The organism is Microcoleus sp. N9_A2 (assembly GCF_036701775.1).
GTDB lineage: Bacteria > Cyanobacteriota > Cyanobacteriia > Cyanobacteriales > Microcoleaceae > Microcoleus.
In genome coordinates this window covers 1-173088 of record NZ_JAUBRH010000011.1, presented here as the reverse complement: position 1 = coordinate 173088, position 173088 = coordinate 1, and the positions used below count along the sequence as shown (strand labels likewise).

General features: G+C 45.1%; 124 protein-coding genes, 3 pseudogenes and 1 CRISPR repeat array. Of the genes and pseudogenes, 49 read left to right on the top strand and 78 right to left on the bottom strand.

Annotated features, from left to right (window positions below; genetic code table 11):
- Positions 1-1146: pseudogene (locus QUA44_RS09775) on the top strand (calcium-binding protein); the annotation flags it as partial.
- An 89-nt stretch (positions 1147-1235) separates the two neighbouring features.
- Here QUA44_RS09775 and cruG read toward each other — a convergent pair.
- From cruG to QUA44_RS09740, 7 genes are all read right to left on the bottom strand, one after another.
- Complete coding sequence (gene cruG, locus QUA44_RS09770) at positions 1236-2447, bottom strand: 2'-O-glycosyltransferase CruG (RefSeq protein ID WP_333249874.1); 1212 nt, start codon at positions 2445-2447, stop codon at positions 1236-1238.
- Positions 2448-2870: 423 nt separating this feature from the next.
- Positions 2871-3812: a gamma-carotene 1'-hydroxylase CruF gene (gene cruF / locus QUA44_RS09765; RefSeq protein ID WP_333249876.1), complete on the bottom strand. Its 942-nt coding sequence runs from the start codon at positions 3810-3812 to the stop codon at positions 2871-2873.
- Positions 3813-3947: 135 nt separating this feature from the next.
- Entirely contained in the window at positions 3948-6563 is a 2616-nt protein-coding gene (locus tag QUA44_RS09760; RefSeq protein WP_333249878.1) for a CHAT domain-containing protein, read from the bottom strand.
- Positions 6564-6802: 239 nt separating this feature from the next.
- On the bottom strand, positions 6803-9712 hold the full coding sequence (locus QUA44_RS09755; protein ID WP_333249879.1) for an S-layer family protein: 2910 nt from the start codon (positions 9710-9712) through the stop codon (positions 6803-6805).
- A 72-nt stretch (positions 9713-9784) separates the two neighbouring features.
- Positions 9785-12676 (bottom strand): two-partner secretion domain-containing protein, encoded by a 2892-nt coding sequence (locus QUA44_RS09750; RefSeq protein WP_333249882.1) that lies wholly within the window; start codon positions 12674-12676, stop codon positions 9785-9787.
- A 65-nt stretch (positions 12677-12741) separates the two neighbouring features.
- Entirely contained in the window at positions 12742-15696 is a 2955-nt protein-coding gene (locus tag QUA44_RS09745; protein ID WP_333249883.1) for an S-layer family protein, read from the bottom strand.
- Positions 15697-15802: 106 nt separating this feature from the next.
- Positions 15803-16420: a Uma2 family endonuclease gene (locus QUA44_RS09740; RefSeq protein ID WP_333249885.1), complete on the bottom strand. Its 618-nt coding sequence runs from the start codon at positions 16418-16420 to the stop codon at positions 15803-15805.
- A 238-nt stretch (positions 16421-16658) separates the two neighbouring features.
- Between QUA44_RS09740 and QUA44_RS09735 the strand changes: the two genes are divergently transcribed.
- Genes QUA44_RS09735 through QUA44_RS09715 form a run of 5 tightly spaced genes read left to right on the top strand, consistent with a single transcriptional unit; the run spans position 16659 to position 17983 of the window.
- Positions 16659-16889, top strand: a complete 231-nt coding sequence (locus tag QUA44_RS09735) for a DUF433 domain-containing protein (protein ID WP_333249887.1) — start codon at positions 16659-16661, stop codon at positions 16887-16889.
- Positions 16890-16928: 39 nt separating this feature from the next.
- The gene (locus QUA44_RS09730) at positions 16929-17144 is read left to right on the top strand and encodes a hypothetical protein (RefSeq protein ID WP_333249888.1); all 216 of its coding nucleotides are present in this window, start codon (positions 16929-16931) and stop codon (positions 17142-17144) included.
- Positions 17141-17323 carry a hypothetical protein gene (locus QUA44_RS09725; RefSeq protein WP_333249890.1) on the top strand — a complete coding sequence of 61 codons (183 nt, stop codon included), beginning with the start codon at positions 17141-17143 and terminating at the stop codon, positions 17321-17323. Before QUA44_RS09730 ends, QUA44_RS09725 begins: the two co-directional genes overlap by 4 nt.
- Positions 17301-17639, top strand: coding sequence for a DUF433 domain-containing protein (locus tag QUA44_RS09720; RefSeq protein WP_333249891.1), 339 nt, complete (start codon positions 17301-17303; stop codon positions 17637-17639). The genes QUA44_RS09725 and QUA44_RS09720 overlap by 23 nt, the downstream gene beginning before the upstream one ends.
- Complete coding sequence (locus QUA44_RS09715; protein ID WP_190657187.1) at positions 17633-17983, top strand: DUF5615 family PIN-like protein; 351 nt, start codon at positions 17633-17635, stop codon at positions 17981-17983. The genes QUA44_RS09720 and QUA44_RS09715 overlap by 7 nt, the downstream gene beginning before the upstream one ends.
- A 6-nt stretch (positions 17984-17989) precedes the next feature.
- Here the strand turns inward: QUA44_RS09715 and QUA44_RS09710 are convergent, their stop codons facing one another.
- Both QUA44_RS09710 and QUA44_RS09705 read right to left on the bottom strand, forming a co-directional pair.
- Positions 17990-18118 (bottom strand): hypothetical protein, encoded by a 129-nt coding sequence (locus tag QUA44_RS09710; protein WP_333249894.1) that lies wholly within the window; start codon positions 18116-18118, stop codon positions 17990-17992.
- Between the two features lie 52 nt (positions 18119-18170).
- Complete coding sequence (locus QUA44_RS09705; RefSeq protein WP_333249895.1) at positions 18171-18368, bottom strand: hypothetical protein; 198 nt, start codon at positions 18366-18368, stop codon at positions 18171-18173.
- A gap of 136 nt (positions 18369-18504) precedes the next feature.
- On the opposite strand from QUA44_RS09705, the gene QUA44_RS09700 reads away from it, so the two are divergent.
- Positions 18505-18894 carry a hypothetical protein gene (locus tag QUA44_RS09700; RefSeq protein WP_333249897.1) on the top strand — a complete coding sequence of 130 codons (390 nt, stop codon included), beginning with the start codon at positions 18505-18507 and terminating at the stop codon, positions 18892-18894.
- On the top strand, positions 18887-20251 hold the full coding sequence (locus tag QUA44_RS09695) for a caspase, EACC1-associated type (protein ID WP_333249898.1): 1365 nt from the start codon (positions 18887-18889) through the stop codon (positions 20249-20251). The genes QUA44_RS09700 and QUA44_RS09695 overlap by 8 nt, the downstream gene beginning before the upstream one ends.
- A gap of 298 nt (positions 20252-20549) precedes the next feature.
- Here QUA44_RS09695 and QUA44_RS09690 read toward each other — a convergent pair whose 3' ends face one another.
- The 13 genes from QUA44_RS09690 to cas3 all read right to left on the bottom strand — a co-directional run bounded on the left by QUA44_RS09690 (position 20550) and on the right by cas3 (position 46146).
- On the bottom strand, positions 20550-22634 hold the full coding sequence (locus QUA44_RS09690) for a ShlB/FhaC/HecB family hemolysin secretion/activation protein (RefSeq protein ID WP_333249900.1): 2085 nt from the start codon (positions 22632-22634) through the stop codon (positions 20550-20552).
- Positions 22635-23223: 589 nt separating this feature from the next.
- A complete protein-coding gene (locus QUA44_RS09685; protein WP_333249902.1) occupies positions 23224-24231 on the bottom strand; it encodes a protochlorophyllide reductase in 1008 nt (335 codons plus the stop codon).
- 521 nt (positions 24232-24752) lie between these two features.
- Positions 24753-25871, bottom strand: coding sequence for an alkene reductase (locus QUA44_RS09680; protein ID WP_333249904.1), 1119 nt, complete (start codon positions 25869-25871; stop codon positions 24753-24755).
- Between the two features lie 124 nt (positions 25872-25995).
- Positions 25996-26145 carry a transposase gene (locus QUA44_RS09675; protein WP_445243644.1) on the bottom strand — a complete coding sequence of 50 codons (150 nt, stop codon included), beginning with the start codon at positions 26143-26145 and terminating at the stop codon, positions 25996-25998.
- A 127-nt stretch (positions 26146-26272) separates the two neighbouring features.
- Positions 26273-34837: direct repeats of the CRISPR family, unit length 37 nt; unit sequence GTTTCAATCCCTAATAGGGTTTTAGTTTGATTGCGGC.
- Positions 34838-35091: 254 nt separating this feature from the next.
- Positions 35092-35364 carry a CRISPR-associated endonuclease Cas2 gene (gene cas2 / locus QUA44_RS09670; protein ID WP_265239885.1) on the bottom strand — a complete coding sequence of 91 codons (273 nt, stop codon included), beginning with the start codon at positions 35362-35364 and terminating at the stop codon, positions 35092-35094.
- 15 nt (positions 35365-35379) lie between these two features.
- Entirely contained in the window at positions 35380-36384 is a 1005-nt protein-coding gene (gene cas1d, locus QUA44_RS09665) for a type I-D CRISPR-associated endonuclease Cas1d (protein WP_333249908.1), read from the bottom strand.
- Positions 36385-36406: 22 nt separating this feature from the next.
- Entirely contained in the window at positions 36407-37000 is a 594-nt protein-coding gene (gene cas4 / locus QUA44_RS09660; RefSeq protein WP_333249910.1) for a CRISPR-associated protein Cas4, read from the bottom strand.
- A 165-nt stretch (positions 37001-37165) separates the two neighbouring features.
- Positions 37166-37999, bottom strand: a complete 834-nt coding sequence (cas6, locus tag QUA44_RS09655; RefSeq protein WP_333249912.1) for a CRISPR-associated endoribonuclease Cas6 — start codon at positions 37997-37999, stop codon at positions 37166-37168.
- A gap of 204 nt (positions 38000-38203) precedes the next feature.
- Positions 38204-38908 carry a type I-D CRISPR-associated protein Cas5/Csc1 gene (gene cas5d, locus QUA44_RS09650; protein WP_333249914.1) on the bottom strand — a complete coding sequence of 235 codons (705 nt, stop codon included), beginning with the start codon at positions 38906-38908 and terminating at the stop codon, positions 38204-38206.
- Between the two features lie 5 nt (positions 38909-38913).
- Complete coding sequence (cas7d, locus tag QUA44_RS09645; RefSeq protein WP_333249915.1) at positions 38914-39927, bottom strand: type I-D CRISPR-associated protein Cas7/Csc2; 1014 nt, start codon at positions 39925-39927, stop codon at positions 38914-38916.
- A gap of 69 nt (positions 39928-39996) precedes the next feature.
- A complete protein-coding gene (gene cas10d / locus QUA44_RS09640; protein ID WP_333249917.1) occupies positions 39997-43392 on the bottom strand; it encodes a type I-D CRISPR-associated protein Cas10d/Csc3 in 3396 nt (1131 codons plus the stop codon).
- A 40-nt stretch (positions 43393-43432) separates the two neighbouring features.
- A complete protein-coding gene (locus QUA44_RS09635) occupies positions 43433-43705 on the bottom strand; it encodes a hypothetical protein (RefSeq protein WP_332969108.1) in 273 nt (90 codons plus the stop codon).
- A gap of 260 nt (positions 43706-43965) precedes the next feature.
- Complete coding sequence (cas3, locus tag QUA44_RS09630; RefSeq protein WP_333249919.1) at positions 43966-46146, bottom strand: type I-D CRISPR-associated helicase Cas3'; 2181 nt, start codon at positions 46144-46146, stop codon at positions 43966-43968.
- 97 nt (positions 46147-46243) lie between these two features.
- Here cas3 and QUA44_RS09625 point away from each other — a divergent pair, with 97 nt between their 5' ends.
- Positions 46244-47110, top strand: a complete 867-nt coding sequence (locus QUA44_RS09625; RefSeq protein ID WP_333249921.1) for a WYL domain-containing protein — start codon at positions 46244-46246, stop codon at positions 47108-47110.
- Positions 47111-47365: 255 nt separating this feature from the next.
- On the opposite strand, the gene QUA44_RS09620 is transcribed toward QUA44_RS09625, so the two are convergent.
- On the bottom strand, positions 47366-47581 hold the full coding sequence (locus tag QUA44_RS09620; RefSeq protein ID WP_194012571.1) for a hypothetical protein: 216 nt from the start codon (positions 47579-47581) through the stop codon (positions 47366-47368).
- A 260-nt stretch (positions 47582-47841) separates the two neighbouring features.
- On the opposite strand from QUA44_RS09620, the gene grxC reads away from it, so the two are divergent.
- Positions 47842-48156, top strand: a complete 315-nt coding sequence (gene grxC / locus QUA44_RS09615; protein ID WP_333249923.1) for a glutaredoxin 3 — start codon at positions 47842-47844, stop codon at positions 48154-48156.
- 71 nt (positions 48157-48227) lie between these two features.
- Here grxC and menD read toward each other — a convergent pair whose 3' ends face one another.
- Positions 48228-50042, bottom strand: a complete 1815-nt coding sequence (gene menD, locus QUA44_RS09610; protein ID WP_333249924.1) for a 2-succinyl-5-enolpyruvyl-6-hydroxy-3-cyclohexene-1-carboxylic-acid synthase — start codon at positions 50040-50042, stop codon at positions 48228-48230.
- A 73-nt stretch (positions 50043-50115) separates the two neighbouring features.
- Between menD and QUA44_RS09605 the strand changes: the two genes are divergently transcribed.
- Positions 50116-50415, top strand: coding sequence for an antibiotic biosynthesis monooxygenase (locus tag QUA44_RS09605; protein ID WP_333249926.1), 300 nt, complete (start codon positions 50116-50118; stop codon positions 50413-50415).
- Positions 50416-50467: 52 nt separating this feature from the next.
- Here QUA44_RS09605 and QUA44_RS09600 read toward each other — a convergent pair whose 3' ends face one another.
- Positions 50468-51901, bottom strand: a complete 1434-nt coding sequence (locus QUA44_RS09600) for an isochorismate synthase (RefSeq protein WP_333249928.1) — start codon at positions 51899-51901, stop codon at positions 50468-50470.
- A gap of 405 nt (positions 51902-52306) precedes the next feature.
- Here QUA44_RS09600 and menA point away from each other — a divergent pair, with 405 nt between their 5' ends.
- From menA to QUA44_RS09570, 6 genes are all read left to right on the top strand, one after another.
- Positions 52307-53203 (top strand): 2-carboxy-1,4-naphthoquinone phytyltransferase, encoded by an 897-nt coding sequence (gene menA / locus QUA44_RS09595; protein WP_333249930.1) that lies wholly within the window; start codon positions 52307-52309, stop codon positions 53201-53203.
- A gap of 217 nt (positions 53204-53420) precedes the next feature.
- Entirely contained in the window at positions 53421-53666 is a 246-nt protein-coding gene (locus tag QUA44_RS09590) for a hypothetical protein (RefSeq protein WP_333249931.1), read from the top strand.
- Positions 53663-54079, top strand: a complete 417-nt coding sequence (locus tag QUA44_RS09585) for a retropepsin-like aspartic protease (RefSeq protein WP_333249933.1) — start codon at positions 53663-53665, stop codon at positions 54077-54079. Before QUA44_RS09590 ends, QUA44_RS09585 begins: the two co-directional genes overlap by 4 nt.
- Before the next feature lie 2 nt (positions 54080-54081).
- A complete protein-coding gene (menH, locus tag QUA44_RS09580) occupies positions 54082-54882 on the top strand; it encodes a 2-succinyl-6-hydroxy-2,4-cyclohexadiene-1-carboxylate synthase (protein WP_333249935.1) in 801 nt (266 codons plus the stop codon).
- Between the two features lie 102 nt (positions 54883-54984).
- Positions 54985-56100, top strand: coding sequence for an o-succinylbenzoate synthase (locus QUA44_RS09575; protein WP_333249937.1), 1116 nt, complete (start codon positions 54985-54987; stop codon positions 56098-56100).
- Between the two features lie 141 nt (positions 56101-56241).
- Entirely contained in the window at positions 56242-57660 is a 1419-nt protein-coding gene (locus QUA44_RS09570) for a 2-succinylbenzoate--CoA ligase (protein ID WP_333249939.1), read from the top strand.
- Between the two features lie 115 nt (positions 57661-57775).
- On the opposite strand, the gene QUA44_RS09565 is transcribed toward QUA44_RS09570, so the two are convergent.
- The 4 genes from QUA44_RS09565 to QUA44_RS09550 all read right to left on the bottom strand — a co-directional run bounded on the left by QUA44_RS09565 (position 57776) and on the right by QUA44_RS09550 (position 61533).
- Positions 57776-58747 (bottom strand): putative 2-dehydropantoate 2-reductase, encoded by a 972-nt coding sequence (locus tag QUA44_RS09565; RefSeq protein WP_333249941.1) that lies wholly within the window; start codon positions 58745-58747, stop codon positions 57776-57778.
- A 77-nt stretch (positions 58748-58824) separates the two neighbouring features.
- Positions 58825-59250 (bottom strand): thioesterase family protein, encoded by a 426-nt coding sequence (locus tag QUA44_RS09560; protein WP_333249943.1) that lies wholly within the window; start codon positions 59248-59250, stop codon positions 58825-58827.
- A gap of 293 nt (positions 59251-59543) precedes the next feature.
- Positions 59544-59990, bottom strand: a complete 447-nt coding sequence (locus QUA44_RS09555; RefSeq protein ID WP_333249944.1) for a tellurite resistance TerB family protein — start codon at positions 59988-59990, stop codon at positions 59544-59546.
- 238 nt (positions 59991-60228) lie between these two features.
- Positions 60229-61533 (bottom strand): ATP-binding protein, encoded by a 1305-nt coding sequence (locus QUA44_RS09550; RefSeq protein ID WP_333249946.1) that lies wholly within the window; start codon positions 61531-61533, stop codon positions 60229-60231.
- Between the two features lie 126 nt (positions 61534-61659).
- Here QUA44_RS09550 and QUA44_RS09545 point away from each other — a divergent pair, with 126 nt between their 5' ends.
- The gene (locus tag QUA44_RS09545) at positions 61660-61983 is read left to right on the top strand and encodes a TMEM14 family protein (RefSeq protein ID WP_190735279.1); all 324 of its coding nucleotides are present in this window, start codon (positions 61660-61662) and stop codon (positions 61981-61983) included.
- A gap of 195 nt (positions 61984-62178) precedes the next feature.
- On the opposite strand, the gene QUA44_RS09540 is transcribed toward QUA44_RS09545, so the two are convergent.
- Positions 62179-63204: a hypothetical protein gene (locus QUA44_RS09540; protein ID WP_333249948.1), complete on the bottom strand. Its 1026-nt coding sequence runs from the start codon at positions 63202-63204 to the stop codon at positions 62179-62181.
- 77 nt (positions 63205-63281) lie between these two features.
- Here QUA44_RS09540 and QUA44_RS09535 point away from each other — a divergent pair, with 77 nt between their 5' ends.
- A complete protein-coding gene (locus QUA44_RS09535) occupies positions 63282-64694 on the top strand; it encodes a hypothetical protein (RefSeq protein WP_333249950.1) in 1413 nt (470 codons plus the stop codon).
- Positions 64695-65096: 402 nt separating this feature from the next.
- On the opposite strand, the gene QUA44_RS09530 is transcribed toward QUA44_RS09535, so the two are convergent.
- Both QUA44_RS09530 and QUA44_RS09525 read right to left on the bottom strand, forming a co-directional pair.
- Positions 65097-67640: a protein kinase domain-containing protein gene (locus tag QUA44_RS09530; protein ID WP_333249952.1), complete on the bottom strand. Its 2544-nt coding sequence runs from the start codon at positions 67638-67640 to the stop codon at positions 65097-65099.
- Positions 67634-68056 (bottom strand): hypothetical protein, encoded by a 423-nt coding sequence (locus tag QUA44_RS09525; RefSeq protein WP_333249953.1) that lies wholly within the window; start codon positions 68054-68056, stop codon positions 67634-67636. Before QUA44_RS09525 ends, QUA44_RS09530 begins: the two co-directional genes overlap by 7 nt.
- A gap of 331 nt (positions 68057-68387) precedes the next feature.
- Here QUA44_RS09525 and QUA44_RS09520 point away from each other — a divergent pair, with 331 nt between their 5' ends.
- Positions 68388-69608, top strand: coding sequence for a glycosyltransferase family 2 protein (locus QUA44_RS09520; RefSeq protein ID WP_333249955.1), 1221 nt, complete (start codon positions 68388-68390; stop codon positions 69606-69608).
- 91 nt (positions 69609-69699) lie between these two features.
- Here the strand turns inward: QUA44_RS09520 and QUA44_RS09515 are convergent.
- The 12 genes and pseudogenes from QUA44_RS09515 to QUA44_RS09460 all read right to left on the bottom strand — a co-directional run bounded on the left by QUA44_RS09515 (position 69700) and on the right by QUA44_RS09460 (position 97126).
- A pseudogene (locus tag QUA44_RS09515) lies at positions 69700-70358 on the bottom strand (Uma2 family endonuclease).
- Positions 70359-70592: 234 nt separating this feature from the next.
- On the bottom strand, positions 70593-72866 hold the full coding sequence (locus tag QUA44_RS09510; protein WP_333249957.1) for an FdhF/YdeP family oxidoreductase: 2274 nt from the start codon (positions 72864-72866) through the stop codon (positions 70593-70595).
- Positions 72867-73226: 360 nt separating this feature from the next.
- Positions 73227-78434 (bottom strand): nSTAND1 domain-containing NTPase, encoded by a 5208-nt coding sequence (locus tag QUA44_RS09505; RefSeq protein ID WP_333249959.1) that lies wholly within the window; start codon positions 78432-78434, stop codon positions 73227-73229.
- 566 nt (positions 78435-79000) lie between these two features.
- Entirely contained in the window at positions 79001-79360 is a 360-nt protein-coding gene (locus QUA44_RS09500; protein WP_333249961.1) for a hypothetical protein, read from the bottom strand.
- A gap of 754 nt (positions 79361-80114) precedes the next feature.
- Positions 80115-80807 carry a response regulator transcription factor gene (locus QUA44_RS09495; RefSeq protein WP_333249963.1) on the bottom strand — a complete coding sequence of 231 codons (693 nt, stop codon included), beginning with the start codon at positions 80805-80807 and terminating at the stop codon, positions 80115-80117.
- Positions 80808-81153: 346 nt separating this feature from the next.
- Positions 81154-81981: a type I methionyl aminopeptidase gene (gene map, locus QUA44_RS09490; protein WP_333250077.1), complete on the bottom strand. Its 828-nt coding sequence runs from the start codon at positions 81979-81981 to the stop codon at positions 81154-81156.
- Positions 81982-82120: 139 nt separating this feature from the next.
- Positions 82121-84190 carry a response regulator gene (locus QUA44_RS09485; protein ID WP_333249965.1) on the bottom strand — a complete coding sequence of 690 codons (2070 nt, stop codon included), beginning with the start codon at positions 84188-84190 and terminating at the stop codon, positions 82121-82123.
- A 7-nt stretch (positions 84191-84197) separates the two neighbouring features.
- On the bottom strand, positions 84198-84923 hold the full coding sequence (locus tag QUA44_RS09480; RefSeq protein WP_333249967.1) for a chemotaxis protein CheB: 726 nt from the start codon (positions 84921-84923) through the stop codon (positions 84198-84200).
- Entirely contained in the window at positions 84877-85704 is an 828-nt protein-coding gene (locus tag QUA44_RS09475; protein WP_333249969.1) for a protein-glutamate O-methyltransferase CheR, read from the bottom strand. The genes QUA44_RS09480 and QUA44_RS09475 overlap by 47 nt, the downstream gene beginning before the upstream one ends.
- A gap of 138 nt (positions 85705-85842) precedes the next feature.
- Positions 85843-91659 (bottom strand): HAMP domain-containing protein, encoded by a 5817-nt coding sequence (locus QUA44_RS09470; RefSeq protein ID WP_333249971.1) that lies wholly within the window; start codon positions 91657-91659, stop codon positions 85843-85845.
- Positions 91660-92054: 395 nt separating this feature from the next.
- A complete protein-coding gene (gene ppsA, locus QUA44_RS09465; RefSeq protein ID WP_333249972.1) occupies positions 92055-94664 on the bottom strand; it encodes a phosphoenolpyruvate synthase in 2610 nt (869 codons plus the stop codon).
- A gap of 362 nt (positions 94665-95026) precedes the next feature.
- A complete protein-coding gene (locus QUA44_RS09460) occupies positions 95027-97126 on the bottom strand; it encodes an FAD-dependent oxidoreductase (protein ID WP_445243643.1) in 2100 nt (699 codons plus the stop codon).
- 134 nt (positions 97127-97260) lie between these two features.
- Between QUA44_RS09460 and QUA44_RS09455 the strand changes: the two genes are divergently transcribed.
- Positions 97261-97773 carry a hypothetical protein gene (locus QUA44_RS09455; protein ID WP_333249974.1) on the top strand — a complete coding sequence of 171 codons (513 nt, stop codon included), beginning with the start codon at positions 97261-97263 and terminating at the stop codon, positions 97771-97773.
- A gap of 69 nt (positions 97774-97842) precedes the next feature.
- Here the strand turns inward: QUA44_RS09455 and QUA44_RS09450 are convergent, their stop codons facing one another.
- Complete coding sequence (locus tag QUA44_RS09450) at positions 97843-97968, bottom strand: hypothetical protein (RefSeq protein WP_333249975.1); 126 nt, start codon at positions 97966-97968, stop codon at positions 97843-97845.
- Between the two features lie 79 nt (positions 97969-98047).
- On the opposite strand from QUA44_RS09450, the gene QUA44_RS09445 reads away from it, so the two are divergent.
- Together QUA44_RS09445 and QUA44_RS09440 are read left to right on the top strand one after the other, a co-directional pair.
- Positions 98048-98809 carry an aldolase/citrate lyase family protein gene (locus QUA44_RS09445; protein ID WP_333249977.1) on the top strand — a complete coding sequence of 254 codons (762 nt, stop codon included), beginning with the start codon at positions 98048-98050 and terminating at the stop codon, positions 98807-98809.
- A 253-nt stretch (positions 98810-99062) separates the two neighbouring features.
- Positions 99063-99731 (top strand): 2OG-Fe dioxygenase family protein, encoded by a 669-nt coding sequence (locus tag QUA44_RS09440; RefSeq protein WP_333249979.1) that lies wholly within the window; start codon positions 99063-99065, stop codon positions 99729-99731.
- A gap of 153 nt (positions 99732-99884) precedes the next feature.
- Here QUA44_RS09440 and QUA44_RS09435 read toward each other — a convergent pair whose 3' ends face one another.
- The 12 genes and pseudogenes from QUA44_RS09435 to patD form a co-directional block, all read right to left on the bottom strand.
- Entirely contained in the window at positions 99885-100298 is a 414-nt protein-coding gene (locus tag QUA44_RS09435; RefSeq protein WP_332978470.1) for a nuclear transport factor 2 family protein, read from the bottom strand.
- 75 nt (positions 100299-100373) lie between these two features.
- Positions 100374-100793 (bottom strand): annotated as a pseudogene (locus QUA44_RS09430) (Uma2 family endonuclease); the annotation flags it as partial.
- 2 nt (positions 100794-100795) lie between these two features.
- Positions 100796-101992 carry a pentapeptide repeat-containing protein gene (locus QUA44_RS09425; protein ID WP_333249981.1) on the bottom strand — a complete coding sequence of 399 codons (1197 nt, stop codon included), beginning with the start codon at positions 101990-101992 and terminating at the stop codon, positions 100796-100798.
- A gap of 71 nt (positions 101993-102063) precedes the next feature.
- Positions 102064-103014: a hypothetical protein gene (locus tag QUA44_RS09420; RefSeq protein ID WP_333309653.1), complete on the bottom strand. Its 951-nt coding sequence runs from the start codon at positions 103012-103014 to the stop codon at positions 102064-102066.
- 123 nt (positions 103015-103137) lie between these two features.
- The gene (locus tag QUA44_RS09415) at positions 103138-103422 is read right to left on the bottom strand and encodes a DUF433 domain-containing protein (RefSeq protein ID WP_333249985.1); all 285 of its coding nucleotides are present in this window, start codon (positions 103420-103422) and stop codon (positions 103138-103140) included.
- A 199-nt stretch (positions 103423-103621) separates the two neighbouring features.
- The gene (locus tag QUA44_RS09410; protein ID WP_333249987.1) at positions 103622-104617 is read right to left on the bottom strand and encodes an AEC family transporter; all 996 of its coding nucleotides are present in this window, start codon (positions 104615-104617) and stop codon (positions 103622-103624) included.
- A 242-nt stretch (positions 104618-104859) separates the two neighbouring features.
- Positions 104860-105066, bottom strand: coding sequence for a glycogen debranching protein (locus QUA44_RS09405; protein ID WP_333249988.1), 207 nt, complete (start codon positions 105064-105066; stop codon positions 104860-104862).
- A gap of 200 nt (positions 105067-105266) precedes the next feature.
- On the bottom strand, positions 105267-105752 hold the full coding sequence (locus tag QUA44_RS09400; protein WP_333249990.1) for a GNAT family N-acetyltransferase: 486 nt from the start codon (positions 105750-105752) through the stop codon (positions 105267-105269).
- Between the two features lie 275 nt (positions 105753-106027).
- Positions 106028-107101, bottom strand: a complete 1074-nt coding sequence (locus QUA44_RS09395) for an RNA polymerase sigma factor, RpoD/SigA family (protein ID WP_333249992.1) — start codon at positions 107099-107101, stop codon at positions 106028-106030.
- Positions 107102-107227: 126 nt separating this feature from the next.
- Positions 107228-108901, bottom strand: a complete 1674-nt coding sequence (locus tag QUA44_RS09390; protein WP_333249994.1) for an ABC transporter ATP-binding protein — start codon at positions 108899-108901, stop codon at positions 107228-107230.
- Between the two features lie 613 nt (positions 108902-109514).
- The gene (locus tag QUA44_RS09385; RefSeq protein WP_333097139.1) at positions 109515-110099 is read right to left on the bottom strand and encodes a zf-TFIIB domain-containing protein; all 585 of its coding nucleotides are present in this window, start codon (positions 110097-110099) and stop codon (positions 109515-109517) included.
- 45 nt (positions 110100-110144) lie between these two features.
- Positions 110145-110543, bottom strand: a complete 399-nt coding sequence (patD, locus tag QUA44_RS09380) for a heterocyst frequency control protein PatD (RefSeq protein WP_333249996.1) — start codon at positions 110541-110543, stop codon at positions 110145-110147.
- A gap of 462 nt (positions 110544-111005) precedes the next feature.
- On the opposite strand from patD, the gene QUA44_RS09375 reads away from it, so the two are divergent.
- Positions 111006-113279: a bifunctional (p)ppGpp synthetase/guanosine-3',5'-bis(diphosphate) 3'-pyrophosphohydrolase gene (locus QUA44_RS09375; RefSeq protein ID WP_333249997.1), complete on the top strand. Its 2274-nt coding sequence runs from the start codon at positions 111006-111008 to the stop codon at positions 113277-113279.
- A 69-nt stretch (positions 113280-113348) separates the two neighbouring features.
- Positions 113349-113576: a DUF4926 domain-containing protein gene (locus QUA44_RS09370; protein WP_333249998.1), complete on the top strand. Its 228-nt coding sequence runs from the start codon at positions 113349-113351 to the stop codon at positions 113574-113576.
- A 28-nt stretch (positions 113577-113604) separates the two neighbouring features.
- On the opposite strand, the gene QUA44_RS09365 is transcribed toward QUA44_RS09370, so the two are convergent.
- Positions 113605-114525 (bottom strand): glycine betaine ABC transporter substrate-binding protein, encoded by a 921-nt coding sequence (locus QUA44_RS09365; protein ID WP_333250000.1) that lies wholly within the window; start codon positions 114523-114525, stop codon positions 113605-113607.
- 304 nt (positions 114526-114829) lie between these two features.
- Between QUA44_RS09365 and QUA44_RS09360 the strand changes: the two genes are divergently transcribed.
- Positions 114830-116197: an aldehyde dehydrogenase gene (locus QUA44_RS09360; protein WP_333250002.1), complete on the top strand. Its 1368-nt coding sequence runs from the start codon at positions 114830-114832 to the stop codon at positions 116195-116197.
- A gap of 267 nt (positions 116198-116464) precedes the next feature.
- Entirely contained in the window at positions 116465-116815 is a 351-nt protein-coding gene (locus QUA44_RS09355; RefSeq protein WP_333250004.1) for a 4a-hydroxytetrahydrobiopterin dehydratase, read from the top strand.
- Between the two features lie 26 nt (positions 116816-116841).
- Here QUA44_RS09355 and QUA44_RS09350 read toward each other — a convergent pair whose 3' ends face one another.
- The gene (locus QUA44_RS09350; protein ID WP_333179760.1) at positions 116842-117576 is read right to left on the bottom strand and encodes a response regulator transcription factor; all 735 of its coding nucleotides are present in this window, start codon (positions 117574-117576) and stop codon (positions 116842-116844) included.
- 595 nt (positions 117577-118171) lie between these two features.
- Here QUA44_RS09350 and QUA44_RS09345 point away from each other — a divergent pair.
- The gene (locus QUA44_RS09345) at positions 118172-118426 is read left to right on the top strand and encodes a DUF6761 family protein (protein WP_333101986.1); all 255 of its coding nucleotides are present in this window, start codon (positions 118172-118174) and stop codon (positions 118424-118426) included.
- 293 nt (positions 118427-118719) lie between these two features.
- Here the strand turns inward: QUA44_RS09345 and grxD are convergent, their stop codons facing one another.
- The 3 genes from grxD to QUA44_RS09330 all read right to left on the bottom strand — a co-directional run bounded on the left by grxD (position 118720) and on the right by QUA44_RS09330 (position 120171).
- The gene (gene grxD, locus QUA44_RS09340) at positions 118720-119043 is read right to left on the bottom strand and encodes a Grx4 family monothiol glutaredoxin (RefSeq protein WP_172192602.1); all 324 of its coding nucleotides are present in this window, start codon (positions 119041-119043) and stop codon (positions 118720-118722) included.
- A gap of 201 nt (positions 119044-119244) precedes the next feature.
- Positions 119245-119505, bottom strand: a complete 261-nt coding sequence (locus QUA44_RS09335; protein WP_006634035.1) for a BolA family protein — start codon at positions 119503-119505, stop codon at positions 119245-119247.
- 42 nt (positions 119506-119547) lie between these two features.
- Positions 119548-120171, bottom strand: coding sequence for a hypothetical protein (locus QUA44_RS09330; RefSeq protein ID WP_333250006.1), 624 nt, complete (start codon positions 120169-120171; stop codon positions 119548-119550).
- Between the two features lie 328 nt (positions 120172-120499).
- On the opposite strand from QUA44_RS09330, the gene QUA44_RS09325 reads away from it, so the two are divergent.
- The 4 genes from QUA44_RS09325 to QUA44_RS09310 all read left to right on the top strand — a co-directional run bounded on the left by QUA44_RS09325 (position 120500) and on the right by QUA44_RS09310 (position 126416).
- The gene (locus QUA44_RS09325) at positions 120500-120898 is read left to right on the top strand and encodes a transcriptional regulator (RefSeq protein WP_333250008.1); all 399 of its coding nucleotides are present in this window, start codon (positions 120500-120502) and stop codon (positions 120896-120898) included.
- Positions 120899-121701: 803 nt separating this feature from the next.
- Positions 121702-124029, top strand: a complete 2328-nt coding sequence (locus tag QUA44_RS09320; protein ID WP_333250010.1) for a S8 family serine peptidase — start codon at positions 121702-121704, stop codon at positions 124027-124029.
- A gap of 499 nt (positions 124030-124528) precedes the next feature.
- Positions 124529-125374, top strand: a complete 846-nt coding sequence (locus QUA44_RS09315) for a glycoside hydrolase family protein (RefSeq protein ID WP_333250012.1) — start codon at positions 124529-124531, stop codon at positions 125372-125374.
- Between the two features lie 139 nt (positions 125375-125513).
- Positions 125514-126416, top strand: a complete 903-nt coding sequence (locus QUA44_RS09310; protein WP_333250014.1) for a peptidoglycan-binding protein — start codon at positions 125514-125516, stop codon at positions 126414-126416.
- Positions 126417-126492: 76 nt separating this feature from the next.
- On the opposite strand, the gene QUA44_RS09305 is transcribed toward QUA44_RS09310, so the two are convergent.
- The gene (locus tag QUA44_RS09305) at positions 126493-126972 is read right to left on the bottom strand and encodes a hypothetical protein (protein WP_333250016.1); all 480 of its coding nucleotides are present in this window, start codon (positions 126970-126972) and stop codon (positions 126493-126495) included.
- A 458-nt stretch (positions 126973-127430) separates the two neighbouring features.
- Between QUA44_RS09305 and QUA44_RS09300 the strand changes: the two genes are divergently transcribed.
- Together QUA44_RS09300 and QUA44_RS09295 are read left to right on the top strand one after the other, a co-directional pair.
- Complete coding sequence (locus tag QUA44_RS09300) at positions 127431-131567, top strand: nSTAND1 domain-containing NTPase (RefSeq protein WP_333250018.1); 4137 nt, start codon at positions 127431-127433, stop codon at positions 131565-131567.
- Positions 131515-133740 carry a caspase family protein gene (locus QUA44_RS09295; RefSeq protein ID WP_333250020.1) on the top strand — a complete coding sequence of 742 codons (2226 nt, stop codon included), beginning with the start codon at positions 131515-131517 and terminating at the stop codon, positions 133738-133740. Before QUA44_RS09300 ends, QUA44_RS09295 begins: the two co-directional genes overlap by 53 nt.
- A 134-nt stretch (positions 133741-133874) precedes the next feature.
- Here QUA44_RS09295 and QUA44_RS09290 read toward each other — a convergent pair whose 3' ends face one another.
- The 4 genes from QUA44_RS09290 to QUA44_RS09275 all read right to left on the bottom strand — a co-directional run bounded on the left by QUA44_RS09290 (position 133875) and on the right by QUA44_RS09275 (position 140504).
- On the bottom strand, positions 133875-137384 hold the full coding sequence (locus QUA44_RS09290) for a WD40 domain-containing protein (RefSeq protein WP_333250022.1): 3510 nt from the start codon (positions 137382-137384) through the stop codon (positions 133875-133877).
- Positions 137384-139108, bottom strand: a complete 1725-nt coding sequence (locus tag QUA44_RS09285; RefSeq protein WP_333250024.1) for an AAA-like domain-containing protein — start codon at positions 139106-139108, stop codon at positions 137384-137386. Before QUA44_RS09285 ends, QUA44_RS09290 begins: the two co-directional genes overlap by 1 nt.
- Before the next feature lie 295 nt (positions 139109-139403).
- Complete coding sequence (locus QUA44_RS09280) at positions 139404-140135, bottom strand: WecB/TagA/CpsF family glycosyltransferase (protein WP_333250026.1); 732 nt, start codon at positions 140133-140135, stop codon at positions 139404-139406.
- Between the two features lie 231 nt (positions 140136-140366).
- Positions 140367-140504 (bottom strand): hypothetical protein, encoded by a 138-nt coding sequence (locus tag QUA44_RS09275; RefSeq protein WP_265233086.1) that lies wholly within the window; start codon positions 140502-140504, stop codon positions 140367-140369.
- Between the two features lie 110 nt (positions 140505-140614).
- Here QUA44_RS09275 and QUA44_RS09270 point away from each other — a divergent pair, with 110 nt between their 5' ends.
- From QUA44_RS09270 to QUA44_RS09250, 5 genes are all read left to right on the top strand, one after another.
- Positions 140615-143824, top strand: a complete 3210-nt coding sequence (locus QUA44_RS09270) for a glycoside hydrolase family 15 protein (RefSeq protein WP_333250028.1) — start codon at positions 140615-140617, stop codon at positions 143822-143824.
- A gap of 190 nt (positions 143825-144014) precedes the next feature.
- Positions 144015-144359 carry a hypothetical protein gene (locus tag QUA44_RS09265; protein WP_333250030.1) on the top strand — a complete coding sequence of 115 codons (345 nt, stop codon included), beginning with the start codon at positions 144015-144017 and terminating at the stop codon, positions 144357-144359.
- Between the two features lie 84 nt (positions 144360-144443).
- Positions 144444-144590, top strand: coding sequence for a hypothetical protein (locus QUA44_RS09260; protein WP_333309651.1), 147 nt, complete (start codon positions 144444-144446; stop codon positions 144588-144590).
- Between the two features lie 81 nt (positions 144591-144671).
- Positions 144672-145847 (top strand): DNA cytosine methyltransferase, encoded by a 1176-nt coding sequence (locus tag QUA44_RS09255; protein WP_333250034.1) that lies wholly within the window; start codon positions 144672-144674, stop codon positions 145845-145847.
- A 34-nt stretch (positions 145848-145881) separates the two neighbouring features.
- Positions 145882-146832, top strand: a complete 951-nt coding sequence (locus tag QUA44_RS09250; RefSeq protein WP_333250036.1) for a PmeII family type II restriction endonuclease — start codon at positions 145882-145884, stop codon at positions 146830-146832.
- Between the two features lie 69 nt (positions 146833-146901).
- On the opposite strand, the gene hisB is transcribed toward QUA44_RS09250, so the two are convergent.
- Positions 146902-147540, bottom strand: coding sequence for an imidazoleglycerol-phosphate dehydratase HisB (gene hisB, locus QUA44_RS09245; protein ID WP_333250081.1), 639 nt, complete (start codon positions 147538-147540; stop codon positions 146902-146904).
- 206 nt (positions 147541-147746) lie between these two features.
- The gene (fabI, locus tag QUA44_RS09240) at positions 147747-148523 is read right to left on the bottom strand and encodes an enoyl-ACP reductase FabI (protein WP_333250037.1); all 777 of its coding nucleotides are present in this window, start codon (positions 148521-148523) and stop codon (positions 147747-147749) included.
- A 318-nt stretch (positions 148524-148841) separates the two neighbouring features.
- On the opposite strand from fabI, the gene ntcA reads away from it, so the two are divergent.
- The 5 genes from ntcA (at position 148842) to QUA44_RS09215 (ending at position 153729) form a co-directional block, all read left to right on the top strand.
- Positions 148842-149507, top strand: a complete 666-nt coding sequence (gene ntcA, locus QUA44_RS09235) for a global nitrogen regulator NtcA (RefSeq protein ID WP_445243642.1) — start codon at positions 148842-148844, stop codon at positions 149505-149507.
- 77 nt (positions 149508-149584) lie between these two features.
- Entirely contained in the window at positions 149585-151273 is a 1689-nt protein-coding gene (locus tag QUA44_RS09230) for a DUF3084 domain-containing protein (RefSeq protein ID WP_333250040.1), read from the top strand.
- A gap of 296 nt (positions 151274-151569) precedes the next feature.
- Positions 151570-152670 carry a formylglycine-generating enzyme family protein gene (locus QUA44_RS09225; RefSeq protein WP_333250042.1) on the top strand — a complete coding sequence of 367 codons (1101 nt, stop codon included), beginning with the start codon at positions 151570-151572 and terminating at the stop codon, positions 152668-152670.
- A gap of 92 nt (positions 152671-152762) precedes the next feature.
- Positions 152763-152915: a hypothetical protein gene (locus QUA44_RS09220; RefSeq protein ID WP_333250044.1), complete on the top strand. Its 153-nt coding sequence runs from the start codon at positions 152763-152765 to the stop codon at positions 152913-152915.
- A gap of 418 nt (positions 152916-153333) precedes the next feature.
- Positions 153334-153729, top strand: coding sequence for a pre-16S rRNA-processing nuclease YqgF (locus QUA44_RS09215; protein ID WP_333250048.1), 396 nt, complete (start codon positions 153334-153336; stop codon positions 153727-153729).
- Between the two features lie 133 nt (positions 153730-153862).
- Here QUA44_RS09215 and QUA44_RS09210 read toward each other — a convergent pair whose 3' ends face one another.
- A complete protein-coding gene (locus QUA44_RS09210; protein WP_333250050.1) occupies positions 153863-154357 on the bottom strand; it encodes a hypothetical protein in 495 nt (164 codons plus the stop codon).
- 460 nt (positions 154358-154817) lie between these two features.
- The gene (locus QUA44_RS09205; protein ID WP_333250052.1) at positions 154818-156398 is read right to left on the bottom strand and encodes a photosystem II high light acclimation radical SAM protein; all 1581 of its coding nucleotides are present in this window, start codon (positions 156396-156398) and stop codon (positions 154818-154820) included.
- A 375-nt stretch (positions 156399-156773) separates the two neighbouring features.
- Between QUA44_RS09205 and QUA44_RS09200 the strand changes: the two genes are divergently transcribed.
- A complete protein-coding gene (locus QUA44_RS09200; protein ID WP_333250054.1) occupies positions 156774-157163 on the top strand; it encodes a DUF1830 domain-containing protein in 390 nt (129 codons plus the stop codon).
- Positions 157164-157525: 362 nt separating this feature from the next.
- Here QUA44_RS09200 and QUA44_RS09195 read toward each other — a convergent pair whose 3' ends face one another.
- Positions 157526-158743 carry a leucine-rich repeat domain-containing protein gene (locus QUA44_RS09195; protein WP_333250056.1) on the bottom strand — a complete coding sequence of 406 codons (1218 nt, stop codon included), beginning with the start codon at positions 158741-158743 and terminating at the stop codon, positions 157526-157528.
- A 257-nt stretch (positions 158744-159000) separates the two neighbouring features.
- Here QUA44_RS09195 and QUA44_RS09190 point away from each other — a divergent pair, with 257 nt between their 5' ends.
- Positions 159001-159591, top strand: coding sequence for a hypothetical protein (locus QUA44_RS09190; protein WP_333250058.1), 591 nt, complete (start codon positions 159001-159003; stop codon positions 159589-159591).
- A 441-nt stretch (positions 159592-160032) separates the two neighbouring features.
- On the opposite strand, the gene QUA44_RS09185 is transcribed toward QUA44_RS09190, so the two are convergent.
- From QUA44_RS09185 to QUA44_RS09175, 3 genes are all read right to left on the bottom strand, one after another.
- The gene (locus tag QUA44_RS09185) at positions 160033-161118 is read right to left on the bottom strand and encodes a fatty acid desaturase (protein WP_333250060.1); all 1086 of its coding nucleotides are present in this window, start codon (positions 161116-161118) and stop codon (positions 160033-160035) included.
- Between the two features lie 601 nt (positions 161119-161719).
- Positions 161720-163186 (bottom strand): amidophosphoribosyltransferase, encoded by a 1467-nt coding sequence (gene purF / locus QUA44_RS09180; RefSeq protein ID WP_333250062.1) that lies wholly within the window; start codon positions 163184-163186, stop codon positions 161720-161722.
- 812 nt (positions 163187-163998) lie between these two features.
- The gene (locus QUA44_RS09175) at positions 163999-165618 is read right to left on the bottom strand and encodes a bifunctional serine/threonine-protein kinase/formylglycine-generating enzyme family protein (RefSeq protein WP_333250064.1); all 1620 of its coding nucleotides are present in this window, start codon (positions 165616-165618) and stop codon (positions 163999-164001) included.
- A 178-nt stretch (positions 165619-165796) separates the two neighbouring features.
- Here QUA44_RS09175 and QUA44_RS09170 point away from each other — a divergent pair, with 178 nt between their 5' ends.
- Positions 165797-165967 carry a hypothetical protein gene (locus QUA44_RS09170; RefSeq protein WP_333250066.1) on the top strand — a complete coding sequence of 57 codons (171 nt, stop codon included), beginning with the start codon at positions 165797-165799 and terminating at the stop codon, positions 165965-165967.
- Positions 165968-166054: 87 nt separating this feature from the next.
- Here QUA44_RS09170 and QUA44_RS09165 read toward each other — a convergent pair whose 3' ends face one another.
- Positions 166055-166948 (bottom strand): Rpn family recombination-promoting nuclease/putative transposase, encoded by an 894-nt coding sequence (locus tag QUA44_RS09165; protein WP_333250068.1) that lies wholly within the window; start codon positions 166946-166948, stop codon positions 166055-166057.
- A 99-nt stretch (positions 166949-167047) separates the two neighbouring features.
- A complete protein-coding gene (purL, locus tag QUA44_RS09160; RefSeq protein WP_333250070.1) occupies positions 167048-169609 on the bottom strand; it encodes a phosphoribosylformylglycinamidine synthase subunit PurL in 2562 nt (853 codons plus the stop codon).
- A gap of 135 nt (positions 169610-169744) precedes the next feature.
- Here purL and QUA44_RS09155 point away from each other — a divergent pair, with 135 nt between their 5' ends.
- Positions 169745-170350: a pentapeptide repeat-containing protein gene (locus tag QUA44_RS09155; protein WP_333250072.1), complete on the top strand. Its 606-nt coding sequence runs from the start codon at positions 169745-169747 to the stop codon at positions 170348-170350.
- Between the two features lie 20 nt (positions 170351-170370).
- On the opposite strand, the gene QUA44_RS09150 is transcribed toward QUA44_RS09155, so the two are convergent.
- Positions 170371-170982: a Uma2 family endonuclease gene (locus QUA44_RS09150; protein ID WP_333250074.1), complete on the bottom strand. Its 612-nt coding sequence runs from the start codon at positions 170980-170982 to the stop codon at positions 170371-170373.
- A 136-nt stretch (positions 170983-171118) separates the two neighbouring features.
- Here QUA44_RS09150 and QUA44_RS09145 point away from each other — a divergent pair, with 136 nt between their 5' ends.
- Positions 171119-172852, top strand: coding sequence for a DUF3352 domain-containing protein (locus QUA44_RS09145; RefSeq protein ID WP_333309649.1), 1734 nt, complete (start codon positions 171119-171121; stop codon positions 172850-172852).
- Positions 172853-173088: the final 236 nt, after the last annotated feature.

The following is a 173088-nucleotide window of genomic DNA, read 5'->3' as shown; positions in this document are numbered from 1 at the left end:
CCAACAGAAACGCCTGCACCAGTACCAACAGAAACGCCTGCACCAGTACCAACAGAAACGCCTGCACCAGTACCAACAGAAACGCCTGCACCAGTACCAACTCCTGCGCTAACACCAACTCCTGCACCATTGGTAACGCCAACACCTGCACCTGCACCTGCGGAAACACCGACACCGACACCGACACCAACACCGACGCCAACACCATCGGTAACGCCAACACCAATAACTAATAACATCCCCAACGATGACTGCATCTGCGATGACATTGACTATCCCAATTTAAACCAACCGAATTCAGTTGAAAACACGATACTCGGTGTACCGGGCATTCAAATAGGCACTGCCAAAAACGATGAATTACTGGGTAGCAACACGGGCAATATATTCGATGCCAAATCCGGGGATGACAACTTATATGGTGGTGACAGCAGCGACATCCTCAACGGCAACAAAGGCAATGATTTTATCAGCGGTGGCACAGGTGACGACATCTTATTTGGAGATGAAAATAATGACATTATTCTCGGCGACTTGGGGAATGATTTAATCTTTGGAGGTAAAGGCAATGACTCCCTAAATAGCCGCGAAGGTGACGACATCGTTTATGGGAACAGAAATGATGACTTCATCGACGGCGGTAAGGGTAATGACAGCTTATTTGGAGGCAAAGGTGATGACATAATCCTTGGCAGTGAGGGAGATGATTACTTGTTGGGAAATCAGGGCTCGGATACCATCTGCGGCGGCGAAGGTAATGATTTTATCAGCGGTGACGAAGGCGCAGATATGCTGGGAGGCTGTGAAGGAAATGATACTCTTTACGGCGGGGAAGATAATGATACTCTCCTGGGCGGAAAAGGTAATGATGTCCTTTACGGAGAATTGGGGAATGATAGTTTGATTGGCGGTAGCGGCAATGATATCTTTGTACTAAAATCTGGTCAAGGATTTGATATTATTGCTGATTTTACAAGCGGTCAAGATTCGATCGCACTAACCGGAGGTTTGAGTTTTAGCCAGTTAGCAATCACTCAAAATACTCAGGGAACTCTCATCAAAAATCTCTTGACAGGAGAGGAGTTAGGTGTTATTGCTGGGGTGAGTGCTTCTTTGATAACATCCGCTAATTTCCTGCTGATTTAGGGAAGCAAAGAAAAGTGCGATCGCCCATTCGATACAAAAGGGCGATCGCACTTCTACCAATTTTAAAAGCTGTAGCAAAAATTTAACGATTATTCATACTTTCTGCCGCGCCACTGAGTAGGCTGATTTAAAGCAGAAATTAGAATTCGCAAAAACGCCAGCGGATCGGCTAAAGGTGACAGCCAAAACAGCCATTTACCCGATGCCCCAGTTGTATCGTAGGAAGGTGCGATCGCCAAACACAAAGCCGATCGCACCGCCACCAAAAATACATTCAATCCCCACAGCCAAAAGTGCGGAAATACACCAATCGGCGGCAGCGAACCAAACAGCAAATAGCACAACACAATCGGCACCGGCAAACCTTGAACCGCCAACAACAGCCACAAATCGCCCCAAATTTGACCGCCAGAAGCAGCATCTTTCAAATCGAGCGATCGACCCCATTCATTCCAAGTCTCGATCGCCCCCTCATACATCCGCACCTGCAACACCTTAGCCCCATCCAAAAAGCCCACCTTAAAGCCCTTAGCAGCCGCATAGCGAGCCAAAGTCACATCATCGCAAAAAGAACCTTTTGCCACCTCATAGCCCCCCAATGCCACCAAAACCTCGCGCTTACAGAGAAAACACTGACCGTTCGCCATCACCCGTTCCGGCACATCCCCGCCAGTCCCCGTCGGCCCGAACCGATAAACCAAAGTCATTAACAAAGCAGGTTGCAGCCACAACTCCCCCGGATACTTGAGGATAAACTGCGGCGACAGCGAAATCAAATCGTAATTTCCAGCTTTCGCCGTTTTGAGTAAACTCGCAATCAAACCCGGATGCGGCACAGTATCCGCATCTATCCCCAAAATCCACTCGCACTTCTCGGAACTTGCCAAAAAACCTGCATTCAGCGCCCAGGGACGCCCTACCCAGCCCGCCGGCAGCGGATCGTCGTTAATCAAGCGAAACCGGGGGTCTTTTTGTGCGGCTGCCTTGACTAAATCTCCGGTTCCGTCTACCGAATAGCTGTCAACGACAATCACTTCTCGGAGTTCGTAACTTTGACTGGTTAATCCTTCCAAACAAGGCGAAATGCGATCGGCTTCGTTCAAAGTCGGTACTACCGCAGTACAAGCACCCAACAAATCCAGCGTCGGCGAATCGGGTTCCAGGGGCGGGATGCGCGATGGGCCTTTAATCAGACGCGACATCAGAAGGGCTGCGGCGGGCAATTGCAGCAGCAGGAGTGCGACAGGGATGATACTTGTCAGCAATTGCGAGAACAGGTGAGGGGCGATCGGCAAAACCATACTATTGAATAATTGGGAATGACTGACTGGATATGGGTCAATACGGTTCAGTTAACACTGTTAATTCCCCGGAGATCCCCCTAAATCCCCCTTAAGAAGGGGAGTAGGGGTTGACTTTGAGTAACTTCTTGTCCCCCCCCTTTGTAGGGGCGGTGCCCCCGTGCCCGCCCTTGGTTAGGGGGGATCGAGCTTAACCCAACCGTATTGGGATATGGGTTGGGAGCTTATTGACAGTTCATTTTTTTGGTAACTGATATCAATTTAAAAAATTCAATAAAATTTTGACCTCAAACATATTACAGGAATTGGGCCTGAAAAAATCGCCACTGAAAAACCCGGTTTCTTGTAGAAACCGGGTTTTTAAACTAGCTCAAAATTTAGTGTAAATTTTTGCTAAATCAGCCGGGGTTGCTCACTAGCAACTCACTTACGCAAAACGCCCACGGGCTGAGGTGGAATTTCAGCCGTGATCACAGATGTATCCAAAGACGGCATTGTTTCGGTTACGTCACCTGTTGCGGGTTTAGCGATCCAGCTTAACGCGATCGCCGGAACTACACCCAGAAGCACCGCTAGCGATGTCGGGAACCAGAACCGAGAATCCAACGAAGTTACAGTGATAATTGCTCCGAAAGCAAAGTTTACCAAATAAACAATTAAGGGCAAACCCAATTCCGATCGCTCTAATTTAATCGGTGTTTTTCTCCACAAGAAAGCTGCTACAGACATAAATAGCGCCCCCGTACCCATCCATCCAGCCAAATTGCGGTAAGGCATCCCAAAGAAAGCGCCAAGTTCCTCAAACTCCCAAAAAGGCACAGAAGTTTGACTCATCGCCGGATCTAGTACAAAATCCCAAGCTGTTAGCAGCAAAGCACCAAGGGCGATCGCCCCTATTTGGCGCACCCAGTTGAGTTCACCTTTACCAACCGCTACTCCAGCGCGAGCAATTACATAGGAAACCAGTCCCAGATAAAACCACGACAGAGGAATTGTAAACGGAACCAGCCCTGCAATTTTGTAGCCCAAACCGCTCAAATAATGGTAGTTGCCGAAAGGAAAACCCGTACTCGTTCCCAACAACTCGCTACTCAAGGACAAAAACACAGAAGGCACTAAAAAACCCAGAGTTGCACCCCAACCCAACGTCCGCAAGGCATAGAGAGCAACCGCTGCAGCACCAAAGATGATATAAACTACTCCACCCCCAGCCATCCCCCACTGGAATAGCGTTTGCCCTGCTGGTGGCAAACTCATCACCAATTCGGGACGGGGTAAAATCAGCAGCAACCCTGCCAATCCAAAAGCCATTGACAAGACGTGGGCAATTAGGCAAAAGCGCTCAGCAATCAAAAGTTGCTTCATGGGACTCCTCGAAAAAATATTAGATGCAGAAAGCACTCGTTAACAGTTTACAATCTTTAACAAAAAACCAACACGAATAGAGCATCAGTCTTTCCCAATCTAAAATCCACAATCTCAAATCCCAAATCGCCTGCCTTATTGCCAATTCCCCACTAGCACGAAAGGTGCCCAGAAATACGGATTCTGATACTCTGGGTTTTGCAACAGAGTTAATTGAGCGTTGCGGAGGGCTTCAGCTTTGCTGGTTTTAGAAGAAGCCAGTTGCTTGTAAAACTCAGTCATAAAGATAGCTGTAGATTCGTCGTTGACTTGCCAAAGGGTGGCGGCGGTGCTGCGGGCACCCGATCGAATTGCGGCCCCGGCCAAACCCAAAGCGGCGCGGTTATCGCCCGAAGCAGTTTCGCAAGCACTCAAAACCAAAAGTTCGATCGGCTGTTGTTTCTCCCCAGTGCGGGCTCGCAGCAGTCGATCGAACTCCTTAACATTCACCCGCTCGTCCCAAGTCACAATAAAAGTATCCGCCGCATTCGAGCTAAACTGACCGTGAGTTGCCAAATGGACGATCGGGTAAGACAAAGCTTTAATTTGATCGTGCAACCGCCCGCTGACAAAATCTTCATTCAGCAGCGAACTCGCCGGCATCTCGGCTGCAATTTGTTGAACTTCCTGCCTCACCCCCGGCAAAGCCGAGAAGCCTTGACGCGCTTCCGAGAGGGCAGCGGTGAGCACTCTTAACTTGACTTGGCTCAGCGGTTTCGGTGCCAGCAGTTGCAGTCCCGGCGCTAAAGCAATACTGTATTTTTCTACCAAAAACTTTTCACCGTCGTGCAGCACAGCCATCGGCAGATTTCGCAAATAACCGTCGAGCACAAATACCAGAGTTTTAATCCCGCTAGCCGTCAAATCCGCTTCCGCAGGGCGGATTAACCAGTCGTAAACCTGTTGAACCGGGGGCAACCTGTCGCGGGGAAAAGCAGAAGGCCTGATGACATTTTTGGCTTGTCTGAAGGCAGTTTCCAACTCGGCTTGAGACTTCTTAGTAGTGTAGCGGCGCAGAGGTTTGCCGGGAATTGACAAAATTACCTCCAAACGATCGCTCAAAATAATCGGATAAATCACCGCCGCTGTCGGATCGATTTCCTCGATCGACTTTGGTTTAGCATCAGCGCAAGCATCCCGAAAAAAGTTGTCCAATTCCGCCAACTGCAAAGATTCCACCGTTTGGCGCGCCAGTTTCAATTTAGCTTGACTGGGAGATTCGTCTTGCAAAAGCAGCCCGACTAATTCCCGATAAACCGGTTCGGCACTTTCCCGAAACGAAAATTGCACTTCGGGATTGACTGTCACCAAATCGCCCCGCAGAGAAGACAGTACATTTACAGCTTGAGTATATTGAGCGATCGCCCCTTCTGTATTCCCCTGAGCTTTCCGAATCCGTCCCAGTTGCCAAAACAATTGGTAAGCAATATCGGGAGATTGAAACGCCGATGCTAAACTCAAAGCCTCAGTTGTGAGATTTTCCGCTTTCTGATACTGCTGTTGGATTTCCGATAGTTTGCCTTTCGCTGCCAGAATATAAGCTTGTATTCGTTTGTCGCCCAAACTGTTTGCTGGTTCGACAGAGCGATCGAGCATTGTGTCAATCTCGCTTAAACTCAAAGTTTTCGCAGGCGACTGAGCTAATTTCATCAAGCTTTGAGCTAGATTAATTTGAGCGTAAAGTCCAGCGCGGTTCGACCCAAATTGAGCGGTTTGAGGCTCGATAGAACGCCACAAAGCCTCTGCTTCAGACCAATCTTGGCGATCGACCAACAAACTCAATTGGTTTAACTTTGCTTGAATTTGTAGGAGCGATCGATCCGGGGTCGCCTGGATCGATCGACCATAATACTCTAGGGCAAAGCGTTCCCAATCAGCCCGCTGTTCTGGTGTCAAACCCGGTTTATTGCTTTTAGCCCGTACCGTATTGCCCAGATTGAGATAAATTGCAGCCTCCTCTGGCCGGGAACCTAATTTTTGGGCTGCTTCAAGTCCAGCCGAAAGCACATCCTGCGATCGTTCCAGTTGTCCCAAAACCCGCAATACCCGCCCTAAAGCATGAATTGCCCGGACTTGTTCGAGAGAAACAGGCTGATTTTTCAAAGTTTCCAAACCCGCTGCCGAAACTTCGCAAGTTGGGTTTTCCAACTTGAAAGAAGCTAAAAGAATTTTGCAAGCTCTGGGGTAAAGTCCGAGAATTTCCCAAGCCCGACTTTGATTAATTTGAACTTGAAAAAGTTGGTTTTTTCTATCAATTTGCTCGAATATTTTAGCAGCTTGCGTCCAAACCTCGATCGCATCTTGAGTCTGCCCCCGTTCGAGTTGCAACTGTCCTTGAATGTTGAGAGTTTCAGCCAAAATCCGCTGCTGTTCGGGAGTTTTTGCCTGTGTTCGCACAGCCGACAAACTTGAATTTACAGCTTTTTCTGCTTGTTCCCAAAGCCCCAACTGCCCATAGGTTGCAGCTAAATTGCTCAAAGCTGTGGCGCGATCGAGATTTTCGCCTTTTGCCTCAAACTGGGTCGCCGCTTGCTGCAACAAGGGTACGGCTTCCGAAAAACGTTCCTCTCGGTACAGAGTTCGAGCTTGTCGGACAAGCTGCACCGCTTGTGGTGGATTAATCTGAGCAACTCCCGGAGGAATCGCAACGGATAGCAGACAGGAAATCACAAATAACAGAATTACTTGCCGGAGCGATCGGGTAAACTTCATATTTAGAAAATAAAATTACAACCGCAGACACAGATACCAATTAACCCAAATACATCTTATTCTTTATCTGCGTTAATCCGCCTAAATCTGCGGTTAAACTGAGATGTTGCACCCTTCTCAATTACTTGCTTAGGAACAGGCAATATGCCTGTTCCACAAGAAAATTCATCTCTTGTGGAATGGGCATCTTGCCCGTTCTTGAGAATGGTGCAAGATGTGAGGTCAAAAAAAACCTAATTTCAACGCGGCACACAAACAGAACTCGGTCGAGGATTGCGAGAGTCAGCAGCATTACCCGGATTATATCCAACAAGCATAACTTCTCCTTTCGCATTCACCACCCAACCTTGCGCCGGAACAACTTCCCGATCGAGGATTGCCCCTTCTTCCTTCTTCCCTCGATCGGTTAAATCCTCTACATTGCTAGTTGCCGAACTTCCTGCCTCTTCCACCCACGGCAACGGCGATAGAGGGCTGCTGAGGGCATCATTAGGACTTGGAGGCACTCCTCCTTTCCCAGTAGCTGTAAACTCGCTCTCGGCCTCTTGCGTGCAGGGATTTGCCGCAATTAAAGCAGCCGAATCGACCACATTTTGTGGCAGTTCCACTAAACCTTGAGCCGGATTCACTCCAGAAGAGCTAAATGTTACAGTACCTTGCAACGCCGGGCCGCTACTTTGGGAAATCGCCGCAATATCGCTGGTAGGAATTAGAGAAGTAGGACTTACTTGCAACGCTGCAAATTGAGCATCAGTAAGTCCTAAACTACTTCTAGCTTGGTCGCGGTTAAGGCTTGTAAAGCCAAAGATATTTGGTACATTGACCGTAACTTGTCCGCCCCTAGCTGTGCGAGCATTAGCTGTAATATCACTATTCTCTCGGGGTAAAGCTACCAAAATATCGCTATTAATTCTGATATTACCGCCCTCAGAAATACCTGCATCCGTGGTGATTCTACTGCCGCGCCGTAACTGAATATCTTGCGCTTGCAGGTTAATATTTGCCCCTGTTCCCGAGACAGTCGTGCCATCAATTATGCTTTTATTATCCAGGGAAATTGAGTTAGCTACAACGTTAATATTGCCAGCCCTACCTGTTCCTGAAGATTGAACATTAACAACTGCACTATCCCGAAGAATCAATTGATTAGCATTCAAATTCAACGAGCCTGCATTTCCGCTAGCAGTGGGATTTACAGCATTAAACGCCCTACCAACCGAGGCCTCAATTCCACTCCTCAACCCACTGTTACTCCCAATACCTTGCACTTGTAAGCGATCGGCATTAATTGTAATATCTCCTGCATCTGCTATACCCAAAGAAGCCGCAGAAATAACCCCGCCATTCTGCACAGTTAGTTTAGGTGTTGAGAGGCGGATATCTCCACCCCTACCAGAACTTGCAGTTTGAGTAACAAAAGAACTTGCTACATAGCCCGCATTCCCCAAAAATCTTGACTCGCCGCTCACTTCTATAGACTCGGAGGCTCTCACACTTAAATTTCCTCCCGTCCCCCCACTTGTAGAAAACACGACTTCGCCAAAAATCGCACCAGTCGTTAAACTAATTGTGGCTCCATTAGAAACACTCAACCGCTTAGTGTCGATCGTAATATCCCCACCTTTTCCATTCCCATCAAAAGTATTCGTGCCGAGCCGAGTTTGCCCTAGACCTCCAGGAAGACTACCCGATAATTCCACCGATTCACTCGCTTTAATCGCGATATTCCCCGATGCTCCATCACTAAGGCTGAAGCTCGCAAACGCACCGCCATCGCGCAGCATTAACCGTTGCGCTTCAACAGAGATGTTTCCGCCTTGACCAGTGCTTTCGTTCGTTGTTCCGTTATAGAGCGTTGAACTCACGAGTTCGACGGTGTTGGCGCGGATAGTCAGATTTCCGCCATTCCCAGCACCAAAGGTGGGGGCACCGCCCACTACCCCATTGCTCATCAACAGCCGTCCGGCTTCAATGTTAATATCTCCGGCTGCTCCACTGCCAATAGCGCTAGTAAACAGAACAATTTGCGAAATAAAGGGGTTGCCTGTTCCAGATGTCTGAAAATTTTCTGTAAGCTGCTGATAGCCCTCAATTCCCAACCCGATCATTTCTACTGAGTCAGTGGCGCGGATGTTGATATCGCTTCCTCTCCCCTCTCCCAGTGTGGAGGCGAAAATTTGCGACCCCCCCTCTACTCGCAAGTTTTGGGAATTGATATTAATGCCTCTACCATCAATATTTCCGAGTGTCAGTCCATAAATTCCTGAACCGTTAAGATTAATATTTCCACCTCTAATATCGACTTTTCCACCTCCTAATCCGCTGGTATTTATAAATGCACCTTTCATTTCAATATTTCCAAAGTTCTGAATATTGTCATAGTTTAAATTCAGACCTAAAGCTGTTGGTTCAAATTGCACTAAACCTGGACTGTTGACACTACCGAGAAGAATTTGTCCGGTATAAGCAGTTAGATTTCCTCCTTGCAGTTGAATGTCACCGCCAATTAATGCTAAAGTTTGACCTGGGTCTACTGCTAAACCGAGTTTTTCAAAAGCAGGAATTTCTATGGGCAGTGGCGGTAAGACTGATGTAGGAGCCAGTGTTTGGGAAGAATTGACAATTGTACCGGGATTGTCTCTAAATCTTAAACCCACAGGAATATTGATCGCTAACAATGGCACTGAATTAGAATTAGCTGCACTAAATTCAAAGCCATTATCAAAGAGAATTCCGCTACCAGTTGAACCGATAAATGAGCCCCGCAAATCTAACCGAGCATTGGGACCAAAGACAATCCCTTTTGGGTTAATTAAAAACAAGTTACTGTTTCCCAAAACTCCCAGAGTTCCTAAAATATTAGAAGGGTTGCCACCAGTAACGCGGGTGAAGATGTTAGCAATTCCGTTAGGATTGGCAAAATATGCGCCTCGTCCTTCACCCACGTTAAATTGTTGGAAACTATGAAATAAATTGGCTCCGCGAGTTGCACCGCCAGTGATTCTATCTGAGGGTAAGTTGTTGATAGTATCGGGAACAGTCCGTGAACTTTCTGCGCCCAGGGAATTATCGGGGATGATTTGGGCGATCGCACGGACAGGAAACAGCAGTAAAAATGCAAAAAATAGGGCGGAAGAGTGGCAGCGCATCTTTGAAGTCTGGTTAATTTGGTATTTAGTATGAGGAAAATAGCGAGGGGTTAGCTAAAACCTGAAGAGTACCTATTGAGGTACGCAAACACCCGTCGATTTCGGACTGCGAAGAGATGCACCACCACCAGCATTATAGGCTACCAGCGTTACTTGTCCTCGATCGTCCATTACCCAACCTTGAGCAGGAATAATTTGTGTTGGTATAATTTCTATGGATGGTATGAGGCCTTCTATTTGCTGACTTCCACCTACGGCTGGTTCCACCCACGGCAACGGCGATAGAGGGCTGCTGAGGACATCATTAGGACTTGGAGGCACTCCTCCTTTCCCAGTCGCTGTAAACTCGCTCTCGGCTCCTTGGATGCAGGGATTTGCAGCAATTAACGCAGCCGGATTCACCACATTTTGTGGCAGTTCCACTAAACCTTGAGCGGGATTTACCCCAGAAGAACTAAATGTAACAGTACCTTGCAAAGCCGGGCCGCTACTTTGAGAAATCGCCGCAATATCGCTGGTAGGAATTAAAGATGTAGGACTTACTTGCAACGCACCAAATTGATCATCTGTTAATCCCAAACTCGCTCGAACCTGTTCGCGAGTGACTGAGGTAAACCCAAAAACATTGGGGACATTAATATTAACGCGACCACCTTGAGCCGATCGCGCATTAGCAGTAATATCGCTATTTTCTTGCGGCAGGGCGACCAGAATATCGCTTTTAATGTTGATATTGCCACCATCAGAAATACTTGCATCAGTTGTAATTCTGCTCCCTCGGCGCAACTGGACATCTCGTGCTTCGAGGTTAATATTTGCTCCGGGACCGGATGCCGTTCTACCGTCAATGCTGCTTTGGTTGTCAAGGGAAATTGAATCTGCTTTGACGTTAATGTTACCAGCCCGTCCCGATCCCAATGCTTGCAGATTGAGTGTTCCCCCATTGCGAAGAATCAATTGCCCGACATTCAGATTCAACGAACCTCCGTTAGCCGTAGCATTGGGATCTATAAGGTCAGATGCAATCCCAACGGAAGTCTGAATTTGACTGTTAAATTCACCTTGACCCCCATTCCCAATAACTTCTACACGACCCGCATCAATTGTGATGCTTCCGGCATCTCCTTGGCCTAAAGATGCAGTGCTAATAACTCCTCCATCCCGGAGAGTCAGTACAGGTGTAGAAATGTTGATACTCCCTCCCCGATTAGCAGTATTGGCATCAGCGCAGATGAAACTGGGATTCCGACTGCCGTTCGCCAAAACTCCAGAAAAACCCTCGACTGTTACTGACTCAGTGGCCCTAACTGTCAAATTACCTCCAGGCCCCCCAGTTGTATTCAACGGTTGGTTGCCCACAACTGCTCCGCTAGATAAACTAATTCCGCCTCCTTGGGAGATCCTCAACCGCTTCGTGTCGATATTAATGTCCCCGGCTTGCCCATTCACACCGCTCGCAGTTGACCCAATTAAACTTGCTACGGGACTTCCAGTGGGAGTCCGCAGCACTTCTACTGATTCATTCGCTTTAATGTTGATATTCCCCGCTCCTCCTTCACCGCGGGTGAGGCTGATCACAGCAGCACCATCGCTTACGGTTAAACGTTCTCCCTCAAAGGTGATATTTCCTCCCGTACCCGTACTCCCCAAAAGTGGGCCACTGTGGATTGCAGAAGCGACCATATCTAAAACCCCGGTACGGATGGTAATATTTCCGGCGTTGCCACCACCTAACGTGGTGGTAGTCAATGCGCTTCCATTGTTTATCAACAGTTTTCCCGTATCGATCGTGATGTTTCCGGCGGCTCCCATGCTATTAGTGCCAGTTATCAGCACAAGTTGTGGGTCAAAAGGGTCGAAAGAGCCCGATACCGTATACTGACCACCAAACACTCTATAGTTATCTAATCCAATTCCGAGCGTTTCTACTGAGTCGGTAGCGCGGATGTCGATCGCGCCTCCGGCACCACTTCCTACTGTCATTGTGGAGATTTGCGTTCCACCTTGGGCTAGAAAATTTTGAGCGTTAATGCCGATCGCCCTGCCATCAATATTTCCCAAAGTCAGGGCATAAATTCGCCCATTATTGAGGTTGACATTTCCACCTCGAATCTCGACTTTGCCACCACCAAGTCCACTGGTATTGATCAGTGAGCCGTTGGTCATTTCAATATTACCAAAGTTGGCAATTTTGTCATAGTTTAAACTTAATCCAAATGGCGTTACCCCCAATCCAACCATCCCCGGACTAGCGACGCTACCCAGCAAAATTTGTCCGGTTGATGCAGTGAGTGTTCCCTGATTTAATTCAATATCTCCGCCCACTATGGCAAGAGTTTGTCCGGGAGCAACTGCTAAGCCCATGTTATTGAAAATCGGCGGGATTCCCGGAGGTAATTGTGGTAAATTCAAGGCTGGTGCTGCTGAATTGTTAATGATTTTACCAGAATTTTCTCGAAAATTTAAACCGATAGGTATATTGACATTTAACAGCGGTACTGATTGCGAATTGCTACTGCTAAATTGATAGCCATTATTGAAAAATACGCTATCAGCAGAACTTGCTAAAAAGGAACCACGCAAATCTAACCTCGCATTAGAACCAAAGACAATTCCTTTGGGATTAAGTAAAAATAAGTTGGCATTTCCTTGGACTCCTAACACACCTAAAATATTAGAAGGATTGCCCCCAGTAACGCGGGTAAAAATATTGGCAATCCCGTTAGGATTGGCAAAATATGCTCCTCTGCCTTCACCCACGTTAAATTCTCGTAAGCTGTGAAATAAATTTACTCCGCGAGTTGCACCGCCTTCTATTCTGTCCGATGGTAAGTTATTAATCGTATCGGGAACTGTGCGCGAACTTTCTGCACCCAAGCTATTATCGGGGATGATTTGGGCGATCGCACGGACAGGAAACAGCAGTAAGAATGCAAAAAAAAGGGCGGAAGATTGGCAGCGCATCTTTGAAGTTTTGTTAATTTAATATGAGAAAAATAGCGAGGGATTAGCTAAAACCTGAAGAGTACCTATTGAGGTACGCAAACACCGGTCGATTTCGGACTGCGAATAGATGCACCACCACCAGAATTATAGGCTAACAGCGTTACTTGTCCTCGATCGTCCATTACCCAACCTTGAGCGGGAATAATTTCTGTTGGCCGAAGTTCTATGGATGCTATGAGGCCTTCTACTTGCTGACTTGCACCTACCGCTGGTTCCACCCAATTAAACTGGCTAGAATTACTGGTGAGGGCATCGTGAGGACTCGGTGGCAATCCCCCCCGTCCAGTCACAGTAAACTCATTCTCAGCCCCTCGGATGCAGGGATTTGCAGCAATTAACGCAGCCGGATTGACCACATTTTGCGGCAGTTCCACTAAACCTTGAGCCGGATTCACTCCAAAAGAACTAAATGTTACCGCCCCTTGCAAAGCCGGGCCGACACTTTGGGAAATCGCGGCGATGTCGCTGCTTGGAAGCAGAGAAGTAGGACTTACTTGCAACGCTGCAAATTGGGCGTCACTGAGCCCCAACCTGTTTCTAACTTGTTCGCGACTCGCTGCTGTAAACCCAAAAACATTGGGGACATTGATATTCACGCGGCCGCCGCCTGCTGTGCGGGCGTTGGCTGTAATGTCGCTGTTTTCTTGCGGGAGGGCGACAAGAATGTCGCTGTTGATGTTGATATTGCCGCCGTCAGAATTGCCCGCATCCGTGGTAATTCGGCTGTTGCGGCGCAATTGGATGTCTTGTGATTGCAGGTTAATATTTGCTCCTGTACCGGATACAGTCGTGCCGTCAATTCTTGCTTGGTTGTCAAGGGCGATCGAATTTGCGACAATATTGATATTACCAGCCCGTCCGGTTCCCGTAGCCTGCACTGTCACTGTAGCTCCATCTTTGACGATTAGTCGATCGCGCGCCGTCAGATTCAACGAACCGGCATTTGCTGTAGCATTGGGATTAGTACCAAATATCTTGCCCACCGAAGCATCAATTGTACTGACAAACAAACCGTTATTACCGCTGCCGCTGACTTGAATGCGATCGGCATTAACAGTAATATTCCCCACATCTCCCACCCCCAAAGAACTCGTAGAAATTACCCCCCCATCCCGCACGGTTAGGCTTGGCGTATCAATGCGAATATCCCCGCCCGGACTAGAGCTCAAAGTTCCAGAACTCAGCGCACTAGCACTCTGAATTCCGCTGGTCAGAAGTTGAGAAATACCTGAAATTTCTACTGATTCAGTAGCCGTAACTGTTAAATTTCCAGCAGGCCCCCCATCCCTAGAAAACAAAAACCTGCCAATTAACACACCCGATCCTACTGTAAACGCAGAACCCCCAGAGAGAGTCAACCGCTTGGTATCGACGTTAATATTCCCCGCCCTTCCGTTTGAGCCGATACTCAGCGTGCTAATTCCGGTTGACACAACTGTTGTCGGGCCGCTGTTAGACAATTCTACTGATTCAGCAGCTTTAATGTTGATATTCCCTGACGGGCCGCTGCTGTAGCTCGTCGTACCGAGAATAGAACCATCGCGCATAATTAATCTCGCGACATCAACACTAATGCTTCCTCCCGCACCGGTACTTTCTTTAGCTGTCCCGTTGTTAATTCCAGAACCCACCATCTCAAAAGTATTGGCGCGAATGATTAAATTTCCGCCATTTCCACCGCCAAAAGCGATGCCGCTACCTACTACCCCATTGTTGAAGAGCAGGCGGCCGGTGTCGATCGTAATATCCCCCCCCGAACCAGCGCCTGCACTAGCATTAAACAGCACAAATAGTGGGTCAAACGGGTCTGTAGTTCCCGATACCAAATATTTAATTGAAAGCTGTTGATAGCCCTCAACTCCCAGCCCGATCATTTCTACTGAATCAGCAGCGCGGATGTTGATATTGCCTCCTGCACCATCTCCTAGAGTCAGGGTAGAAAATTGCGTTCCGTTTTCCACTCGCAACTTTTGGGCGCTGATCTCGATACCTCTACCATCAATATTTCCCAGTGTCAGCGCATAAATTCGCGCACCGCTGAGGGCGACATTTCCACCTTTTAACTCTACTCGGCCGCCACCAATTCCGCTGGTGTTGATGAGTGTGCCATCGGCTATTTGAATATTGCCGAAGTTCTGAATCTTGTCATAATTAACAGTTAAATTACCCTGCAAAGTAACAGGAGGATTCAGTGCGAAATTAACTAAACCGGGACTGGCTGCGCTACCGAGTAAAATTTGTCCGCTGCTGGCGGTTAAATTGCCGCCTGGGAGTTGGATATCGCCGCCAATTAAGGCTAAAGTTTGACCTGGATCTACGGCTAAACCAACTCGATCGCTAATCGGGATTGCCACAGCAGAGGCTGGCAGGTTTACCTTTCCTATAGCCGTCGATTGATTGACAATTGCACCAGGATTGTCTCTAAATCTTAAACCAACGGGAATATTAACTGTTAACAGCGGGGATGTTTGCGGGTTTGTGCTGCTAAATTCAACGCCGTTATTAAACACAATACTGTCAGCGGTTGAACCGATAAAGGAACCGCGCAAATCTAACCGCGCATTCGGCCCGAATATAATTCCTTTCGGATTAATTAAAAATAAGTTGCCGTTGCCTAAAACTCCCAGAGTTCCTAAAATATTTGAGGAGTTTGGGCCCGTAACGCGGGTGAAGATGTTCGTAATTCCGCTGGGATTTTCAAAATAAGCTCCCCGCCCGCCTTGAATGTTGAATTCGCGCAAGCTGTGAAATAGGTTAACGCCGCGAGTTGCGCCGCCAGTGATTCTATCGGAGGGTAAATTGTTGATAGTATCGGGAACTGTGCGCGAACTTTCCGCCCCCAGGGTATTATCGGGGATGATTTGGGCGAAGGTTTTCGAGGGAAATAGCAACAGGAAAGCAAACAGTAGCGAGTAACTTACGGGCGGCCAAAATGCCCACACCATAGTAGTAAAATCTAGTATTTGTGGAACAGGCATCTTGCCTGTTTTTGAGAAGGGTGAAAATAGTAAAGAGTAATGGACGGGAGGCATAAAAACACTCTTTCCAGGATAAAAATTCTCGGTGTAATCTCATCTCGTTTCTCTAAATGTTTTGAATTTGGCTGCTGAGTACAAGTTGCTCGACTGTGATTTCTAGTTCTGGAAAAGTTTTAGATATAATGCGCTCATTACCTGTAAAACTTTGAACTAAATAACTGCCATTTTCCAAATAATAAACGAAAACAGTGGGAATTTTGGGATTTCCTAGATAAGCCCTAGAAGCGATCGCTAAATAGTCCACAATCCAATACTCACAAATGCCGAGCCTTTGATACTCATCTAGCTTATCCACATAGTCGTCTTCCCAGTTAGTTGAGGTAACTTCTACTGCTAATTGGATAGGTTCGGTAAGGGATCCGTAGCCGCGTACATTGCTGTTCCATACTGATGCCTTAACCACGCCTACATCAGGATTTCTGCCTTGTTCTTGTCCTGAAGCTGTTACAGTTCTGAAAACTATATCTTTGTCAACGATATAGTCAAGTCCCAAGCGCCTGATTTCATCGTTAAAGCCAAATACTAGAAATCGTCCCACATTTTTATGAGCTCTGGTTGCTTCCACTTTGACAATCTCTCCCTTTACAAGTTCGTAGATGCCCGATCCGTCTGGGTACTTTTCGAGAAACTCTGCAAATGTTAGTTTAGTTTTTGTCTGAACCATAAGACAAGCCCTCTTGTGTTAACTAGGTTAGGATTTATATCGTTTCCGGTTCCATCATAATTATATATTTGGATCGTATCAGTGCGATCGTCCCCGATCGCGACCCAAGTAGCGATCGAGACCGCCACTTAATAAAATTTGACCGTCAGCGCTAAAAATAACTGACAACGTTGCCAGATCCACAGCCATAAGCTAAGATTTTGCAAAGGTCGAAAACACAATCTTACCAAGCTTTTTTATGAACTACCGAAACCACATCACGATCGAAGCAAATAAACGCGGTGGTAAGCCTTGTGTACGCGGCTTGCGAATTACGGTTTATGAAGTGCTTGAGTACCTGGCTTCCGAGATGACAGAAGCAGAAATTCTGGACGATTTCCCCGATCTGACGCGACAAGATTTAAAAGCCTGCATTGCTTATGCTGCTGACCGCGAGCGTCGGTTTATGACCGCTCCTTTATCCGCATGAAATACTTTAGGATAGGAAGGATTAATTAGGGAAACTCAAATGGCAATTAACACTTCTTTAGAGGAACGGCTTGCAGCAGTGGAAGCAGCGATCGCCCAGTTGCAGAAGCAAATGGTGGCTTCTCAACCGACGAATTGGTTGCAACAAATTATAGGGTCTTTCAAAGATGAACCTGCCTTTGAAGAGCTACTTGCATTAGGACGAGCGATTCGCCAAGGGGATGAGTCTTTCCTCGAAGCTGAAGATGAGCTATGAAATATTTACTGGATACAGATCATCTGAGTATTCTTCAACGTCAAGCAGGGAGAGATTTTAGCAACCTTTCGAGGCGCATGGCTCATTACCCGCTATCAGAATTCCAAACGGCTAGGAAGATTTGCTACTATTGGGATATTGAATTTGAAGATGCTTATGACACTGACAATCGTGGCTGAACCTGCTCCTTTAAATGCAAATGAAGATGGTGTGATTCTCGTCGGAAAAACTCGCGTTACATTAGATACTGTAATCGCTGTCTTTCAGGAGGGCGCGACCGCAGAGGAAATTGTTTATCGCTATCCGTCTCTGAATCTAGCTGACGTTTATGCCACGATCGCCTTCTATCTCAAGCACGAATCGGAAGTAGAAGCTTACTTGCAACAGCGACGGCAGCAATCTCTTGAGATTCGCGCTATGAATCAAGCAAAATTCGACCCACAAGGCTTGCGCGATCGCCTGCTTGCCCGCAGAACAGTGCAAGAACCATGTTAAAACTTCTTGCTGATGAAAACTTCGATAATACGATCGTTCGAGGGTTATTTCGCCGTAACCTAAAGCTCGACATCGTTCGTGTACAAGATGTTGGGCTGTCAGGGAAAGATGATCCAACCGTTTTAGAGTGGGCAGCGCAGGAAGGGCGTATTCTGCTGACTCACGATGTCGCTACGATTACTCGCTATGCCTACGATCGAGTGAGGCAAAGTCAGCCGATGCCAGGGGTGATCGAAATTAGCACGGATGCTCCGATCGGACGAGTGATTGAGGATATTCTTGTCCTTGTAGAGTGCAGTCAGGAGGGAGAGTTGGAAGGTCAAATTCAGTACCTCCCGTGGTGAAGCGGTCTAATACTGAAATTGATACAAATGAATATGGGGCGATCGATTGATGTCTTCCTCTAAGCTCGGTTTCAGGATGTAGAGAACGAGTTGGCGACGGGAATACATACTGCCATTCCCAACTTCTGGCAGCATGGGGATATTTCCGAGCTAAGGCATAGGGTAATTCTACCGGGCTCTCCTGGGTTTATGGTGTATACAATATCAAGCACAACTGTTCGCGATTCTGTAATGCCCTCGGAGTAAGGATATGTGGTTTGGTTATCACCTCAAAATCAGGAGAGCCTTCTACCGCACCTAATCCTTCTGCTAAATCCAAAGCATGAAGCGATTTGGCATAATTTAATTGCTGCTTCAAGGGTTCAATTAATTGTTCGGGTAGCATTGTAATAAAGAGATTCTGATGGGGAGTAAGAAGGGGTTGACATACATTATCGATCTGCGGTATTATTGGGCTATATTCAGTATTGTACCGCAACTGCGATACAATTAATTGTTGCAACTATCTAAAGGCAAGCAAAATGAGTGATACAGTCAAATTCATATTTGGGTTATTAGATTCCAACTTGGAAGACGAAGAAAGGCGGAAATTTGCTAGCAAACTTCTACCAGAAGTACGTGATTTAGATGCAGTAGTGAGAGCCGATCGCGCAGAAGATTTATACCCAGAAGTGACCAGTAAAGGGTTGGCCACGTTGGTAGGTATGTTGACAGCAGAAGTAAGTGTTAAAAATATTACGGCGTTCTTTAGTTTCCTTAATGATCGGTTGGTAGACAAAACCATTAAACTCAAAGTTAAATTAGGTGAGAAGGAAGTTGAGATTGAAGCTAAGAGTCGCCAGGAGCTAGCAGAAGCTGAAAGAACAATATTGAATTTAATTGCAGCAATGGGTGGGACAAGCAATGGCTGAAAGAAAGATTGCTCTTCTTGTGGGCGTCAGTGAGTATGGCGAAGGTATACCTTCATTATCAGCCCCACCCAATGATGTAACAGCCTTACAAAGGGTATTACAAAATTTAAAATTAGGAGCATTTGATGAAATAATTCCTTTAATCAACCCTGATCTTGTTTTAATGAAACAATCAATTCAAAGATTGTTTAAGAATGCAAGAAAAGAAGATTTAATTCTACTATTCTTCTCTGGTCATGGAATCACTGATGATGATAATCATTTATATTTAGCTACTTGCCTGACAGCTAGGGATGATTTTGAAGCTACCTCAGTTGAAGCAAACTTTATACAAAAGCTCTCCAAAAATTGCTACGCCAAGCGGCAGGTAATTGTCTTAGATTGCTGCTACAGTGGTGCTTTTGCAAATGGTTGGCAATCAAAAAGTGTGGGGCTGGACATCAAAAGGGAACTTGGTGCAGAAGGTAGAGTAGTTCTAACTTCCTCAACAGCAACTCAGGTATCTCATCAACATGAGGATGCCTCTCTTTCCCTATACACCCAATATCTAGTAGAAGGAATCGAGACTGGTGCAGCAGATGAAAATGGAGATGGCAAGATTTATGTTCACGAGTTACACAAATATGCAAAATCAAAGGTTCAGGCAATTAAGCCCAATATGAAACCAGATATCATCTTGGATGATGAGGGATATGATATTTTGCTGTTCTACGTTCCACGAGAACCAGAGATGGAATATCGTCAATTGGTTGAGAAATATGTTGACTATAAACAAGTAAAAATTATTGATAGAGAAGCTGAAGAAATATTAGAAGCGAAAAGACAGAGACTTGGTATATCTCGTGAAAAAGCAAAGGGAATCATTGAGAGTGTATTAGAGCCTGCACATATACGTTTAGAGAATCTAAAACGATATGAAGAAAAATATATCGAAAAATGTAACTCTAATTTCCCTATTGATGAACAGACCTTAGAGCGCTTAAAGGAATGGCGATATGAGGTGCTGGGTTTAGAAGATCAGGATGTGCATGAGATTGAGGAAGAGATTTACCAATTATTTCTCCAACAACAACCTGATGCTACAAGCTCTGATCCGCAAGATGAAATCCCATCTTTTGCAGTGGTACTTGAACATGATGAGCTTACCCCTCTGCTCCTTAAATTCTTAGAACACTACTCTACCTGGTTTTTCAATGCTTCACGTATTCGGGGATGGGGAGCAAAGCAACCCGGTTACGGATTATTTGGTAACTATTCGACGAAAGAGATTGATCAATGTTTCCAACAGCTCTTTGACTCAAATAAATTGCGTATCAAGAAAAGTAAAAGGGGAACAACACTATATGCTTTTAAATGAGCTAGTCTAACAAGCTCAGTGCAGCGGACTGGCTGGCATCTTAATGCAGAATTGGAGATACTGGCAGCCACTGACTGGGGTCGTTATCTCGTAAATGTTGTCGGACCTTGGAGATGATTCGGACTCTCGATCGAGAGTGTCAAATCAAAGCCCCTAACGCTTTCAGTGTCGCTTTTTGAGCAGATGAAAAGAAATCTCCACAAAAGTCAGTATTGAACAGGCAAGATGCCTGTTCCACAATAATTGTTGAAGAGGTCTAAAGTGTTGGGGTTCGATCGCACTCAACCCAACCTACAATTTAGAAAGCAAAGTAATTAATCCGAAAGTAGAAACCTTTTTCCTGCAAAGTTCGATCGCCCGATCGAGCATTTATCAAAGGAATACCATAGTCTAAGCGTACATTCAACCGATCGCCCATCTGCCAAACTAGGCCCAAACCCGCACCCAGCAGTTTATCCGACTCAGGATTCGCCTTTTCCTCCGAATGGTTCCACCCTACCCCAAAATCGATAAACGGAGCGACTTGCAACAACCCTTGGACTTCTGGGACACGCCAAACCGGGATTCGCACTTCAGCAGAGGCGATCGCACCGCTATCAGTTAACAGCAAATCTTGGCGGTATCCGCGCACGCTTTGAACGCCACCGATCCCAATTTGTTCGAGGGAAAGCAGGGGGCGATCGGCTAATTGAATGTCAGAACGCACAATCAGCAAGGTTTCGGGCGCTAACAGCCGCACGTACTGCGCTTGTCCGCGCCACGCCAGAAAGTGGCTGTCAGGGCCGCTATCGTTCGCAGTCGCGCCGAACAGATTAGTACCGACGGAGAATTGCGATCGCGCCGCAAATACTTGGCTGGAACTCCGCTGCACGTATTCTTGAAAAAACCGCACAGCCGAAACCCGCGTTTCGCCGCGATCGTTTGCTCCCGCCGAAAGCGCAAATCGTTCGCCTGACAGGAATGTATCGCTTTCTTGCCGCGAAAAACTCAGTCCCAAAGCCAAAGTGCGATCGGGCTTTTCGACAATCGGCTGGCGGTAAGTTAATTCGTAAGTCCGCGATTTCCCCTCAATTTCAGCAGCATCAAACGGTTCCTCAATGATATTGGTGCTAGCAGCACTCGCAGCGAACCCAATCGTGCCGTTGCGCGCGTTGACGGGGACTGTGTAGCTGCCGTTGAATTCGTTGCTGCCGTCGGTGTTAGCATAAGATACCTCTAATCCGTCGCCCAAACCGAGCAAATTTGCTTGATTTATGCGAACACCGCGCCGAAAACTGCCGACGCTGGGCGATCGATTGTTGTCTGCAAACACTTCAGCGCTAAAGTTGTCTGCTTCTTTGACGCGCACTTCTAAGCGGCTGTTTTCCGGGCGGCTTCCGGCTTGCAATTCGGCGGAAATATTAGCAATTAAGGGGTCTAGTTGCAGCAGTTGCAAGGCTTCCAGCAACCGATCTCGGTTGAGGGGGCGTCTGGTAGCGCGTTCTAGGCGCGATCGCACGTAATTTGAATTTAAGCGCCTGTTTCCAGTAATCACAATTTCATCTAATCCGCCTTCTACAATCCGAATTTTCACCACACCTCCTTCTCTCGGAAAGGTTTGGTTAGCGGGAATTACAGCCCCGGAATTGATGTATCCTGCTGCTACATATTTTTGAGTGACGGCTGCTTCGGCTGCGATCAGTTCGGCAAAGGTGATTTCGCGGCCGGCAAACTGTTGCGTAACTTCTGCGAGTTCGCGATCGCTAAAAGCCGTGTTGCCCTCAAATTCAAAGCCAGCGACCTTAATTGTACCCAGAATGCCTGGTCTAATTTCGCTTTCAACGGGTGTTGGTTGGGTGGGTTGGAGGGGAGACGGCGCAGGGGGTTCTGGTGGCTCAGAAGCTGGTAATTCGGGTTTTCGCGGCTGAATTGGGTTGGGCAGTTGGCTTAGTTGTAAAGGTCGATCGATACCCAAATCGGTTTTTTTTGGGTCAATTTTTTCTTCTAGTTTTTGATCTGAGTTAAAAATCTCGGTTTCTTGAGTTTTTGTGCTGAATGTGCGATCCTCTCCGAGGGCTTCGCTAACGGCTGAATTTGCCGCTTCCGACTCTAAGTCGGCAGTTTCTGCAGGTGCGGATAAGGGTAGAGTTGTCGCCAAAGCCGATCGTTCTGATTCAGCGGGTAACTGCGTTTCCTCGTCTTTTACAGGCAAGTCTTCGCGTTTGTCAAAAGTGGTATCGTTGGGGGCTAAAGCTCGATCGGCTCCGCTGCTGACTGCTGCCAAATCCTCAACATTTGAGGTCAAAATTTCAACGTTGCTCGCGGATGTTTTCGCTGGTTTTCCCAGCCAAACTAACCCAAAAATTCCTGCGAGTAAAAATAGTTTTTGCGATCGACAAGCCATAGGATATAATTATTATTTCGCTTATGTGGGGGAAAATATTTTCAGGAAGTGAGCACCCTCAAGTAAAAATCAATCTTAACAGCACAAAAGGGAACAGCCGTCGCAGCCCACTGTTTCGGCGACGCTACAAACCAAAAGGTCGATCGACGGCTGTTCATTTCCCAAGACTTACGCACCAACCGGGTTCTTATCCGAAAAAATATCGTGTAAGTCGATCGTAAACCGTAAAAAAAACCCGGTATTTTGGGTTGCAAAACCTACGCTTTCATGCTAGTGCCGCGACCAGAATAGCCCTGCACGCCAGGGTAAACCAGAAACCGGGTTGTGTCCGAAAAGACTCGCTACAACTGAGCTCTGGCACCATTCTCAATAATCTTTTTATGAACAGGCATCTTGCCTGTTCTTAATAGTGCAAGATGTGAGTTACAACCTGCAGAGCCACTCAAAAACCCGGTTTCTTTTATTTTGGTGCATCATACCAAATCCGACTTTAATACCCCCTTGATTATTGAGTCCGCGTCTACCCACATCCTGTGCGTAGACGCCGTTTCAACCGCCAAGCCTGATCAAGGGGATTTGTAACTTTGAATTATGCAGACCGGCCCGCACCAGCCGCAGCACCCATTTGAGCCCCGTCAGTCAATCCCACCAACTTAGCACTCAACTCCCACATTCGCTCGCCTTTTTCATCATCGCGGGCCTGGGGAGAAACCTTCTGTACAAAAGACTTGCCATCTTTTTTCTGGCGATTTCCCCAACTCCAATAAGCCCCAGATTGCTTGTATTCTGAATCAGCAACCACCATCGCCAGCCTTTCCCCCGCCAACTCCTGCGACACGTAACCGCCGGTGATATTCTTCTGAAACAGCGGGAACAGCTTCTGAAACAAAGGATAGTGGTTGCGGAAAAGCGGCGTATCCGCAACGCATCCCGGATACAGCGAAGTGAAAGTAATCCCCGTGGATTCGTGAAAGCGGCGGTGCAATTCCCCCATCGTCAGCACATTGCAAACTTTGCTATCTTTGTAAGCCTTGACCGGTTCAAACTTCTTGCCATCAACCATCGAAATCGGGTCTTTGAAACCCGCTTCAAAACCCTCAAACTTGCCCAAATCCGGGCGCGGCGGAATCTTCCCACCCAACTCGTCTGGATTGTGAGTCACAGTTCCCAAAATCACGATTCTCGCATCGGAATAATAGGAAGGCTTCATATTTTCCATCATCAGGTTGCACAGCAGGAAATGACCCAGGTGATTGGTAGTCATCGTCAACTCGTAACCCTCCGGGCTTCGCAGCGGTTCCTTAATCAAAGGCATATAAATGGCCGCGTTGCACACCAAAGCGTCCAGAGGCCTGCCACTTGCCTTAAATGCCCGAGCAAACCGACGCACGCTCTCCAAATCGCCCAAGTCAATCTCCATGATGGAGAAACTGCCTTCAGGTATACCCAACTCTCGGGCGGCGTCTCCGGCTTTCCGCACGTCCCGACAGGCCATGACTACGTGCCATCCTTTGTCTGCGAGAGCTTTCGCGCCGTACAAACCGACGCCGGAGGAAGCGCCGGTAATGATAACCGTTGATTTGTGATTTTGTGCCATCTTGTTAAAAGCGCTTCCGCTATTGATTTTTTTCAGGCACTCAAACGCTGAGCTAGCAGCTTGGATGTTTTGAAGTACCCTATGATTATTAGGATATGGGGAAACGTTCTCGATCTCAACCGGGATGCTCTCACTTTTGCGGCCAAGCTAGAAATTGGAGGCAGGAGACGGGAGGCAGGGGGCAGGAGGCAGGAGACGGGAGGCAGGAGCCAGAAGAAGTGTTTTTACAAATAATAAATACTCGTTTTCAACGGGCGATGAAAATTAAATATGAGTCCAACTTCGATTCTTATGTGGAGAAATTAACCATACATCTTTTAGGGGGCGGGTTGACAATTATCTATGATGCACATACTCGGTATTTATATCAAATCCGTTAGCATCGGAATAGTAAATTCGAGTTGACTGTTGACGGTTGACTGTTCACGGCGTCAACCGTCAACAGTCAACAGTCAACAGTCAACATCATTCCGGTGTTACCGGAAATGATATTATTGATCAACCCGCCCCAACCAACTCAACTAAGAAATAGCTGCCGGTTCCTGATAGGTAGGGAAATCGATATAACCTTCAGGGCCAAAAGAATACCAGACGCCCATTTCAGCAGGCGGATTGAGCGGCCAACCATTAGTAAAACGCTCTACCAAGTCAGGATTGCTGATAAAATTCCGACCAAAAGCAATTAAATCCGCAACTTTGCTGCTCAGGGCAGTTTCAGCCTGCTCTTGAGTATATCCGCAGTTGCCAACGAGCGGCCCTGTAAACACATCGCGAAACTCACCTATCATCATCGGCGTTCCCAATTCATGAAAGCCAAATGCTAGACCGTCCACCAAGTGAAGGTAAGCTAAATTATAGGCATTTAACTGCCGCGCGAAATACAGAAAATCTTCTCGATAACTAGGAGAACCCATATCATTGTAAACACCATTGGGAGAAAGTCTAACTCCCACTCTGTTTGCCGGAAATACTGTGATAATCGCCTCGACAATTTCCTTAAGAAAACGGTAACGGTTTTCAACTGTGCCGCCATAGAAATCATTGCGGTGATTGGTTTTGGTTTGCAGGAATGTGTCAATGAGATAGCCGTTTGCCGCGTGAATTTCTACACCATCAAAACCTGCCATTTTTGCCCGTTGGGCCGCCTTGCGATAATCTTCTACAACCAGGGAGATTTCATCGGTTTCTAGAGCGCGGGGGGTTTCGTAGGGTTGTTTGCCTAGAGGGGTATGAATGCCTTCTCCGTTTATTTTGATAGCAGATGCTGCAACTGGCAATTGATTGTTTTGATGAAAACTGCTGTGGGAAGCTCGTCCGCAGTGCCAAAGCTGCATGAAAATCGGTGTTTCGTGGGCATGAACCGCAGTCACAATTTGTTTCCAAGCTTCGCCTTGTTCGTCTGAATAAATACCGGGGGTATTGAGCCAACCATTAGCTTGAGTAGAAACCACTGTGGCTTCTGTAATGATTAAACCAGCGGAGGCTCGCTGAGTGTAATACTCTGCCATCAAGGCGTTGGGCATCCGCGCTTCACCGGCTCTGGCTCTCGTCAGGGGTGCCATGACTACTCGGTTTTTTAAGGATAAATCTCCGATTTTGAAGGTGCCCAGTAGGAGTGGAGAAGTTGTTTGAGTGGTCATAATTTGGGTATTTTTTCAACTGAATAATCTGGGAAATCACATATAGCAACGGCCCGTGTTAGGATGCAAGGCGCAAGACATCCAAGGGTCGCCAAAATGTAAGCAATCAAACTCATCAAGCTGTTTACGAATTTGACTTTTTAGCCAAGACTCTTCTTTGTTCAATTTTGTTAAACTCTGGAGAGTATGGGGGTAAATATAATAGTCTACACCATGTTGTTTGAATCAATTCCTGAATCCGACCACTTTTATCAAATGTGAGATTATCCATCACCACTACCTGTGCTGTGACAAGTGTTGGAAGTAAACTTGTTTCCGGCGAAGAAGGAGTCAGGAGTCAGGAGTCAGGAGAAGAATACGCTCTTTCCTCCTGTCTCCTCCTCTGGTGAATACTTCCGAAAGTTTCAATCCCTGATAGGGTTTTAGGTTGATTGCAATCGGGAAGATGATCGTCTTCTGACGTATAAACATCAGTTTCAATCCCTGATAGGGGTTTAGCTTTATTGCGGCTTGATACTGCTACGCCGATCGCACCCGCTCAGCCTGAGTTTCAATCCCTAATAGGGTTTTAGTTTGATTGCGGCTTGACGCCCTGGGCGATCGCTACTCCAAGCAGTTGTGCGTTTCAATCCCTAATAGGGTTTTAGTTTGATTGCGGCTCTAGAAAAGGAGTGCAAGCGCGTTATCTGCCAGAGTTTCAATCCCTAATAGGGTTTTAGTTTGATTGCGGCTTTCAGATCGGGCATGAAGAACCCATGAGAGCACAAGTTTCAATCCCTAATAGGGTTTTAGTTTGATTGCGGCGGGAATCTGCTGTGGGCAAAACAACAGGGCGAATTGTTTCAATCCCTAATAGGGTTTTAGTTTGATTGCGGCTTGTTCCTCCTGAAGTCCAAGCAGTCGTCACCAACACGTTTCAATCCCTAATAGGGTTTTAGTTTGATTGCGGCTTGGTTTTGTGCCAATGTCGCTTATCGGTAGCCAATTTGTTTCAATCCCTAATAGGGTTTTAGTTTGATTGCGGCACAAAAAGATTGCGGAGAATGCCAGCTACTTAAGTTTCAATCCCTAATAGGGTTTTAGTTTGATTGCGGCACAAGCAATCTGAAATCAATCGGCTCCGGTGTCGCTTGTTTCAATCCCTAATAGGGTTTTAGTTTGATTGCGGCAACCTTATAGAGTATGAGGTTGTGAAGAATTCTGGTTTCAATCCCTAATAGGGTTTTAGTTTGATTGCGGCGGAGTGCGTGTAATTTCTTAGCTAAGCCAGCATTTGTTTCAATCCCTAATAGGGTTTTAGTTTGATTGCGGCGATGCTGTGGAACAACAAAACCCGATTTTTTAAAGTTTCAATCCCTAATAGGGTTTTAGTTTGATTGCGGCCTTTTAAGCATTCTGCTGCTGCTGTAGCTACGTCGTAGTTGTTTCAATCCCTAATAGGGTTTTAGTTTGATTGCGGCGCGGATTTCAATTTTGTCGAAGCTCAGGACTTTGTTTCAATCCCTAATAGGGTTTTAGTTTGATTGCGGCTTTATTGCCTCTAGGTATTATCCTTAAGCATTTGTGTTTCAATCCCTAATAGGGTTTTAGTTTGATTGCGGCCGGGGTAATTACACCAGCCCCGGTCTGTGCCAAGTTTCAATCCCTAATAGGGTTTTAGTTTGATTGCGGCTCGCTTTTATCTCAGCTTGATGCTGATTGGACTTATGTTTCAATCCCTAATAGGGTTTTAGTTTGATTGCGGCTTGGCGGCATGAATCGCGATCGGGCCCCGGTAATTGGTAGTTTCAATCCCTAATAGGGTTTTAGTTTGATTGCGGCCCTTGCAGACCGAAAGGCCTTTTATGGTGGATGAGCTGCAGTTTCAATCCCTAATAGGGTTTTAGTTTGATTGCGGCAAAACAGCTAGCTAAAAACGAGGTGGAACCGGAACCGGGTTTCAATCCCTAATAGGGTTTTAGTTTGATTGCGGCTCTAGAGCCGACTCTGACTGTTCCAGCACTTCACACGGGTTTCAATCCCTAATAGGGTTTTAGTTTGATTGCGGCATTAGCAATTTGATTTAAGATTGATTCACTTGGGTTTCAATCCCTAATAGGGTTTTAGTTTGATTGCGGCTCTTGGGTTTTCAGGAAAACTAGCTTTTTCAACTATATTGTTTCAATCCCTAATAGGGTTTTAGTTTGATTGCGGCCTCATCCTGAATGGTTCCCTTCAGTACCAATCTTCCGTTTCAATCCCTAATAGGGTTTTAGTTTGATTGCGGCTATCTAAATCTTATATATCAGCTAATTTATCGGCTAGTTTCAATCCCTAATAGGGTTTTAGTTTGATTGCGGCTCAGCCTTGAAATACTGACAGCAACTCAGACACTGGTTTCAATCCCTAATAGGGTTTTAGTTTGATTGCGGCATTACTAATCTCGCAACCTGACGGCCCGTGCTTTCAGTTTCAATCCCTAATAGGGTTTTAGTTTGATTGCGGCTCACGGTCGGGTCGTCAAGGCTTTCGGATCTGATGTTTCAATCCCTAATAGGGTTTTAGTTTGATTGCGGCGATCGGTGAATTGTCAGAACTACCACTCTATATTGACGTTTCAATCCCTAATAGGGTTTTAGTTTGATTGCGGCGCGGATTGTTAGAGCTGCCGCCTCCTAATTGTGGAGGATGTTTCAATCCCTAATAGGGTTTTAGTTTGATTGCGGCTGCGTCCACAAATTACGTGGAGGTATTGCCAAGGTTTCAATCCCTAATAGGGTTTTAGTTTGATTGCGGCGTTAGAGCGGTTTTCGATAAGACTAAGTGCCTCGTTTCAATCCCTAATAGGGTTTTAGTTTAATTGCGGCACTGCCCGGGGTGATGGTTGTCGAGTTCACAGTTTCAATCCCTAATAGGGTTTTAGTTTGATTGCGGCGCGACCCGTCAAAGTCGATCGCCATAATGCCACCAGTTTCAATCCCTAATAGGGTTTTAGTTTGATTGCGGCGATCGCGGGTTATGCCGGTAGCAAGTCTGAGATCTCGTTTCAATCCCTAATAGGGTTTTAGTTTGATTGCGGCGTGAGAAAGCTTGGCGCAACGATGCTAGTAAAAGTTTCAATCCCTAATAGGGTTTTAGTTTGATTGCGGCACTCGGCCGCCACGCTAATTTGTGGCGGTAAGCTTCGGCGATCGACTTGGCGTTTCAATCCCTAATAGGGTTTTAGTTTGATTGCGGCTTTTAGAAGAGTTGCGGAAAGGTGAAGTATTAAGCAAAGTTTCAATCCCTAATAGGGTTTTAGTTTGATTGCGGCTTTGTTGTCGTTCGTATCTACAGGTATTGAATCTCTGTTTCAATCCCTAATAGGGTTTTAGTTTGATTGCGGCATTGCAATGTGCTTATTAAATTTGGGAATTAAAGGCGTTTCAATCCCTAATAGGGTTTTAGTTTGATTGCGGCATTACCTACATCCGCTAATTAAATTTTTCTTCTTGTTTCAATCCCTAATAGGGTTTTAGTTTGATTGCGGCGCGGCTTTACTGGTGGCGGTGAAGTCAAGCGAAAAGGCAGTTTCAATCCCTAATAGGGTTTTAGTTTGATTGCGGCCTAGGCGAATCGGCGGCTATGTTCCCCGCCCTAAGTTTCAATCCCTAATAGGGTTTTAGTTTGATTGCGGCATGGGATTTGCACCCGAGATGAATGGGGCAAACCTTGTTTCAATCCCTAATAGGGTTTTAGTTTGATTGCGGCAAGAATGCTATCAACTGTGTCGCAAACTTTATCCGTTTCAATCCCTAATAGGGTTTTAGTTTGATTGCGGCTTGCGATCGCCTATCTCTGCCGCCAACAAAGATGTAGAAAAGTTTCAATCCCTAATAGGGTTTTAGTTTGATTGCGGCACATCCAACAGCCTTTGTATTGTCCCCAGTCTTCAGTTTCAATCCCTAATAGGGTTTTAGTTTGATTGCGGCGAGGTAGAATCGGGTAGCTAAAGTTTACGGCTTTCCAGTTTCAATCCCTAATAGGGTTTTAGTTTGATTGCGGCGCAACTTGAAGATTACTTGACGCGCTTCTGCTTAGTTTCAATCCCTAATAGGGTTTTAGTTTGATTGCGGCTTAACTTCTATGAGAGTGGTTCAAATTATGTCAAGTTTCAATCCCTAATAGGGTTTTAGTTTGATTGCGGCGTCATTGACCAGTGTCAGCGCCAACAATATAGTATGTTTCAATCCCTAATAGGGTTTTAGTTTGATTGCGGCGGAATTGTGCGTCAGCTTGCGGCTGATGGGGCGATCGTTTCAATCCCTAATAGGGTTTTAGTTTGATTGCGGCATTGCTATGAAAAATGTAAAAAAATCTCATATTGAGCTTGTTTCAATCCCTAATAGGGTTTTAGTTTGATTGCGGCTGTGTTGCACCCTCGCTGCACTTTCACTTTAAAGTTTCAATCCCTAATAGGGTTTTAGTTTGATTGCGGCATGAACGTGGAATCTGGCTTGAGCCATTTATTTGCCAGTTTCAATCCCTAATAGGGTTTTAGTTTGATTGCGGCAAAAGTCTTTCAAGCCCTTGTAACTTCCGTATTTTGTTTCAATCCCTAATAGGGTTTTAGTTTGATTGCGGCTGTCACGTAGGTTTTTTATATTTATAATATTCCTACGTGTTTCAATCCCTAATAGGGTTTTAGTTTGATTGCGGCAAAACAATACTACGTCGCGGATGGCACTAGGAAAGTTTCAATCCCTAATAGGGTTTTAGTTTGATTGCGGCCTTAGCTAAGAATGCAATTTGTTCATCGCTAAAATTAGTTTCAATCCCTAATAGGGTTTTAGTTTGATTGCGGCGGCAGCAGCATCAACGCCGGCCGCACAACCGACAAAGTTTCAATCCCTAATAGGGTTTTAGTTTGATTGCGGCGAAGAGGCTGTGGCTGAACTGGTAGATTTGGCGATCGAGTTTCAATCCCTAATAGGGTTTTAGTTTGATTGCGGCTGATACCTTTCCACAAGAAGCCAGCGATTACAGTAGTTTCAATCCCTAATAGGGTTTTAGTTTGATTGCGGCAAATTTCTTCCGAAGTTCCGTCCAAGTAACCTGTTTCAATCCCTAATAGGGTTTTAGTTTGATTGCGGCTTTACTACCGTCTCCGATAGAGGCACTGTTTCCACCACTCGGTTTCAATCCCTAATAGGGTTTTAGTTTGATTGCGGCAGCGATTGGACCCGCTAGCCAAGTCACGACTTCCCCAGTTTCAATCCCTAATAGGGTTTTAGTTTGATTGCGGCGGTCGAGTCCCCTCTCTTTTGTGGGAGGGGGGATTCGTTTCAATCCCTAATAGGGTTTTAGTTTGATTGCGGCGCTTTCGATTCGTCTTTAGTTAAGTATAAGCCTGCCAAGTTTCAATCCCTAATAGGGTTTTAGTTTGATTGCGGCGCTCATAATATGCAAGCTCTTGAGGCAAGTCCAAGAGCGTGTTTCAATCCCTAATAGGGTTTTAGTTTGATTGCGGCGCGGTTGGTGCGGGATTACCATTAAATGAGGCTTTAGTTTCAATCCCTAATAGGGTTTTAGTTTGATTGCGGCAAGGGCGCGCTGCCAGTATCGGCATATTTTGGATCGTTTCAATCCCTAATAGGGTTTTAGTTTGATTGCGGCTCGGCAAACACAAAGACAAATATTTTGGAAAAGACGTTTCAATCCCTAATAGGGTTTTAGTTTGATTGCGGCTAGTGAAAAAAAATCATGACAATAACCATCGGCAGTTTCAATCCCTAATAGGGTTTTAGTTTGATTGCGGCTCCAAAAGCCGAAGGATGCGATATTTTTTCTGCCCTCGGTTTCAATCCCTAATAGGGTTTTAGTTTGATTGCGGCGGTGGAGTCGGGGTTGTAGTAATCGTCCCGGTAAAGTTTCAATCCCTAATAGGGTTTTAGTTTGATTGCGGCTTAGGTGATGGTAACGTAGGAATCAAAATAAAGAGTTTCAATCCCTAATAGGGTTTTAGTTTGATTGCGGCTGTAACCTCTCCGTGTTTCATTGATTCCAATTTGGCGGTTTCAATCCCTAATAGGGTTTTAGTTTGATTGCGGCATTCACGCCTCCCGGTAGTTATAAAGGTTCCCTGTTTCAATCCCTAATAGGGTTTTAGTTTGATTGCGGCATAGTTTGCATTTTTCTTTTCAGCTAACTTGTTGTTTCAATCCCTAATAGGGTTTTAGTTTGATTGCGGCTTTATCCAAGGCTTCAGAAAACTTCATAAATTGTGTTTCAATCCCTAATAGGGTTTTAGTTTGATTGCGGCCGTCAGCGGTTGAGGATGCGTTTGCAGGATTCTTTGTTTCAATCCCTAATAGGGTTTTAGTTTGATTGCGGCGTGCGGGCTTGCCCGAAGGCAGTTGCGAATTAGTTGTTTCAATCCCTAATAGGGTTTTAGTTTGATTGCGGCTCGTTTGTATCATAACTTGATACAAAAATATTTGGTGTTTCAATCCCTAATAGGGTTTTAGTTTGATTGCGGCGCGAGTTTCTTCTGAAATTACATTGGAGGGTATGTTTCAATCCCTAATAGGGTTTTAGTTTGATTGCGGCAAAGCCAGAGAGCGCGTAACAGGATGGACTCGAAAAGGTTTCAATCCCTAATAGGGTTTTAGTTTGATTGCGGCAAAAGATGACGGGTCAAGACCCTATCAGGTACGGTTTCAATCCCTAATAGGGTTTTAGTTTGATTGCGGCCTTCTATAAGGTAGCGGGTTCATCCACCAATCAGGAGGTTTCAATCCCTAATAGGGTTTTAGTTTGATTGCGGCTCTGAAATCACTTTTTTTCAAGAAATCAACAATTTGTTTCAATCCCTAATAGGGTTTTAGTTTGATTGCGGCTTAAAATTATTGTACAGAAGTCTTAATTATGGGTATGTTTCAATCCCTAATAGGGTTTTAGTTTGATTGCGGCTCGGCACCCAGCGCGTACCGTTCTCGCACCAGCTCTTGTTTCAATCCCTAATAGGGTTTTAGTTTGATTGCGGCCTTGGTTCATTAATAAGTCGGAATGTTTATTACACTGTTTCAATCCCTAATAGGGTTTTAGTTTGATTGCGGCTTTTAATAATAATCCTGTTGAGGCTCCTTGTCCCTCTTTGTTTCAATCCCTAATAGGGTTTTAGTTTGATTGCGGCCTGAGTTGCAAAAAGGATGCGAAGCTGTTAGAATTGTTTCAATCCCTAATAGGGTTTTAGTTTGATTGCGGCCCGCGCGCGCATTCCTTGTTTTAATTATATAGAGTTTCAATCCCTAATAGGGTTTTAGTTTGATTGCGGCTGTAGAAGCTAAAACCATGCTCGATCGCCTAATCGGTTTCAATCCCTAATAGGGTTTTAGTTTGATTGCGGCGCGATCGGCAACGAAGAAAAAAGCAGGAGGAAATGTTTCAATCCCTAATAGGGTTTTAGTTTGATTGCGGCGCGGCTGATTTTAGAGGTGGGACAGATTCATATCTCGTTTCAATCCCTAATAGGGTTTTAGTTTGATTGCGGCCTAACCAAGTTGAGCCTATGGGAGAATCGAGCTCGGTTTCAATCCCTAATAGGGTTTTAGTTTGATTGCGGCTCAAGACTGTGTAATAAAATCTGGCATCCTGCCGGGTTTCAATCCCTAATAGGGTTTTAGTTTGATTGCGGCATAAATTAGGATTAACGCCTTCTGTTAACATTAAATGTTTCAATCCCTAATAGGGTTTTAGTTTGATTGCGGCGCACCGCGCCCACACCCGCCCTGATTAATCCACCCGTTTCAATCCCTAATAGGGTTTTAGTTTGATTGCGGCTGCCCACCAACAGCATCAAACCCTAACGGAAAAGTTAGGTTTCAATCCCTAATAGGGTTTTAGTTTGATTGCGGCCCGGCGTTACTCATCTGGGTTAGAGCCGTCCTCCTAAGTTTCAATCCCTAATAGGGTTTTAGTTTGATTGCGGCTTAAAGCCTCTGCAATCTCCTCAAGCTTTGCCGTGCTTGTTTCAATCCCTAATAGGGTTTTAGTTTGATTGCGGCGCGCAAGTAAACACTATCAAGTCAAGTCAGTGAGTTTCAATCCCTAATAGGGTTTTAGTTTGATTGCGGCTGTGTTTTGTTGGTTTGTTGGAGTAGTTGGAATTGTTTCAATCCCTAATAGGGTTTTAGTTTGATTGCGGCTCGGGCGATCGACATCGCCATCCGGGACGCTAAGTTTCAATCCCTAATAGGGTTTTAGTTTGATTGCGGCATTTTTTTCTGATTTGGTTTGCTGCGTCTCTGACTTGTTTCAATCCCTAATAGGGTTTTAGTTTGATTGCGGCTCCAAGAAATTACCGGAGTCGTTGCGTATATGAAGGATCGTTTCAATCCCTAATAGGGTTTTAGTTTGATTGCGGCCCACGAATACAAGCCGTATCGCTATCGCTTTGTCTAGTTTCAATCCCTAATAGGGTTTTAGTTTGATTGCGGCTTGGTCGTACCTGCAATTTCCAGAAGTTCCAATTAAGTTTCAATCCCTAATAGGGTTTTAGTTTGATTGCGGCGTGCGATCGCCAAAATTGCAATTTTACCGGGCCCTGTTTCAATCCCTAATAGGGTTTTAGTTTGATTGCGGCTCGCGGTAGTGACTTCTACACTGGATAAGTTGGTGTTTCAATCCCTAATAGGGTTTTAGTTTGATTGCGGCTCTATCGCGCACGGTATTGATATTCCCAAGTTTGGGTTTCAATCCCTAATAGGGTTTTAGTTTGATTGCGGCAGTTAACAGCGCGGTGGGTTGACCCAAAAATTGAACCGTTTCAATCCCTAATAGGGTTTTAGTTTGATTGCGGCAGAGCTTGGGCGCAAGTATGCGATCGCGTGCATGTTTCAATCCCTAATAGGGTTTTAGTTTGATTGCGGCCGGGCAGCGTCCAACTACTCGTTTTCGGTGGGGTCGTCAGGTTTCAATCCCTAATAGGGTTTTAGTTTGATTGCGGCCGCCGCTGTCTGGGAGGCTTGAAATATAAGGTTTTCAAGGTTCAGTTGCGTCTGAATGAAATCAATATACCATTTCACCGATCGCCCTGTCAAGGGGGCAAAATTCAAATAGACCTCAAACTCTCTCCCAGTAAAGTTTTCAGCATTTGCGTCTGACCCGCATGAGGTACAAACCACCGCAAACCCAGTCCTAGTAAAGCTCTCAGCCATTAAAATTCACCCCCTCCGTTCAACACCTATAGCCAGACGCAAAATCACACCATAAAGATCGTAGTATCCAGCGGTGCCCGGCCGCCAATCCGCTCAATCTTGCCCTGACAGCAAGCGCACAAAAAATGAAACAGAATACTATCCTCATCAGACTTAATCACCCGGCCCAGACGTTGGCGCATCCGGGCATACTGAGTATCCGTCACATCGCAATGAAACACCGAATACTGCTTCCATTCCCCATAAGACTTGAGAATCTTGTGAATCTTAGTGCGACGGTTGTCCTCAGATATATCGTAGCAAACCAGAACAAACATAACTTCATTGTCTCCCTATTTCAAAAACAAAGGTGGATATTTGTCAATTTCACCCATCAAATACTTAGCCATCAGCCGCCCTTGAATTTCAAAAGCTTCTTGATAGGTGCACAGCTTTCCCATAACTGGATGCTTGAACTTTGACTGTTTCTTTTGCTCGTAAAGCCGCAAAAAATTGTGCAACCCTTCTTTTGTCAAAGAAACCGCGCCACTCAAAGGTTCAGCCGTAAAATCACTAGGAGAAATTTTCTGCAAATTGATCGCTGCTAACACCACAGCATCAACTACCAAAGGTCTAAATTCTTCCATCAAGTCCAGCGCTAAAGAAGGACGCCCGTAGCGCTCAAAATGCAAATATCCCAAATACGGATCGAACCCGATAATATTCACCGCACTTTGAACATCGTGTCGCAACAGAGAATATCCCAAACTCAACAGAGAATTTACCGGATCGGTAGGGGGACGGCGGCGGCGAACTTCAAAGCTAAATTCCGGCACCCGAATCAGCCGATTAAAACAGCCAAAATAAGTCGCACTACCCGCCCCCTCTAATCCTCGCAGCGAATTAATATTTGAAGTTTTATCAACGGATGCAATTACTTCTTTCAATTGTGCGATCGGTTTTTCAAAATCTGGTTGAGAATATTTGCGTTGGCACTCTAACAACGTAGTCCGGTAATTCTTGAGCTTTCCCCGTACAAACCCCCTGACCAAATGCACCGCTTGTTCCGATTCACCGGCAGCTTTCCACTGAGCTTTTCGCACAAAAATATTTTTAGTCATTTCCGGTTCCAGCCTCCCTAAATAGCGTCCGTTTGCCGTCAGAAAGCTTAAAGGAATGTGACGTTCCAACAATTCCATAACAACAGCCGGAGAAACCGTAGCGCGTCCCAATACAACAACACCGTCAATTCTAATTAATGGCACGTCAATGAGAGTTTTTTTGTCAGCTTTAACGGTAAGGCGTTCGTCTAATTTGCCGATAAAAGCATCTTCTGGCGTGATGTAAACAGTTCCCATTGTGAATTCTCCTATTTGCAGGTTAACTTGCTTCTTGATAGCGGTTGACTTTGCTAGCAGCTTGGGGCAGGCATTGGGAAGAAAGACTACATCCCGAACACCGAGCGGTGTAAACTGGTAACGGGATATTTCCCGATCGCCAAAGAGCACCGACTTTTTCAATAGTTGCGATCGCCTCTTGTCTCAAACCCTCAGAAATCTCCACCTTTTGCCGCTGATGCGACTGCGCGTAATACACATATCCAGTCGCAATACTTTTCCCCGTCATCTCCTCCAAACAAAGCGCTTGAGCGCAAACCTGCAACTCATCATTATCCCATTCCCCCTTGCGTCCCCGCTTGTACTCAACCGGATACAACTCACCATTCTCCGACTCAATCAAATCCGACTTACCAATCAGCCTGTAGCGTTCCGACTTCAGCCAAATCGCCCGCACCTGCCAAGTCTCATCGCGGTTGATCTCGCCCATAGTGTGAACGCGATCGTGCAAACTCGTCCCTTCTATGGTATACTGGTTATCCGCAAACTCCCCCGCACAGAACATCCGCCAGCAGCGGTGAGGACAGTAAGAGTATTGGTTCAAGGATGCGATCGAAATGTAATCAAAATCGTTCATAATTTTGATGGTTTGTAGGAGATTAATAATTGGAATTAGCAACAGGCAAGATGCCTGTTCCACAAGAGTTTATTGTTATTGTGGGGTGGGCATCTGGCCCGCCCAGGAATTCCGGCATCTGGCCCGCCCAGGAATTCCGGCATCTGGCCCGCCCTCAAAATCCGTTTAACTCTTATTAACAACAATTCGTCGAGTCATTCCCATTCCCATCGGAGTTTTCCTCCCCACCCCGCAGTAAACAGCAAAATCAGCCAAAGCGTTAATTTGCTTAATCACTAAAGGCTCCACATCTCCCAAAATCCGATAACTAACCTCCCCAACCATGCCGACAAAATCGCTTTGATAGTTAGTCAATTTTTCACTTCGGATATTGACAAATGTCGAATAAAGTGCATCGAATGACAGGTCGGGAATTGCGATCGGGCTGTACTTGTTCCACCGACTGAGGAGACTGTTAAAAACGCAGTCTCTAGTAGGAATCACTGAATCAAATTTTCCCTGTCGAAAGGTAGTAGGAGTCGCAAAACTGAAGGCAATTAAGCGATTAGTGTCAGAAGCTCGATCGTACAATTGAGAGTAATCGCAAGCATTAGCCCAAGGCTGATCTACTTGGGGCGTTCCCAAAATCTTAGTAATCATCAAATCCGCCGGGCCCAAATGCCACGGCTTCGAGGGATTGAGATTCAGCCAAAGATTAGTTAATTTGCCGAATAGAGTGTCATCCAGCATACTAATTCGCCACCAACACAGCGTGTGTTCTGGAATCGGTTCTGTGTGTTCCCATTGCAGGAAATGGTGTTTTTTGAAAGGGCATTTTTTAGTTTGCAAAGGGCTGAGGGTGAAGGATTTTTGGGCGGTGGCATCGTGGAGGCGATCGCCGAGTTCTTTGTCAACGGAGCTCACGAGGGTGAGAAAGAGGGCGTGCAGGTGTCTTCCCGTTAGGTATCCGGGGGGAATCGGGGAGAGGGGGAGGAGGTTGAGGATGAGGCTGTGCGGCATAGTTTGCTAGCTCGTTTGTTGCTGTGGAAAGAATAAAATTCACAGGATTTATGCGCCAAGACCAAAGAAACCGGGTTTTTTACCTAATCTGCGGGTAACAACGAAGGATTTTCGTAAAAACCCGGTTTCTTCCCCCCTGCGTAAGTCCTAATTCAGTAAGTTTGTAGTGAAGGCTTCAGTCCTCACTGCGAACCTTTTTGAAATTTAACTAGCCCGAAAGCGATATTCCATACAAGCTGGAATTCTGAGGTTTTCAAACTGGTAATGTTGACCGCGAATTTTGATATTTTGAATCAAACTTACTGGCGGCATATTCACCACGTCGTAGCTGAGGACTTGATGGGAAAACATCACATCTAAGGGATTGAGCAAATAAGGGAAAATAAAGTCGCCATTTTTGCGATTATCGCCATTGCCCATTTCTTCAGTCGTTAACTCAGCTTTGCTCATCCACTTTCCCAGACGAATCCATTTCGCCAGTTTCAGAGACTTTTCTGAGACTATGAAAAACTCAAATTTGCTTTCCGGTGCAATTTCTTTAGTTCTGCCAAAACTGGGGATATTTTTCTGGGTTTTCTCCATCTCAACGTGATAGTTGTTGTTGGCGTATTTCCATGTATTGAGAGTGGATGCGTGAGAGATCGATCGCGCCGGAGTTACATAAATCCCCTGTTGGTTGAGCGCCGTTAAATGCAGCTCGTATTTAGGAATTTGTTCGGGACAAAAATAGCGATAGGAATCTTCTTCAGCCACGGTGGTAGAATAGATGGCGCTATCCACCAAACCGAGGGCGTAACAAAGCGCGTAATTGTGAATTACTGGCTCTGTTTCGTAAAGTCTCCCTATCTCGCGAGTTGCAAAATACAAACTATCGTGCAACTCGATTTGACAGCGGTAAATCCAAGTCATTGTTTTTACTCCGTTGCTGCTGTAGATCCTGCCTTACTTTTAATATGCTTCTTCGCGTAAGCTTTAGCTTCATCATCAGCTTTTTTCAACATCTTTTTGAGTTCATCTTCATTGCCAATAATAGCTTTAACTTCTGTAATTAATGGCGTAAACTTATCCCCAATAAAGTCTTGATGCACGATGAATTCCTCAGACATTAATGTTTCGATAGCAGCGCTAGCAGCGGCAATTACATCATCTTCATTGAGAGGGTTGTTGGAATTAAGTTTATCTTCAACCTGCAATTTGTCGTAAATTGCTTGCGTCCAGCGGAGGTTACTGGTAATTTCGCCGTCGGCAAATACGACACCAATTAACTCATTTCTGACTCTACCTGTGCGGGTGGTTTGAGCGCCATAGTGCCGCGTTCTGAGGATGTTGTTGAAAACATACAAAAAACTAGCTTCCGTAGGGTCTTTTAGGGTGACAATGCTCGGAAAGAAAATCTGGGGTTTGATGTGGTCTTGCTGATTGATGCGACTGGTAACTTCCCCCGGCTTGGTACCTGCTTCGCCCTTAGATGCCATTGTGCCATTCTCAAAGGGAGCGTTGAGGGTAAAAGTCTCGTGAGATTCGTCAAAAGCTGTAATTGAAAATGCTGTGTCAACTACGACTTTTGATTTCTCTGAACCAGAGTCACCGATCGCAAATCCGTAGATAATGCAATCAGGGTTATTCATGGCAAACTTGACATTGTATTCGCAATCTTCAGCGGTCATAAAACCGTAGTTACGCAGCAACTCGCGACCGACTAAACGTTCTGGTGTAGATTGCTTGCGCTTAAACATGGTCAGGCGGCTGATTGGTTTTTGGTCTTGAATTCCTGACCTCACCCGCGCTTTATTCAGTTCTCCATCGGTCTGAAATAGGGGATAAGATTCTGTGACTCGCACAGTCAGAAAATGTACATATTTTCCCATTGGTTTGTAAGGGATGTTAGTGTGGAAAAATTTAGAGTCAACTGTTTTCAAGAAAGGCATGATTTGTGTCCTATGTAAAAATGTTAGTTTTGTTGTTTGCGTGTAGCCGATAGAACAATAACTTCAGCTTTAATCCTCACCTTCTTCCTGAGATACGTCAGGAGATTTGTCATCTCGCGCGCGATTTTCCTTGTCATTCTCTAAACGGTAAAGAAATTCGCAGGTATCTCGGATTAGGTTGATTTGGCGACCAGCTAAACGGGCCCGATCGCCTGCAAACGATTTCTCAAATACCTCCTCAACAAAATAGCGAGCAAACTCTAAAATTGCCTCTCGTTCTTCCTCCCGCTTGCTGAAAATCCAGCGTCCTTCAGCAGTAGAAGAGTGAACGCGATCCATGAGTTTTGAAACTTCAGCAGCAACAGCCAACACTAAAGATTCATTTTGAAAACAGCGATCGGCTTCCAGGATAGTTTTAGAGGTAATATCAATCGGTTTCAGTACAGCATTTGCCTTGGGATTGTATCGCTTATTTGCACGGTAGAATCTGCGATACAAATCCGTGAGTTTTTGGGGGTGGTTTAAGCTTGATGCGGTTGTCACAGTCAATCTATCCTCTTCATGATTATAGTTGGCATAGGAGTCAAAACAAGGGTAAAAATGATAAGCATAAAGCTTAATCTTTTGAATTGATGCCGTTTCATTTTTCTGTTTCCGAACCCACTTATTTAGGTAGCTAAACACATAAAGCGGGCTGGTTTCAAAATCAGTGGCAAGTTCAGTTAATTTTCCCCAGTTGGAGTCATAACCGGACTTCCCTTGTTTTGCATTAACATCAAGATGAATGGCATAAGCAGCAGTTAAAACATTCAAAGGTGCAGGATAAGATTTGCCGTTTTCTTCCCAACCTTCTAGGATATAGTCGAGGCGAAAGCGATCTCGCTTCGTCAAAACCCGAAAAGCTTGGGGTACACTGTCAAGAAATACGCTTTCTTCAAATTCCGCACCGTCGTTAAAAGGCGGAATAGGCGACTCCGAAACCACAGTTTTGACATCCAGAATCATCGGGAAGGCAAAAGCTAACCAAGTTGGCATTACCCATGATTCGGTATCAGTTGCATCTCTACCGGGGGGAAGCGCCATGAAGTAAAATGTTAGGGGTTGGTCTTCGGGATAGGAAAGTTTGAAGGTGCGGTCTTTTCCTGGTTCGATGTTTTCATCTATGAGGAAACTATCGATGCTTTGATAGCGTTCGCGTCCAAAATCGGCTTGCAAATCCTTGCTGATAAAATGATTGCGAATGCTGGTATCAAAGCGGGTTTGAAAAATGCTAGTGTAGGCTTTTTGCAGAAATTTATTTGTCTCTGGGGTGAAGTAATATGTGGGATAAAAATAGAGATAGCGATATTTGCCATCTTCAAATTTTTTGCCCACAGCTTGAGTTTGATTCATTAAAATTTGTCTCAGCATCATTTCTAAACCTGCAATACTAGAAATATTACGTTTGGCGTTAGAACCTCCCAACATTTGTTTGTTAGTGTAAACTTGAGGGGTGAACAAAACGGCTGATTCCATTTGTTCTGTCACCGTGTAAGCTGAATGGGAAATCGAACAGATTAACTGTCTTCCTCTACCCTGTTTTTTAGCGAGTTGGTAGCGTTCCAATTCATCTAAAAATACGTTACTGGATGCTGTGTCCAATGGTGTATTTCCGGGTAACATGACAACCCGCGTTACCCACAGTCGCAAATCGTCCCAACCGTCGGGCAATTTGTACTGTGAAAGAATGGGTTTAATCATTTGGGAAATGTGGGCGATCGCCTGTTCGCAAAGTTGCCGCACATCCTCAATTCCTGGGTGATGTTCTAGGTACTTTGCTGCTAAATAGTACCATTCGTAAGGAACGCCGCCTGTATTACCTTTTAGTTTAAGTTCTTTCAGGCGTTCATTAATTCGTTGAATTTCTCTCAGGGCTGGCAGATAGTCGGACAGGTTCCAAAACTTAGCAATTTCATCGATAATATCTAGATGAGGTAATGCGGGTAGTTTTTTGTCTTTCTTGCGTGCAGCTTCGATGGTATTAACCTGTTCTCCCCAAATCTTACGGCTCACTAAGTCGCCAAGTTCAGCAATTTGGTCAATCCTCAGATCGTCGTCAAAATTGAAGTTGTAATCGACCGACAAAACATCCTGCTTTTGAAATTTTATCAGATTATCGCTGCGACTTTTGGCAACAGAGTTTTTCCCGATTTTAAGAATGCGTAAAGTAGCCTTAATTGCAACTAACATCAACTCGAATGTATCAAAAAATAGGTTATAATACTCCGCATATTTCATGCCTTTACCATCTCTGCCAAAACCAGTTTGTCGCCGTTGCAATTGTCCGGCGCAGAGTTGTTTAATCTTGCTAACTACTCGTTCTGGTAAGTCTGCAATTGAAATAGCAGGAGCATCCGAGCGTGCTAGGTAAATTACACCTGTTGGTAGGTAAAGTAATGGTTCGTAGTAGGTGCGATCGTCGGTGTTCAGCGCCGTATGCACTTCCATTAAAGCGTTATTGACGACGTTGGTAAGTACGCCTCTGTTTTCAGCGATGCTGTGATAAGTGAATTTTAATTGCCCGCCGCTGAGGCTGTGGATTAACTCGTTTAGTCTGGTATTTTCGGCATCTTGGGGATGTTTGATAATAGATGCTAGGGAATCTGCTAAACAGGTTAAGTCTGAGAGACTGCGGAGTGTGCGATCGCGCAACACTGGATTTAACCCAAATTCGGAAAAATTCCAGTTAGTATCCCAACGTCGCTGAGCGTTGTAAGCAAGGCAGAGCAAATCGTCAATGTATTCTCGATAAGCATCTGGATCGTCGGGATTGATGAAACTATCTATTCCTAACTGTCGCACTTTTTCATCAATAATTTGACGGTGCTGTTCTAGCGGTAACTTGCGACAATCGTTGGGGACATCGGGAAATTTTTCAAAGTCGTGGAGAATAAATCCAGCAATTACTAATCGCCTTTCTTTTTCTCCCACCGATCGCCGCACGGTGGTGTCGAGTTTTTCTAACCGCTGTTCAATTAAATTAGCAGGAAATAATCCATTTAGCAGGTGAGTATTTAGGGACTGATCGCCTGCATTGTCTCGTCTAACGTTCTCTTTGCCTTTTTGCCGATCGAGTTCGTCGAAAAATTTGCCACCTTTGGCTGTCACACCAATGGCCACTCGCAGCAGATTTGGCAGTACGTACTCGGCCAAATCTGCCATGACGCGATCGCCTGGATTTTGACTCTGAATAGCTTCTCGCAAGAGTTTGAGGGTTAGTAAGTCGCGAGTTTGAGGTTCGATCGTGCGATCGGACGTTTCAAAGTTTGAACCTAATTCCTCATCTTGCAGCCAGTCATCATCTGCATCATCTGCATTATCTGCATCATCTGCATTATGCGATCGCTCTGAGTTCAAATTCACTTGGATATCGAATAATGAGAGTTGTATGTGCTCTTCGTCTGGTTTTTGACGTTTTTTAGCCATTTTGCGCCTTTAGGGAGTCTATGTTGGTACCGAAAACACATTATTCATTGCAAATAGCATTTCCATCTTGAGAAAAAGGATTTACTAGACACTCCAATTCAGAAATTTTGTCTGCTCGATCGCGGTTAATACTTGTGAGATAAACATTTTCAGCCTCAAGAGACTGAATCTTAGCCTGTTGATTGTAGATAATTATTAAGAATTGTTGACATTTTCCTAAGATTGAGGTATACAGCCGGAATTGTTTCAGGTCTTCTGTTAGACCACAAATCAAATGGTGTAGTTGGTCAGCGTCAAGATTCTGCTGGGACATGGGCAGTTCTCCTCGTGGATTACAACACCTCTCATTATACATTCGCTAATTGAGTATGCCATAACAACAAAAGCTTTTTTTATGACGTACTCGCTCTCTTCTGCTAAACTCACAGTAGGAAAGCAAAGCTTCTTGGCACTGCTCAAGTAAGTATAAATACCTATCAGGGATTGAAACATGGCCTACTCTATTGAGGTTGTTGGATGCTTTCCCAGCATTGACTTCTGTACAATGCAAAACCCCTATTAGGGCTTGACCTTCTACGCAATCCATATTTCATCCCCCTTGCTCTTGAGCCAGTGGGCCAGCGTGTCCACCAACAGCGCCGACTGTCCAAACGCTATAGAGTAAGGTGCAGTCGTATCGTGGAAACTGTACCGATCGCAAATCGGATAAATCTGAAAGTGTACCGGCAATTGCAGGCGCGATCGCACTTCAGCCACCGGATAGCGCAGCACATAACAAACCAATGCTTGCTTCTTCAAACGCTTATTGATTTCCCCGATCCAATAATTCTCAGGTTGCAAAACCTCAATACCCGTTAAAACCTGAACCTTCCAAGCAGCAGCATTTTCCTCTAAATTTCCCGAATAAGTAAATTTCCAATTCAGTCTTTCCTCCCGATAACTATGCAACTTCAAAAAAGCAAGACAATGTTTAAATCGACCTTTGGCAATTGGTTGCCCAAGACGTTCCGATGTCTCGTTCAACATTCGCATAAATGCAGATTCCGTCATCGGTTCGATTTCCAAGTTGCTCAAAATTCCTGGTAAATCGTAAGTTTTAAATTTGTCTGCCTCATGGGAATCGGTTAAATCGCAAATGCCGCATTGCAGGGGACTAGAACCTCGAAAACTGCTAGCATCTTCAACTATTGGATTTCCTGTCTTATTACCCGATCGCTCTTGCCACTCTTTGCCCCACAGTTTAATATTACCGGCCACTTTCCCCAAGCTAGTTTTAAATACTTTTTGAGCAGCTTCCTGAAAAGCCTTCTGACTTGCTGCGTACTGCTGTTTAATTGTCCTGTGCCCTAATTCCCAACAAATTTGAACTGACTGCACCGCACCCCACCGCGAATAATATCCCTCAAAATTGTTGATTTGGCGGTAGTTTTCGCGAATTTGTTGATAGAAAAAAGGACGGTCATAAATCCCGTTCACTTCTAAAAGGGGCTCGTCACCCGCAAACAAGCGTTCTACTAAGAAATTAGGGATGAGTGCTATGGCTGTAAAATTTTTAAACTGAATAAACTCTCCATTGCGATCGCAGCCATCGTGTCGCCCCAACCTTCCCAATCTTTGGATGAAGTTGCCGGCATCGGCGGATTCAAAAATTAGCAAATTGATTTTGAAGTCTACCCCGACATCAATTGTGCTAGTACCGAGAACTAAGTCTGACGAGAGCGATCGCTCTTTTTCCATCTTTCCCGACAACCCAGTATTTTCGCCCACAACTAAACCGTGAGGCTCGAACAATTCCCGGAAAAATGGTGTCAGCCGCTTGACGGCAGCAATGGAATTCAGGATAATAGCTCCTTTACTCCCCGGATAGTTTTTAAAGTGAGCCAGGATGAGATGTGCGCTGTCTTTCAGCCAATTTTCACAAGCTTTTGAAGTGGGTTCTAGGGAAATAAAAGTCAGCGTACTTTCCCTCAATATCTGCCGCCAGGAGTCTGCTTTCAACTGTTCGATTTCAGCATGGCGATCGGGAAACCGATATTTGCCTGCTTTTAAAGGGTCGATAGTTTGACAGCGAAAACCTGCTGTTTCTAGTCTCTTAATTAATTGCTCGTCAGGAGTTGCTGACAGAAATACAAACTTTTTCCGGCGGTTTGTATTGCGAATTAATAACATGGTATTGAAGACGCTGGAAATCTGGGGAGCCGCAAAAACATGAAATTCATCAAAAATGGATAGGTCAAAATCTTTGTCGATGCGACCCCACAGTTTATCGGGGCTATCTTCAGAGCTTAAATACGCTCCTCGGTGCAGATGGTGCAAGATATCAGGGTTCGTTAATAAAATCTCTGATTGACCTGTCCGGGATGCGATCGCGGCTGCTTTTCTCAATCCTTCATTTTCTGCATAGATTTCTAATTCCGAGCCACTGAGTCGCACCACGCGAGGTTGATGTTTGGGCTGGAATTGTTCGATATAGTGCTTAAATTGAGTCTCCTGATCTCGCGCCAGTTCATTTGTAGGATACAGCCAGATTGCACAACAAAATATCTGCAATGTTTCTAAAGCAGCGGCTAAACTTTTACCGTCGCCAGTCATCGCGGTATTAATAATGACATCAATATTTGGATCGCGAATTGCCTTTAAAGTTTCGAGTTGATGCCAAGAAAGTGTCCAACCTTCCGGTAATTTGACTCCCTGGGGAATCTCCGCAGCGGGACAGGAATAAACGGATTTGAGGGTAATTTGGTAGTCGGACATATGCTGAAACTGTGTCCGTAGAAAGTGGATATTCCCCATATTGACACCGACAATAGAGATAATCAACCCTGTACCAAGATAAAGTGTCCGTACATTTATGAGTCGCAAAGGTCAATCGATCACCCTATCGGTTTCTGAACGAGATAAAACTGAGTTGGAAGCCTTGGCCCAAGAATTCGGGAAGACGTGGGGCGATCGCCCGAACATTTCCAAACTGATAGAAGCGATCGCCCGCCGCCAACTGACGATCGCCCCCAACCATGACTGGTCGCAAACCCGCATCCAAGCCCTAGACATCGCCCGACAGCAATTGCTTGACTTGGGCCAAATTGATGAAGCGCTGGCAATTGCCGAATTGTTGAGCGATCGCAGCGAACTCACTCTCCCTTTCCGGGCTGAAATCGATCAATTTTTGAGCAACCCCTTACCTGTTTGGCGGCAAAAAATCGACCATTTTATTCACAGACAGCAACCTTTTCGCCTGTCTTACCGGGATGCAAGCGATCGCCTTTGGCATTACACGATCTTGCACGCTCGGATTGTCCCCATTGAAAAGCGACAATATTTAATGTGTCGCTGCGAAGAATCTGAGGGAAATCAAGACGTACCCGGACTCGAACACAACTGGACGCTACTCCTGCATCGCATTGAAGATGCTGCGGTGATTTCGGTCGATCGACCTTGGCTGCCAGATTTAGCCAGGATTCCCGTAGAATTTCATCTATCCGGCAGACTTGCCTTTAATTACAGACGCAAGCAGGAAGATGAGGAAGTCGGCGAAGCAGAAGGCGATCCGCCTATCAGGCGAGTGATTCGGAATATCTCAAATACTTTCTGGTTTTTTCGCGAAATCTCTCCTTATTGGGAAGATTGCGCGATCGTCTCTCCAGACAGTGTGCGCGATCGCTTTCAACAAAAACTGGTCGCCCTCTGCCGCCAGTACGACATCAAAATCGGCGATTAGAGGACTAGGAAGTACCGAAAAACACACAGGGACTTAAGAAACCGGGTTTTTTCCCAAAAACCCGGTTTCTGATAACCCGCCCACCAATCCAAAAAAAAGCAGCCCGTTACAGGCTGCACATCGAAAAAACCGTTGTTTTGTTAGAGGAGAAAACTTTAAATCGAATTCAAGTCGCCGTTATATCAAGTCTCAGGGACTCCGGCGGGCGATCGGCTGCCAACCAATTTCGCCATCTTTATCTACTGCTGACTCACCTTACATTGCTGCTGAAAGTTCATTCACCATTCTTACCCTGCCTCTGAGCACTGCCCGCAGCAGGCGGTTGACACAGCCTCTATCTTCGTCATTGAGGGACTCGTCCAAAGTAGCGGCCATCAAACCGTAGCGATCGGCTAAAGTTAAAACGCCCGTGTCGCTGACAGAAGCGATGATTTCAGAGATAGCGCCGGGGAGGAGTTGTAAGCAGTTCATGGCAGTGCGGTTGAATTCGATATATTAATCATGCTCTGGTTTCCTCAAAAGATCAGTGATATTAATGAGGTTCCGAAGGTGATTATTTGGGGTGTACGTAAGTGATCCGAGTTTAGTCAATGTGTGACGCAAATCACAGCGCCAAAGGTGGCAGGGGCAATTCCATAGCAGGCTAACCTTTGGTAGGACGCGGGATCGATGGCGTTTCGCTAAAATGATTTAATCTGTCAATCAGTTTAATTTTTACCCCAGTACCGAAAATGCTTGATTTTCTCAATCCCATTTTGGGCCGATCGCCCGATCGCATCAAAGCCAATGTAGAAATTTACACTTGGCAAACCTGTCCCTACTGCATCCGGGCAAAAACTTTGCTGTGGTGGAAAGGCGTAAATTACACCGAATACAAAATAGACGGCGACGAAGCAGCCAGAAATGCAATGGCCCAACGCGCTAACGGAAAGCGCAGCGTGCCCCAAATCTTTATTAACAACCAACACGTCGGCGGCTGCGATGACATTCACAAACTTGATAGAGATGGAGAATTAGATCCGCTGCTAGCTCAACCAGCAGTTTAAATAGTGTTCATAATAGGTTCGTAGTGAGAACTTTAGTCCTTAAATGCTTAAATAAAGGACTAAAGTCCTCACTACGAACCTTTGGCAAATTGACCGAGATTGTCTTGTCGCCATTTAGCATCTTTACGCCTGTTTGTGAGCAATTCTAAGACCCGAATCCCGTTATTTGGCAGCGCCAACAATTTTTGTTTTAACAGCTCCCAGTCGTCGATTATCTCGTGTTCCACGCCGTAAGTTGCACACAAACGAGCAAAGTTGATATCCTGCGGCGTGGCAAAAAACTCTTCAAAGGGCGGGTCAAATTTGGCAACTGGCAACATTTCAAAAATTCCGCCACCGTTGTTATTAATTAAAACAATTGTCAGATGACCGACAAATTTATTTTGAATTAAAAAACCGTTTGTATCGTGCAAAAAAGCTAAATCGCCTGTTAGCAATATACTGCTTTGATTGCGGTGGGCTACTCCTAAAGCTGTTGACAGTGTGCCGTCGATGCCGTTAGCACCGCGATTGACAAAAGGTTTTATTTCTAAGTTGTTCGGCTTCCAGAAAAATTCGACATCTCGCACCGGCATACTGTTAGCAATAAATATCGGTGTTGCTGGAGGCAAAATTTGGGAAAGCAGCCAGGAAACTTTGGGTTCGATTATGTTGTTAATTTCTGATATTTTTTGGTCTATTGTTTGTCTGACTTGGATTTCGGCGTTGCGCCAAAGTTGGAGGTATTCGTTTGATGGCGAGGTTTGAACCCCCCCTAACCCCCCCTTGGTAAGGGGGGGGACTGGAGTTAATTTAGTTGCGAGATTAGTTGCTAGGTTTTCTACGGAGGTTCGCAGGTGAATTGTTTGGCCGTGTAGGGGATCGAAGTTGTGGTGGGCTGGGTCGATTATGTAGCGTTTGGGTTGGGTTTTGTCTAGCCAGTTTCGCAGTTCTTTACTTGTGGGTAAGTCTCCGATTTGAAGGGCGATTTCTGGTCTTAATTTTTCTGCTAGTTCGCGGTTTCGTAGGATTATATCGTAGGTGGAAATTAGATGGGGGTTGAGTTGGGCGCGGTTTCTTAAGGGCGATAATCCTTCTGCTAAAACTGGCCAGTTTAATAGTTGGGAAATTCGGGCGATCGCACTACAATACTTTTCTGCATCTTGAGGCTGGGCTACCCCTGCAATAATTATCCCTTTCTCAGATTCCTGCCATTGTCTGAATGCACTTCTTTCTCCCCCCCTTAGCAAGGGGGGGCTGGGGGGGGTAGAAGTTTCTGCTACAACAATCGGTTCTAATCCTGCAAAGAAATCTTCTGAATTAAATTCGGTTTCTAAAGCTTCTACCGCCGGATCTGGAACGGGTACCAGCGGATCGCGCAGGGGGATGTTGAGGTGGACGGGGCCGGGAGTTGGAAATTGCGATCGCTCCCAAGCATACATTACCGTCTGGCGCAGATAGTCTAGCATTCCTCTGGACGCAGAAGGTATTGCTAATTCGGCTTGCCAGTTGGGATAATTGCCGTATATTTTTACTTGGTCGATCGCTTGTCCGGCGTGACAGTCCCGCAATTCTGGAGGTCGATCGGCGGTGAATATTAACAGCGGAATGCGACTTTCTCTGGCTTCTATTATCGCAGGATAAAAGTTTGCAGCGGCGGTTCCTGATGTGCAAATTAGTGCGGTTGGAAAATATGATTTTTTGGCAATTCCTAATGCAAAAAAACTGGCTGAACGTTCGTCAAGTATGGGAATAGTTTCTATTTTTTTGTTTTGAGCAAAGGCTATTGTTAGCGGTGCCGATCGCGAACCGGGACAAATCACGGCTGTAGTTAAGCCCAGTCGCTGCAATGTTTCTGCTAATACGGAAGCCCAGACGGTATTTGTGTTGCGAAAATCTATTGGCATTGCTAAATCTGAGTAGCTCAACTCTGTATTGTGCTACGATATTATACCCAAATAATTGTCAGGATACATTTTTATGATTCTTGAGGCAGTTGTGCTTAATGTCAAATCTGGCTGTGAGGGGGATTTTGAGATAGCTTTTAGAGAAGCCTCCAGTCTGATATCGTCTATAGATGGATATTTATCTCACGAACTTCATCGCTGCACAGAAGTTCAAGGAAAATATCTATTATTGGTGAGATGGGAAAATTTAGAATCTCATACAATTAGATTTAGGAATTCCGCTGAATATCAAGAGTGGAAAAGAATGCTTCACCATTTTTACGATCCTTTTCCCATAGTAGAACATTTTGAGGAGGTAAAAATTAAACATTAACACAGACTCAATCAATTAGCGAGACAACTCTACATTCTGCAAATTAGTTGAATTAAACTAAAGCATTTAAAAGTGCCTGCAATTTGAGCTGAATTTCTGCTAGTTCTTTTTCGGGTTCGGAACCCGCCACAATACCAGCACCAGCATAAAGTATAGCCCGATCGCCATCGATTAATGCCGATCTAATTCCCACGGCAAATTCGCCGTTGCCGGTGCGATCTATCCAGCCGAGGGGTGCTGCATACAGAGAGCGATCGCAGCTTTCGCAGCCGCGAATTTGCTGTAGGGCAATATCTCTCGGTACGCCCGCCACCGCTGGCGTTGGATGCAGTTGAGATAAAATATTTAATAAATGAATATCACGGGGAATTCTAGCCCTTATGGGTGTCCACAAATGCTGAATGTTTGACAGTTGCAGCAGCCTGGGAACCGGGGAAAAGTCGGGATTGATACCGAGACTCGACAGGCGATCGACAATAAAATCAATCACAACTTGATGTTCTCGAAGATCCTTTTCGCTGTTGAGCAAACCTTTGCCTAAATTCGCATCTTCTACTTCAGTTTTCCCCCTCGGTGCGGAACCTGCTAAAGCATCTGTTACTAACTGATTGTTGTGAATGCAGATTAAGCGTTCTGGACTGGCTCCGATAAAATTTTGACCTTTGCCGTTACTGGTCGAAAAGACGTAGCAGCCTGGATAAGTGAGGCGCAAGTTATTTAAGGAATCTATTAAACTAAAAGGGGTTTGGGAAATGACATTTATTGCTTGAGACAAAACAATTTTACTGAAATATTGAGACTCAATCAATTTTAAAGCAGACTTGACTGATGTTTTAAATTGAGCGGAATCATTCACCGGTATTTGTTTTAAAGATATCGAACTGTTGCTATTTGTCGTAATTTTTGGGTATTTTTGAGACTCAAATTTATCAAAGCTTTGCCAAATATTTTCGGTAAGAATTTTAACATTTATATCTTTGTTTATGATGGCATTAGCGACAATCGTACAGCTATCTTTCAGGCGAGTAATCTGCCATTTTGGTAAAAATACGGTGCCAGGGGGAAAGTAAGAATTGGTGGCGACATTCTCATCGAAAAAAGCAAAGCTACAAAAAAAGTGCGGCCCGCTGAAGGGCAAGCGTTCTGTACCGATGGTAATTGTTCGGGCCAGACAAGATTGAATAAAATTTTGAGCGAGGGTAAATCGATCGCTTCCGGCTACTGTTAGATGGATAGTCGAATCTAGGGCGGCGATGGCAAAACTATTGCCTGAAATCGGGTCTCTTTTTTCAAAGTAAAAGTGCCGCTGGCAAGGTTCGGAAATCTCTTGAAGTACAACTAGCGGATCGACTGGGGCAATCTCCTGAGAAATACTAACTATCTTTGTTTGATCTTTTTCGGTTAAAGACTGCTGGCAATCTAACAGAAACTGATGCAGTTGATTGCGGTCTTGTAAAAGATTAGCGCGGTGCGGTATTACTGTCATGAAAGCGAGAATAGCAGATTTGTCAGAAAGAGTGCGGTTTTGTCCCGCTAGAACCCCTATTTCGATCTAAGCACGGGAGGGCGATCGCAAAACATGACCTTTCGAGTTTCCCGGAAAGTTTGGGCTCGCTTGGGGCAAAAAACAGACGATCCTCTTGGCGGGCTTCGCCAACGCGCGATCAATCGAAACATTTAGACATAAAACTTTAAGATTGAGCGACTCAATCTCGACTCTCATGCTCACGACCCCGCAGAGGTTTGCAGATGGGCTACTTCAAGCCTTTGAGCACCTTCACAGCCTCTCAACGGATGCCCCGCACGCACTCAACCTTATACAGAGTAAACATTATTCACCAATAACATTGTAAAATCACTAAGCTGCTATCAATTGCATCAAGTTTGTGTAATGACAACAAAGTTAATTGAACGTCCAAATAGTAAATTGTGGCTGGCGGCAATCAAGCCGCCCATGTACAGCGTTGCGGTGATTCCTATTTCAGTAGGAACTGCCGTTGCTTTTGCCGAAACTCAAACGATTAATTCGTCAATTTTTTCGACATTTTTAATGTCAGCCATTCTGATTATAGCATGGCTGAATCTCAGCAATGATGTATTTGACTCTGAAACAGGCATCGATAAAAACAAAGCGCATTCTCTAGTTAACTTAACCGGAAATAAAACTTTGATTTTCGGGCTAGCCAATCTGTTTTTAGCAGTTGGAGTGTCGGGAATTTGCGCCATAAGCTGGTGGCAAAAAGACCCAACAGTAATTTTGCTAGTAGTTTTATGCTGTGCTCTCGGCTACACTTATCAAGGGCCTCCGTTTCGTCTTGGCTATCAGGGTTTGGGAGAAATTATTTGCTTTTTCACCTTCGGGCCGCTAGCCTTTGCCGCTGCTTATTACAGTCAGACTCAAACTTGGTCGGCAACTAATTTTGCGGCTTCGACACTCGTGGGAATTACTACGAGTATCATCTTATTTTGTTCTCACTTTCACCAAGTTGAGGACGATGTGGCGGCCTGCAAAAAATCGCCTATTGTTCGACTCGGTACGAAAAAAGGTGCTCAGTTATTGCAGTGGTTGTGCGGCAGCGTTTATGCTTTGACTGTGCTATTTGTGGCTTTGGGAATGTTCCCAATTTGGACGCTGTTGATTTTTGGGAGTTTGCCATTTGCGATCGACCTTTGCCGCCATGTCACAGACTATCACGACCAACCGGGAAAGGTTAGCAACTCTAAGTTTATCGCAGTTACGCTGCATTTTTCGAGCGGATTGCTGCTGGCGTTGGGCTTTGCTTTGTAGATCGGGCGATCGAGAATAATAGATATCTCCAATAATTAATGTGGAACAGGCCGGAGAGCCTGTTTAAGAATAGCTTGTTTGGAGATGTATAATGGTAAAATAAAGGTACGGTTCGTAGTGAGGACTTTAGTCCTGTTTCTAATATTTTAGTCAATCAGGACTAAAGTCCTTACTACAAAAAGTTTGATCTTGAATCACCAACATGGAGAAGCAAATCATGAGCACGCCAGTAGAAATTAGCCCAACCCTGACTCTAGAAGAAATTTTTAGTCTGTATCCTGATGAGTGGGTACTCATCGTCAATCCTGAATTAGATGAAGAATTAAGTGTGATTCGAGGTGAAGTTTTAGCCCATGCAACAGAACGCGATGAAATTTATAGTAAGCTTTCATTAAGGAATGGAAAATCTGTAGCCATAGAATATACTGGACTGATACCAGACAACCTAGCAGTGATGTTATGACGAAAATGCCAAATTATCAGAAAGCCTACCGTTTGTTGCGTTATGGGCAAAATTTGCTTGCCGTGCAAGCAACGATTGGCAGTATAGAAGGGGGCAATTTTCTGCGGGTGCGTTTATTGGTAGATACGGGATCTAGCTTCACAATATTGCCAGTTCAAGTGTTACAAAATTTGGGTTACGATACTGGCAATCCTTTACGCAGACAAGAATTAGTTACAGGTCAAGGAATAATTTATGCTCCTGTGATTAATGTATCTTGGTTTAATTGTGTGGGTCAACTAATAGAAGATTTTGAGATAGTTGCCCATAATCTACCACCAAATATTCGTATAAATGGTCTTATTGGTATGGATTTTCTCACTCGTTTTCAAGCAGTCATATCTGTTGGCGATGCGGAAATTAAATTTCAGTAAATATGGAAAAATCTAAAAATTATCAATTTCACTATACTTTAACTGACAACAAAAATCAGCCACTAATTTTATTACTCCACGGATTTACGGGCAACAATCAAGATTTTAGCAGCGTCATTTCCTTACTATCTAAAAGTTATTGCTGTCTAGCAGTTGACCTTCCCGGTCATGGAGAAACCAGAGTAATCGGCGACGAAAGTTGCTACAATATGCCAAATACAGCCCAAGCATTGATCCAGTTATTAAATGATTTACAAATAGACAAATGTTTGTTGTTGGGCTATTCAATGGGCGGGCGATTGGCACTTTACATGACATTACATTTTCCAGAAAGATTCGAGAAAGTAGTGTTAGAGTCAGCTTCGCCAGGATTGAAGACAGAAAAAGAGCGATCGCACAGACTGCAATCCGATTTACAACTAGCACAAAAGCTGGAAAATAGCAACATTAAAGATTTTATATTAAACTGGTACGAGCGCCCTTTATTCAAATCTTTAAAAAACTCTCCCAACTTCGACAAGCTTATAGAATCCCGCTTAACAAACAATCCCTTAGAATTAGCCAAATCACTCCGCAACATGGGAACAGGCAACCAGCCCTCTCTCTGGGAAAAACTCGCACAAAATCAAATTCCCATCCTCTTGCTAGCGGGAGAATATGATGATAAATTTACAACTATAAATACCGAAATTGCCAGCTTGTGTCCAGCCGCCCGTCTGGAAATTGTACCAAAAGCTGGCCACAATATCCATTTTGAAAATTTTGATAAGTTTGGATCAGTTGTGAGACAATTTTATGATTAACGGGTAGCAAGAAACCGGGTTTTTTACGATTATCCTTCGTCATAACCGACAAATTAAGTAAAAACCCGGTTTCTTAGGTTTGAGTGATTAACTAAAAAACAAATGCTGTATCAATTCGAGTTTCGCACTTATCAGCGAAAATTTAAGCTTCCACTGCAAACAAGTCACGGCATTTGGGATATTCGCGAAGGAATTATCCTGCGACTTATTGGCGCAAATAATCAAATTGGCTGGGGAGAAATTGCCCCTTTGAGTTGGTTTGCTTCGGAAAGTTTTGAGCAAGCTTTAGATTTTTGTCACCAGTTGCCAGGTAATATTTCATCGGAGACGATTTACTCTATTTCCGCTGAATTGCCTGCTTGTCAATTTGGCTTTGAGTCAGCGCTATCAAACTCTAGATCCCCCCTAACCCCCCTTAATAAGGGGGGGACAAGAAATATTCTCAAAGGCCCCCTTATTAAGGGGGATTTAGGGGGATCTAGACTTCGCCTAAAATCGACATTGATTGCGGGTTCAGTCTTAAGCAGTCACCAATGGAGAGAGGTTGGGAATGAGGAAGAAAAAAATCGGTTCAGCGGTTTATTGCCAGCAGGTGAAACAGCTTTGCAGGCTTTGCAAGTGCTTTGGTTAGAGGGATATCGCACGTTTAAATGGAAAATTGGTGTTGCTGCAATTGAGGAAGAATTAAAGATTTTTCAGCAGCTAATTAAGGCAATGCACAATTTGTGCGATCGCGAAAAAGCATTTTTGCGCTTAGATGCCAACGGGGGACTCAGTTACTCGCAGGCTAAAACATGGCTGGAAGCTTGCGACGAGGTAAAAGCAACGCCCGATTTTTCCGCAGACATTGAATTTTTGGAACAGCCGCTGCCCGTAACACAGTTTCAGGAAATGGTAGAATTGAATGCTATTTATGCAACTCCGATCGCCCTTGATGAATCTGCCGCCAACCTCGATCGCATCCAAGAGTGCTACAGCCAAGGCTGGCGGGGCATTTTCGTCATTAAACCTGCGATATGCGGTTCTCCATCCCAACTGCGAAAATTTTGTCAAACTCACAATATAGATGCTGTTTTCTCATCAGTATTTGAAACCCAAATCGGCAGACAAGCAGCCTTAAATTTAGCAACACAATTGTCTTTAAATAAGAGAGCACTCGGCTTTGGCACCGATTGCTGGTTCGATGACAATCATTCGATTTTAGATTTTAGATTTTAGATTACTCCTGGGGGCTCAGAAACCGGGTTTTTTACGAAAAGACGCGTTGCAGCCGACAAATTCGGTAAAAAACCCGGTTTCTTTGTCGGAGTGCGTAACTCCTGTAATTGTTTTGAATAGAGAAACTTGGTGAAAGCATCTATGGCAACAAATCTCACAGTAAATATCCTGGATATCGCCTCTGGCTTGCCCGATAATTGGCTTATCGGTTGTGACAGTCGCGAATTTGCCCGAATTGTCGATCGGCTATTTCAAGAAATCACCCAAAATCCCGCACAAAAAACACCCCAAAAAATTTGCCTCGCAGAACCAGAACCCGTGCAATTTCTGGCCAGTTTCATCGCCGCCCGCGCCGCCAAATGCCCGATTTTTCTCTGCAATCCCAACTGGGTAAAACAAGAATGGCAGCAAGTCTTTGATTTAATCGAACCAGACATATTTTTAGGACAATACCCGCTTCCCAAAAATCCCCATATCCCAGTCCGCGAAGGCGGACTTTATTTGTCTAGCCGCGAATTGCATTCGCCGACTAAAAGCGGTTTTGATACGATTATGATTCCCACCGGCGGTTCTTCAGGAAAAATCCGTTTTGCCATCCACACTTGGGAAACACTAACTGCATCAGTACAAGGTTTTCAACAATATTTTCAAGTTGACAAAATCAACTCGTTATGCGTTTTGCCATTATACCACGTCAGCGGTTTAATGCAATTCATGCGTTCCTTTACTACCGGAGGAAAACTGGCTATTCAGCAATTTAAAGAATTAGAAAATGGTAAAAAATGCGACATCGAACCCGAAGAATTTTTCATTTCTTTAGTTCCAACTCAACTGCAACGGCTGCTGCAAAACCAAGATACAGCTAATTGGCTGGGACGGTTTCGTGCTGTACTTTTGGGCGGTGCTCCCGCTTGGTCGGAACTTTTAGAAACAGCTAGAAACTATCAAATCAAATTAGCACCCAGTTACGGCATGACAGAAACCGCCTCGCAAATTGCTACACTAAAACCCCAAGATTTTCTCGCGGGCAATAACAGTTCCGGTCAAACTTTACCGCACGCTAAAATAACTATTCGCAGTGCTAATGGCGAGATTTTGTGCCACAATCAAATCGGAAATATTGCGGTTAATGCTAAATCTTTGGCGTTGGGTTATTATCCTGAAAAATTTGGCAATCGCGAATATTTCCACTTAGACGATTTGGGATTTTTTGATAAAAATAACTACTTAAATATCGTCGGACGCAGCAGCGACAAAATTATCACAGGCGGAGAAAATGTATTTCCGGCGGAAGTTGAAGCCGTTGTGCGATCGACTAATTTAGTTGCGGATGTTGCTGTAATTGGCTTGCCAGACAAAGATTGGGGTCAAGTCGTTACGGCTATCTATGTTCCCGCTAATTCCGAAGTTACTGTCAAAAATCTGCAAGTGGCAATAGAAGATAAGTTGAGCAAGTTTAAGCGGCCGAAATATTGGGTAATCGTCGAAAAATTGCCGCGCAATTCTCAAGGCAAAGTTAATCGAGAACAATTGCAAAAAATTGCGATCGAATATCAATAATTATTAGACGATCGCAATCAACGCAGAAGGCAGAATTTCTCATGCTTATTTCCGACTCCTGACAACTGTCAACTGTCAACAGTTAACTGTTCACTGTTGACAGTCAACTGACTAATTACTGCAAACCTAACAGCCTTCTCATCCTCTCTGCTTCTTGCCTTTGAACGTCCATAAACTTCAACATTCGGTAAAGTACCTCTATTTGGGGCAACTTAATACCTGCTTGCTGCGCCACCCGTATCGGATTACCAAAAATCGCCTCAACTTCCAGGGGTCGCGATTCATCATAATCGATTTTCATGCTGGTGCGGTAAGGCTTCATTTTCTGAGTGTATTCGAGCATCTGTGGGATAAAGTCATCGGGAATAATGCGATCGCAACTTTTGGCTCCCGCTACCACTTCCCCCATGATTTCCTCCACTAAAATCAGAGTATCAGGATTAGCCATCAGTTCGTCAGTTCTCGCATCCAACACTACAGACAGCCCGTTATAAGGAATATTCCAAACCAGCTTTTTCCACCTTGACAATAGCAAATCATCGCTCATTTTTATGGGAATATGAGCACGTTTAAAGTCCGCAGCAATTTGGTGCAATCTATTAGTAATACCGATTGCTTTGTAGTCTTGGGAATATTCTGCCAGCGTGATAGTGCCGTAATCTAGGTGGCAGATATGACCGGGCCCAACTTTATAAGAACAGAGAAAACACAGCCCGCCAACCACTCGTTCTGCACCGACAATTTTAGCGACTTCCGGTTCCGTATTTAATCCGTTTTGCAATACTAAAACCGCGCCGTTATCCTTTAATAAAGGAGGCAAAATTTTGGGCAACAAGTGATTTTGAGTTGTTTTCAGCGCTAGAATTACTACGTCGCACTGAGGCATTTTGTGTGCGTCATGGTAGGCGCGGACGTGGGGGAGGGTGAAGTCGCCTTCGGGAGACTCGACAATCAAACCGTGTTTTTTGACCTGATGGTAATCGCTGCGTAGCAAAAAATTGACTTCTAAACCTGCTTGTTGCAGTCTAGCACCGTAGAATCCGCCTAAAGCTCCCGTGCCGACAATGGCATAATTGCGATTTGACATACTATCAAAAATTCCGAAAAAATTCTCAACCTAAAAGAAATTTGACTGTCATACCCTGCTATTATTTAAAAATAGAACTAATCTGAAATCTCAATTTCAAATTTCCTCATCCACTGCATCAAGTCTTCAGATAGCTGTTTTCTAGTTCGGCTAAGTGCATCGATGCAGACGTGCTTAGTAAGACCTTTTGCTGCGCTTCTTCCTGCAACTTCGCCAGAAAATACTTGATAGACAATTTCAAATTCATCGCCACCAACTTGTTTGGGCGTCAATTGAATCGTCAGCCGATCGCCCGCAAACATTGGGCGATAAAAATCTACACTAGCATGAATTATGGGAAAAGCAACCTCGGGATTGCTGAAAAATGCTTTGAGATTGATTCCCGATGCGGCTAGAGATGCCTCGTAAGCTTCGTGGCACATCGCCAAAACGTTAGCAAAGTAAACGACTCCAGCAGCATCGGTATCTTGAAAGTGAACAGTGCGGGTGTAAGTGAAAGGCATTTGAGGTAGTAACGGGCGATCGCAAATTCGATCGCAATTTCACTAACCATCATATCGGTAAATCCGCACTTTGGGAGAAGTTATCAGCTAAGTAAGTAGGCGCTAATTTTTTTTATTTAGGACTAAGGCAAACTCTCACAAATAGGGGTTGAATTTTAGCTATGTAGTTGCGATAGACTAGCTCTTAGCTTAGGAAAGAGCGCCCAAGTGCAACTACATACCTTTGTTTAATGTACCAGTTGCCTAAGTCCTAATATTGTAAAAATGGCCTTCCTCACTGCTTCCCCTTCTTCTTAACCTTTGTTCTTAATCAACATCACGTCTATAATCTTGAGGGCAATATCTTCGGAAAGCCCCAATGCACTGTAAAGATCGTTCAAAAGTTGTTCTTCTTCTTCTGAAACCTCGCCATCGGCTAAAGCGATATCAGTTGTCACAGCAAAAACAGTTTCTTTAAGTTCGTCGGGAAGCATTGCCAAAGCTGCATTAAACAGTACCTCAACTCCTTGCCGTTGCAGAATCATCAGCAGACGATCAAGCATTTTTCTCATCACGTCATCAGGATAACTGCGGAACAGTTGCATCCGAGATAGCGTCATGCTAATCGCTTTACTTTCGCTGTCATTGATGTAACCGTCGGCTGCTACGGCAATTAGCGCGATCGCCGCAAATGATTCGGCAGGCCCTAATGTTACGTCCGTTTCTTGGCGAGTCTGCGATACTTTATCAAATAAACCCATGATATTTTCCTCATTATTTAGTGGTAGATCTATGGAGTCAGGATGGGTTCTGGCTCTGGAGGTTTCTTTGGGGATTTTGATAATTATATCAAATGTTGTTAGTTATTTATTATCAATAAAATTAGGAAAAACTTAAGAATTTTTATTTCGCCCTTCGGCGCTGCAATGGCGGGTTTATTTAGATCCTGAATTGTCTTCTGATATCTGGGGTAAAACCCGCCCTCCCAGCGCAGACTATCTACTTGCCAAAAAGGGCTAAATCTGCTTTCAGGAAATCAACAAACTGCCGCGCAGTCCGGCCCGATCGCCCATTGCGACGAGTTGCCCATTCTTTAGCGCGGTGTTCCAAATCATCGGGAGCGAGTTTGATTCCAGCAAGTTCTGCCAGATGTCGGACAATTGTTAAATAAGTGTTTTGATCGGCAGGTTCAAAAGTTAAAGTCAAGCCAAACCGATCGCTAAATGAAAGTTTTTCCTGCACGGTATCCCAAGCGTGAACTTCATCTCCGTCGCGGGGGCGAGGCCTGTCGTCAAAAAACTCTCGAATTAAATGCCTGCGGTTAGATGTAGCGTAAACTGCCACATTTTGAGATCGAGCAGTTACATTCCCCTCCAAGACAACTTTCAGAGCTTTAAAAGCATCGTCATCTTCCTCAAAGGAAAGGTCATCCACAAAAATAATAAACTTTTGAGGAACTCCCCGCAACTTTTCGACAATTAGCGGCAAATCTTGCAAGTCAGATTTAGATACTTCAATCAAGCGCAAATTGCGAGATCCAAATTCATTTAACAGCGACTTCACCAAAGACGACTTACCCGAACCGCGGCTGCCATACAGCAAGACGTGCAAAGCCGGATAACCCGCCAGCAAAAACTCCGTATTTTTCACCAGAGCATCCCGCTGCCAATCGCAGCAAACCAACTCTTTTAAAGTTATGCCATCGGGATGCGAAATATTTGCCAACTCCCCTCCCCGCCACCTAAAAGCGCGATATTCGGCAAACAAACCCGTGCCAAACTGTCGGTAATAAACCGCCAAAGATTCCGCCGCACTCGACCATTTTTCCAGTTTTTCGTGCAGCGGCAAATCTCCCTGTTTTGCTACAGTTTCTGAATGCCAAATCGGAGGCACTGCGTCAAGTTGACCCGCTACCCGTACCCACTTGCTCAACTGTTCGCTGCTGCATTCGTAAATATTTTGCAGCACTTCTAAATCATGTTGCGCTGCTTCCACCAACGCGGGGGGCAAACTTGCAAAATCTGTTTGCTGTGCTCGGCGAGAAAAGGGGTTTTCGTCTTTGAGAATTTCGGCAATCAGAGAATCTTTCCAGCTTAAATTTTTAGCAGCCTGAACTTTGAACCAGTTCCCGTAAGCTACTTGACATTCCAAACCGCTGACTTCGCTGTGGTGGAGGGCTTGCAGCAAATCGAGAAAAGCTTGACCTGCGGGGCTTTTGAGAACTGATTGATACAGCAGCAGGGATGCTGCGAGGCGCTGGAGGTAACGGATTTGGGCGATCGCACCAGAAGTTAGGGCTGACATAATGGCAATTGTATAACAGTTAGATATCCTGACTGGGTTTAATAAATTTTCTAACAATTTGTGACACTAATTGCAGCCCGCGCTGTATAAATTTAGATGCAAAGAGTGAAATCGGGAGGATTAAAAATGAATTTAGGTACAGCAGCGGCGATCGGCTACGGCATTTTAACACTGGTTGGCGGCATCATGGGTTATATCAAGGCCAAAAGCCAAGCCTCGCTCATTTCGGGCTTGATTAGCGGTTCGCTGCTAATTTTTGCCGGCACCGCCCAGCTTATGGGACAAAGTTGGGGTTTAACATTAGCAGCAGCCATCTCCGCTGTTTTAGTAATAGTCTTTATTGTGCGCCTTGTTAAAACTCAAAAATTCATGCCGGCCGGAATGCTAATTTTAGCTAGCTTAGCGTCTTTGGGCGCGATCGTTTACGAAATCAGCGGTCAATATCAATAATCTGTTGACTGTTGACTGTTGACTGTTGACTGTTGACTGTTTTTAGTGGTCAGTGGTTATTTGTTAATTGTTAGTTGTTCGTTCTAATAACCAATAACCAATAACTACTAACCAATAACCAATAACCAGTGACCACTAAGTAATGACAAATAAGTAATGACTAATGACTAATGACTAATAACTAATAACTAACCACTAATGATTGATGACTGCATCAATATACTGCTGAACTTCCCTAAGTTGCTGCCGCTGGCATTCGATCCACTCTTTTTCCGCCGATCGCTGTTCCGGCGTCTCTTTCTGATACCGCGCCTGCTTTTCTAAAAAATTATTGTAGAATTTAATCGCTTTTTCAACTGTTTTAATGGCCAGTTTCATGCGCTCCTCAAAAACTGCTACGATCGCATTATCTAGGATTAATCCAATCACTTTACAGGATTCTTCAAAATCGACCAAAGTGACTCCCAGATTGCTTTTATGAACTAGAGTTTCTACAGGTTCTTTCAACGTTTCTTTAAAACTTTTTATATAAGAATCAGGCAAATATTTCAGGGGCTCCGTAAACTTCGATACAATCTCTCCGCCTATTGATTGTAGCCGCTCTCTAAAATTAGATTGACTGTTTAGGTCGAAGCATTCAATACAAACTTCAATTTTTTCTATATCAATAGATTGTAATTCTTTAAAAATTAAACTCAGTTCATTCTCCATAATTAAACTCACTCGCTCTGCCTGGGAATCAACTTCATTTCGCAACTCTTTGTGCAAATTATCTTTTTCAAAAAAACCAATAGTATCTCTTTGAAAGACTTGAGGGTTTTTATCCCACAAAAACCACTGATTTTTTAACTTGGTCGCCTTGTCGCTCCAAGATTTGCGAACTTTAGCAACAGCATCATATTTGCCCTGTTTTCCTAAACTGCGAATTCTCACATCGCATCCGCTTAGTTCGCCAATTTGCTCCCAGACATCAACAGGAGATGCTCCAGCAATTCTCGGCTTGCTATTCCAGACATCCTCAGCCTGAGATACATCTTTGAAACATACCTGAAGTAACCCCTTGAGTCTGATGGCAGATTGCTTAATTTCGTCAATACAAGGTTCCACATCTAAGCTGAGTTGGGTAGCTGACTGTTTAATCTCCACGGATTGATATTCGTCTGCCAACAATCGATCGCTAAACTGGGTAATAGCCTGGAATGCCTTGAGATACTCATTCATTTCCTTTCATCCCTCGTTTCCCTAAACAGCATACAATACAGAACATCTGCCTTTTTGAATGGAAACTGAGTCACAACATGGATTATATATTCACCCCTGCAACTCAGGCGCGACTCAATAGTGGCAAACTGGTACAGCCTGCTGCCAAAACAGGAAAATTGCTCCCGGCAGCTAGAGAGCCGGTGACAGGGGAGTTTGTGGAGCTTGCAAAAATCTTTTATCAATCAAGAAGTGAAACTCTATCCTCGCGCGGAGTTATAGGATTGCTCGCACAGTTAGCCGGAGGTGGCCCCATACAGCCGCTGGTAGCTCCCGTGTACGTGACACTGGCGCCGTTGCAGGTTGCTCAAACTCATCAGGGGTTTCAAAAAATATACAGAATGCTTAACTGTCTGAAAATTAATTTGGCAGTGATGCAAGCGACTGCTGCTGTCATTGGTATTGGCACTGTATCGAGCACAGTTTTGTCAGCAGTAAACCTGAACCAAGTATTAAAAATCCGAGAAGAGGCAAAGCACCAGAAGCTAAAAATTAAAGACGGATTTATTGATCTCAGACACATCCTCAAAGATAGGGGAGTAGAGGTGATCCAGCAGATTTTTAAGGTGGCTCACGACTCTAGTTTTGAAATGCACCGCCAGAAACTGTTTAACGGTTACGAGATTTTTTCTAAAGCTATCAAACGCTGTCAGTCAGCCCTGACAGTGCCCGATCTTAAACTTCGGAATTCCGAAATTAATACCGGGCGGGATATGCTGTTTGAGGCTTTAAAAATTTATGATAATCCCAGTTTGCTAGAGGGGCTGTGTTCTGCCGGACAGCTCAGGCAAATGGAATGTGTTTGGGCGATCGAGCAGGCGATCGGCATCACGTTTCACTTGCAGCGGGCCTACGATATGGTGAGCGATCGCCTGCTGGAACTCCAATCAAAAATTCGTCAAAATATTCTAACTGTTGTTAAAGGATGTCAATCGGAAGCCGAACTAGATTTTTTATTTCCTGAAGTTACTAGGATTCTCGGTCATGATTTAAGTGTAATAGAATTTTGGCAAAATGAGGTTGATTGGATGCAAACTTTGTCTGCAAAAGAGCAGCACCAGTTAGCTAGTTTAGATAAACTCACCGGCGAGAGTTTAAAAAGCAGCGTGTACACTACATTCGCGGTATTAGCTGCGGAACCTTCACTTTATGAAAGTTTAAAGCAAAAGTCTCACTTTCTATCCTTGCGCGACCAGCTAACCTTCGCTGTCTCGCCGGAAATCCGCCGGAGATACGAATTTTATATCAGCCAGCAGGCGATCGCGACTGGCTATCAAGCTTTAGCTGCCTCGAATTGGCAAGAAATATCCGATTTAACTGTGGCTAACCTCTACTACTTTTTTAAAATCCGAGAGGACTCAACTGAAAGTTCTCCAACTGAGGACGAGTTAGAAACACCTTATTGGTACTTTCCCCAAACCTTAAAAAACGAGCTGAATTATAGCAATTAAATGACCAATGACTAATTATATCATGTTCGATCGAGCGATTAAAAGATTAAAAGGGCGGGTTTTTGAGATTGTCAATTATTGGCAGATATTTTTCGTGAACCCGCCCCTACCGTATTAGGGGTAATCGACTGGACATGATATTACACCAGTTCATCAAAAGGATGCAACTCTAGGGAAGTTCCCAACCATTATGCAGTAAGTCATTCGATTTTAGATTTTAGATTTTAGATTTTGGATTGACCCCACGGATAAATTCGGGGGCTTGAGGATTTTAGATTTTAGATTTTGGATTGATTCCACGGATAAATCCGGGGGCTTGTACCATCAAGAAATTCTTGGTCATTCCCATCTAAGATCTAAAATCTAAAATCTAAAATCTAAAATCTAAAATCTAAAATGGTATTACCTTAACCACAACTTAATAGTATTGTCTTTAGAACCGCTAGCAATAGTTTTGCCATCGGGACTAAAAGTAACCACATAAACCTCATCCGTATGTCCTGTCAAAGTATTCAGCAATTCTCCGGTAGCAAAATCCCAAATTTTAATAGTTTTATCCTTGCTCCCGCTCGCAATAAACTTCCCGTCCGGGCTGATAGCAACCGAGACAATATCGTCAGAATGTCCCTTGATCGAGCGAATTAAATCTCCGGTTTCGATATTCCAGATTTTAATACTTTCATCGTAGGAACCGCTAACAATTGTTTGGCCGTCCGGGCTAACAGCAACCGACCTCACCGCGTCGCCGTGTCCCTCAAGAGTTTTGAGCAACGCCCCTGTTGCTACATCAACAACTGTAATTTTTTTATCCTTAGAAGCGCTAACCAAACTTTTTCCATCGGGAGTGAAAGCAACAGAATAAACAAAATCTGTATGGTCTGGAAAACTCTGAATCAAACGGCCAGTTGCTGCATCCGAAATCTTTGTGGTTTTGTCTCCGCTACCGCTAGCGACAAGCTGTCCGTCGGGGCTGAGAGCGACAGACCAAACAGAAGCAGTGTGGTCGAGACTGCGAATCACTTGCCCTGTTTTCAAATCCCACAACATGACTCGCCAAAAACCGGTTCCAGTCGCCAGTTTCGTACCGTTTGAGTCAAAAGCAACCGACCAAATAGTGGAGGAATCTCCTGGAAAAGTGCGGATCGACTTGCCTGTAGCTAAATCCCAAATTTGGATGGTTTTGTCTTTTGAACCGCTGGCTAACATTAAGCCGTCTGGACTGAAAGCAACAGACCCAACCGCATCTGAATGCTGAGCGAAATTTTTGACTTTGGCGTTCTTCCACAGCAAGCCTGCTTGGCACTGTTCCTGCAAGTCCTGAGCGGACGCATAGCTGCTGTTCGTGTTGGCAATTGTTGGGATTTGGCTGATGCAGTCTTCATAATTGCTGGCTTTATAAAGAGCTTCAATTTGATTGAGCTGTTGGGATTCTTGCTGGGCTCGCTGCTGCCATTCTTGCCACTTGAGATATCCGTAAATTCCGCCGATCGCAGCTAAGAGAGCCGCAATCGTTGCCCCGGCTAGATAAGGATTGAATTTGCGAGTTTCTTTGGGGACAAGTGCTGCTGGGCTGGCGATCCTCTCCGTTGGCGTAGCCCCCGTAGGGGCGGGCTGCGCTAACGACAAATCGGTTTTTCCGTTCTGATTTACCTGCGGGGATACCATCGGACTTGCCTGCAATTCGAGCTGAGGGGCGCTGCTCGCTGGTGGCGGATTGGGGTTGCGGTGTCCCTCCAAAACTGTGGAGATCGCCTTGTACAATTTAGCGAATAAAGATTTAGGAATGACTAATTCTTCGATTTTCGCGGCATCTTCGTCGGTAAGCCCTAAAACTTGCTGCAAGCGTTTTAATTCGTCGCGAGTTTCCAGAGAAAAGGGATATTCTTGCTGCATTGCTTCTTGCAGTGATTGTTCGTAGCGTTCGCCTTTTTCCCTGTATTTCCGGTAAGGGTTCAATACCTCATCTTCGATCGCCTCTGCTTCTTCTGGCAGCAATTCCAAACTGACGCGCAGTTCATCTAATATTCTACGACCGACGACTGTAATATCACCGCGGCTGCTGCTGCGCCGATCGACTTCTTCGCGATATATTGTTAGCTTGGGAATCCGCGCCCGCGAGCGATCGCCAATTTTCCTCAAATCGGCTAAAGCTTCCGCCGCCGACTGGTACCTCTCCCGAAAATCGTAGCGCACCATATTGTCCAAAACATCGGCCAGCGCTTGGGAACACGCAGCTAAATGCCGCCAAACAATTTCGCCTTTATTAGAATTTTTCAAATCCCGCAGTTTCGGCAAATCGTAAGCGGGCAAACCCGTCATTGCTTGGATGCCAATCATTCCCAAAGCGTAGATATCGCTGTTGAGTTGCGGGTTGTATTGAAATTGTTCGATCGGCATATATTCCAGCGTGCCAATCCGCACAGTTACCGGCGCTTGTCTTTGAGCGATGTGAATTTCTTTCACCGAGCCAAAGTCGATTAAAACTAACTTGTTGTCTGAATAGCGGCGGATTAAATTCCCTGGTTTAATATCTCGGTGAATTACTCCCTGTCCGTGTACAAACACTAAAATTTCTAACAGTTCCTTCAGCAAAGCAATCATTTTTTCTTCTGTTAGAGGCTTGCCCGGTACAATCTCGGTTGATAGCGAGTGACCGGCAACAAAGGATTCAACTAAGAAAAATTCTTCATTTTCTTCAAAATAAGCGAATAACTGAGGAATTTGGTCGTGTTGACCGAGCTTTTCTAGAACTTCTGCTTCTTTTTGAAAAAGACGGCGCGTAGTATTAATTAATTTCGGTTCGGTGGTACCAGGACGCAGGTGCTTGACAAAGCACTGCGGTTCTCCCGGACGGCGAATATCTTTGGCAAGATATGTTTGTCCAAATTCTCCTGTTTCTATGACTTCAATGATTTGATAGCGTCCATCTAAAAGTTGGCTCACCATGATAATAACGCAGCCTTTTTTTGGTTGATTTTCGCAAGAAACAGTTGCACTGTTGAGTCAGTTGTATAGCCTTTTTCAGGTAAATTAGGTGTTCCTGGGCATTGGCCAAACAGGGCATTGGGCATTGGCCAAACAGGGCATTGGGTATTCGGAATAGTTGTTTCTTTCCTGCTTCTTTCTTTCCTGCTTCTTTCTTTCCTTCTTCCGACTTCCATCGGACGACTTCCCTCTTCCTTTTTTCCTTCTGACTTCTTTCCTTCTGACTTCTGACTTCTGACTTCTGACATCGATATTGCACCATTCTCAATTACTTGTTTAGGAACAGGCAAGATGCCTGTTCCACAAGAAAACTCATTCTTTGTGGAACGGGCATCTTGCCCGTTCTTGACAATGGTGCAACATCTCAGTTCTGGCATACTTTATTTTTTCAACATCTGCAAAGCTTGATATCCCAAAAAGAAAAAACCCAAAGCGCCGAGTACCGCTATCGTGTTCGCAAACACATCGACTGTAAAAAATTCGCCCATTGCAATCTCCTCTGACAACTGATATCTATCCTCGGCTTTTCGGTCGCTGTCTGGGTGAGGGGTCTTGCCCCTCGCTGCGGGCGAGCCGAAAGATGCTCACAAATTATAGCAAAGGAGGCGGCCGAAATAACTTTTCGGGCGATCGACTAGCTTTTTGTTTTAATATTTTTTAATATTTAGGGAGACAAATCGTGTACCGAAATTTTGAGGTCAGTTGGCTTTGATATTGTTAACCCTGCTAATTTTTTCTCTCATTGTAAGTACAGCCTACACTAAGAATTTGCGCCGATCTGTCAAAAATGCGCCTCGCACCGACAGCAGTAGGGATCAGCAGTTATTTCCATCGGCGGGGGACTTCCCCAAAGTTTCGGTAATCGTACCAGCATACAACGAAGCTGAGAATATTCGGGATTGCGCGATCGCCATTTTGGAGAGTACACCGCTGTCTGTGGACAACCTAGAGGTTTTGATTGTAGACGATCGATCGACAGACGACACCAAGGCGATCGGGCAAACCCTGCAACAGCATCTCAACGACCCCCGACTTAAAATATTAGCAGGTCAGCCGCGACCAACCAACCAATATTGGGCGGGCAAAAACTGGGCCTGCGCCCAAGCTGTTCAAATAGCAACCGGAGACTTCTTATTATTTATAGATGCCGACGTGCGACTCAAACCAGGGGCGATCGAAACCGCTATCGCCACAGCCCAAACCGAGAAAATAGACTTGTTAACCTGTATGCCAGCGCTGGTTTGTGAGTGTTTTGCCGAGTGGTTAGTGCAGCCGATAATGTTCAATCACCTAGCAGTTTGCTACGACTTTACCGCCGTCAACGATCCGACAACAGACAGTGCTTTTGCGGGCGGGCCGTTCATGTTATTTAGGCGATCGGCTTACGAAAAAATCGGCGGACACGAAGCAGTTGCCGGCGAAATTGTTGAAGATGTGGAATTAGCTAGACGCATCAAACGTGCAGGTTTAAAGCTCGCACTTTATTCGGGTTCAAATTTGGCATCCGTGCGGATGTATCGGTCTTGGAGCGCATTGTGGGAAGGCTGGACAAAGAATCTGTATCTCGGCGCTAAGCGCAGTTGGGGAATGATGATTTACATGGCCGCAATTATGTTATTTATTTATCCGATGCCGTGGTTGGCATTAGCTATTTTGCTGGCAAACGGGGACTTCGCAGAAATTCTGACAATCACCAATTACCAATTACCAATTACCTGGTTAACTATTTGTTTATCCCTAATCGTAATTTGGCAGCATTACAATTGGCGCCGTTTGGGTGCCGAAATTTCCGACTGTCCGACGAAATACTGGTGGTTGGGAGGTTTGGGAGGCACGTTAATTGCCGCAATTGCGATCGGTTCTGCGATTAAAACTGAAACAGGTTGGGGATGGACTTGGCGCGGGAGAGCTTTGCAAATTAACAATTAATCCCCGATTTTGTATTCACACAAATTAGTCGTAGGGTGCACAGTACGCACCTTGCCCATATCGAAGCGTGCCAAAAATGATAATTCTACACTCAACCTTCGGATGATAGCTGTTCGACAAAAGCTTGATGTTCCGCTGTATCCAAACTTGCTGCAAAACAGCTAAAACCTCAGCTAAATTTCCTGCTAACAAAGCTGATACAGACAACTGCAATCCCGGAAAAAATTCACTGCAAATTACACCATCAGCATTAGGTTATAATGCAATATATTCGCCTTCCCTCAACCTCAGCCAATCAAATCTTTGCTGGTAAGTTCTCCATACCAAATATTCTTGCACTCGATGACGGCGGTAAATTCTTAACTTGTCGTGCAAATCGTAGGAAGCGCTGCTTGCAGCAATTTCTACCACCAACTCCGGTGCCCCTTCCAGATAATCGTCATCGCTAACAGTAGATTGTCCGCCGACATCGATTCGCAGCAGCGCATCCGGTTGCGGTTCGCTATCTTCATCGAGACGCACTGTAGCAGCATCTGACAAGTCTACTCCCGGCGTTGCAGCGTAGTAAACCCCCAACCAACCCATAATCAAACTGTGAGGTTTGCCATGCTTTCTATGTCGCAGCGCTGATGCAATATAAACCACTCCTTCAATCAATTCTGCTTTTTTCCCGTGTGGCATCATCTCATAGCGACGCTCAAATTCATGCCGCGTCAATCTGTCACCACTTTCTAACGGAATTAGATCGATCGCACTTTTGCCATTTTCCCGTTTTTATGAATTGGCGATCGCAATTTTTAGATCTGATTTCATCACTTTCTCCTTGACAAAATTAGTCGTCTGGTGCGCTGTGTAACCCTACATTAGTCGTCCGTCTGGTGCTTATTTTTATTGAAACTCTTGTCGGCCGTTGCTCTGAGCAGCGCCCCAAAGATACAAGTATAAACTAAATGCACCAAACGGATAAATATTTCGCAGCAAACCTCATGCTTCTGCGTATACAAAAGCAGGTACGCGCTTGTAAGCAGGCGTACCCGATCGCTTTTCAATTTCCGGGTGAAAAATCACATTAACTTCAGGATAAAACATCAAAGCAGCCCCCTCACGAACCGCCCCGTAAATCACCTCGACATTTTCCATTTTCCCCACATTTCCCTGCACCGTAACCCGCTGATGTTCCTGCACACCCACACTTTCGGCATCCGCGCGGTTCATCAAAATGCAGTTGCGGTGAGGCATTCCCCGGTACTTGTCATCAATTTTGGAAACCACAGTATTGTGCTGAGAATAGCTGCGTCCCGTCATCAATGCCACAACTAAACCTCGCACTGATTCTGATGCTCCAAACTCTTGGGCTGCGGGTAGTTTCAGGACTGGCAAAGGTGTAACAAACATCTTTGCTTTGCCGGAATCAGTAGGAAATTTAGGTTCTGTAAAAATGCGACCTGCGATCGTAAATTCCTCTTTTGTTCTATCAATTGTCCCTAATTTTTCATAGCCCGGAATAGTTTGAGCAATCAATTGGCGCACGTATTTTGTGTCTTGGAGTAGGCGCCAATGAACCGGAAACTCGCCGTGAATTCTGCTAGCTAATTCCGTCAAGAATTCTACCTCTGAAATCAGATCGGCATTTTTGAGATGAGTTTCGCCCTCATCATTTAAACGCACAAAATTATTCCCAGATTCCACCGTTGTTTTGTGGGGATTTTCAAAGCGATTCAGCACAGGAATCACAATTGTATTGTGCTTTGCCAATCCGTGAAAATGCCCTAAATTCGGTTTGGTTGCGAGGTATATAACGGTTTCAACATTGCTTAAAGCGCGTTTTGCCTGAGTTGAATCTGGATTCGCCCCATACAAATTACCGCCCAGACAGATCAGCGTATCGACTTTGCCTGCATCTGCTGCTTCAATGAGCGATCGAGTGTCGTAGCCCTTAACAGGACTGAGGGGACGATTTAATAACTTTTCTAAAGCTTGTTGAATTTCTTTTTTCAGATTCACAGTGACGCCCATAGAGCCGAATCCTTGGACGTTTGAGTGTCCTCTGACGGGCATTAATCCAGCACCTTCTTTGCCAACATTTCCTGTCATTAAGGCAGTATTGGCAATGCTGAAAACATTATCTACACCGTTATCGTGTTGGGTAATTCCCATCGCCCAACCAAAGACAACTCGCTGTGAAGTGCCGATAATTTTGGCTGCCTCCTCAATTTCGGCTTGGGAAACTCCGCAGGTTTTAGTAATAGTTTCCCAATCGGTTTCGCTGGCGTGCTGGACTACTGATTCCCAGCCTTCTGTATAGGCTTGTAAGTATTTTTTGTCCAGCAATCCTTGTTCAATTATAGACTTTTGAATGCCGACAAATAGCGCCGTATCGCTGCCCGGAATTGGTTGCAAGTATAAGGAGGAAATATCGGAACCGGGGATGAGCGACTTGACGGGAAATGCGGGAGAACCAAACTTGACTAACCCGATTTCCATCACCGGATTGATTACAATTATTTTACCGCCTTTGTCGCGAATTTTAATTAACTCGTTCATCAAGCGGGGATGGTTGTAGGCAGAATTTGCGCCCGCGAGTACGACGCAATCTGCTTGCTTCAAGTTTTCTAAACTCACTACCGAGGTGCGTGTGGCAAACATTTCGCTTAAGCCAGTTGTCGAGGGAGCGTGGCAGAGATCCGAACAATCTGCTAAGTTATTGGAACCCATCGCCCGCATCATCAATTGCAGCAGAAAAGCCGCTTCGTTTGAAGAGCGACCGGAACTGTAAGATGCCACTCTTTCGGGGGTTTTACGAAAAGCAGCTTCGGCAATTTGATAAACTTCTTCCCAAGAAATGCGATCGTAATGAGATGAACCCGCCCGCAAAATCATCGGAAAACTCAGCCTTCCCAACCTATCGGCTTCCATTGAAGTTAATTGCTGAAGTTCTGCAATACTCTTCTTTTCAAAAAATTGAGTTGAGATAGCCGGCTTGATTTCAGCGGAAATTGCTTCAACGCTTTTCATGCACCGCTGCAGTTTTTCGCCCTCTTCATTTGTAAAACCTCCTTTCTGCCCGCCAGTGCCCCAAGAACATGACAAACAAGCACTTTTGTGCAGCAAAGTTTTCCAAAGTTTCGCGCCTTCCGGGGACAATGTATGTTCTGCCCAATATTCTATTACGGGCAAACCGCCACCTATCTCTGGTGTTTCCTCGTTTGTCTCGTTGAATGGCGGAACGGGTTGGATATTTTGGGAGTTGATTTCCATGCGGCTTACCTTTTGTTTGAATTGCGAATTGATGGGCAGTTAAGTTTATTAATCTAATTTACCGCAAATTTACAGCACAAAAAATGAGTCAATAGATAGATGTTTTAAGAAGACCCGGCGGTTCCAACCGCCATCTTATTTTACCAGAAAGAATTGGTTTAAAGCCTCTCCCTTGTAGGGAGAGGCTTTAAAATCAGACTATTCATTACTCCAATCCTCTTCCTTCTTTTGTCAAGTGCTGTCAACCCTTCTCTAAGCAACCTGTCAACTGTCAACCTGTTTGCTGTCAACCCTTCGACAAGCTCAGGGCAAGCTGTCAACTGTCAACTGTCAACTGTCAACTGTCAACTGAATGAAGGTTTACTTCTTCTTATTTAAAGCCTGCTTCCCAAACCCAAGACACAGCAGTCGATCGCCCTCAGCAACATTCGGGTCATTCTGCAAATAATCTCCCAACCACTCGCAACTGCGAGCAATGATATTATTCAGTTCCAAATTCTCCACAGGCCACAAAATTACACTTCTATCCCTGCTAGCAAAAGCCAGAATTTTGCTATCCGAACTAAAAGTAACGCTCAACACCCGATCGCTCGACTCCAAAGTCTTCGATAGCAGCGCCTTCTTGCCATCAAAATCCCACAGCTTAACAGTATTTCCCCCACTCGCCGCCGCAATCAACTTGCCGTCTGGACTAAAACTCACGCTTTCTACAGTATCGCTGTGGTCGAGTTTTTCAGTTAAATTTGCTACCTTGCCATCAAACCCCCACAAGTAAACTTTTTTGTCAGCGCAAGCAGCAGCAATAGTCTTGCCTTCGGGACTGAAACTAACATTTTTAACACTGTCTTGGTGGTCGAGAGTTTTCAGAATTTTCGCCGACGCACCGTTAAATTGCCAGAGGTAAACTCTCTTTTCTCCGGTAATTTCAAAAGCATTTTTCTTCCCGCTTGCCTTGTCCTCAGCAGCGGTAGCAGTAGCAATTGTTTTGCCGTCAGGACTGAAGCTAACGCTAATTACTGGATTGCTGTGATCGAGTTTTGCAAGCAAAGTTGCTTTAGAACCGTTCCAGCGCCAGAGATACAATTTGCGATCGGCATTGGCGGCGGCAATTATCTTTCCGTCTGGACTAAAACTCACGCTTCTAACAACGCCGCTGTGGCTCAGAGTATCTAACAGTTTCCCGTCTAAACTCCAAACTTTCACCGTTTTGTCATTGCTGGCAGAAACAACATTTTTATTGTCCGGCGAAATGCTCACCCAGGTAACAGAATCCTTGTGATCTGCTAAGGTTTTGAATAAACTGCCGTCAGGGCGCCAAAGTCTCACGGTTTTGTCGCCGCTAGCAGAAGCAATTGTTTTGCCGTCCGCACTAAAACTGACTTGGTAAACCCAGTCTCCGTGTCCCGATAAAATCTTATTCAACGGAGTGCTGTCAGGTTTCCAAAGTTTCACCATTTTGTCCTTACTTGCCGAAGCAATAGTGCCGTCCCCGCTGAAACTTACGGCCCTTACGTCGTCTTGATGTCCTCGAAAAGTGTTGAGCAAAGTGCCGCTGCGACTCCAAACTTTTACCGTATCGTCTGCACTGCCGGTGACAATTTTTTCGCCGTCGCGACTGAAACTTGCGCTGACAACTTCATCGTTGTGTCCTTTGAGAGTTCTGATTTCCTCACCGTTTCGGTTCCAAACTTTGGCTGTGGTGTCGGCACTTGCTGAGACGAGTTCTCGACTGTTTGGACTGAACTTAATGCTGTACACAATGTCAGAATGTTTGGTTAATGTTTTGGGATTAATTGTAAATTTCTGGGTTTTACTTTCTCGGTTCCAAAGTTTGACAGTTTTGTCAACACTTGCTGAGGCTATTGTTTGGCCGTCGGGGCTGAAACTGACGCCGAGCACCCAGTCTTTGTGTCCGGTTAAGGTTTGCAGCAATTTTTTGTTCGCAAGGTTCCAGATTTTGACGGTGTTGTCGTGACTGGCGGAAGCTAGGGTTTTGCCGTCGGGACTGAAACTGACGCTGGTGACGATATCGCGGTGGCCGGATAAAATGCCGTGAAGCGGAGCTATCCCGTAGGGAATCGCACTTTTGTCGTTATCTACTTGCCAAATTCTAATTGTACGATCGGCACAACCAGTAGCGATCGTTTTCCCATCCGGGCTAAAACTAACACTCGTCACGCTATCTGGGTGATTGAAAGTTTTTAATAACTTACCTTCTTTGCTCCACAATTTAACAGTTTTGTCAGCACTTGCCGAAGCAACTGAATTGCCATCGGGACTGACACTCACATCCAAAACAAACTTGCTATGCTGCTCGAAACGGTTGCGTTCTTGCACCCCGGAAACTGATTGTCTGAGTCTCTCAGCAATTTGATTTTTAGTATCCACAGGCAGCGCTGTACTTTTCAGAGAATCTCTGGCGATTTTGATACTATTTCCCAACACTCCTAATTGATTTTTTTCATTAGAAAGCACCAAAGCTTCCGACGCCGAATTTAGGGCATCAGTCCGACTTTTTTCTGCTTCTTGCCGTGCGCTTTCCGCTAATTTTGCTTGCTCGAATGCCATCCCCGAAACACCTGCGAGTACAAGCACTCCTAGAACCGCCGCCCGCAATTGCCATCTCCGAGTGTGGTAAAGTTGAGCTTCCGCTTGGTACTGTTTGTCTCTAGCTTCCGACAGCAAAGCATCTTGCTCTCTGTCTTTGCGAATTTGTTCAATTTCATCTCGGTTAATTTGGTTTTGCTTTCGCAGTTCCTCAACTTCTGCCTTTTTATCTAATTCTTGCTGCTGGCGAATGAAGCTAACTAAATAATCGTGAACGAGCTGATAAAGCTCTGCCGGTAGTTCCGTCCATCGAAAAACTAAACCAGAGTTTACTAACAGTTCTAAGACTAAATCTAACTTGTCAGATTCAGCAAATGTCGCTAAATTTGAAGCTAATTCGGCGCGGGTTTTTAGGGGACGTATCTCCTCTTCATCGGTTAGCAAATATAATACTCGGCGCGCCGCTACTTCATTTTCCGGGCCGCAATCTTTGATGACTTCTTCGAGAAACCTTTCGACTAACTTTTGTTGCGGATTGTTGCCAAGTTCCTGATATTGAGTTAAAGTTCTAATGTTCTCTTGTTGCAGTTGAGCGCCGACAAGTTGTAGTTCGATCGGGCGGACTTCTCCCAATTCTCCAGCTAAATCTTTGACTAATTCTTCGATCAGCTCTGGTTCTAAGTAAAACTGCGCTCGCTCAGTTAAAGTGCGAATTACCGATCGCGCATCGACTAGCGAAAAATTTCCCAAATAAAACAGAATGTTTTTGCTGAGAATGTCCTCCAAAATATCATTGTTAACGAATCCTGTCTGGTTTTTGGGTCGGGAAAATTCCAGCAAATAGTGCAGGTAATCTTCCCGCAAACACAGGACGACTTTTAAATACTTGATTTTCAAGCATTCCCGCAAAAAATCAAAAAATCTCTGTCTTTCCGCTGGCTCTTTCCAGACGAAAAAAAATTCTTCAAATTGGTCAAATATCAGAACAGTCACTAAATGTTCGGAATTTCTTTGCAGATCCTTGATAATGTTTTCGTATTCGATCGCCTGTTGTTGTATGATTAATTCTACTGGCTGTGACTGCTCCCTTTGATCCTCATTATTCCCAGTCGAGCCACCGTGAAATCCCGAAATAAGATTTCCCTTGACTCCACCTGCTTCTACGGTCAAATCTACCGGAGAAATTTCAGGTACTGCTTCGGCAATTTCCGGATCGAATATTTCAGCTTTTCCAGCAGATAACTGTCTGGTAAATTCCCGCGGCCAGTTGTTGTAAACTTGCAGCACTACGGGCAAAACAGTCCGCATTTCTATTTTTTTTTGTTTGAGAGCTGGTACTAATCCTCCCGTGACTATTGAACTTTTGCCAACTCCAGACTGACCGTAAATTACTGTCAGTTTGTCGGGGGTATTGTTCATCCTATATATCAAGCGGTTGAGGTCTTGCTCTCTACCGGAAGCTGTAATTTCGTCAGCAATAGTAGCAGCGTCGGCAAGAGTTTCGGCGACGGAATTAACCGCTTCTCTGTGCGGCTGCAACTTTCCGGCTCCAATAAAAGCTCGGAACCGATACGTGTGTTCCACCGCTCGATAATCTTGCTTAATTTGAAATGCTTCGAGATATTCTCCCCGCTGAAAATAGAGCGATCGCAGCATTTCTAAAACCCGCAAATACAGTTGCGGGTTGTAGCAAGGTTCGGTTTCCAAGCGAGCAAGCTCTAAATGGGCGATCGCCTCCTGCACCTCACCCAACTGACTCTGGGCCTCTGCTAAAATTAACAGATATAAGCCTAGATGCTGCGACTTTACAGGGGTTCCATGTCCCATCGCTTCTAAATTTGAGTTGAGAACGTCTAGAGCCACTAAAGCCCATTCTTTCGCCCCTTGCCAGTTCTTTTGCTCTAAGGCTACTCTAGCCAAAAAGCCGTAATCTTGAGCCAAATTAACTGCTGTATTTTCCATATTTTCATGTAACCTCCGAGCTTTGATCGCTAAATTCCAGAGTGCATCCCAATCTTCTAAATGCTGCAATACTTCGCCAAGTTGATTGATGAATATACCAACGGCATCCGGCCGTCCCGCCCGTTCTAAAACATCAATACATTCCTGAAAATAATTCTTAGCTTCCGTCCAGTAAGGACGGTTGCCGCTGCGGTGTTGTTCTGCTTGGAAGCGGTAGCAAAGACCGATGTGGAATAGCAGAATTCCCTCTAACACCGGTGCTGGGTGAACGGTAAATAACAAATCACTAAATTCTGTTTTTGCTCCAATAAATGCTACTTGATACTTCCAAAAACTCAGACTTTTTTGATACAATTCAATAGCCGCAGGGATGCGCTGACAAGCATATTCGTGCCTACCGCGAATAAATTGCAAACTCGCTTCAATAGCTGGTTCTAACCTGATGTTGCAAGTTTGCAAGTCTTGGCTAGCCGACTCTAGTTCACTCAAAGAATTGGCCCCGAGAATGGCAGAATTAGTTAAACGCCAATTGCCACTTTCTAAAATGTTGGAAAAAATGCGATCGGCACTTTTGCCCAGGAAATCCACCAAGTCGTCGGGGCCAATCACAAATTCAACGCTTGTCGTCCAAGTTTCGATATCTGTTACTAACCGAATCAGTTTTTTTAAGATTTTGTCTGTCACCCACAGCACCACCGGGAAGGGAAAATTATTCCGAAATTCTTCCCTCACGTAGTTGGTAGAAGTCAGCACTCGATCGATCGCACTTACCGATTCCAATCCAAACACCATTAAAGCTGGCGGATGGCTGCAGGAAAGTTTGGTTTCTATCGTCGTGTAAAGAGTTTTAACAGATGCGGGAAGGACAATTTCTCGAATCTCGATACCAGACTCCTCCCGCAATTGCCGTACAGTTTCCTCTCTCATAGCGCTGTAATTGCACCGCACCAAAATCAGCGAAAATTGCCCCTGAGACATCGAGAGAGTCCGGGTGAGAGTTTGCAGCGAACTTTTGTTTTGCTGTGCTGCGGTGTCTTGCTGGCAGTGCGAATTAATCATAATTAATATTTGAAAAATTTCTCAGGATAGGTGCTGTAAACTGTCGAAAAAAGGAAGTTCGGCAACGGATTATTTAACGGATGTAAAGGATGGAAGTTCGGCAACGGATTATTTAACGGATGTAAAGGATGTAACGGATGTAACGGATGGAAGGAATCGACGGATTATTTAACGGATGTAACGGATGGAAGCAATCGACTGCAGGGGAAGTGCAATTAAGAACTTCCTAACCGTTTTGGCGGTTGCTCTAAGTTTACTTTTACCCGTTTTTACGTTGGCAAATCACTGCGAAGAATCATCTGATTAATTTTATTTCTGCCCTTGTGGGCGATTTCCAATCACGGGGAACTATCAATTAGTTAAGTTTATTTCAGCCTGCCTACTTATTGTTTTAGCCGATCGCATTAAAGCATACCCAAAAAATACATACTCTGTTATTCGCATATTCCCAGCAAAATCAACCGGATTTTACTGAAATCTTGATGATTGCTCAAATTCTACCCAGCAAAAGAGTTTTTGTTTGCGGGGCTCCCAGCCATCGCCCAAATCGCGCAAATCCGATTCAGTTATTCGCAGATCCCAGAAATCCGGCATTCCCGGGTTGACTGACCCCTTGCATCACTGAGATAAACTACCGGCGGCGGCTCATCAATTACAGCTTGAAGATTTTTTGTCATAAATTTACTAATCTCGATATCTAAAGTAGCTGCAAAATCAGGTTCATCCCAATCCTCGCTTTCTTCAATGCTGATGGTTGTTGGTGGCCCAATATCAAAATCTAGCTCATCGCCAAAATCCGAAACTTTCTTAATTGGATCTATTTTCTGACCGGTATCAGCGGCAAAAGCTTGAGTTGTATTGGCTATTAGTAGGAGTGGCAGTGCTACTATGGCACGTATAGTTTGTCGCGCCGTGATTTTCCTCATGCTATCCTCCTAGTATAAACTAAACTTTGGTGCTGCTATAAATTCAACATCCGCCGCTACTTTAGAGCGCTGTGAGTCGATTTTAGATTTTAGCTTTACTCCACAGATGAATCTGAGAGCTGGAACTAGGGCATAAAATTGTGGGCTACTTACCTCTCCGGCAGTTCACAAGTATCCGTTTTTGAGCAGAGTCATTAATTAATAGTGGCTTGCTTTTCCATAGGATATAACCTGATCTGTGACTCTTCGCGGCAAGTTTGCTTAACGGAGCATATCCGGTCAAGTGTTTGCCTTTCTATTTACTACGTGAAAACTCTTAAACATTCAGGTTTTCCCGTTAAGTAATTCCCCAGCTTTTGCGAGTGTTCATCTCAGACTCAAAGCCGTGAGAAGTTCGTGAAGCGTAGCTATCCCGTAGGGAATCGCACACCAGTTTTCGCACACCAGTTTTCGCACTCCCGCGCTGCCACCAGCAAGCTGATGTGAAATACCACAGCTACCGGATATCTGTCAATACTTATATCTTAACATTTCTAATTTTTTGCATAATTCTCGTTACCAGAAAGAATTTGTTTAAAGCCCCAAGCCTTGTAGGGAGAAATTAAAACAAGACTATTCATTACTCCAATCCTCTTCCTTCCAGGTAGAGGTCGCTATCAACTATCAACTGTCAACTGTCAACTGTCAACTGAACAGGCTCTTCCTGGTAACGCAGATAAGCAAGGAAGAGCCTCCAGCCAACCCGAGAGGGCTCCTATTTCGTCAAGCCGTGTTCGAGAGCGAAGCGAACCAACTCAGTACGGCTGTTAGTACCCGTCTTGCTAAACAAACGGCTGACGTACTTTTCCACATTACGCACGCTAGTTTCCAAGCGGCGGGCAATTTCCTTATTCATCAAACCTTGAGCAACCAAATCCAAAACACTTTGTTCTCGCGGAGTCAAATCAATTTTAATCGGCGAAGGACTTTGGGCGATCGAACTCCGCCCACTCAGCAAAGACTCAATTCTCGCCATTTGGCTTGTCAAAGCAGCAATATCTGGACTTTCAGCATTTTCGCTCTTCTCCTTAGCGGCCGCGCGACGGGCCAGCAAATTGGTTACTATTGCTACTAATTCGTCGGGATCGAAGGGCTTAGAAAGATAAGCATCGCAGCCTGCTTGATAGCCTTGAATACGATCGCTCGTCATCCCCTTAGCCGTCAAAAACACCACCGGCAAAGCCTTATAGCGAGGATCTTCCCGCACTTGCTTCAGAAATTGATAACCGTCCACCTGGGGCATCATAATGTCTGAAATCACCAAATCGGGATTGTACTGCTGCAAGAGTTCCCACCCATCCCGAGCATTACTGGCAACCTCAACCGCAAAATCGCTATCTTCCAAATAAGCTTGTACCGCTTCCCGCAAGCCCGGTTCATCATCTACCAATAATAATCGTGCTAACATATCCGTTACCCTTACGTTTTATCACTATTATCTTTGAAATTAGCCGAATTCAACTATTTTTTTACTCCATCTATAGAAGCAATTCAAAAAATTGTGGTAAAACTCTTGAGTTTTGAGTTTTGTTTTGCTGCAACAGACAAGATTACCAAAATAGTTAGGAGTAGTTATAATATCATAGGATCGAAAACTTAATAACTTAAGCATCTCCTACAGTCCTCTCTCGTGTAAGTTGCGAGATAAAAGGAGGCAGAGCCTCCGGATCTGCATTACCAGGCAGAGCCTGGTAACGAGCAAAATCTGATTAAACCGACTTTTACAATCTTGTCTATTCTTGAACTATTCCGACTTAAACTTTTGAACGATCGGTCAAAATTTCATAGCCAGTTTCCGTCACCAACACAGTATGCTCAAACTGAGCAGACATAGCATTGTCAACCGTTACAGCAGTCCACTTGTCAGAAAGCGTCCGAGTGTACTTAGAACCGGCATTCAGAATTGGTTCGATCGCCAATGTCATGCCCGATCGCAATTTCACGTTTGGCATTTCGCGGGTGCGGAAATTGAAAACCGACGGTTCCTCGTGCAAATTTCGCCCGACACCGTGGCCCGTAAACTCCTCAACGATGCTAAAACCGTTGCTTTTGACATGATCTTCGATCGCACCAGCCAGATCGAGCAAATAGGCTCCAGCCTTCACTTGTTCGATGCCTTTGTAGAGAGCTTCTTCTGCGACTCGGATTAATTTTGCAGATTCGGGAGTCACTTCCACAACTGCGATCGTAATGCAAGAATCGCCGTGAAAACCTTGGTAATATGCCCCCGTATCTACTTTAAGAACATCTCCGGCCCGAATTACCTTTTTGGCGCTGGGGATGCCGTGAACAACTTCGTTATTAATGCTAGAGCAAATCGAGCCTGTGAAACCGTGATAGCCTTTAAAACTCGGAGTTGCACCCATAGAACGGATGCGTTTTTCCGCATAAGCATCCAAATCAGCAGTAGTCATTCCCGGTTTCACCATTTGGGAAATTTCTTTGAGTACCGTTGCAACGATTTTCGCTGCCTGCCGCATAATTTCGATTTCGCGTTCCGACTTAATTTCAATGCCTCGACGCTGTTTTTTGACTTGGGGTGCTTGAGTTGGGCCAGAAAGCAGACTGCTAAAAATATTCATGTATTGATTGGCGGGTAATTTTGTACTTTGACGGCAGGTTGAAGCAAAAAAACGGCAAATATCCAGTTTTTTGTGGAAAAACGAGTGTCTTGTTCCCAACTGTCGATCGCTTGTCCTTTTAGCTAGCTTAATATTTTTCTCAGTAATCGGCACGGGATTGGGGGGTCAATAAAGCGGTTTCAACCGCCGAGTCTGTCGGTTCAGGATTTCCGAGCATTCCTGTGAGGTTAGCAATTGCGGCAATTAACTTAGTGATGTCAACTGGTTTAGATAAGTGCATCTGGAAACCAGCTTCCAGCGCTTGCTTGCGCTCTTCCTCTCTCGCGTAGGCTGTCAGGGCGATCGCAGGCATCTTTCCACCCCTGAGCCTTTCCATTTCTCTCACCCGCGCCATCAACTCGTAGCCGTCTGCTTCCGGCATTCCAATGTCGCTCAGCAGCAGATCCGGCCAATAACTATCCAGTGTATCTAGAGCCCCGGCCACCGATGCCGCCGATCGCACCATAGCTCCTTGGTCTTCCAGTAAAGCAATCAAAAACTCCCGCGTGTCATCGTCATCATCCACCACCAGCAATTGCAAATTAGCCAGAGTTGGGAGGGTTCCGGCCTGGTCATTGAGCTGCGACCAATCATCGTCATCCGCGAGGGCGTTCCTCTGTGCAAGAGGTAGAGCCACCGTAAATTTCGCACCCTCGCCCGGATTATTTTCTGCATATACCTTACCGCCGTGCTGTTCCACCAAGTGACGGACGATCGCCAATCCCAGTCCCAAACCCCCGTAAGACCTAGTTGTGCTGCTATCAGCTTGGCGGAAGCGATCGAAAACATAAGGCAAAAAATCAGGAGCGATACCAATGCCGCTATCAATTATCTGAATTTGAGCCTCATCGCCAACTGACTCCAACCGCACCTCTACTTTACCCTCTTGCGGACTAAACTTAATCGCATTTGACAGCAAATTCCATACAATTTGCTGCAAGCGATCGAAATCGCCGATAACTTCACCTACATTTGGACTGCACGTTAATTCTATGACTATTGATTTTTCCTCAGTCAGCGGCTGCAAAGAATCTATTGCCAGCTTGATCGCAGATTCCAACCGAATCGGATGCATATTAAAATTTAGTTTCCCCCGGAGAATCCGCGAAACATCTAAAATATCTTCGATGAGTTGAGCTTGAGATTTAGCATTGCGCTCAATTGTTTCTAGGGCTTTTTCAATAGTGTTTTGGTCAAATGTTTTGCTACGAAGCAGCCTAGACCAGCCGAGAATTGCATTTAAAGGAGTGCGGAGTTCGTGAGAAAGAATCGCGAGAAATTCATCCTTCATCTGGTTAGCTCTCTCAGCTTCCTGCCGCGCCACTTGTTCGCGGATTAGTCGGCCGCGTTCTTCCTCTGCTTGCTTGCGGTCTGTGACATCTCTAACCGTACCCACGTGACCGATCAGTTTTCCCAAATCCGAAAACATTGGGGACGACTGTACGTTAATCCAACGCACAGTTTCGCTCCCAGCTAATCGAAACTCATTAGAATATTCGTGGCCTTCTTTAATCCAAGCTAACCAATGTGCTACTACGCGATCGCGATCTTCTTCATGAACTGACCGCTGCCAAATCTCTGCTAAACTTTCCTCCAAAGTTAACCCGCAAATCGCTTGACAACGGGGATTGATGTATGTACAGCGGCCTTCAACGTCAGCTAAGTAAATTCCCAGCGGCGAACAAGCACACAAAGTGCGAAACCGCTCTTCACTTTTACTTAGTTCACTATTAACAGCAGCTAACTGTGTTGCTTGCTGCTTCACCTCGACTGTTTTTTGGAACAATTCCACAAATACCTGCACCTTCGATGTCAATATTTCCGGTTCCAAGGGTTTGAAGAGGTAATCCACCGCACCCAGAGAATAACCTTTAAACACGTGGGTGTCATTACTGCTGAATGCTGTGATAAAAATAATCGGAGTCGATCGCGATCGATCTCTAGAGCGAATCAATGTTGCTGTCTCAAATCCATCCATTCCCGGCATCTGCACATCAAGCAAAATTACCGCAAAATCTTGATTAAGCAGACATCTCAGAGCCTCAGCGCCCGAATTAGCTTGTACTAGATGATAAGAGGGGCTGTTGAGGATAGCTTCTAGAGCTACCAAATTTTCTGGGCGATCGTCAACTAAAAGGACATTTACTCGATCGGGGCGCTGCAGATTCATAATTTTTTTAATCTTTAATTCTTAGCAAATTGACTAAACAGGGAGCGATTTTAGAGAGGGGTAAAATCCAGTCTACTTCAACATTTGCGATCGCGGAGGCCGGCATTGTCCGGCATTGAGCCGAAGCCGGTTCCTCCACAAATGTCAATCCTCCCTCAGCTTTAATTTTTGCCAGCCCTTCACTCCCATCAGAACTAGCTCCCGTTAAAATTATGCCGATAACTTTCTCCCCAAAGGCATCAGCAGCAGACTCAAACAGCACATCGATTGAGGGCCGCGCGTAGCACACAGGAGCCTCAGTTGATAGTGCAAATTTAGGAGTTCCGCGATTGGGGATTAGGGATTTTGAATTATGGATTGACTCCACTGCCACGCTCCCCCATTCTGTAAAGTCGTTTTCATACAGGCTCAACTCCTCGTCAGACGGCGATTCTATTAGCAAGTGATAGTCAGCAGGAGCCAAGTAAACCCGTCCAGGTACGATCTCCTCTTTGTCTTGGGCCTCTGTGATTTGGAGAGAGCTTTGCTGTTGTAAAACATCAGTAAGCCTATCCTGAGAACTCTTATGGCGGTGTTGGACAATAACTACAGGCAAAGGAAAGCTTTGTGGCAAATCTGCCAGCAGCACAGTCAGAGCCTCTAGCCCTCCCAAAGACGTGCCAACAACCACTATTTCAAAATTGTTTTTATTTAACTCGGCGGTAGAGTTTATCGCTACTTTCAATTGCTTCATAGTATTTTTCATAAGGTGTAAAAATCAGAGACTCCTGATGTCCCAGCCCTAAAACTCCAAACATTCCCATGCTCTCATAAAAAAGCTTGTGTACCCGCTCTTGGAGGTGTGAATTGAAATAAATCATCACATTCCGGCACAAGATCACATTAAATTCATTAAAAGAAGTATCCGTTGCTAAGTTGTGATGAGCAAAGACAATATTATCTTTAAGTGAAGAGCGAAAAATAGCATTTTCATAGGCAGCAGTGTAATACTCAGAAAACGCTTTCTTGCCACCCGCTTGGTGGTATAGTTGCGTATATTCTTGCATTTGTTTCAGCGGGAATATCCCCATTTTGGCTGTTTTTAAAACTAATTCATTCATGTCCGTAGCGTAAATCCGACAACGGTCATACAGTCCTTCTTCTTGCAGCAAGATTGCCATAGAATATACTTCTTCTCCCGTTGAACATCCAGCGTGCCAAATCCGAATAAAAGGATAAGTACGCAGCAGCGGCACCACTTTATTTCTGAAACTAATGTAAAAGCTGGGATCGCGAAACATCGCCGTTACATTGACAGAAATGTCTAGCAGTAAACGATCTAGGTAAGCAGGATTGTGAAGTACCTTTTCCTGAAGTGCAGAGACAGTGGTGAGCTGTTCCGAGCGAATAGTGTTCCAAATACGGCGCTTGAGAGAGGCAAGAGCATAATTACGAAAATCAAATCCGTAATAGCGAAACATTCCTTCTAGTAGGAGTTGAATTTCGATTGTTTCCAGTTCATGGCTTTCGGGCATTTCTAATTACTAATTGGTTATTGGGCATTTTTGACTGTTGACTGTTGACTGTTGACTGTTGACTGTTGACTGTTGACTGTTGACTGCTCACTGCTCACTAATGACAACTAACAACAGTCAACGGACAACTTACTTCTATTATCGATAAAGCCAGACACGCAGCAGCGATAGTAACTGTTCCGTATCCACAGGTTTGGTAATGTAGTCAGACGCACCAGCTTCGATACATTTTTCCCGATCGCCCTTCATAGCTTTCGCAGTAAGAGCAATCATTGGCAGCGCAGCGAATTGAGGCATATTACGAATTGCTTGCATTGTTTCATAACCGTCCATCTCTGGCATCATCACGTCCATCAACACAATATTTATGTCAGGTGTATTTTGCAATGTAGCAATGCCCTGTCTGCCGTTTTCAGCAAACACAATTTGCATTTGATGGCGCTCTAGCATACTCGTCAGGGCGAAAATATTCCGCATATCGTCGTCAACAATCAAGACTTTTTTGCCCGCGAGGGTCGAATCTGTTTGATACAATTGCTCTAGCATTTGGCGCTTGGGTTCCGGCAAATTTGCTTGGACTCGGTGCAAAAACAAAGCTGTTTCATCTAACAAACGTTCCGGCGATCGCACATCTTTAACAATGATTGTTTCCGCCATCCGCTTCAGTTGAGTTTCTTCGGCTCTCGTCAACTCTTTGCCCGTATAAACAATAATCGGCAGACTTTTTAAAGCTGCATCTTGCTTGATCTGCTCGATCAGTTCAAAACCCGTCATATCTGGCAGTCCCAAATCGAGGACAATGCAGTCAAAATGCCCCAATTTCAAAGTTGCTAGCGCCTCTGCACCACTCCCCACAGCCGTTGTAGAAACATCGTGATTGCCGATTAAATCCACAATGCTCAGACGCTGCGTTTCGTCGTCTTCCACCACTAGCAGATTCTTGACTCGCCGATCGACAAAACCCTTAATATCAGTCAAAGCTTTGCTCAAAGCTTCGCTGCTAACAGGTTTTTGCAAATAGGCGATCGCCCCTAACTGCAAACTGCGCTGCCGCCCTTCTTCAACTGATACAATGTGAACCGGAATGTGGCGCGTATTCGTATCATGCTTCAAGCGATCCAGCACTGTCCAGCCATCCATCACAGGCAAATTTAGATCCAGCATAATCGCAGTTGGCTTGAACTCTCGCGCCATCGCCAAACCGATATCGCTCCGTAAAGCCACTAAACCTTTAAAACCCTGATCCCGCGCCATATCCAAAAGAATGCGAGCGAAGTTCACGTCATCTTCAATAATCAACAGTACGCGATCGCCGGACTCGACACTTTCCCGGTCATCCGCGATAATAGGTGATGGATAAGGGGCGATCGGCAAGTTGAAATTCGGCGAAGGAACTGCAGAAGAAATAGCAGCCGGCAATTGAGCCATTTGCTTGCCCATTCCCGATTCCTGATCATTCATTATTCGCGATTCTTGGTAAGTTTGCGGCAGATAAAGCGTGAACCTACTACCCTCACCAGGGCGACTTGTCAATTTAATTTCTCCGCCTAACAAATTAGCGATTTCTCTACTAATTGACAAACCCAAACCCGTGCCCCCGTATTTGCGGCTAGTGCTACCATCAGCTTGTTGGAAAGCCTCAAAAATAACCCTGTGTTTTTCAGCAGAAATCCCAATCCCCGTATCGCTAACGGCGAAAGCCAAAACAGTAGGGGAACTCGTTAAACTTTCTATCTCTAAACTCCACCCTTCCCGCGCTACTTCGACACACAATTTCACCTCACCTCGCTCTGTAAACTTAAACGCATTCGAGAGGAGATTCTTCAAAACTTGTTGCAGCCGTTTAGCATCAGTATAGAGACCTTTTGGCAACCCACCCTCAAGCTCGATTTGAAAACTCAACTTCTTATCCAGGGCGATTTGGCGGAAAGTTCGATCCAAATGATCTCGCAATTCCGCAAACAACACTTGCTCAATTTCCACTGACATCGTGCCTGATTCAATCTTAGCGAGATCCAAGATGTCATTAATCAGCCCTAACAAATCGGTTCCAGCCGAGTAAATAGTGCGCGTGTATTCAACTTGCTTCAGAGTCAAATTGCCTTCAGTATTGTCAGAAAGCAATCGAGCGAGAATCAACAGCGAATTCAGCGGAGTTCGCAACTCGTGAGACATATTTGCCAGAAACTCCGACTTATACTTAGAAGTTAGAGCCAACTGTTCGGCTCTTTCTTCCAGCAACCCCCTCGCCTGTTCGATATCTCGGTTTTTCCGCTCAACTTCCTTATTTTGCAGCGCTAGCAATTCAGCTTGTTCTTCTAGTTCTTCATTCGTTTGTTGCAACTCTTCCTGCTGATTCTTCAACAGTTCCTCAGATGCGCGGAGCGACTGCGCTTGTTGTTCGAGACGCTTGTTAGTTTCCGTTAGTTCCTTTTGCTGAGTTTGCAACTCTTCTGCCAAAGACTGTGACTGTTTCAGCAACTCTTCCGTCCGCATACTCGCCGCAATTGTATTTAAAACAATGGCGATACTTTCTGTAAGTTGGTCGAGAAATGTCAAGTGTATTTCGCTGAAGCGGCGGAACGAAGCTAACTCAATTACTGCCGTCACTTGTCCCTCAAATAGTACGGGTAAAACAACGACATTCAACGGCGTAGATTCTCCCAGTCCCGATCCAATTTTAACGTAGTTTTCCGGCACCTCAGTCAACAGTATTCGTTCCTTTTCCAGGGCGCACTGTCCTACCAAACCTTCGCCTAAATGGAATCTATTTCCTAACTGTTTGCGTTCGCGGTATGCGTAGGTACTTAACAGTTTGAGAAACGGATCATGCTCCACAGATTCCATCATAAAGAATACGCCATGCTGAGCAGAAACCAGCGGCGTCAATTCTGAGAGAATTAGTTTAGAAACTGTTTCTAAATCCCGCTGACCTTGTAGCATTCGAGTGAACTTAGCGAGGTTTGTTTTCAGCCAATCTTGCTCAGTATTCTTCTGCGTCGTCTCCCGGAGATTGGCGATCATCTGGTTAATGTTGTCCTTAACAATGGCAACTTCTCCCTCAGTGGCTACGGAAATTGACCTCGTTAAATCCCCTCTCGTAACAGCAATTGCCACTTCGGCGATCGCCCGCAGTTGAGTAGTCAAATTCGCCGCCAACTCATTCACATTATCCGTCAAATCTCGCCAGGTCCCCGCCGCGCCCGGAACCTTCGCCTGGCCGCCCAATTTCCCTTCAATTCCCACCTCCCGCGCCACAGTAGTAACTTGATCCGCAAACGTCGCCAGCGTATCAATCATCTCGTTAATCGTATCTGCCAGAGTCGCAATTTCTCCCTTAGCTTCCAGCATTAATTTGCGCTTCAAATCGCCATTCGCCACCGCCGTCACAACCTTAGCAATACCCCGCACCTGCGCTGTCAAATTCCCCGCCATCGAGTTTACATTGTCGGTTAAATCTTTCCAAGTTCCCGCAACTCCTTTCACCTCAGCTTGACCGCCCAATTTACCCTCAGTTCCCACCTCCCGCGCCACCCGCGTCACCTCAGAAGCGAAGGAATTAAGCTGATCCACCATCACGTTAATAGTGTCTTTCAGTTCAAGAATTTCGCCTTTGACATCGACGGTAATTTTCTTAGACAAATCCCCATTTGCCACCGCTTTCGTCACTTCCGCAATATTCCGCACCTGCGCCGTCAAATTCCCCGCCATCAAGTTAACATTATCGGTTAAATCTTTCCAAGTTCCCCCTACACCCCGCACATAAGCTTGCACACCTAATTTACCTTCCGTTCCCACTTCCCTAGCAACTCTGGTTACTTCAGATGCGAAGGAACTCAACTGATCCACCATGATGTTAATCGTGTTTTTCAGTTCGAGAATTTCACCTTTAACATCTACGGTAATTTTCTTCGACAAATCGCCATTTGCCACCGCCGTTGTCACTTCCGCAATGTTCCGCACTTGGGCTGTTAAATTACCCGCCATCGAGTTAACTGAATCCGTTAAATCTTTCCAGGTTCCTGCAACTCCTTTAACTTCAGCTTGCACGCCTAATTTCCCTTCCGTTCCCACTTCCCTAGCCACCCTAGTTACTTCCGAAGCGAAGGAATTTAACTGATCCACCATCGTGTTGACGGTGTTTTTTAACTCCAGAATTTCACCTTTAACATCTACTGTAATTTTCTTCGACAAGTCGCCATTTGCCACCGCAGTAGTAACAGCCGCAATATTCCGTACTTGCTCTGTCAAACTACCCGCCATAAAATTAACTGAATCAGTTAAATCCTTCCAAGTTCCTGCTACGCCTCGAACATCCGCTTGACCGCCGAGTTTACCTTCGGAACCCACTTCTCTCGCCACCCGCGTGACTTCCGAAGCGAAGGAATTAAGCTGGTCCACCATCACGTTAATGGTGTTTTTCAGTTCTAAAATTTCGCCTTTAACCTGTACCGTAATTTTCTTAGATAAGTCACCGTTAGCAACAGCCGTCGTCACCTCAGCAATGTTGCGGACTTGTGCTGTTAAATTTCCTGCCATTGAGTTAACTGAATCAGTTAAATCTTTCCAGGTTCCTGCAACTTCCTGCACTTCTGCTTGTACGCCTAATTTCCCTTCTGTCCCCACTTCCCTAGCAACCCTGGTTACTTCAGATGCGAAGGAATTTAACTGATCAACCATCGTGTTGACAGTGTTTTTTAACTCCAGAATTTCACCTTTAACATCTACTGTAATTTTCTTAGATAAATCGCCCTTTGCCACAGCGGTAGTCACTTCAGCGATGTTCCGCACCTGTGCTGTCAAACTGCCTGCCATGAAGTTAACGCTATCAGTTAAATCCTTCCAAGTTCCGGCAACTCCTTTAACTTCTGCTTGACCGCCGAGTTTGCCTTCGGAACCTACTTCTCTCGCCACCCGCGTTACTTCAGATGCGAAGGAATTTAACTGATCCACCATGATGTTAATCGTGTTTTTTAACTCCAGAATTTCACCTTTAACATCTACTGTAATTTTTTTAGATAAGTCACCATTTGCCACAGCGGTTGTCACTTCCGCAATGTTCCGTACTTGTGCGGTAAGATTGCCGGCCATCGAGTTAACTGAATCCGTTAAATCTTTCCAGGTTCCTGCAACTCCTTTAACTTCTGCTTGCACCCCTAATTTGCCTTCCGTTCCTACTTCTCTCGCCACCCGCGTTACTTCAGATGCGAAGGAACTCAACTGATCCACCATGATGTTAATCGTATTTTTCAGTTCGAGAATTTCGCCTTTAACATCTACTGTAATTTTTTTGGATAAATCGCCATTTGCCACAGCGGTTGTCACGTCAGCAATGTTGCGGACTTGGGCTGTTAAATTCCCCGCCATCGAGTTAACTGAATCCGTTAAATCTTTCCAGGTTCCTGCAACTCCTCTGACTTCAGCTTGCACGCCTAATTTGCCTTCGGTTCCTACTTCCCTAGCAACCCGCGTTACTTCTGATGCGAAGGAACTCAATTGGTCTACCATTGTGTTGACAATTTGGGCTGTTTGGAGGAATTCTCCTTTGAGGGGTCTGTCTTCTATCTCTAAGGCGATGGTTTGCGATAAATCTCCTTTTGCTACGGCCCGAATTACTCTGGCGGTTTCAGAGGTTGGTTGCACTAAATCTGTAATTAGGGTATTGACAGAATTTACGCTAGCTGCCCATGACCCCTCGGCGCTGCCGATGGTGGCACGCTGGGCGATTTTGCCTTCTTTACCGACAACTGTGCCGATGCGATCGAGTTCGGCCGCCATTCTCTGATTGAGCTCGATTATGTCGTTAAGTTCGTCTGCAATTTTCCCGGCTAGACCGGTCTGGTCTATGGGCATCCGAACTGAAAAGTCCCCTTTTTTGACAGCTACTAAGGTTCTGAGTAGCTGTTTGGCATAACCATTATTGGAATTGGGGCTTGTTATCTGTGCAGTTGACATGAGTGTTACCTTTGGGGAGTTGGAATGGGAGGGGGAATAGTTTTAAGTTTTGATATTTATTAATATTATGGGGCTAAAGTAGTGACCCCTTGCTTCTGTCGAAAGATGGATGACAAATTGCTGGCGACATGATAATAACATTTGTTATTTGTTGGTTCTTATTTGTGAGTTGTTATTTGTCTACTGAAAGATACTTATTGGCGTTCAAAGTTAAGTTGCTTGCTGATATTTCTCAACTTTCGATAACCCGAACCGAAAGTGCTAAAGCAGGTGCAATCGCAGGGTGGCGTATCACCATGCTCAAAGAGCTTTCGCGGTGAGGCAAGGGAACCTTAGCAATAGGATATTAAGGCCACAATGTCTTAAGAATCCTCGTGCCTTAAGGCCGAGGAGTGTCAAAGGATTTCTACATACCCTTCTGTTCCATGTACGCGAATTCGTTGCCCATCTTTTATCAGTTTGGTAGCATTTTCTACTCCCACAACTGCTGGTAAGCCATATTCACGTGCGATAACTGCTCCATGAGTCATCAGTCCACCAACTTCGGTGACTAAGCCTTTTATGGATACAAACAATGGTGTCCAGCTAGGGTCAGTAAAGGAGGTGACTAATATATCTCCATCTTCCAGATCGGCATCTTCCATGTTTAAGATAACACGTCCTCGTCCTTCTATCACTCCGCAAGAAACAGGTATACCGACAATAGCGCCCGCTGGGAGATTTTCTCGTTTGTACTCACCTGCAATGATTTCACCGTCAGATGTGATCGCACGCGGGGGAGTCAGTTTTTCATGTAACTTGTACTCGTCTTTACGTTGGACGACGATCTGGTAATCCAGTTTACTGGTGCGTACAGCTTCGTGAAATTCTTCAAAAGTGAGATAGTAAATATCTTCTTTTTCATGAATAAAGTTGGCTTGTACGAGTTGTTCAGATTCTTTCAGCAAAGCCTGCTTATAAACAAAGTAACGACTCACGATGCCGTATTTTGGATACTCACGATAACCAATGAAATTCCGGATCAGGTCGATCATTCGTTTTGTTTCTTTGGCTTTTTGTTCACCATCCGGTAATTGCTTCAGTCGATCTAATAACTCTTGTTCTTTTTTCAAAGCTGAGCGTCGCCCCTGCTCAAATTTCCGATTGCTGGCATTCGGCTCAAAGTTTTTGATGTTACTGAGAATCAAAGGGACAAGTGTAGTTGGTTTTTCGCTCCAACGAGTTCTCGTAATATCAATCTCTCCGACACATCGAATTCCGTATTTGTTAAGAAAAGCAATTATTGCGTCCCTGGCTTCCTGTCCACCCTCAAACTGAATCAGTTCATCCAGAAAGTTGTCATCTTTGACCTGTTGTAAATATTCGACGACTTCTGGGTAAGGACGAATCACATCTGCGACATCCAGTAACGCCAGACCCATTTGTGAAGTGATATTATTGAGTGCCGATTGAGAAAGCGTGTCTGCTGCGTTTTTTTCGCCTAACCACTCGTTCATTTTTTCATTGATCCAGGAGGAAGCATTCATACCAGTCATCAGCACGCCAAAACTCTGTGAATCAGAGTTAGTCTTCTTTAATTGCTGGATATCTTCCAGGATTAAATCAAACATATCCGATCCTGATTTCGTTTGGATGGTTTGTTTTAAGGCTTCGATCGAGGTTTGACTCTGTTGAATCAAATCAGCAACAATCGCCGGATCGTAGTCGTTTAGGGTTTGAAAATCCGCAGGCGATCGACCTTTACTGCTTTTGCTGGGACTGCGATCGTCGGGTAACGATTTTATAAAATCTCCCCGCTTTATGATGGTTGTAAGTGCGTCTTTCATGAGCGGATCGGATTTTCCCAATGTGACGTTTAATATAGTTTCTCTGCCGACAGGTGAAGCCAGCGTCGCTGTAACATCAACAAACAACCTTCCACCTGCAGTGTGCATGGGTGCATGGGTCGTTAACAGGAAAAAAGACAATCCCAATGGTTTCATGGCATCGGTCATCATTTGGTTGTGACCGACAGAAACAAAGACGTGATTTTCCCGATCGTTCGTTTCAGGAATTGGGAATAAAGTAGTGATCGGACGACTCTGGACAATATAAAATTTATCATCTACCAAGCACCATTCAATGTCCTGGGGACAGCCGAAATGTTCTTCGATCTTTCTGCCCATGCGCTCAAGCTGCAAAATCTGCTCATCCGTCAGCGCTTGCCTATTCTGCCGAGCGGGTTCAGTCTCCTGTTGCTGCGTACCGCCATTTTTTAAGGCATAAATCGCCAGTTTTTTGGTAGATATCTTTTTGTCAAGAATCTTGCCGCCGCACACTTTATAGTTATCAGCATTCACCAGACCGGAAACCATTGCCTCACCCAGTCCGAAGCTGGCATCAATGGATAACACTTTTCGATTAGAAGTGACGGGATCAGCAGTAAACAAAATGCCTGCCACCTGCGGAAAGACCATTTTCTGAACAACTACAGACAGGTAGACTTTGCGATGATCGAAGCCGTTTTGGAGGCGGTAAATGACTGCGCGATCGGTAAATAGCGATGCCCAGCACTTGCTGATGTGTTTTAGGATTGCCTCTTTTCCGATAATGTTCAAATACGTATCCTGCTGTCCTGCAAAGGAAGCCGTCGGTAAATCCTCTGCTGTGGCGCTCGATCGTACTGCACAGGCATTTTTTTCTCCAAGCCGGGAGACAAGGCGGGCGATCTCTTCATTAATGTCTTGAGGAATAGCTATCCCTTCGATGAAAGAGCGAATCTCACCGCTAAGTTGACGGATTTTATCCCGGTCTTCCACCTTTAGAAGCGATAACCGATCGAGTAATTCATTAATCGAGGACGTTTCCCCAATGATTCTTTTAAAGGCGCCGGTAGAAATACAAAAGCCATCTGGTACGGGTATTCCTTCAATCTTGGATAGTTCCCCCAGGTTCGCGCCTTTACCCCCAACAACCGTGAGTTTTGTTTTGTCAATGTCCTGAAAACCAAGCACATATGAACTCATATTTTTACCTCCTTTGGCAATTCCTTCTTTGATAATTTCGCTAAATCCTTTGGGCTAAAACGATTTACCGGAGTATTGCACTTCAAGCGGTCTAGGTTTCACCATATCGGTCTGGTCGAATGCGACGCGCCGTACAGTATATTCGGGCAGCCGCCACCATGATAGTTGTTCGCAGCCAGCACGATAGTAGGGCGATGCTAAACTGGCTGCAGATCCGTCTCGTGTGGCAACTCAGACCGCGCATCGAGCCGACGCTAAAGTAGGTCAAAATGAAGTGATGACTCGCATCATATTGGTAGACCAGGCTCGACATTCACTAAGACGCGGGCTGAGTGCTGATGGCGCACCCTAGGGGATGGCGATTATTTCCAATTTTGCCACGAACTATTGAAAATAGAAGTACCCGGAAAGGCGATCGGATTGGCATTTTGTTGCAAGCGCAATTGCAACACTTCCAAGTTCGGCTCGCGGGATGGCAATTCGTCCACTAATTCATAAGGTAAAATCCCTTTTTCCAAGGAAAAAGCAGCCGCAACTCCCGCCGCCGCACCAGCAGACCATTCAAAAGAATGCACTCGATAAGCAGCGGCCGCTGTGTGGCTAACAGCTATACTTTTACCTGCCACTAACATATTGTCAATTTTCTGGGGAATCATTGCCCGCAGCGGGATTTGGAAGGGATAAGCTTGCCCTTGACCTTTGCGAGTGCCTTCGCGTTCGGTATTTCCCGGTGCTTCCGGCGGGCTGTTGGTCATGCAGGGGTGAAAGTCGATCGCATAATGACCAATACCCACGGAATCAGGATAAATCGTAGCGCGCGATCGCGATTTTGTATCCTCAACAGATTGACTTCCGACAGCCAAAGCCGGCGCATTCAAACCACCCACAGCCAACCACAAATTGCGATACTCTTCCTCCGACAAATTCTGGCGATAAAAATCAGCCGTAAAGTCAGTGCGAGACATATCAACTTCCCACACCGTAAAACCTTGAGGCTGATTAAAACTCGGCCGCCCAATAATACGTCGGCCCTCCCGCATATAAGGATATTTAGAAAGTCCGTGCACCGTCCCCATCGGCGAATCCAACCCGCTCAAAAAACGATTGTTTGGATTAGGCTTTTTTACTCCATCTCCTAGCTGCGAGTCAGTAGTTCCTGTTACCAACCAGTAGAAGAATCCTTTGGCATTTTCCTCTCCTTTTCGCAAAGTTTCGGTTCGCAAACCGCCCATCCATCCCCCCGGTTGCAGTTGACCTGCTTCTTCCAACTGCTCGCGAGAATAAATTAAATTATCCTGGGCAGAACCGGGACGATAGTCATTGCCCCAAGTCCAGTTTTGCATCGATATATCCCCCGGATAAATCGGGAACTGCTTCGGGTCTGAAGGTCGTTTTTGATCCGGTCTCATGCTCCTGATTTGGCGGTAGGTGAAAACTAAGGGAAAGCTCGCCAATCTCTGCAATTCGTAGCTGTAGTAAGGAGCATATTGTTGATAAAAAGACGGCACTTGATGCTGCTGCGGTTCCTTCGTTGCCTGCATCGCAAAGGTGTAGGTAAAACCTTGAGTGCAGTAAGCGTCGCCGGTAGGGCTGGCGGAGGAAGGTTCGAGAGGGGAACGTGGGTCAATTCCGAGGCGGTAGGGAACATCGGCAAGTCCGATTAATTCGCCTGTTTCAGTCGCATCTACAACGTACCAATCAGCACCTCTAGGTTTGGAATTTGACTGGTTGGGTGGTTTGGGAATAAACTGAATAATAGTTTTGTTAAATCGCGCCGAATTTTCGTAGCGATAGGCATCTTCGATGGTTTTAGACAGGGTTTCGGTGTTGAGTGGTGGCGTGTTGGTGGCGGGTTTGTGTTGAATGGCGATCGCACTTTTAATTTGTTGGCCGCCAACCGTATTCCCCGCCACAGCAGGAGTAATTTCTAATTCTTTAATAACCGTATTGGGAAACCATTTCAGGGTGCCTTTGCCTTTTCTAGCGGCATCCTGCAAGATGTTAAATAGAATTTTGTGACCGTCGTAGGGCATGAAACAGGAATAGCTAACCCAACAGCCTCCGGGATTTAGCCGGCCGTAATGTTCCTTGAGCCTCCCCCGCAATTCGAGGTAGCCGCGGGGGTAATATAAGAGCGATCGCTGAGTTTCTCTTTCGTCTAGTGCCGAAGTTCCCTGGGAGGAAATTTGACCGCCTACCCAGTCAGTAATTTCAGTAAGGCAAACTGTGCGCCCCGCCAGCAAACCTTCGTAAGCGGTAGCAGCGCCTGCGAGCCCGCCGCCTGCTACTAGAATGTCGCAAGTTTCCTGTTTGTCGGGATTGCGCACAGGTGCGGCAAACGCTGGGGTAATAGCTGAGATCGAGGTAATTAGGCTGAGGGTGAAGGTGACGATCGATCGACCTTTGAGCGAAAATAGATACCGTCGCAGTTTCATGGGAGATTGTGGAATTAATTTAGACATCAGCGAAAAACACTCATCGCATTTAAATGTTTATTTTGCAGTATACTGGTATTTCGCGGTGAGGTCAGGGCAAAGTTTTTTTATATAAGAGGCTTTAATACCAGCAACAACTATTGAACAGCCGGATGAACCTTATGCTCAAGATCGTCAAATTTTTTAGATCGTTGATTCCTTTTGATAGTTTAACAATTACGACCAGTTTAACTTTTTCGGAAGTTTTGCGCAGGTTGGACGAAGTTGTCACTCCTCCCAAAGTTTTTAGAATAATTATACCCTTTGGCCCGCCACCTGCAAAACCTTATGAAGGAACAATTTCTGGCAATACCTTCAAAATCAATCGCATCATCATCGGCCGCAATTCCTTTTTTCCAATTATCCAAGGAGATATCCATTCTCAACCTTTTGGTTGTTCCATCAAAATTAGGATGAGTTTACATAAAATAGTCATAGGATTGATGATTCTTTGGCTGTGGACAACGGGCAGTATTGGAATGTTTGCTTTATTTGCTTGGTTCGTAGAACCCTCTGTGGGACCAATATTTTTACCGATATTAGGAATGTTTATTTTTGCCTGGGTTTTGTGCTTGATTCCCTTTAAAATAGAAGCAAAATCAGCTACAAAATTTTTATCAATTCTTTTAACATAAAGATCGGACGGCGGTTGAAACCGCGTCTATACAAACAAAACCTGCCTCCGCAGGTTGAAGAATATAAAATTAAAAACAATCTGGGTTCATCGGCATTAATTCGCGGTAAAAAAACATCAAATTTCCGGCATTACCAGAAAGAATTGGGTTAAAGCCGGAACCCTTGTAGGGAGAAATTAAAAGCAGACTATTCATTACTCCAATCCTCTTCCTTCCAGGTAGAGGTCGCCCTCAACTGTCAACTGTCAACTGTCAACTGTCAACTGAATGAACCATGCGTCAAAACCAACTCAAACAAAAAATCAAACAAGGCGAAACAGTCCTCGGTTTATTTATGAACTGCGCTTATCCCGCATTCATGGAAATATGCGGTCATGCTGGATTTGATTTTGCCGTCATAGACATGGAACACGGCCCCCTGCACCCCCTTGCTGCTGAAGATTTGTGCCGCGCCGCCGACTGTACCGGAATTGCACCGATTGTTCGTGTCCGCAAAAACGACGGGCCGCAAATTCAACGAGCTCTCGACATTGGCAGTGCAGGCGTTCAAGTACCTCAAATTGAAAGCAAAATCGATGCCGAAACCGCTGTCAAAAGTGCTAAATACAGTCCTCTGGGCACGCGAGGCCTTTCCTTCGCTACGCGGGCAGGACTTTACACCGCTGCAGGTACAAATATCACTGACAAACTCAACGAAGAATCCTTAGTTGTGATTCATGTCGAAGGCAAAGCTGGCATCGACAACCTGGCAGAAATTGTTACTGTGCCGGAGGTTGACGTGATTTTTCTGGGGCCTTACGATCTGTCACAGTCGATCGGCATTCCCGGCCAAGTCCGCGATCCCCGAGTCATCGACATGATGCAGGAAGCAGTGCAAACCATCCGCAAAGCAGGCAAAGCCGCAGGTACTTTTGCCGAAAACCCCGAAATCGCCCAGCAGTGGATTGATGCTGGCGTTCAGTACGTCGCACTTGGGGTCGATGTTGCCGTTTTCCTGCGGGCCTGTCAGTCGCTAGTGAAAGCGGTGCGGAGTTAAGCTGCTAAGTAAATCCACCTAATTAAACGTCAAATATCGATCGCTAAAAAGCTTGCTGTGTATGTCTTCTTTCCTCTTCCTTCTTCCCTCTTCCTTCTTCCTTCTTCCTTCCTCATTCTTCCTTCTTTACGATATCTTTGCAATTTTTGTAGTGTCTTTTACGACACATACAAAAAACCTGCGCTAGAGTAGAAGCATACACCTCCTCCAGGCAAAATTAGGGAGGGGAGCAAGGCTTCAGGGAGTAAAATCTATGAAAACCGTATTAGAATCCATTCATTTGGATTATGCCTTTATGTTTACTTTCAAAAAAGTAAACTCGATTAAGCTAGAAGGTTTCAAGGAATTTTTTGACGATATGCCTGTCGATCCGTATGTGAAAGGTAAGTATCGTTCGAGAAGATTGTCGCGGTTTACAGTCAATGGGAATGAGTTAGTTAAGTTACCTCACGGCTATTTCTTGCAAAGCAAAACATACAATCCGCTAGCGGGCGATCTGAGGCGGGAATTTGCCGAATTGGACGATCGGCTAATTGCTCTCGATAATTTCAAACAGATGATTTTTGCTTTTTTCGATTCTTGCAAAATTCACCCGGAAGCTGAAATCGGCATCCATCAAATCAGGATCACTTGTTCGCCGCACAATTTCGGCAACCCCGCACCGGAAGGCATTCACCAAGACGGTACTGATTTTATCGGGATTTTCTCGGTTGACAGAACTAATATTGTCGGCGGGGAAACACATTTGTACTTGGCTAAAAAAGAGAAGCCTGTTTTTAATAAAGTTCTGCATCCGGGAGAATTGCTGTTAGTTGACGACCACCAGTTTTTCCACTTTACTACACCGATTAAACCGGAATCGGAAGCGGTGGGAACTAGGGATGTCTTTGTGTTGACTTCTCCGAGTTTGCTTTGCGATTGAGCAAACAGGCCAGCGCGCACTTTTGCTGTCTAAACTCACTCATTTCTGGACACAAAACCTATGAAAAAACCGGGTTTTTTACAAAAATTATTGGTTCTAGCCCTTGATCCAGGCTAAAAAACCCGGTTTCTCTCGTCGGAGTCCAGAAATGTTCTATCGAAACTTCCGTTCAGACTCTTGAATGGGAACATCATTAATGCTGGCTTCACGTCTTCGCATTAACCCATTTTCTGCAAATTCCCACTGTTCATTACCATAGGCGCGATACCAGTAGCCAGAATCATCGTGCCACTCATACTCGAAGCGAACAGAAATCCGATTGTCTGTAAAACTCCACAGTTCTTTCTTTAAACGGTAATCTAATTCCTTTGCCCATTTTCGTCTTAAAAAAGCCTTGATTTGTTCCCGTCCGCTGAAAAATTCGGCGCGGTTTCGCCACTGAGAATCTTCCGTATAAGCTAAGGCTACTCGTTCTGGATCGCGGGTATTCCAGGCATCTTCAGCAGCTTGAACTTTGGCTTTAGCCGTTTCCAACGTAAAGGGCGGTAGAGGTGGTTTAGTTTCCATAAGCTTGGTTTTGTATGATATAAAAGGTAAGGTGCGGGATGCTCGCGCTACAGAGAGAGTTTTGGGACTTTGATATCAATCCTCAGCATCGGGATCGATTCCCATTGCTCGCAATCGCTCCGCTAACTGGGTGACTTTTCGCTCTGCTTGTTCGGCTCTTTCCCGTTCTTGTTCGACCCGGCCCCGCTCAATTTCAACTTGTTCCGAGCCAGTTAACAGCAAATTCCCCTGGGAATCCCACCACCGCAGCCAAAGAAGTTCTTAATTTTGATAGCTTCCCTGCCACAGTCCCAATTCTACCTCTAGTACAGGAATGGGATAGTGACCGCGTTGGTTTGGCTCCATCCTTCGATACACAAAATCTATCAGGTGATAGACTTCTAAATTGCCAGTTCTCATTTCATAAATACCGTAGTAAGGAATGCGGATAATTCTCTCGTACACCCAAAACTTACCGGGTTTAGTTGTTGTACCGTCAGGGGCCACAGAAAGCGGAGCTAGATACAATTGCTCAAAGCTATAAGATCAATAATATTCGGCTTTATTTCTTGCTGGATCTTTATTTTCTGCTTGATAATATTTTCCCAACACCTCTCTATATCTTCTATATTAATACCTTCACAACTTTTGTGCAATTCAAGATATTGAAATATTGGTCGAGATAATTGGGATTGTAAATTTTTTTTTCGTTTTTCAGGAATTACGATATACATTGGGAAGGTTGGGTCTATAAAGGTTAAGGGATTTAATTTAACATTAGCCACAAAATCACCCATACGTAATAGTCCAGAGTGAATTGTAGTAGTGCATTCAATTTCAAATAATGCTACTACTTTAAACTGGTCTTTTTCATTTAGCCATATTACATCAATTAATTTACTAATTTTTTCAACTTGTTTTTCTAATCCACCAATAGAGAATCCTTCCATTGTTAATTCTTTAAGTTTACCGAACCTAGAGTCCTCGAAACTATCGTCCCCGAATCTATACTCTCCGAATCTATAGTCCTTTGAGTGATCGTTTCGAGCAATCCATACTCTATAGCCTAATTTTTGTCCTATCTCTGCCAGAATTCCCTGCATTTTAGTATGTCTTGAAATCTTTGGTAATGAAGCTGTTTGTCCTATCTCTGCCAGAATTCCCTGCATTTTAGTATGTCTTGAAATCTTTGGTAATGAAGCTGGTGGATATTTTTCCTGGGAACTATCTTGAGACTTTGGTTCACATTTTAATGTTCTGTTAATGTGCTTAATTGGGTATTCTGCAAATAAATTTAACTGAATATCGCTTTTTTCAATTTTTTCAATAACTTTTTCTACTCCTATAGCATCGGTTATATCAGCCCTTTCGATATTTTTTACTGTTTGGTACTTAGCATTGGTAAGCTTAGCGCTTCTAAGATTAGCCCACTCTAGGTCTGCTCCTTCAAGATTTGCATCTCTCAAGTCTGCATAAATAATATCTGACCATTTCAGATTAGCCCCTATAAGAGATGCCCCTCTTAATTTGGCGTTGATTAAATTAGTATAGCTTAGATTGCTATAATTTAAGTTTGCATTGCTCAAATTTGCACCACTTAGATTAGCAAAGCTCAGATCAATTTCTGTCAAATCAGCATCCCTTAAGTCACAACCATGAAAATCTCTTCTGCCTTCTGCATAAAGTTCTTGCAGTTCGTTTTCATCTATATTCATAAACTCCTCTCAACTATCTTATTAAGGTACATTACTCTAAGTGACTGTAGAGCATATTATCTGTGTTCGCCCTACCTTCTCACTGGCTGAAATCCCTGCACAAAACTTATCCAACGTGGTACTTTATCACCTGTAATATTTAGGATAGGAATGTTGAAACTTCTGACATCGGGGCGACCGATTTCACCAGCCGAAAAAGTAATATTCGTAGGTTCCGATTTACCTAAACCATAGGCACTAGCTATTTGATTAGCAAGTCGGCAGGTTATTTCAAAACTTCCCATATTAATCGTGCCACCTCCAGCCTCGTAATTCCATGTAATACCGGGTGTTAAAGTCCCCTCCTGACACATAAAGTGAGTGACTTCAAACATTTTAGCAATGTGAACATCATATCGCCTTAAGCGTCCTCCATAGGCCGATGCTCTGGTATCACTTTCTGGTACTACAATCGATCCAAATCCTTCGTCAAAACCAAGCTTCATCGGTAGTGCCGTGGAACTTGTGAGCGGTTGACTCGCTTGAGGTTCTACGCGAGTCGGTGACATCTGTATTGGTTTGACAAATTGACTATTAGCGCGAATAAAACAACCTTGCGCCGCACCAGCAGTGTAGTTTTTTCCTACAAAAAGCCAAGGTAAACCCCTGGTATCAAGGAAAGTAACACCAGCATTACCAGGAAAGCTTTCAAAACGCTGCCCCTGTTTTAAAACACCAACTACAGACCAATTAAAAACATCAAATGGAGTGCGGTTGTCAACACGCATAAATTCTTCAAAAGAAGAATTCATACGACAATTTAACCCCTTTGGGTCTGGGTCTACTACTTCCCAATAAGTATGATAATATCTTCCCGTATAATCCCCTTGATTATTAGGACTTGGTAGAGGTGCAGTAGAACCCAGTTTAGCTGTTCCTAATACCAGCAGAGTTGCAAGAGTAATGGTTTTTAATTCTTTTAACATGGATATCACTTTTAAAACACTATATTGATCATAGTATTTAAGGATTTGCTGATACATTAACTCTATCATACTTTAGTATGAAAAACTATAGCTCAGACTTGAACTTTGCCTTCGCGGCTCGAAGCTTTTCCCATGCAGCTTCCGTTCCCGGTCTTGGTGGTTGCGCCGCAATTCTGGCAATCAGATCGCGATTTTTTTCTTCATAGTACAGCCGCAGTTCTTCAGCTTCCTTAAGCACCGCACCATTTGATACTCAGCTTCAACGCTGGCGCGATTTGCCTCAATATAAGCTAAAGCTGCGTTAATTTGTTCCTCTGTAAGGTCAAACAATCCCTTGATAAACTTAGGCGGATATTGAGCAGTCACATAGTCCATGATGTCGTAGAGGGTGATGCGCGTACCTGCGATAGACAGTCCTCTTTCGGTACGGAGAATAGCTGTTTGTTCGTCGGATATGGTTGTCATACCTATAACCTCCTTGAAGTTATTTCTATATTATAACAACTCTCAAAAGTCTGGCAACAATCATTAGTGTTGGGTTTATTTCCTGTTTTAGTAACGCGCCACAAAATCCAAGAAACCGGGTTTCTGCGATCGTCTTGGAATTCTCACGCCCCATTTAGTGAAGAAACCCGGTTTCTAACTCCCACGCTATCGCCCAACTTCAACTAAACCCAGCTAACCACAGCGGAAGCATCAACAGCAACCCGACAGAAGTGATGGCGATGCTGCTAGCTAACAAATCGCGATCGAGCTCGTAGACTTCTGCTAAAATCAGCACCGAAAGAGCCGTGGGCGTTCCCGACATCAACACCAACACGAACCTCGGATCGCCACTCAATCCGAAATAACTAGCACCCAATCCGATTAGCACCGGCACAATTACCACTTTTAACAGCGACGGGATTAACGCCAGTTCAAAACTTTCCCATTTCTTAATAGACCTCAGCCGGATGCCAACCAGCAGCAAAGCACTGGCAATTACCACCCAAACAGCAGTCTGCAATCCCGATTCCACCGTCTCGGGCAGGGGGATGTTTCTAGTATAAAAACCAATTAAAAAAGCCCACAGGGCGGGAACTGTCAGCACGTCCCGGAGCTGAGTCCACCAGTGATTTTTTTGCTCGGAATTCCCAAAATAGCTAGCAATAAATACACCGAAACAATAAGTTCCAATAACATTGTTAGTGACGCTGTACAAGACAGCCCAGTTGTTGTTATCGCTGCTGACGATAGCGGGGGTGATTGCTAATCCGACAAAGCCGGTATTTCCTAACATCGCAGCTAGGAGAAAACTCCCTTGGCTCGATCGCTTCAGGGAATTAAAATTTAATAAAAATAAGTTAACCAGAGAATTTTTGCCCTGAAAATAGGGCTTTTTGATGTGGGCCGCACTCAGCTTGCGCAATAACAGCCAAGTCAACCAAGCTAAACTCGTACTGAGAAATAACACGAATATGGCGATCGCCGGCGTGAATCCCACAGCACCCGAAAAATCGCTCTGACGGGCTAAAACTAGAATTTGCAGCGGTATCCCAATCCAGAAAAGAAAGTGGCTCAGCAGCTTGGGAAAATCAACTGGGATGTACCGAAACAGCAGCAGTCCCAAGCCCGTCCAGATAACTAGAGGCGTATAAGCGTGAAATAAGGTTTCAATCATAAAAATTTAACTTGACAATTTGAAATGCCTCTATCTATTAATAGTAATGCTAAAACCCGTTTGAGAAATGCGATTTGTCGTTAGCGGAGCTTGCAGCTATTGGATCGCACTTGCCCGCTTTTTCGCCCTTGCGCGTCCGCAGCACTGCGGGCCCTAAAATTTCCGAACAGACGCGCAACGTTTTCCTGCCGTTTCCTTCGCACCGAAATACGGCGAGACTAAATCTGCTCGACTTGCACCGATCAATTCAATTTCAAAGCATTAACGGGCACATCATCCCAAGAACTAACAGTTCGCAAGGTAGCAACCCAGCCCTGTTGTTTTTGCTCTGGGGTCAAATTCTGCTCAAAAGATTGGTGGCATTCCTGCGCTTGAGTCTCATCGCAACAAGCAATGCAGGAATAAAGAATGCCCGACGGATCGATTTGCTCGTTTACCCAAATAATCACGATCTATTCTCTCAATCAAAATCTACTGTTAGTTAAATTTTCCTATATTTTTGCCAATTATTTACTAGGATTTACGCAACAAAAAATTGACGCACGGGTGCCCAGAAACCGGGTTTTTCCGAAAAGACGCGTTGCCAACCGCAGATCCCGCAAAAAACCCGGTTTCTGAGACGGGCGAGTGCGATCGCGAACTGATAAAATTACTTCGAGGCCAAAGTCACCAAAGACTCGCCCGCAACCCGGCAAATCCGCCAGTCGGGCATCACATCAGCACCGATACCCTTGTAAAATCCGATCGCCAATTCATTCCAATCCAAAACACTCCATTCCAAACGCCCGCAGCCCCTTTCAACCGTCAACTGCGCTAAATAAACTATCAAAGACTTGCCAATTCCCCGCCCTCGAAACTCAGGGATCACAAACAAATCTTCCAAATAAATTCCCGGCTGAGTCAAAAAAGTAGAATAATTGTAAAAAAACAGCGCCCAGCCCACAACTCGATTTTCGCACTCCGCTAAAATCGCTTCAGCAAAAGGTCTCACGCCAAACAAATGATTTTCCAAATCAACCGCATTACCAGTAACGGCATGAGATAATTTTTCGTACTCAGCTAAAGCTTTAATCAAATCAAACAGCACGGGCACGTCGGCGCGGGTAGCTGGACGCAAAATTACCTCAGAAGACATAAATAAGTAAGTAGTACGCGACAATCAACAATTAAAAATACCACATCAAGACATTTTTAATTTGTAATTTTTAATTAAGTTTTTCCACATTGAATCAGCATATATAGCAATCCTAAATCATTGGTGAATTTCTTACTCCCTCCCCTTGATAAGGGGAGGGTTGGGGTAGGGTAAAAAGTTTACGACTCCTGCAAAAATTGTTATATACGGCGGGGTCGGAGTGTCCCCCACAATAATTTTAAGATTTTTCAAAATGCCAACTCAATGTTTTTAGCTTATTTCAACCAGCCCTTCAATCGTTCCGTCACTTGAGGGCGGCGCAGCTTTCGCATTGCCTTATTTTGAATTTGACGGACTCGTTCGCGGGACAAATTGAACAAACTGCTCACCTCTTCTAAAGTGTAAGGTTCGCCGGTCAGCAAACCATAACGCATAGCAACAATCTCTTTTTCCCGCTCAGTCAAAATACTGTCCAACACCTCCAAAATATCTTGGCGCATCATCATCTCATTCATCTGAGCTTCGGGAGATTGCGTCGCGTTATCTTCGAGAACATCCAAAAGTTCCGAACTTTCTTCTGAGCCGATGCGGTGGTTGAGAGACAAAGATTGCCGACGTACTTGCTGGAGGTAGCGAAGCTGTTCGCAAGTAACTTGCATTTCTCTAGCAAGTTCAGTTTCAGTTGGATTTCGTTGAAGAGAACGCCTCAAATCCCGATAAACTCTTTTGAGTTTATTTAACTGTTCGACAATGTGAACCGGCAAGCGAATTGTCCGCCCTTGATTGGCAATTGTCCGGGTAATTCCTTGGCGAATCCACCAATAGGCATAGGTAGAAAATTTGTAACCCTTCTCCGGATCAAACTTTTCGGCAGCTCGATTCAAACCTAAAGCTCCTTCTTGAATTAAATCCAGAAAAGGCACGCCCCGGTTGAGATAGCGTTTGGCAATCGAAACCACCAAGCGCAAATTCGAGCTGATCATTTTCCGTTTCGCCGACTGACACTGGTGGCGAAGTTGTTGCAGTTGAGTTTCGCTCACCCCCAAAGCCGCGGCGAGTTCAGCTTTTGTTGGCACTCTGTCCAATTCCTGCTTTAAACGCTCTTCTACTTCCAGAAGGGCTACCAATTCTTGAATGCGACGCGCCAACTCCACCTCTTCGGTGGCAGTCAGTAGAGGATAGCGAGCCATTTCTTTGAACAAAGCTCCCACGGGATCGTCGGCAGACCAGTTGTTGTATGCTGACGATCGAGTTACCGTCGGACGATCGATCTCAGTGTCTTCATCCTCTGCGATTGCGAGTGAGGCTTCGGAGGCCACCGCAAAACTGCCTAGGTCAGATTCTGCCATATAATGCTTGGTGTCCGTGGGATGATTTGAAAAGTATCCCTTAACTTTAACCAATTTAACCGGAAATTTCCGAAATCCATCTAGAAGCCCGTGACAGAAATTAGATTGCCCCAATTTTAGACCTTTTTATTGAGTTCGAGCCAGTAAAGGAGCTGCCTGCAATAATTGCTGAGTGTAAGGGTGCTGCGGATTAGTAAAAATATCCCTAGTCTTACCGATTTCAACAATTTTTCCAGCATTCATTACCGCAATACGATCGCAAAAAAATCTCGCCACCCACAAATCGTGCGTAATAAACAGATAAGTCAAATTAAATTCCTGCTTCAACTCCAACATCAGCTCTAAAACTTGAGTCTGCACGCTGGCATCCAGCATACTCACCGGTTCGTCGCAAATTATCAGTTGCGGCCGAGTAATCAAAGCGCGGGCGATCGAAACTCGCTGCTGTTGTCCGCCTGACAATTCCCCCGGATAGCGGCCAAAGAAATCCTCCCCTGGAGTCAAACCCACCCGCTCTAACATTTGCATTACTTGTTTTTTAGCTTCCGGGGCATTAGCTAATTTGTGAATAAACAAAGGGTCAGCAATACTTTGCCCGACAGTCATCATCGGATTCAGGCAAGCGTGGGGGTCTTGAAAGATCATTTGCATTTCGCGGCGGTGTTTCCTCACAGCATCGCGGTTCAGGGCAGTTATATCTATTCCTTGAAATTCCACTTTGCCGCCAGTCGCGGTAATTAGCTGCAAAATCGTGCGTGACAAGGTACTTTTGCCGCAGCCGGACTCCCCCACCAGCCCTAGGATTTCTCCCCGTTGTAGCTCTAAACTAACGCCGTCTACTGCTTTAATTACCTGGCGATTCCTGGAAAACAACTGATCTAATAAATTGCTTTCTAAACTGTAGTGTTGCTGCAAATTCGTTACGGTCAAAAGAGGCGAATTTGTTAAGTTTGCAGTAACGACTTCAGTCCTGATTTCCTCGAATGCTAACCCTTTGTCAGAATCGGCTTGAATGTGCAAAGCTGCTTTGAGGAGCGATCGAGTATATTCGTGTTGCGGGCGTTCAAAAACATCCAGCACCGGCCCTGTTTCCACGACTTTGCCGCCGTACATCACCGCAATGCGATCGCAATACTCAGCCACCATCGCCAAATCGTGAGAAATTAGCAAAATAGCCGTTCCCCGTTCCGCGCAAAGTCGGGTTAATTCCTGCAAAATCTGGGCGGCTACAGTTACATCCAAACTTGTAGTCGGTTCGTCCGCCACAATTAACTTCGGATCGAGCAAAAGAGCCAAAGCAATTGCTACTCTTTGTCGCATTCCGCCGCTAAATTCGTGGGGAAATTGCGACCAGCGAGAGGCGGGAATTTTCACAGCTTCCAAAATCTCGATCGCCCGTTTCTTAGCTTGCTTGCGATCCAAATTCGGTCTGTGAGCTTGCAAAGTCTCGATGCAATGTTCTCCTACAGTCATCAAAGGATCAAGACGAGTCATCGGATCTTGAAAAATCAATGCTACAGCTTCGCCCCGAAACCGTCTCAGCCGCGAAGCATTCATATCAAACACCGACTCTCCAGCAAAACTAACTCGCCCCTCAATCAGCGTTGAATCCGGCAGCAACCGCATCGCCGCCCTTCCCAAAGTTGACTTACCGCACCCGGACTCCCCAACTAATCCGAGCTTTTCCCCCGGTTTCAGCGTCAGGGAAACCCCGTCAACGGCCCAACCGGATTGGCCCCGCCGCTGAGGATAAGCTACTCGCAGATTGTCAACTGAAAATAGAGAAGAGTCATTAGTCATTAGTCATTAGTCCTTAGTCTGTTAACTGTTGTCTGTTGTCTGTTGTCTGTTGTCTGTTAACTGTTGTCTGTTGTTATTTATCAATATACTGGCCGTTAGTTGCTAGTTATTAGTATTCTTCACGACTTATTAGTTATTGGCAAGAGACCGATATGCTGTTTGTAAATAGCAATAGAAATTGCTACAAACAAAGATTTTATCACTACATCATTAACCGACCCACCGCTTACTAACAACCGTCAACAGTCAACCGTTAACAGTCAACCCTCAAAAGATTTTATCACTACATCATTAACCGACCCACCGCTTACTAACAACCGTCAACAGTCAACCGTTAACAGTTAACCCTCAAAAGATTTTATCACTACATCATTAACCGACCCACCGCTTACTAACAACCGTCAACAGTCAACCGTTAACAGTTAACCCTCAAAAGATTTTATCACTACATCATTAACCGACCCACCGCTTACTAACAACAGTCAACAGTCAACCGTTAACAGTCAACCGTCAAAAGATTTTATCACTACATCATTAACCGACCCACCGCTTACTAACAACAGTCAACAGTCAACCGTTAACAGTCAACCGTCAACTGTCAACTAATAACTGACTAAATTTCCCTGCGCTTCAACTCAGCTCTCCGCAGTATGTAAGTAGCGGCACAATCTGCGTGAGGATGGTCTGCTAAAACTTCCGCGAGTTCCAACACATATCCGGCGATATCCGGCCCCAGCTTCTCAGTCAGCACTTGACGTTCCCGAGAGGCGAGTTCTTGCACGCGGGCCTTAGCTTGCCAATTCGGAGAAAACATCTTGTCAATTTCGGTGTGGAATCCCAGACTTTCGAGAATGTCCCACTCGCCGTTATCGCACCAAATGCCCCCGCACAACATACAGCGCTCTATGTAAAAGGGCACTCTGCTGAAAGGAACTTTCGCCCGCGACAGATAGTGACCGTCTTCGGGACACAGCGCTGCTTTGCTGTCGTAGACAGACGGGGTGAATTCTATGCCGAGAGTCCCTGTCGCATCAGGCTTCTCGGATTTGTTGTACCACTGGCTCTGCTCTTTTTGCCAAGCTTCGTATTCTCTGCCTGGAATCCAGATACCGTAACAGTTGGGACACCACTGCACCGACATACGGCCAGCTAAGGTACCGCCTTCTAAATTGGGATGTTTACATTTTGGACATTCCACCGCTTTATTTCTCCTTGCCTTATTAATTCCCTGTTAATTCAATTATTAATTCTGTATCTGGGCGGGCCCTGAAGAACCAGAATTTTTTTGCAGCAGCGCGCCACAGTAGCCAATTAGCGTGTTAAGCCGCGCGATCGCCGCAGTTTGCCTCGCCTTTGCTGTCGCTGGCTGGCGCGACGCTTGCAAAAACGTGACATCTGTCCCCAATAACCGCAGTTGCTTGTGAATTTCCGTCAAATAGGACTGCTCTGGGGGTGTTTCTGAGGCGTCTAACTCATCGCTTTCGGCTCTCATAATTTGGTTTCCGAAAAATTGTTGCACTTTTGTGTATTCGATCGCCAGCGCGGCCCGATCCAGATTATCCTGTGCAGCAGTTCTTTGTAGTTGTTCTAGTGCTTGCTGTAATTCTTGGTAGCACTGGCGACGGTCTTCGGACAATATCATGATTTTGTAAACAAATTTGTATTTATAATCAAAGTAGATACTTACTTAAGTTTGCTCATATGGAGGGAAGCCGTGCGTTTTTGGAGCAATTCCCTGTTTTGTGAGAGCTTTTTTTGATTTGCTGCCCTGACTCTACCCTTCTGGCTGCTGCTTTTAGTTTAGCGTTGCCGGTAAATGCCGATCCCCCGCAACCTCAACTGCTACCGCCAAAATATGCTTATTTTACCCGATTTTCCCCGATCGACAGACTGCGGCGGCGGCAGTGGTGTCACTATATTTTCCTACCTACGAGGGGGGGCGACTCGGGATTACATAGGTATAGTTTGAGAAAAATCGACTATTTTTTTGAATTGCAAATTGTGGCATTCAATTAGTTTAGTATAGCTAAACACATAATTTCGGCAATTCAACCGAAAACCGGCTTTTAACCATTTGTATTTCTAAGTTTTAAAGGTGTACCCCATGAACGCGAACACTCTGACTCCCTCTCCTTCGATCGATCCTGCCGTAGTTCCCGATTGGCTGCAAGAATGCCTGAATACTCGATCGCAGCCTGATGCGGGTTCTAACCAGAATTGTTCGGCTGACGACAGCTTAATTTGTCGGGCCTTTGAATTGGCCCGCGACTTGCACGAAGGACAGTACCGCAAATCAGGAGAACCTTACATTTGCCATCCGGTAGCAGTCGCTGGAATACTCCGGTATATGGGCGGCAACAACGTCATGATTGCCGCCGGCTTCCTCCACGACATTGTTGAAGATACAGATATTACTCTCGAAGAAATAGAACAGCGGTTCGGCGCTGAAGTGCGACAGTTGGTTGAAGGTGTCACCAAGCTTTCTAAGTTTAATTTTTCCAGCAAAACAGAGCGCCTTGCGGAAAATTTCCGCCGAATGTTCCTAGCAATGGCTAAAGATATTCGCGTCATTGTCGTCAAACTGGCAGACCGGCTGCACAACATGAGGACTTTGGAGCATTTGCCCGAAGAAAAGCAGCGCAGTATTGCCCTAGAAACCCGAGATATTTTTGCTCCCCTGGCGAACCGTTTGGGTATCGGGCGCTTTAAGTGGGAATTGGAAGATTTAGCGTTTAAATACCTGGAACCGGAAGCTTACCGCGAAATTCAGGAATTGGTAGCGGAGAAGCGAGGCGATCGAGAAACTCAACTCGCAGAAGTCACAGATAGTTTGCGAGAAAGGCTTGACAATTTAGGCATTAAATGCTATGAAGTTAGCGGCCGTCCCAAACATTTGTACGGGATTTATGGGAAGATGCAGCGTCGCCAAAAAGGATTTAAGCAAGTGTACGATATTGCTGCGGTGCGGATCATAGTAGAAACTAATGATGACTGTTATCGGGCTTTGGCGATCGTCCACGATTCTTTCCGCCCCATTCCCGGCCGCTTTAAAGATTATATCGGTTTACCAAAAGCCAACCGCTATCAATCTTTGCACACAGGAGTAATCGGAACAAGCGGCCGCCCCATCGAAGTGCAAATTCGCACCGTAGCAATGCACCACATTGCAGAATACGGCATTGCCGCGCACTGGAAATACAAAGAAACCGGCGGTTCTAACACAACAGTCACCGGCGACGACGAAAAATTTACTTGGCTGCGGCAACTCCTAGAATGGCAAAGCGACCTCAAAGACGATCGCGAATATTTACAAAGCATTAAGGACAACTTATTCGACGAAGATATTTACGTTTTTACTCCTAACGGAGACGTGATTGCTCTCAATAGCGGGTCAACTCCCGTAGATTTTGCTTACCGCATTCACACAGAAATTGGCAATCGCTGCACCGGTGCGAGAGTCAACGGGCGAATGGTAACACTAGACAAGGTTTTAAAGAACGGCGATATTGTAGAAATCTTGACCCAAAAAAATGGTCATCCGAGTTCCGACTGGCTGAATTTTGTCAAGACAAACGGAGCAAAAAACCGAATTCGTCAGTGGTTGAAGCGATCGCACCGAGATGAAAATCTTGCTCGCGGGCGGGAATTGCTGGAAAAAGAATTAGGTAAAAACGGATTAGAATCTTTGCTGAAATCTGAACCCATGCAGTCTGTGGCTCAGCGCTGCAACTACCACAGCGTCGAAGATTTAATCGCCGGTTTGGGCTACGGCGAAGTTACCTTAAATCTCGTAGTCAATCGACTGCGAGATTTAGTAAAAGTGCAGCAAAAAATTGAAGCTGCTCCCGCAGGAACCCACGAAGTACCCCAGCTAATACCTGCATCGACGACACCGAAACCACTACCGAGTTCATCTCCGAGCAAATCGCCGATCGCAGGTGTAGAGGGATTGCTTTACCATTTAGCCGGCTGTTGCTGTCCGATTCCTGGGGAATCAATTATTGGAGTTGTGACTCGCACTCGCGGAATTTCGATTCATCGGCAAGGGTGTTCCAATGTTGAGAGCGTACCGGGCGATCGGTTAGTTCCCGTAAGTTGGAATTCGAGCGATCGCAATGCTAGCCGCCCGAATACTTATGCTGTCAACATTCAAATTGAGGCTCTCGATCGAGTAGGAGTTCTCAACGATGTATTGTCGCATTTAAAGGACAACAAAGTCAACGTCCGCAGCGCTCAAGTAAAAACCTATCCCGGTTTGCCCGCATTAATTGATTTGTGCATGGATATTGAGGATAAGGAACAGTTCGAGCGGACTTGTATGCAAATTAAAAAGATGAGCGATATTTTGAATTTGCGGAGGCTGAGTGAAGGGACTTAAGAGGAAATTCTAACTGTATTGTAGGTGCGCGCGGCGCACCTTACCATGCGCTAATACAAGGTTCATCCCATGAAATTTGAAATTTTTTCAGAGATAGCATTGCGAGAAGACATCCCCAAATATAATCTAAAAAAAGGTGCTACAGCAACTATCGTTGAACACTACCAGATGCTTGAATGTGAAGAAGATGGTTATAGCTTAGAGGGTTTTAATGTCGAAGCAATTACAGTTGAAGTTGCCGAGTTCCAGATTGAAGCAATAAAAGCTCCTGTTTTGCAACTTGCAAAAGTAGGCTGACGCGGGAATCTACTAAAATTTAAACCCTTTATTTCCCCGGAGTTACTGGCTTTGGCTCGCCCAACTTTTGCAGCAAAAACTCCTGGGCGACTTCTCCAGCTTCCTGCTGTTTCTTATCAACTTGATAATTGAGTCGTCGCATATCTTCCTCGGAGATTTTGCCGCCCAATTCTGCGAGGACTTGACGCAATTCTGGGTATTTTTCCAAAATTTGCGATCGCACAACCGGAACTGCTTCGTAGGGCGGGAAATAGTTCTTGTCATCTTTGAGAACTACTAAACCTAAACTTTGAATCAAACCATCAGTCGTATTGCCAGCAATCACATCTACTTCTTTTTGTTGCAGGGCTTGATAAAGCAATCCTAACAGCAACTCCTTCGGTTGTTCTCGAAATTTAATCCCGTAAGTTTTAGCCAATCCGGGAAATCCATCTTCTCTCTCGTTAAATTCTGGGCCGAAACCAGCCCGGAGGTTAGGTGAAGCTTTCCCAAGTTGCGAGAGAGTTTGTAAATTGAGTTTTTTGGCATCGTCTCCCCGCACAATAATCGCAAAACTGTTATTAAATCCCAGCGGTTCCGTCCATTCTGCTTTAAACTGTTTGGGATATTCTTGTTTGAGGTAATCGAAGACTTTTTTGGGGTCGGAAATCGGTTTCTGTTTCAGGAGGTTGGCGTAAGCAGTCCCCGTGTATTCGACGTACAAATCGATTTTACCTGCTGTTAGGGATTGATGGCAAAGCGAACCTCCGAGATTCAGTTCTCGTTCTACTTTGAGATCTGTTTTAGCTTCGATATGGCGTGCTAAAATTTCTGCGAGGATGACTTGTTCGGTAAAGTCTTTCGAGCAGATGACAACTTGCTTTTCGGGCTTAGAGGTACATCCTGCTACTGCAAGCAAGCAAAGCAGCCAGCAGGAATAGAAAAAAAAATCGTTCTTAGATATTTTCATGACTTAACTCAAATTAAAAATCTACAATTAATACCTTATAAGTTATAGCATAAAGCCCAGATCGCAGACTTTTTCAACAAGTCTGCGCTTTAACACCGATCGCACTTTACCAGAAAGAATTGGTTTAAAGCCTCTCCCTTATAGGGAGAAATTAAAAGAAGACTATTCATTACTCCAATCCTCGGACTTCCAGGTAGAGGTCGCTATCTTGCGGTCAACTGTCAACTGTCAACTGTCAACTGTCAACTGAACCAAGTTCCGTTTTCCTGTTGTAACATTTATTTATAGACATGGAGGACAAAAAATGGTAATCAGCGTCAGCGATATTATCCAGCAGCAGCGGCAATTTTTTGCGACTGGGAAAACTAAAGATGTGGATTTTCGGATCGAACAACTCAAGAAGCTCAAAAGTGCGATCGTTTCCAATCAATCACGGATTGTGGATGCTGTCAAGGCTGATTTGAACAGGCCGGAGTACGAGGCTTATTTTGAAATTGCTGCGATCGCAGAAGTTAATTATGCCATCAAAAATGTAAAATCGTGGGCAAAGCCGAAAAAAGTGCCTACTTCGATCGATCAATTCCCAGCATCGGCCCGCATTTACCCAGAACCTTTGGGCGTAGTTTTAATCATCGGGCCTTGGAATTACCCATTTCAGCTAATGATATCACCTTTAGTCGGGGCGATCGCCGCCGGCAACTGCGCCATCCTCAAACCTTCAGAAATCGCCTCACACACGTCGGCAGTTGTCGCCGACATGATTACCAAAACCTTCGATCCCGCCTACGTAGCCGCCGTCGAAGGAGGAGTCGAAATCAGCCAACAATTATTAGCCGAAAAATTCGACCACATCTTCTTTACAGGCGGCACAAAAATCGGTAGAATAGTCATGGAAGCCGCCGCCAAACACCTAACACCCGTCACATTAGAATTAGGCGGCAAAACTCCTTGCATTGTAGACTCAGATATTCAAGTTGAATACACTGCTAAACGCATTGCGTGGGGCAAATTCATCAATGCCGGTCAAACTTGTATCGCTCCCGATTACCTGTTAGTTGATAAAAAAGTTAAACCCGATTTGATGCAGGCAATTAAAACAGCAATTCACGGATTTTACGGCGACGATCCGCAGAAAAGTCCCGACTATTCCCGAATTATCAATCAGCATCATTTAGGACGTTTGGCAGAATTTATCAAAGACGGAGAAGTTGTCGTCGGCGGTCAAACAAACCCCGAAGATAAATATATTGCACCCACGGTTCTCGACAAGGTTTCCTGGGATGCGCCTGTGATGCAGGATGAGATTTTCGGCCCGATTTTGCCAGTTTTGGAGTATGATGATTTCGGGGAGGCGATCGCCCAAATCAACGCGCGTCCCAAACCCCTAGCTTTGTATTTGTTCTCGAAGGATAAAGAAAAACAAGAGCGAGTCTTGCGCGAAACTTCTTCCGGCGGAGTTTGCATAAACGACACGGTTATGCAAGTCGGAGTAACAAGTTTACCTTTTGGCGGAGTTGGCGACAGCGGCATCGGCACCTATCACGGAAAAGCAAGTTTTGACACTTTTTCTCATCAAAAAAGCGTCCTGCAAAAGTCATTTTTACTTGACTTAAAATGGCGGTACGCTCCCTATCTAGGTAAGTTGGATTTGATTAAGAAAGTTATAGGTTGATCGATCGCACTTGCAGGGGCGGGTTCACCAACGTTTACAATATCAGCGAGATAGCCAAATCAACCCGCCCCTTCCTGATATTATCGGTCAAGCGATTCCACGGTGAAGGAAAATTTCCTTAAATTTTAAAGGATTGCTGATCTGTTTTATGAACGATTTCGATCACAATGTCTACGCCACTCTTAAAGGACAGTTGCCCCGTCCCAAATAATCCACATTAAAAATGTCTATAATATCTTTTAGCATCCGATCGCTAAAAAGGAATTTATGGAACCTTTATCAAAAAAACGCTGTGCCGCCTGCCGCCCCAACTCTCCCCGCGTCACAGCTTACGAAATTGTCCAACTAAAACCTCAAATTCCCGAGTGGAATTTCATCGAAAAAAATGGCATTCCCCAGTTAGAACGCACTTACAAATTCCACGATTTCAAAAGTGCGATCGCCTTTACAAACAGCGTCGGCGAAGCAGCAGAAACCGAAGGACATCACCCCGCACTGTTAACCGAGTGGGGAAAAGTTACCGTTACTTGGTGGACTCACGCGATTTCTGGACTGCATCGCAATGATTTTATTATGGCGGCGAAAACAGATGCGATCGCCAATCAATTCCCCAAATAAAATCCGACTTATAGCCCGATCGTAGTTTAAGAAAGCACCGCCCTAGGCACTGGGGAATGCGGTTGATTGGCATTATTCAACAACTCCAGATTGAGTCGGTAGCCGACATTCCGTACAGTTTGAATCAGGCTCGGCTGTCGCGGGTCGATTTCGATTTTTTTACGCAGAGAGAGTACGTGAGTGTCGATCGTCCGGGGGTTATCAATAGCATCGGGCCAGGCCCGACGCAGCAAATCCGAGCGCGACAGCGGCACTCCTCCAGCTTGAGCGAGCACGTACAGAAGGCTAAATTCCTGGGGAGTCAACTCAATATGTTCCTCGTACAACCTCACTCGGCGCTGCACCAAATCAATTTTCAGCAGCCCGCACTCCAGCGTCGCCGGCGGTACCATCGTGCGGTTGCGGCGCATCAGAGCTTCCACCCTGGCCATAAACTCTTGCATCCCAAAGGGTTTAGTCAGGTAATCGTCTGCCCCCGCCTTCAAACCTTCAACAATATCCGATTCCGAATTCCGCGCCGACAGCATCAAAATCAGTGACTGCTGCTGCTGTTGCAGCCAGTTGCAAAATTCCAAACCGTCCCCATCGGGCAATTGGGCATCCAGAATGACTAGGGTTGGCTGGCGGCTGAAAAATATTTCCCTAGCGTGACTGATATCCGCTGACTGGTGCACCCAGTGACCGACTTGCTGTAGATGCCAGCCCAAGAGCGATCGCAGGTGCGGATTCCCTTCAACAATTGAAATACTTGCAGATTCCACAGAGGCGAGCTTCCCATATCACTAATTGCTACAAGGTTAACAGAGCTTTTGTCAAGCTTTTGTAACCATCGCTACTCAAGCATGAGCTGCATTTAAAGCAGCGGACATACCTAGGGCAGGAATTTTAAAGATTGGGTTAATTTAGCAGGGTCAGCCTGCAGAATGGTTAAATCATTCTGGCGATGAGCTTACAATGAAAATAAGACAGTGTAAAGCCGATCGACCCCATGCCCCAACCGCCAGCTAAAAGCGATCCCCCTGACCCAGTCCCCACTCCCAGGAGGTTGACAAATCGCGCAAGTGAAACTAGAATTCCTCCAACCGTTCGCTCGGTAGCCGGAACACTCACCCACTTTGACCGCAAAATTCAGCAACATCCCGACTCCATTAAACGCACAGCGAATTATCTAGGTGCGCGCAAAAAGTCGAGCAACTGCATTGCAACGAGTGAAATTTTTTATGGAGGGTAGCCTGTTGAGCAGGGTAAAAACTTTTATTTAGAAATAGCCTCAAGCTGAGCCACTCAGCATCAATCGAGGTCATTCCTAAATCCCGCCGTCATTATACAAACCACAAAGGATTTCAAACTCACACTATGCTACAAGACACCCAAACAATCCGGCACTACCAAAAACTCACCGACGCCCTCGTCGAAATGTGGAATAGAGGTTATCGCTTCGATGACCTGCGGCTTTACTTAGACGGCTATTTAGCAGCCCTGCGGCATTCCAACAGTTTGGAGCCCTATCTGATTCACAGACTAGAGGAAGAAGCAGCGCGTTACATTCACGACCCATCCAATTTTGCAATGCCACAGACACAGACACAGGCTGAATCAGACTACTATTAAATAGCAAATTCGGTTTGATAAACCCTTGATGATTTGGGAATTGGGAATTGGGAATTGGGAATTGGGAATTGGGAATTTTAACGGGTTCCCTGGCTCTGCCTGGGAACCCATGTCCAGAGGCTCGACCTCGCTTTCGGAGCCTAAAAATTGGAGGTCGAGCCGACCGCATTGCGTTACCAGGCAAAGCCTGGGAACGAATAATTAAGTAAATCAACTTAATTCAAAGTAAAACGCGATTGCTGTTATTTCCCCAACTTCTTTAAGAAGTCGGGGAAATGTTTTTTCTGTCTAATTTAAGAAGCCAAAGCCACTTCTACAACTTCTTGCAATTCGCCCTTTTGATACATCTCGATCATAATATCCGAGCCACCAATAAACTCACCGTTGATATAGACTTGGGGAATTGTCGGCCATTGGGAATACTCTTTAACGCCTTGACGAATTTCCTGGTCTGCCAAAACATCAACAGTTTCGTAAGGCACTCCCAAAGTATTGAGAATTTGCACCACAGTATTAGAGAAACCGCACTGGGGCATTAACTTATTGCCCTTCATAAATACCATGATTTTGTTTTGCTTAACCAACTCGTCAATTCTTTCATGTGCTGCTGTAGTCATGGTAGCTCCTAATATTGTTTGAAAATTTTTAAACGTTGACTGACGCAGAAACCGGGTTTTTTAGGACAATCTTTCGTTACAGCCATAGATTCCGGTTAAAAAACCGGATTTTTTGGGTTTTTGTGCGTAAGTGGAGCAGTTCTATTTCAAGCAACTCTTGACACCAGCACAAACTTGTGATACCCACTTGCAAGTCAACAATTAAGCAACTTGATTCTTCGCTTCCCATTCTGCAGGAGTTAACGTTTCCAAGCCCAAAGCGTGGATGGCTTCACTAGCCATTGCCTGTTTGAGAGCGCCGTAGACCAGTTGGTGCTGCTGTACTCGGCTTTTTCCTTCAAAGGCTGCAGAGACGACTCTCGCCTGGTAGTGGTCACCGCCGCCGGTCAAATCGTCAACTTGTATTTTAGCGTCGGGCAACCCTGCCTTAATCATTTCTGCTACTTGAGACGGTGTAACCATTGGTTTCTGTGATAAACGGCTGTAATTTAGATTTTAGTGGAACTATTTTGTCGATGAGCTCGGTTGACTGCTGGCAGGCCGGGGATAGGGCGCATCCACAAAACCCAATTCCAGTAACTGCTGGTAAGCTTTCTTGCCCAAGTCGCGAGTTGGCTGCTGCGATCGAATAATCTGAATCAGCAGGGGCACAGCCAGTTCCGGTTTATTTTGCGCCCGGTGTACCAACGCCAGTCGGTAGGTAGCTTCGTCGCGCATTTGGGCTGTTTCTACAGCTTTGGTGCGGTGGCTTTCGGCCAAGCGGATGTCAATTCCGGCAAAACTGCTACCCAGTTGTTGATAGAAGTTGGACAGTTGATTGAAAATTTGGCGGGATTCTTGGAGTTTTTGAGTAGCCAGTGCGTAATTCTGATTGGAAATAGCACTGCTGGCTTCTGTCATCAAACGCTGGCCTCCTGGGACGCTCAGCAAGCTGCTGTCTTGCGTCAGAGGGCGAAGATTGTTGGGGTCTGTGGGGTCGTCGGCAGGTTCGACTTGCAGTTGGTTCTCTGGCGCAGAAGGTTGTTGTGCTTGGACTTGGAGCGGTTGCAACAGGGTAAAAGCTGCGATCGCCCCGATCGTAATCCGGGCAGTGGAGCGAAGCCAACAAACAGTTCCAGAGTATACCATGAAATTACTTTGCGCCTGTGCGCTTTAAAAAAATATTTAGCTTGAGCCGATCTTACCATTGGCGATCGCAACCGGCTAAGTGTAAACCAATTTTGTGCAAATGTCAAAGGGTGGGCGATCGATTTTGGATTTTAGATTTTGGATTTTAGATTTTGGATTGAACCAGGAAATCGCGGGGGATTAGACAGATCCCGGCAATCTAGTCCTGGACGCAGAAACCGGGTTTTTTTACCTAAATACTGGCTTTGAGGCTTTAAAAATGGTGGAAAACCCGGTTTATTTGGTTTTGATGGGTAAGTCCCGATCTAATTCAACAGTAGAACGAACCATGAATATCACAATTGAAAAAACAGCTTACGGTCAACTGCTGGCTAAATCTCAGCCTAAGCCAATCCTGAACGAAGAAGATAATGATCTTGCCCTCGCAGAAGTCGAATCCCTAATGTCCCAGGAAGAATTAACTCTAGAAGAAGAAACTTTACTGAGTCTCTGGGGGCTGTTGATCGAAGAATACGAATCAAAATATTACCCAATTCCAGAAGTGACTCCCCGGGATGTTCTATTGCATTTCATCGAAGTTCGCGAACTCAAACAAGCCGATTTAGTGGGCGTGATTGGTTCCAAAGGAGTAGTCTCTGAGGTGGTTAATGGGAAACGGGCGATTAGCAAAGCCCAAGCTAAGGCGCTGGGAGAATTTTTCAACGTTAATCCTAGCGTGTTTATTTGACTGAGATGTTGCACCATTCTCGCTTAACAGGCAAGATGCCTGTTCCACAAGAAAATTTATCTTTTGTGGAACAGGCATCTTGCCTGTTCAGAAAAGGCTTATTGACAATGGTGCAAGATGTGAGTTTGAGGGATTTGCTGAATCATTGTTAATAAACCTTTTACGGGCGGGCTAGAAGCCCAACCCCTACTCCCCACAAGAAGAAAATTCAGTTTTTGTGGAACAGGCATCCTGCCTGTTCTTGAGAATATATTGACACTCCCTGACCTGAAGGTGCAGGGATTCTTGGTTCTGCGACAGACCTTAAAATCATCTATCCTTTCGGCAATACTTAAACCAGATATCCGCTCAAAAGAGCCAAGTATCGAGCCTAACTTAGATAACCTCAGAGGGTTTGTCTCCCCAAGCTTTCGAGAATTTTTTCTCTTGTTTCTGTGTGTCCCACAGTACGTTTTATCTCGAAAAAGTTTAGTCTCTGATCTTAGCTTACGTTAGTTAGCCTAGCTATGTTTATTCGTGGTTTTCGCCACCCACTAGCCATTATTATTTTCCGACCAGTCGTTTGAGCGTGGTGTCTCATGTGTATCGGCGGTTATTCTACCTGTGACATAAGTCTTATTTTACCAGGTTTTGAATAAAATACAAAGTTTGGAATAAAATACAAAAAAACTTAAAATAAATATATTAATGAGACTAGACAACTCAAACAAAAACTAAAGTTAATTAAAGCCGTCCTAAAAGGACGGGGCTTTAGACCCAGTTTTTCGGTAAGACTACATCAAAATCAAACAGGAACATTTCTGATGGTACAACCCAGCAAACCCACCTCCGACACTCTCCAAAATTATCAAGGAATTGGAGTCCCAGATGAAAGTCTGGCACTGATTTTGCAGCGCGGTGGCGATGAATTGCTGCTGTCAAAAGTTCCCAACCGCTTTACAGTCCGCCCCTCATCAACAGCATCAGCCTCAAATGATTGGACTGCAACAACTGGGGCAAAACTCAACCGTCGCGTCGGCCAAAGCAATCTGGAAGAATATCTCGTTACACCCGATCGCCTAGAAGCAGCAATGCAAGCAGCCCGCGCCAGCGATGCTGTAGCTTTTGCCAGCCACGTCTATTGCCCCGCGAACAATCCCAGTACATTCTTTTATTTAACCGACCAAATTACCATTCAATTTGGCGAACAAGTAGACGAACAATCGCGAAAAGCGATCGCCAATGCAGCAGCTTTAAAAATAGTCCGGCCAGTAGAAGGAATTCCCAACACCTTCGTCTGCGAAGTCACCAAACAAGCAACAGAAAACCCGGTCAAAATTGCCAACCGCCTGACAAGATATCCAGAAGTTCTGGTAGCTGAACCCAACATTGTAGTAGAGACGCAGCAGCATTACACGCCCCGCGATCCGCTTTATCCCAAACAGTGGTATCTAAACAACAAAGGCGGCAACGAACTTGTCGGCGGTGCTCAAATTTATGCAGAACCAGCTTGGAACCTGACTCGCGGAGTTCGATCGATCGTAATTGCGATCGCCGACGATGCAGTTGACATCACCCACCCAGATTTTCAAGGCCAAGGCAAAATCGTCTCACCCATCGATTTCAAAGACGGCGACACTTCCCCGATGCCCGTAGCCGACTCAGACAACCACGGCACAAGTTGTGCCGGCGTCGCCGTTGCTGAAGAAAACGGCAAAGGCATTGTCGGCGTCGCCCCCGGCTGCGCCCTGATGCCCATCCGTACCACGGGTTTTCTCGATGACGATTCTGTCGAAAAAATATTTAATTGGGCGATCGCAAAAGGGGCCGCCGTCATTTCTTGCAGTTGGGGGCCTGCGGCAGTTTACTATCCCCTTTCCCTGCGGCAGAGTGCAGTCATCACCAAAGCAGCAACCCAAGGGCGGGGCGGCAGAGGCTGCGTTATTCTGTTCGCTGCGGGGAATGCCAACCGCCCAGTCAACGGCACAATTAACGAAAAAGGCTGGCCCAACAACGTCGTGGGCGGTCAAACTAGATGGCTAAACGGATTTGCCGTTCACCCAGACGTAATTGCCGTCAGCGCTTCCACTTCCCTCAACAAAAAAGCAGCTTACAGCAATTGGGGCACCAGCATCTCGGTTTGCGCCCCCAGCAACAACGCGCCGCCGGGAACTTGGTTGCCAGAAACCGGATTTATCGGCACGCCGCCGGAGGTGACGCAGTATTTGCCCGGTTTGGGGGTGTTTACTGCCGATCGAGTGGGCGATCGGGGCTACGACTGGGGGGACTATACTAATACTTTTGGCGGTACTTCCAGCGCCACTCCAGTAGTCGCTGGGGTTGCAGGGTTGATACTTTCGGCTAACCCCCGTTTGACAGCGCGGGAAGTGCGGGGAATTCTCGAACAAACTGCTGAGAAAATTGTCGATCCCGATCCCGATCCCCAGTTGGGCAATCGCATGGGAAATTACGATCCTAACAACGGCCGCAGCGATTGGTTTGGTTACGGGAAAGTGAATGCTTTTAAAGCTGTGCAAGCTGCGGTGAGAAAGGGCGGCGGCAATCCGAATATCGGGGGTGCGGTGTTCAGCGATATTTCTGGACATTGGGCACAGAAGTTTATTGAAGCTTTGGCTGCGGCGAATATAATTAGCGGTTTTCCTGACGGTTCTTTTAGGCCTGATGACAGTTTAAATCGCGCTCAATATGCGGCGCTGTTGGTGAGTGCGTTTAGTCCGATTCCGAGGGCGCCGGCTACAAATTTTATTGATGTTTCTGCTAGTTTTTGGGCGAGAAGTGCGATCGAACGGGCAAATCGGGGCGGCTTTTTGGCGGGGTTTCCGGGGTTGAAGTTCGGCCCGAATCAGAATTTGACTAAGAGTGAGGCGATCGTATCTTTGGTTAACGGTTTGGAACTCAAGGGCGGCAATCCTGATTCTTTGAAAGTTTACATCGATCGCTCTCAGATTCCTAATTATGCTTTAAGTGCGATCGCCACAGCAACAGCTTTGAAGATTGTGGTTAATTATCCTTCCCGCGATTGGCTTTCGCCGCAGCGGGATATTACCCGCGCTGAGATTTCGGTTTTGATTTACCAGACTTTGGTGGCGATTAATCGGGCAAAGGCGATCGATTCTCCTTACATTGTCTAGCCAAGAACAGTAAAACAGGTTCGTAATGAGGACTTCAGTCCGCATAAATTCGAGGACTGAAGCCGCTATAATTCGCGAGTCAAACCACTTTTCGTAAGTGCTGACGAAAAGTCGCTCTTCTGATGATAGCTTTACATATCGAGTTACTTTCCGGGAAATTCAGGGTTTCAGACTGCAAATCAAAAACAGTCGGGACTATTGCAATAAGATGAGTTACATCTGGGGAATATGAGCCAAAACTGCGCGTAGTGAATCAGAGAGATTGGGTAAGCCGATTGTCAAGGTGAATGAATTTTTGTAAAGGTTTGCGTAAATCGCGAACATGACTGTGGAACAGACCTATATAATAACCAAATTACCAGTCAAGCCAAGACTTTTGATCGAAATCATTAATTAATAGACTCTTTTAACTCATTTTGAAAATAGGCAAAACTTTTGCGTTCGGCTACTCAAGATGCCTCTTGTCACTGAACCTACCTTGTAAAAAGGAAAAACTAAAATGCCAAAAAGATCGTTGGAACTCTTCGGCGATGGTCACGTATACGAAATCAAAGACGACCTAGCTATTAAAGTCACGGAGACTAATGGGGAAGTAAAAGCATTAATTGATGCTTTAAGCTTCAGTGTGGCTAAAACATATCATATTCATCCTCCAGACGAACAACCTCCTGATGTGGTAGAACCCAGAGGTTCAAAGCATATCAATCAAGAAGGTTTCAAGCTTCTCACTACCTTTGAAGGATGTGAACTCACTGCTTATGATGATGGCGGTGGAGTTTGGACAATTGGTTACGGACACACGGGCGATGATGTTTATCCAGAACTGACTATTAGCCAAACGCAAGCAGAAGAATTGCTGAGGGAAGATTTAGAAAAGTTTGAATCCTATGTTGAGGATGCCGTTGAAGTTGAGATCGATGACAACCAGTTTTCTGCACTGGTTTGCTTCTGTTTCAACGTGGGCCCAGGAACAGAAGGTTTTGGAGGTTCAACTCTTCTGAAGCTATTGAACAACGGGGATTATCAAGGAGCAGCCAATCAGTTTCCTGTGTGGAATAAAGTCAATGGTGAACCCTGGCCAGGGCTGACACGCAGGCGCTTGGCCGAGCAAGCTCTGTTTTTAGGAATGCCTGAAGTTCGGGTTCTCACACTTACCGAGCCAATAATGGAAGGTGAGGAGGTGCGTCAAGTGCAAGAAGCCCTGATCGCGGCAGGAATAAATGTTTCAGCAGATGGCGTTTTTGGTAAAGACACCGATCGTGCTGTGCGACAGTTTCAACAGCAAAAAGGGCTAACGGCGGATGGTGTTGTCGGCGCCCAAACACGCCAAGAATTGGGACTATAAAATCGATTGTATAACCAATTAGACTTACACGATCAAGTAATTTTCACAAGCTCTGTGGAGGTAAGGTGCGGTGTGCATCCCCGACGGATAGAGTTTATGAATCCAGGACTGACCAAATTCAAATAGATTGGATAAAACCATGACTAACTCAAGCGACATTCTATTTAATCAACCTGTAATTATCGAAGCCTGTGAAGAATTTGTCCAACGGGATATGTTGGAACTTAGAGGCAGTTTCCCGGGATTGCTCCAAGATGCCCCCATGTCTTCGACTGCGGTGGTCAATGGCTTATCTCAACAGTTGATTTATCAACTGCAACTGATGATGCCAGATGCCTTTGTCAGTTTTGATGACCTTAATGTAGACTTGCTGGATGCAGCTTTTCCCTACGTACAAACCCCGGCAAAAGAGGCACTTCAGAGAGCTATTCAAGATCGAGGTCAAACGATGGAGGTGAACTCTGCTTACCGCACGATCGCTCAGCAAATGTTATTGTATAACGATCGCTTCAACAACTCTAATCCTGTAGCGCCACCAGGCACCAGCAATCACCAAACAGGGCTAGCGATCGACATTGAAGATGCCAGAGGCTGGGAATCTTATTTGATACCATATGGCTGGGAGCCCTTAGCGGGCGATCCGCCTCACTTCGACTACATAGGCGACGGGACGATCGATCTTCGCAGTAACTCAATACTCGCATTTCAGCAGCTTTGGAATCTGAACAACCCTGATTCACAGATTGGCGAGGATGGCGGCTTTGGCCCCCAAACCGAGGATGCACTTAATCAATCGCCTGCTCAAGGGTTTGCTAAAGCGCCGTGGGATGACAACCCCAGAACCTTGCGCTTGGCGATGCCGAGAATGGAAGGCTCAGATGTGATCAAGCTTCAGGAAGCTTTGAACAAAGCTGGCGTTGTAGTTGGCGCTGACGGTGAATTTGGGCCGGGAACAGATACAGCAGTCAAGGAATTTCAGCAGAAAAAAGGTTTGAAGCCCGACGGAATTGTCGCTCTCAAAACCCGCGAACAAATAGGTTGAAGTGTTAGCGCGCGATCGAGTTCACCAAACCTCTAACAGAACTTCCACCGCCTTCGGTGGAAGTTCCGTTTATAGCTCAGCTTGTGGGTTTGGGCAGGTTTTGCTTCCAATTGTCACAAATTGCAGTAGCGCTATAATTGGCAATCTTTTTGATAATCAACGTAGCGACGAGAGTAGCAATAGCAGGAGCAAGTCCCAGTCCAGAGATGAGAACAGGAGCTAACATCCCAGCAGCTTTAGTGTAATTCTGGCCGATCGCTTCATCGAGGATTTTCTGAGTCTGTGGATCGTTTCCCAGCGGTTTGCACATCAGATCGTAAACTAAGGGGTTTACGCCATCGAACAACCGCTGGCCAGTTTCTAGGAGCCTGAGATCGATCGATGCTCTAGCGCCAACATTCACATCAATCGAATCCAGGGAAGCTGGGTCTATTCCTGTTGTTCCACGTCCAGCCACATCATCCTCTATGGCTTGAGCGCGATCGCCAATTTGTGCTGCTAGCTGATCCTCATCAAGTTCCCACAAACTTTCTACAAGAACTTCAATTTCTGCCATGATTACTTGTCTCCCGACTATGGTTAACTAGAATATTGCTGATTATCCTTTGCCTGCGAAGCTGATGAGTAAAAACCCGTCAATATAGCTTAACGAATGCCTAGCTACACATCAGCAATCTTAACCATTCTTTAAAAAAGTGCGATCGACCCATCAAACTGCTACTAAGTATGTAACATTTAAATCTGCAGAAAGTTACTATCGAACCGGAAATAAAGCAAACACAGTTAAATGTGTTGAATAACTCAACCAAATCAATCCCACTGGTTATGATAGCTTTACATTCGGTGACAGTGTAAAGTTACTTAACGCGCATCAAAAATTTTATTGCCAGCTTGGTATACTAAACCTGAACCGTATAGTAATATAAATACCTCGATCCGTTTAAGTAAAAGAAATCTCCTCAAGCAAGCAAACAGAAATAAAAGCTCCAGAAAACCAGAGCAATTCCCGAAACCATGACTAACAACACCCCAGTCAAAACAATTCTGATTCTGGCAGCCAATCCCACCAATACCGCTCCCCTGCGATTGGAGCAAGAGATCCGAGAAATTGACGAAGGATTGCGACGGGCAAATAAACGAGAACAGTATAAATTAGAACAAAAATGGGCCGTGCGTTCCCGTGACTTTTACCGAGCAATTTTAGATTATCAACCCAACATTGTCCACTTTTGCGGGCATGGTGCTGGAGAAGATGGAATTGTCCTAGAAGATGATACGGGAAAAATGGCGCTGGTGCAGACAAACGCCCTCGCTAGTATGTTTAAATTATTTGCCCAGAAAGGTGTAGAGTGTGTAATTCTCAATGCTTGTTATTCCGAAGTACAGGCAGAGGCAATTAGCCCATACGTTAATTATGTCATTGGCATGAATGGAGCCGTGGGAGATCGAGCAGCCCTTGCCTTTGCTGTAGGGTTTTATGATGCGATCGCTGCCGGATATACCGTCGAAGAATCCTACGAGTTAGGTTGCTCGCAGATGATGAGTTTCCGAGAGCAGGAAACTCCCGTCTTCAAGAAAAAAAATTTAATTGATGCTCCGATTGCTCAGGGTGTAAATGCTGTTGAAGATGTGATTCCGCCCAATCCTTACCAAGGATTATCTGCCTTTGGGGAAGAAGATGCAGACTTCTTTTTTGGGCAGGAAAAATTTGTCAATAATTTAGTAGAAGTAACGCACAAACAACCATTGGTAGCGGTAGTCGGGCCAAGTGGCAGTGGGAAATCTTCTGTGGTATTTGCGGGATTAATTCCCCAATTGCGAAAAGAGGGAAACTGGTTAATTGAAATTTTCCGTCCGGGTAACGAACCGTTTAAAAAGTTAGTTTTTGCCTTAGTACAGCAATTAGAACCATCAGCTAGCGAAATTCAAAAACTAGGGCTGGAAAGCGATATGCAACAAGGTAGAATCACTTTGCAGCAGGTGATGTCTCGCATTTTGGCAAACAACTCAGGTAAACGGTTGTTATTAGTTGTCGATCAATTTGAGGAACTGTACACGCTTTGTCAGGTGAAGGAAGAACAGGAACGCTTTGCTGATGCGTTGCTAACAGCTATTGCCGAAGAAAATATTACATTAGTTTTGACGTTACGGGCTGATTTTTACGGTTATGTGCTTTCTTATCGTCCGTTTCGGGATCCTTTGCAAGAGTATACACCGCAGTTACTCAGTTCCATGAAGCGGGAGGAATTACAGGCAGCTATTGAATTACCGGCTCAAAAATTGGAAGTACAGTTAGAACCGCAATTAACCCAACGCATTCTTGATGATGTGGGGGAAGAACCGGGGAATTTACCATTATTAGAATTTGCCCTAACTCGTTTGTGGGAAAAGCAAATAAATCGAGAGTTAACTCACCAGGCTTATGAAAAAATTGGCGGTGTGAAAAAAGCCATTGCCAATCATGCCGAACAGGTTTATCAACAACTGAATGAAATAGAGAAAAAGCAGGCACAGCGAATTTTTGTGCAATTAGTGCGTCCGGGAGAAGGAACAGAAGATACCAGGCGCGTTGCTACCCGTGCGGAAGTGGGGGAAGATAACTGGAATTTGGTCAGTTATTTAGCTGGATATCAAGCGCGTTTGGTAGTGACGGGACGGCAAGAACCGGAAGATACGGTAGAGGTGGTGCATGAAGCGCTGATTCGAGAATGGGGAACGCTGCGCGAGTGGATTAATGCGAATCGTCAGTTTCGGACTTGGCAAGAACGGCTGAAGGTAGCCCTGCGGGAGTGGAAAAATAACAATCATGATTCTGGAGGATTGTTGCGGGGTGCGTCGTTGACGGTGGCAGGAGATTGGTTGCAAAAACGTGCAAATGAAATGACGCAGGAGGAGCGAGACTTTATTCAAGTTAGCGCTCGGAAACAAAAACGTAGGTGGCAATTTATTACTTTTGGAGTGTCTGGTGCTTTTATCGTTGTTTCTGGTTTGGGTATTTTTGCAGCTTTGCAGTGGTGGCAAGGAGAAATATCTCGCAGTGAGGCTATCAGTCGTTCTTCAATGGCACTTTTTAGCCAAGGGCAAACATACGATGCCCTGATGGAAGCTTTACGGGCAGCACGGGTAACAGGTAGATCACCGATGTGGGTGGAGGCGGCTTTACGACAAGCGGTTTACGAAGTCAGAGAACGACGTTTAGAAGAGGATAACAATTCGGTAAGTAGCATCGCCTTTAGTCCCGATAGCAAAACATTGGCTTCTGCAAGCAATGACAACACGATCAAACTGTGGAACCGGGAAACCGGAAAAGCGATCGCTACCCTCCGAGGGCATAGCAATGGGGTCACTAGCGTCGCCTTTAGTCCCGATGGCAAGACATTGGCTTCTGCAAGCGTTGACGGGACAATCAAACTGTGGAACCTGCAAACCCAAAAAGTGATCGCCACCCTCACCGGGCATAGCAGTTTGGTCAATAGCGTCGCCTTTAGTCCTGATGGCAAGACTTTGGCTTCTGCAAGCGGGGACAAGACGATCAAACTGTGGAACCTGCAAAGCCAAAAAGTGATGCCTACGGCGGGCTATGCCTACGCTACCCTCACCGGGCATAGCAGTGAGGTCATTAGCGTCGCATTTAGTCCCAATGGCCAGACTTTGGCTTCTGCAAGCCGTGACAACACGATCAACACGATCAAACTGTGGAACCTGCAAACCCGACAAGCCATCAAAACCCTCACCGGGCGCTATTTGGTCATAGAGGTCGCATTTAGTCCCGATGGCAAGACATTGGCTTCTGCAAACGATGACAAGACGATCAAACTGTGGAACCTGCAAAGCCAAAACGCGATGCCTACGGCGGACTATGCCTACGCTACCCTCACCGGGCATAGCGGTTTTTTGGTCAATAGCGTCGCCTTTAGTCCCGATAGCAAGACTTTAGCTTCTGCTAGCGATGACCACACGATCAAACTGTGGAACGTGCAAAGCCAAAAAGTGATCGCTACCCTGATCGGGCATACCAATTCGATCAGAAGCGTCGCTTTTAGTCCCGATGGCAAGACTTTGGCTTCTGCTAGCGCTGACAACACGATCAAACTGTGGAACCTGGAAACCCGACAAGCCATCACCACCCTCACAGGTCATAGCAGTTATGTCTATAGCGTTGCATTTAGTTCCGATGGCCAGACTTTGGCTTCTGCAAGTGATGACAAGACGATCAAACTGTGGAACCGGCAAACCCGACAAGCCATCAAAACCCTCACCGGGCATAGCAGTGAGGTCGGTAGCGTCGCCTTTAGTCCCGATGACCAGACTTTAGCTTCAGCTTCTGCAAGCTGGGACGGGACGATCAAACTGTGGAACCTGCAAAGCGGAAAAGCGATCGCTACCCTCACCGGGCATAGCAGTTATGTCTATAGCGTCGCCTTTAGTCCCGATGGCAAGACTTTGGCTTCTGCTAGCTTTGACAACACGATCAAACTGTGGAACCTGCAAAGTCAAAAAGCGATGTCAAAGGCGGGCTATGCCTACGCTACCCTCACCGGGCATAGCGATCAAGTCAGAAGCGTCGCCTTTAGTCCCGATGGCAAGACATTGGCTTCTGGAAGCGATGACAACACGATCAAACTGTGGAACCTGCAAACCCGACAAGCCATCAAAACCCTCACCGGGCATAGCAATTCGGTAAGTAGCGTCGCATTTAGTCCCGATGGCAAGACTTTGGCTTCTGGAAGCTGGGACAACACGATCAAACTGTGGAACCTGCAAAGCCAAAAAGTGATGCCAAAGGCGGGCGATGCCTACGCTACCCTCACCGGGCATCGCAATTATGTCTATAGCGTCGCATTTAGTCCCGATGGCAAGACATTGGCTTCTGCTAGCTTAGACAACACGATCAAACTGTGGAACCTGGAAACGGGAAAAGCCATTACCACCCTCACTAGCCATAGCAGTGCGGTCAGTAGCGTCGCCTTTAGTCCCGATGGCAAGACATTAGCTTCTGCAAGCTTTGACGAAACAATAATTTTGTGGAATTTCGATTTTGAAGATTTACACAAGCGCGGTTGTAAATGGGTGCGTCCCTACTTGCAGAATAATCCCAATGTCAGCAACAATGATAGGCATCTGTGCGATGGTGTTTCTGCAAGTCAATAAGCTTTGGGCAGCCGATTTATTTAAAATTACAAATCAATATCAAAAACTGCATAAAAAACCCGTCTCAACCCATAGAAAAATCAAACTTTCCCAAACCCCTTACCCAGCAACAACCATGACAAACCAAACCCCCAACTTCTACGCCCTCCTCATCGGCATCAATTTCTACTTCCCCCATCGCTTACCAGAAGGTAACTACTACAAAAACTTGCGGGGATGCGTTCCAGATATCAACCACGTCGAAACCTATTTAAAAGACACCTTCAACCTCACACCCGACCAAATTATTAAACTCACCGCGACTGCTTCCGACAATCCCAACCAACCCCAAGAACCCCCTGAACTCTTACCTACTTATGAAAATATCGTCACCAAATTCAAAGAACTAACCGCCAAAGCCCAACCTCAAGACCGAGTATATATTCACTACTCCGGTCACGGCGGACGGGCGAAAACAATTTTTGAAAGCCTCAAGGGTTCTATGGGTTTAGATGAAGCCTTAGTTCCCTGCGATATCGGTCAACCAAACTCACGCTATTTGCGCGATTTGGAATTTGCCAAACTCCTGGAAGAAATGGTGGCAAAAGAGTTAGTTGTAACCCTCGTACTCGATAGCTGTCATTCCGGTGGCGCAACTAGAGAAATGAGCGGAGATGACCGGATTCGCGGTGAAGGTTTTATTGATATGACTCTTCGACCTACAGATAGTTTAGTCGCACCTCTTCAGGAATTAGCACAAAATTGGCAAACTTCAACAGAAAATAGCCGCAATATTACCGTTGTCAATGGTTTGTTACCCGAACCGAAAGGTTATACCTTAATAGCAGCTTGTCGGGATCAGGAATTTGCTTATGAAAAGGTTTTTGAAGGGACGGAACGCAACGGCGCTTTAACTTATTATTTACTAAAAGCTTTGCGAGCATACGGGACAGAGATTTCTGTAGAACATTTGTTCAGTCAAATTTCTAATCTAGTTCACAATGACTTTGACCGACAAACACCGATGTTAATAGGCGAGACAAATCGCACTTTTTTGGGCGGTCAATCTGTCGTTGCTAGCCGTAACGCTCCGGTGATGAAAGTAGATATTACCAAAAACCGAGTCCAATTGCAAATGGGTGAAGCTAGCGGCATTAAAAAAGGGGCAGAATTCGATATTTTTCGATTCGGGACGCGGAATTTTGAGGACAGCGATAATCGCATTGCTACGGTTAAAGTTGTAGAAGTGGGAGCATCCGACTGTTGGGCAGAAGTAACGATGCTACACAACGAATTTAGAACCCGAGAACTCCATCCTAAATTAAGAGAAGGAATAATTGAAATAGGTTCACCTGCTGTCTATGTAGGGCCACCGTTGGAACAAATTCGCAAAGTTCGCGTTCTTCTGCCTGACCCGTTACCGCAAATTCCTGGTGTAGATGTGTCATCACTTCCTGGTATACTCGAAACTCAAAAACAGGAAGTTGAAAATCATAGCTGGATAGAATTCTGTCCAGAAACCGAAAAAGATGAGAAGGTGAATTATTTTGTTTCCGTGAATTCTCAAGGAGAATATTTGATTTTAGATGCTAATAAAGAACCTATCAAAAATGTTCTTTTTCCGATCAAAGTTGATGCACCTGAAGCAGCTAAAAAGCTAATTAATCGCTTAATCCATATTACCATATATCAAAATCGTTTGGAGTTGGATAATGAAGATGCTTTTTCTCCCTTAAATGGCAAACTTAAGGTTGAATTGGTTAAATCAGTCAAACGGCAAGTTGTAGTTTTGAATGCTGATGGTAAGGTTCCTGTATTAGAAGAGGGTGCAGAAGATGTCAGATTACTAATTCAAAATGAATCTACCAATCGAACATTAAATATCACTGCCTTGATCTTTGATGCAGATTTTAGTATTTCACAAATCTATCCCAAGGGTGCGAATTATGAAGTTCTAAAACCCGGACAAAGAATAAAAGACAAGCTCAAAAACCTATCATTGCCACAAAATTATGAGGAGGCATTAAATGTAATAAAAGTATTTGCGACTGTGGATGCAACGAATTATCACTTGTGGGAATTGCCAGCGTTAGACCAAGATTTAGGCGGGCGAAAGGCGGAGGTTGTGACTGATGCGAGTAATGAATGGACAACGGAAAAGGTGGAAGTGGTGATTAAAAAGAGTGTGGTTTAATTGAGAAAGGAAGAAAGGTTTAACGAATCTATTTTTTCCAGAACTTACGCGAGTTGAGCTAATCCTAAACTAGATACCAAAACAGGTGCTAAAATTACCGCCGCTTTGGTTTAGATTCATTGGTAAGAAAAATTCTACTTTTTAGGTAGGTAATCGTCACAGATCCGTTTATCCTCTTCCGTCACGTAGGGATTAGTTTTGAGATAATCACCAATTCTATTACAGACTTCTTTCATCTGGCTATCTAAATCCAAATACAACTTCCAGAAAAATATCTTATTATCACCACTGCCAGAAGCAAGGGTTTGACCATCTGGATGCCAACTAATACCAGTGACCCAACCTTTATGTCCACTTAAAGTTTGCAGTAACTTGCCATCCCGACTCCAAAGCTTAATTGTATTATCAATACTTCCAGAAGCAAGGGTTTGACCATTAGGACTCCAACTCAAACTCCTAACTCCACCCTTATGTCCAGTTAAAGTTTGCAGTAACTTACCATCTCGGTTCCAAAGTTTGATTGTACTGTCATGACTGGCAGAAGCAAGGATTTGACCATCAGGACTCCAACTTACACTCCAAACACGCGCTTGATGATTTTCCAAAGTTTTCAGAAGTTTACCATCACGATTCCAGAGTTTGATTGTATTGTCTTCTCCACCAGAAGCAAGGATTTGACTATTAGGACTCCAACTGACACTCTGGATTGAATTTTGATGACCAACCAAAGTTTTCTCTAGTTTGCCATTGCGACTCCAAAGCCTGATTGTTTTATCTTTACTGCCAGAGGCAATGATTTGACCATTAGGACTCCAACTTACAGTATTGACTTGAGCCTGATGTCCTTTCAACGTTTGCAGCAGCTTATCATTACGACTCAAAAGTTTCACTGTGTTGTCTTTACAAGGAGAAGCAATGATTTGACCACCAGGACTCCAACTCATATCTAAAGCGCCTGCTTGATGAGCTTTCAAAGTTTGCAAAAGCTTGCCATCACGACTCCAAAGCTTGATTGTACGATCGCGACTGGTAGAAGCAAGAGTTTGACCATCACGGCTCCAACTCACAAAATAAACTGAGTTCGGATGTTCACCTAGAAGTTGCCGTGACTGATTAAAAGGACTCCAAAATTTGATGGTAGTATCCTGGCTACCAGAAGCAAGGATTTTACCATCGGGATTCCAACTTATACTTTTGATTGGGCTATTGTGACCTCTTAGGGTTTGCAGTAGCTTACCATCACGGCTCCAGATTTTGATCGTTCTATCACCATCAGCAGAAGCGATCGTTTTGCCATTCGGATTCCAACTCACACTGCTAACTGAGCTTTCTCCTTTCAAAGTTTTATTTAGCTTGCCATCCCGACTCCAGAGTTTGATTGTTTTGTCCTGACTACTAGAAGCAAGAGTTTGACCATCGGGACTCCAACTAACACTCCTAACAAGCTGTTTATGATCTTCCAGAGTTTGCAAAAGTTTGCCATCACGACTCCAAAGTTTCACTTTATTGTCTTTACCAGCAGAAGCAAGAGTTTGATTGTCAGGACTCCAACTTACAGCGATGACTGAATCTTTATGTCCTTCCAAGGTTTTTAGAAGTTTGCCATCGCGACTCCAGAGTTTGATTGTCTTGTCCTGACTGGCAGAAGCAAGAGCTTTGCCATCGGGACTCCAGCTTACACCATTGATATATCCTCTGTGTTCAGTGAGATTTTTCAGAAGCTTGCCATCACGACTCCAGAGTTTGATTGTTTTGTCGCCACTACCAGAAGCAAGAGTTTGACCATCAGGATTCCAGCTGACGCTATTAACATCCTTCGAGTGTTCTTTCAACGTAGCAATTTTCTGCCCATCGCGACTCCAGAGTATTATTGTGGAATCAGCACTACCAGAAGCAAGAATTTGACCATCAGGACTCCATCTGACACTAGTAACCCAATTTTGATGCCCTAATAAATTATTGTATTCTCTTGCATTATTCATTACATTTCCCAGAGCAGTCATGACTTGTGCTTGGGTATCTTTTTGATTCCTAGCTGACTTATCTATTTGTTTGAGTGCTTGTCCTGCTCTTAATGCTTCGAGTAATGCCTTCAATTCTTGATTAGACACAAGCAATTGATCGACAGAGGCACTACTTATCTTTGCGTTTCCTAAATTGTTGGCTTTTTCAATTTGGTAAGTAGCAAACAAACTTGTCCCAATTGCAACTACCGCCGCAAAAACCAAAGTCAGAGTCCTAATCTTTAATGCTTGTTGTTTGGCTAACCGTTCATCCTCTAACGCCAATTCTGCTTTCTGCCTCGCCGCACTTAAAATTTGATTAGCTTCTTTCTCTGCTGCCAAATTTCGTTCAAATTCCCGCTTTTCTAAGTCGCGACTAGCATCCAAAAACCGATAATCTTGCACGCTCAAACTTTTTCCTGCCGCCCAAGTTTGAGCATCTTGCAAAGCCTGACCTCGCAACAATCGCGATTCATCTTGACAAACGGAATCTTCCCAAGCTTTAAAACTTTCGCTATAAGGACGGAGATTCGCCAACTGTCTTTCCACCCAATCCAGGTTAAAAACAGATTGATAAAGTCGGTTATAAACTTTAAGTTTACCAGATTGCTTCACTACCAAACCTGTTAAGCGCAGTTCCATTTGTTCGGGACTATCATCAGATGTAATCTCATCATGTTGCAGAATTTGCTGATATAGTCCCAGCAACCGACTGGCACGTTGGTCACTATGCAAAATACGGTCTCTAATCGTCTTCAAATGCTCCGGTTGATCCTGTCCTTCCCAATTTTCAATTATTTTTTCTTGTACTAAATTTGCTACCCAATCAGCGGAGGGGACAATCGAAGTCGAATTCAGATAATTTTTGATTAATTTACAAAGTTTCTGCGTTAAAAATGGCTGTCCGCCAGTCCAAGATAATACTGCTTCCAGCAAAGCTTGAGAATTTTCTGTTTGAGTTTCTAACCCAAGTGCCAAAGGTTGTGCTTCTGCTAATTGAAAACCCGTTAACTCAATTGCCCGCCCGATATTAAACGGAGTGCGAAGGTGATTACTAATTAGATCGGAAGGTGTTGCTACTCCAATCAAAGCAAAGGTTAGGCGGTTATATTCTGGCTTGTCTGCACGCTGGTTAAAACAATCACGAATCACTGCAAAAAAATCATCAATATTAAATGGCAGAGCCAATACACTATCAATTTCATCAATAAATATCACGATAGATTTATCGATTAATTCCAGCAATACTTCTCCGATAAACTTGCTGAAACGTTGAACTGGAGACATCAATTCGTTACTTGTCCACCAATCATAAGAATCAAAATGATTGTAAAGCTCAAAACTATTTACCAGTGAGTCAATAATTCCAAAATACCACTCTTTAGGAGTAATATTTGCAGTACCAATTGCTGTAATATCAACGGCAGCACAGGCAAATCCCTCTTGCTGCAATCTAGCCATTGTTTGCACCCGCAAGCTAGATTTACCCATCTGTCGCGAGTTGAGAACGTAACAAAATTCTCCGGCTTTTAATCCGTCATAAAAATCTCGGTCAGCTTGTCTCCTAACATAGGTTGGTGCATCTACAGGTAGGCTACCACCTACTTGATATTCGTAATGTAAATCAGGTTTGTCATTCATTAATGAACTCCCAATCGATCTTTAAAATAAAGGCGGTAGAGATTGCACAGAGGAATTACATCATTACCCCGCAGGTTCACCAAACCCAGACTGCGAAGTTTAAACGCTAGATTTGCTTCTAATCGTACCGGATTGGAACTAGCAATTACTTGTTTCATTGCTGCTTCCAAATTAGGATCGGCTGTTAGGTTAAATAAATGGCGACGTAAATGATCGCCATAAATTCCTTCTTCTGTAGGCGAAATCTGTAAAAATTGTTCAAGGTTCAAAGAACCGCGAGCAATTTCATAGAGGGCTTTTCTTAACAGGTAAGGATGTCCGTCCACCATTCCTATCAGTTGTTCAATTTCACGGGCAGACCACTTCAGTTGATGTTTTTGTACTAATTCATTAATTTGTTGATGATTGAATTCGGGCAACTCAATGGGTAAACCCACATTAAACGGCGATTGGTTGATATTGAGGGGAATATAAACTTCTTTGGAATGGGAAATAACTAAACGCAGTTTTTTCCAAGCTTGTTCGTTTTTCCCTTTTTCATGCCACGCCCGCAGCAATCCAAAGAATTCTTGGGCAACTTCGGGATGTTGAAACACTTGATCTACTTCATCTAATCCTAAAGTTAAGGGGGAGGTAATTGTTGTTAACAGGTAGCGCTGAAAATAGTTGCCGCATTTTTGTTTGCTACCCATGCCTTGTTTCCAGTAGTCTGCCACTCGATCTTCTAAGTTTAATTCATTGGTGATGTCGCCGCAAAACCACTGCAACAACTCCTCAAGGTTGGTAAGAAAACTTGCATCAGCCGATTGAAAATTTAAATACGCAGTTTGATGTCCTTGTTCCCTTGCCTGGTGCAGAATGCGCTGTAATAAAGAGGTTTTTCCCATTTGACGAGGTGCTTTTACTCGGATCAAAGCTCCTGGTTTGAGAATGGTTTGGTAGCAGTCGGATTCGATGGGAGGACGATCGATATATAGCTGACAATCTAAGCTAACAGAACCTTCTGGGTTATCTAAGTTGGAAATTGAAATGGCCCGTGAGGTGATGGATCGGGTATTTTCAACCGCAACAGGTGGATCTTCAACATTCTCGCTCGCTGCTGCATCTAAACCCTCTCTCCCTTCCACTGTTGTCTCTACAGGAGAATCAGGCTTTGTCCTCAATACCGGCGTCAGTTCTTCAGGAATGCCGGCCATACTAATACTGGTACAACCCCATTCATAGGCGAATTCGACAGTTCTACCGGCACCCAATGCGTCATAAAATCCTACTGCAAATTCTCTGGCAGCATTATCACCGACGGCTTGGTTCATGCCAATCACATAAGGAATATGGGCAGCGATGGCTTTGGCTTGCACTTCTGAATAACAAGCGTTTAGTACCACACACTCTACTTGATCCTGAAACAGTTTAAAGAGGCCGGCTAATGCTTTTGCATTCACCAGCTTAATTTGTCCTGTGTCATCTTCAAGGGCTAACCCGCCTTCTCCTGCCCCATGTCCGGAAAAATGGACAATTTCTGGATTAAAATCTAAGACTGCTCGTTGCATTTCTCTGGGTGTCACCGCCCACTGTTGCTCAAGTTGAAATTTGTCACGCTTTTTAGAACGTTGCAACCCATCGGCAATTTCTTGAACCTCTTTACCTAAGCGCAGGGGCGTGGAGTTTTTGGGGTTAGCTGCCAAAAACAAGATGGTTTTTTTCTTTCTTGGGGAACTACTCATAAATGGGACTTTGACTAAAGGTGATTCGCTATTACTCCCTTTGGGCCCCAAGAATATCTAGTGAAGAGGACAAGGCTTTGCTGCGGGCTTTTATAGATATTGGCTCGCGATCGCGCCTACAAGATATTATTGTTTTTTCGTGCCGATCTACTTAGTAGATTAAGTTTACCAGCTCTAGGTGGGGAATATGGTGGATCGGGTCAGATAAATTAACCATAATTATTGTAGAGACTGGTTAACGCGCGATCGGCAATATCAGCCATAACACCCGTAAACCCGCCCCGACTGGGAACTTTTAAGGTCGAAAATCCGCCAAAGCTTTCAATGCAAATTGTGGCAAAGCCAACATCCTGCGCCAGCGCCAAGGTTCTTGATAAAGCCGGTACAACCATTCTAAATGATTGTCGCAAAACCAAGCCGGCGCGCGGTCTTTTGTTCCCGCCCAAATATCGAAACTGCCGCCAACTCCCACCCAAATTGACTTCGGACAAAGGTGTCGGTTTTTAGCAATCCAAAACTCTTGACGAGGCACTCCCAAGCCGACAAAAATGATTTTTGGCTGCATCTTTTTAAGGTTTTCACAGAATTCTGTTTCTTCATCACCCGAAAGATAGCCGTGTTGAGCAGAAATCGACAATTGATCAACTTTTTGCTGCCAAGTTTCTGCCGCCTTCGCGGTCACTCCGGGCGCACCTCCAAAGAAAAATATCGGTTCGGAGTTCGGCAATTTTCCGGCCTGTTGTAGCAGCGATTCTGCTAGTTCAATCCCTGGATAGCGCTGGGCCGGTTTGCCGCGCATTCGCAAATACAGCACTACTCCCGAACCGTCGGGTATTACGAGTTCGGCAGAGCGAATTACATCGGCTAAAGCTGGGTTTTGCTCGGCTTGCATTGCCATTTCAGCATTCAGCGTCACGACGTGACTGCCTAATCCTTGATACAGGCGCTCTATCAGCCAGCCTGCATAATCGTCTAATATGTGAACTGGTAGTCCCAGTACGGAAAATTGCGGGCGCGATCGATCCATATTTCTTTACTTTGAGATTCCTACACACCTAGTTATTTAAATTAGCTTAGTTTGGCGATCGCCCCTACACAAGTCTGGAACGCCAAAAACCCGATTTTTGCCACCAAAAGTCTGTTAAGTCATCATTCCGTGGCCGATAAACCGGGTTTTGTACGAGACGCAGTACGTCACTGACTTAGAGTTTTAGTCGAAATTGCGCGCGAGCGAAGCTATCCCGTAGGGAATCGCCCGTTAGCGTTCAATTTTCTTGACAGAGCCGTCAGCGTACCATTCCATCGGTACCAGCTCAATTTTACCATTAATTTTGACTGTAGAGTAAACGATTTTCACGAAAGGAACGTTGTTGTTATTGTTGTTGCGGCTAGACATGACAATCACCTTGTTATGTTTGAAAAACTTGAGAAGTGATATAATTTCTGATATATTTAAAAGTCTATTCACCGCAATTCGGCTCGCATCAGGAAAAAAAGGAACACGAAATGGCGATCGCAACAACCCAGCGGCAAACCAGGTTAGATTATTACTACCAGCAAATCAAAAACGTCATCCTCAAGCGCCAGAACCCAATTACTGGTTTGCTGCCGGCGAGTACTGCTGTTACTGCACACGGCGACTACACCGATGCCTGGGTGCGCGATAACGTGTATAGCATTCTGGCAGTTTGGGGCTTGGGTTTAGCCTACCGCAAAATTGATGGCGATCGCGGTAGAACATTTGAACTCGAACACAGCACAGTCAAACTGATGCGCGGTTTGCTGTTTGCGATGATGCAGCAATCAAGCAAAGTAGAAAGCTTTAAAAATACTCAGTTGCCGCTAGATGCCTTGCACGCTAAATACAATACTCAAACTGGCAGTATTGTTGTCGGCGATGACCAGTGGGGACACTTGCAGTTAGATGCTACATCTATATTCTTGTTAATTCTTGCTCAAATGACGGCTTCTGGGCTGCACATAATTTTTACAATAGATGAAGTCAATTTCGTCCAAAATTTAGTTTATTATATTGGTAGAGCCTATCGCACACCCGATTATGGAATTTGGGAAAGAGGCCATAAAATTAATCGTGGCAATGCCGAATTGAATGCCAGTTCCGTTGGCATGGCAAAAGCAGCGCTGGAAGCAATGAATGGATTAGATTTGTTCGGAGTTAACGGTTCTCAAGCCTCTGTAATTCACGTTTTACCAGATGAAATTGCCAGAAGTCGCATCACTTTAGAATCGCTTTTGCCTCGCGAATCTAGTTCCAAAGAAGTAGATGCCGCTTTATTAAGTGTAATTAGTTTTCCCGCTTTTGCTGTGGAAGATAAAGAATTAGTAGAACGGACTCGCAATAAAATAATCGACAAATTGCAGGGAAAGTACGGCTGCAAAAGGTTTCTGCGGGACGGACACCAAACAGTTTTGGAAGATGCCGATCGCCTGCATTACGAACCGACAGAATTAAAGCAGTTCGAGCATATAGAATGCGAGTGGCCGCTATTTTTCACTTATTTGTTCTTGGACGGCATATTTGAGGGAAATCAAGCCCAAGTCGAAGAGTACCAGCAGCGTTTGGAATCTCTAACAGTCGATCGCGCTGGTTTGCCACTTCTACCAGAATTGTACTACATCCCCGCCCAAAATATAGAAGCAGAAAAATTAAATCCCCGCAGCCAGCAGCGCCTACCCAATGAAAATATTCCCCTAGTTTGGGCGCAAAGTTTGTATTTTCTCGGTCAATTACTCAACGAAGGGTTAATCGCAGTTGGCGATATTGACCCCTTGGGAAGACACCTGTCAGTGGGTGGGCACAGAGAACCTTTAGTGCAAATTGCCCTGTTAGCTGAAGACAAAGATTTGCAAGCAGAATTAGCCACCAACGGTATTGCAGCGCAAACTCCAAAACAGGTAGAACCAATTCAAGTCCGCCAAGCCAAAGAATTATCCGCTATTTACGCGGAGATTGGACGCAACGATTCACTAGGCTTAACAGGCCGCCCCGTGCGCCGTTTGCGGAGTTTGACGACTTCCCGGGTGTTCAAAATTCGCGGAGAGGCGATCGTATTTCTTCCCTCATTCTTGGACAGAGAAGAATTTTACCTAACTCTAGACTACCATTTTCTAGTATCTAAAATTCAAAGCGAAATAGCTCACATTCACCGCCACTGGTATCAGTTGGGACGACCCACGGTAACGCTGATGCTGACTCACGCGATGCTCGAAACCGGCCGCGAAGCACTGCTGGAATTGATGAAGCAACTCCGCGACGGAAACTCAGGAAATACGCCTGTTAAACTCGGAAATCTCAACCAGTTAATGCTGACCGCTGGCACAGAGAGAATAGATTTCATGCAATATTTTGAATTCACTGAATCTCCAGTGACGGGTGCAGTAGAAACCCCCACATACCTGAGTTATAATCCCGAAAAAACTTGGCCATTGGGTCACACCCAAGAATTTAAATTAGAGTGTGAGACTAATCCTCAATTATTGCTCACCAGCCTGCGAAACTCAGAGAATTTGTACGAACAAATTGAGTTGCTGCATACGCTGATTCGCCTCAAAGGATTAAACTTTGATACAGGATTTGGTGGTGCGGAAGCAACTGTTGAAGTTGTGGATTTACTCAACGAAGTTTATACGAAAGCTGGAGAAAGTTCGCAATCAAAAATTCAATGGGCCGTTGTCCGTCACGCTGCTGGATTGCTGGACAAAGTTGATATTAGCTTGTCGGATGCGGTAACAGACATTTTGGTGAAGCAAAAACAGATTGCTGTCGGGAAAGCCTACAGCGAAGATTCGCTGATTTCGCGGCCTGGTTCTTACACGGAAATCATGGACAAAATTCGCGAATTCTGTGGAGAAGACGTTCGCGATAGAGTTCTCACTCAAGAAATTCTGATTTACTTAGGTTTGCTAATTAAAGCGGAACCGCAGTTATTTAAAGGGTTGCTAACTCTGAGAGTGAGTTACTTTATTTTGCTGTTAACTAGCGAATTAGCCCGTGAATTGCGAGTTACGCAAAATGAAGCTTACGAATATTTAATGCAGCTAAGTCCCTTTGAAATTAAAAATCGCCTGCGCCAAGTATTGGCAGAATATGAGGAAATGAATCAAATCCTCAAACAGCAAGAATCACTGCGTGTCAAACAGCCGGAAAAAGATATTGAATGGGTAGTCGCGCCCGTGTTTGAGGAACCCAAAATGCCTGCGGGTGGATGGCGGCGCAAGCGGCAAATGGAAGGTGCAGTCAACCGCGTACCGAAGGATTTTTATCCGAGTGTTTGGGGATTGCTGCGGCACTGCAAAGGCTTGATTATTGGCGATAAATTAGAGCGTCGAAATCGCTTAGATAGCGATATTATTTTAGCGGAAATGACCCCAGGCGAAAAGAATTTCGCGCTCCAAATCGAGCATTTGCTAAACAAAATTGTAGCGCCGGAATACCGACAAGTCAATATTGAGGCGCTGATGGAGTTGGCGGCGATCGCCCAGCGCAACCCAGAATTGAAAGTAGAAGAATACATTGTTTTAGATGTATTAGTGGGTCACGCGGTGCGGCTTAATTGGCTGGGAAGACACTCGGAAAGAGCGGACAGGTACGATGAAGATAAGGCGGCGGCGTGGCAAGGTTTTTACAATACTTCGCCCTACGTTTGCGCGAGTCACGTACTGGATGCTTTCCGTTTCTTGACGAAGTTTGGATAGACAAAAATAAACCAAGCGTGTCACACTCAAATCAAATAGTAGGGTGCGTCAGATCAAATTCTATAACGATTGTCGAGGTTTTCCAATCTGACGTACCTTACTCAAATCGAATTGTTTATTCTTTAGCTAATTGGCTGAATACTTTGGGAAGGTAAGGTAATATAGATTTATGAAGTAGCCACGGCTTGACATGAAACTACCGGATCGCATCACAACCTATAAATACCCGATTAAAAGTCAGGTAGAACTCGAAGCGGAGTTTTATAGCTTTGCAGAAGAATGGCGTGGCCAGACAAGGATGCTGTCATTAGTTACACAAAAGTCAATGCACCCAGCTTATCAAAGAATTATTGGCATGGGACAGCCTGTTGTACCGTTAATTTTTCGCGATCTCGAACAAAAACCCGATCATTGGTTTTGGGCGTTGAGGGCAATTACTGGTGATAATCCGGTAAAGCCAGAGCAGCGCGGTCGAATGAAACAAATGGCTCAAGCGTGGATACAATGGGGAAAAGAACACGGTTATGAATGGTAGGCTGGAATATAGCAAACTCTTGAGATTTCCTAATTTAGAGAATACTGAATATGAAGTAACAAGTGAATCGGTCACGCGGTGTGCTTGAACTGGCAAGGAAAATACCCGGAAAGAGCGGATAAGTACGACGAAGATAAGGCGGCGACTTGGCAAGGATTTTACAATACTTCGCCCTACGTTTGTGCGAGTCACGTACTGGATGCTTTCCGTTTCTTGACGAAGTTTGGATAGATTGAGATAAATCTTCCAATTTGAGAGTTTAGTAGAGTACAATTTTCATACCAGCAATACCTGATTTTGAGGCTAAAATCTTTGATTGACAACAAACCAATAACTATTAGCCTCTTTGCTGGAGCCTACGGTTTAGATTTAGGACTCGAAAAAGCAGGCTTTCAAACAGTAAGTTTAGTAGAAATAGAACCTGATGCTACCAAAACTATCTCTATAAATCGTCCTCACTTATCCCTATGTGCTGTACCGAGAGATATTTGCCAAGTTAACGCCAAAACCCTATTGCAAGAAGCGGGTAAAATCTTAGGTTTAAATAGACCTCTGCGCTCTAATGAAGTAGATTTAGTAACTGGCGGCCCCCCGTGCCAACCCTTCAGCACAGCCGGAAAACGCGGGTCTGTTGGCGATCCGCGCGGTAGCTTATTTATGGAGTTCATACGCATTGTTGACGAAATCAAACCACGCTTTTTTATCATGGAAAATGTTAAGGGGTTGCTGTCATCTCCTATTCGACATCGATCTCATGATCAGAGAGGTTTAGGTTATCCGCAATTAGAACCTGATGAGATGCCAGGTTCAGCTTTACAAGTGATTTTGGCAGAGATGAAACGAATTGGTTATGAAGTTGTGTATGATTTGCTAAATACTGCTGATTATGGCGTTCCTCAATGTAGAGAGAGAGTCATTTTTATTGGTTATAAAAGTAATGATTCAGTTACTTTGCCCCTGCCAACTCACAGTCAAAAAGGTACTGGTAAAAAACCCAAATGGCTGACACTTAGAGAAGGATTAAAAGATTTAGTTGACCCTCAGCCAGAATTTGTCCCTTACTCAGAAAATCGTCTCAAGTATTTGCGTTTGTTAACCGCTGGTCAAAACTGGAAGGATTTACCCAGCGAATTAAAAGCAGCAGCAATGGGAGGGGCATATAAATCGGAAGGCGGTAAAGTTGGTTTTTATCGACGCTTAGCGTGGGAGAAACCTTCACCTACTGTCACAACAAGCCCCCATCAAAAGGCTACAGATATGTGCCACCCTGATGAATTGCGTCCTTTGAGCGTCAGAGAGTGCGCGCGAATTCAGACATTTCCCGATGACTGGGTTTTTTATGGTTCAACAGCTTCTAAATATCGGCAGATTGGGAATGCGGTTCCTGTATTATTGGGAAAGGCGATCGGTGAATATCTTTTCCAGATCGTTAAAGGCGATCGAGTACAAGGGCGAGAAATATTTGAGCAACTTTCTTTGTTCGCATAACTAAAACTTGAATTTAACTTTAGGATATATAAAAGTGTCAGATCAACTTCATGAATTGTTAACGTTTGTCTTAGAAAAAGAAGTGGGATTACCTGCCAGAAAGTCTCAATCTTTCGCTGGACACTTTGCAGATTTAGAAGAATTTCTTAGTTTGACAGCAGAAACACTTAGAAACGGTATCAGCAGTATTTCTGGCAAAAGAGCTCTTAAATTTACTCCCGATGAGATTGAACGCATTTTAGCATTTACATCTTCAGGTAAGCTTTCGTTGCAACTTACTATAGCTGAAAATTTTCTAGCTAGTATCTGTCGGGACTTTACAAGGCGGCAGCTAGCTATGGTTGATAATCTGACTTTAGAAAAAATTCATCCCAACCCATTTTTAATTAGGGCGTTAAATCTTGATACTCCAGCAGAAGTTGTCAGACTTAATGTTTATATGGCGGCTACTAGGTCTATTGTTACTTCTATGGGGTTTTTTATTGAAAAACTCTTGATATCTTGTTCTGAAAGTGCAGAAAGTCCGCCCGGTAAGTCAGGATGGGATGCAATCAAAACTACCAGTGATGGCGATCGCTGTTGGATACAGGTCAAAAGCGGCCCGAATGATATGGATAAAGACCAGATAGTATATTGGGCTGACAAAATTCAGGAAAAAATTAATGCAGGCGATCGCGCTTATATTGGTATAGCTTACGGCAAGAGAACTAATAAGACTGTAACTTTTGGTCTGCTGAAGCAACTTCTGCCGAATTCTGAAATGAGCACTTTGATCGGTCGAGAACTGTGGGATTTTGTCAGTGAAGATACTGATTTTACTGTAAATTTGTTTGAAGTTTTGCGTCAATCTGCTAGTCAAGTTTTAGCACAAAGTTCTATAGCTGATGCTATAGAAAGGTGTAGCGATCGACTAATTGATGAATTTATAGGCAAGTACGGCGAGGGAAGTCAAGGTGTTTTTAACTACATCGCAGATATATTTTAGATCCAGCGGTTTTGATTTGCAGGAGAGGATAATTCGTAGTAGCGCCGCAGCGCTACTACAAACCCCAAACTACAAAACCCCTTTAGAACTCGGAATCCCACTGGCGCGCCGAGGATCGACTTCCACCGCCATCCGCAAAGCCCGCGCAAAGGCTTTGAACGCTGCTTCCACAATGTGATGAGAATTTCCGCCCTGCAACTGTCTGACGTGCAGTGTCATCTGAGTGTGGTTCACTACCGCCGAAAAAAACTCTCTCACTAACTCGGTATCGTAAGTGCCGATTCGCTGGTTGGGAATTTCCAAGCTGTAACTTAAGTGAGGCCGTCCCGAAAAATCTAGCACTACTTCAATTAATGCTTCATCGAGAGGGGCGATGAAGTGGCCGAAGCGAGAAATGCCCGATCGATCTCCGACAGCTTTTGCTAGCGCTTGGCCCAAGGTAATTCCCACATCTTCGTTGGTGTGGTGGTCGTCAATCGCCAAATCCCCGATCGCCTGTACGTCCAAATCGATCAATCCGTGAGAAGCAATCTGCTGCAACATATGGTCTAAAAACGGAATCCCCGTAGACGCTTTGCAAGTTCCCACACCGTCGAGATTCAGGCTGGCGGTGACATCCGTTTCCAATGTCGTGCGTTTCACCAACGCCGCCCTGGCTGGTTGAACCGAACTTGCAGGAGGTACTGGAGGGCGATCGATTATTTCCATAATTCCCAATTTGTCATTCATAGTTATTGATAATTAGTAATTTGGGATTAGCACTTTTGTAGCAGACAACGGACAGTTATTGACAGTTGACTGTTGGCAAATTTTGCTGTCAACTGTTAACTATCTAAAAACTTCGCTGACAACTGTCAACTGTCAACTGTCAACTGACAACTGTCAACTGACAACTGTCAACTGTTTAAAAGCTGTTACATTCCCATGATTTCGTAACCAGCATCGACATACAAAACTTGACCTGTAATCCCGCTAGAGAGATTGCTGCACAGAAAAGCCGCAGCATTTCCCACTTCCTGCTGAGTCACAGTCCGCCGCAGCGGGGCCACTTCCTCAACGTGGTGGATCATGTCCAGAATGCCACCAACTGCTGAGGAAGCCAGAGTCCGAATCGGGCCCGAAGAAATCGCATTTACCCGAATATTTAACGGGCCGAGTTCCGCCGCCAGATAGCGAACATTCATCTCCAAGGCTGCCTTAGCAATTCCCATGACATTATAATTAGGAACTACCCGCACGCCACCCAAATAAGTCAGCGTGATAATGCTGCCGCCCTCCGCCATCAGCGGTTTAGCCGCAGCACAAAGCCGCACCAGCGAGTAAGCGCTAATATCCAAAGCATTGGAGAAGCCTTGGCGGGAGGTGTTGGTGAAATCTCCTGAAAGTTCGTCCTTGCCGGCAAAGGCTAAGCAGTGAACCAGGATATCTAACTTGCCCCATTTGTCGGCGATGGTTTGAAAAGTAGACTCGATTTCGCTCTCGTTTTGGACATTGCAGGGCAGATACAGAGTGGGATTGAGCGGTTCTACGAGTTCGGCTACTTTGCGCTCGTGCTTGCCTTTCTCATCCTTCAAAAAAGTGATGCCGAGGTTGGCCCCTGCTTTGTGAAGCTGCTGGGCGATGCCCCAGGCGATCGAGCGATTGTTGGCAATGCCCGTAACAAGAGCATTTTTTCCGGTCAAATCTATCATCTATATTTCTTCTCGAAGCAACTTGCACCGTTCTCGTGAGCTCTATGCGACAACCCCGCCAGTTTAGACACAACTGATTCAGATTTAACTGATTGAGAGACAATTGAGAGACAATTGAGATTAATTTGGTTGTGGAGCTACATGGGGGCGGAATTGAAAAAGTTAAGAGAAGGGCTAGATTTAATCATACAGCGTGTGTTTACCTTAACATGAGATGGAAGTAACAGAATCCCTGCGTATTGGAGGTTGGGCAGTATATTTACTCAATAAGGTTAATCGACAAGTTATAAAGTATTGATTAGTACAAAGGATCTAGTCGTGACGCATGATAGACCGCTAGCAGCCGTGTTCCGCCAAATCAGCGGCGGGGCGTTTCCACCCATTGTGGAAACCTTTGAACGGGGCAAGACAATTTTTTTCCCTGGAGACCCGGCTGAGCGCGTCTACGTTCTCATTAGAGGTGCTGTGAAGCTCTCCAGGGTTTACGAAGCAGGGGAAGAAATTACAGTGGCCCTCCTACGCGAAAATAGCGTATTTGGGGTGCTGTCTCTGATTACGGGACACCGATCGGACAGGTTTTACCACGCGGTAGCCTTTACGCCTGTAGAGTTGATCTCGCTGCCGATCGAACAAGTCGAGAAGGCTCTCAAGGAAGACGCAGAATTGCCTATGGTTTTGCTGCGGGGACTTTCTTCTCGGATTTTGCAAACGGAGATGATGATCGAAACCCTCGCACACCGAGATATGGGTTCGAGACTCGTCAGCTTTTTGCTGATTCTGTGCCGGGATTTTGGCGTGCCCGGTACGGATGGGATTACGATTGATTTGAAGCTGTCCCACCAGGCGATCGCCGAAGCGATCGGCTCGACACGGGTAACTGTGACTCGTTTGCTGGGGGATCTCAGACAAGAAACTATGATCTCGATCCACAAGAAAAAGATCACTGTCCACAACCCGGTGGCCTTAAGCCAGCAATTCACTTGATGCCGAGAAAGTATAGGATTTTGGATTTTGGATTTTAGATTCAATCCAAAATCCAAAATCCAAAATCTAAAATCGGAATGACTGCTGGATACATCCTGGTATTTGTAATTTTAGTGTTGGGGGGTGTGATCGCCACTGTCAGCGATCGCCTTGGGACGAAAGTCGGCAAAGCAAGGTTGAGTTTGTTCAAACTTCGCCCCCGCGACACTGCTGTTGTGGTGACAGTGATGGCCGGCAGCATCCTGTCGGCCATTACTCTGGCCATTTTGTTTGCTACCAGCAAGCCTCTGCGAACCGGGGTTTTTCAAATAGACGAGATTCAAAAAAGGCTCAACCAAGCCCGCAGAGAACTCAAAGACACCACTCAAGAAAAAAATCGAGTTGAAACTGAATTAGATGGAGCCAGAGCCGCTCAAGCGCAAGTTAAAGCCAATTTAGAGCAAATTAATCAATCGCTGCAAGCTGCTAATGCTGAGCAAGCTCGGACACAAACAAAATTAAACTCGCTGCGGGCCCAGCTCAACAGCGTGCAAGCAGCCAAGTCTAAAACTGAACAGCAGTTAAGTCAGGTAGAAGCGGCTAAATCTAAGACAGAAGCACAGCTCAGCAGCGTGGAAGCAGCTAAATCTCAGACAGAAGAACAATTGAAACTGGTTGAAACGATCCGATCGACTACACAAGCTCAGCTCGATCGCACTGAGAACCAATTGAAAACTGTTTCCGCTCAAAAAACGACTTTAGGCTCGGAAATCGCCCAACTGCAAGAGGAACGCCAACAGTTAATCGAGCAACGAGAGCAGGTAAAAACTCAAATTGCCCAGCGCGATCAAGAAATTGCCAAGCGAGACGCAGAAATTGCCCAGCGGGACAAGGAAATTGTCTATCGCAACGAACTAATTGCCCAGCGGGACAAAGAGATTGCTCAGCGGGCGCAAAATCTGAGCGAGCGCGATCGAACTATTGTAGAGCGCGACAAAGTAATTGCTGAGAGGGAAGCACTGTTAGAAACCTTGGCACAGCAACAAGTTCAACTCGAACAGCAACAAACTTTATTGCAGCAGCAAGTGCAAGTTTTGGAACGGGACTTTCAGGCAATCCGCGAGGGTACAGTTGCCATCAGGCGCGGTCAAATTTTAGCTGCAGGCGTCGTTCGCATTGTCGAACCCGGTATGGCAAGTGGCGCGATCGATCGACTCTTGCAAGAAGCAAATAAAACCACCGTCGGACTGATGCAGCCGGAAAATAGGAAGGTTAGAGACCAGGTTATTCAAATTACTAAAGCAGAAATCGATCAACTAATTAGTCAGATTAAAGACGGTGAAGACTACGTGGTGCGAATTGTCGCCGGCGCTAATTACCTGCGGGAAGAAAAGCTAATTAAGGTATTTGCAGAAGCAGAAATCAATCGAGTAGTTTTCCGCGCTGGAGATGTGATTGCAGGGGTTGCTGTCGATCCGGTGACTTTAACCGACGAACAAGTGCGGCAGCAGTTGCTGCAATTGATAGAAGCTTGTCAATTTCGCGCTCGCCTGATCGGCGTTGTCGGCGGTAGAGTCCAAGTGGCCGACAGTCAGATTGAAACTTTAGCTGGTTTTATCGAGCGATTGCAGCAGTACGAGAAACCGCTGGACGTTCAGGCGATCGCCACAGATATCACTTACATCGCCGGCCCGCTTAAAATAGATTTAGTTGCTCGTGAAAACGGAGCCGTTGTTTTCCGCACCGGACAACAACCACCGGCCGGCCCAGATGTGAAAGTTAAGTAATAAGTGCGATCGACATATCGAATTTGAGGAAAAATTTTGGGCGATCGAACCGCTATTTTGCTTGACTTTTTCGCGCCCTTGACATATCATTAAATCATGGGAATCCGTGCGACCATATATAGCAACCGCCACATCAGGCGCGGACATAAATAACCTCATAAATAGAGCCAATACCAGTCAAGCATAAATGGTTCGATTCCGGTACTATGCAATCATCAACTGCCAACTGCCAACTGCCAACTGCCAACTGCCAACTGCCAACTGTCAACTGTTAAAATGCAGGAGCGTGCGGTGTAATGTCAGATGATCGAAATCAACCCAGAGAATACGATGCCGTCCTGGGAGGACAAAATTCAATTCCTGTCAATGCTGCCGTACTCGGAGGCATACCCGGTGTTAAAAGCCGCTTGGCCTCACCCATTGTCGAAGCGAGAATCGCCGCTCTTTCCGAAGCAGTCAAATATGGAGAAGTAGGTTTAGATTTGATAATTAAAGCTTTGCACGATGAATCGATGCAGGTGAAATTTGCTGCTTGTTCGCTGCTGAAAGATAGAAATGAGGAAAAGATTCAACGACAGTTACAAAACTATTTCCCTATATTTGAATTTGAGGTCATTACAGTAGATGCGTATGGAAAAGAAAACAGTCGGAGAAAGTCATGGGCTCATTACTTCAGAGAAGACTTAGATAATGGAATTGTACTCGAAATGGTTTACATTCCCGGCGGCACATTTATGATGGGATCGCCAGAAACAGAGGCAGGTAGGTACGATAACGAAAGTCCGCAGCATCAAGTAACTGTACCGACTTTTTATGCAGGAAAATATCCCATCACTCAAGAACAATGGCAAGCTGTAATGGGAAATAACCCATCGTCTTTTAAGGGTGCGAAACGGCCTGTAGAACAAGTAAATTGGGATGATGCGGTATATTTCTGTCACAAGTTGTCTGAGAAAACTGGAAAAATCTATCGTTTGCCGAGTGAGGCAGAGTGGGAATATGCTTGTCGGGCAGGTACGACAACAGCTTTTTACTTTGGGGAGACTATTACTCCCCATTTAGTTAAATATAAAGGACTTAACCGCGGCGAAACTACTGTGGTGGGAAGTTTTCCCCCAAATGCGTTTGGTTTGTACGATATGCACGGCAATGTTTGGGAATGGTGTCAAGATCGCTGGCATATTAACTACAATGGCGCACCCTCTGACGGCAGCGTTTGGGAAACAAGCGGATATATTCCTTTCCGAGTGCATCGTGGAGGTTCGTGGGGCAACCCTGCGGTCTTTTGCCGTGCTGCCAACCGCTACTTCATTTCTCCGGGCCCCTCGGCCAGGCACAGGGGTTTTCGCGTTGCTGCTTTTCTGCGGCTTCCTGCTTCCCCGTCTTCGGTGCGATGACTCTTCTTTGCCCTTTATCCTGTTTCCCTTTTTCCCTTTGTACTATTTCCTCTTTCCCCTTTTGTGCGCGTCTGCGCGCTTTAATTTTTTTTGTGGGGTTTTCATCTTGGCAAGCGATTCCAGATATTAGGGTGCGCCGCCACCTGCAATTTGCCGATCGAATCGACAATCTCACAGATCCGCACCGCCTGCACGGGGATGAGAGAAACCGGGTTTTTGCGCGGGGGGTGAGAGAAAGTTTGTAGTGGGGACTTCAGTCCGCTCAATATTGCGGACTGAAGTCCGCACTACGATCGAATCTTGCTGCGGTCAATCGATGGGACACGATATCAATCAAAACTGGCAAGCCAAGATTGTGGCAAAAACCCGGTTTCTGATTGTTGCGGGGGGTCAAAGAAACTGGGTTTTTTCGATAAATTAAAACGGGGAAGTAAAGATTGTGGCAAAAACCCGGTTCCCGATCTTAGGCATTATATGGTCGCACAGATTCCCATGATGATATAATATGTCAATCCCACAAAAAAGTCAAGTAAAATAAGTACGATCGCCCGCAAAGATTTTGAGACATTCAAGAATGCAAGTATCAGATTAGATATAGGTTGGCGATTGAGTTGGCCGGCGCTCAAGCGCAACTACAAACTTATTAACTGAGGACTCATAAATATGATTTTAGGTTTCGATCCGGGGAAAGACAAGTGTGGCCTCGCCGTGATGGGTAGAGACAAAAACCTCTGCTACCATCAAGTAGTACCGTCAGAATCAGCCATCTCTACGATTCAATCTCTGTGCGAACAGTTTGCGATCGAGTTATTGGTGCTCGGAGATCAAACGACTTCTAAGAGTTGGAAACAAAAACTGACGCAAAGTTTGCCGCCGGAGATTGAAATTGTTCGGGTTGACGAGAGGTTCAGCAGTTTGGAAGCGAAGGAACGCTACTGGCAAATGTACCCTCCGACGGGACTTTCTCGCTTGATTCCGCAGGGAATGCGGACTCCGCCGCGGCCGGTAGATGATATAGTGGCGATCGTCTTGATTGAGAGATATTTGAACAAAAGTTAGTCAATCTTATAACCGTTACCCTTGATTCTCTTGGATTATTGAGGAATCAATATATTTTTGCTGGTATTGAATTTTTCACTTAAATAAAATGTCGCCTAAATTTAGAGGATTGATCATTGAATAACTGTTAGTGCTACTTAATGACTGCTTCCGTCAAAATTACCTTACCATTCTGGCGGACTTGCAGGCGTTGGGAGTTAATCGAGTAGATAATATTGCCGTTAGTCGCTTCATAACTTCCGTCATCACCTGTAGTTACTTGCATTACATTGATTTGGGTGCCATTTATTTTGCTGACGCCGCGGTAAAAAATATCGCCTTCCTGGATTTTGCAAATGTATATAGAAAAGTTGGGCGTTGCGAAAAATTGCACCATTTCGGCCCTCGGACATCCCTCAACTTGAGCAATTTGCAGCGGTTGATTATTGCCCAAAGTGTTGGGTGCGATCGCCCGAACTTTCCCAATCGGTTGATTTAGTGCCGTTGCTTGTGCTGAGGCGGTTAAAAAGCCGTGAAGCGAAGCTATCCCGTTCCCCGCAGGGGTTCCCGAAGGGTAGGGAATCGCACTAATGCCAGCCATAACTAGAACTATTCCTTTATTGCCCTTAACTCTATCTTTATAAAACATCTTGTCACTCCTGGTTTTAACTATATAATTATATCTTAAGCGATCTTTGCTGGATATTAATAATATTTAATATCAGAGGTGAGAGGTGCAGGGAACACGGTACGCCGTTGGTTTAAGTAAGGTGCGAACTGTGCACCCTACACCAGTGAAAATACATAAGTATGTCAATGCGATCGAAGGAAAGCAATCTCTTGCATTGAGGACATTTTTAAGATTTTATGACTTGTTCGCGCCGATCTGAGAAACCGGCTTTCTTCATATATTTCTCGTTACTAAACCTTTGATTTTCGTGGAAACCGGGTTTCTCGCCTTCCATGCGATCGCGAACTGACTCAGTTACACAGTAATGTTGATTTGCGCTTAGCTATTTAGCGAATAATAAAAAGGGAAACAGAAGATACATTTTTCCTCCCATTTCCCATTTTTTAAATAACCGTCGTCCTGACTGCGAACCTGATAATTAATTAACTGCTGCCAACTGTTTGTCTTTGATTTCCACAGGCGCGGTTAATGCCTCTTCCAAATCCGCACAGCCGAGTTTTTCCTCCAAAATTGCCATCACTTCGCGGCCGAAATCATTGGAATTTCGCTGCCAAGCTTCTAAACAAATTTGCCCGAAAAACGAACCCAAAGGCTCTGGATTCCACAGCAACTTGCGGGCTGTCCAAGGCATCAAACTCATCGGATCGTAACCGGGTTGCAAAATATCCTTTTTAAAGGCGTATTCTTCTAAAATTGTGTGCGGCTGCAATCCGATGAAGAAAATCGCTGGTTCTACTTTATCGACTCCGAAAATGCGCTCTAATTCTCGGTGATAGGCAATTGTTTGTCGGATGGTTTCAAAGGTTTCGTCAATCACGTTAAATGAGTAATTGACGGAAACTACATCGTTGTAACCGGCTGCTTTTAAATCGCGGCAATTTTCCAAAACTACTCGCAAGTTGTAGCCCATTCGCATTTTCCTAACCAGTTCCTGGGAACCGCTGGTGATGCCGATTTCAAAGTAGTTCATGCCCGTTTTTACCATCAAATCGCACAATTCGGGTGTGAGATTGTCCGCACGGATGTAAGCAGCCCAGTGGATGTCTGTCATACCGGAGAGGATGATTTTTTGCAATAATTCGATCGCATCGTCGATGAATTTGCGCGCCGGGATAAATTGAGCGTCGGTAAACCAGAAATTGCGGATACCTCGATCGTACAATTGCTGCATCTCAGCCACCACCTCATCCGCCGGATTGATCCGCACTTGTTTTCCTTCAATCACCGTATAAATGCAGTAACAGCAATTGTGGGGACAGCCGCGCTTAGTTTGGACTCCGAGGTAGAAGTCCATATCCTGTAAATAATAGGAAAATTCCGGCCAAATGGTTTCGATGTAGTTGTAATCGCAGGCGGTTTTCTCGATGTTGGCTGGCTTTTCGTGAATTAGCCGATCGCGCGGCACAGTTTCTCCTACTACATAACATCTTTCCTGCGCCAAATCTTCGCCTTTAATCAACTTCTCCAGCAAAGCTTCGCCTTCGCCCACCGAAACCACAGTCCCCGCCGGCAAACTGCGCCCCAACTGCTCGTAAAACACGCTCACAGCACCGCCACCGACCACTGCGCGGGCTTCCGGGCGGTATTTCCGGGCCCGCTTCAATCCGCGCTTAACCAGTCCCAGATTGCGCGAGAGTTCGGTGTAGTAGGACGTGGCCAAACGCAATCCTCCGAGTGCTCCCCGCAACTTAGTTAGCGGATTTTTGGCGTAGTAAAACTCGAAGGCATTTTGTAAGGGATTCCCGCCCCTACCGCCCACGGGCGCGTAAATTTGAATGTCCCGCCAAGAGAAAACCAGCAGAGTCGGCTTAAACTCGTCTATGCTGGCATCTAAAGCTTTAGCGAAATCCAGGGGGGGTACGGCACCTAAATCGAAAATGCGTTGTTGGACATCGGGAAACAGCTTGTGTACGTGATCCGAAAGATACACAACTCCGATCGGGAAAATGGGATTGCAAGGGAGGCGAACGTACAGGACTCGGTTTTCTCGGTTTTCCATGATTGCTATATCCTAAACTGGAACTTTTTCAGCTATGTTAATATTCTTTTAATATAACTTTACAATATGTCTAATTTTCGCAATTTGACATTAAATATTCTTAAATTTTTAGAGCGGGCTAAAAGCTGAGCTTGTTGGTGTCGATCGGCGATAGCAGCAGAAAAAAGCTAATTTTTAACTCAATACAGCGTATTTTGAGAGAAAATCCCAGCGTGGAGTCAAAAAGCAGATATTTATCCGGTGAGATTTTAAGTTAGGTACGATCGGTCTCTAATGTGTTAGGGAGTTGGTAGTCGGCTTTACAGTAGGCTGGGATCGCCTAGTGTTAGCCTGAGAAGATAACTAAAACTTTTAGGCAAGGCTCCCTCAGCAGTTATGGCTCAAATTCTTGACCCCTTACCCTCAGACACCGACAGCAAGATTCTGTGCTGCTACGTCAACGCCACCAGTCAGATTCAGATTGCTCGCATCGCCAACATTCCTAACTGGTACTTTGAAAGAGTGGTGTTTCCCGGACAGCGCTTAGTGTTTGAAGCGATGCCGGCGGCAGCATTGGAAATTCACACCGGGATGATGGCGAGTGCAATTTTGTCGGACAAAATTCCTTGCGATCGCTTGCAGATTAACGAAGGCCCCTATTCAAACGTCAATCCTAGCAGATCCGGAGGGGAAGTTAAGGGCGATCGCGCAATAATTGCCGGCCGCCCCAAATCCCGAGAAATCTCAGAACCTTTGACAGTACCGGCGCTAACAGCCGTCGATTAATTGGAGTTGTGAGTTTTGAGTTATAAATTGTCAGTGAATTGATCACTCGGCGCTCAAAATTCCAACTTTTGCAAAGCGGTAAAAAGTCAGCACTTAAGAATCAAAGTTTCTGAATTGAATTTTAAATCGAAACTCAAAATCGCAAAAATCATCTAGCGATTTTGAGTTTATTCAAGTACAGATTAGCTGGTTTTGATTATATAGCAGTTAAGTTCTTTTGCCACTTCTCACTTGAGATAAAAAAATACTTGAAGAAAATTAGATTTAGCAGTGATGCAAGATATTGAGCGTTGTTTAAATGATGTTTAAAATTTTGGGCGTATAATTCAAAACCGCGTTGCTCATGCAATCTTTCCCAGCCGTTAAAACCGACAAATAGACTCGGGTTTGAGAGGGCAAATTTTTTTGGCGATCGGATTGTTCTTGAGGTAGAGGGTAGTTAGGTTAGTCAGAGATTTTAGGGGTGTAATGTCTGATATTTGATTGGATTCGAGGGAGAGGGTAGTTAGATTAGTCAAAGATTGCAGGGTTGTAATGTCTGATATTTTATTGCCGCTGAGTTCGAGAAAATTTAGGTTAGTCAGAGATGTGAGGGATGTAAAGTCTGATATTGGATTGAAGCCGAGGTGGAGGGTAGTTAAGTTAGCCAGAGATTTCAGGGGTGTAATATCTGATATTTGATTGCCACTGAGGATGAGGGTAGTTAGGTTAGTCAGAGATTTCAGGGGTGTAATGTCTGATATTTGATTGTTCATGAGTTCGAGGTCAGCTAGTTTCGTCAGAGATTTCAGGGTTGTAATGTCTGATATTTGATTGTTCATGAGGTAAAGGATAGTTAGGTTAGTCAGAGATTTCAAGGGTGTAATGTCTGATATTTGATTGTTGATGAGTTCGAGAAAAGTTAGGTTAGTCAGAGATTTCAGGGGTGTAATATCTGATATTTTATTGCTGATGAGTTCGAGAAAAGTTAGTTTAGTCAGAGATTGCAGGGGTGTAATATCTGATATTGGATTGAGACCGAGGTAGAGGGTAGTTAGGTTAGTCAGAGATTTCAGGGTTGTAATGTCTGATATTTGATTGCCGCTGAGTTCGAGAAAATTTAGGTTAGTCAGAGATTGCAGGGGTGTAATGTCTGATATTTGATTGAAGCCGAGGTAGAGGGTAGTTAGGTTAGTCAAAGATTGCAGGGGTGTAATGTCTGATATTTGATTGCCACTGAGGATGAGGGTAGTTAGGTTAGTCAGAGATTTCAGGGGTGTAATGTCTGATACTTGATTGCCCTTGATGTCGAGTTCACCTAGACTTGAAAGCTTCTGGTTAGCTGTTTTGCACTCATTAGTTTCAGCTTGCTTCAATAACGCATCAACAGTGCGTCTAGTCTCTGGGTTCAAATTAGCTTTGTTGGCACACCAATCGGTAAAAGTTTTGTAGTTTGCTGTCGGTGTTTTCTGTCCGACAGCCTGCGGTAATCTGTAGTTGCCAACAATAAGAATTAAAGACAGACTGAAGACGATACACTGCCAAGCGGTATGCTTGGCAATCTTTAGCCAATTCCTTTTACCTAAAAGCTTTTCTAACATTTGGCGCGCCTCCCAATTTCTCTCGAAACTCTCTGAGTGAATCCAAGATAACATGACTTACGCAAGTTGCCATAAATCAAGGGTTGCGATGCAACCGCATGGGATATGACTCAATTAAGGTTCAGAAAACCGGGCGGTTAAAATTACATTATTTTCTTTAGTCCGCAGGCGAGTGGACTTCGTTTTTATAAACCTGGTTTCAAGCGCCGTCTGCATCTGTGCAAAAATAGGATTAAACAGCTTCTCTCATTTCAGTTATGTCAGCAGAACCGATCGCATTTCCCCCATCTTCCCCCCCAGTATTTGAGCCGGCTGTATTCCGGCTTTCTCCCCTGATTAGAATCACGCTGTTGGGCTTGTACGTCGCCCTGACAATTCCATTGCCGTTTTTGTCGGAAGTCACGAAAGCACCTGTTCCCCCGATCGCACTCTGGGTTGCAATTATTGTCGGCGCAGCGGGCTTGTATGGCGTGCTCAGCGAACGGGTAATTCTCAGCGAGGAGGGGATTGAAGTTACCTATCCGAAGTGGTTTCCGCGCGTGTTTCGCAAGGGTTGGTGGCTACCTTGGACTGAGGTGAAAGCTCTCAAACCTCGATCGACCGGTCAAGGAAGTTTAGTCTACTATTTTTTGAGTCATTCGGGTGAAGGTTATTTGTTGCCAATGCGAGTGGCTGGGTTTGCTAAATTAGTCGGTTTGGTGGAAGCAAAAACAGGTATTGATACTAGAGATGTCCGCCCTTTGTCGCAGCCTTGGATGTATCTTATTTTGCTCTTCTGTACGCTGCTGCTACTGTTGGTGGATGCGTGGACGATTGTAACTGCGATCGGGCTTAAAGGTAATCTGTAATATTATGTCTGTTGTCTATTTAGTTTGTAACTTTTGGGCGGAGTGTGTGTCCACCCACAAGATTTGCCATAAAAATAAGCATACAAATTAAATGCACGACAACTTACAAACCTCTTTGATTAGACAATATTGAATAAGTCTTCTCGCGAGAAACCGCAGATTTAAGGCAGATAAACACAGATAAACGCAGATAATTGCAGGAATTGAGAGCTGGGAAATGCAATGCAAGTCTCTTGTGTTCATTTCAGTCGCCAGCATTAGCTAAAAAATATTTATTTTGCATTTTTAAAACTCTTAATTTTCTTGTGGGGTGGGCATCTTGCCCGCCCCCAATATCTAGGTTAAATGTGGAATATCTTATTATCAAACACGCGCAAAAAAAAAGAAAAACCCGGTTTCTTTAATAAGCCGAGTTTTTACGTATTCTATTGTTTATTTAAGCTACTTAACTTCAGCCGATCGCCGACTGTTAGGTGATTCGTAGTAAACTCCAGAACCTGTATCGGAGACAAAATGACAATCCCAGTAAGAGCGAATAAAGCTCTTCCAAATTGGATCGGTTGACTTGCGATAATAATCGCCCAACACTGGCTTGATGGCTTCCGTTGCTTCCTTCAAGTGATAGTGCGGCATTGTCGAGAAAATGTGGTGGGCTACGTGAGTCCCGATGTCGTGATGGATGGAATTGATGATTCCGTAGTCGCGATCGATCGTAGACAATGCACCTTTCAAGAAATACCAATCATTACCGCGATACCAAGGAATATCGGCTTCTGTGTGGTGCAGGAATGTTACCAAATCCAGCCACATCACGAACACTATATATGGAACCAAGTAGAACTTCAGCAAAAACAGCCAACCAAACTGATAGGTTAACGCACCTAAAAAGGCTACCATCAGCACTAAGGATGCGGAACTCGTTAACACGTCCGCTTTTTCGGAAGGACGGAAAATCGGGCTACCGGGCATGAAGTGAGAACCTACCCGATCGGGCGATCGGCGAAATAGATAAATTGGATAGGCAAATAACATCAAATAAAAGCGTCCCAGCTTTTCATACCAAGGCATTTGATTGTATTTGCTTTCCGGTACCGGATACCAGCTTTCATCGTTATCTAAGCTGCCTGTATTTGCGTGGTGGGTTCTGTGACTAATCCGCCAACCATGGAAGGGCACGAGAATTGGAGCGTGGGAGAGGTGTCCGATCAGGTTGTTGAGCCATTTGCTCTTAGAAAATGAACCGTGTCCGCAGTCGTGACCCACTACAAACAATGCCCAAAACATGGTTCCCTGCATCAACCAAAAGATTGGGTAAAAGAGCCAGGAATCGAGGGTGTAGGCGATCGCATACAAACCTGCGATAATTCCAAGATCTAAAAAGAAGTAAGCCAGAGATTTCCCGGCCGAGGGCTCAAAACAGTGGGCTGGAATGGCTGCCTTGATATCTTGAAGAGTAAAAGGTAACTCTGTTGTACGAGAGGATGAGCCTTGATTGCTCGCGGGATTGAGAACAGTATTTGATTGCACGAAGTTTCCGATTTAAGCTGACTTGAGAAACCGCATTCCGCCTTCTTTTAACAGGCACTTTCGGCTCGCAAGGAGCCATATTTTTTACTCTGCAAGGGTTCCTAAAGTTCTTTAGTTCGCATGAACAGCCCGTCCGCGATTCTCAAGCAAGTTTGCTTGTGGAATACTTGTGTGGGAAAAATTAGTGCGATCGACCCTGTTATCTGAAAAAATCTCATGTGCCCGTTGTTGGTGCGAAATGCGACTTCAATCTGAGAGTGGACATCTGGAGGAACTACCTCCAGTCTGCAGGTAGCATACAGCGTTTCGAGCAGGAATTGTGAACGAGAGTTTAGGGAAAAACCATCGATTTTAGATTGGCGATTTTAGATTCAAGCACAAATCTCAAATCTCCAATCTCCAATCTCCAATCAGAGGGTTGGGTTTCACACAAGTTCTACCCAACCGACTGTTCACCACAGTTCACGAATTCTGCAAGAATTGCTACAGCCAAGTTAATGTAACATTTCTACACACATTTTGGCAATGACTTACTAGAAAAAATAGAAAACCCATAAATTGCGAAAAATGACGGGCGATCGCTTTCTCGCTTTTGGATTTTCTAGGCTCCAGCCTTTTCTAATATGAGCTTAGACCGTTTTACCACTTCTGGAACGTCGATCGGATAATCACCGGTGAAACACGCCGAACAAAAACTCATCGGGTCTTCGTTAGTCGCCCTCAGCATTCCATCCCAACTCAAGAAAGCCAAAGAATCAACCCCAATTTGGGCGCCGATTTCTGCGACTGACTTAGTAGCAGCAATCAACTGATCTTGATTGTCGGTGTCGATCCCGTAGAAACAAGGATGTGTCACCGGCGGCGAAGAAATTCTCATGTGCACTGCTGTTGCGCCCGCATCCCGCAAGGCTTTGACGATTTTGCGGCTGGTAGTGCCGCGAACGATCGAATCATCGATAATAATTACTCGCTTTCCTTCCAACACATCTTTGAGAGGGTTGAGTTTCATGCGGATTCCTGACTCCCGCATTGTCTGAGTCGGTTGAATAAAAGTGCGCCCCACGTAGCGGTTTTTAATCAATCCTTCGGCGTAAGGAATGCCGGAAGCTTGAGAAAAGCCGATCGCGGCTGGGATTCCAGAATCAGGAACGCCGATGACTATATCCGCATCAGCCGGAGATTCTGCTGCTAACAAACGCCCGATCCGCAGGCGGTAGCTGTACAAACTTTCACCTTCCATCTGGCTATCGGGTCGAGCAAAATAGATCATTTCAAAGATGCAAAGTTTGCGCTTTTGTTGCTGACTCCAGTGGAAGGAAGCCATACCTTCCTCTGTAATCCAAACTAATTCTCCCGGTTCTACGTCCCGCAAAAATTCAGCACCGATAATATCCAAGCCACAAGTTTCCGATGCTAAAACGTACCGTACCGGAGTTGTGGGGAGGATGCCAATTACCAACGGGCGGACGCCGTGGGGGTCGCGGACTCCCATCACGCCTTTGGGGGTGGCGATCGTCAAACTAAAGGCTCCTTGGCACATACCGAAGGCACTGATCGCTGCTTCCAGCCAGTCTTTGCCCTTGTCTACCTCCGAACCGATCGCCACTGCGATCGCCTCTGAATCCGTCGTACTGACAAATTCGCACTTCCGAGAAAGCAATTCTTCCCGCAATTCTTTGGTATTGACAAGATTCCCGTTATGTGCTAAAGCGAGACTTCCCAAACGGGTTTTGACAACCACAGGTTGAGCGTTGATCACCCGCGACGAGCCGGTAGTAGAGTAGCGAGTGTGGCCTACGGCTAAGTTACCTGGCAAGTGACCTAAACTCGATTCGTTGAAGACTTGGGAAACCAGTCCCATATCCTTGTGCAGGTGAACTGTTTCACCATCAAAAGTAGCAATTCCGGCGGATTCCTGACCTCGGTGCTGCAAAGCATACAAGCCGAAGTAGGTCAACTTGGCGACATCTTCACCCGGTGCGTAGATACCGAAAACGCCGCAAGCTTCCTCGGGCTTGTCGGGTTTGCTAGAATGCTCGTCAGCCTCGAAGGAATGGTTGGGAATCATAGATGGGTGGGTTCCTAATGGGGAAGGTGGGTTCGGGGGACAGTTTCAGCGGGAAATCTTGTTTGCGAAAGCGTCGCATAACTTAACATTCCCTTAATCTTGCCACGGATCTGTCATTATTTCCAACTCGTGTAGCATTTCAGACAGAAGCGATGCGGCGTTTAATGGCATTGTAGTATCGATCGCCCTCAAATCCTATATTAACCTTGATTAACGGCGGGCGAGGGATTCGGCGATTGAAAAATACTGTTGGCGAAGTCGCCAAGGGTGTTACCCCTCACATCTGGAATGCAGCATTTGGGTTCGCTATTGGTAGTTAATAGCTATATGGTTAATTAAATATTTAGTCCAGAGCCACTATTTTTAGGGGTGAGGGGTGAAACCCTTTTTAAATTCGCCAACAGTCTCTTGAAATCGCTTAAGAGTCAAACTCTAGTCCCAGCATAGGGGGACTAAGAAATAGGCGCTCGTGCAATGGCAAATAAATTATAAAATTGCTTCACTGGCTTTTTGAAATATTAGAATTTAAGGGCGATCGAGCTTGACTTTTCTGTGAGATTGACCTACTATATCATCATGGGAATCTGTGCGGCCATGTAATGTCATTTTGGGCGCGGCAAGTTATGGCAATAGCACAAAGCAGATAAGTTTTTCAGTTTAATTTGTAGGGTGCGTCGCTGCGAGATTCTCGATCGAACTTGCACATTGTTTCGGGCGACGCACCTTACTAATTTGTGGTGCGTTGTTGTGAAATTGTCGATTTGATTTGTAGATTGTTCAATGCGACGCACCCTACCACTACTACGCGGAAACTAGGACAAGGAATAAACCGAAGCTACCGCCACGCGAAAACCGAGGTGCCTGCTGCGATGGACAGCCCACTGCCTGCCACGATAGGCACTACGGCAATAGACCGTATAGCAGTTCCAGGAACCACCACGCAGCACTCGGTTATTATCTGTTCCAGTTTCCCAAGAACTTCCGTCAGTCGGTGCGCCACTATAATTATCGTGCCATTTATCGCTGCACCATTCCCAAACATTCCCGTGCATATCATACAAACCAAACGGATTCGGCCCAAAACTCCCCACATCCGTTGTTTGTTTGCGGTAAAGTCCCTTCGGCGCAGAACCGTAGGGATGATTGCCATCATAATTAACTAAATCCGGGGTAATTGTCTCGCCAAAATAGAAAGGCGTTGTAGTTCCGGCGCGACAAGCATATTCCCATTCGGCTTCCGAAGGTAAGCGATAAATCTTGCCGGTTTTTTGAGAAATTTTCTGGCAGAATTCCAGAGCATTATTCCAGCTTACTTGTTCTACAGGACGTTTCAAACCTTTGATATCAGAAGGGTTATTCCCCATCACTACTTCCCACTGTTCTTGAGTAATGGGATAATTACCCATAAAAAAAGGAGAGATCTTAACAGTACCCTGCGGCCCTTCATTGTTACTTCGCCCTGCTTCTGTACTGGCGGAACCCATCACGAAACGGCCGCCAGGAATTGCTACCATGTGTAAGATTGCACCGCCGCCTAAATTTTCGCTAAAAAATTGTGCTTGACGGCGTTGACGGCTAGTTATATTACCCCGCACATCAACTGTCACCGTGTCAAAGTCAAACCTTTTTAAAGTCTGTATAAAATTTGGCGTTGACTGACGTTGAAAATCTTTGAGAACTTCCTCTGCTGATTGGTAGCGCTGCTGGATATCTTTTGCCAACAACTTAGAGAAAATTAATTCCAGTCCCTTGTCAATGGGCTTTTTCAAATGTTGCTGCCAATTTCCAGTCCAGCTATAACCGTGTTCCGTCCACAAACCATCAGGATGTATCCCCGTCATTAAATGAAAAGCCGTCGCCCCCAAGCTAAACAAATCGCTGGCTGGATAAGCTTCACCCCCTTTCATTTGTTCAATGGGTGCATAACCATCCGAACCAATTCGCGTTCCCAGTCTCGACATCACTGTTCCCGACAACTGTTTGGAAACTCCGAAATCAATCAACATTAACAAACCGTCGCTGCGACGGCGCATAATATTCTCAGGCTTGATATCTCGGTGAATAATTTTTTGTTCGTGAATAAACTTGAGAACAGGTAGAAGTTCGAGTAATAGTTGCTTAACTTGACTTTGTTGCCAAATTCCCTGATTTTGGAAAAGCGTCAACAAATTATCCCCATCAACAAACTGCTGTACGAGATACAAATATTTGTCTTGTTCAAAATAGGCATCTAGTGATGGAATTTGCGGATGTTGTCCTAGCTGTTGCAGTTGTCGGGCTTCTTGCTGAAATAATTCTACCGCTTTGCTAATCGCCCAAGTCCCCTGGACATTGGGTGCTAATTGTTTAACGACACAGCGTTGATTTAATTTATCAATATCTTCTGCTAAATAGGTTCTACCGAAACCGCCTTTGCCCAGGAATCCTATCATCCGGTAACGGCTTCGTAGGATGGGAACGAGTTTGACGCCACAATCGATGCAATATGTATGCCCGTCCGGTTTTCAGGCTTTTCACAGTCGGGATTGATACAGCAAATCATTTATTTTATGAATGATATTGTTTATATTGTATAGATTAATTGGGCGATCCAACCCGGCGAGTTTATGAGTGATAATTTGTAGGGTGCGTCGCTGTCAGATTTTAGATGGCGACGCACCTGACTGTTGTGTGGTGCGTCGCCGTGAGATTGTCGTTTTGATTTATAGATTGTCGATGCGACGCACCCTACGGCTAATTTGTAGGGTGCGTCGCTGTCAGATTTTAGGATGGGATTTGTAGATTTTTGATGGCGACGCACCTGACTATTGTGTGGTGCGTCGCCGTGAGATTGTTGCTTTTATTGGTAGATTGTCGATGCGACGCACCCTACGGCGAAGTTCCCTCCGATCCCAAATTCCGGATCTCTTCGATACTCAGTCCCGTTGTTTGACTGATAGTTTCGTCATCGAGGCGATCGAGTAACTGTCGCGCCACCGCCTGCATTGTTTCTTTTCGACCTTCTTCTCGACCTTCTTCTCGACCTTCTTCTCGACCTTCTTCTCGACCTTCCCGATTAGCTTTGATTATAATTCCTTGTTGGTCGTAAATAAACAGTTCTTGCCGTTCGAGGGCTTCTAGTTCGCCAGGGTTTAAATTAACTTGGTTTGCTATGTCAAAGGCTTGATGAATCTCTGGCACAACATCCATTGTTTGCGGTACTTGTGTCAGCATATTGGCATATTTCATGAAATAAATCCATTTATCGCTCAGGGTTTCTATTTGTGACAATTCTTTGGTAAATTTTGGGAGTTCGACGAATACTAACTCAATGTGATTGTCGAAATATTCAATATTTGTTGTTGTTTCTTTGTAGACAAACCGAGAAATTAGCCGATCGCTATTTTCAAACATCTCGAAATCAGTAATCGTTAGTGCAATTACAGGTTTCAACATTCGGTAGCCTTGTCCTTTCTGTAATTGAGATGAGTAAGTTTTATTAGCATTGTACAAAACTCTATTTTTAGGAGATTCAAAGTTTAATACTTGGATTTCAATAATAACCAGTGTTCCGTCGGCGAGTTGGGCTTTGACATCTAAAGAAGAGTCTTTTAAGCCTGCTATCTTGGGCGGTAAATTAGGATCGATAATTTCTAAGTCTGCAATGGTAGGATTTCCATCGTAAATCGTGGCGTTGAGAAAGCTGATGAGAATGCCTTTGCTATCTTGGGAAGCAAAGATTTTTTTGAAGGCGTAATCGGTTTTGGGGTTGATGAATGTCATGGTGGGAAATCGAGATAACGACCGCTATCTCGATTTTATCATCAGAGTCTGGAATTTTACTGACGATCGCTCTTAGTTTTTTGTTTCTATCGCTCGAAATCAGACAGATGCAATCCGACGCTCGATCGCATTATAGAATCGATCGCCCATCTCACCCATCGCAACCTCAATTAACACTTGATTGTCAGCACTCACAACTCGCAAAGGTGATTCAGCACAGCCAACTAAACCAATTTTATGCCACATTTTGGTCAAATTTTCTTGCAGGTAAGACTCCCAAATCCCTTGATTTTTCGGTGCGACTGAAACTACAATGCAGTTGCCCATTTCACCAAACAAAATTTCATCCCAGCGGCTGACATTTGCCGAATTGAAACTGAGATGAATTTCCGCACCCATTTTAGCAGAAATACAAGATTCCGCGAGGGCGATCGCCATTCCACCTTCCGCACAATCATGGGCAGAACCTACCCAACCTTGCCGAATTCCATCGCGACAAACCGATTGCACTTTTCTTTCTAACTCAAAATCTATCCTTGGCGGTTTCCCAGCTACAATCCCGTGAATTGCCGCTAAATATTCCGAACCTCCCAAAGTAGGAGAAATTTCGATTTTTGAGCTTTCAGATGGAAGTTCTGAGTTTTGGGATGATTCCCCCATTCCCAGCACATAAATTAAATCACCTTTCTTTAGCCAAGCTTGACCAGAAATCTTCTTCAAATCGGGAATTAACCCCACCATTCCGATTACTGGAGTCGGATAAATTGGTTGAGGATTCCCCTCAGCATCGACCGTTTCATTGTAAAGAGAAACATTGCCGCCAGTAACAGGCGTTCCCAACTCCCGACAAGCCTCAGCAATCCCGCGACAAGCTGACGCTAACTGCCAATATCCGATCGGCTTTTCGGGACTGCCAAAATTCAAATTATCCGTAACTGCCAGAGGTTCAGCCCCCACACAACTTAAATTTCTCGCTGCTTCCGCTACGACTGCTTTTGCACCTTCATAAGGATCGAGATAAACATAACGAGAATTGCAATCAACCGTTGCAGCAACTCCAGGAATCATCCCCAGGGGCGCTTCCTTCTTGCTAAGGGGGGGAGAAAGTTTTGGAGTTTCCCTACCTTGTGCCTTGGTAAATAGAGGAATTACCTCTTCTTCCTGTTTGCTTTCGGAAGCTAGAGAAACGGCATTTCCTCTCAGTAGATCCCCCTTAGCAAGGGGGTGTACTTCTACCCCTTCAGCAAGGGAAGATTGGCAAGGTTCTAGCGGACGCAATCTGACAACCGCAGCATCAGCACCTCCCGGTAAAACAACAGTATTGTTTTGCACTTGATGGTCGTATTGGCGATAAACCCAGCGTTTAGAAGCGATGGTGGGAGTATCTAAAAGCGTCAGCAAAATTTGATTCCAAGTTTGGAAATTACCGTTAATTTCGATACCTGTAACTGTGGATTGTGGCAGGGAATCCGCCGTCCATTCCCATGCTCTTTTAGCATATTCTGGCGGCTCTGTCAACAGTTCTCGGTGATAAATTGGCGTGTTATCTGCCAAAGCAGTCGCGGTAATTTCGGCAGCGATTTCGCCTTTAAATAGAATTCGGACGATCGGCTCTTCGATGACAGTCCCCGCTACTACCGCGTGCAATCCCCAGCGGTGGAAAATATCGATTAATTCCTGTTCCCGTCCTTTTTGGGCAACAAACAACATCCGTTCTTGGGATTCTGAAAGCAGGTATTCGTAGGGAATCATGCCGCTTTCTCGAACGGGAACTTTGTCTAAATCGAATTCAATGCCGACGCCGCCTTTGGCTGCCATTTCTGATGTCGAACAGGTGATTCCCGCTGCGCCCATATCTTGGGCGGCGACGACTGCACCGGTTTTGAATGCTTCTAAACAAGCTTCAATTAAGGATTTTTCTAAAAATGGATCTCCTACTTGGACGGCGGGGCGATCGTCCATTGATTTGTCTGTCAATTCGGCACTGGCAAAACTTGCTCCTCCCATGCCATCTCGCCCGGTAGTTGAACCGACATAAAGCACGGGATTTCCGATGCCGGATGCCCCCGATTTTACGATTTCTTGAGTTTCCATTAAACCCAAGGCCATAACGTTAACTAATGGGTTGCCGGAATAAGCAGGATCGAAGTAAACTTCGCCGCCAACTGTGGGCACGCCGATGCAGTTGCCATAATGGGAAATTCCCGATACTACTCCTTTGAATAATCTCTGAGTTTTAGCATCGTCTAAGTTGCCGAAACGCAGGGAATTTAAAAGTGCGATCGGGCGTGCACCCATTGTGAAGATATCGCGGAGAATCCCGCCGACACCGGTTGCCGCACCTTGGAAGGGTTCGACTGCTGACGGGTGGTTGTGGGATTCAATTTTGAAGGCGAGTTGCAAGCCGTCTCCCAAGTCTACGACGCCGGCATTTTCTCCTGGCCCGACGAGAATTCGATCGCCCTCTGTGGGAAACTGTTTTAATAGTGGCCGCGAATTTTTGTAACAGCAGTGTTCGCTCCACATGACGCCGAACATTCCCAATTCAGCTTTATTAGGATGGCGACCTAGACGCTGAACGATTTCTTCATATTCTTCAGGTGTGAGTCTTTCACCGGCAATTTGTTCGGGGGAAAATGGGGATTCGGAGATGGGAGACATGGAAACTCGTTATAAACCACAGGCTTTATTTTAAATGCCCTTTGGTTGGTTAATCTAAAATCTATAATCTAAAATCTAAAATCCTAGGTCTTTGGGTTGCTAATCTAAAATCTAAAATCTAAAATCTAAAATCGAATGACTCAACCTGGAAATCTCAATTTTGCTAACCAAAACTTGCGGAACCGTTCTTTTAAAGGGCTTGACTTGTCAGGGGCGAATTTCAGCGGTTGCGACATTCGAGGCTGCAATTTCACCGGGGCGATTTTGAGGGGGGCAAATTTTCAGGGTGTCAGAACCGGACAAAGCCGCAGACGGGTGAGAAATTTGATTGCTAGGGCTGGGGTGACAGCGGTGACAGTGACGACGGCTGGGGCTTTGACTGGACTGATTGCCGGGGCAGATGCGGGGGCTGTGGCGGTGGCTGGAACGGCTGCGACGGCGATTGCTGTGACTCGGGGCGAGGCTGGAATTGTGGCGGGGTCTGTGGCTGGGGCTGCTGCTGCGATCGGGGCTAGCGGTATTGTGACATTTTGGGGCGGAGATACTATCAGGGGAATTATCTTATTTTTGGTTTCTGGGGTAATTCTTGGGTTAACTGCGATCGGCTTTTTTATCGCTGTTGAACAAATAGAAAAATTGTCGATAACGTCGTTTAGAAAAGCTGATTTAACTGATGCTGTATTTGATGCGGGGGCGGTTCTAGATGCCGATTTTTCTGATGCGCGAGGAGTGCCGTGGTAGACTACACAATTACTGATTTTTTACCCATTCCCGGAATTCTCGCACTGCTGTGGTTGCGCCTGCGGTTTGAGTGCGATCGATAAATTCGTCAACTTTTGCAGTCGGTAGTATTGGGAAAGCCCGGGAAAAATTGCACTCGGCATATTCGCCATTTTGCAATTGATAAAACTTGATGCTTCGTCCGTCGTACCGCCAAATTTCTGGTACAAATCTGCATATAAATCGAATTGATTTAAGGAACTGCTGGTAAAATAAATTTCCAGTGCTAAATCGGGCGGCGGATCTTGAGCAAAGTCTAATTCGGTTCTCCCTCTGACCAGTGCTTCATTCTGGATATAATAGCATGAATCTGGTTCTTTTCCATCTGCTTTTTTGCGTTTTTTAATCGTCATCGAGCCAAAGGGGTTGTACTCCAGATTGAGTTCTTCTATGAGAGTTACAATTAAGCGATCGATCAGCCTGTTGCGATTTTCATGTTCCGGTAGTGGCACCATAATTTCTAATTGACCTTGATGATAAGCAATTCTGGTGGAACGTTTGTTGCCCAGTTCCCCTAGCAGGCTTTCATATAACTGCCAACTGATATTGGGGAGTAAAACTCGCTGTTCGGGGGGCGTTGATATTGTTAGCATTTTACTTGGGTTTTAGAGCTTGAGAATATTTTAGTTGATCTTTGTGTTTTGCGAACTGAACAAAAAGTATCTGCCGATAGCTGCGGTCATGCGCTACTCTAGTTAATAATAGACTGTGGTCATTAGTCCTTGTGGTATGAAGTTGCGATCGTTCTTTTCTTTCCTCATTGCTGGCGTCTTGGCACTCTTAGGCTTGAGTGCCGGCGGTTTTTACTGGCTGACAACTCACACTCCCCTGAATTTGCTCGCTGGCGGGCCGACAACTACTCCGGCTGCGGCTGTGTTTGTCTCGAAACAAGCACCTTTGTTAGCTTCAATGCTGGTAAATCCCGATCGCCTCGAAGCATTGCGGCAAGTTTTTGCCACTCCCGAAGAAAGAAGTCGATCGCACGCAGAATTTGAGCAAATCAAAAAAAGTTTCCTCGCCAGTACAGGCCTCGATTACAGTCGAGATATCCAACCTTGGATAGGTGACGAAATTACCCTCGCCGTCACAACTCCAGATTTCGATGGCGACAGCAGCAATGGCCAAGAAACTGGGTTTTTGCTGGCGGTTTCCTCCCAAAAGGTCGATCGCAGCCAACAATTTCTCGACTCCTACTGGCGCAAACAATCTCGTGCCGATAAAACAGTTCATTCGGAACTATATAAAGGCGTAAAAATTAATTATAAACAAGCACCAACAGCTAATAAAAAAGCTGCTTTGCTTTCGCCTTTTAACCCGTTTTCTCTGCCTAATTCAACTTTACCACCCACTTTCGCAACCGCAGCCATCGGCGGTAATTTAAATTCTGGGAATAACCAAAATTTTGTTTTATTTTCCAATAGCCCGAGTGTGATTCGAGATGCAATTAATAACGTTGAATCAGCCAACCTAAATCTCAACAATACCCCGGAATATCAAAAAGCTTTGCAGCAGCTAACTCAAGGCCGAATTGCTTTAGCATTTGTCAATCTCCCGCAGTCAGCAACCGAGCAAAATCCTCCAGTTTCTCTTAATTCTCTCGCAGTTGCTGTCGGAGTCAACCGACGGGGATTGCTGGCTCAAACTGCTTTAGTGACATCGCGAGAAAACACAGCTTCTCCAACACTCTCGGAACCTGTGCAAGCCTTGCAGTACATTCCCTCAGCCAGTCCTTTCGCGGTCGCCAGCACCGATTTAAGGAATTTTTGGACTGATTTGTCATCGGCGGTGTCCACTAATGCAGAAGTCTCAAAATTAGTCGATCGCACGATCGCAGATATTCAGCAAGTTTGGGGCGTCAACCTGCAGCAGGATATATTTAACTGGGTACAAGGAGAATACGCTTTAGCAGTGCTTCCGAATTCGTCAAATAGTGCTGACTGGATTTTTGTCGCCGAAAACTCTGCTGATTCCCAAAAGGCGATCGACAAACTCGATGAAATTGCCCGCAGCAAAGAATACAGCATCGGCAGCTTTACTCTCAGAAACCAGAAAATTACCGCTTGGACGCAGTTGACAACGAGTCCAAATTATGATAAAGAAAATAATAGAAAAAGTGCGATCGAAACCGAGGCAAAAGGAGTTCGAGCCACCGTCGGCAAATACGAAATTTTCACCACCTCAGTAGAAGCAATGGACGCAGCACTAGAAGCCGCCGCAACAGGCTCTTTATTTGCCAATCAAGATTTTCAAACCAGCATTGAACCGCTACCGCCATCAAACGACGGCTATTTTTATTTAGACTGGCCCTCCAGCAGGCAAATTTGGGAAAAACAAATCCCGCTGTTGAGGTTAATTGAACTTTCGGCAAGACCATTGTTCGAGCACTTGCGATCGCTCACTGTCACGAGTACGGGAGAAGTCGCAGGAATTCGCAAAGCTACAATATTTATGCGGCTCAATTAGTCAGAAGTCAGAAGTCAGAAGTCAGAAGTCAGAAGTCAGAAGTCAGAAGTCAGAAGTCAGAAGTCAGAAGTCAGAAGTCAGAAGTCAGAAGTCAGAAGTCAGAAGTCAGAAGTCAGAAGTCAGAAGTCAGAAGTCAGAAGTCAGAAGTCAGAAGTCAGAAGTCAGAAGTCAGAAGTCAGAAGTCAGAAGTCAGAAGTCAGAAGTCAGAAGTCAGAAGTCAGAAGTCAGAAGTCAGA

Coding starts and splice junctions, on each gene's coding strand:
- cruG (WP_333249874.1), bottom strand. CDS start 2,447: ATGGTTTTGCCGATCGCCCCTCACCTGTTCTCGCAATTGCTGACAAGT.
- cruF (WP_333249876.1), bottom strand. CDS start 3,812: ATGAAGCAACTTTTGATTGCTGAGCGCTTTTGCCTAATTGCCCACGTC.
- QUA44_RS09760 (WP_333249878.1), bottom strand. CDS start 6,563: ATGAAGTTTACCCGATCGCTCCGGCAAGTAATTCTGTTATTTGTGATT.
- QUA44_RS09755 (WP_333249879.1), bottom strand. CDS start 9,712: ATGCGCTGCCACTCTTCCGCCCTATTTTTTGCATTTTTACTGCTGTTT.
- QUA44_RS09750 (WP_333249882.1), bottom strand. CDS start 12,676: ATGCGCTGCCAATCTTCCGCCCTTTTTTTTGCATTCTTACTGCTGTTT.
- QUA44_RS09745 (WP_333249883.1), bottom strand. CDS start 15,696: ATGCCTGTTCCACAAATACTAGATTTTACTACTATGGTGTGGGCATTT.
- QUA44_RS09740 (WP_333249885.1), bottom strand. CDS start 16,420: ATGGTTCAGACAAAAACTAAACTAACATTTGCAGAGTTTCTCGAAAAG.
- QUA44_RS09735 (WP_333249887.1), top strand. CDS start 16,659: ATGAACTACCGAAACCACATCACGATCGAAGCAAATAAACGCGGTGGT.
- QUA44_RS09730 (WP_333249888.1), top strand. CDS start 16,929: ATGGCAATTAACACTTCTTTAGAGGAACGGCTTGCAGCAGTGGAAGCA.
- QUA44_RS09725 (WP_333249890.1), top strand. CDS start 17,141: ATGAAATATTTACTGGATACAGATCATCTGAGTATTCTTCAACGTCAA.
- QUA44_RS09720 (WP_333249891.1), top strand. CDS start 17,301: ATGACACTGACAATCGTGGCTGAACCTGCTCCTTTAAATGCAAATGAA.
- QUA44_RS09715 (WP_190657187.1), top strand. CDS start 17,633: ATGTTAAAACTTCTTGCTGATGAAAACTTCGATAATACGATCGTTCGA.
- QUA44_RS09710 (WP_333249894.1), bottom strand. CDS start 18,118: ATGCTGCCAGAAGTTGGGAATGGCAGTATGTATTCCCGTCGCCAACTC.
- QUA44_RS09705 (WP_333249895.1), bottom strand. CDS start 18,368: ATGCTACCCGAACAATTAATTGAACCCTTGAAGCAGCAATTAAATTAT.
- QUA44_RS09700 (WP_333249897.1), top strand. CDS start 18,505: ATGAGTGATACAGTCAAATTCATATTTGGGTTATTAGATTCCAACTTG.
- QUA44_RS09695 (WP_333249898.1), top strand. CDS start 18,887: ATGGCTGAAAGAAAGATTGCTCTTCTTGTGGGCGTCAGTGAGTATGGC.
- QUA44_RS09690 (WP_333249900.1), bottom strand. CDS start 22,634: ATGGCTTGTCGATCGCAAAAACTATTTTTACTCGCAGGAATTTTTGGG.
- QUA44_RS09685 (WP_333249902.1), bottom strand. CDS start 24,231: ATGGCACAAAATCACAAATCAACGGTTATCATTACCGGCGCTTCCTCC.
- QUA44_RS09680 (WP_333249904.1), bottom strand. CDS start 25,871: ATGACCACTCAAACAACTTCTCCACTCCTACTGGGCACCTTCAAAATC.
- cas2 (WP_265239885.1), bottom strand. CDS start 35,364: ATGTTTGTTCTGGTTTGCTACGATATATCTGAGGACAACCGTCGCACT.
- cas1d (WP_333249908.1), bottom strand. CDS start 36,384: ATGGGAACTGTTTACATCACGCCAGAAGATGCTTTTATCGGCAAATTA.
- cas4 (WP_333249910.1), bottom strand. CDS start 37,000: ATGAACGATTTTGATTACATTTCGATCGCATCCTTGAACCAATACTCT.
- cas6 (WP_333249912.1), bottom strand. CDS start 37,999: ATGCCGCACAGCCTCATCCTCAACCTCCTCCCCCTCTCCCCGATTCCC.
- cas5d (WP_333249914.1), bottom strand. CDS start 38,908: ATGACTTGGATTTACCGCTGTCAAATCGAGTTGCACGATAGTTTGTAT.
- cas7d (WP_333249915.1), bottom strand. CDS start 39,927: ATGCCTTTCTTGAAAACAGTTGACTCTAAATTTTTCCACACTAACATC.
- cas10d (WP_333249917.1), bottom strand. CDS start 43,392: ATGGCTAAAAAACGTCAAAAACCAGACGAAGAGCACATACAACTCTCA.
- QUA44_RS09635 (WP_332969108.1), bottom strand. CDS start 43,705: ATGTCCCAGCAGAATCTTGACGCTGACCAACTACACCATTTGATTTGT.
- cas3 (WP_333249919.1), bottom strand. CDS start 46,146: ATGTCCGACTACCAAATTACCCTCAAATCCGTTTATTCCTGTCCCGCT.
- QUA44_RS09625 (WP_333249921.1), top strand. CDS start 46,244: ATGAGTCGCAAAGGTCAATCGATCACCCTATCGGTTTCTGAACGAGAT.
- QUA44_RS09620 (WP_194012571.1), bottom strand. CDS start 47,581: ATGAACTGCTTACAACTCCTCCCCGGCGCTATCTCTGAAATCATCGCT.
- grxC (WP_333249923.1), top strand. CDS start 47,842: ATGCTTGATTTTCTCAATCCCATTTTGGGCCGATCGCCCGATCGCATC.
- menD (WP_333249924.1), bottom strand. CDS start 50,042: ATGCCAATAGATTTTCGCAACACAAATACCGTCTGGGCTTCCGTATTA.
- QUA44_RS09605 (WP_333249926.1), top strand. CDS start 50,116: ATGATTCTTGAGGCAGTTGTGCTTAATGTCAAATCTGGCTGTGAGGGG.
- QUA44_RS09600 (WP_333249928.1), bottom strand. CDS start 51,901: ATGACAGTAATACCGCACCGCGCTAATCTTTTACAAGACCGCAATCAA.
- menA (WP_333249930.1), top strand. CDS start 52,307: ATGACAACAAAGTTAATTGAACGTCCAAATAGTAAATTGTGGCTGGCG.
- QUA44_RS09590 (WP_333249931.1), top strand. CDS start 53,421: ATGAGCACGCCAGTAGAAATTAGCCCAACCCTGACTCTAGAAGAAATT.
- QUA44_RS09585 (WP_333249933.1), top strand. CDS start 53,663: ATGACGAAAATGCCAAATTATCAGAAAGCCTACCGTTTGTTGCGTTAT.
- menH (WP_333249935.1), top strand. CDS start 54,082: ATGGAAAAATCTAAAAATTATCAATTTCACTATACTTTAACTGACAAC.
- QUA44_RS09575 (WP_333249937.1), top strand. CDS start 54,985: ATGCTGTATCAATTCGAGTTTCGCACTTATCAGCGAAAATTTAAGCTT.
- QUA44_RS09570 (WP_333249939.1), top strand. CDS start 56,242: ATGGCAACAAATCTCACAGTAAATATCCTGGATATCGCCTCTGGCTTG.
- QUA44_RS09565 (WP_333249941.1), bottom strand. CDS start 58,747: ATGTCAAATCGCAATTATGCCATTGTCGGCACGGGAGCTTTAGGCGGA.
- QUA44_RS09560 (WP_333249943.1), bottom strand. CDS start 59,250: ATGCCTTTCACTTACACCCGCACTGTTCACTTTCAAGATACCGATGCT.
- QUA44_RS09555 (WP_333249944.1), bottom strand. CDS start 59,990: ATGGGTTTATTTGATAAAGTATCGCAGACTCGCCAAGAAACGGACGTA.
- QUA44_RS09550 (WP_333249946.1), bottom strand. CDS start 61,533: ATGTCAGCCCTAACTTCTGGTGCGATCGCCCAAATCCGTTACCTCCAG.
- QUA44_RS09545 (WP_190735279.1), top strand. CDS start 61,660: ATGAATTTAGGTACAGCAGCGGCGATCGGCTACGGCATTTTAACACTG.
- QUA44_RS09540 (WP_333249948.1), bottom strand. CDS start 63,204: ATGAATGAGTATCTCAAGGCATTCCAGGCTATTACCCAGTTTAGCGAT.
- QUA44_RS09535 (WP_333249950.1), top strand. CDS start 63,282: ATGGATTATATATTCACCCCTGCAACTCAGGCGCGACTCAATAGTGGC.
- QUA44_RS09530 (WP_333249952.1), bottom strand. CDS start 67,640: ATGGTGAGCCAACTTTTAGATGGACGCTATCAAATCATTGAAGTCATA.
- QUA44_RS09525 (WP_333249953.1), bottom strand. CDS start 68,056: ATGCCAGAACTGAGATGTTGCACCATTGTCAAGAACGGGCAAGATGCC.
- QUA44_RS09510 (WP_333249957.1), bottom strand. CDS start 72,866: ATGGAAATCAACTCCCAAAATATCCAACCCGTTCCGCCATTCAACGAG.
- QUA44_RS09505 (WP_333249959.1), bottom strand. CDS start 78,434: ATGATTAATTCGCACTGCCAGCAAGACACCGCAGCACAGCAAAACAAA.
- QUA44_RS09500 (WP_333249961.1), bottom strand. CDS start 79,360: ATGAGGAAAATCACGGCGCGACAAACTATACGTGCCATAGTAGCACTG.
- QUA44_RS09495 (WP_333249963.1), bottom strand. CDS start 80,807: ATGTTAGCACGATTATTATTGGTAGATGATGAACCGGGCTTGCGGGAA.
- map (WP_333250077.1), bottom strand. CDS start 81,981: ATGAATATTTTTAGCAGTCTGCTTTCTGGCCCAACTCAAGCACCCCAA.
- QUA44_RS09485 (WP_333249965.1), bottom strand. CDS start 84,190: ATGAATCTGCAGCGCCCCGATCGAGTAAATGTCCTTTTAGTTGACGAT.
- QUA44_RS09480 (WP_333249967.1), bottom strand. CDS start 84,923: ATGAAGCAATTGAAAGTAGCGATAAACTCTACCGCCGAGTTAAATAAA.
- QUA44_RS09475 (WP_333249969.1), bottom strand. CDS start 85,704: ATGCCCGAAAGCCATGAACTGGAAACAATCGAAATTCAACTCCTACTA.
- QUA44_RS09470 (WP_333249971.1), bottom strand. CDS start 91,659: ATGTCAACTGCACAGATAACAAGCCCCAATTCCAATAATGGTTATGCC.
- ppsA (WP_333249972.1), bottom strand. CDS start 94,664: ATGAGTTCATATGTGCTTGGTTTTCAGGACATTGACAAAACAAAACTC.
- QUA44_RS09460 (WP_445243643.1), bottom strand. CDS start 97,126: ATGTCTAAATTAATTCCACAATCTCCCATGAAACTGCGACGGTATCTA.
- QUA44_RS09455 (WP_333249974.1), top strand. CDS start 97,261: ATGCTCAAGATCGTCAAATTTTTTAGATCGTTGATTCCTTTTGATAGT.
- QUA44_RS09450 (WP_333249975.1), bottom strand. CDS start 97,968: ATGAATAGTCTGCTTTTAATTTCTCCCTACAAGGGTTCCGGCTTTAAC.
- QUA44_RS09445 (WP_333249977.1), top strand. CDS start 98,048: ATGCGTCAAAACCAACTCAAACAAAAAATCAAACAAGGCGAAACAGTC.
- QUA44_RS09440 (WP_333249979.1), top strand. CDS start 99,063: ATGAAAACCGTATTAGAATCCATTCATTTGGATTATGCCTTTATGTTT.
- QUA44_RS09435 (WP_332978470.1), bottom strand. CDS start 100,298: ATGGAAACTAAACCACCTCTACCGCCCTTTACGTTGGAAACGGCTAAA.
- QUA44_RS09425 (WP_333249981.1), bottom strand. CDS start 101,992: ATGAATATAGATGAAAACGAACTGCAAGAACTTTATGCAGAAGGCAGA.
- QUA44_RS09420 (WP_333309653.1), bottom strand. CDS start 103,014: ATGTATCAGCAAATCCTTAAATACTATGATCAATATAGTGTTTTAAAA.
- QUA44_RS09415 (WP_333249985.1), bottom strand. CDS start 103,422: ATGACAACCATATCCGACGAACAAACAGCTATTCTCCGTACCGAAAGA.
- QUA44_RS09410 (WP_333249987.1), bottom strand. CDS start 104,617: ATGATTGAAACCTTATTTCACGCTTATACGCCTCTAGTTATCTGGACG.
- QUA44_RS09400 (WP_333249990.1), bottom strand. CDS start 105,752: ATGTCTTCTGAGGTAATTTTGCGTCCAGCTACCCGCGCCGACGTGCCC.
- QUA44_RS09395 (WP_333249992.1), bottom strand. CDS start 107,101: ATGGCAGAATCTGACCTAGGCAGTTTTGCGGTGGCCTCCGAAGCCTCA.
- QUA44_RS09390 (WP_333249994.1), bottom strand. CDS start 108,901: ATGACTAATGACTCTTCTCTATTTTCAGTTGACAATCTGCGAGTAGCT.
- patD (WP_333249996.1), bottom strand. CDS start 110,543: ATGATATTGTCCGAAGACCGTCGCCAGTGCTACCAAGAATTACAGCAA.
- QUA44_RS09375 (WP_333249997.1), top strand. CDS start 111,006: ATGAACGCGAACACTCTGACTCCCTCTCCTTCGATCGATCCTGCCGTA.
- QUA44_RS09370 (WP_333249998.1), top strand. CDS start 113,349: ATGAAATTTGAAATTTTTTCAGAGATAGCATTGCGAGAAGACATCCCC.
- QUA44_RS09365 (WP_333250000.1), bottom strand. CDS start 114,525: ATGAAAATATCTAAGAACGATTTTTTTTTCTATTCCTGCTGGCTGCTT.
- QUA44_RS09360 (WP_333250002.1), top strand. CDS start 114,830: ATGGTAATCAGCGTCAGCGATATTATCCAGCAGCAGCGGCAATTTTTT.
- QUA44_RS09355 (WP_333250004.1), top strand. CDS start 116,465: ATGGAACCTTTATCAAAAAAACGCTGTGCCGCCTGCCGCCCCAACTCT.
- QUA44_RS09345 (WP_333101986.1), top strand. CDS start 118,172: ATGCTACAAGACACCCAAACAATCCGGCACTACCAAAAACTCACCGAC.
- grxD (WP_172192602.1), bottom strand. CDS start 119,043: ATGACTACAGCAGCACATGAAAGAATTGACGAGTTGGTTAAGCAAAAC.
- QUA44_RS09335 (WP_006634035.1), bottom strand. CDS start 119,505: ATGGTTACACCGTCTCAAGTAGCAGAAATGATTAAGGCAGGGTTGCCC.
- QUA44_RS09330 (WP_333250006.1), bottom strand. CDS start 120,171: ATGGTATACTCTGGAACTGTTTGTTGGCTTCGCTCCACTGCCCGGATT.
- QUA44_RS09325 (WP_333250008.1), top strand. CDS start 120,500: ATGAATATCACAATTGAAAAAACAGCTTACGGTCAACTGCTGGCTAAA.
- QUA44_RS09320 (WP_333250010.1), top strand. CDS start 121,702: ATGGTACAACCCAGCAAACCCACCTCCGACACTCTCCAAAATTATCAA.
- QUA44_RS09315 (WP_333250012.1), top strand. CDS start 124,529: ATGCCAAAAAGATCGTTGGAACTCTTCGGCGATGGTCACGTATACGAA.
- QUA44_RS09310 (WP_333250014.1), top strand. CDS start 125,514: ATGACTAACTCAAGCGACATTCTATTTAATCAACCTGTAATTATCGAA.
- QUA44_RS09305 (WP_333250016.1), bottom strand. CDS start 126,972: ATGGCAGAAATTGAAGTTCTTGTAGAAAGTTTGTGGGAACTTGATGAG.
- QUA44_RS09300 (WP_333250018.1), top strand. CDS start 127,431: ATGACTAACAACACCCCAGTCAAAACAATTCTGATTCTGGCAGCCAAT.
- QUA44_RS09295 (WP_333250020.1), top strand. CDS start 131,515: ATGTCAGCAACAATGATAGGCATCTGTGCGATGGTGTTTCTGCAAGTC.
- QUA44_RS09290 (WP_333250022.1), bottom strand. CDS start 137,384: ATGAATGACAAACCTGATTTACATTACGAATATCAAGTAGGTGGTAGC.
- QUA44_RS09285 (WP_333250024.1), bottom strand. CDS start 139,108: ATGAGTAGTTCCCCAAGAAAGAAAAAAACCATCTTGTTTTTGGCAGCT.
- QUA44_RS09280 (WP_333250026.1), bottom strand. CDS start 140,135: ATGGATCGATCGCGCCCGCAATTTTCCGTACTGGGACTACCAGTTCAC.
- QUA44_RS09275 (WP_265233086.1), bottom strand. CDS start 140,504: ATGTCTAGCCGCAACAACAATAACAACAACGTTCCTTTCGTGAAAATC.
- QUA44_RS09270 (WP_333250028.1), top strand. CDS start 140,615: ATGGCGATCGCAACAACCCAGCGGCAAACCAGGTTAGATTATTACTAC.
- QUA44_RS09265 (WP_333250030.1), top strand. CDS start 144,015: ATGAAACTACCGGATCGCATCACAACCTATAAATACCCGATTAAAAGT.
- hisB (WP_333250081.1), bottom strand. CDS start 147,540: ATGGAAATAATCGATCGCCCTCCAGTACCTCCTGCAAGTTCGGTTCAA.
- fabI (WP_333250037.1), bottom strand. CDS start 148,523: ATGATAGATTTGACCGGAAAAAATGCTCTTGTTACGGGCATTGCCAAC.
- QUA44_RS09230 (WP_333250040.1), top strand. CDS start 149,585: ATGACTGCTGGATACATCCTGGTATTTGTAATTTTAGTGTTGGGGGGT.
- QUA44_RS09225 (WP_333250042.1), top strand. CDS start 151,570: ATGTCAGATGATCGAAATCAACCCAGAGAATACGATGCCGTCCTGGGA.
- QUA44_RS09215 (WP_333250048.1), top strand. CDS start 153,334: ATGATTTTAGGTTTCGATCCGGGGAAAGACAAGTGTGGCCTCGCCGTG.
- QUA44_RS09210 (WP_333250050.1), bottom strand. CDS start 154,357: ATGTTTTATAAAGATAGAGTTAAGGGCAATAAAGGAATAGTTCTAGTT.
- QUA44_RS09205 (WP_333250052.1), bottom strand. CDS start 156,398: ATGGAAAACCGAGAAAACCGAGTCCTGTACGTTCGCCTCCCTTGCAAT.
- QUA44_RS09200 (WP_333250054.1), top strand. CDS start 156,774: ATGGCTCAAATTCTTGACCCCTTACCCTCAGACACCGACAGCAAGATT.
- QUA44_RS09195 (WP_333250056.1), bottom strand. CDS start 158,743: ATGTTAGAAAAGCTTTTAGGTAAAAGGAATTGGCTAAAGATTGCCAAG.
- QUA44_RS09190 (WP_333250058.1), top strand. CDS start 159,001: ATGTCAGCAGAACCGATCGCATTTCCCCCATCTTCCCCCCCAGTATTT.
- purF (WP_333250062.1), bottom strand. CDS start 163,186: ATGATTCCCAACCATTCCTTCGAGGCTGACGAGCATTCTAGCAAACCC.
- QUA44_RS09175 (WP_333250064.1), bottom strand. CDS start 165,618: ATGATAGGATTCCTGGGCAAAGGCGGTTTCGGTAGAACCTATTTAGCA.
- QUA44_RS09165 (WP_333250068.1), bottom strand. CDS start 166,948: ATGACATTCATCAACCCCAAAACCGATTACGCCTTCAAAAAAATCTTT.
- purL (WP_333250070.1), bottom strand. CDS start 169,609: ATGTCTCCCATCTCCGAATCCCCATTTTCCCCCGAACAAATTGCCGGT.
- QUA44_RS09155 (WP_333250072.1), top strand. CDS start 169,745: ATGACTCAACCTGGAAATCTCAATTTTGCTAACCAAAACTTGCGGAAC.
- QUA44_RS09150 (WP_333250074.1), bottom strand. CDS start 170,982: ATGCTAACAATATCAACGCCCCCCGAACAGCGAGTTTTACTCCCCAAT.
- QUA44_RS09145 (WP_333309649.1), top strand. CDS start 171,119: ATGAAGTTGCGATCGTTCTTTTCTTTCCTCATTGCTGGCGTCTTGGCA.